The sequence below is a fragment of the Pyrobaculum islandicum DSM 4184 genome, from assembly GCF_000015205.1.
GTDB lineage: Archaea > Thermoproteota > Thermoprotei > Thermoproteales > Thermoproteaceae > Pyrobaculum > Pyrobaculum islandicum.
In genome coordinates, this window is the sequence record NC_008701.1 from 1,508,858 (window position 1) to 1,730,449 (window position 221,592).

At 49.5% G+C, this 221,592-nt stretch carries 261 protein-coding genes, 11 tRNA genes, 2 rRNA genes and 9 pseudogenes (2 of these 283 only partly in view); 132 read left to right on the plus strand and 151 right to left on the minus strand.

What is annotated here, in order from left to right; all coding sequences use genetic code 11:
- Positions 1-255: the beginning of a DUF373 family protein gene (locus PISL_RS08525; RefSeq protein WP_011763387.1), read on the minus strand. The gene continues 744 nt to the left of window position 1, outside the view; the window shows 255 of its 999 coding nt (coding positions 1-255); it begins with the start codon at positions 253-255; its stop codon lies beyond the left edge, outside the window.
- Complete coding sequence (locus tag PISL_RS08530) at positions 255-1,244, minus strand: coiled-coil protein (RefSeq protein ID WP_053240468.1); 990 nt, start codon at positions 1,242-1,244, stop codon at positions 255-257. Before PISL_RS08530 ends, PISL_RS08525 begins: the two co-directional genes overlap by 1 nt.
- A 274-nt stretch (positions 1,245-1,518) precedes the next feature.
- Here PISL_RS08530 and PISL_RS08535 point away from each other — a divergent pair, with 274 nt between their 5' ends.
- Positions 1,519-2,247: a helix-turn-helix domain-containing protein gene (locus PISL_RS08535; RefSeq protein ID WP_011763389.1), complete on the plus strand. Its 729-nt coding sequence runs from the start codon at positions 1,519-1,521 to the stop codon at positions 2,245-2,247.
- 1 nt (position 2,248) lies between these two features.
- Here the strand turns inward: PISL_RS08535 and PISL_RS08540 are convergent, their stop codons facing one another.
- Positions 2,249-2,731: a ribosomal protein L13e gene (locus tag PISL_RS08540; protein ID WP_011763390.1), complete on the minus strand. Its 483-nt coding sequence runs from the start codon at positions 2,729-2,731 to the stop codon at positions 2,249-2,251.
- Positions 2,732-2,979: 248 nt separating this feature from the next.
- On the opposite strand from PISL_RS08540, the gene PISL_RS08545 reads away from it, so the two are divergent.
- A complete protein-coding gene (locus PISL_RS08545) occupies positions 2,980-3,285 on the plus strand; it encodes a hypothetical protein (RefSeq protein WP_011763391.1) in 306 nt (101 codons plus the stop codon).
- On the opposite strand, the gene PISL_RS11190 is transcribed toward PISL_RS08545, so the two are convergent.
- The 7 genes from PISL_RS11190 to PISL_RS08580 form a co-directional block, all read right to left on the minus strand.
- Positions 3,286-3,624, minus strand: a complete 339-nt coding sequence (locus PISL_RS11190; RefSeq protein ID WP_011763392.1) for a hypothetical protein — start codon at positions 3,622-3,624, stop codon at positions 3,286-3,288. It lies immediately after the preceding gene.
- Positions 3,621-3,935 carry an HIT family protein gene (locus tag PISL_RS08555; protein ID WP_011763393.1) on the minus strand — a complete coding sequence of 105 codons (315 nt, stop codon included), beginning with the start codon at positions 3,933-3,935 and terminating at the stop codon, positions 3,621-3,623. Before PISL_RS08555 ends, PISL_RS11190 begins: the two co-directional genes overlap by 4 nt.
- A 28-nt stretch (positions 3,936-3,963) precedes the next feature.
- Positions 3,964-4,965 carry a transcription initiation factor IIB gene (locus PISL_RS08560; protein ID WP_011763394.1) on the minus strand — a complete coding sequence of 334 codons (1,002 nt, stop codon included), beginning with the start codon at positions 4,963-4,965 and terminating at the stop codon, positions 3,964-3,966.
- A gap of 54 nt (positions 4,966-5,019) precedes the next feature.
- A complete protein-coding gene (locus tag PISL_RS08565; protein WP_011763395.1) occupies positions 5,020-5,982 on the minus strand; it encodes a replication factor C small subunit in 963 nt (320 codons plus the stop codon).
- Positions 5,979-6,416: a hypothetical protein gene (locus PISL_RS08570; protein WP_011763396.1), complete on the minus strand. Its 438-nt coding sequence runs from the start codon at positions 6,414-6,416 to the stop codon at positions 5,979-5,981. The genes PISL_RS08565 and PISL_RS08570 overlap by 4 nt, the downstream gene beginning before the upstream one ends.
- A 24-nt stretch (positions 6,417-6,440) precedes the next feature.
- Positions 6,441-7,604 carry a TGS domain-containing protein gene (locus PISL_RS08575; RefSeq protein ID WP_011763397.1) on the minus strand — a complete coding sequence of 388 codons (1,164 nt, stop codon included), beginning with the start codon at positions 7,602-7,604 and terminating at the stop codon, positions 6,441-6,443.
- A gap of 230 nt (positions 7,605-7,834) precedes the next feature.
- On the minus strand, positions 7,835-8,509 hold the full coding sequence (locus PISL_RS08580; RefSeq protein WP_011763398.1) for an enoyl-CoA hydratase/isomerase family protein: 675 nt from the start codon (positions 8,507-8,509) through the stop codon (positions 7,835-7,837).
- A gap of 47 nt (positions 8,510-8,556) precedes the next feature.
- Here PISL_RS08580 and PISL_RS08585 point away from each other — a divergent pair, with 47 nt between their 5' ends.
- Positions 8,557-9,873: an NADP-dependent isocitrate dehydrogenase gene (locus tag PISL_RS08585; RefSeq protein ID WP_011763399.1), complete on the plus strand. Its 1,317-nt coding sequence runs from the start codon at positions 8,557-8,559 to the stop codon at positions 9,871-9,873.
- Between the two features lies 1 nt (position 9,874).
- On the opposite strand, the gene PISL_RS08590 is transcribed toward PISL_RS08585, so the two are convergent.
- The 3 genes from PISL_RS08590 to PISL_RS08600 all read right to left on the minus strand — a co-directional run bounded on the left by PISL_RS08590 (position 9,875) and on the right by PISL_RS08600 (position 12,315).
- Entirely contained in the window at positions 9,875-10,348 is a 474-nt protein-coding gene (locus tag PISL_RS08590) for a GNAT family N-acetyltransferase (protein WP_011763400.1), read from the minus strand.
- A 151-nt stretch (positions 10,349-10,499) separates the two neighbouring features.
- On the minus strand, positions 10,500-11,363 hold the full coding sequence (locus tag PISL_RS08595) for an NMD3-related protein (RefSeq protein ID WP_011763401.1): 864 nt from the start codon (positions 11,361-11,363) through the stop codon (positions 10,500-10,502).
- The gene (locus PISL_RS08600) at positions 11,356-12,315 is read right to left on the minus strand and encodes a DNA cytosine methyltransferase (RefSeq protein WP_011763402.1); all 960 of its coding nucleotides are present in this window, start codon (positions 12,313-12,315) and stop codon (positions 11,356-11,358) included. Before PISL_RS08600 ends, PISL_RS08595 begins: the two co-directional genes overlap by 8 nt.
- A gap of 46 nt (positions 12,316-12,361) precedes the next feature.
- Here PISL_RS08600 and PISL_RS08605 point away from each other — a divergent pair, with 46 nt between their 5' ends.
- Positions 12,362-12,961, plus strand: coding sequence for a hypothetical protein (locus PISL_RS08605; protein WP_011763403.1), 600 nt, complete (start codon positions 12,362-12,364; stop codon positions 12,959-12,961).
- Here the strand turns inward: PISL_RS08605 and PISL_RS08610 are convergent.
- Positions 12,927-13,232, minus strand: a complete 306-nt coding sequence (locus PISL_RS08610; RefSeq protein ID WP_011763404.1) for a hypothetical protein — start codon at positions 13,230-13,232, stop codon at positions 12,927-12,929. The two genes, PISL_RS08605 and PISL_RS08610, sit on opposite strands and share 35 nt — an antisense overlap.
- Before the next feature lie 47 nt (positions 13,233-13,279).
- On the opposite strand from PISL_RS08610, the gene pheT reads away from it, so the two are divergent.
- Positions 13,280-14,836, plus strand: coding sequence for a phenylalanine--tRNA ligase subunit beta (gene pheT, locus PISL_RS08615; RefSeq protein ID WP_011763405.1), 1,557 nt, complete (start codon positions 13,280-13,282; stop codon positions 14,834-14,836).
- A 20-nt stretch (positions 14,837-14,856) separates the two neighbouring features.
- A complete protein-coding gene (locus tag PISL_RS08620; protein WP_011763406.1) occupies positions 14,857-15,219 on the plus strand; it encodes a hypothetical protein in 363 nt (120 codons plus the stop codon).
- Here the strand turns inward: PISL_RS08620 and PISL_RS08625 are convergent.
- Positions 15,216-15,440 (minus strand): hypothetical protein, encoded by a 225-nt coding sequence (locus tag PISL_RS08625; RefSeq protein WP_053240470.1) that lies wholly within the window; start codon positions 15,438-15,440, stop codon positions 15,216-15,218. The two genes, PISL_RS08620 and PISL_RS08625, sit on opposite strands and share 4 nt — an antisense overlap.
- A 208-nt stretch (positions 15,441-15,648) precedes the next feature.
- Here PISL_RS08625 and PISL_RS11425 point away from each other — a divergent pair, with 208 nt between their 5' ends.
- On the plus strand, positions 15,649-15,795 hold the full coding sequence (locus PISL_RS11425; RefSeq protein ID WP_245218375.1) for a hypothetical protein: 147 nt from the start codon (positions 15,649-15,651) through the stop codon (positions 15,793-15,795).
- Between the two features lie 5 nt (positions 15,796-15,800).
- Positions 15,801-15,968 carry a hypothetical protein gene (locus tag PISL_RS11430; protein ID WP_245218376.1) on the plus strand — a complete coding sequence of 56 codons (168 nt, stop codon included), beginning with the start codon at positions 15,801-15,803 and terminating at the stop codon, positions 15,966-15,968.
- Positions 15,969-16,097: 129 nt separating this feature from the next.
- Here the strand turns inward: PISL_RS11430 and PISL_RS08635 are convergent, their stop codons facing one another.
- The 5 genes and pseudogenes from PISL_RS08635 to PISL_RS08645 form a co-directional block, all read right to left on the minus strand.
- Positions 16,098-16,376 carry a hypothetical protein gene (locus tag PISL_RS08635; RefSeq protein WP_011763409.1) on the minus strand — a complete coding sequence of 93 codons (279 nt, stop codon included), beginning with the start codon at positions 16,374-16,376 and terminating at the stop codon, positions 16,098-16,100.
- 122 nt (positions 16,377-16,498) lie between these two features.
- Positions 16,499-16,660: pseudogene (locus PISL_RS11435) on the minus strand (zinc ribbon domain-containing protein); the annotation flags it as partial.
- A gap of 16 nt (positions 16,661-16,676) precedes the next feature.
- Positions 16,677-16,811, minus strand: a complete 135-nt coding sequence (locus PISL_RS11585) for a hypothetical protein (protein WP_280531763.1) — start codon at positions 16,809-16,811, stop codon at positions 16,677-16,679.
- 457 nt (positions 16,812-17,268) lie between these two features.
- Positions 17,269-17,664 (minus strand): aminoacyl-tRNA deacylase, encoded by a 396-nt coding sequence (locus tag PISL_RS08640; RefSeq protein ID WP_011763410.1) that lies wholly within the window; start codon positions 17,662-17,664, stop codon positions 17,269-17,271.
- 3 nt (positions 17,665-17,667) lie between these two features.
- On the minus strand, positions 17,668-18,111 hold the full coding sequence (locus PISL_RS08645) for an archease (RefSeq protein WP_011763411.1): 444 nt from the start codon (positions 18,109-18,111) through the stop codon (positions 17,668-17,670).
- A 52-nt stretch (positions 18,112-18,163) separates the two neighbouring features.
- Here PISL_RS08645 and PISL_RS08650 point away from each other — a divergent pair, with 52 nt between their 5' ends.
- The 4 genes from PISL_RS08650 to PISL_RS08665 are packed head-to-tail and all read left to right on the plus strand — an operon-like array spanning position 18,164 to position 21,014.
- Positions 18,164-18,829 carry an orotidine 5'-phosphate decarboxylase / HUMPS family protein gene (locus PISL_RS08650; RefSeq protein WP_011763412.1) on the plus strand — a complete coding sequence of 222 codons (666 nt, stop codon included), beginning with the start codon at positions 18,164-18,166 and terminating at the stop codon, positions 18,827-18,829.
- Positions 18,826-19,422 carry an adenylate kinase gene (locus PISL_RS08655; RefSeq protein WP_011763413.1) on the plus strand — a complete coding sequence of 199 codons (597 nt, stop codon included), beginning with the start codon at positions 18,826-18,828 and terminating at the stop codon, positions 19,420-19,422. Before PISL_RS08650 ends, PISL_RS08655 begins: the two co-directional genes overlap by 4 nt.
- A gap of 22 nt (positions 19,423-19,444) precedes the next feature.
- Positions 19,445-19,999, plus strand: a complete 555-nt coding sequence (locus PISL_RS08660; protein ID WP_011763414.1) for a DJ-1/PfpI family protein — start codon at positions 19,445-19,447, stop codon at positions 19,997-19,999.
- Positions 19,986-21,014, plus strand: coding sequence for a sn-glycerol-1-phosphate dehydrogenase (locus PISL_RS08665; RefSeq protein ID WP_011763415.1), 1,029 nt, complete (start codon positions 19,986-19,988; stop codon positions 21,012-21,014). The genes PISL_RS08660 and PISL_RS08665 overlap by 14 nt, the downstream gene beginning before the upstream one ends.
- 100 nt (positions 21,015-21,114) lie before the next feature.
- Here PISL_RS08665 and PISL_RS08670 read toward each other — a convergent pair whose 3' ends face one another.
- Complete coding sequence (locus tag PISL_RS08670; protein WP_167827681.1) at positions 21,115-21,516, minus strand: hypothetical protein; 402 nt, start codon at positions 21,514-21,516, stop codon at positions 21,115-21,117.
- 43 nt (positions 21,517-21,559) lie between these two features.
- On the opposite strand from PISL_RS08670, the gene PISL_RS08675 reads away from it, so the two are divergent.
- Entirely contained in the window at positions 21,560-22,864 is a 1,305-nt protein-coding gene (locus tag PISL_RS08675; RefSeq protein WP_011763417.1) for an NAD(P)-dependent malic enzyme, read from the plus strand.
- A gap of 3 nt (positions 22,865-22,867) precedes the next feature.
- Here the strand turns inward: PISL_RS08675 and PISL_RS08680 are convergent, their stop codons facing one another.
- Positions 22,868-24,097 carry a citrate synthase/methylcitrate synthase gene (locus PISL_RS08680; RefSeq protein WP_011763418.1) on the minus strand — a complete coding sequence of 410 codons (1,230 nt, stop codon included), beginning with the start codon at positions 24,095-24,097 and terminating at the stop codon, positions 22,868-22,870.
- Between the two features lie 218 nt (positions 24,098-24,315).
- Positions 24,316-24,879 carry a DUF4443 domain-containing protein gene (locus PISL_RS08685; protein WP_245218377.1) on the minus strand — a complete coding sequence of 188 codons (564 nt, stop codon included), beginning with the start codon at positions 24,877-24,879 and terminating at the stop codon, positions 24,316-24,318.
- A 55-nt stretch (positions 24,880-24,934) separates the two neighbouring features.
- Between PISL_RS08685 and PISL_RS08690 the strand changes: the two genes are divergently transcribed.
- Positions 24,935-26,290 carry a RuvB-like helicase gene (locus PISL_RS08690; protein WP_011763420.1) on the plus strand — a complete coding sequence of 452 codons (1,356 nt, stop codon included), beginning with the start codon at positions 24,935-24,937 and terminating at the stop codon, positions 26,288-26,290.
- On the opposite strand, the gene PISL_RS08695 is transcribed toward PISL_RS08690, so the two are convergent.
- From PISL_RS08695 to PISL_RS08705, 3 genes are read right to left on the minus strand one after another with little or no spacing between them, the layout of a single operon-like run.
- Complete coding sequence (locus PISL_RS08695; RefSeq protein ID WP_011763421.1) at positions 26,259-26,750, minus strand: hypothetical protein; 492 nt, start codon at positions 26,748-26,750, stop codon at positions 26,259-26,261. The genes PISL_RS08690 and PISL_RS08695 overlap by 32 nt on opposite strands.
- Positions 26,747-28,255 carry a site-2 protease family protein gene (locus PISL_RS08700; protein WP_053240471.1) on the minus strand — a complete coding sequence of 503 codons (1,509 nt, stop codon included), beginning with the start codon at positions 28,253-28,255 and terminating at the stop codon, positions 26,747-26,749. Before PISL_RS08700 ends, PISL_RS08695 begins: the two co-directional genes overlap by 4 nt.
- A gap of 40 nt (positions 28,256-28,295) precedes the next feature.
- Complete coding sequence (locus tag PISL_RS08705; RefSeq protein ID WP_011763423.1) at positions 28,296-28,868, minus strand: hypothetical protein; 573 nt, start codon at positions 28,866-28,868, stop codon at positions 28,296-28,298.
- A gap of 46 nt (positions 28,869-28,914) precedes the next feature.
- Between PISL_RS08705 and PISL_RS08710 the strand changes: the two genes are divergently transcribed.
- Positions 28,915-29,601: a DUF2208 family protein gene (locus PISL_RS08710; RefSeq protein ID WP_053240472.1), complete on the plus strand. Its 687-nt coding sequence runs from the start codon at positions 28,915-28,917 to the stop codon at positions 29,599-29,601.
- Here the strand turns inward: PISL_RS08710 and rpl12p are convergent.
- From rpl12p to PISL_RS08725, 3 genes are all read right to left on the minus strand, one after another.
- Positions 29,590-29,922 carry a 50S ribosomal protein P1 gene (gene rpl12p, locus PISL_RS08715; RefSeq protein WP_011763425.1) on the minus strand — a complete coding sequence of 111 codons (333 nt, stop codon included), beginning with the start codon at positions 29,920-29,922 and terminating at the stop codon, positions 29,590-29,592. The genes PISL_RS08710 and rpl12p overlap by 12 nt on opposite strands.
- 36 nt (positions 29,923-29,958) lie before the next feature.
- The gene (locus tag PISL_RS08720) at positions 29,959-30,162 is read right to left on the minus strand and encodes a 50S ribosomal protein L38e (protein ID WP_011763426.1); all 204 of its coding nucleotides are present in this window, start codon (positions 30,160-30,162) and stop codon (positions 29,959-29,961) included.
- Between the two features lie 128 nt (positions 30,163-30,290).
- Complete coding sequence (locus PISL_RS08725) at positions 30,291-30,818, minus strand: ATP:cob(I)alamin adenosyltransferase (protein ID WP_011763427.1); 528 nt, start codon at positions 30,816-30,818, stop codon at positions 30,291-30,293.
- A 161-nt stretch (positions 30,819-30,979) separates the two neighbouring features.
- Between PISL_RS08725 and prpB the strand changes: the two genes are divergently transcribed.
- Together prpB and PISL_RS08735 are read left to right on the plus strand one after the other, a co-directional pair.
- Positions 30,980-31,894 (plus strand): methylisocitrate lyase, encoded by a 915-nt coding sequence (gene prpB / locus PISL_RS08730; protein ID WP_011763428.1) that lies wholly within the window; start codon positions 30,980-30,982, stop codon positions 31,892-31,894.
- A 4-nt stretch (positions 31,895-31,898) separates the two neighbouring features.
- On the plus strand, positions 31,899-33,260 hold the full coding sequence (locus tag PISL_RS08735) for an MmgE/PrpD family protein (RefSeq protein ID WP_011763429.1): 1,362 nt from the start codon (positions 31,899-31,901) through the stop codon (positions 33,258-33,260).
- Position 33,261: 1 nt separating this feature from the next.
- Here PISL_RS08735 and PISL_RS08740 read toward each other — a convergent pair whose 3' ends face one another.
- A complete protein-coding gene (locus PISL_RS08740) occupies positions 33,262-34,227 on the minus strand; it encodes an NAD(P)/FAD-dependent oxidoreductase (RefSeq protein ID WP_011763430.1) in 966 nt (321 codons plus the stop codon).
- A gap of 75 nt (positions 34,228-34,302) precedes the next feature.
- On the opposite strand from PISL_RS08740, the gene PISL_RS08745 reads away from it, so the two are divergent.
- Genes PISL_RS08745 through PISL_RS08755 form a run of 3 tightly spaced genes read left to right on the plus strand, consistent with a single transcriptional unit; the run spans position 34,303 to position 35,881 of the window.
- The gene (locus tag PISL_RS08745; RefSeq protein ID WP_011763431.1) at positions 34,303-34,785 is read left to right on the plus strand and encodes a 30S ribosomal protein S19; all 483 of its coding nucleotides are present in this window, start codon (positions 34,303-34,305) and stop codon (positions 34,783-34,785) included.
- Positions 34,786-34,787: 2 nt separating this feature from the next.
- Complete coding sequence (locus tag PISL_RS08750) at positions 34,788-35,231, plus strand: 30S ribosomal protein S17 (protein ID WP_011763432.1); 444 nt, start codon at positions 34,788-34,790, stop codon at positions 35,229-35,231.
- Positions 35,232-35,233: 2 nt separating this feature from the next.
- A complete protein-coding gene (locus PISL_RS08755) occupies positions 35,234-35,881 on the plus strand; it encodes an ERCC4 domain-containing protein (protein WP_011763433.1) in 648 nt (215 codons plus the stop codon).
- Here the strand turns inward: PISL_RS08755 and PISL_RS08760 are convergent.
- Genes PISL_RS08760 through PISL_RS08775 form a run of 4 tightly spaced genes read right to left on the minus strand, consistent with a single transcriptional unit; the run spans position 35,876 to position 39,621 of the window.
- Entirely contained in the window at positions 35,876-36,946 is a 1,071-nt protein-coding gene (locus PISL_RS08760) for a family 1 glycosylhydrolase (RefSeq protein WP_011763434.1), read from the minus strand. The two genes, PISL_RS08755 and PISL_RS08760, sit on opposite strands and share 6 nt — an antisense overlap.
- Positions 36,946-37,371, minus strand: a complete 426-nt coding sequence (locus tag PISL_RS08765) for a universal stress protein (RefSeq protein WP_011763435.1) — start codon at positions 37,369-37,371, stop codon at positions 36,946-36,948. The genes PISL_RS08760 and PISL_RS08765 overlap by 1 nt, the downstream gene beginning before the upstream one ends.
- The gene (locus PISL_RS08770) at positions 37,364-38,398 is read right to left on the minus strand and encodes a type II glyceraldehyde-3-phosphate dehydrogenase (RefSeq protein ID WP_011763436.1); all 1,035 of its coding nucleotides are present in this window, start codon (positions 38,396-38,398) and stop codon (positions 37,364-37,366) included. Before PISL_RS08770 ends, PISL_RS08765 begins: the two co-directional genes overlap by 8 nt.
- The gene (locus PISL_RS08775; protein WP_011763437.1) at positions 38,395-39,621 is read right to left on the minus strand and encodes a phosphoglycerate kinase; all 1,227 of its coding nucleotides are present in this window, start codon (positions 39,619-39,621) and stop codon (positions 38,395-38,397) included. Before PISL_RS08775 ends, PISL_RS08770 begins: the two co-directional genes overlap by 4 nt.
- A 116-nt stretch (positions 39,622-39,737) precedes the next feature.
- Between PISL_RS08775 and PISL_RS08780 the strand changes: the two genes are divergently transcribed.
- The 4 genes from PISL_RS08780 to PISL_RS11060 are packed head-to-tail and all read left to right on the plus strand — an operon-like array spanning position 39,738 to position 43,572.
- Positions 39,738-40,313 (plus strand): nucleotidyltransferase, encoded by a 576-nt coding sequence (locus tag PISL_RS08780; RefSeq protein ID WP_011763438.1) that lies wholly within the window; start codon positions 39,738-39,740, stop codon positions 40,311-40,313.
- Between the two features lie 29 nt (positions 40,314-40,342).
- Positions 40,343-42,172, plus strand: a complete 1,830-nt coding sequence (locus PISL_RS08785; RefSeq protein WP_011763439.1) for a threonine--tRNA ligase — start codon at positions 40,343-40,345, stop codon at positions 42,170-42,172.
- Between the two features lie 56 nt (positions 42,173-42,228).
- Entirely contained in the window at positions 42,229-42,609 is a 381-nt protein-coding gene (gene speD, locus PISL_RS08790; RefSeq protein ID WP_011763440.1) for an adenosylmethionine decarboxylase, read from the plus strand.
- Between the two features lie 21 nt (positions 42,610-42,630).
- Positions 42,631-43,572 (plus strand): hypothetical protein, encoded by a 942-nt coding sequence (locus tag PISL_RS11060; RefSeq protein WP_011763441.1) that lies wholly within the window; start codon positions 42,631-42,633, stop codon positions 43,570-43,572.
- Here the strand turns inward: PISL_RS11060 and PISL_RS08795 are convergent.
- From PISL_RS08795 to PISL_RS08815, 5 genes and pseudogenes are all read right to left on the minus strand, one after another.
- A tRNA-Ser gene (locus PISL_RS08795) sits at positions 43,551-43,673 on the minus strand. The two genes, PISL_RS11060 and PISL_RS08795, sit on opposite strands and share 22 nt — an antisense overlap.
- A 30-nt stretch (positions 43,674-43,703) precedes the next feature.
- Positions 43,704-44,141 (minus strand): molybdopterin-guanine dinucleotide biosynthesis protein B, encoded by a 438-nt coding sequence (locus tag PISL_RS08800; RefSeq protein ID WP_011763442.1) that lies wholly within the window; start codon positions 44,139-44,141, stop codon positions 43,704-43,706.
- A 20-nt stretch (positions 44,142-44,161) separates the two neighbouring features.
- Positions 44,162-44,464: a PadR family transcriptional regulator gene (locus PISL_RS08805; protein ID WP_011763443.1), complete on the minus strand. Its 303-nt coding sequence runs from the start codon at positions 44,462-44,464 to the stop codon at positions 44,162-44,164.
- Complete coding sequence (locus PISL_RS08810) at positions 44,461-45,516, minus strand: inositol-3-phosphate synthase (protein WP_011763444.1); 1,056 nt, start codon at positions 45,514-45,516, stop codon at positions 44,461-44,463. The genes PISL_RS08805 and PISL_RS08810 overlap by 4 nt, the downstream gene beginning before the upstream one ends.
- 260 nt (positions 45,517-45,776) lie before the next feature.
- Positions 45,777-46,166: pseudogene (locus tag PISL_RS08815) on the minus strand (zinc ribbon domain-containing protein); the annotation flags it as partial.
- Between PISL_RS08815 and PISL_RS08820 the strand changes: the two are divergent.
- Together PISL_RS08820 and PISL_RS08825 are read left to right on the plus strand one after the other, a co-directional pair.
- Positions 46,108-46,323, plus strand: coding sequence for a hypothetical protein (locus PISL_RS08820; protein WP_167827682.1), 216 nt, complete (start codon positions 46,108-46,110; stop codon positions 46,321-46,323). The pseudogene PISL_RS08815 and the gene PISL_RS08820 overlap by 59 nt on opposite strands.
- A gap of 405 nt (positions 46,324-46,728) precedes the next feature.
- Positions 46,729-47,994, plus strand: coding sequence for a zinc ribbon domain-containing protein (locus tag PISL_RS08825; protein ID WP_011763446.1), 1,266 nt, complete (start codon positions 46,729-46,731; stop codon positions 47,992-47,994).
- A 256-nt stretch (positions 47,995-48,250) separates the two neighbouring features.
- Here the strand turns inward: PISL_RS08825 and PISL_RS08830 are convergent, their stop codons facing one another.
- The 4 genes from PISL_RS08830 to PISL_RS08845 are packed head-to-tail and all read right to left on the minus strand — an operon-like array spanning position 48,251 to position 54,479.
- A complete protein-coding gene (locus PISL_RS08830; protein WP_053240475.1) occupies positions 48,251-50,059 on the minus strand; it encodes a (Fe-S)-binding protein in 1,809 nt (602 codons plus the stop codon).
- Between the two features lie 35 nt (positions 50,060-50,094).
- Positions 50,095-50,751, minus strand: coding sequence for a CRISPR-associated protein Cas4 (gene cas4, locus PISL_RS08835; RefSeq protein ID WP_011763448.1), 657 nt, complete (start codon positions 50,749-50,751; stop codon positions 50,095-50,097).
- Positions 50,732-52,291, minus strand: a complete 1,560-nt coding sequence (locus PISL_RS08840) for a GTP-binding protein (protein ID WP_011763449.1) — start codon at positions 52,289-52,291, stop codon at positions 50,732-50,734. The genes cas4 and PISL_RS08840 overlap by 20 nt, the downstream gene beginning before the upstream one ends.
- 28 nt (positions 52,292-52,319) lie before the next feature.
- The gene (locus tag PISL_RS08845) at positions 52,320-54,479 is read right to left on the minus strand and encodes a sodium-translocating pyrophosphatase (RefSeq protein WP_011763450.1); all 2,160 of its coding nucleotides are present in this window, start codon (positions 54,477-54,479) and stop codon (positions 52,320-52,322) included.
- A gap of 111 nt (positions 54,480-54,590) precedes the next feature.
- On the opposite strand from PISL_RS08845, the gene PISL_RS08850 reads away from it, so the two are divergent.
- Together PISL_RS08850 and PISL_RS08855 are read left to right on the plus strand one after the other, a co-directional pair.
- Complete coding sequence (locus PISL_RS08850) at positions 54,591-56,894, plus strand: V-type ATPase 116kDa subunit family protein (protein ID WP_011763451.1); 2,304 nt, start codon at positions 54,591-54,593, stop codon at positions 56,892-56,894.
- Complete coding sequence (locus PISL_RS08855) at positions 56,894-57,571, plus strand: methylenetetrahydrofolate reductase (protein ID WP_011763452.1); 678 nt, start codon at positions 56,894-56,896, stop codon at positions 57,569-57,571. The genes PISL_RS08850 and PISL_RS08855 overlap by 1 nt, the downstream gene beginning before the upstream one ends.
- Here PISL_RS08855 and PISL_RS11065 read toward each other — a convergent pair.
- From PISL_RS11065 to PISL_RS08870, 4 genes are read right to left on the minus strand one after another with little or no spacing between them, the layout of a single operon-like run.
- The gene (locus PISL_RS11065) at positions 57,552-57,791 is read right to left on the minus strand and encodes a ribonuclease P protein subunit (protein ID WP_011763453.1); all 240 of its coding nucleotides are present in this window, start codon (positions 57,789-57,791) and stop codon (positions 57,552-57,554) included. The genes PISL_RS08855 and PISL_RS11065 overlap by 20 nt on opposite strands.
- Entirely contained in the window at positions 57,792-58,025 is a 234-nt protein-coding gene (rpmC, locus tag PISL_RS08860; protein ID WP_011763454.1) for a 50S ribosomal protein L29, read from the minus strand. It lies immediately after the preceding gene.
- A 30-nt stretch (positions 58,026-58,055) separates the two neighbouring features.
- The gene (locus tag PISL_RS08865) at positions 58,056-58,709 is read right to left on the minus strand and encodes a 30S ribosomal protein S3 (protein WP_011763455.1); all 654 of its coding nucleotides are present in this window, start codon (positions 58,707-58,709) and stop codon (positions 58,056-58,058) included.
- 49 nt (positions 58,710-58,758) lie between these two features.
- On the minus strand, positions 58,759-58,971 hold the full coding sequence (locus PISL_RS08870) for a hypothetical protein (protein ID WP_167827570.1): 213 nt from the start codon (positions 58,969-58,971) through the stop codon (positions 58,759-58,761).
- A gap of 451 nt (positions 58,972-59,422) precedes the next feature.
- Between PISL_RS08870 and PISL_RS08875 the strand changes: the two are divergent.
- Positions 59,423-60,677, plus strand: a pseudogene (locus tag PISL_RS08875) (zinc ribbon domain-containing protein).
- Between the two features lie 184 nt (positions 60,678-60,861).
- On the opposite strand, the gene PISL_RS08885 reads toward PISL_RS08875, so the two are convergent.
- Entirely contained in the window at positions 60,862-61,419 is a 558-nt protein-coding gene (locus tag PISL_RS08885; protein WP_053240571.1) for a 50S ribosomal protein L22, read from the minus strand.
- 67 nt (positions 61,420-61,486) lie between these two features.
- Here PISL_RS08885 and PISL_RS08890 point away from each other — a divergent pair, with 67 nt between their 5' ends.
- Positions 61,487-62,317 (plus strand): geranylgeranylglycerol-phosphate geranylgeranyltransferase, encoded by an 831-nt coding sequence (locus PISL_RS08890; protein WP_011763459.1) that lies wholly within the window; start codon positions 61,487-61,489, stop codon positions 62,315-62,317.
- Positions 62,299-62,997, plus strand: a complete 699-nt coding sequence (locus tag PISL_RS08895) for an HAD family hydrolase (protein WP_011763460.1) — start codon at positions 62,299-62,301, stop codon at positions 62,995-62,997. The genes PISL_RS08890 and PISL_RS08895 overlap by 19 nt, the downstream gene beginning before the upstream one ends.
- Before the next feature lie 24 nt (positions 62,998-63,021).
- On the opposite strand, the gene PISL_RS08900 is transcribed toward PISL_RS08895, so the two are convergent.
- From PISL_RS08900 to PISL_RS08910, 3 genes are all read right to left on the minus strand, one after another.
- Positions 63,022-63,495: a hypothetical protein gene (locus tag PISL_RS08900; RefSeq protein ID WP_011763461.1), complete on the minus strand. Its 474-nt coding sequence runs from the start codon at positions 63,493-63,495 to the stop codon at positions 63,022-63,024.
- Between the two features lie 39 nt (positions 63,496-63,534).
- Complete coding sequence (locus PISL_RS08905; protein WP_011763462.1) at positions 63,535-64,374, minus strand: mechanosensitive ion channel family protein; 840 nt, start codon at positions 64,372-64,374, stop codon at positions 63,535-63,537.
- 239 nt (positions 64,375-64,613) lie between these two features.
- On the minus strand, positions 64,614-64,847 hold the full coding sequence (locus tag PISL_RS08910; RefSeq protein WP_053240477.1) for a hypothetical protein: 234 nt from the start codon (positions 64,845-64,847) through the stop codon (positions 64,614-64,616).
- A 547-nt stretch (positions 64,848-65,394) separates the two neighbouring features.
- Here PISL_RS08910 and PISL_RS08915 point away from each other — a divergent pair.
- Positions 65,395-65,607, plus strand: coding sequence for a hypothetical protein (locus PISL_RS08915; RefSeq protein ID WP_011763464.1), 213 nt, complete (start codon positions 65,395-65,397; stop codon positions 65,605-65,607).
- Here PISL_RS08915 and rnhA read toward each other — a convergent pair.
- The 3 genes from rnhA to PISL_RS08930 all read right to left on the minus strand — a co-directional run bounded on the left by rnhA (position 65,604) and on the right by PISL_RS08930 (position 66,685).
- Entirely contained in the window at positions 65,604-66,167 is a 564-nt protein-coding gene (gene rnhA, locus PISL_RS08920) for a ribonuclease HI (RefSeq protein ID WP_011763465.1), read from the minus strand. The genes PISL_RS08915 and rnhA overlap by 4 nt on opposite strands.
- A gap of 2 nt (positions 66,168-66,169) precedes the next feature.
- Positions 66,170-66,259: transfer RNA gene (locus tag PISL_RS08925), tRNA-Val, on the minus strand.
- A gap of 45 nt (positions 66,260-66,304) precedes the next feature.
- A complete protein-coding gene (locus PISL_RS08930) occupies positions 66,305-66,685 on the minus strand; it encodes a GyrI-like domain-containing protein (protein WP_011763466.1) in 381 nt (126 codons plus the stop codon).
- Positions 66,686-66,748: 63 nt separating this feature from the next.
- Here PISL_RS08930 and nucS point away from each other — a divergent pair, with 63 nt between their 5' ends.
- Both nucS and PISL_RS08940 read left to right on the plus strand, forming a co-directional pair.
- Positions 66,749-67,474 carry an endonuclease NucS gene (gene nucS, locus PISL_RS08935; protein ID WP_011763467.1) on the plus strand — a complete coding sequence of 242 codons (726 nt, stop codon included), beginning with the start codon at positions 66,749-66,751 and terminating at the stop codon, positions 67,472-67,474.
- 193 nt (positions 67,475-67,667) lie between these two features.
- Entirely contained in the window at positions 67,668-67,889 is a 222-nt protein-coding gene (locus PISL_RS08940; protein ID WP_053240478.1) for a hypothetical protein, read from the plus strand.
- Here the strand turns inward: PISL_RS08940 and PISL_RS08945 are convergent.
- Complete coding sequence (locus PISL_RS08945; protein WP_011763469.1) at positions 67,875-69,218, minus strand: acetyl ornithine aminotransferase family protein; 1,344 nt, start codon at positions 69,216-69,218, stop codon at positions 67,875-67,877. The two genes, PISL_RS08940 and PISL_RS08945, sit on opposite strands and share 15 nt — an antisense overlap.
- Positions 69,219-69,388: 170 nt before the next feature.
- Positions 69,389-70,153, minus strand: coding sequence for a Fe-S cluster assembly ATPase SufC (gene sufC, locus PISL_RS08950; protein ID WP_011763470.1), 765 nt, complete (start codon positions 70,151-70,153; stop codon positions 69,389-69,391).
- 72 nt (positions 70,154-70,225) lie between these two features.
- Here sufC and sufB point away from each other — a divergent pair, with 72 nt between their 5' ends.
- From sufB to PISL_RS08965, 3 genes are read left to right on the plus strand one after another with little or no spacing between them, the layout of a single operon-like run.
- Complete coding sequence (sufB, locus tag PISL_RS08955; protein ID WP_011763471.1) at positions 70,226-71,650, plus strand: Fe-S cluster assembly protein SufB; 1,425 nt, start codon at positions 70,226-70,228, stop codon at positions 71,648-71,650.
- 36 nt (positions 71,651-71,686) lie between these two features.
- A complete protein-coding gene (locus PISL_RS08960; RefSeq protein ID WP_011763472.1) occupies positions 71,687-72,283 on the plus strand; it encodes a hypothetical protein in 597 nt (198 codons plus the stop codon).
- Between the two features lie 14 nt (positions 72,284-72,297).
- Entirely contained in the window at positions 72,298-73,197 is a 900-nt protein-coding gene (locus PISL_RS08965) for an ATP-grasp domain-containing protein (protein WP_011763473.1), read from the plus strand.
- Positions 73,198-73,331: 134 nt separating this feature from the next.
- On the opposite strand, the pseudogene PISL_RS11735 reads toward PISL_RS08965, so the two are convergent.
- The 4 genes and pseudogenes from PISL_RS11735 to PISL_RS08980 all read right to left on the minus strand — a co-directional run.
- Positions 73,332-73,490, minus strand: a pseudogene (locus tag PISL_RS11735) (zinc ribbon domain-containing protein); the annotation flags it as partial.
- Between the two features lie 211 nt (positions 73,491-73,701).
- Positions 73,702-73,989, minus strand: a complete 288-nt coding sequence (locus tag PISL_RS08970; RefSeq protein WP_011763474.1) for a hypothetical protein — start codon at positions 73,987-73,989, stop codon at positions 73,702-73,704.
- On the minus strand, positions 73,982-74,512 hold the full coding sequence (locus tag PISL_RS08975) for a hypothetical protein (RefSeq protein WP_011763475.1): 531 nt from the start codon (positions 74,510-74,512) through the stop codon (positions 73,982-73,984). The genes PISL_RS08970 and PISL_RS08975 overlap by 8 nt, the downstream gene beginning before the upstream one ends.
- A complete protein-coding gene (locus tag PISL_RS08980; RefSeq protein WP_011763476.1) occupies positions 74,496-74,852 on the minus strand; it encodes an RNA-binding domain-containing protein in 357 nt (118 codons plus the stop codon). The genes PISL_RS08975 and PISL_RS08980 overlap by 17 nt, the downstream gene beginning before the upstream one ends.
- Positions 74,853-74,925: 73 nt before the next feature.
- On the opposite strand from PISL_RS08980, the gene PISL_RS08985 reads away from it, so the two are divergent.
- Positions 74,926-75,498: a 50S ribosomal protein L15e gene (locus PISL_RS08985; protein ID WP_011763477.1), complete on the plus strand. Its 573-nt coding sequence runs from the start codon at positions 74,926-74,928 to the stop codon at positions 75,496-75,498.
- A gap of 266 nt (positions 75,499-75,764) precedes the next feature.
- Here the strand turns inward: PISL_RS08985 and PISL_RS08990 are convergent, their stop codons facing one another.
- Together PISL_RS08990 and PISL_RS08995 are read right to left on the minus strand one after the other, a co-directional pair.
- Positions 75,765-76,625: a hypothetical protein gene (locus tag PISL_RS08990; protein WP_011763478.1), complete on the minus strand. Its 861-nt coding sequence runs from the start codon at positions 76,623-76,625 to the stop codon at positions 75,765-75,767.
- Positions 76,618-77,352, minus strand: a complete 735-nt coding sequence (locus tag PISL_RS08995; protein WP_011763479.1) for an FAD-dependent thymidylate synthase — start codon at positions 77,350-77,352, stop codon at positions 76,618-76,620. Before PISL_RS08995 ends, PISL_RS08990 begins: the two co-directional genes overlap by 8 nt.
- Before the next feature lie 214 nt (positions 77,353-77,566).
- On the opposite strand from PISL_RS08995, the gene PISL_RS09000 reads away from it, so the two are divergent.
- Positions 77,567-79,084: a glycosyltransferase family 2 protein gene (locus PISL_RS09000; RefSeq protein WP_011763480.1), complete on the plus strand. Its 1,518-nt coding sequence runs from the start codon at positions 77,567-77,569 to the stop codon at positions 79,082-79,084.
- Here PISL_RS09000 and lysS (PISL_RS09005) read toward each other — a convergent pair.
- Genes lysS (PISL_RS09005) through PISL_RS09025 form a run of 5 tightly spaced genes read right to left on the minus strand, consistent with a single transcriptional unit; the run spans position 79,044 to position 83,923 of the window.
- Positions 79,044-80,492, minus strand: coding sequence for a lysine--tRNA ligase (gene lysS / locus PISL_RS09005; RefSeq protein ID WP_011763481.1), 1,449 nt, complete (start codon positions 80,490-80,492; stop codon positions 79,044-79,046). The genes PISL_RS09000 and lysS (PISL_RS09005) overlap by 41 nt on opposite strands.
- A gap of 28 nt (positions 80,493-80,520) precedes the next feature.
- Positions 80,521-81,150 carry a hypothetical protein gene (locus PISL_RS09010; RefSeq protein WP_011763482.1) on the minus strand — a complete coding sequence of 210 codons (630 nt, stop codon included), beginning with the start codon at positions 81,148-81,150 and terminating at the stop codon, positions 80,521-80,523.
- A complete protein-coding gene (locus tag PISL_RS09015; protein WP_011763483.1) occupies positions 81,150-82,583 on the minus strand; it encodes a UbiD family decarboxylase in 1,434 nt (477 codons plus the stop codon). The genes PISL_RS09010 and PISL_RS09015 overlap by 1 nt, the downstream gene beginning before the upstream one ends.
- A gap of 18 nt (positions 82,584-82,601) precedes the next feature.
- Positions 82,602-83,495, minus strand: a complete 894-nt coding sequence (locus PISL_RS09020; protein ID WP_011763484.1) for a VIT1/CCC1 transporter family protein — start codon at positions 83,493-83,495, stop codon at positions 82,602-82,604.
- Positions 83,496-83,518: 23 nt separating this feature from the next.
- A complete protein-coding gene (locus PISL_RS09025; protein WP_011763485.1) occupies positions 83,519-83,923 on the minus strand; it encodes a winged helix-turn-helix domain-containing protein in 405 nt (134 codons plus the stop codon).
- Positions 83,924-84,166: 243 nt separating this feature from the next.
- Between PISL_RS09025 and PISL_RS09030 the strand changes: the two genes are divergently transcribed.
- The 4 genes from PISL_RS09030 to PISL_RS09045 all read left to right on the plus strand — a co-directional run bounded on the left by PISL_RS09030 (position 84,167) and on the right by PISL_RS09045 (position 90,938).
- Positions 84,167-85,666, plus strand: a 16S ribosomal RNA gene (locus PISL_RS09030).
- Between the two features lie 48 nt (positions 85,667-85,714).
- Positions 85,715-88,757, plus strand: a 23S ribosomal RNA gene (locus tag PISL_RS09035).
- The 16S and 23S rRNA genes sit together here, the layout of an rRNA operon.
- A 422-nt stretch (positions 88,758-89,179) precedes the next feature.
- Positions 89,180-89,572, plus strand: a complete 393-nt coding sequence (locus PISL_RS09040; RefSeq protein ID WP_011763486.1) for a vitamin K epoxide reductase family protein — start codon at positions 89,180-89,182, stop codon at positions 89,570-89,572.
- A gap of 187 nt (positions 89,573-89,759) precedes the next feature.
- Positions 89,760-90,938 (plus strand): PLP-dependent cysteine synthase family protein, encoded by a 1,179-nt coding sequence (locus tag PISL_RS09045; RefSeq protein ID WP_011763487.1) that lies wholly within the window; start codon positions 89,760-89,762, stop codon positions 90,936-90,938.
- Positions 90,939-91,254: 316 nt separating this feature from the next.
- On the opposite strand, the gene PISL_RS09055 is transcribed toward PISL_RS09045, so the two are convergent.
- From PISL_RS09055 to aroE, 5 genes are all read right to left on the minus strand, one after another.
- Positions 91,255-91,473, minus strand: coding sequence for a P-loop NTPase family protein (locus tag PISL_RS09055; RefSeq protein ID WP_053240482.1), 219 nt, complete (start codon positions 91,471-91,473; stop codon positions 91,255-91,257).
- A complete protein-coding gene (locus tag PISL_RS09060) occupies positions 91,446-91,970 on the minus strand; it encodes an ATP-binding cassette domain-containing protein (protein WP_053240483.1) in 525 nt (174 codons plus the stop codon). Before PISL_RS09060 ends, PISL_RS09055 begins: the two co-directional genes overlap by 28 nt.
- A gap of 32 nt (positions 91,971-92,002) precedes the next feature.
- Entirely contained in the window at positions 92,003-92,245 is a 243-nt protein-coding gene (locus tag PISL_RS09065) for a hypothetical protein (RefSeq protein WP_053240484.1), read from the minus strand.
- 358 nt (positions 92,246-92,603) lie between these two features.
- Positions 92,604-93,701, minus strand: a complete 1,098-nt coding sequence (gene aroC, locus PISL_RS09070; RefSeq protein ID WP_011763488.1) for a chorismate synthase — start codon at positions 93,699-93,701, stop codon at positions 92,604-92,606.
- A complete protein-coding gene (gene aroE, locus PISL_RS09075) occupies positions 93,698-94,480 on the minus strand; it encodes a shikimate dehydrogenase (protein ID WP_011763489.1) in 783 nt (260 codons plus the stop codon). The genes aroC and aroE overlap by 4 nt, the downstream gene beginning before the upstream one ends.
- Before the next feature lie 311 nt (positions 94,481-94,791).
- Here aroE and PISL_RS09080 point away from each other — a divergent pair.
- A pseudogene (locus tag PISL_RS09080) lies at positions 94,792-96,029 on the plus strand (zinc ribbon domain-containing protein).
- 190 nt (positions 96,030-96,219) lie between these two features.
- The gene (locus PISL_RS09085) at positions 96,220-96,960 is read left to right on the plus strand and encodes a pyrroline-5-carboxylate reductase family protein (RefSeq protein ID WP_167827751.1); all 741 of its coding nucleotides are present in this window, start codon (positions 96,220-96,222) and stop codon (positions 96,958-96,960) included.
- On the opposite strand, the gene PISL_RS09090 is transcribed toward PISL_RS09085, so the two are convergent.
- Entirely contained in the window at positions 96,943-97,353 is a 411-nt protein-coding gene (locus PISL_RS09090; RefSeq protein ID WP_011763493.1) for an NUDIX hydrolase, read from the minus strand. The two genes, PISL_RS09085 and PISL_RS09090, sit on opposite strands and share 18 nt — an antisense overlap.
- Before the next feature lie 66 nt (positions 97,354-97,419).
- Between PISL_RS09090 and PISL_RS09095 the strand changes: the two genes are divergently transcribed.
- The gene (locus PISL_RS09095; RefSeq protein ID WP_011763494.1) at positions 97,420-98,535 is read left to right on the plus strand and encodes a PhoH family protein; all 1,116 of its coding nucleotides are present in this window, start codon (positions 97,420-97,422) and stop codon (positions 98,533-98,535) included.
- 26 nt (positions 98,536-98,561) lie between these two features.
- A complete protein-coding gene (locus tag PISL_RS09100) occupies positions 98,562-99,557 on the plus strand; it encodes an alcohol dehydrogenase catalytic domain-containing protein (RefSeq protein WP_011763495.1) in 996 nt (331 codons plus the stop codon).
- Positions 99,558-100,050: 493 nt separating this feature from the next.
- On the opposite strand, the gene PISL_RS11070 is transcribed toward PISL_RS09100, so the two are convergent.
- Positions 100,051-100,200 carry a hypothetical protein gene (locus PISL_RS11070; RefSeq protein ID WP_167827683.1) on the minus strand — a complete coding sequence of 50 codons (150 nt, stop codon included), beginning with the start codon at positions 100,198-100,200 and terminating at the stop codon, positions 100,051-100,053.
- Between the two features lie 12 nt (positions 100,201-100,212).
- On the opposite strand from PISL_RS11070, the pseudogene PISL_RS11075 reads away from it, so the two are divergent.
- A pseudogene (locus tag PISL_RS11075) lies at positions 100,213-100,601 on the plus strand (zinc ribbon domain-containing protein); the annotation flags it as partial.
- 152 nt (positions 100,602-100,753) lie between these two features.
- Here PISL_RS11075 and PISL_RS09110 read toward each other — a convergent pair.
- Genes PISL_RS09110 through PISL_RS09130 form a run of 5 tightly spaced genes read right to left on the minus strand, consistent with a single transcriptional unit; the run spans position 100,754 to position 105,628 of the window.
- Positions 100,754-101,659 carry an NAD-dependent epimerase/dehydratase family protein gene (locus tag PISL_RS09110; RefSeq protein ID WP_011763496.1) on the minus strand — a complete coding sequence of 302 codons (906 nt, stop codon included), beginning with the start codon at positions 101,657-101,659 and terminating at the stop codon, positions 100,754-100,756.
- Positions 101,660-101,681: 22 nt separating this feature from the next.
- A complete protein-coding gene (locus tag PISL_RS09115; RefSeq protein WP_011763497.1) occupies positions 101,682-102,881 on the minus strand; it encodes a 3-phosphoshikimate 1-carboxyvinyltransferase in 1,200 nt (399 codons plus the stop codon).
- A complete protein-coding gene (locus tag PISL_RS09120) occupies positions 102,859-103,890 on the minus strand; it encodes a 3-dehydroquinate synthase (RefSeq protein ID WP_011763498.1) in 1,032 nt (343 codons plus the stop codon). The genes PISL_RS09115 and PISL_RS09120 overlap by 23 nt, the downstream gene beginning before the upstream one ends.
- The gene (locus PISL_RS09125; protein WP_011763499.1) at positions 103,887-104,831 is read right to left on the minus strand and encodes a transketolase family protein; all 945 of its coding nucleotides are present in this window, start codon (positions 104,829-104,831) and stop codon (positions 103,887-103,889) included. The genes PISL_RS09120 and PISL_RS09125 overlap by 4 nt, the downstream gene beginning before the upstream one ends.
- The gene (locus PISL_RS09130) at positions 104,825-105,628 is read right to left on the minus strand and encodes a transketolase (RefSeq protein ID WP_011763500.1); all 804 of its coding nucleotides are present in this window, start codon (positions 105,626-105,628) and stop codon (positions 104,825-104,827) included. The genes PISL_RS09125 and PISL_RS09130 overlap by 7 nt, the downstream gene beginning before the upstream one ends.
- 430 nt (positions 105,629-106,058) lie before the next feature.
- Here PISL_RS09130 and PISL_RS09135 point away from each other — a divergent pair, with 430 nt between their 5' ends.
- Both PISL_RS09135 and aroF read left to right on the plus strand, forming a co-directional pair.
- Positions 106,059-107,006: a tyrosine--tRNA ligase gene (locus tag PISL_RS09135; RefSeq protein ID WP_011763501.1), complete on the plus strand. Its 948-nt coding sequence runs from the start codon at positions 106,059-106,061 to the stop codon at positions 107,004-107,006.
- A gap of 28 nt (positions 107,007-107,034) precedes the next feature.
- Positions 107,035-108,021 (plus strand): 3-deoxy-7-phosphoheptulonate synthase, encoded by a 987-nt coding sequence (aroF, locus tag PISL_RS09140; RefSeq protein WP_011763502.1) that lies wholly within the window; start codon positions 107,035-107,037, stop codon positions 108,019-108,021.
- Here the strand turns inward: aroF and PISL_RS09145 are convergent.
- Positions 107,987-108,562 carry a nucleotidyltransferase family protein gene (locus PISL_RS09145; protein WP_053240487.1) on the minus strand — a complete coding sequence of 192 codons (576 nt, stop codon included), beginning with the start codon at positions 108,560-108,562 and terminating at the stop codon, positions 107,987-107,989. The genes aroF and PISL_RS09145 overlap by 35 nt on opposite strands.
- Positions 108,559-110,733 (minus strand): glyceraldehyde dehydrogenase subunit alpha, encoded by a 2,175-nt coding sequence (cutA, locus tag PISL_RS09150; RefSeq protein ID WP_011763504.1) that lies wholly within the window; start codon positions 110,731-110,733, stop codon positions 108,559-108,561. The genes PISL_RS09145 and cutA overlap by 4 nt, the downstream gene beginning before the upstream one ends.
- A gap of 97 nt (positions 110,734-110,830) precedes the next feature.
- Here cutA and PISL_RS11445 point away from each other — a divergent pair, with 97 nt between their 5' ends.
- From PISL_RS11445 to PISL_RS11455, 3 genes are read left to right on the plus strand one after another with little or no spacing between them, the layout of a single operon-like run.
- Entirely contained in the window at positions 110,831-111,130 is a 300-nt protein-coding gene (locus PISL_RS11445) for a hypothetical protein (RefSeq protein WP_011763505.1), read from the plus strand.
- A complete protein-coding gene (locus PISL_RS11450; protein WP_245218380.1) occupies positions 111,123-111,506 on the plus strand; it encodes a hypothetical protein in 384 nt (127 codons plus the stop codon). The genes PISL_RS11445 and PISL_RS11450 overlap by 8 nt, the downstream gene beginning before the upstream one ends.
- Positions 111,463-111,762, plus strand: coding sequence for a hypothetical protein (locus tag PISL_RS11455; RefSeq protein ID WP_245218382.1), 300 nt, complete (start codon positions 111,463-111,465; stop codon positions 111,760-111,762). The genes PISL_RS11450 and PISL_RS11455 overlap by 44 nt, the downstream gene beginning before the upstream one ends.
- On the opposite strand, the gene PISL_RS09160 is transcribed toward PISL_RS11455, so the two are convergent.
- The 8 genes from PISL_RS09160 to PISL_RS09190 form a co-directional block, all read right to left on the minus strand.
- Positions 111,759-112,202 carry a (2Fe-2S)-binding protein gene (locus PISL_RS09160; RefSeq protein ID WP_011763507.1) on the minus strand — a complete coding sequence of 148 codons (444 nt, stop codon included), beginning with the start codon at positions 112,200-112,202 and terminating at the stop codon, positions 111,759-111,761. The genes PISL_RS11455 and PISL_RS09160 overlap by 4 nt on opposite strands.
- The gene (locus PISL_RS09165) at positions 112,199-113,017 is read right to left on the minus strand and encodes an FAD binding domain-containing protein (protein ID WP_011763508.1); all 819 of its coding nucleotides are present in this window, start codon (positions 113,015-113,017) and stop codon (positions 112,199-112,201) included. Before PISL_RS09165 ends, PISL_RS09160 begins: the two co-directional genes overlap by 4 nt.
- A gap of 250 nt (positions 113,018-113,267) precedes the next feature.
- A complete protein-coding gene (locus PISL_RS09170) occupies positions 113,268-114,020 on the minus strand; it encodes a prephenate dehydrogenase (protein WP_011763509.1) in 753 nt (250 codons plus the stop codon).
- A 321-nt stretch (positions 114,021-114,341) separates the two neighbouring features.
- Positions 114,342-114,626 carry a hypothetical protein gene (locus PISL_RS11080; protein WP_011763510.1) on the minus strand — a complete coding sequence of 95 codons (285 nt, stop codon included), beginning with the start codon at positions 114,624-114,626 and terminating at the stop codon, positions 114,342-114,344.
- Position 114,627: 1 nt separating this feature from the next.
- Positions 114,628-115,308 (minus strand): ATP-binding protein, encoded by a 681-nt coding sequence (locus tag PISL_RS11465; RefSeq protein WP_011763511.1) that lies wholly within the window; start codon positions 115,306-115,308, stop codon positions 114,628-114,630.
- On the minus strand, positions 115,280-115,711 hold the full coding sequence (locus tag PISL_RS11470; protein WP_011763512.1) for an RAD55 family ATPase: 432 nt from the start codon (positions 115,709-115,711) through the stop codon (positions 115,280-115,282). The genes PISL_RS11465 and PISL_RS11470 overlap by 29 nt, the downstream gene beginning before the upstream one ends.
- Before the next feature lie 446 nt (positions 115,712-116,157).
- The gene (gene aroD, locus PISL_RS09185) at positions 116,158-117,045 is read right to left on the minus strand and encodes a type I 3-dehydroquinate dehydratase (RefSeq protein ID WP_011763513.1); all 888 of its coding nucleotides are present in this window, start codon (positions 117,043-117,045) and stop codon (positions 116,158-116,160) included.
- Positions 117,020-117,937 (minus strand): GP88 family protein, encoded by a 918-nt coding sequence (locus tag PISL_RS09190; protein ID WP_011763514.1) that lies wholly within the window; start codon positions 117,935-117,937, stop codon positions 117,020-117,022. The genes aroD and PISL_RS09190 overlap by 26 nt, the downstream gene beginning before the upstream one ends.
- Before the next feature lie 23 nt (positions 117,938-117,960).
- Here PISL_RS09190 and PISL_RS09195 point away from each other — a divergent pair, with 23 nt between their 5' ends.
- From PISL_RS09195 to PISL_RS09205, 3 genes are all read left to right on the plus strand, one after another.
- Positions 117,961-118,965 (plus strand): pyridoxal phosphate-dependent aminotransferase, encoded by a 1,005-nt coding sequence (locus PISL_RS09195; RefSeq protein WP_053240573.1) that lies wholly within the window; start codon positions 117,961-117,963, stop codon positions 118,963-118,965.
- Positions 118,966-118,983: 18 nt separating this feature from the next.
- Positions 118,984-119,799 carry a shikimate kinase gene (locus tag PISL_RS09200; protein WP_011763516.1) on the plus strand — a complete coding sequence of 272 codons (816 nt, stop codon included), beginning with the start codon at positions 118,984-118,986 and terminating at the stop codon, positions 119,797-119,799.
- Between the two features lie 258 nt (positions 119,800-120,057).
- Complete coding sequence (locus PISL_RS09205; RefSeq protein ID WP_053240488.1) at positions 120,058-120,309, plus strand: hypothetical protein; 252 nt, start codon at positions 120,058-120,060, stop codon at positions 120,307-120,309.
- 46 nt (positions 120,310-120,355) lie between these two features.
- Here PISL_RS09205 and malA read toward each other — a convergent pair whose 3' ends face one another.
- Both malA and PISL_RS09215 read right to left on the minus strand, forming a co-directional pair.
- Entirely contained in the window at positions 120,356-122,419 is a 2,064-nt protein-coding gene (gene malA / locus PISL_RS09210; RefSeq protein ID WP_011763518.1) for an alpha-glucosidase MalA, read from the minus strand.
- Between the two features lie 23 nt (positions 122,420-122,442).
- Entirely contained in the window at positions 122,443-122,760 is a 318-nt protein-coding gene (locus tag PISL_RS09215) for a DUF2175 domain-containing protein (RefSeq protein WP_011763519.1), read from the minus strand.
- A gap of 68 nt (positions 122,761-122,828) precedes the next feature.
- Here PISL_RS09215 and PISL_RS09220 point away from each other — a divergent pair, with 68 nt between their 5' ends.
- The 3 genes from PISL_RS09220 to PISL_RS09230 are packed head-to-tail and all read left to right on the plus strand — an operon-like array spanning position 122,829 to position 124,955.
- Positions 122,829-123,845 carry a 50S ribosomal protein L3 gene (locus PISL_RS09220; protein ID WP_053240490.1) on the plus strand — a complete coding sequence of 339 codons (1,017 nt, stop codon included), beginning with the start codon at positions 122,829-122,831 and terminating at the stop codon, positions 123,843-123,845.
- 22 nt (positions 123,846-123,867) lie between these two features.
- Positions 123,868-124,713 carry a 50S ribosomal protein L4 gene (gene rpl4p / locus PISL_RS09225; protein WP_011763521.1) on the plus strand — a complete coding sequence of 282 codons (846 nt, stop codon included), beginning with the start codon at positions 123,868-123,870 and terminating at the stop codon, positions 124,711-124,713.
- A complete protein-coding gene (locus PISL_RS09230) occupies positions 124,710-124,955 on the plus strand; it encodes a 50S ribosomal protein L23 (protein ID WP_011763522.1) in 246 nt (81 codons plus the stop codon). Before rpl4p ends, PISL_RS09230 begins: the two co-directional genes overlap by 4 nt.
- Before the next feature lie 103 nt (positions 124,956-125,058).
- Here PISL_RS09230 and PISL_RS09235 read toward each other — a convergent pair whose 3' ends face one another.
- Entirely contained in the window at positions 125,059-125,442 is a 384-nt protein-coding gene (locus tag PISL_RS09235; RefSeq protein WP_011763523.1) for a hypothetical protein, read from the minus strand.
- Positions 125,443-125,484: 42 nt separating this feature from the next.
- Complete coding sequence (locus tag PISL_RS09240) at positions 125,485-126,021, minus strand: exosome complex RNA-binding protein Csl4 (RefSeq protein WP_011763524.1); 537 nt, start codon at positions 126,019-126,021, stop codon at positions 125,485-125,487.
- 47 nt (positions 126,022-126,068) lie between these two features.
- Here PISL_RS09240 and PISL_RS09245 point away from each other — a divergent pair, with 47 nt between their 5' ends.
- The 6 genes from PISL_RS09245 to PISL_RS09270 are packed head-to-tail and all read left to right on the plus strand — an operon-like array spanning position 126,069 to position 130,856.
- A complete protein-coding gene (locus tag PISL_RS09245) occupies positions 126,069-126,662 on the plus strand; it encodes a DUF2067 family protein (protein ID WP_011763525.1) in 594 nt (197 codons plus the stop codon).
- 6 nt (positions 126,663-126,668) lie between these two features.
- Positions 126,669-126,938, plus strand: a complete 270-nt coding sequence (locus PISL_RS09250; RefSeq protein ID WP_011763526.1) for a DNA-directed RNA polymerase subunit L — start codon at positions 126,669-126,671, stop codon at positions 126,936-126,938.
- Positions 126,935-127,600: a ribosome biogenesis protein gene (locus tag PISL_RS09255; protein WP_011763527.1), complete on the plus strand. Its 666-nt coding sequence runs from the start codon at positions 126,935-126,937 to the stop codon at positions 127,598-127,600. The genes PISL_RS09250 and PISL_RS09255 overlap by 4 nt, the downstream gene beginning before the upstream one ends.
- Positions 127,597-128,349 carry a hypothetical protein gene (locus PISL_RS09260; RefSeq protein ID WP_011763528.1) on the plus strand — a complete coding sequence of 251 codons (753 nt, stop codon included), beginning with the start codon at positions 127,597-127,599 and terminating at the stop codon, positions 128,347-128,349. The genes PISL_RS09255 and PISL_RS09260 overlap by 4 nt, the downstream gene beginning before the upstream one ends.
- A 29-nt stretch (positions 128,350-128,378) precedes the next feature.
- Positions 128,379-129,569, plus strand: coding sequence for a S8 family peptidase (locus tag PISL_RS09265; protein ID WP_011763529.1), 1,191 nt, complete (start codon positions 128,379-128,381; stop codon positions 129,567-129,569).
- A gap of 42 nt (positions 129,570-129,611) precedes the next feature.
- Positions 129,612-130,856 carry a 3-isopropylmalate dehydratase large subunit gene (locus PISL_RS09270; RefSeq protein WP_011763530.1) on the plus strand — a complete coding sequence of 415 codons (1,245 nt, stop codon included), beginning with the start codon at positions 129,612-129,614 and terminating at the stop codon, positions 130,854-130,856.
- A gap of 127 nt (positions 130,857-130,983) precedes the next feature.
- Here PISL_RS09270 and argF read toward each other — a convergent pair whose 3' ends face one another.
- Positions 130,984-131,901 (minus strand): ornithine carbamoyltransferase, encoded by a 918-nt coding sequence (gene argF / locus PISL_RS09275; protein WP_011763531.1) that lies wholly within the window; start codon positions 131,899-131,901, stop codon positions 130,984-130,986.
- A 63-nt stretch (positions 131,902-131,964) separates the two neighbouring features.
- Complete coding sequence (gene lysS, locus PISL_RS09280; protein WP_011763532.1) at positions 131,965-133,392, minus strand: homocitrate synthase; 1,428 nt, start codon at positions 133,390-133,392, stop codon at positions 131,965-131,967.
- Between the two features lie 70 nt (positions 133,393-133,462).
- Between lysS (PISL_RS09280) and PISL_RS09285 the strand changes: the two genes are divergently transcribed.
- Together PISL_RS09285 and PISL_RS09290 are read left to right on the plus strand one after the other, a co-directional pair.
- Positions 133,463-135,241 carry a phosphoadenosine phosphosulfate reductase domain-containing protein gene (locus tag PISL_RS09285; RefSeq protein ID WP_011763533.1) on the plus strand — a complete coding sequence of 593 codons (1,779 nt, stop codon included), beginning with the start codon at positions 133,463-133,465 and terminating at the stop codon, positions 135,239-135,241.
- On the plus strand, positions 135,241-135,540 hold the full coding sequence (locus PISL_RS09290) for a zinc metalloprotease (protein WP_011763534.1): 300 nt from the start codon (positions 135,241-135,243) through the stop codon (positions 135,538-135,540). Before PISL_RS09285 ends, PISL_RS09290 begins: the two co-directional genes overlap by 1 nt.
- A gap of 92 nt (positions 135,541-135,632) precedes the next feature.
- Here PISL_RS09290 and PISL_RS09295 read toward each other — a convergent pair whose 3' ends face one another.
- From PISL_RS09295 to PISL_RS09305, 3 genes are all read right to left on the minus strand, one after another.
- Positions 135,633-137,690: a glutamate synthase-related protein gene (locus PISL_RS09295; protein WP_011763535.1), complete on the minus strand. Its 2,058-nt coding sequence runs from the start codon at positions 137,688-137,690 to the stop codon at positions 135,633-135,635.
- 28 nt (positions 137,691-137,718) lie between these two features.
- On the minus strand, positions 137,719-139,425 hold the full coding sequence (locus PISL_RS09300; protein WP_011763536.1) for a GltB/FmdC/FwdC-like GXGXG domain-containing protein: 1,707 nt from the start codon (positions 139,423-139,425) through the stop codon (positions 137,719-137,721).
- A gap of 157 nt (positions 139,426-139,582) precedes the next feature.
- Positions 139,583-140,068, minus strand: a complete 486-nt coding sequence (locus PISL_RS09305; RefSeq protein ID WP_011763537.1) for a 3-isopropylmalate dehydratase small subunit — start codon at positions 140,066-140,068, stop codon at positions 139,583-139,585.
- 24 nt (positions 140,069-140,092) lie between these two features.
- Between PISL_RS09305 and PISL_RS09310 the strand changes: the two genes are divergently transcribed.
- Genes PISL_RS09310 through PISL_RS09320 form a run of 3 tightly spaced genes read left to right on the plus strand, consistent with a single transcriptional unit; the run spans position 140,093 to position 143,579 of the window.
- On the plus strand, positions 140,093-141,313 hold the full coding sequence (locus tag PISL_RS09310) for a homocitrate synthase family protein (RefSeq protein WP_011763538.1): 1,221 nt from the start codon (positions 140,093-140,095) through the stop codon (positions 141,311-141,313).
- The gene (locus tag PISL_RS09315; RefSeq protein WP_011763539.1) at positions 141,303-142,280 is read left to right on the plus strand and encodes an isocitrate/isopropylmalate dehydrogenase family protein; all 978 of its coding nucleotides are present in this window, start codon (positions 141,303-141,305) and stop codon (positions 142,278-142,280) included. The genes PISL_RS09310 and PISL_RS09315 overlap by 11 nt, the downstream gene beginning before the upstream one ends.
- 33 nt (positions 142,281-142,313) lie before the next feature.
- Positions 142,314-143,579 (plus strand): Glu/Leu/Phe/Val family dehydrogenase, encoded by a 1,266-nt coding sequence (locus PISL_RS09320; protein ID WP_011763540.1) that lies wholly within the window; start codon positions 142,314-142,316, stop codon positions 143,577-143,579.
- On the opposite strand, the gene PISL_RS09325 is transcribed toward PISL_RS09320, so the two are convergent.
- A complete protein-coding gene (locus tag PISL_RS09325; RefSeq protein WP_011763541.1) occupies positions 143,576-143,782 on the minus strand; it encodes a hypothetical protein in 207 nt (68 codons plus the stop codon). The two genes, PISL_RS09320 and PISL_RS09325, sit on opposite strands and share 4 nt — an antisense overlap.
- Before the next feature lie 530 nt (positions 143,783-144,312).
- Here PISL_RS09325 and PISL_RS09330 point away from each other — a divergent pair.
- Positions 144,313-144,600, plus strand: a pseudogene (locus PISL_RS09330) (zinc ribbon domain-containing protein); the annotation flags it as partial.
- Positions 144,601-144,981: 381 nt separating this feature from the next.
- Here PISL_RS09330 and PISL_RS09335 read toward each other — a convergent pair.
- On the minus strand, positions 144,982-145,365 hold the full coding sequence (locus PISL_RS09335; RefSeq protein WP_011763542.1) for a putative metallopeptidase: 384 nt from the start codon (positions 145,363-145,365) through the stop codon (positions 144,982-144,984).
- A 67-nt stretch (positions 145,366-145,432) separates the two neighbouring features.
- On the opposite strand from PISL_RS09335, the gene PISL_RS09340 reads away from it, so the two are divergent.
- Genes PISL_RS09340 through PISL_RS09360 form a run of 5 tightly spaced genes read left to right on the plus strand, consistent with a single transcriptional unit; the run spans position 145,433 to position 150,275 of the window.
- On the plus strand, positions 145,433-146,122 hold the full coding sequence (locus PISL_RS09340) for an amino acid ABC transporter permease (RefSeq protein WP_011763543.1): 690 nt from the start codon (positions 145,433-145,435) through the stop codon (positions 146,120-146,122).
- A gap of 3 nt (positions 146,123-146,125) precedes the next feature.
- Complete coding sequence (locus PISL_RS09345) at positions 146,126-146,857, plus strand: amino acid ABC transporter ATP-binding protein (protein ID WP_011763544.1); 732 nt, start codon at positions 146,126-146,128, stop codon at positions 146,855-146,857.
- On the plus strand, positions 146,854-148,722 hold the full coding sequence (locus PISL_RS09350; protein ID WP_011763545.1) for a molybdopterin-dependent oxidoreductase: 1,869 nt from the start codon (positions 146,854-146,856) through the stop codon (positions 148,720-148,722). Before PISL_RS09345 ends, PISL_RS09350 begins: the two co-directional genes overlap by 4 nt.
- Positions 148,723-148,743: 21 nt before the next feature.
- Positions 148,744-149,448, plus strand: coding sequence for a TatD family hydrolase (locus PISL_RS09355; protein ID WP_011763546.1), 705 nt, complete (start codon positions 148,744-148,746; stop codon positions 149,446-149,448).
- Positions 149,436-150,275: a metallophosphoesterase gene (locus PISL_RS09360; RefSeq protein WP_011763547.1), complete on the plus strand. Its 840-nt coding sequence runs from the start codon at positions 149,436-149,438 to the stop codon at positions 150,273-150,275. The genes PISL_RS09355 and PISL_RS09360 overlap by 13 nt, the downstream gene beginning before the upstream one ends.
- Positions 150,276-150,320: 45 nt before the next feature.
- Here the strand turns inward: PISL_RS09360 and dcd are convergent, their stop codons facing one another.
- Entirely contained in the window at positions 150,321-150,851 is a 531-nt protein-coding gene (dcd, locus tag PISL_RS09365; protein WP_011763548.1) for a dCTP deaminase, read from the minus strand.
- A gap of 80 nt (positions 150,852-150,931) precedes the next feature.
- On the opposite strand from dcd, the gene PISL_RS09370 reads away from it, so the two are divergent.
- Positions 150,932-151,420, plus strand: coding sequence for a hypothetical protein (locus PISL_RS09370; protein ID WP_011763549.1), 489 nt, complete (start codon positions 150,932-150,934; stop codon positions 151,418-151,420).
- On the opposite strand, the gene PISL_RS09375 is transcribed toward PISL_RS09370, so the two are convergent.
- On the minus strand, positions 151,417-151,689 hold the full coding sequence (locus PISL_RS09375; RefSeq protein WP_011763550.1) for a MoaD/ThiS family protein: 273 nt from the start codon (positions 151,687-151,689) through the stop codon (positions 151,417-151,419). The two genes, PISL_RS09370 and PISL_RS09375, sit on opposite strands and share 4 nt — an antisense overlap.
- Before the next feature lie 34 nt (positions 151,690-151,723).
- Here PISL_RS09375 and PISL_RS09380 point away from each other — a divergent pair, with 34 nt between their 5' ends.
- From PISL_RS09380 to PISL_RS09400, 5 genes are all read left to right on the plus strand, one after another.
- Positions 151,724-152,179 (plus strand): MGMT family protein, encoded by a 456-nt coding sequence (locus PISL_RS09380; RefSeq protein ID WP_011763551.1) that lies wholly within the window; start codon positions 151,724-151,726, stop codon positions 152,177-152,179.
- Positions 152,180-152,194: 15 nt separating this feature from the next.
- Positions 152,195-152,422 carry a ferredoxin gene (locus tag PISL_RS09385; RefSeq protein WP_011763552.1) on the plus strand — a complete coding sequence of 76 codons (228 nt, stop codon included), beginning with the start codon at positions 152,195-152,197 and terminating at the stop codon, positions 152,420-152,422.
- A 2-nt stretch (positions 152,423-152,424) separates the two neighbouring features.
- On the plus strand, positions 152,425-153,051 hold the full coding sequence (locus PISL_RS09390; RefSeq protein ID WP_011763553.1) for an HAD family hydrolase: 627 nt from the start codon (positions 152,425-152,427) through the stop codon (positions 153,049-153,051).
- A 250-nt stretch (positions 153,052-153,301) separates the two neighbouring features.
- Positions 153,302-154,195: a phosphate signaling complex PhoU family protein gene (locus tag PISL_RS09395; RefSeq protein ID WP_011763554.1), complete on the plus strand. Its 894-nt coding sequence runs from the start codon at positions 153,302-153,304 to the stop codon at positions 154,193-154,195.
- A complete protein-coding gene (locus tag PISL_RS09400; RefSeq protein WP_011763555.1) occupies positions 154,192-154,884 on the plus strand; it encodes a DUF1614 domain-containing protein in 693 nt (230 codons plus the stop codon). Before PISL_RS09395 ends, PISL_RS09400 begins: the two co-directional genes overlap by 4 nt.
- A gap of 233 nt (positions 154,885-155,117) precedes the next feature.
- Here the strand turns inward: PISL_RS09400 and ribC are convergent, their stop codons facing one another.
- Positions 155,118-155,576, minus strand: a complete 459-nt coding sequence (ribC, locus tag PISL_RS09405; protein ID WP_011763556.1) for a riboflavin synthase — start codon at positions 155,574-155,576, stop codon at positions 155,118-155,120.
- Between the two features lie 42 nt (positions 155,577-155,618).
- Here ribC and PISL_RS09410 point away from each other — a divergent pair, with 42 nt between their 5' ends.
- Genes PISL_RS09410 through PISL_RS09420 form a run of 3 tightly spaced genes read left to right on the plus strand, consistent with a single transcriptional unit; the run spans position 155,619 to position 157,314 of the window.
- Positions 155,619-155,987: a CopG family ribbon-helix-helix protein gene (locus PISL_RS09410; RefSeq protein WP_011763557.1), complete on the plus strand. Its 369-nt coding sequence runs from the start codon at positions 155,619-155,621 to the stop codon at positions 155,985-155,987.
- Positions 155,984-156,346 (plus strand): M67 family metallopeptidase, encoded by a 363-nt coding sequence (locus PISL_RS09415; protein ID WP_053240492.1) that lies wholly within the window; start codon positions 155,984-155,986, stop codon positions 156,344-156,346. Before PISL_RS09410 ends, PISL_RS09415 begins: the two co-directional genes overlap by 4 nt.
- On the plus strand, positions 156,343-157,314 hold the full coding sequence (locus PISL_RS09420; protein WP_011763559.1) for a M24 family metallopeptidase: 972 nt from the start codon (positions 156,343-156,345) through the stop codon (positions 157,312-157,314). The genes PISL_RS09415 and PISL_RS09420 overlap by 4 nt, the downstream gene beginning before the upstream one ends.
- 346 nt (positions 157,315-157,660) lie before the next feature.
- On the opposite strand, the gene PISL_RS09425 is transcribed toward PISL_RS09420, so the two are convergent.
- Positions 157,661-157,738 (minus strand) — tRNA-Arg (locus tag PISL_RS09425).
- Positions 157,739-157,808: 70 nt separating this feature from the next.
- On the opposite strand from PISL_RS09425, the gene PISL_RS09430 reads away from it, so the two are divergent.
- Positions 157,809-159,137, plus strand: a complete 1,329-nt coding sequence (locus tag PISL_RS09430) for an FAD-binding oxidoreductase (RefSeq protein ID WP_011763560.1) — start codon at positions 157,809-157,811, stop codon at positions 159,135-159,137.
- Here the strand turns inward: PISL_RS09430 and PISL_RS09435 are convergent.
- The 3 genes from PISL_RS09435 to PISL_RS09445 form a co-directional block, all read right to left on the minus strand.
- Positions 159,134-159,496, minus strand: a complete 363-nt coding sequence (locus tag PISL_RS09435) for a helix-turn-helix domain-containing protein (RefSeq protein WP_011763561.1) — start codon at positions 159,494-159,496, stop codon at positions 159,134-159,136. The two genes, PISL_RS09430 and PISL_RS09435, sit on opposite strands and share 4 nt — an antisense overlap.
- A gap of 27 nt (positions 159,497-159,523) precedes the next feature.
- Positions 159,524-159,742, minus strand: a complete 219-nt coding sequence (locus PISL_RS09440; RefSeq protein ID WP_011763562.1) for a hypothetical protein — start codon at positions 159,740-159,742, stop codon at positions 159,524-159,526.
- A 182-nt stretch (positions 159,743-159,924) separates the two neighbouring features.
- Entirely contained in the window at positions 159,925-161,184 is a 1,260-nt protein-coding gene (locus PISL_RS09445; protein WP_011763563.1) for a zinc ribbon domain-containing protein, read from the minus strand.
- 48 nt (positions 161,185-161,232) lie between these two features.
- On the opposite strand from PISL_RS09445, the gene PISL_RS09450 reads away from it, so the two are divergent.
- Complete coding sequence (locus PISL_RS09450) at positions 161,233-161,478, plus strand: hypothetical protein (RefSeq protein ID WP_053240493.1); 246 nt, start codon at positions 161,233-161,235, stop codon at positions 161,476-161,478.
- A gap of 366 nt (positions 161,479-161,844) precedes the next feature.
- Here PISL_RS09450 and PISL_RS09455 read toward each other — a convergent pair whose 3' ends face one another.
- Positions 161,845-162,339 carry an RAD55 family ATPase gene (locus PISL_RS09455; protein WP_011763564.1) on the minus strand — a complete coding sequence of 165 codons (495 nt, stop codon included), beginning with the start codon at positions 162,337-162,339 and terminating at the stop codon, positions 161,845-161,847.
- On the minus strand, positions 162,336-162,629 hold the full coding sequence (locus tag PISL_RS09460) for a hypothetical protein (RefSeq protein ID WP_053240576.1): 294 nt from the start codon (positions 162,627-162,629) through the stop codon (positions 162,336-162,338). Before PISL_RS09460 ends, PISL_RS09455 begins: the two co-directional genes overlap by 4 nt.
- Positions 162,630-162,846: 217 nt before the next feature.
- On the opposite strand from PISL_RS09460, the gene PISL_RS09465 reads away from it, so the two are divergent.
- A complete protein-coding gene (locus tag PISL_RS09465; RefSeq protein WP_011763566.1) occupies positions 162,847-163,848 on the plus strand; it encodes an RAD55 family ATPase in 1,002 nt (333 codons plus the stop codon).
- Here PISL_RS09465 and PISL_RS11590 read toward each other — a convergent pair.
- The gene (locus PISL_RS11590) at positions 163,845-163,976 is read right to left on the minus strand and encodes a hypothetical protein (RefSeq protein ID WP_280531764.1); all 132 of its coding nucleotides are present in this window, start codon (positions 163,974-163,976) and stop codon (positions 163,845-163,847) included. The two genes, PISL_RS09465 and PISL_RS11590, sit on opposite strands and share 4 nt — an antisense overlap.
- 99 nt (positions 163,977-164,075) lie before the next feature.
- On the opposite strand from PISL_RS11590, the gene PISL_RS09470 reads away from it, so the two are divergent.
- Complete coding sequence (locus PISL_RS09470; RefSeq protein ID WP_011763567.1) at positions 164,076-164,936, plus strand: TatD family hydrolase; 861 nt, start codon at positions 164,076-164,078, stop codon at positions 164,934-164,936.
- A gap of 99 nt (positions 164,937-165,035) precedes the next feature.
- Positions 165,036-165,203, plus strand: a complete 168-nt coding sequence (locus PISL_RS11085; RefSeq protein ID WP_011763568.1) for a hypothetical protein — start codon at positions 165,036-165,038, stop codon at positions 165,201-165,203.
- On the opposite strand, the gene PISL_RS09475 is transcribed toward PISL_RS11085, so the two are convergent.
- Positions 165,193-166,407 (minus strand): DegT/DnrJ/EryC1/StrS family aminotransferase, encoded by a 1,215-nt coding sequence (locus tag PISL_RS09475; RefSeq protein ID WP_011763569.1) that lies wholly within the window; start codon positions 166,405-166,407, stop codon positions 165,193-165,195. The two genes, PISL_RS11085 and PISL_RS09475, sit on opposite strands and share 11 nt — an antisense overlap.
- 55 nt (positions 166,408-166,462) lie before the next feature.
- Between PISL_RS09475 and PISL_RS09480 the strand changes: the two genes are divergently transcribed.
- On the plus strand, positions 166,463-166,897 hold the full coding sequence (locus PISL_RS09480) for a hypothetical protein (RefSeq protein WP_011763570.1): 435 nt from the start codon (positions 166,463-166,465) through the stop codon (positions 166,895-166,897).
- On the opposite strand, the gene PISL_RS09485 is transcribed toward PISL_RS09480, so the two are convergent.
- Complete coding sequence (locus PISL_RS09485; RefSeq protein ID WP_011763571.1) at positions 166,894-167,289, minus strand: metal-sulfur cluster assembly factor; 396 nt, start codon at positions 167,287-167,289, stop codon at positions 166,894-166,896. The genes PISL_RS09480 and PISL_RS09485 overlap by 4 nt on opposite strands.
- Positions 167,290-167,344: 55 nt before the next feature.
- On the opposite strand from PISL_RS09485, the gene PISL_RS09490 reads away from it, so the two are divergent.
- Both PISL_RS09490 and PISL_RS09495 read left to right on the plus strand, forming a co-directional pair.
- On the plus strand, positions 167,345-167,557 hold the full coding sequence (locus PISL_RS09490; RefSeq protein ID WP_011763572.1) for a sulfurtransferase TusA family protein: 213 nt from the start codon (positions 167,345-167,347) through the stop codon (positions 167,555-167,557).
- A gap of 26 nt (positions 167,558-167,583) precedes the next feature.
- Positions 167,584-168,126: a flavin reductase family protein gene (locus PISL_RS09495; RefSeq protein ID WP_011763573.1), complete on the plus strand. Its 543-nt coding sequence runs from the start codon at positions 167,584-167,586 to the stop codon at positions 168,124-168,126.
- Here the strand turns inward: PISL_RS09495 and PISL_RS09500 are convergent.
- On the minus strand, positions 168,064-169,299 hold the full coding sequence (locus PISL_RS09500; protein WP_011763574.1) for a VWA domain-containing protein: 1,236 nt from the start codon (positions 169,297-169,299) through the stop codon (positions 168,064-168,066). The two genes, PISL_RS09495 and PISL_RS09500, sit on opposite strands and share 63 nt — an antisense overlap.
- Positions 169,300-169,461: 162 nt before the next feature.
- On the opposite strand from PISL_RS09500, the gene PISL_RS09505 reads away from it, so the two are divergent.
- Together PISL_RS09505 and PISL_RS09510 are read left to right on the plus strand one after the other, a co-directional pair.
- Positions 169,462-169,546 (plus strand) — tRNA-Leu (locus PISL_RS09505).
- A 44-nt stretch (positions 169,547-169,590) separates the two neighbouring features.
- Positions 169,591-169,685 (plus strand) — tRNA-Met (locus PISL_RS09510).
- 427 nt (positions 169,686-170,112) lie between these two features.
- On the opposite strand, the gene PISL_RS09515 is transcribed toward PISL_RS09510, so the two are convergent.
- Entirely contained in the window at positions 170,113-170,718 is a 606-nt protein-coding gene (locus tag PISL_RS09515; protein ID WP_011763575.1) for a hypothetical protein, read from the minus strand.
- 26 nt (positions 170,719-170,744) lie between these two features.
- On the opposite strand from PISL_RS09515, the gene PISL_RS09520 reads away from it, so the two are divergent.
- From PISL_RS09520 to PISL_RS09535, 4 genes are all read left to right on the plus strand, one after another.
- Positions 170,745-171,962 (plus strand): acyl-CoA dehydrogenase family protein, encoded by a 1,218-nt coding sequence (locus PISL_RS09520; RefSeq protein ID WP_011763576.1) that lies wholly within the window; start codon positions 170,745-170,747, stop codon positions 171,960-171,962.
- 22 nt (positions 171,963-171,984) lie between these two features.
- The gene (locus PISL_RS09525; protein ID WP_011763577.1) at positions 171,985-172,677 is read left to right on the plus strand and encodes a phosphoribosyltransferase family protein; all 693 of its coding nucleotides are present in this window, start codon (positions 171,985-171,987) and stop codon (positions 172,675-172,677) included.
- Between the two features lie 160 nt (positions 172,678-172,837).
- On the plus strand, positions 172,838-173,104 hold the full coding sequence (locus PISL_RS09530; protein WP_011763578.1) for a CBS domain-containing protein: 267 nt from the start codon (positions 172,838-172,840) through the stop codon (positions 173,102-173,104).
- Between the two features lie 9 nt (positions 173,105-173,113).
- Positions 173,114-173,944, plus strand: a complete 831-nt coding sequence (locus PISL_RS09535; RefSeq protein WP_011763579.1) for a 7-cyano-7-deazaguanine synthase — start codon at positions 173,114-173,116, stop codon at positions 173,942-173,944.
- Between the two features lie 22 nt (positions 173,945-173,966).
- Here the strand turns inward: PISL_RS09535 and PISL_RS09540 are convergent, their stop codons facing one another.
- Positions 173,967-174,776 (minus strand): carbon-nitrogen hydrolase family protein, encoded by an 810-nt coding sequence (locus tag PISL_RS09540; RefSeq protein WP_011763580.1) that lies wholly within the window; start codon positions 174,774-174,776, stop codon positions 173,967-173,969.
- A 27-nt stretch (positions 174,777-174,803) separates the two neighbouring features.
- Between PISL_RS09540 and PISL_RS09545 the strand changes: the two genes are divergently transcribed.
- On the plus strand, positions 174,804-175,418 hold the full coding sequence (locus PISL_RS09545) for a LysE family transporter (protein ID WP_011763581.1): 615 nt from the start codon (positions 174,804-174,806) through the stop codon (positions 175,416-175,418).
- Here the strand turns inward: PISL_RS09545 and PISL_RS09550 are convergent.
- Positions 175,398-176,093, minus strand: a complete 696-nt coding sequence (locus PISL_RS09550; protein ID WP_011763582.1) for a DUF72 domain-containing protein — start codon at positions 176,091-176,093, stop codon at positions 175,398-175,400. The two genes, PISL_RS09545 and PISL_RS09550, sit on opposite strands and share 21 nt — an antisense overlap.
- A gap of 207 nt (positions 176,094-176,300) precedes the next feature.
- On the opposite strand from PISL_RS09550, the gene PISL_RS11595 reads away from it, so the two are divergent.
- The 4 genes from PISL_RS11595 (at position 176,301) to PISL_RS09560 (ending at position 177,910) form a co-directional block, all read left to right on the plus strand.
- Positions 176,301-176,426 carry a hypothetical protein gene (locus PISL_RS11595; protein ID WP_280531765.1) on the plus strand — a complete coding sequence of 42 codons (126 nt, stop codon included), beginning with the start codon at positions 176,301-176,303 and terminating at the stop codon, positions 176,424-176,426.
- Positions 176,427-176,521: 95 nt separating this feature from the next.
- Positions 176,522-176,640 (plus strand) — tRNA-Asp (locus tag PISL_RS11090).
- A 102-nt stretch (positions 176,641-176,742) separates the two neighbouring features.
- Positions 176,743-177,381: a peroxiredoxin gene (locus tag PISL_RS09555; protein ID WP_011763583.1), complete on the plus strand. Its 639-nt coding sequence runs from the start codon at positions 176,743-176,745 to the stop codon at positions 177,379-177,381.
- Positions 177,382-177,409: 28 nt separating this feature from the next.
- Entirely contained in the window at positions 177,410-177,910 is a 501-nt protein-coding gene (locus PISL_RS09560; protein WP_011763584.1) for a DUF429 domain-containing protein, read from the plus strand.
- Here the strand turns inward: PISL_RS09560 and dpdh are convergent.
- The gene (dpdh, locus tag PISL_RS09565) at positions 177,907-178,998 is read right to left on the minus strand and encodes a D-proline dehydrogenase (RefSeq protein ID WP_011763585.1); all 1,092 of its coding nucleotides are present in this window, start codon (positions 178,996-178,998) and stop codon (positions 177,907-177,909) included. The genes PISL_RS09560 and dpdh overlap by 4 nt on opposite strands.
- A gap of 35 nt (positions 178,999-179,033) precedes the next feature.
- Between dpdh and PISL_RS09570 the strand changes: the two genes are divergently transcribed.
- From PISL_RS09570 to PISL_RS09635, 14 genes are all read left to right on the plus strand, one after another.
- Complete coding sequence (locus PISL_RS09570; protein WP_011763586.1) at positions 179,034-179,912, plus strand: ABC transporter substrate-binding protein; 879 nt, start codon at positions 179,034-179,036, stop codon at positions 179,910-179,912.
- A 30-nt stretch (positions 179,913-179,942) separates the two neighbouring features.
- Complete coding sequence (locus tag PISL_RS09575; protein ID WP_011763587.1) at positions 179,943-180,107, plus strand: 30S ribosomal protein S14; 165 nt, start codon at positions 179,943-179,945, stop codon at positions 180,105-180,107.
- A 108-nt stretch (positions 180,108-180,215) separates the two neighbouring features.
- Positions 180,216-180,608, plus strand: a complete 393-nt coding sequence (locus tag PISL_RS09580; protein WP_011763588.1) for a 30S ribosomal protein S8 — start codon at positions 180,216-180,218, stop codon at positions 180,606-180,608.
- 225 nt (positions 180,609-180,833) lie between these two features.
- Complete coding sequence (locus PISL_RS09585) at positions 180,834-181,295, plus strand: 50S ribosomal protein L32e (RefSeq protein ID WP_011763589.1); 462 nt, start codon at positions 180,834-180,836, stop codon at positions 181,293-181,295.
- Between the two features lie 2 nt (positions 181,296-181,297).
- Positions 181,298-181,741 (plus strand): 50S ribosomal protein L19e, encoded by a 444-nt coding sequence (locus PISL_RS09590; RefSeq protein WP_011763590.1) that lies wholly within the window; start codon positions 181,298-181,300, stop codon positions 181,739-181,741.
- 1 nt (position 181,742) lies between these two features.
- Positions 181,743-182,360 carry a 50S ribosomal protein L18 gene (locus PISL_RS09595; protein WP_011763591.1) on the plus strand — a complete coding sequence of 206 codons (618 nt, stop codon included), beginning with the start codon at positions 181,743-181,745 and terminating at the stop codon, positions 182,358-182,360.
- A gap of 120 nt (positions 182,361-182,480) precedes the next feature.
- Positions 182,481-182,589, plus strand: a tRNA-Thr gene (locus PISL_RS09600).
- A gap of 95 nt (positions 182,590-182,684) precedes the next feature.
- Positions 182,685-183,710 carry an acyl-CoA thioesterase gene (locus PISL_RS09605; RefSeq protein WP_011763592.1) on the plus strand — a complete coding sequence of 342 codons (1,026 nt, stop codon included), beginning with the start codon at positions 182,685-182,687 and terminating at the stop codon, positions 183,708-183,710.
- Positions 183,711-184,053: 343 nt separating this feature from the next.
- A complete protein-coding gene (locus PISL_RS09610) occupies positions 184,054-184,848 on the plus strand; it encodes a hypothetical protein (RefSeq protein ID WP_053240494.1) in 795 nt (264 codons plus the stop codon).
- Complete coding sequence (locus PISL_RS09615) at positions 184,826-185,068, plus strand: Rab family GTPase (protein ID WP_011763594.1); 243 nt, start codon at positions 184,826-184,828, stop codon at positions 185,066-185,068. Before PISL_RS09610 ends, PISL_RS09615 begins: the two co-directional genes overlap by 23 nt.
- Positions 185,069-185,113: 45 nt before the next feature.
- Positions 185,114-185,626: a hypothetical protein gene (locus PISL_RS09620; protein WP_167827684.1), complete on the plus strand. Its 513-nt coding sequence runs from the start codon at positions 185,114-185,116 to the stop codon at positions 185,624-185,626.
- A gap of 16 nt (positions 185,627-185,642) precedes the next feature.
- The gene (locus PISL_RS09625; protein WP_011763596.1) at positions 185,643-185,966 is read left to right on the plus strand and encodes a hypothetical protein; all 324 of its coding nucleotides are present in this window, start codon (positions 185,643-185,645) and stop codon (positions 185,964-185,966) included.
- The gene (locus PISL_RS09630) at positions 185,936-186,181 is read left to right on the plus strand and encodes a hypothetical protein (RefSeq protein WP_053240496.1); all 246 of its coding nucleotides are present in this window, start codon (positions 185,936-185,938) and stop codon (positions 186,179-186,181) included. The genes PISL_RS09625 and PISL_RS09630 overlap by 31 nt, the downstream gene beginning before the upstream one ends.
- Before the next feature lie 275 nt (positions 186,182-186,456).
- Entirely contained in the window at positions 186,457-186,795 is a 339-nt protein-coding gene (locus PISL_RS09635) for a FliH/SctL family protein (protein ID WP_011763597.1), read from the plus strand.
- 21 nt (positions 186,796-186,816) lie between these two features.
- On the opposite strand, the gene PISL_RS09640 is transcribed toward PISL_RS09635, so the two are convergent.
- The 4 genes and pseudogenes from PISL_RS09640 to PISL_RS11100 all read right to left on the minus strand — a co-directional run bounded on the left by PISL_RS09640 (position 186,817) and on the right by PISL_RS11100 (position 188,097).
- Positions 186,817-186,925: transfer RNA gene (locus tag PISL_RS09640), tRNA-Cys, on the minus strand.
- A 51-nt stretch (positions 186,926-186,976) separates the two neighbouring features.
- Positions 186,977-187,624, minus strand: a pseudogene (locus tag PISL_RS09645) (diphthine--ammonia ligase); the annotation flags it as partial.
- Positions 187,621-187,893, minus strand: coding sequence for a hypothetical protein (locus PISL_RS09650; protein WP_011763599.1), 273 nt, complete (start codon positions 187,891-187,893; stop codon positions 187,621-187,623). The gene PISL_RS09650 and the pseudogene PISL_RS09645, both read right to left, overlap by 4 nt.
- Positions 187,894-187,956: 63 nt before the next feature.
- A complete protein-coding gene (locus tag PISL_RS11100; protein WP_167827685.1) occupies positions 187,957-188,097 on the minus strand; it encodes a hypothetical protein in 141 nt (46 codons plus the stop codon).
- A 338-nt stretch (positions 188,098-188,435) separates the two neighbouring features.
- Between PISL_RS11100 and PISL_RS09655 the strand changes: the two are divergent.
- Positions 188,436-188,657 (plus strand): annotated as a pseudogene (locus PISL_RS09655) (putative peptidoglycan binding domain-containing protein); the annotation flags it as partial.
- Here the strand turns inward: PISL_RS09655 and sfsA are convergent.
- Together sfsA and PISL_RS11105 are read right to left on the minus strand one after the other, a co-directional pair.
- The gene (gene sfsA / locus PISL_RS09660) at positions 188,635-189,330 is read right to left on the minus strand and encodes a DNA/RNA nuclease SfsA (RefSeq protein WP_011763600.1); all 696 of its coding nucleotides are present in this window, start codon (positions 189,328-189,330) and stop codon (positions 188,635-188,637) included. The pseudogene PISL_RS09655 and the gene sfsA sit on opposite strands and share 23 nt — an antisense overlap.
- Positions 189,331-189,655: 325 nt before the next feature.
- Positions 189,656-189,802, minus strand: a complete 147-nt coding sequence (locus PISL_RS11105) for a hypothetical protein (RefSeq protein WP_167827686.1) — start codon at positions 189,800-189,802, stop codon at positions 189,656-189,658.
- Between PISL_RS11105 and PISL_RS09665 the strand changes: the two genes are divergently transcribed.
- Complete coding sequence (locus tag PISL_RS09665; RefSeq protein WP_053240578.1) at positions 189,796-190,740, plus strand: MBL fold metallo-hydrolase; 945 nt, start codon at positions 189,796-189,798, stop codon at positions 190,738-190,740. The genes PISL_RS11105 and PISL_RS09665 overlap by 7 nt on opposite strands.
- 41 nt (positions 190,741-190,781) lie before the next feature.
- On the opposite strand, the gene PISL_RS09670 is transcribed toward PISL_RS09665, so the two are convergent.
- Positions 190,782-190,869: transfer RNA gene (locus tag PISL_RS09670), tRNA-Leu, on the minus strand.
- 41 nt (positions 190,870-190,910) lie between these two features.
- Positions 190,911-191,084: a preprotein translocase subunit Sec61beta gene (locus PISL_RS09675; protein WP_011763602.1), complete on the minus strand. Its 174-nt coding sequence runs from the start codon at positions 191,082-191,084 to the stop codon at positions 190,911-190,913.
- A 421-nt stretch (positions 191,085-191,505) separates the two neighbouring features.
- On the opposite strand from PISL_RS09675, the gene PISL_RS09680 reads away from it, so the two are divergent.
- Positions 191,506-192,237, plus strand: a complete 732-nt coding sequence (locus tag PISL_RS09680; protein WP_011763603.1) for a sulfite exporter TauE/SafE family protein — start codon at positions 191,506-191,508, stop codon at positions 192,235-192,237.
- On the opposite strand, the gene PISL_RS09685 is transcribed toward PISL_RS09680, so the two are convergent.
- Positions 192,205-192,864, minus strand: a complete 660-nt coding sequence (locus tag PISL_RS09685; protein WP_011763604.1) for a hypothetical protein — start codon at positions 192,862-192,864, stop codon at positions 192,205-192,207. The genes PISL_RS09680 and PISL_RS09685 overlap by 33 nt on opposite strands.
- Before the next feature lie 59 nt (positions 192,865-192,923).
- On the opposite strand from PISL_RS09685, the gene PISL_RS09690 reads away from it, so the two are divergent.
- Entirely contained in the window at positions 192,924-194,120 is a 1,197-nt protein-coding gene (locus PISL_RS09690; RefSeq protein ID WP_011763605.1) for an MFS transporter, read from the plus strand.
- A 106-nt stretch (positions 194,121-194,226) separates the two neighbouring features.
- On the opposite strand, the gene PISL_RS09695 is transcribed toward PISL_RS09690, so the two are convergent.
- The 3 genes from PISL_RS09695 to PISL_RS09705 form a co-directional block, all read right to left on the minus strand.
- On the minus strand, positions 194,227-194,640 hold the full coding sequence (locus PISL_RS09695; RefSeq protein ID WP_011763606.1) for a universal stress protein: 414 nt from the start codon (positions 194,638-194,640) through the stop codon (positions 194,227-194,229).
- Between the two features lie 92 nt (positions 194,641-194,732).
- Positions 194,733-195,161, minus strand: coding sequence for a CBS domain-containing protein (locus tag PISL_RS09700; protein ID WP_053240498.1), 429 nt, complete (start codon positions 195,159-195,161; stop codon positions 194,733-194,735).
- A gap of 116 nt (positions 195,162-195,277) precedes the next feature.
- Positions 195,278-195,389, minus strand: a tRNA-Gln gene (locus tag PISL_RS09705).
- A 108-nt stretch (positions 195,390-195,497) separates the two neighbouring features.
- On the opposite strand from PISL_RS09705, the gene PISL_RS09710 reads away from it, so the two are divergent.
- The 3 genes from PISL_RS09710 to PISL_RS09720 all read left to right on the plus strand — a co-directional run bounded on the left by PISL_RS09710 (position 195,498) and on the right by PISL_RS09720 (position 196,431).
- A complete protein-coding gene (locus PISL_RS09710) occupies positions 195,498-195,716 on the plus strand; it encodes a hypothetical protein (RefSeq protein ID WP_011763608.1) in 219 nt (72 codons plus the stop codon).
- A gap of 16 nt (positions 195,717-195,732) precedes the next feature.
- The gene (locus PISL_RS09715; RefSeq protein ID WP_011763609.1) at positions 195,733-196,305 is read left to right on the plus strand and encodes an ATP:cob(I)alamin adenosyltransferase; all 573 of its coding nucleotides are present in this window, start codon (positions 195,733-195,735) and stop codon (positions 196,303-196,305) included.
- A gap of 31 nt (positions 196,306-196,336) precedes the next feature.
- Positions 196,337-196,431 (plus strand) — tRNA-Ala (locus tag PISL_RS09720).
- Positions 196,432-196,433: 2 nt separating this feature from the next.
- Here PISL_RS09720 and ppsA read toward each other — a convergent pair.
- Both ppsA and PISL_RS09730 read right to left on the minus strand, forming a co-directional pair.
- A complete protein-coding gene (gene ppsA / locus PISL_RS09725; protein ID WP_011763610.1) occupies positions 196,434-198,863 on the minus strand; it encodes a phosphoenolpyruvate synthase in 2,430 nt (809 codons plus the stop codon).
- 114 nt (positions 198,864-198,977) lie between these two features.
- On the minus strand, positions 198,978-199,670 hold the full coding sequence (locus PISL_RS09730) for a hypothetical protein (RefSeq protein WP_011763611.1): 693 nt from the start codon (positions 199,668-199,670) through the stop codon (positions 198,978-198,980).
- Positions 199,671-199,698: 28 nt separating this feature from the next.
- Here PISL_RS09730 and PISL_RS09735 point away from each other — a divergent pair, with 28 nt between their 5' ends.
- On the plus strand, positions 199,699-200,937 hold the full coding sequence (locus tag PISL_RS09735) for a TIGR04013 family B12-binding domain/radical SAM domain-containing protein (RefSeq protein ID WP_053240499.1): 1,239 nt from the start codon (positions 199,699-199,701) through the stop codon (positions 200,935-200,937).
- Here PISL_RS09735 and PISL_RS09740 read toward each other — a convergent pair.
- The 6 genes from PISL_RS09740 to PISL_RS09770 all read right to left on the minus strand — a co-directional run bounded on the left by PISL_RS09740 (position 200,895) and on the right by PISL_RS09770 (position 204,382).
- Positions 200,895-201,215 (minus strand): hypothetical protein, encoded by a 321-nt coding sequence (locus PISL_RS09740; protein WP_011763613.1) that lies wholly within the window; start codon positions 201,213-201,215, stop codon positions 200,895-200,897. The two genes, PISL_RS09735 and PISL_RS09740, sit on opposite strands and share 43 nt — an antisense overlap.
- Complete coding sequence (locus tag PISL_RS09745; protein ID WP_011763614.1) at positions 201,190-201,516, minus strand: hypothetical protein; 327 nt, start codon at positions 201,514-201,516, stop codon at positions 201,190-201,192. The genes PISL_RS09740 and PISL_RS09745 overlap by 26 nt, the downstream gene beginning before the upstream one ends.
- A gap of 393 nt (positions 201,517-201,909) precedes the next feature.
- The gene (kae1, locus tag PISL_RS09750; RefSeq protein ID WP_011763615.1) at positions 201,910-202,911 is read right to left on the minus strand and encodes a KEOPS complex N(6)-L-threonylcarbamoyladenine synthase Kae1; all 1,002 of its coding nucleotides are present in this window, start codon (positions 202,909-202,911) and stop codon (positions 201,910-201,912) included.
- On the minus strand, positions 202,911-203,114 hold the full coding sequence (locus tag PISL_RS09755) for a 30S ribosomal protein S27ae (RefSeq protein ID WP_011763616.1): 204 nt from the start codon (positions 203,112-203,114) through the stop codon (positions 202,911-202,913). The genes kae1 and PISL_RS09755 overlap by 1 nt, the downstream gene beginning before the upstream one ends.
- A gap of 2 nt (positions 203,115-203,116) precedes the next feature.
- Complete coding sequence (locus PISL_RS09760; protein ID WP_011763617.1) at positions 203,117-203,488, minus strand: 30S ribosomal protein S24e; 372 nt, start codon at positions 203,486-203,488, stop codon at positions 203,117-203,119.
- A 453-nt stretch (positions 203,489-203,941) separates the two neighbouring features.
- Complete coding sequence (locus tag PISL_RS09770) at positions 203,942-204,382, minus strand: phosphate-starvation-inducible PsiE family protein (RefSeq protein WP_011763618.1); 441 nt, start codon at positions 204,380-204,382, stop codon at positions 203,942-203,944.
- Positions 204,383-204,663: 281 nt separating this feature from the next.
- Here PISL_RS09770 and PISL_RS09775 point away from each other — a divergent pair, with 281 nt between their 5' ends.
- Positions 204,664-206,115 carry a B12-binding domain-containing radical SAM protein gene (locus PISL_RS09775; RefSeq protein ID WP_011763619.1) on the plus strand — a complete coding sequence of 484 codons (1,452 nt, stop codon included), beginning with the start codon at positions 204,664-204,666 and terminating at the stop codon, positions 206,113-206,115.
- Here PISL_RS09775 and PISL_RS09780 read toward each other — a convergent pair.
- Positions 206,080-206,586 carry a CPBP family intramembrane glutamic endopeptidase gene (locus PISL_RS09780; protein ID WP_053240501.1) on the minus strand — a complete coding sequence of 169 codons (507 nt, stop codon included), beginning with the start codon at positions 206,584-206,586 and terminating at the stop codon, positions 206,080-206,082. The two genes, PISL_RS09775 and PISL_RS09780, sit on opposite strands and share 36 nt — an antisense overlap.
- Before the next feature lie 16 nt (positions 206,587-206,602).
- Between PISL_RS09780 and PISL_RS09785 the strand changes: the two genes are divergently transcribed.
- The 4 genes from PISL_RS09785 to PISL_RS09800 are packed head-to-tail and all read left to right on the plus strand — an operon-like array spanning position 206,603 to position 210,613.
- Positions 206,603-207,244 (plus strand): CorA family divalent cation transporter, encoded by a 642-nt coding sequence (locus PISL_RS09785; RefSeq protein WP_011763621.1) that lies wholly within the window; start codon positions 206,603-206,605, stop codon positions 207,242-207,244.
- 23 nt (positions 207,245-207,267) lie between these two features.
- Positions 207,268-208,137: an ornithine cyclodeaminase family protein gene (locus tag PISL_RS09790; RefSeq protein ID WP_011763622.1), complete on the plus strand. Its 870-nt coding sequence runs from the start codon at positions 207,268-207,270 to the stop codon at positions 208,135-208,137.
- Positions 208,128-209,483: a DEAD/DEAH box helicase gene (locus PISL_RS09795; protein ID WP_011763623.1), complete on the plus strand. Its 1,356-nt coding sequence runs from the start codon at positions 208,128-208,130 to the stop codon at positions 209,481-209,483. The genes PISL_RS09790 and PISL_RS09795 overlap by 10 nt, the downstream gene beginning before the upstream one ends.
- Entirely contained in the window at positions 209,480-210,613 is a 1,134-nt protein-coding gene (locus PISL_RS09800; RefSeq protein ID WP_011763624.1) for a DUF790 family protein, read from the plus strand. Before PISL_RS09795 ends, PISL_RS09800 begins: the two co-directional genes overlap by 4 nt.
- Here the strand turns inward: PISL_RS09800 and PISL_RS09805 are convergent.
- The 9 genes from PISL_RS09805 to PISL_RS09840 all read right to left on the minus strand — a co-directional run bounded on the left by PISL_RS09805 (position 210,607) and on the right by PISL_RS09840 (position 217,424).
- Entirely contained in the window at positions 210,607-211,701 is a 1,095-nt protein-coding gene (locus PISL_RS09805; protein WP_011763625.1) for a radical SAM protein, read from the minus strand. The two genes, PISL_RS09800 and PISL_RS09805, sit on opposite strands and share 7 nt — an antisense overlap.
- 25 nt (positions 211,702-211,726) lie before the next feature.
- On the minus strand, positions 211,727-212,050 hold the full coding sequence (locus PISL_RS09810) for a 4Fe-4S dicluster domain-containing protein (protein ID WP_011763626.1): 324 nt from the start codon (positions 212,048-212,050) through the stop codon (positions 211,727-211,729).
- 277 nt (positions 212,051-212,327) lie between these two features.
- Entirely contained in the window at positions 212,328-213,476 is a 1,149-nt protein-coding gene (locus PISL_RS09815) for a DUF401 family protein (protein ID WP_011763627.1), read from the minus strand.
- Entirely contained in the window at positions 213,473-213,643 is a 171-nt protein-coding gene (locus PISL_RS09820; RefSeq protein ID WP_011763628.1) for a 30S ribosomal protein S30e, read from the minus strand. Before PISL_RS09820 ends, PISL_RS09815 begins: the two co-directional genes overlap by 4 nt.
- A gap of 281 nt (positions 213,644-213,924) precedes the next feature.
- Complete coding sequence (locus PISL_RS09825; RefSeq protein WP_011763629.1) at positions 213,925-215,226, minus strand: RNA-guided endonuclease InsQ/TnpB family protein; 1,302 nt, start codon at positions 215,224-215,226, stop codon at positions 213,925-213,927.
- 75 nt (positions 215,227-215,301) lie between these two features.
- Entirely contained in the window at positions 215,302-215,451 is a 150-nt protein-coding gene (locus PISL_RS11195) for a TFIIB-type zinc ribbon-containing protein (protein WP_209319995.1), read from the minus strand.
- 341 nt (positions 215,452-215,792) lie between these two features.
- The gene (gene tsaA / locus PISL_RS09830) at positions 215,793-216,221 is read right to left on the minus strand and encodes a tRNA (N6-threonylcarbamoyladenosine(37)-N6)-methyltransferase TrmO (protein WP_011763630.1); all 429 of its coding nucleotides are present in this window, start codon (positions 216,219-216,221) and stop codon (positions 215,793-215,795) included.
- Positions 216,214-216,582, minus strand: a complete 369-nt coding sequence (locus PISL_RS09835; protein ID WP_011763631.1) for a DUF1634 domain-containing protein — start codon at positions 216,580-216,582, stop codon at positions 216,214-216,216. The genes tsaA and PISL_RS09835 overlap by 8 nt, the downstream gene beginning before the upstream one ends.
- Positions 216,573-217,424, minus strand: a complete 852-nt coding sequence (locus PISL_RS09840; protein WP_011763632.1) for a sulfite exporter TauE/SafE family protein — start codon at positions 217,422-217,424, stop codon at positions 216,573-216,575. The genes PISL_RS09835 and PISL_RS09840 overlap by 10 nt, the downstream gene beginning before the upstream one ends.
- A gap of 2 nt (positions 217,425-217,426) precedes the next feature.
- On the opposite strand from PISL_RS09840, the gene PISL_RS09845 reads away from it, so the two are divergent.
- Complete coding sequence (locus tag PISL_RS09845; protein WP_011763633.1) at positions 217,427-218,728, plus strand: SLC13 family permease; 1,302 nt, start codon at positions 217,427-217,429, stop codon at positions 218,726-218,728.
- On the opposite strand, the gene trpA is transcribed toward PISL_RS09845, so the two are convergent.
- The 4 genes in view from trpA to trpD are tightly spaced (each overlapping or abutting the next) and all read right to left on the minus strand, a layout consistent with a single transcriptional unit that may run on beyond the window.
- Entirely contained in the window at positions 218,717-219,424 is a 708-nt protein-coding gene (trpA, locus tag PISL_RS09850; protein ID WP_011763634.1) for a tryptophan synthase subunit alpha, read from the minus strand. The two genes, PISL_RS09845 and trpA, sit on opposite strands and share 12 nt — an antisense overlap.
- A complete protein-coding gene (locus tag PISL_RS09855; RefSeq protein ID WP_011763635.1) occupies positions 219,421-220,002 on the minus strand; it encodes an aminodeoxychorismate/anthranilate synthase component II in 582 nt (193 codons plus the stop codon). The genes trpA and PISL_RS09855 overlap by 4 nt, the downstream gene beginning before the upstream one ends.
- Positions 219,993-221,261, minus strand: a complete 1,269-nt coding sequence (locus PISL_RS09860; protein ID WP_011763636.1) for a chorismate-binding protein — start codon at positions 221,259-221,261, stop codon at positions 219,993-219,995. Before PISL_RS09860 ends, PISL_RS09855 begins: the two co-directional genes overlap by 10 nt.
- Positions 221,258-221,592, minus strand: partial view of an anthranilate phosphoribosyltransferase gene (gene trpD / locus PISL_RS09865; protein ID WP_011763637.1) — the 3' end only. Its footprint extends 655 nt past the window's final position; 335 of the gene's 990 nt are visible here — the last part of the coding sequence; the start codon falls outside the window, past its right edge — the gene reads right to left on this strand; its stop codon occupies positions 221,258-221,260. Before trpD ends, PISL_RS09860 begins: the two co-directional genes overlap by 4 nt.

Genomic DNA, 221,592 nt, shown 5'->3' on the forward strand with positions numbered 1-221,592 from the left:
TACAATATCAGCTACGGCGGGATCGGGAGATCCGCTTACAACTGCGACATTTATATTCTCCCCACCGTATTCTGATGATAATTTGTCATATATTTTTACAGCTGCAAATATTGCATTTGCATCTGAATCATCAGGGTTCATTAAAATATATCTAATTCCCAATCGCAAGACCTCATCTCTTCCAACTACAGGCGTAACGAAACCCCTACCCTTTAGGTCTCCATCTCTATCAACATAGAGAACAAGGATACGCACTATTCCTCCGGTAGATACCCGGCTTCAATTAAGATCTTTATCTCATCATGTGTCAAACGCTCGCCATTTAACAACTTGTTGTATAGAATCTCGGCTCTTTCTTTCAAGCTCTGCTCCGTAATAGCTTTTATTTGTGAACGCGCTTTGTTTCTCTCAGCTAATTCTAGCGCCTTTAGTAATATACTATACTTTTCAAGTTCCTCTTGTATAGCTCTTTTCTTCTCCCTAAGTTCCTTCCGCTTAACTGCCAATTGTAGAATCTCCTCTTTTATCTCTTCGCGTTTTCTCTTTAGCTCATCCCTCTTCTTTTTTAATTCTGCAAGCTCTTTATATATCTCTTGTCTACTCGCCTTCAAATTTGCTAGTTCTTGCTTGACAAGAGCTAGATCTTGCGCAAGACGTGCTATCTCATTACGTATGGCCTCTCGCCTATTCTTATATTCGTCAACCTGATTCTTGAGAGCAGCAATGTGAGTCCTTATTTTTTCTATCGAATCAACAATATTAAGTTCTTTTTCAATTTGACTAATATATTTTATAAACTGGCGTTCCCACTCTGGGTTTGTCGGCGATGTTTCAAAGAAATATTCAAGTTGTTCAATAATACGTCTGAGTTTTTCTTTCTCAAGAGTTTTACCACCTATGTATTCATTAAGTGTCGATAATAAATTTCTATAAACAACTATTTTTTCTTTATACTTTTGTATAGTAATATTAATTTGGACAAGCTCATTTTTTAAATTTCCTATTTGGCTAATTATTTGACTTTTTCTCTCTACTAACGAACCTATCGTTTCTCTGGTCTTCTGAAGTTGGTTTCTCTTTCCGTCTATTAAAGATCTAACTTCAGCTAGTTGCTTACGTATATCATTTAGAAGAGCTTTCTTAGCGTTTATCTCGCTTGTTATTTTGTCAATCTGGCCTTGGATTTCATCTATCTGAGAACTTACTTCACGAATTTTCTCAAGCAGCTCTTCTCGACTAAACACGCCATGAGAAAAGCACTGGTTTAAAAACTTGCAATTTTCAGTGCAACTGAAGAGAGACGGCACTCCTTGCCCCTCAATGGTGTCTGTGTTTTTTAAATCTCTAGACAACGACACTCTTTTGCTAAGTCCTCTGTAATAAGAGAGAAACTTAGAAATTGCAAAGGCGAGATATTCAGGATTTTGCAAATACAGCAACAAAGCAATAGCTTAACAGATGAATAGCTACTGAGCAATTAAGCGATATAGCCAAAAAGTAAACTTTTTAAAAAAAGTAATGATGGTTGTAATTATGGATTATCACCATATCGGAATTTATATAGCTGGCGATATTATAATGTCAGAAAACCCGGGAGAGGCAATAAAGAAATGGAGATTGATATTTGGGCTTACACAAACAGCTGTAGCAACTAAGTTGAATACCTCGCCAAGCGTAATAAGCGACTATGAATCTGGAAGAAGAAAGTTTCCAGGCTCTCGCTTTGTAAGGAAATTTGTACAAGCACTTATAGATACAGACTTAGAACGAGGTGGAATGGTAGTAAGCCTACTAGAACGACGGTTGCTTAAAGATAAGTTTTGGATTGCTGTTTTAGATATGCGAGAGTTTACAGAGCCTGTACCTGTTTCGACATTTTTACAGGCAATAGAGGCAGAGACTCTGGTGGCGCCTCCCCCAAATCTTGATATACATGGTTATACAATTGTAGATAGTATAAAATTAGTATTAGAAGTCCCCCCGGCTGAATATGTACGGCTGTATGGAAGTACATCACAGCGTGCAGCAATTTTTACAAAAGTAAGTACGGGAAGATCGCCGATGATAGCCATAAGATCTATGTCGTCTGTGTTAAGTATAAAACCTTCTATAGTAATTCTTCACGGAATTAAACCAGACGCGGTCGATCCGTTGGCTGTCGAAATAGCTAAGAGAAGTTACCTCCCACTTGCAGCCACAGATATAAGTATTGAAAAAATGATAGAAAGCTTAAGAATGTTTAAGTAAGTTACTTAGATTTATTCTCATTTATAATTCTTGAAATCCTTAGCAAATTACCAAGGCCTCTAGTAGCCTCATGTCTTTTTCTAAGTCTCCTCTCCCTGGCCTTCTTCTTGAATTTATAGTTATGAGTCTCCTTAAATCTTGTCGAAATGAGGCCGCGAGATCTCCTACCTGCAGATGTAAGTCCTCTGAACGCTCTACCACGCTTTTGTTTTACTCTGATGGTTCTTGGAAACGTCGGCTCAGGAGGTGCGGCTTTCCCCTCAAGTATATCTATAAGCCACTTCCTTAGCGTTTCTATGTTATGCAGCCATTCGGTTCTTCTCCTCTCGTCTACAGGTATGCCTAATATTCTCGCTTGGTATATGTTTAGACCCACAGCTTTTAACTCTCCAATAGAAAAGCCCCTTCCTACTCTCCACTTGGTGATACCTCCGGCATTTATCCTGCTTGGCATTTTAACAAGCGGCTTAGGCACTATAGACATCAAAACGACTTCATCTTGTCTCTATTTAAATTTACTCTACGACGTCTATGTCTTCTAACGAGTACGACGCCTTTGGGCGGTTCATGGGCGCCAAGTTTTGCCAAATGCGGCTATTTACTTTGAACACAACAACATCGCCGAAGTTTAAAAAAAGTATATACGTAACCACATGTTAAAGCGCTACTCTTTGGCGCGAAAGCGATTATTATTATAACAAACTTTTTTATCTTCGAGTTCCTCGTAACTAGATGCATAGAGCAATTGCTACCGTTGCTGTGTTTAAACTTCTCATTTTTCTTGTGACATTTTTTACAACAACGAATCTAGACCCCATTCTATTGGTAAACTTTATTCTAATGTCTATATCTGCTATTATAGTAAGAAGTGTACAAGAGGGCGAGGTTGCCCTTGTATTAATAGCTCTTATATTGTTAATAGATGCCATAGGACTTTTCCTGTCTTTCATAACATTATCATTTACAATAATACTGGCTTACGTCTTTCTTCTGATCTGGGATATTCAGATATTATTATTACTTAGACAAATGATATAACTATTCTACCACTTTTATTACCCTTTGTACTTTATAAAAATCCAAATAGCCCCAAGCCTCTAATATTATCACTATCTCCCCTCCGCCAGACGTAATTCTAAGAATGTTATTTTTTATGTCAAGCTGTATGTTGCCTTTTGTTTCGATTTTATAATTAAAATTCTGAATGAATATATACAATTTTTCTAAATCTATAATACTTCCACTCTTTACTAAGGTTGGCAAAGGATAATTTCTTAGTATATTAACTAATTTATAATCGTGCTGAAGTCTTTGTACAAGTAAGATACCTAATGTCAATATTGTTAACGATGAAAGTATTTCTAGTGTTAGATTCATGAAAACTGTAATTCTTTAACTATCATATCTCTAATGTCGTCTATAGATAGAGGAATTACTTTTACACCTCCGAAAAAAGCGACGTTAATGTCGCCACACCAACGCGGAATTATATGTATCTCTGTGTCAGTAATATGTATATTGAACCCCTCTGGTTTCAGTTTCTTTTTTTCTATCATAATCGCCATATCTATTCTCTTCTTCAGCTCAGCTAGCTCAGTAAACTCTAGGTCAAAAATAGGCTTGTCAACTCGAAATATAATATGCCCCCCGTTAAATGGTCTAGGTGGTATATCAACTTCTACTATCACAAAGCTAGATAAAAAACACTATATTAATTTATTTTACAGGAACTTTTATATTAAGCGTTTTTGCTAATTCTTTATACCTATTTCGAACTGTCACCTCAGTGACGCCAGCTGCAACAGCGAAGTCTTTTTGAGTCCTATTATCGCCATGTAGCAACGACGCTATATACACCGCCGCGGCGGCTAGCCCTGCAGGATCTTTTCCGGCTGTTATCCCGGCTTTTTTCGCCTTCTGTAAAATCTCGATAGCTGTCTTAACTACCTCGCCGCTGAGCTTTAACTGCTCAGCTATTCTCGATATATAGAGCACCGGGTCGCTTATTGGAACCTTGACATTAAGCTCGCGGAGAAGTAAGCGATAGCAACGAGCCACCTCTCTCCTTGAGGCTTTAGTATATCTCACTAACTCATCAAGAGGTCTCGGCATTTTCATCATACGACATGCCATATATAAGGCGGCTGCAGCCATAGCCTCCACAGATCTGCCTCTTACGAGCTCTTTCTCAAGCGCTTGTCTATAAATCTCGAGCGCTTGCTCAACACATGGCCTCGGTACGCCCATAGAACTTCTCAATCTCTCTAGCTCTTGAGCTGCCTGTATGAAATTTCTTTCATAAGATGTCTGAACACGGGCTCTTGTTTGCCATTTCCTTAACCTGATTACCTCAAGCTTCCGCTTTATGTCAAGCTCCTTGCCCGAGACATCTTTATCTCTCCAGTCTATAACTGTTGTAAGCGCCTCAGATATTAGGCGGGTCAACGGCGCCCCTGTACGCGCCCTCTGTCCTTTCTCCTCTGAAGTAAAAGCCCTCCATTCAGGCCCTAGGTCTAATAGTTGCTCCTGTACTACCGCGCCACACACAATACAGACGATCTCCCCCCTCTCGTAGTTGTATACAAACCTGTCATTACCACAAATAGGACACCGATAAACCTCGCCAGTATCTGTAACAAGACTTAAATACCCCTCATTATCTCTGTCTATACGTAGCTTAAGGGGTTTCCCAGAAGACGTCGGACTTGACGACGACATAGCGAGTTTATAAACTTTTTGAATTTAAAAACTTTTCGTTTAGCTTAAAAACAACTATACGGCTTGTTTTAAAAGTCTTCTTATTTTTGCAAGAGCTCCAAATATCTGTGTAAGTCCACGAGCCCCCCTCAATGTGGCATAGTGAGCTTCTGCGATGATATACGCAAGCTCTGGCTTTACATACTCCGGGACATCTAGTCTCAAAACTTCTCGATGTATCTGTCTAATGATTTCTAATTCGCCGACGCCGCCGTCGACAACAAATCCATAGATCTGTGTCATAGCCTTACTAAAATTCCCCTTCAACGCCTCTTGCAAAGTTTCTCTTAACAACCTAGGCGATACCATGCCGAGCGCTCTAGCCACAACATCCTCTGTAATCTCCTTCTCTGTTGCCGCGGCTATCTGAAGCGCATTTATAGCCTTTCTCATATCTCCTTGTGTAAATTCATATATTGTTTCCAGGGCGTCGTCAGAGATTTTAACACCCTCGTTCTCTGCGATATATCTAAGCCTAGAAATAACAGCTTCTTTGGGAAGGGGATTAAATCTGATCATGACTACCCTCGATTGTATAGGCTCGATAATTCCACTTATGTAGTTTGCCAGTAGTATGAATCTTGTGTTTTGTGCGTATATTTCCATTATTCTTCTTAGTGCTTGTTGTGCGTCGCTTGTCATGTTGTCTGCTTCGTCTAGTATGACTAGTTTGAAGGGGGCTTTGCCTACTGGGGCTGTGCGGGCGAATTCCTTTACTCTCTCCCGGATTACGTTTATACCTCTCTCATCTGAGGCGTTGAGCTCTAGCGTATTCTCACGCCAATACTCGCCGTAGAGCTCTCTCGCCAAGACAAGAGCCATGGTAGTCTTCCCAGTGCCAGGAGGGCCGTAGAAGAGGAGATGCGGCATATTACCACTCTTCACAAACTCCCTAAGCCGGCTCTTAACCTCCTCCAAATCAACCACCTCATCAAACGAACGAGGACGATACTTCTCAAACCAAAACAACTCGCTCATATGTAGAATTCCTCTGCGAGCTCGGTTTTTATGTATTGGCCACTTTTTAACAATACATAACCCAAGCGGTTAAGTATCTGGAGAAGTTCATAGTCACGTTCGTTAAGCTTTTCGGCGTCTTTAACAGACATGGGGAGTCTGTCTAAGAGCTTTCTAGCAGCCTCCTTTAAAACTACCACCTCTCTATTTGCGCCTTCGTCATGAAGTACGAGCACAAGACCTCTTTCCATAGCTTGTCTCAAAGCTTGTCTAGACTTGACTTCTGAGAGAGGAATAAACTTTCTCTCTCTCAAGACTTCTATAAACGACTTGGTCTCGCCCTCTGGCTTCGGCTTGCCTCTCTTTATCTCTCGCAATTCTTCAAGAACTGTGTTAAGCAAGATCTCTAGCTCGTCGAGTCTTTCAAGAATTCTCCTGAATTCTTCACAACTCATTCAATAACATCTGGCAAGATATTATTAAGTGTGAATCTCCACAACGTCATTGTCAGAAAGCACGTAATCGCGGCCCACGCGTTTGGGACTCTGCGGAAAGGTATCTCTCTTCCATACAACTGCGTATTTAAAAGTATCCACTAGGGAAGAGTGAATTAAAGCTGCAACATCTTTTACTGTGGAGCCGGCTTTTACTACAATTGGCTTTCTTACGTAGGACTTTGAATGTATAGGTTTTGTAAATACTCTGATTCTACCCGTGGTCTTTAAAAGATCCTCTAATAACCTTCTCCTATCTATATCACACGTCCTCAGATTCGCTATGTGATATAACACCCCGCTTTTAGTAAAGTACGCCGCTAACTCCCCTGGGTTATATAAATCCGGCATGGTAACTATAGCTATTGTCGGCTTGAATTGCTTTTCAATATAAAGCGCTTCTTCGACGTCATCTAGTGTTACATATCCGCTTATATGTACCACCGCATGATAAATCCCATAGTCATTTAAGAGCTTTTTAACATCGTTTAAAGTCCCGCCGACTATCTGACCCTGGCCAACTATCTGAATCCCTCCAAGACCCCGCCTCTCCACTTTCACGTAACTACGTGGGGGGTAGAGATATACGCCCTCTTCTTCAAAAAACTTAAAGATCCTTTCCAATGTGCCTACTGCGCTATTCGCGCCTATGACAAGTAAAACAGCGTCTGCGTTTCTCACAGTTGCCAGAGTTATTGTATTAAGCTCGCTTTGTTCGTTCAACACTAGACTCGGCGTTTTCACAAGTTGTATATAGACGCCGTCTTCTATATACATAGCGGGGACAGGTTCCGCCGTTGAAAAGGGCAAGTCATCTGGCTCTAGCGTAGTATTTGTAAGACAACGTAAGAGAGACGTCTTACCTGAACTAGGCGGACCAATAACAGCAACTTGTAAATCGCCTTCTTTAGCCACATAGAGGCGGGGGCCACCGCCACGTAATATACGTGTCTTTTCTCGTCTCTCCACAGCCTCTCTTCTTAACTCAGCAAGTCTGCGTCTAATGTGTTTAATTAACTTCTCCGTACCCTTATGCTTGGGTACTGTAGACAGAAACTCCTCCATAGCTCTAATTTTCTCCTCCACAGTTTTAGCCTCCATTACTTTTAACCAAGCAGCCTTAGCTTCCGCCGGCAAATTAGCGGGCACAACAACAAAAGCGTATGAAATTTTAGTTTTACAACTGAAAGTCTCGTCCTTTAGGGTGGGGATATCCAGCGGCTTATAGTTATGGCAGAGGGGTTTGGGCGTTGTCTCTTGTCGGGGTTGTCGGCGGGTGTTGTGGTGGAGTGCCCCCCTCCCGCCAGAGGTAACCTAGCTACCGACAAAGATGTAGACGAGAAGAAACCCCGCCCTTCAGAGCAGGGAGCGCGGTCATATCAACGCCTTAGAAACTTTCTAATACGTTCTCTAGTTTCCTCGCGTGTACCGATCTCCGCCAGTTTGAAAAGATACGGAACAGCCTCCTCTACTACGTCTAGTAGCCAACGTCGAGGCTTTATATGTTCTTGTGTATAAACTGGCGGCGAAAATAACTTCTCTATGCTTAGACTGCCTATTTCAGACACTATTCCGAATGAAAGAGCTTCGCGTGTGTAAAATTCTCTATTCAACATAACTTTCAGATATCCTATAGGAAATAGTCGATTTCCTATAGCTATGGTGTACGGTGGAAACACCCCGAAGTTTATGCCTTGCAATGAGAACTTAATATTCTCGCTAGAGGCAATAACGTAGTCAGTAAAATATAGAAATTCTACCCCAAAGCCGTATACATCCCCAGTAACATATGCAATCACGCGGCCCGGACAGCTAAGGATCTTCTTCACGAATCTATGGATCTTAAAGAGATACTCTAAGACATCATCTTTATTTTGTAAAAATATAGAGAGGTCAAGACCTGAGGAAAACACAGGCCCTTCATTAGTTACCAAGACATCTCTATCACAACTTACATTCATTAGTTGGTTTATCATCTCAAGCGAGAAGACGTTTCTCTTTTCGCCTGTTAATACCACCTTGATATATTTACCAACTGTCTCAATTCTTACCACAATATAGTCTAAATCAACGCATATTAAACTGTGATACAAACGCTCCTATGTCCGTAGATATTGAAAAAATCAAACGAGACATACCGAATTTAGTACCCTACGCCGGGAAATATGTAGATCCACCAGAGGGAGACTATGTAAAATACACAGGGCCAGGCCAACTTAAGGTTCCCGACAAGGTTATAATAGGCTATATAGAAGGCGACGGTATAGGCCCCGAAGTAGCCTACGCCGCAATTAAGGTAGCAAACGCCGCTGTAGAAAAGGCGTATGGCAAATCGAGAAAGGTCGTGTGGTACGAAGTTTTAGTTGGTGAAAAAGCAGAAAAAATACTTGGGAGTAGACTGCCAGAGCAAAGCATAGAGGTGCTTAAAAAAATAAGAGTCTTTCTTAAGGCGCCATTAGAGACTCCAGTAGGTGGAGGCTTCAGAAGTCTTAATGTCACATTACGTCAATTGTTTGACCTATATGCGAACATAAGACCTGTGAAGTACTTCCCCGGTCTCCCATCACCACTTAAAAAACCCGAAGTTGACCTAGTGATTTTTAGAGAAAATACCGAAGATGTATATGCCGGTATCGAATGGCCTTATAACAGCCCAGAGGCGGCTAAGCTTAGGGAATATCTAAAGAAAGAATTTGGTATAAATTTAAGAGACGACGCAGGTATAGGCATAAAGCTTATAAGTAAATTCGGGACACAGAGAATTGCAAGACTAGCGCTGAAATTTGCAGTAGAAAACAAAAGACGAGTCGTAACTGTGATGCACAAAGGAAATATCCAGAAATACACGGAGGGCGCCTTTAAAGAGTGGGCATTTGAAGTAGCGAGAAATGAGTTTAGAGAATATGTAGTGTTTGAAGACGAACTTGCGCAATACGGCGGCCAAGTACCGCCTGGCAAAATCTTGGTGAATGACAGGATAGCAGACAACATGTTACAACAGCTCCTCACACGGACAAGAGAATACGACGTGATACTTGCCCCAAATTTAAACGGTGACTACGTATCTGACGAGGCGGCGGGGTTGGTAGGCGGCCTAGGCGTTGCACCAGGGATAGACGTAGGCGACTGGGGCATGATGGCGGAACCTGTACATGGAACTGCGCCAAAGTATAGAGGCAAAAACTATGTCAATCCCACTGCCACAATTCTCGCACTTGAGCTCCTCTTTAGATTTATTGGCTGGAGAGAAGCTGCTGAATTAATTACAAAGGGTATTGAGACGGCGTATAGGGAAGGTTATTTCACCGGCGATCTGGCGAGACAGTTAGACGAAGAGGAAAGAAAACAAAGAGTTAAAGAGGTACTAGGCACACAAGAATTTGCAAACAAAGTGGTAGAGATTATAAAAAGTCTATAAATTAGACTTCTTTCGCAAATATATACTCCACAGGTCTAAAACCCATCTTTTTATAGAAGTTTATTGCAATTTCATTTAACGCAGGAAATGATGCCATGATAATCTCAGCGCCTTTCCTCCTTAGCTGTTCGATACCCTCTATCATTAATCTCTTACCAATGCCTCTTCTCCTATACTCAGGTAATATGTAGAACTCCTTTATTACACCTGCGTATTTAGGCTTGTAGAAAATCCTATCCTCCACATCGCCCTTAAGCATGCCTACAACCTTGGATCCTTCTATAGCCACAAGTAAGACCGATGTGGGACTAGCCATAGAATCTTCGAGATATTTTCTCGTAGCTTGTTCAATATCCGGAGCTACCTCAAGCAGCGGGTCGAATTCTGCATTAAGACGCTTTAACCTAACGACCAACTGTACTAATGCATCAAGGTCTTCTTTAGTGGCAGGTCTTATTACTAGAGTTGGATACATATAGAGAGAATTTTGTGATATTTTTAAATATTTGCAATAAGCCTAAAATAAGAGCAAATATGTTTTAAAGATAGAATAATTAAAATATAAGAGTTTAATATTGATTGTATGAGATTACAAATCCATAATAATATATCATTTAGTTTTTATACTATTCAATAAAGACTATGTTACTATTTATAAATTTCGAAATAGTTACGTTTTCAATTTTTTTAGTTTTTTTATTATATAGACTTATAAACTTATTATTTATGTGTATAATGGTTAATTCTTCGTCTCCCATTCTTATTATATCGCCTGGTTTATATGTGAGAATACGTAGGGAATATGTCATATGGTATACTTTTTTACTATTTTTCACACCTACAACTTTTGCCGACTCTATAACATGACTTGGAAACTCTTTGTGTAATACGTAAGTTAAATGACGTGCCAGACTTATAGAAGTCGTGTATATATCAATTCCGTTTTCCATAAACTCTATATTACTTATATGGCCTACTTTTTTCTCTCTTAGTTTAAACCGTTCATGTTCTATTATGGCTAAAATCTTCTTTTTAAGCTGTTCATCTAATCCCCTTGGTATTGTACGTATCTGCAATAATGCAACCTCTTTTTTACTTAGAATTTCTTTACAATAATTACAAATATCATAGTTATATTTTATAAAAAACTTATATGTTAAAGCCCGCGGGAGTATATGCGGATGCGGAGAACCCCTTACGGTCACAGTTATAGTAACACCCTCTTTGTTCTCAGATATTTCCAAGTTCTCTACTAAGCCCCTTACAACTCCCTTTTCAGTAAGAACTTTTCTAAAAAAGTTTGTCTTTTCTACTTTTTCTGTCTTTATCCATCTACCCTTTAGGAAGATAGCCCCGCAGAATTTACACTTTAGTAACGTACTATCAAATAGACTTATGAGGGGATGTCTCTCTATATAACACTCCTCACACATGCCCTCAATTAGTCTATCAACAAGGCGGCCGCAGTAAGGACAAGGTACTTTAGCCACGGCTGTAATTACGTCTTTCTAAAAATTTTCTAACCTCTAACGCTATGACGTATGCTAGAGGTGGGGGGACGCTTTCTCCCACTTGGTTATATTGTGCATCTTTTGAACCATAGAACACATAGTCGTCTGGATACCCCATGAGTCTTGCTTGTTCGCGTACAGTTAGAATTCTATGTTCCTCTGGGTGTACAAATCGTCTAGAGCCCATAACTGTAGGAGCTATATCATCCCATATGAGTCTTATATAGTTCTCATAGAATCCCACGGCACCTTTATATCTCATGAGGGCCTCGCCTGGCTTGAGCCTAGTTATCCTCTGTTGTTTCTTGGGGCTGAGACTCACTGTCTCGTGATTTGGGAGTTGTCCGCTATCTGGAGGCGGCATATCTCCTATAGCTTCTCTAACTGTAACCCGACGTGTTTTCGGCGGCTTAATTTCTATGTTTGAAATAAAGACTCGACGACGCCGGCTGGGAACTCCATAGTCTTCTGCATGAAGTATGTTAAAATACACATGGTAACCCACTCTTTTGAATTCTCTCTCAATGTAGCTTTTCAAAGGCTCTTCCGCCAACGCGGCGACATTCTCCATTACAAAAACCTCGGGCCCTAACTCTCCTACTAATCTGATAAATTCTAAAGTCAACTGGCCGGCCGGATCTACATAAAGCCTATCTGCTGGATCCTCCATCCTGTTGGGGTTTGCGGCTGTAAAAGGCTCGCAAGGCGGGCTACCGATAATGATTTTTATCTCCCCGCCGTATTTAACTAAGTCTTTATAATCCACATTTGCTACATCTTCCTGGAGAACGACCGTATTTTGATGGTTTGCGCTGTAGGTGCGGGCGGCGTCTCTATCTATTTCAACTGCTACCTTTATCTTAAAACCCGCCTTTCTGAACCCTAACCCAAATCCACCAGCACCAGAGAAAATATCGGCAACATTGTACACCGGTTTATAGTGAGTAATTTATTTATATACACAGTCCCTAGGTTTTATGGGTTTTTCCAAGCTGTTAAAAATGCGTATTAGTGACATAGTTAAATTGGAAAAACCCGATGTGTTAAGCTCACGCTATGGCAAAGCGTTTGAAAAAGCAGTTCTCGCGTTAATAAAAGCAAAAGATGCTGTAGTTGCAATACGCACCTTTATAGAAAACTACGGCGAGCCACATAGCGGCGCCTTTAGTAAACTGTTGAAACTTATGCCGTGGGCAAAAAGGGTGGTAGAAATAGAGCCAGCACCACCTGTTACACTTCGCATAGACGATGTTGTCATAACCGCGCAGACGGATTTTATAGTGAAATATGACGATGGGAGAAAAGAGCTCATAGAACTGAAATCTCATATTATAAGGAGTGGCGAGTGGAAAATCAAGTCAGAGTGGTCTCTGGCCACGAAAATAATGCGTATGATATATAGGAAAGCAGGCTATAACTACCCTCTGAGACTCATATATTTTGTTGAAAAAAATGGAAAAGTTGTGCCAGAAGAGGAAGTCTTTGTGTATCCAAACGAAGACAAAGACGATGAAACCTTAATGAGAGTACTACGGGAGAGAGTTAAGAGCGTTGTAAACAAGCAAACTTCTGCGTAGCTAATTCGTGCGCCAACTTAATTATACCTACTGCAACCTCTAACTTATCTAAATGGTTTGGCTGTATCACGGCATTTTCATCGCCAATCATATATTCTATAACACAATCTTCTTCATCAGACCATGAAAATATTATAAACGTATAGAACCCCTCTCTCAGCTGTATTTGGGCAAAAGCCTCATATTGTCTCCATTCCACGGTAAATGCTTCTATCTCTTTATCTATCTTTTCCTCCAGTTCTCTAAAGTACTCTTCTACCTTCTGCCGCATGTATAGCTTTAGACCTCTCTTTAAATAGATTGGATTTTTTATAGAACGTGCCGATTATAGAAATAGCCAAATTCGACTTGGAAAGACTCGCCAACATAAAATTTGAGGAGGCCGCCAAACTGTTGGAGTACGTAAAGTGTGAAATAGAGGAGGACGTCGGCGAGAAGGTTAGGCTAGAGGTATCTCATGATCGCCCAGATCATTTCTCTGTAGAGGGCTTGGCGAGAACGCTCAAGGGTATTGCCGAAGTTGAAGTCGGGTTGCCGCGTATAACGTTATTACAGTCTTCTATAGAACTTAAGGCCGAGTACATCGAAGAGAGGCCCTACATATCCATGGCCGTAGTCCGTGGAGTTAAGCTAGACAATGAAGCTATAAGACAACTCATACAGCTACAGGAAAAGCTACACGACACTTACGGGAGAGGGAGAAGGAGATTTGCAATTGGTTTCTATGATATCTCGAAGATAAAGCCGCCAATATATTACAAAAGAGTTAGCCAGGAGGATGAATACGTACCCCTGGGATTTGATAAGCCGGTGAAGATATCGGAGATGTATAAACTTACAGAACAAGGCATTAAGTATTCGACCCTTATAAACAAAGAACGGCCACCTGCATTAGTCGACAGCGCGGGACAGATTATGGTCATAATACCAGTATTAGGTTCCGAGTGTTGTAAAATCACCGAAGATACACATGACGTCTTGATAGATGTCACAGGTACAGACTTACGCGCTATAAACAACGTAATGTCAATATTAATTTATGCGCTCTTAGAACGTAGTTCCACGAAGACCGTGGAGATAATTACAGGAGGACATGCATACAGACATACATACCACAGAATTGTCGTTGACTTAGAGAATATCAACGACCTGTTAGGCATTAGACTTAGTATACAAGACTTCGTAAAACTCGTGGAAAAAGCCCGCCTTAGTTACCAAGAGGGGGGAGTTCTAGCGCCTCCATATAGGATAAATATGTTATCTTGGGTTGATGTTGCAGAAGAGGTGGCAATTATGTTAGGTTATAATAACTTCCCAAGAGAAGCGCCTAAAATTTCGACAAGCGGAAAGCGTCATATAACTGAGGTGTTAACAGAAGAGGTGCGAAGGATACTACTATCAATGGGTTTCGTGGAGGTGAATAACTACGTGTTGACAGACAGCTCCATTGCCAATATATGCAAGCCTGCTCACATCATTAACCCTATCTCAGAGCTATATGGTTATGTGAGGTGTTCCATGATCACGCAATTAATCGTAACTGCCTCGACAATGAGAAGAAAAGAGATAAAACTATTCGAAGTAGGTGACGTTGTAGAAAATGGCAGAACTTGGAGAGATGCGACATTTTTATTGAGTCGAGACGGCGTAACTTTAACCGACGGGCTCTCTGTAATTAAAACACTATGTAATCGCTTAGGTTTTACCTGTCAAATATCGGAAACGTCATTAGAATGGGGGATTCCAAATAGAGCGGCGAGTATAAGAGGCGATGTAGTTGGATATATTGCAGAGGTAAATCCAGGACTACTACTAAAACTAAGACATACGCTCCCTACCGTCGTAGGAGTGTTGAGACTTGAAAACATTAAATAGTGGATGTGTATACTGGGGGTATGTCTGACGACATAGATGTTATAATTAGGAGAAAAGCACTTGAACTTGCCAAAAGCAAGATTAGAGAAAGTACGCAACATCCTAAGAGAATCTTAACAGACGAGGAGGCTATAAGAATTGTAAAAAGTATTACAACAGGCGAGCGAGCCGCCGAGATTATAGACAACGCATTAACACTCTACAAGCCTCATGTCGTTGCGATATTTAGAAAAATAGCTGAACTTCACCTCCAAGGCATCATTAGAGAACTAGCCGATTACGAACTATATGAGCTATTGCTAAGAGCTGGTTTTAAAGTGCCTGTAAAAACCGAGATAAAGATTGTCAGACATGGAAGAGAATACAAGATAGGAGAAAGTTAAGACTTTAGATAGAGTTCGTAGAGTTCATTCATCATGCCTCTCCAGTCGAACTTCCTCTTTACGTAGTCCACATATCGTTTAGTCACTTCTCTCTTTTCTCTCTTTACATACCTCATACACCGCCGGCATCCAAACCATATGAACCTATCATCTTCTACAAGCTCTAAAACACCACCACAACGTGGACATGTATTTACGGTATCGACATAGACCAAGCCCATATACACCTTTTCTGCTGGTTTAAAATTAGCTATACATAATTTACGTAAGTCATCAGCTATACAAAAATCTGTTCCCACCTTCTTCAAGCCCCAAGAGACTCAAGGCAGCCCCGGAGGGCCGACGCCACAAAGGGGTTACTTATTTTATAAAGCTCGGCGACGTGTGTAAAGGCGCTCAAAGATATAAAACAAAGTGGATATGGGAGATATGTACATACCTCTTTGGGTTGAGGCTTCACGTCTCGACCCGAGAGGAACTTCCTCAACCCACCCGCGGTGTGGGGGGCTCGTGAGGGGCTCTGCCCCGAGGTCTCTCCTCTACCGGCGTTGCGGGTGGGAAAGGGGAGGGACGTAGCAGCCGTGATAAACATCGAAAAACGAGCTCTGGAGGTACTTAAGGAGGGCCGCGTGCCGCCCGGCCCCATGCCCAATGACCCCACGCCCGAGGTATCCTGGATGCCCATGAAGGCGTGGGCGAGGAGAAAGTCCCTAGGCGTAGGGACAGACGGCAGACGGATAACGATTTAATATCATAAATTATCCGTAGCAACAATATTAAGACGGCTAGGTCTTATACATGTTTAAGTTCCTGCTAAAGCTCATAGGTAGCGATAAAAAAAGATTTGCCGAACAGATGAAAGAAGATATTGAAGTAATTTAACAGAGGTTGAAGTCTTCGAGGACAATACCCATCTCTCTTAGGTCTTGTGAAGCCTCTATATAGAACCTTTTAGCGTCTATACACCTACTTCTCCAAAATACGCTATCGTCTCTCTCGATCTCTAAAATTAACTTTGCCGCCTTAGCCACATACTCTAAGCGCATGTAAAAGTCCTCAGGGGGTGGGGGTAGGTTTATGCCTATTTGGTTGGCGTATTCTATAATAATCCTAGGGCGTCTAACAGCTTCCCACAAGAAGTCATAAAATAACGTCATAGCACAAGTTTTTTGCGTATATTAATCCCTTGTAAACGCTGATTATATGCTCTTTTTGAGATTCGCTTTGGACAGACTGTGTCGTAAAGCTGCTCCTCTAGATACGGCAGTCCGTACCGCTATGCCAACTCTTTCAACTTTCTCCGCAACCGCCCAAGGCCGTCTAGGAAGTGTTTCTTCACGCCGCCTCCGTTCCCCTCCCTGAGTTCTCAATAGCTTTTGTCTTCCATCGTGTCTACCACAATTGCGGCTTTATGCTCCATCGCCAGTTTTACGATCTCACGGAGCTTGCCCAATTAGCTAATGTGGGTGTGGACCTTGTCTCGTGATTTCCTTGGGCAATCTTGTGATGTACTCCTCCACCGCTAGGTTTATCCTTGTAGCTAGGTTTAGTACGTCTGGCCTCTCCTCTACCAACTGCCGCGGTATCTCCACTTTCAGCGTCTTGTAGGCTGGACGTATGCGGCGTGGGGGAGAAAGACTAGGTTGTTGGGGGCGTTCCCAAGGTGACGGGGTGAAAGAGACAGATATAGTCTACATCCAGCCGTCCCGCCGATATTTGTCAGTAGTGTGGTTTTCTCCGATTCTATTGTTCTAGGCCAAAAAAGATATGGGAACTCCTCCAGAAGACCAAACAGCTCACTTTTTCTACTCCGGCGACCATCACACTTTTAAACTCGTAAACCAGCCTAGGAGCAGACTCCGCCAAGCCCCCGTCCGCCCGGACACGGCCAGACCCCCACGCCCACATCCGCAGACGCACCCCGAGCCCCCAGAGAAGGCCAGTCTAACAAAGGGGGTTATATGCTATCTCATTGAACAACAAGATGAGTCTAATATTGAGAACGTCTAGTTCCGCTTTTACAGACAGTCCTCTCTGAGTTTGCGGAAGTCATAGTTCGATAGGTGTTACAAAACCTCTTTTTACTAGTTCTATGGGTTTAAACTTTAGGAGAGAGTATTCGTCGCCTCCGCCTCCATAAACATAGTCTTCTCTAAGTAGCTCTCTGTCTATATATACTGGGATGTTTAAAACCGGTGGTACGCCTCCCACAGAGTAGCCAGTGGCTGTAAATACCTCGTCAGGTGTAGCAAGGCGGCAACCTAACAATTTGGTATTAAGTCTTTTAGTTCCACGTATTACATATGCTCTGAATTCACCGTTGCAGTAAACAACTATAGTCTTTACAATTTTATCCTCGCTTACTCCAATCGCTTGTGCGGCCTCTCTTACTGTGCGCACGGGAGTTTGCAACCTTATGACCTCGCCAAACTCTTCAAGTCTCATGACCTAGACGTCTACAACGTATTGTAACATCCAATAGTCATCTATTTGTCTTATTTCCATCATGTGGAATGTCATAGCCTTAACTATAAGTCCAGTAAATCCATGCTTCTCTATGTCATAAGGCTCTCCATATAACACGGCCTTTATGTAATAGACGTCATTTTTTCCCAAGTTTAACACGATTTCACGGCTTATGGCAAATTTCTCCGTATCAAAGAGAAATAACAGCTCGTCTATCCACCTGAATAATAGGCCTTCTAAGTCGTTATAATCTATCGTGATCTCCTTTGCGTATCTAGGCTCTACTTTTTCCGTGTGATAGGTCAATTCTGCCAGCGCGATTGCCGCGTTTTTAAACGCCTCCTCTAGAGTACATCCATATGCTTGTATTAAGACATCGGCTGTATGCTCGCCATATCTATAATCAACAGGCTTGCCACACTTCATGTATAAACCACAAGCTCTACCTTTTTAAAATCGTTTTAAGACAAAATACCCTATGAAACTGCAGGTTGCCCTTGATCTTACCGATTTGCGAAAAGCTATAGAGTTAACAAGGGAGCTCTGTAATGTCGGTCTCGAGATCGTGGAGGCAGGCACGCCGCTTATAAAACTGTACGGATTATCAACTGTTAGCGCTCTTAAAGCCGCATGTCCCAAAGCCGAAGTTGTAGCCGACTTAAAAACGGCAGACGTTGGAGCGCTGGAGGCACGGCTTGCTAAGGAATTCGGCGCAGATTGGGCTACTGTACTTGGCGCGACAAATATAGAGACTATCGAGGATTTTATCAAAGAAGGAAGGGCTTTAGGCCTAAAGACGGCCGTAGATCTAATCGGATTACCTAACGCTTTAGAGCGAGCTCGTGAAATTATGAAGACAGTTACACCCGACCTCTTTATATTTCACGTTGGCGTAGATGTGCAGAGAAAGACCGGGCTAAAATTTGAAGACTTGCTCTACAGCGCATATAAGCTAAAAACAGAAGGTGTCGGTGTTGGTATTGCTGGAGGCATTACAGAACAAGAAATTAGATTTATAATATCTAGCAGAAAGTTAGTTGATGTTATAATTGTTGGAAGAGCTATAGTAAATGATCCTTTGCCTTTGTCTAAATTTATAACTATGAATAATATTTTAAAACAAGCTAAATCAGAGAGTTTATGAAGATTGTACTTGTCGCACTTCCGGGTAGTGGAAAAACTACAATAATGAACTTTGTAAAACAGAAACTTCCAGATGTACAGATAGTAAACTACGGCGACGTTATGTTAGAAATCGCAAAGAAAAGATTTGGAATACAACATAGAGATGAAATGAGAAAGAAAATCCCAATTGATGAATACAGAAAAGTTCAGGAGGAGGCAGCAGAATATATTGCGTCGTTAGCCGGAGATGTCATCATAGATACCCATGCGTCAATCAAAATCTCGGGGGGTTATTACCCAGGTCTTCCAGATAGAGTAATTACGAAACTTAAACCAGATGTTATTTTGCTAATAGAATATGATCCTAAGGACATAATTGAAAGACGTAAGAAGGACCCAGAGAGGTTCAGAGATGTAGAGACCGAAGAGGAGGTTGAAATGCACCAGTTGGCTAATAGATACTATGCCTTCGCTGCAGCGAATGCCGGCGAGAGCGCCGTACATATACTCAGTTTTAGAGGGAAGCCCCAAAGTAGACCATTTGAACATGCCGAAATAGCTGCCGAATACATAGTAAATCTAATACTCAGAGCAAGGCAGCAGAAGTCTTAAATAACCTCCCGTTGAGAGATGCATGCCTAATGCGCTGATATATATTATAGATATAACAAAGAGGGAAGAATATTCCACGCTAAAAAATTTTATAGCAAAAGCCGGTTTTACTACTAAAACCGCGATAGGCTCTCGCGATGTCAATGCAAATTACGATATAGACTTAATGAATATAGCAAAGGAAAGTGTGGATAGACTTGCTGAAGAGTTCGACTTATTGGCGCTTGTAGGCGGCTATAAGATTTATTATTATGTCTTAAGAAAGAGACCGCCGCTGAAGATTTGGGACCTAAATATAGATTTAAACGTGCTCAATACTATGGTAGAGAGCTTTTCTAAAAATGGGAAACTGCTAGTCGCGCCTCTCGCCGTACCCGCCTATCTGGCTCAACTTGGCCTACTTAAGGGCAGAAACGCCACGGTGTATCCCACTACTGAGTTGGTAAAAATTCTCAAAGAGAATGGTGTAAACTTTATAAATGAAAATATTGTAAAAGATAAAAATATCATAACTGTTAAAGATATTACTACAATAGGAGAAAAAGAGTTTTTAGGTGCATTCCGTGAAGCAACTTGAAAGTTTTGAGATACCACGTACCGTAATCTTTGGACCAGGCGCGATTTCAAAAATACACCAAATTGTCGCTAGTCAAAAGGCTTCAAAGATCTTAATAATCACTGGCAGATCTGTAACTCTCCAATACGCAAAGACTATTGCAGATATGCTTACAGATCGTTCGGTGGAAGTTTTGAGATACGATTACATAGACATAGAAAAATCCGGATTTGACCTAGTCCTCGGTGTTGGGGGCGGAAGACCTATAGACATGGCTAAGGTTTATTCCTATGTACATAAGAAGCCGTTGGTTATTGTTCCAACCTCCGCGAGCCACGATGGTATAGCTTCGCCATATGTATCATACACCCTAGCCCAAAAGATGATAAAATATGGAAAAATTATGGCATCTCCTATCGCGATAGTTGCGGACACATCCATAATTCTAAACGCACCCTCACGTCTATTAAAGGCAGGGGTTGGAGATTTGCTTGGTAAAATAATCGCCGTGAGAGATTGGAAACTTGCACATAGATTAAAGGGAGAGGAGTATAGCGAATATGCGTCTCATCTTTCTCTCACAAGCTATAGGATCGTTGTGGCAAACGCCGCGAGGATAAAAAACTTTGTACGCGAGGAAGATGTTAGAGTGCTTGTCAAAGCGCTCATTGGATGCGGAGTAGCGATGGGCATAGCAGGTTCTTCGCGACCTTGTAGCGGCTCTGAACACCTTTTTGCACACGCCATAGAAATAAGGCTTGAAGAGAGTGGCGGAGATGCAATACATGGGGAGCTTGTCGCCCTGGGGACTATCATTATGGCATATTTACATGGGATAAACTGGCGTCGTGTAAAGAAGATAGCAAAACTTGTAGGACTCCCCACTACATTAAGAGAGGCCGGAATAGACTACGACTTAGCTATAGAGGCCTTAGTCGTTGCACACACGTTACGTCCCGATAGATATACTATTCTCGGTGATGGTTTAAGCAAAGATGCCGCAAGAAGAGCCATTGAGGCCACGGAGCTAGCTTAGAAAAAATAAAAAACAGATATTACGACAAGCTTGGTGATTGAGAGGTTTCCGGAGCGATAAGGTGAGCGCGCCGAGAGTTCTGATAACCCTGATATTTATATCAGTAGAAGTCTTTTATTTCAGCGTCAAATAAAGGAACAAGAGGCAAATATAGCGGTATAAAAAGCGCAACTGTAGAAGGTATCGCCGACGTAGCTACTATACCAATTTCGCCTATAAACACAACGCCTACCACTAGGCTGTGTTTAGGAAAATAAAGCCACCCTGGCCCTTCTAGTTTTTCATTAATTTTTATCTTTGTCCCCTTAATTCCCACAATTCTCACTTTTTTCACTTTATCTATATTATTTAGTATTTTAGTAATAAATTTATCTGCCCTGCTTAGAGGAAGAGATATTATAATAGATTTTTTATACTTTGTATTTCTTATTACAATATACTTTTTATTTTTGCTTCTGTATACTTTTATATGTACATAATTTCTCATGTTTTCATTTCTCACAGTATTCGAAAAATTTAATTATATATCTCTTCTTATTACGTTTGTGACAGAAAAATGGTATCGACTTGCAGTCGACATTCATAGAAAATATGGCGGTAAGATCTCCGTAATGCCTAAAGTTCCAATAAGATCGCTGGAAGATTTCGCCATTTATTACACGCCAGGTATTGCTGAGGTCTCTAGACAAATATCTATAAATCAAGAGCTAGCTTTTGAGTTAACATCTAGGTGGAATATCGTAGGTGTTATAACAGACGGTACCAGAGTGTTAGGACTTGGTAATATAGGTCCAGAAGCTGCGTACCCGGTTATGGAGGGCAAGGCGCTTATTTTTAAATACTTAGGCGGCGTAGATGCGATACCGATTCCCATCCGGGTAAAGACTCCAGACGAGTTTATATTTGTAGCGAAAGCCCTAGAGCCGGCGCTGGGAGGGATAAACTTGGAAGATATAGAGTCGCCTAAGTGTTTTTATCTTCTTGACAAACTTAGAGAAGAACTAAAAATACCAGTGTGGCACGACGACCAACAAGGTACGGCTACTGCCACGCTTGCTGCTTTAATAAATGCTCTTAAGCTAGTCGGCAAAAAAATTAGCGATGTCACAATCGCTCTAATAGGCGCGGGGGCTTCTAACATATATACAGCTAGGATATTAATTAAGTACGGAGCTAAACCTGGCAATCTTATCCTAGTCGATAGCAGAGGCATTTTGCATCCCGAGCGCGAAGATATAGACAAAATGATGATAGAAAATCCGTGGAAGTATAAATACGCCATAGAAACTAATGCGGAGAGACGTAAAGGTGGAATCCCTGAAGCCATAAAGGGCGTGGACGTTGTCATAGCTGCGTCTAGGCCAGGCCCAGGCGTTATTAAGAAGGAGTGGATCGCTACGATGAATAAAGATGCAATAGTCTTTGCACTAGCAAATCCAGTTCCCGAGATTTGGCCTTGGGAGGCAAAAGAGGCAGGCGCCAGAATTGTGGCTACCGGTAGAAGCGATTTTCCAAACCAAGTGAATAACTCTTTAATATTTCCGGCAGTGTTCAGAGGTGCCCTAGATGTGCGGGCAACCACTATAACAGATGAGATGTTAATAGCAGCAGCTGAGGAGGTGGCAAAATATGCAGAAGAGAGGGGAATAAGCGAAGATTACATAATACCTAAGATGACCGAGTGGGAGGTGTATGTCAGAGAGGCGGCTGCCGTCGCCGCAATGGCTTCTGCGCAAAAAGTCGCAAGAATACCAAGATCTTATAAAGAGGAGCTAGAGATAGCCCGTTCTATAATTGAAAGAAGTATAAAAACAGTTGAAATATTAATGAAGGAAAGAATTATAGATTAATTTTTATCTTTGTTCTATTGGTATGTACTGTAAGTCGTGAGGTCCTACGTAGCATGCACGCGGCCTAAATATCCTATTATTCTCCCAGTACTCTAATATATGGGCCACCCAACCTACAACCCTCGAGACTGCAAATATTGGGGTAAAGTACTCATATGGTATCCCCATGTAGTAGAACGCTATGCCAGACCAGAAATCTACATTTGGAAATAGTCTCCTCTGCTGGAAGTATGGGTGATTAAGAATCTCTTGCTCGATTGCGCTAGCTACGGCAAATATTTTCTTCGGGTCTCCAAACTTTGTGACATACTCTCTGCTGAACTCCTTGAATATTTTAGCCCTTGGATCATATGCCTTATAAACCCTATGACCTACACCCATTAGCTTTGGCCCGCCTGGCTTAGTAGCCGCTTCAACAACCTCCTTAGCTTTTGAGGGATCTCCTATCTCTAGGTATCCTCTTACAGCCATTTCGTTAGCCCCGCCATGTAAAGGTCCTTTTAACGCAGCCACTGCAGCAGCAACAGCAGAATACATGTCGCTAAGTGTAGATGCTACAACATGCGCGGTAAAAGTACTCGCCGGCACTTCATGATCGGCATGTAAGATTAAGTAGAGCTCTATACCCTTTGTAGCAAGAGGGTCCGGATCTTTGCCGAACATCATATAGAGGAAGTTGGCGGCATGAGATAAATCGCGCCTTGGTCTGATTATGTCAAGACCACGGGAGAATCTGTAATGATATGCGACGATCGTCGGCATTTTTGCTATAAGTTTTTCAGCAACTCTATAGGCAAGCTCTTTCTCCTCTGCTTTATATCTTCCCACTTTGAGAGCCTCTGCAAGTTTTAAGTTATCCTCATCGAAAGCCCCCTCTGCAGCCACTGCGGACTCGATTGCGAACATTGGATGCGCCTTAGAGAGGTTTTTGATAATTTCTATGGTTGCCGAGTTTAAGTCTCTGTATGTTTTAAGTCTGTTAGTAAAATCCTCAAGCTCTTTTTTATTCGGAAGCTTCCCATAGAGGATGAGGTAGGCAACCTCTTCATATGTTGAATGGCGTGCTAAATCTTCTATTCTATACCCCCTGTACCATAGAATACCTTTTTCTCCGTCAATATCACTTATGGAAGTAGATTTTATCAAAACATCCTCTAAGCCATGGATTATTGGACCACATGGCGATTGTAGTATTTTTCCAGCAGTTTTTATTTGTACAGTTTGCTCACTCATATAATGGGATTTTAGACTTCTAAATTTTGTTTTTGTATGACTATCCGAGCAAATAAATTTGCCAAAATAAGTATCAGATAGGATGCCGACAGTCACATGTCCGCCGGGTTCCTATCATCACTAGTTGTTATAGATAAAAATAAATTTAAAAACCTAACACTCTGAGATTTAAATTAAATACAGTTTTCATAGATATAAATTATATAAGTGATAAAATTTTAAGAAATGAATTTTGAACATTTTAGCTCTATTAGACCTAATGCATCTGAAAAGGTTTCACCACATACAACGACAAACGTTGTACCTTGGCTACTGTATGCCCCAAGCGTTTTAGCTAACGCTATGCTATACCTTTCGAGAGAATCTTCGGTAGGCGGAATTTTCAACTTACCGTCTTTTTCCACGATTATTAATGCCCCACATGCACCACGTCTCACGAGATCATCGCGTAGACCTAAGACGTCATTTACATATTCATCGACCACATATGCGATACACCTCTTACCACACAATACTTCTCTTGCCTCTTCTACTACGAATATATCTCTAATACGACAAAGGCTCAGAGCCTCCCTTAGAAAAGATGCGCCGCTCTCTGTTATCTTAACTCCCCCTCTCATCACAATGATATGACTTAGTTCTCTGCCGCCTTCTAACAAAGCTCTTACGACACCTTCGCCGATTTTAAGCTCCTCAGCTAGGTTCTTCCTACCCCGTGGAGTGTTAGAATTTTTCAATACAGCGAGCATCTGGAGATAAACCACCTCTTTGCTCCTCTTCACACCTTAGTATATCAATAAGCTTAAAAATTTTTAAATAGGATATAATAGTGGTGTTATGTCAACTATTAAAATCGAAGAAGTTAAACCACGTGTTGAACGATTTGCGGCCCACAGCCATATAAGGGGATTAGGTGTGAGAGATGGCAAAGTGGAATTTATTGCAGACGGATTTGTAGGCCAGACAGAAGCGAGAGAAGCCGCATATATCGTTGTTAAAATGATTAAAGAGGGCAAGTTTGCAGGCAAAGGCGTTTTAATCGTGGGACCGCCCGGCACGGGTAAGACAGCATTGGCGTTAGGTATTGCCAGAGAGTTGGGCTCAGAGACCCCCTTTGTGGCTATATCAGCTGGTGAGATATACTCACTAGAGGTCAAGAAGTCGGAATTTCTAATGAGGGCTTTGAGAAGAGCTATTGGCATTAGAGTAAGAGAATGGAGAAAAGTCTACGAGGGAGAGGTGAGAAGCATAGAATTTAGGTACGGGCGCCACCCGTATAACCCCTATTTACAAAGGGTACTGGGCGCCACGATAAAACTACGTACTAGAGACGATGAAAAGACATTACGCGTGCCTGCAGAGATAGCACAACAACTTATTGAGCTTGAAGTCGAGGAAGGTGATATAATTATGATTGACGAAGAGACGGGAACTGTCACTGTAGCAGGCAGAGGCGAAAGTGGAGAACAATACGATATAGCTGTCAGGAGAAGAATAGAACTACCAAGGGGACCCGTTTACAAGGAGAAGGAGATTGTGAGATTTTTCACTCTCCACGACGTAGATATGTCTCTGGCTAGACAGAGGGGCATTATATCAGCTATGATATTCGGCTTTGCAGAAGAAGTTAGAGAAATACCAGACGAAGTGAGGAGACAAACAGATGAAATCGTGAAAAAAACAATTGAAGAAGGCAAGGCGGAGCTAGTGCCCGGAGTCTTGTTTATAGATGATGCACACCTATTGGACATTGAGGCGTTCTCCTTCCTTACCAGAGCCATGGAGACAGAGTTTGCACCTATTATTATAATGGCGACAAACAGAGGATTTGCAAAAATAAGAGGTACAGACATAGAGGCGCCACATGGAATTCCACAGGATATGCTTGATAGACTTGTAATTATCCGCACAAGGCCCTACACCGCAGAGGAAATTAGAGAAATCATAAATATAAAAGCCCGTGAACAAAACATCTCACTGACAGAAGATGCACTCAAACTTCTGACTTCTGTAGGCGTTGAACACTCTCTGAGATACGCGCTCCAATTGTTAATCCCGGCCTATATACTAGCAAAAGAGAGGGGGAAATCCGCAGTAGGCCCTGAAGAGATAGAATACGTAAGAAAACACTTTATATCTGTAAAAGAATCTGTTGAATATGTCAAGTCTTTAGAAGAGAAATTCTTGAAGTAGCTTTTCTCTTTTGTTTAGCCAAGTAGATGTTGTAAACCGCGTATAGAATTAACAACTGACCTATGTCTAAGTATATCTGAGAAGCCTCCTTTACCGAGATTATATAAAACAACGGATATATAGATACCCCAGAGCCGGGAGGAGATGATGTAAAGAGAAGCGTCAAGTAGTGAAATACCGCTATGAGAATAGACAGTACGGCTAACGTCCACCGAACTCTAATATTTGGCTTCAAAAAGAACGTAGCCACTACAGCCGAGAAAAACAATACTGTTAACACCACAGTTATTCTCCAGAAGTAGAGCCAAATGGGTATACTATTAATCGCTTTAACCCCCTCATTAGTTAAGATCTTGTTTGGCGGAGGCCTTAACGCATCTGATATCAAATACTCCACAGGCGATAATGCAGATAAGATTACCAAGACAACTACTAACAATGTGAAAGCCAGAAACCTCATTTAATCGATTGGAGTATCCTATACTGCTCCCCTAGTAAACCCAAAGTTGCGTTAAAAATTAACATCGCCGCCAATGCCCATGTAACTATGTTGACTAACGCCTTGCCGTTTTTCTCGCCTAGTTTTCTCTGGACCACTGCGGCGACAAGTTGGCCGCCGTCAAGCGGGTATATAGGCAATGCGTTTAATACGGCAAGGCCGTAGTTAACCACTACAAGCCAGAATACTAACCTTGCAAAATCTGTGTTATATAGCTGGTCTCTTCTTATCGGACCCTCGTCGTATCCCCACAGAGGCAGACTACCAAGCCCTAATCCGAAGAATATTACGCCTTCTCTCTCTACTAGTGTTATATTAAAGGCTATTTGGGTAGTATTCCTTTCCACTACGACTCTTATCACGTCGCCAGGTTTACATCTGAATTTTATCTCTTGTAGAGATGTTATTAGTTGTCCACTCCACCTAATTTCTTCGACCACGCCGCACCCCTCGATTCTTTTTATAACATCTCCCGCCCTAATTCCTCCTTTATATAATGAGCCATCTGTGTAAAGCCATATTATCTTAGGCGTTGTTGTAAAGTTTGAATAGTCAACTACGACTTCATATTTATCAAACCACCTACCCACCACTAGAACCACCTTATCTCCTGGCTTACATTTAATAGTCTTGTTTACGCCAAGGAGAGGTCCCATGCCGGCTAGAGTATTTACTTTTATTAGAAAGTCATCGGGGGTGTATACCCTTTCATTAAAACCACATCCGTGCATTTCTAAAACCCTGTCGCCGGGTTGTATTCCAAGCGCTTGAACGCCAAAGACAGCTCCTTGCAAACCTGCCGATGCTCCCACCAAGCCTAACAACATGGCCGCTATTGCTAATACCACGTTTGCAGCCACGCCGCTGGCTAAAACGGCAACTTTTGCATCAGTGCCGGCTTTTTTGAAACTCTCTTCGTCAGGTTCTACAAACGCCCCGCTGAATATGTAGACTAAAGAGAAAACGCCCACAGATTTCAGAGGTATCCCATATCTTAATGCCGCATAGCCGTGCATAAGTTCGTGAGATAAGACAGCAACTACAATAGCCACCGCTAAATAGGGAAGTTGATCCCACGGGAGAGTTACGCCTGGCACAATTGGTGTTACACCTGCGGCATGTGTCGCTGCCTCACTTATTTGACCCCCCTTAATAAGTGTTTGGACAGCGCTTAGAGTGCCGCCTATCAACATATAGATAAAACCTTGTAGTATCTGAATTTGGCCGTCTGGTCTCACAATCGGCAATATGAAGAACACCGGCATTAAGAATAACAGTAACGTCGCTATGAGGTAAGCCCTAAGAGGTATAAAGCTCAATTTTTCAGCAAATAGTCGTATATATCTTACAAGTCCTTCACTCTTCCAATATATAGCTATGAAATACTTTACTGCTTGCTTATTAAGTAGATATACGACTCCGACAACAAAAAACCAACTCGCTAGGAGCACAATTAGCGGATCCACACGTATTAAGAGTTGTGACATATATATACTGAAAACCCGACTATACCTCTATTGTGGAGCCTGCGCCGACTTTATACAAGTTAAATTTCCTTTCCAATTCCTTTAACAACTGAGGTGCTGTATGCAGTGCTACTATACATCTAACTCCCAGTAGTCTTAACTCCGCTACTATTCTATGCAGAAGATAGGGATTTTTTGCAGACCCCCCGAGACCTCCCACTATACACCTGACCTTTAAACCTCTCTGTGAAAGCTTATGATATGGTATGGTATAGAGACCACAAGGCGTTATAATCACGTCGTTAATATGTAACACATTCTCGCGACCCCCGTTGTAAATTTTGTGACCAACGCCACGAATTTTTAACATAAGGTCGCGAGACGGCTGGATAATTGGGATGTTAAAAAGCTCAAAGCCGCCGGTATGATGCGGATTCGATGGCACACCGACAATACCCACAATGGGTCTAACTTGATACTTTAATAAAAACCGAAATGCCGCTTCTCTGCTACAGCTGTCAAATAAAACGTTGTCGTTTATCAACACTCCAAACCCATGACTTGGCTCTAAAAATCCGGGAAATTCAGAACATAATGCCGTTATTTTAACCACATGCCTTGTTGTTTAACGTTTATAAATCATGTCGCTTCCGCAGTATATGAGGCGTGCCATCATAAGTATTTTGTCAATTCTAATTTTTGCGGCAATACTAACATTCTTCCCGGCTAGTTATTTTGAAGCAATATTATTATACTTGATATTGTTCTTTGTAATATCAATAGTGCTCAGCTACAAGACTTATAGAAGGGGGTTGACAACGGTACAGGAAATCTCTAAGGGGAAGCCTATCATTGAAATAGATGAAAAAGAAATCAATAAACTTATAGAAAAAGATAAAGAACTCTATAAGGAGTATAGAAAATTCACAAAAGCATCTCTTATGCCACTACTAACACTCCCAATATTTATCATATTGGCTACTCTCCTCTTTCCAGTAGTGCCCCACGTCGTAGAATCCTCGCTAGGACCACTTATCGGTACTACAATAGCGAGGTTTCTAGGCTATGTAACTCTTTTCGGTCTTTTCGCAATTGTTTCAATACCTTTATTCAAACCGCCTATGGTTCCAAGAATTGTCAGAAGTCTCAGAGTATACGAAACTGGAATAGTAATTGACAAGACTTTTGGCTTTAAAGCCCCGCTTTATGTCAGCGAGTATAGAATTAGTGAAGAACGTAAATTTATAGAATTTAAGCTCAATAACCAAATATTTAGAGTCTATTACAAAGATATAAAAGAGCTTGATAGTATTTTGTCTAAGCTTATAAAGCCTTTAAAACAGTGAGGCAAGAGATCCGGCGATTTCCTCCTCGCTCGGCCCCTTCTTCTCTTCCTCCTCCTTTTTCTTCTCCTCAGCTTTGGCAACAGGAGTCGAGGGGGCGCTTGCGGGGGCGGCAGTTGCTACGGAAGGCGCCGCTACCATAGGCGCAAAGGCGGCAGACTTTATGGCTTCTTCAATGTTTATCTCTTTGAGAGCCGCCACGAGAGTCTTAATTCTTACCTCATCTGGCGTTATGCCAGCTGCTTGTAATACTTTAGTCAAGTTTTCTTCATTTATCTCTTGTTTTGCATAGTGTAACAACAGGGCACCATATATGTACTCCATGGTAAAGTGCGAGAAGGAGACCTTTAAAAAATTTTCTCAAACCTCCCTTATTTCGATTTTCTTAGTCCTCAACTCGGATAATATCTGTTCCGCTTTTTCAGGCGGTAGCTTTATGGTATACATGTAATGGGACAGCCTGGCTTTTAACTTAACATATTCGGGATACCGTTTTACTCTAATCTCCTCAGCCTGCTCGCCGTACTTCTTCCAAAGCTCGACTAAAAAGAGCTCTTTAGGCATAGCCAAGTGCAAAGTTGTAGTATATAAAGCTTTCAAAGGGTCTGGCCGGGGTAACCCGCCAGGTTCATACGCCCCCTTGCAGGGGTGTCACCTAGGGCGTTTTTCTTTTACATTGAGCTTTTAAAACTTTATCTGATATCTCTATGTCTGTATTTTATGTGTGGGAGTGTTCTCATGACTTCGAAGACGAGGTTGGAGAGCTGATTGAGGAGCTTGGCCACTGCTTGCTCCCCAAGTGTTACGGCTCTCCTCTCGGCCCACCTAATCCACACCCTGGCCTCGTCTATTGCGCTACATTCTGGAGATGCGCAAACTAGCCAACTCCTCAGCGGCTCATCCGGCGCGACCGCATATACTAGCTTAAGCGCGCGTTTATACAAAGCAGTGGCCGTGTCTAGATACTCCGCTTTCCCCGTAGCTATGTAGAAGCCGAGCTCCATAAGCGAGAATGCGACAAGTCTCATAATCCGCGCTTGTGGCCTCTGGAGGACGTTCGCCGCCTTATGGGCATATGTCACCGCTGTATCGAGGGCGCCGTACAGCTTAACTACTGGGTCGTCTTTTTTGACGTGACGCGTCTCCCCCCTCCAGTACACGGTCGTATCTCCACCGTCGCCAGGACAGGAAAAGAGTATTAGACAGGGCTTAGACAGCACAACACACTCTAAGGTTAAGAATATATATGCTATGGATATAATAAGCCCGAAGTGATGATTCCGCTGAGCGGTGACGTCGTGATATTATTTTCAGCCGGCTGAGACTTATGCCTAGTTACATCAAAGCACAAGTCTTTAAATAGTATTACAAGTTGTAACTTATGTTATTTAGAAAGAGAGTATTTGAGGGTGCAAAGATATTGCGCGAAGAGATAAAAAAACCAGGTATTGTTTTAGTCCCTGGGGTTTTTAACGCATTGACGGCTCTTATGGCTCAGAGTCTAGGTTTTAAGGCAGTTTACGTATCTGGAGCAGCTGTTACGGCCTCTATGGCTCTGCCCGACTTGGGGTTGATTACTATGGATGAAATGGTAAGAATCGTGAAATATATCGTAGATGCCGTGGATATACCAGTTATAGTAGATATAGACACCGGATATGGAGAGGCATTAAATGTTATGAGAGCTGTTAGAGAGTTTGAAGCAATAGGAGCCGCGGGAGTGCAATTGGAAGATCAAGTATTGCCAAAGAAATGCGGTCACTTAAGCGGCAAGGCTTTAATCCCACCTGATGAAATGGCGAAAAAAATACGGGCTGCCGTTGAGGCCAGGAGGAGCCCTGACTTTGTGATAATTGCAAGAACGGATGCGGTCGGCGTCACGGGATTCGATGATGCAGTAGAGCGAGCGCTTCTGTACCTTGAAGCAGGCGCAGATGTCATCTTCCCAGAAGCACTGAGGACGGAGGAGGAGTTTAGAGAATTTGCACAGAGGGTAAGAGCCCCCCTCCTGGCCAATATGACGGAGTTTGGCGTCTCGCCTCTCATACCAGCTAAAAAGCTGGAGGAATTTGGTTATAAATTTGTGATTTTTCCCGTAACGGCGTTAAGAGTAGCCATGTACGCCATTAGGGAGGTATTTAAGACGATTTTAGAAGAGGGGACCCAAGCGTCGTGGATAAACAAAATGCTTACGCGAAAAGAGCTTTACGATTTGATAAAATATTATGATTATGAAAAGCTAGATACAGATATAGCGAGATATATAGACAACATTTATAAAAAAATAAAAAAATGAACATATGGATAGAATAACCAAGATCCTTGCTGAATATACGATACACACAGACTTTTCTAAAATACCTTCTGAAACAAGACACGAAGTTAAACGTAGAGTTATAGACTCTATTGCTGTCGCATTTGCAGCATATACCTCAGAGCCTGTGGCGTTGGCACGACGCATCGCTTCTAAGTTTTCGACTAGTGAGGGCGCGCGGATAATGGGTACGCGCTATAGAGTTTCTCCAGATTGGGCAACTTTTGTAAATGGAGTTATGATACGCTACCATGATTACAACGACACCTACCTATCAAAAGAGCCGCTACACCCAAGTGATTTAATCGCTGCAGCTCTATCTATAGGCGAATATGTCAACAGCAGAGGGGCGGATCTTATAGCTGCAATTGCTATAGGCTACGAAGCCGCTGTTACCTTCTGCGACGGCGGCACATTGCGAAAAAGGGGGTGGGATCATGTGAACTTCCTAGGTATAGGTAGCACGTTAGCAGCAGCAAAACTACTAGGCCTTGATACAGTCGGAATTCAACACGCACTCGCATTGTACGCTGTACCTCACGCCGCTATGCGGCAGACAAGAGTTGGCGAATTAAGCATGTGGAAAGGCGCCGCTGCTGCTAATGCCAGCAGAAACGCCGTCTTTGCAACACTACTGGCGCGCGAAGGCTTTACAGGTCCCTATAAGCCTTTCGAAGGCGAGATGGGTTTCTTTAGACAATTACTACAGGGAGATTTTGACGTCTCTGTATTACAGAATATGGAGGAGCTCAAGCCTCCGCGGCGAATACTTGATACATACATAAAGCCGTATCCTGTGGAGTATCACGCACAGACGGCCGTAGAGGCTGCTCTCAGATTAAGAGAGAAAGTGAGGTTAGAAGAAATTGAAAAAATAAGGATCGACACATATGAGGCAGCATACACAATTATAGGGCCAAAGGATCCTGAAAAGTGGGATCCACATACAAAGGAGACAGCTGATCACTCAATTATGTGGGTTACAGCAGCCGCGCTTGTCTGGGGTCCTATAAAAATTGAACATTATAGAGACATCAGAAACCCTACTGTGTTATCTTTAATGAAGAAGATGGAGGTAAATCTGGATCCGGAGCTAGATAAATTATATCCCCAAGCCTTCCCAACTGTTATTACGGTGGTTACCAAAGGCGGTTCTAAATACACAGAGAGAGTAGACTACGCTAAGGGTCATCCAAAGAACCCCATGTCGGACAGAGAGCTAGAGGATAAATTTAACATGTTAACTAGAGATGTCATGCCAGAAGAGGTCAGACGGAGAGTTCTCAATATCCTCTGGAGACTCGAGAACTATAGCGTAACGGAATTGTTAGACGCCTTGGCTCTTTAGATTACTTCTTCTCGGCGCGCCAATCTACAAGCGAATAGACTGTTTTCCCCTTTAGTTTCATTATATAGGCCGTGGCCGATAAAGCTGCGGCCACCCCCATTGCGGCTGAGATTACCGCTTGTTTATATGGGTATGCCACTATATCGCCCGCTGCAAATACTCCTGGGGTCTTAGTCTTGCCTTCCCAATCGGCTATTATTTCTCCCCTCTCATTTAGATCCACGAGATGTTTTACGAAGTCACTTCTGGTGACATAGCCGGCCTCTATAAAAATTGCCGCTACTGGTATCTCCTGTATCTCTCCTGTCTTCTTATTTTTGATAATAATAGATCTCACTTTTGTATCACCTCTTATTTCTACAACTTCGCTATTTGGGATAAATACTGCTTTCCCTAACCTCTTTATCTGTTCTATAAACTCGTCGTCGTGAATGGGTTTCTCGGATGGAAAAATCCAGTAGAACTTGTTAGCTATAGAAGATAGAATGGTAGCCGGCTCTCTGGCTAAATCGCCCCAGCTTACCAGAGCCACGTCTTGGCCTTTGAAAAACGGCGCATCGCATATTGTACAATATGAGACACCTCTGTTCTTAAACTTCGTCTCTCCAGGCACTCCTAGTTCTTTCGGCGTCTTCCCGAAGGCGAGAATTACCGCCAAAGCCTTATACTCATCGCCTCCCCAAGTCTTAACGACAAAGATATCGCCAACTTTTTCTATAGAATTCACCTCGTCGAATATTACCTCTGCTCCAAAGGCTCGTGCTTGTTGTTCTACTCTTTTCGCGAGTTCGGGCCCGGAGATCTTGTGTATGGCGGGATAATTTTCTATTAGCGTTGTCATATTGAGCTGTCCCCCAAGATCTTTACTTATTACTAAAGTTTTTAGCTTCTGACGTGCAGTATATAGCGCGGCAGAGAGACCGGCAATACCTGCACCAACTATCACTACGTCGTAATCTACATCCATAGGGGAGTTTTTCGAGGTGTAGTTAAAAACCTTCAGCTACAAAAGCTTTTAAACAGATTTATTACGTCAACAGCGATGTCTTCAAAAGAAAAAGAACAAGAAGCCGAAAAGGGAAAACAGGGGTGGATTATTCCCACGGTTATACCACCGGAAGAGTGGAGCACCTTTAGATATCGAGGAAAGACTCTTGAGGAGTTATTAAACATGCCGATGGACGAATTTATAAAACTCCTCCCAGCGCGACAGAGAAGAAGTCTAAAGAGGGGGCTAAAGCCAGAACATAGAAAACTCCTCGAAAAAATAAGAAAGGCAAAGAAACTAATGGCACAAGGCAAGAAAGTGGTAATAAAAACCCATTGTAGAGATATGATAATATTACCGGAAATGGTGGGCCTTACGATACATGTCTATAATGGGATTACGTATATCCCAGTCTTTATATCGCCTTGGCATATAGGACATTATCTAGGCGAATTTGCAATTACGACGAAAATCGTGCAACACGGCGAACCCGGCCTAAAGGCTACGAGATCTTCATTACACATAGCTGCTAAATAGATATGACAGTTGTAAAACTCCAAAATAGGCCTAAAATTGGCGACGTTATTACTCTACCTAATGGGAGAAAGGTAGAGGTTAGAGATATAGGCATTCCCTATATACTCCCACCAAATGCGGTATGCGACGACCCTCTTTGCCCATGGCATGGCCATCTTAAAATAAGGCTGAAGTTGTTAGAAGTGACTGTCGAGAAGGTGAGGATGCATAAAGCCGCTGTTGTGTTACACGAGTGGGTCCACTATATACGTAAGTACAATCGTTATGAGCGGCGGAGGAGGAGGATACACGTTAGGGTACCTGAATGTATAGAAGTGAAGCCAGGAGACAAGGTAATAATCGCAGAAACTAGACCACTTGCAAAAACAATATCGTGGGTAGTGATAGGGAAAAAAGAGGATGTTACTGTGTGGAAAGCTAAACACGAAGTTTTACAAACAGACTAGTAGTGCAAAACCCAGTAGTTCTTGTTGATACTAGGGAACACGCTGAAGAAATTATACGATACATAAAGGAGGGTGGGTGTTCGGTAATTAAGACTAAGCTTGAGATCGGCGATTACATAGCAGGTGAGTTTATTTTTGAAAGAAAGAGAGTTGACGACTTTATAAATTCGATAATTGACGGCCGGCTTTTCAGCCAAGCAGAAAGACTTAGAGAAGTCGATTTCAGACCTTTAATAATTATCGAAGGAGACCTCTGGGAAGAGCTTAAAGTAAGAAAGATATCTCCCAACGCTATTCTTGGAGCACAACTAGCTCTCTATAAGATGGGGGTTGGAATTGTGTATACAGAAAGTAGAGAGCAAAGTGGTGTAATCATATGTCTAGCGGCTAGAAAGAGCAGAAGTAATAAGATTAAGACTCCCACCACTAAGAAGAAGACAGATGTAAAAAGTCTACAAATAGCTTTATTAGCTTCGCTACCTGGCGTTGGGCCTAGACGTGCAGAAGAGCTTTTGAAGAAATACGGCACTCCTCTAAATGCAATAATAAACTATAAGTCTTGGGATATTGACGAAAAAAGACATATCCTTATAAAACGTATATTAGAAACACCATATACGTCGACTTCCTCACTTGACAAATATCTATAGGTGCCAACGCCATTCAAGCCCGGCGTCTCTCTCCACAAACTCGCAACGGGGGGGATTCTCCAGAGTCGTCCTAAAGACCTTAGCTAACCGTGTTAATATACGTCTAGTGCCTTTTATATCAACAAGCGCGAAAAAAGGCTGATATCCTAGTCCCCATTCATAGCCATGCAAAAAACTCCACCAAATTGCAACAATAGGCTTTACTTCTTTAAATACGTGTGCCATAGAGCAGAGGTATCTATACCTAAGCTCTTCATCTCTTGTGGCTATTCCAAACTCTGTCACTGCGAGAGGCGTGGGCGGTTTTATTTCTAACAAACTCTTAGGTCTGTATAGGAAGCGCATTGAAAAATCTTCATATCTACCTACGACATAAAAATTTATAGATGTATAATCCATTTCTTTAAACATTGCTAAGTATTTTGAGTTTAACCTATTTATAAAATAGATAATCGGTTTAAATATAGCATTTTTAGACTCAAACTTTGTAAATGAATGTGTAAAAGATTTTACTACGCCATAGTTTTTTAATATGTCTCTAGCCATGAGAATAGTCTCATTTATGTTTGATAGTGCCCTTCTCATATGTTTAAGCGACATGAAACCATACGGTGGCAAGTCGCCTCTAATGTATGCGAGAAATGTGTACATACTTGGCTCGTTAAATATTAAAGCTACGTCGATTAGACCTCCAAGCTCTCTTGCAACATAATCTACATATGACAAAAATCTCCTTGTCACGTCTTTAGACTCCCAACCGCCATATTTCCACACCCATCTAGGATTTGTAAAATGGTGTAACGTAACCCAAGTCTTTATACCGCGTCTCTTGATAGACGATAGATATTCGTTAAAAAGCTTGAGAGCTTCTTTGTCGTAATAGCCCTCTCTAGGCTCTATTATAGCCCATTCAATTCCTGTTCTAAATACATCTAGGCCCACTGCCTTGGCGATATCGAAATCTTCCTCATAAAAAAGTATGTGATATGCGCCAGGCTCGTCAAGCATATCGCATTTACAAAACCCGAAGTGTTGATATGGAGATACGGCCGCGCCTATCTGCACTACCGCAGTATTAACACCGAAGTGTTGGCCGCCAACGCAACTGCGACAGATGTACTATTGTATAGAAGGGCAGAGGCGCCGTAGTAGCCCCTTGATAAAAGAATCACCATATCATAACTATTTTCAGAAAGCTCCTTTACAATCTCAGACGCAACTGTCTCCCCCTCACCCATTTTCCTAACTTTGAAAAAATGTTTAATGCCTTTCTTGTTCATAAATTCTTCTACTGTAGTCTTTAATTGTTCAGCCGTTGGGTCGTTTTCACTAATAGATACGTACAGGAATACTATATCAGCACCGTATCTCTCGCCGAAGTCTGCCGCTACATTTAACAACTCTCTTAGTCTTACTGGATTCATCGGCGAAATAGGCACAAGTATACGTCTGAATTTATAGGCAAGCTCGTATGACGGCTCGTCAACCATATACCTTACCCTCTGTAATTAACTTAAGAGTTTTATCTGTTTTCTCAATTGAGCGCCACTTAGGCAATATGCCTAAGACTGCTCTTATAGCATCAACGTTTTCAGGGACTACGATAGATTCTTGATGTACGCCGTACATTAGGTAAAGCTCGTTTCCACGTATAGTAACCGAATCTCTAAAGATGGCAACCTCTGGGAAGTCGCTTCTCGACCTTCCCAAATCTCTGGCATATTCTATAACATGCGCCAAGCTTTGAAATCCAGACCCTACATCTGCCAAAAAGATACGTGGAGTTTTTACAAAAGCCTCTATCACGGCATCTTTTGTATATGTAGAGCTTAGTTCTATGTATGCCATGTGCATATGCATTATTGTAACAGGCACAGCTATTGCCATCGTTACAATGTCGATATCTTTGAGTATTGTCTGTACATCAGGCCCGTGGTGGCTGGGCACAGTAGCCGGGTTGGGCACAACGTCATTAATAGGCCCCTTCTTATGCTCCTTAGGATCTGCGCCTCTCCTGGCGATAAATATCCTCGCCTTTTTAATGCCTATCCCATTCAAGATCAAAGATGTGAGAACTCTAGTGATTCCTGTCGTGTTACAACTTACCACTCTCACATAGCGTCTCCCTTTCGCTTCTTCGTAATTAGCCAAGGCGTTAAAGCTTACGTCAGCTACATCTGCTTCTTCGCCTCCCTGGAAAATTACAGGTTTGTCATACCTTTGATAATACTTCTCTTTGTTCTCACGCCCTACGTCCTCCGGCGAGGCATCAATTATTATATCAGACGCTTTGATTAAATCTTCGATCGTACCTGCTGGCTCTATGCCAGCTTTTTTAAATTTATCAAATCTGTCAGAGTATGTATATATTGGAAAGCCGCGTGCCAACGCTATCTTAGCCTCGTAGTCTGGCGTGACTTTTAACACGCCGACTACTTTCATATCGTCTTGCATTGCTACCGCATCTGCTATTCTCTTACCTATTGTGCCGTAGCCTATAATTCCTACTTTTATCATGCCCAGAACTTCTTTGCAGAGATTAATAACGCTTTTACCGCTGGCATTTCTTCACCTCCTATTGTTTGTATAAACGCACGGCCTCCCGTCGATACGTGAAAAGCCTTACTTATGACACCAGCTTTCTCAGCCGCAAATATCGTGTGTCCCCCGCCGAGTATAAGATTCCTATCGGCGCCTGCTCTTAATAACTCTATAGTGCCCATGGCAAATTTTTCATCTTCTATATAGCCCATGGGACCGCTAAAAATCACAATATCACTTTGTCTAATAATTTCTTTGAACTGAATAATAGTAGATCTACCAATATCTAGCGGAACTTGTGTAAGAGAATATATATCTATATCAATTCTACCATTTCTATTTATGGCAAAATCAATTGGCGTGTGAATCTGGGATCCGTATTTGTCAAGTATGTACCTAGCTTTATCTATATAAGGCAAGAAACCTCCTTTTTCAATCTCCTGTCTTAATAAGTTATTCACGACACCATATTTAGCTACAGCAAATACAAACCCAACTAACCCTCCTACAGCCACGGTCTCTACTAAGCCGTTTTTCAAAAGCTGTTCAATCGCCTTTAGAGTATCTGGTATCTTAGCACCTCCTGCTATTAACGTCACGCCTTTTCCCCGCTTTTCAAATACTGTAGCCAACGCCCTGAGCTCTTTTTCAAATACATAACCCATGCAAGACGGCATTACGATAGGAAATCCGACGACACTTGGCTGAGACCTATGGGCTACCGCAAAACCGTCGAAAATAAAATAATCGCCTAGAGGAGCCAACTTACGGACTAGCATAGTTTCTGCTTGCGCCTCTGGGACCTTTTCAATAACTTCCTCAGATAACATTCTTACATTTTCTAACAAAAGTATCTCGCCGCCTTTTAACTCCTTTATTTGCTTCCTAGCCTCAGGCCCTATAACATCGTCAACAAACTTAATGGGTCTTTCTAGATACTTTTCAAGAAGAGGTTTGTGCAACTCTAGCGATGTAAAATCGTCTTGTCCTGGTCTGCCTTGGTGAGCTAAAACAACAACTTTTAAACCAGCGTCTAGGGCTAAACGAAGCGTGACCGTATGTGCTCTTATTCTAAAATCATCTATTATTTTTCCATTAACTATTGGCGAATTTATATCTATTCTAATAAATGCCACTTTATCTTTTTTTAAACATTTATCCATAGTAACTAGCTGATTTATAATATCACTAAGTAACATGTAAGAACGTTTAACTAGGGTTAATAAGTATTACCGGCTATACTCACTATATAGAGATATATATAATATATATTGCACTACAAAATATTATTTAAGGAGTGCACTTCTCTAACCTTATGCGTTTTGATAAGTACCGCTACGCTTTGAAATACGTAGCTGAGGCTTTTAATAAGAGAGGTATTGAATACATCCTCGTTGGCAGCGCGATTCTCCCACTTGCGTACAACATCGACTATGATCCCAAAGACGTTGATCTATTTATTTTGAACAAATCTACCGTGCTCGATAATGAGCTTTTTGAAGAAATAGCAAGAGAATATGACTGGGACTTAGGAACATCAGACCACGGTACTATATATTATGAATTGATAATTTCGGGAGATACTGTGAGAGTGGATTTGTTGGAAAATATCCTTGATATATATATACCGATGGAGTTTTTTTCAGATGTCAGAGAAATAGACATTAATAATGTAAAAATAAGGTCTATAGGCCTAGAGGAGTTGTTAGTTCTTAAAGCCAAAATTGCAACAAAAGAAGCTGAAGAGTTTATTAATGAATTAGCTAGAATTATACTGGAACATGACATAAAAATTAACTATAATAAAATAAAGAGACTTGCAACACTATATCCAGAAGACTCAGAAGGTATTATAAAAAGACTTAGAAGAAATGGTATCTACGTAGAATAACAAATTTAAACATTGGGTATGGTGTCACTATGCGCGTTTTATATATACACGCAGAGCGTTTTACTTGGGATGTAAAAGACCCCGCCTCAGATATTAGAGACGAGCCTATCTCCGGCAAGGCCAACAACGCCCTTGTGATCTTTGCAACAGTTGAAAGAGGAGATATTCCAGATGAGGGATTTCTCCGCCAGATAGCCCGCGATATTATCGACGTAGCTAATAAAGTGAAGGCTAGCTCCATAGTGATATATCCCTACGCCCATTTATCAAGCGAATTAGCTAGACCCTATGTAGCAAGGGAAGTTTTAAATAAGTTATATGAAGTTGTCAAATCGGAATTTCATGGCGAAGTCTACAAAGCGCCTTTTGGCTACTACAAGGCCTTTGAAATTAAGTGTTTTGGACACCCTCTCTCTGAGTTAAGCCGTAGTTTTAAGCCAGAAGGTGCCAAAGTCGAGAAAAAGGTCGAAGAAAGACGTGATGTATACATAGTGCTCACCCCCTCCGGCGAGGAATACAACCCGGCAGATTTCAACTATGATAAATTTGAGGATCTTAAAGCCCTAGTAGACAAGGAGGTATTTAAAAAAGAACTTAGTGGAGGATCAGAGCCTAGATATCTTGACTACCTGAGAAAATTTGGTTTCGAATGGGAGTCTATGTCTGACGTAGGCCATATGCGTTACGCGCCTGAGGCCACTATAATGATAGAGCTTGTGGAAGACTATGCATATATGGTTGCCAAATCTCTAGGCATACCGGTATTTAAAATAAGGGGAACAAACATGTTTAAACTGTCTGAGACGGCTATTGAGTCGCATGCGCGTCTCTTTGGCGAACGTCTGTATGTTGTCGAATCTGATACAGATCTTATATTGAGATATGCTGCATGTTTTCAACAATTTGCTATGGTAAAAGATTGGGTAATAAGCTATAAACACCTGCCCTTTGGTGTAATAGAAATAGCAGACTCCTACAGACATGAACAGCCGGGCGAAACAGTGTTGTTGTTTAGACTAAGGCGGTTTTTCATGCCAGATCTCCACATATTTACAAGAGATATGGCAGAGGCTATAGATATATCGTTTAAGCTACACGAAGTTATTTTTAGAGAGATAGAGAAATTAGGCAGGACATACGTCTCGCTTTATAACGTAACGGAGGAGTTTTACAAAGAGTATAAGAACTATCTGATAGAATTGGCGAAGAGAGAGGGCAAGCCTATATTGGTAAGAATTTTACCTGGTCAAAAGTACTATTGGGTTTTAAATGTGGAATTTCATATAATTGACGAATTAGGCAGGCCTAGGGAAATTGCAACATTTCAAATAGATATAGGCAACGCCAAACGTTTTGGCATAAAGTATGTAGATGAAAATAATCAAGTTAGATATCCGGTGATAATTCATACAGCTATACTAGGCAGCGTCGAGAGATATCTATATGTTGTATTTGATACTATGGCTAAGGCGGAAAAAGCCGGCAAGATCCCACGGCTTCCCACTTGGCTTTCGCCTGTCCAAGTGCGTATCATACCTATCACACGGGACAATTTAAAATATGCTGTAGAGATAGCCGATAAATTAGAGACGGAGGGCATACGCGTAGATATTGATGATAGAGATGAGACTCTCTCTAAGAAGATACGAGACGCAGAAGTTAGTTGGATACCGTATATATGTGTAGTAGGCTCTAAAGAAGAGACAGAAGGTGTGTTATCAGTTAGAGAAAGGGGGGGAGGCCAGTATAAGACTACGCCAGAGGAGCTCATCAAGAAAATAAAGGAGGAGACGCGGGGCTATCCTAACAGGCCCCTTTACATGCCGAGATTCTTAAGCCAACGTCCTTCGAGAGGTTAGCCGATAGATTTTTTTGAAAGAAAAATTTATATAGGGGTGTCTTAGCCGCGCACGAAATGCAGACAACAACCCAAGTCAAAACCCCCATAGTGGGGAAACATGTCTATGGCGAATTATATGGAGTAGATGAAGCGCTTCTTCGAGATGAAGAAAAACTCAGAAGGATAGTGATAGAGGCTGCCCACATTGCAAAAATGCACCTAGTTGAGGTAAACTCTTGGAGATTCAAGGGTGGAGATAAAGAGGGTGTTTCCGTAATCGCACTAGTGTTAGAGAGCCACATAGCTATACATACGTGGCCTGTATATAACTACGCCACGGTAGATGTATATACATGCGGAGAGCATTCAGACCCTATGGCTGCCTTCCGTTATATAGTATCACAACTAGCGCCAAAGAGATTCACCGTGAACTACTCAGATCGCTCATACAAATAATCTTTCTCTTTTTCTCTTCCCGTGTCAAATCTCTTGCTTATTTTGCTGTGGTACAGCCCTGAAAAAATAAGTAGAGAGATCGTCGAGAAAGTGGCGTTTGTAGGCGCTGTATACTCTGCAGATGCTGTCAACTTTATCGTAAAGTCGCTTTATGAAAAGTATAACAATGTAGACACAGTAATAGTCTACGGCCCTGATTTAAACGGTGCGGGAGAGTTAATCGTTCAAGCGTTGAGGGGTGTGTGTAACGACGCTTTGAGAATACCGTGTGAATATGTAAAAAACCTCGGCGTTAATGTCGTCGACTTACGTTGGAAAAGCGAGGGGGAGCTGAGAAAAGCGGTTTATTCTCTTTACAATCCTAAGGCGACGCTTGTTAGACCACGTATAGAAATCAAATTAGAGACCCCAGAGAAGAGACTACCTTACTATGGCCCTCATATTCTCTATGATAACGACTTAGATGCCCTTAGGTCTAAAGCCATAGATTACATTCTCACATATGGCGTAGATGTCGGCGATGTGATATATAATATACTAATCCTCCAGCTAAAGACACAAGGCGTATACGTAGCAAGGCCTTGCGATGTCTTACGAGAATGGCCTTGTGGACTTGACAAAGCTGCCGCCTTGCTGGCTACGCCAGCCTTTATCCAGAAGAGAGATATAGAGACGGCATTGCCTATGGTGAGACTAGAGATTTATAAAAGGGATGTTTATGATCCACACGGCAATTTTGTACTAGCCGACAAGCTCTACCACTATGGCCCACGCGGTATTTTGTTAAGGCAACTTGAGCTCAACTACTTGAACATACGTAGAGAGGCACAAAAGTTGCTACCTGACCACTCTTTTTACCTTGGCAAGGAATATGCTGCATATAGGATATTGAAAGATAGATATCTCCAGGATAGGTGGGAAAACGAGATTGAAGATACATATGGCGCCGGGGGTGGGATTTGAACCCACGCCCCCTAGACGGGGACGGGATTGCTTGCTAAGTCTCAAGTCCCGGTCAGGCCTGCACAGAGGCAGGCCGCCTTGGGCCGCTCGGCCACCCCGGCGTCTCTTATATACTCAAAAGTTTAAATAACTTATCTACGCGTCGGCCGATATGTAGAGATTATTTTAAGAAGCGTACATAGGTCTTGTTGTATACACACGACTTCAATTTCTTTATCAAGCGAGTCTATCACGACGTCGGCATCATTCGGCGGATCTGGCCCTATATGAATTTTGTAACCAATTTTTTTATCACGCAAACCTTCCACAATTACATAGTCCGCCACTATATCGTCACATAGAACCTCACGTGTATAAACCACATAAATATCGCCGTTATAAAACAAGACTTTATCTGCGCCGGCTTTTCTAAGGCGGTGAGTGTCTTTATGAGGAGGCTCTGGCTCGTGGTGACTTATCTTAATTGCAGAAACTGTATAGCCCATTTTCTTTAGTTGCGTAATTATTTTCTCAGCCAATAGGGTTTTGCCCACGTCTTTTCTACCTGTAATTTGGATAACACACGTCATATCTTATCAGCGGATTGCGCCTACGTAAGTTGTTGAACTAAGTTCTTGAGGTCTTCCATGGCTTTTTTAAAGTTCTCCTGTGCCGCTTCTGATACAGTATAGAGCTTTCTACCCCCTACCTCTACTTCTTTTAATACCCCGTCCATTACCATTCTTTTCAAAAGCACATAGCCATATACTGTACTTATATAAAAACCGAATTTTCTCAGTTCTTGTATGATAGCATATCCATGTAAAGGTCCCCGTTTGTTAAGTATACTGACTACATAAAGCCACAGATTGCCTTGTCCAATACAGCGTTTAAAACGTTGATATGCCTTCATCTATCGCGTTTACCCTCTATAAACTCTACGACGGCTCTATAGGCCTCATCGGGACTCATATGGACAGGCGGGTTTTTAAACCCCCACGCCGATGCACTTATTAACGGCCCACCTATTCCTCTATCAAGTGCCAATTTGGCGAGTCTTATGGCGTCTGTTACAACTGCTGCGCTATTCCAAGCATCGTGAACATCTAGAGTGACATCAATTCTGATGGGAAGACCGCCAAAAATTTCGGCCTCTATAAGCATATGTGCTATCTTTCTATCGCCGAGGAATTCTATATAAGCCACTGGCGAGATATACGCATCAAACTCTTGTCCCACGGCCATCATTTTAACTGCAGCCGTCTTTGTCTTCTCTTTATCGCCGCGTCTATACATAAGATTTACAAAGTCAGGAGTGCCCCCTACATTTATCTGATAGGTGTGTTTTATTTTTACGCCTCTCAGCGCCAGCAACCTCACTAAAGTCTTATGAAGCACTGTTGCGCCTATTTGATTCTGCGTATCGTCGCCTAACAACGGCAAGTTTCTCTCTGCAAACCTCTTTTGCCAATACTCGCTCGTAGCCACCGGAGCTGGCATGGCGTTTATAAACGCGACGCCGGCTCTTAATGCCGCCTCTGCATACGCCTCTGCAGCTTTTTTTGCGCCTGTTGGCAAATAGTTTACTAAAATCTCTGTATTCGTAGAATTAAGCTCTTTCACAACATCTTCCACAGAACCCTCGACAACCTTTGTAACGAGACCCCCCTCTGGAACCCCATCAAGAACTGGGCCTGGGCGTACTATCACCCCTAGTTTCGGCGGCTTAAAAACCACTGTCGCGTTGTTTGGAGGTTGAAATATAGCATCAGCTAAGTCTACGTGAACTTTTCTAGCATCGATATCAAAAGCCGATGTAAACACTATGTCGTGAGGCCTGTATCTACCTATCTCTCTAAAAGCAACTATTGGTTCTAGATTTGGATTATGTTTATACATCTCGATGCCTTGGACAAGAGCAGAGGCACAGTTTCCCACTCCTACAATACCGACTCTGATAGGCATATCTACCTAAACAAATGTGTTAATAAACAATTCTGTAAGCATAGGACGTTAAATTAGGCCAAGCTTCTTAGTGGTTATCCTCCGGCTTCCGGCCTTGAGCCGGTCTCTAAATTAGCGCCTTTATCAGCTACTCTCATGAAGCAACAGGAATATCTTGAGGATCGAGACCTTAGCGGGTTATGGGTTGCGTCAATAGCCCTGGGCTCTGTCAACTTGACGACCGCCTTACCTGTGTCTCTTTCGTTTTCGACCCTCAGCTAGGTGTTCAACGGAACTACCCGTTGAAACACTATATCACGCCAGAGGAACTTGGCGTAATCCACAAAAGCTTTCCCAAGCCCATATTGGAGAAACACCTCCTCGATTATCCGGTGTGCCAACTCACGCCTGTCTGGCGTGAGGAGTCTGTCCAACTCCTCCGCCGTGAGTCTGGGCTCCTCCTGTCCCGTCAACTCTTTCAACAGCCTTCTGGCGTACTCCTCTGCCGCTAGGTGCATCCTTACGGCGAGGTTTAGGACGTCTGGCCTCTCTTCTACCAACTGCCAGGGGATTTCTATCTTTAACGTTCTGTATGCGTACATGTGTGTATATGTGGATGGGCTGAAATATCTGCTTATAGAAGACACACGGGGGCAAGCCGGAAGTTTCACAAGACAAACCCACGGCGCCGTGCCCCGCCTCTCCTCAGAGCTGGTGAAACCCGCCCCTCTCCCCTGGCGCCGTCGTGAAGGCGGCGTTGAGAGACGCGTGTCGGCCATGTTGTTGACCTTCGCCGCCACTAGGGCTGTTGCCGTCGTGAGCTATTGATACCCGCCGGCGTCATACACATGCCGCCCCTCGCGTTGTTCATACTGGCGATACCCACCGCGGCGTTGGCGGCGCTCACGGCGATAGCCGCCGTAAACCCGTTTTTCAACCCACCCACACCTCTAACGCAGTCCCCCACCACTTTCTACTACCTCGGTTCACCTGCCTGACAGCGACGACGTCAGGCAAGTGTGTGAAAGGAGTTGAAAGGACGTTTCAGACTTTTTGTGCATGTGGCGGGGGAGGTATGAAGTTGTCGCATACATCGCAAACGCCGCCGGGCAGATACTAACCGCAATTTCCCCCTATATCCAACAATAGCCTTTTTTCCAAGGCCGACGTCCTACTTGCTCAACAACGAGGGATCTCAACACCTAGCTTTTCTCCCCCACGCCCTTTACGCATATGAGCCAAGTCTACAGGACGCTGAAGATCAGAATCCCATGGCGCGTCGTTGAGGAGCGTCCAGACGTCCTAGACCTAGCGACGAGGATGCACTTGGCCGTTGAGGAGTACGCCAGAAGGCTGTTGAAAGAGTTGACGGGACAGGAGGAGCCCAGACTCACGGCGGAGGAGTTGGACAGACTCCTCACGCCAGACAGGCGTGAGTTGGCACACCGGATAATCGAGGAGACGTTCCCCAAGTATGGTCTCAAGAAGTATTTCTCAGAGTGGGCTAAGTTCTTCTGGCGCGACGTGGCGTTCTACCGGGCAATCCCCCTCGACGTCCAACTGAGAGTGGAAAATGAGAGAGATGTGAGTACGGCGGTCTTTGTCGACCTAAAGAGCGACGTAGTCAGAGTGCGTAAGCTCGGCATACCGCCTTTCGCCGTCAAGTTGAAGAAGAGCGACATCTCTTGGATTAGGCGGAGGTTGGAGGAGGGCGCCAAGTTGAAACTGGCGCTTCTCGGCGTTGAGAAGAGAGATGGTGAGAAGGATCCTACTTACGGCGGTTTATATGTCGCTCTCGTATTCGCTAGAGAGGTGACGCAAATAGAGCCCAAGGCGCTTGTCGTTGTCGACGTGAACCGGTTGGACCACTACATAAAGGTCGGCCTCGTGGCCGACGGCAGAGTCTTGGAGTTGTGGAAGTTCCCCAAGAAAGAACGGATACGGAAGCTTGAGAAGATCCACGCCCACATAAGCCAACTGAGCAGAGCCCTAGCGCGCATAGACGAGGACAGAGGCCCGCGTAGGGCGTTGGATCTCCAGAGGCAACTGTGGAAGCTAGAGAAAAAACGCTTTGGCATAATCCGCGACGTCGTTATAAACGCCGCCCGCGAGATCATAAAACTGGCCAGAGAACACCAAGCCGCCATAGTCGTCGACACGATGGAAGACGGCACGTACCGGGAGTTAAAGGAGAGGGGCGGAAACGGCGTGAGGAAGCACTTCCTAGACGGTTTGGGACAACTGAGGAGACGCTTGCAAGCGCTTGCGCGGTGGTACGGCATTCCATATGTGGAGGAGCGGCTGTACTCAACCATCTGCCCCAGATGCGGAGTCAAGATGGCGATGGAGGACGGCCGCTTCATGCGTTGCCCCACCTGCGGCTTCAGAGCACATAGAGACAACGTGCCGGTGATATGGGCAGAAAAACGCTACTGGGAAATCCTCCAGAAAACAAAACAACCCACTTTTTCGGCGACCATCACATTTTTAACTTCGTAAGTTTTCTTATTTCATGAACGGCGTTTGGCCCCTGGGGCGGCAGACGGGGGCGCCAGACTGTTGCAATATAAACAATCAGCGGCCGGCCCCCGCATGACCCGCCCCCTCGCCCCGGTGCACCCGGGGCGGGCCCTTAAGTCCCCCGGGGAGGGGCCAAGAGAAAGATAGGGGACGTATGGGTTGCATATTTAATAACAAAACGTTGTCTAATTAGCTAGGTCGCTAAAATATGTGTAGAAGATACTCGTTTACTACTTTAACTTATTTTCGAACTCGCTCCTTTATCCCCTGGTGTATTTTCGATAAGTCTCTCTTCTTTTAGACTTTCTAAAACAACCTCAGCTATATCTTTGACCTCTACAGAGCTTTCCTTAGTTCTTTTAGCATCTAACAACATGGCATTACAGAAGGGGCATAACGTTACTATTGTAGAGGCGCCAGTAGAGACTAGCTCCTCGAATCTTATGTGGCTAATCCTCTTTTCCTCTGGGACATCATACCAGTAGTTTGCTCCACCCGCGCCACAACAGAAGGTTCTCTCGCCGTGTCTCGGCGGCTCTTTAATATCGCCAAGCTTAACTAAGATCCTCCTCTGCGGCTTGACCACTCTGTTATAGCGAGCTAAGTAACAAGGGTCATGTATTGTAAATACAGTATCTCCCCTCTTTACAACTATCCTACCCTCCTCAATTAATTGCTGAATTATCTGGACATGGTGATAAACATCAAGATTTATGCCAAATTCTTTATATTCATTTTTAAAGACATTATATCCATGTGGACATATTGTTATTAGCTTTTTTATTCCATATTTCTCAAAGAGTTGCTTGTTCTTAAGGACTATTTCCTGAAATCTGCTTTCTTCACCCAATCGTCTTGCTGGATCCCCACAACATGTCTCCTCGTCGCCAAGTATCGCAATTTTGTCTAGCATACCAGCTTTCCTTAATATATCAACGAAGGCTTTAATTATCTCTCTAGCTCTTCCGTCAAAACTTCCCATACAGCCAACCCATAGTAGGTATTCTGCGTCTGGATTTTCGCTTATTGTCTTTACGCCAAGCTCTCTAAGCCAATCGTGTCTACCTACATTGGGGCTAGACATCGTATTTCCATATTGTGAAATAGAGAGAAGAACATCTGCAATTTTCCTGTCTACCCTGCCTTGGGCTACTAATGCACGTCTCACGCCGTATATAACATCAAGGTGGTTTACCCGCACGGGGCAACTATAAACGCACATACCGCATGTTGTACATGCCCAAGCTTGGTGCTCAAGTTTTATAGCTAGTTCAAAACCCGGGTTGTTGGAGTTTAGAGAAACCGTTCTCACCACAAATCTCGGTGAGAGAAGACGGCCAGCGGCGACGGCAGGACAGCCCTCGTCGCATGCGCCTATCTCGCCACAAGACTGACAAGATAGCAAAACTTCGCGATCTACGTCCGAGATCTTCTCATACCCAAATTTTACATTTTCAATGTCTGAAACCTCGTCTAGCCTAAAGGGAATCTTAAAAGAGGTTAGCTCTCTGTCGTAATTTATTATCAGGTTAGCAGCTGGCTTTACGTAGAAGAGGGCAAGGAAAACATTTCTTACAGTACCTATTAATAACGAAAGCTTAGGAATAAACACCGATAGTAATATATCTAAGAACGTCAGGACAATTATACATAGAAGGATTATCTGCATCTTATTAGACTCTCTTATAAACTCTTTATCTGCGTTAAGTCTCTTGTGTATGACATTACTCCTTATAAGCACCCTAGCTCTATATATTGTCGCCATAATTAAACCAGCCATTATCGGTAAACTAATGATCCATAAGATAAGAGATAAGGAAAAGATAGAGCTAGAGATTGCCAGAAGTAATGAGAGAATTACACCAGAAGCAATTGAGAAATGCATATACCCCACTCCTCCTTTTAGTGCTTCTCTAAATTCGTAAAGTATTAACTTGGTAATATTGATTTTTCTCTTATTATATAGCTTTACTCTTCCAAGTAAAAGAATTATAAAGACAACAAAAGTTACTAAGAACAATAACATTAGTAATTCATCTATCATAAGTTATAGGGCACCGTACTTAAATAAAGATGACCTTAGATTTCTCCCAAAATATTCTTACATATTATGTCGAAAACGCAACTATGGCATTTTTTGTTCTCAGGCGGTTTATCCGATTCCAAAATTTGTCTTATTTCCTTTAAAAGTTTAAGAGCATTATCGTCTCTTTCTACTATTTCTACTCTGTTTCTGTATACTAAGTATCCGTATTTTGCATTTAAGAGATGTATATATATCTGTAATTGTCTCCTATGCGCCTCCCTTGTCGCTGTACCGGCTTTGATTTCTACTGGGATAAGATTACGGCCTTTCTTAACTACGACATCTATAACGCCTACTAAATCGCCTATCTCCACCTTGTATTCTATAATAACGTTGTCAAAAACGGAAACAGCTCTTTCGTATCTTTCATGAAGTAATCTTCCACGAATAAGCGATACTGCAGAACCTTTTGTAAATAGTTTCAACCTTAGTTTATGTTGTACCCATAGTAGTCTTGGACAATACTCAAAATCGTTAATAACAGAGGGCGATATGCGCTTGAAATCATACCTATATGCATAAATATCGGGAAATAACCTAAAGATCTCTTGCTCTTTTTTCAACTCCTCTAACGCACCTTCAGCGTCTAAGTTTTCTAAGTCATCACAATTTATAAGACGACAAATCGGCCTAGGCCGTAGCAATTCCATCTCCTACTCTCAAAATTCTGCCAAATATTCTAGTGGGGCCATTTCTAAAGATAAAAACGCCGCTGTCTATATGCCATGGCCTCACAAACTCTATTTTAACTACGCCGCTATCGCCGACCATGAGCTCCCCTTTATCAATCTCCTTTATATACGCATTTGTCCTAACAGCCTTGTAGTGAAAAACTCCGGAAAATCCGGCTTTAATTACTGTCGGATGTCTCAATACAAGAACCTCGGCGAGCACCTCCCTACTTGCCCCAAGAGGTTTGCTAGATAAAACCATGCCTTTTTCTACTTTATCTACCTTGTCTAGCCCCAGAGTAATAAAGCTGCCGGCTTTTGCAGATTCTACAGGCGTTCTATTAAGATGGATAGATTTTATAGACGTGGAAATCCACCTCCCATCACTATAGGGGCCTATCCAAAGTTTGTCCCCTACCCTTACAATTCCCCTCTCTATTAACCCACCGACTACAACGCCCACTCCCTTTACTAAGTAAATATCAGATATATACATCAAGAAGTCTCCTCTATAATCCCACGTCTTTCTCTTAGGCAACAGAGAGAGAAACTTCAGAAGTAGATCTAGCCCATGGCCTGTCACGTTGGAGGTAAAAAATATAGGGGCTACACGTCCTGAAGACAAGGCTCTTGCCGCTAATACGACATCGCCCACCTCTTTTATGACATAGGGTATCTTGCTAACTCCCGGCATTTTTAAAATCCTAGTGACGTCTTCTAAAGTCCTTTGAAAAACCTCTTGAGGCGCTACATCTACCCTGGTAATTACAACAAATACAGGCACGCCAAGGGCAACTGCTATGCCTAAGTGTTCTTTTGTCATTTTCTGTACGCCCGAGTTCGCCGCCACGACTAACATAACGTAATCCGGTTGCGAACTAAAGAGACCTCTAAGCGCCGTCCTTAAATACCTCTCGTGCCCTCCTACGTCGACTAGGAGAACTAATTTGTCAGACCTTTTATATACCTCAGCTTCGTCAAGCGGATCGAGTAAACTATGGTTAACTACAACATCGCCGTTAAAACCCAGAAGTCTCATAGATACAGAGGAAGTACGCCCAGTTAACACCTCGTGTTTATACCTAGACGCATATGACCTAGCCAGACCTCTTCCATCGTCTAACCTCCCCGTAGTTAAAACTCCCACTAACGTAGATTTTCCAGCATCTACATTACCAAGAACAACCACTGTGACTGTAGGAGGCGGCTCCTCCCTAACGGCCGCTCTTAACAAGACCTCAGCGACCTTCCCCTTGATACCCTCGGAAATCCTCAATATGTATACAGAGGCGCTTGCTCGTTTGGCAACCTCTCGCAGTATGTCAAGCGCCTTGATTAGCTCCTCGTCAGAGAGTCCCTCAGGTCTCCCGTCATCTGACACACCTATGAGATATACCGCCTCTCCTCCTCCCTCATATAGACGTCGTTTCAATTGGCCTGCTAGCCTATCTATATCATCGGCATTAAGCATGAGTTTATATTCGACATTCCCATCTTCGCTCTCAGGAGGAAAACCCACGTAAAAAAGCCAAAAGTTTTTAAAAACCTTAAAGAGGCAGTAGTCCAAATGGATATATACCAATTGCTACGTTAGCCAACACTATGGCATATGCAAAAACTACAGACAGCGTGTTTAAGACCTTTATTAACGGGTTCAGCGAGGGACCTGAGGTGTCCTTAAACGGATCTCCTACGGTATCGCCTATTACCGCCGCCTTGTGCATATCTGTCTTTTTAAGGCCTTGGAGCTCGATGTACTTCTTGGCGTTGTCCCAAGCGCCGCCTGCATTAGCCATAAGTAAAGCTCTGGGAACGCCGGCGACAATAGCGCCCATTATGAGACCCGCCAACGCGTTCCAACCAAGGACAAGGCCTGTTAACAACGGCACTATTATAGCGGCTAGACCCGGTATCAGAAACTCGCCAAGCGCTCTCCTGGTCGCTATGTCGACAACTCTGGCGTAGTCGGGCTGCTCCTTCCACTCCAAAATACCCGGCCTCTCTCTAAACTGCCTTCTTATCTCTTCCACAATTTCCATAGCGGTCTTACCTACAGCCTCAAGCGTGCGGCTTGTGAAGAAGTAGACCAGCGAAACGCCTATAAACGCGCCTATCAATACATTGGGATTTATAACTTGTAAAACGCCTAAGTTCTTCTCCATAATCTCTATGATGTTTTCACCGGGGATGATCTTATGTACGGCATATACAATTTCGAATATCAAAGCGATAAATAGCACGAGCGCAGCTAGCGCGGCGCTCGCAATAGCATAGCCCTTTGTAGTCGCCTTAGTGGTATTGCCGATAGAATCTAAAACGTCGGTAACCTCTCTTACATTGTCAGGCAACCCAGCCATTTCCACTACGCCGTTGGCGTTGTCAGAGACAGGACCGTAGGAGTCGGCGGTAATTATTATACCTGCAATCACTAGTAGACCTACGCTAGCCATAGCAGTGCCGAAAATACCCGCTAGATACTTTGAATATTCGCCAAAGGTTTGAACAGGTACGGCATGGTAGCCGATCATATAAGATATACCGAGCACTGCGGCTATAACTGCTATGACAGGTATAGCGCTCATCAGACCTACACCGTAGCCGGTGATGATTACAGTTGCCGGACTTATCTTTGCTTGTTCAGCTATCCTCCTCACCGGACTGTAATTGTAAGAAGTGTAATAGTCGGTTATCTTAACTACAAGCGGTGCAATAATAGCCCCGAGAGATGTAGCCGTTGCAAGGGCTAGAGCTCTCCAAAGCTCGATACCAAGTAGAAAAGATCCTGCGAAAAACAAGATGATAGATAGCGCTATAGTGGCATAAATAGCAACACTTATGGAAGACAGTGGGTTTTTGACGCCAGATGTCTTTAATAGGTTTACGCCTACAAATGTCGCTAACAGAGCCAGTGTTGCATATAATATAATGGCTTCAATGTATTGAGCCGGAAGACCTAATATCGCGGCGAGAAAAATAGCTGCTGTGACAGTGACAATATAAGACTCATAAACGTCTGCCGCCATCCCTGCCACGTCCCCCACGTTATCCCCTACGTTATCTGCTATAACGCCTGGGTTTCTAGGGTCGTCCTCAGGAATGCCTGCCTCTATCTTACCCACGAGGTCAGCGCCGAGATCTGCAGCCTTTGTGTATATACCACCGCCAACTCTCATAAAGAGCGTAACTAGACTGGCTCCAAAACCTAGAGCCACCAGAGGCACTGCCCATTCGTTCGTCATTTGTTTAAAAACTAGGTAGAAGGCTGATATTAAAAGCAAAGCCACGCTTGCAAGAGATACACCCATGACAGCGCCGGCGCGCCATGAAATTAATAACGCCTTGCCCATACCGCTAGTCGCGGCGGCTTGTGCAACACGGGAAGCAGATCTCGTAGTTACATACATGCCGAGATAACCAGCTAACATAGAGCCCAATGCGCCAACTATAAAACCTAAAGCCGTAAGCCCATATGTGCCTCTCGGTATGTCAATAGCTATGGCTATTAATATTGCAAGTATTACCAAAAGTAAAGCTAGCGTTCGGTATTGCCTAAAAAGATAAGCCCTAGCGCCAGTAGCTATTGCTTGTGAAATAAATTGCATCTTCTCACTTCCGGGATCTTGCCTTAAAACCCACCTGGCAAGATATATAGCATATATAACACCTAAAGCCCCCACTATTGTTCCAAAGACGGCAAATTCTACCATAGCCGACCAGATCTATATTACTTAAAAGTTTTTCAAGAGCTATGGCTAGCGTATACGTAAACTATACGTATACATAAAAATATTTTAAAAAGCTACGAAATCGATTGCCATATGCCTCTTGAGCGCGTTGTAGAATTCAGAATAGCAGGAGACATTGATATAATTCCTGAACTGATATATTTCATAGGCAAGGCAGGAGTAGCTATGTTTGAGGAAAGACCTGAGAAACTTCCAAAACCACACGATCCTATTCTTTTTCAAAAAGCTAAGAAAATAGACGAATTTCTTAACCAATTAATGCTGTATATACAGCCACAGCAAGTAAAGTTGCCTCTCGAAAACCTAGAACAACAGGTAAATGCTGTTTTGGAAAAACTGGAGTCTATTTACAAAGATGTTTTATATCGTGTCCGCTTGGCAGACGAGCTAAGGACTAAGTTAGCTATCTCAAGAGAAATTTTTTCACTTAAGACAGTTAGTATTCCTAAAACAGAATCAATAGACATATTTATAGTATTGCCAGGTAAAGCCATAAGGGAAACTATAGAGTTAGCAAAATCATTTAACGCCTCTGTTATACAACAGGGTAATATCCTTATTGTAGCTATAGAGCGTAGAAGCGCATCACAATTAAAAACTGCGTTGGAAAAACTCGGGGTAAAAATCTTCACGCCACAAGAGGTCGCAGAGGTGGATCCTCCTGACGTAATTGAGGATAAGCTAAAAAAAGTAGAGGAGGAGCTCAGAGCTATAGTCCTAAGACACAAGGACTTGATAGACTATGCATATACCCTCAGAGGCGCTATAGCTACTGTTATAGATACTTTTAATAAATCTGCAATAGATGAGGGGCTAGAGGTCGGCCGTCTTTTTGAATCGTACGAGAGAGAAATAAACAGGTTGGAATACCAACTAGCAAGTCTGAGCAAAATCAGAAAGGTCTTGAGCGCTCTCTCAGAAAAAGAAAGTCTAAAAATTCCAGAGGGCTACAAACTAGTTATAGACCCAGAGACTCCTATAGAGGCGCCCCACGTAATTCAGGAAATAGACGGGATTAAGATAGCTCTTGTGAGAGGAGGTGCCAAAGGTTTAGAGATTCCACGCGAGTATTTAACAGATATAAAAACTGGGAGAGAGCTCGTCGAAAACGCTATAAGATCTACAGAGGTATCGCTACAAAAATTGAAGAAAGAGTTGGAGACTTTAGAAAAGCTATACGGCGAATATTCTTTATACGGGGATAAAAATTGGGAGGGGCATAGAAATACTGCATCAGTGATATTTTACACGTTGGAAAAAGATGTGAAGAAAATAGATGACATACTTACAGAATTTATAAGGAGGAACTTAGTTAAACTAGATGTAGTTAAAAAGATACGCTATAAATATTTTGATAAAGTGCCTGTAGAGAGAAGACCCACGTTGGAGAAATATCCAACGCCAATTAGACAATTTACAAAAATTGTATATATGTATGGAGTTCCTAAAGCTGATGAATTAAGTCCTGTTCCCTTGGTGGCGTTGATCTTTCCTGTATTTTTCGGCTGGATGTACGGCGACTTAGGCCACGGCTTCCTCCTATTTCTCCTGGGGGTACTCCTAATGACTAAGTTATATGGAGGAAGACATAGAGATTGGGGCGTGATATGGACTCTCACAGGCCTGGTGTCTATGTTTTTTGGCGCTTTTGTATATCAAGAGGCCTTTGGATTTGGCCTAAAAGAGCTCGGTATAAAAATGCCGACACTTCCGCTGTTGCACATATTCGGGGTACACACCCTGGTAGAGTCTGAGGGTGTGATAATTGCCCTAAGGGCTGCGTTTTTACTCGGCTTTCTGTTGTTACTTCTCGCCTTTATTTCAAAAATCATAAACACGGTACTCAAGGGAGAGCCCGACGTAGCAATAGCAGTAGTGCTACCACAAGCTCTACTCTTCTTTTCATTAGGTATGGTGTTTTTCAGCCTTATAAAAGACGCGTTTCATATGGAGTTTCTAACCCCGTTGATGCAACTCCCCTGGATATATGTATTTCTGCTTGCGTTTATCTGGAGCGCGACAGGGGCTCTAGTACTCAAAGCTAGATATAAACACCATGAGGAAGCCCCGCCTATAACTGAGGAGTTTATCATGGGATTTGTGGAGGGATCTCTAGCGGCACTTGCAAATATACCAAGCTTCTCTCGTCTGGTAATACTCATACTTATACATGGCGTGTTGACAAAGTTGGCAAACGGCGTCGCCATAGCCCTAGGCCCCGCTGGGCTACTCTTTGCAGTGTTTGCCCACGCCCTAATAGCCGCGGCGGAGGGCCTCTTCTCGACGGTACAATCGCTACGTCTGACGTTCTACGAGATATTTTCTAAGTTCTACGAGGGCAGAGGCCGCCTCTTTACACCCTTGGCGCTTCCATAATGGAGATAATTGCGGAGATTACGCCACTTAGAGATAGAGACAAAGTACTCAGAAAGTTGGAGTCCATAAAGCCCTATGTGGAGAAGGTAGATATCCCAGAGTCGCCGGGTGGTAAACCGACAGCGCACTCCCTGGCGGTGGGCGCTTTAGCAAAGCAGTTGGGGCTGGAGCCCATAGTCCACATAAGGCTTCTCGACGTAAACAAGACAGGGTTTAAATCCCTCCTAGGCGGCGCCTACATACTCGGCGTAAGATATGTTGTGGTTTTACAGGGCGATCCGCCGGCAGAGGGCGAGCCCGTTGGTGAAGTCACTACGGAGGAGGCGGTGGCAGAGGCAAAGAAGATGGGCTTTGTGACAGGCGCTCTTCTTAGTTTCAGAAGAGACTACATAGAGCGAATAAGACGGTTGGGAGCCGACTTTTATCTAGCGCTACATCTAACTGACGTTAAACAGTTAGAGGGTTTGCCACCAATAATATATCCCTATATTATGATTAAAACAGGGAACAACATCGCGTTGCTCGAGAGACTAAGACAGACAGCTGTTGAACTGCCGCAAGCGCTAGGGTTAATAGAGAAGCTCAGAGGAGTAGTTCCAGGCATTGTCTTGTCTGTACCTGGAGATTTTGAGACGCTACTTCAGATTCTAAGAAAAATCAAAACATGCCGCAGTTAAAAAGTCTTCTGTCGCGGTAACCAACAAGATATATACCGTTTATCAAAACTCCTAAGTCATATACATAGAAGCGACAGGGGTACTTCGGTATTGTGACAACTCGACCGCCGGCGAGAATTAGAAAAGTGTTGTTCGTCTCTCCCACAACAACCCCCCTCACCCTATAGGAGCATTTGTACGTGGAGACCTCTCTTCCTAAAAGATCTATACATATGGGCATTTAGGAAGACTTCTGCTGGCCCGCTTTCCTAGATTCCTCTTTTTCAATAGTTAAAATTCTAGCAATTGCCCTTTTGATCACTCTTATCCTACCCGGATTTTCTACAAAACCCCTAGACCTTTGAGTCTCAAGTTTTACAAGCTCTGCCCTAAGCTGGTTTAATAACTCTCTCCTCTCCTCTGGCTTCATTTCGCGTAGAACTCTGGCTTTAAGTCTCTTGTTATCTAGAGACATGAGAACTGCGAAAGCAGCGGCTTTTTAAAATTATTGTTGTGAAGTAGTCTCAGGTTTCACCGGCGGCTTTATTTTGTATTCGTCTGAATATTGCAAAGAGGCTGGCGCGATCCTTACCTCTATGCCATATATACCAGGCTTAAGAAGCACATGGACAACAGCTCTTCTAACCCTGTTCTTTGCGTCGTACCCGATCTTATAGAGCTTGCCATATGTAAGTTTCTCAAAACGGGCCCTCTCTGTCGAGAGCTTTCCGCTCACCACAATCTCAAACCCCTTGGCCCCAGCCTCCATAAGCTGTCTCACAGCTACAAACATAACGCGTCTAAACCTCACTCCTTTAGCCATGGCGTTGGCAATACGGTAGGCGATAACCTTGGGGAACATCTCAGGCGCCTCTATCTTAGAAACGTCAATAACATCGATTTGTGGGTTTTCTACGCCGAGTTTGTTTACCAGTATATTACTAATCTCCTTGACAATTACGCCCTTCTTGCCGATAATCCTAGAAGGCCTCTCTGCATATATCACAATACGTGTGCCAAGCGGGGTTTTCAAAATTTCAGAGTCTATATAGCCATATTTACTAAGTTTATACTCGAGAAACTCCTTAATCATCCACTTCTTCTTATTTTCCTCCAGTATTTTCTTATAGACGGGCAACCTCCTCTGTACAGCAGACATCACACCCACTATAGGCGCTATATTTAAAGTTTTCCCTAATCCAAGGCGCTCAACGCCTTGTATCAGCAAGGGGTGAATCGGTCACCGCTCTCCATAAAGGAATTTCCATCATCACATCTTGTCCTGTCAATTCCTTTAATAGTTTCCTCACATATTCCTCCGCCGCTAGGTGCATCCTCGTCGCTAGGTCTAAGACGTCTGGACGTTCCTCGATGAGTTTCCAAGGGATTCTGATTTTCAACGTCCTGTACGTTTGGCTCATATGCATACAGGGCGTAGGGGAGAAAAGCTAGTTGAAGAGACTCTCTTTCTACTCTCTTACACACTTGCCTAACGGCGCGCCGTCAGGCAGGCGAAGCGTTGGATAACGTGGGAGGTGTGAGTCTGTGGCGTCTTCGCGATGTTTAGAAGTCTGGGTGGGTTGAAAAACGGGTTTACGGCGGTTTTTACCGCGAGCGCCGTCAACACGGCGATGGGGAATATCGGTATGAACAGGGCTTGGGGCGGCATCAGCGGCGTATGACGCCGGCGAGGGTCGGCAAGTTGCTAGCAACGACGACCGCCCTAGTGGCGGCGAAGATTAACAACATGGCCAGCACGCGTCTCTCAACGCCGCCTTCACGTCGGCGCCGTGGGTTTGTCTTGTGAAACTTTTGGCTTGCCCCCGTGTGTCTTCTATAAGCAGATATTTCAGCCCATCCACATACAAGGCCATGTACACATACAGAACGCTGAAGTTGGAGATACCTTGGCGCCTTGTCGAAGAGAGACCGGACGTCCTCGGCCTCGCCATGAGGGTGCTAGCGGCGGAGGAGTACGTGAGGAGACTGCTAAAGGAATTAACGGGGCAAGAAGAGTTGAAACTCACGGCGCCACATACTTACTTCCAACAAATGCGAGTTAGCTGTCAGGATAATAGAAGAGGTGTTCGCCAGATACGGCCTTGGGAAGAGCCTTGCGAATTATGCTAAATTCCTCTGGCGAGACGTGGTGTTCCACCGGGCGGTCCCACTCGACGCTCAACTTAGGGTTGAGAACGAGAGAGACGTGGGCAATGCGGTATTCGTCGACCTCAAGAGCGGCGTTGTCAAAGTGCGGAGGTTGCAAGAGACGTTAATAATTCATCTCAAGAGACAGAGCGCCGAGTGGATAAGGAGGAGAGTTGAGGAAGGCGCCAAGTTGAAACTTGCCTTCCTCGGTATTGAGAGACGAAAGAGCAAGAAACCAACATACGGAAAGCTCTACGTCGCCCCCGTCTTCGCTCGTGAAATGACGCCGGCGGAGCCCAAGACAATAATCACTGTTGATATTAACCGCCTTGATCACGGCGTCATGGTGGGTCTCCTAGTGGATGGAAAACTGAGACAGACATTGAGACTCCCAGACAAAGACGCGATTAAGACGTTAAAGAGACTCCACGAGGAGATAAGCAAGTTAGAAAAACAAGCCACTAGGGAGACAGACCTTGCGAGAAGGAAACGACTCGAGGAGAGAGTCCGCTATCTCAAGTCCAAACGATATAGGAAGATACGTGGCGTTATAACACAGATCGCGGGCGAGATCATAAAGTTGGCGAGAGAGCACAAAGCCGCTATCGTTGTTGATACAATCGAAGACGGGAATTACAGAATGTTGAAAGAGGGAAACGGTAGCGGAGAGAAGAAGCACTTCCTCGACGGCCTTGGGCAGTTGAGGAGACGCCTACAAGCGCTCGCGCATTGGTACGACATTCCGTATCTAGAGGAGCGGCTGTATTCAACTGTTTGCCCGAAATGCGGCGCCAATATGGCGGAGGAAAGAGGACACATAATGCGTTGCCCTGCCTGCGGCTTCACTGACCATAGGGATAGAATTCCGTTGCTCTGGGCAAAGAGGAGGTACTGGGAACTACTCCAGAAGACAAAACAACCCCGCTCTCCCCACTCCGGCGACCACCTCACTTTTAATCGTAAGTCCGCTCACTCATGAACCCACCGGCCTTGGGGACCCGGCCGGCTGTTGCATCTGCCGAGCCCGTCCGCCCAGGCACGGCCGGACCCCCGCGCGCCTGGGTTGCCCCTGTGCGGCTCGGGCGCGCGCCCCGAGCTCCCCCGAGGAAGGCCGGTTATACAAAGGGGAGCCGTATACAAACCTATTTTTATGCCTTTAACGACTAGCGCTTTACGAGATTTAGTTTGTAACGCTTCGGCACAACCTCTTTAGGCAATTCGGCGGCTATCACCTCGACGTTGACAGTCTGCTCATCAAATCTTGTAGCTCTGCCAAAAGCCCTAGGCATTATGTTGGGTATTCTATACCCCTTGTGAGCAGCGGCGTGGACAATCACAACTCTCTCGACATCCAACCCTCTAAACTTGGCGTTATTCTCCAAATTCTCTAACAGATCTAGGAACCTCTTCGCCACCTTTACAGGCCACTTAGCCACAGGCCACCCACTCCAGGGAACTGCGTGGTGAGCTTGTTTCTTCTTAAAAGTCTTAATGGGGATAGGTCTCTTCATCTTAACCACGTCCTCTAGCCACGACTTGGCTTGCCTAAGGGTCATGCCCTTTATAAACCTGGCCACTTCGACGCTCTTTTTCCAAGACATCTTTTGCTCCGGGGCATACGCCCTGACGATTTGTTCAGACGTTATCTTAACGCCATACTTCCTAAATACCAACTGGATGACGTCCTCCTCGCTTAGTGAATAGTTCTGATGCTGAGGCACAGAGGCCGTGAAATAGACGTTTATAAAATTTCCCATCATAGTTTTAAAGAGGGGCGGTACACCCCATGTGTCACTTTGGCGTTTAATAAGAGGCGAACATGGAGTGTTGGCGGCGCTGGCCTCAGCATCCTCTTACGTAGTGGCAGGAGACGCCGATATAAACAAACTCATGCTCCTCGCCATATCAACCTTCCTTGCAGAAGCTGGCCTCTTTGCTCACAATGATCTATCTAACATAGAGGAAGATAGAGTAAATAGGCCAAACGCGCCGTTAGTTACAGGGGCTGTAAGCATAAACACAGCACGGGTCGTAGCCTACGGCACTTTGGCGACGGGCGTCGTTCTTGCCGCCTTTTTAGGTCTCACGCCGCTGGCCGTATATGCCGTAGCCGTGGCCCTCGGCTTGTTATACAACGCCAAGTTAAAACGCGTGCCCGTGGTTGGTAACTTAATAGTGGCCTTTCTTACGTCAATGACATATATATACGGCATGACAACAGCGGGGAATATGTCGACTGTTTTACTTCTACTCTTTACTTCATCTCTCGTGGCAAACCTCGGACGGGAGTTTGTAAAAACGGCGATAGATTATGAGGGCGATATGAAATCTGGCATAAAGACGCTTGCAGTCATAACCGGCCCCTACACAACGGCTAAACTAGGCGCCGCCATTACTCTGGCCTCCACAGCCTTTGGTTGGGCTCTGGCCTATGTAGCGGCCTTTGAAAAATTCTATGTCCTAGCGGCCGGCGCTGCGGCAACAAGCCTCACGCTGGTCTATCTGTCACTAGAGGCGGCGAGAGGCCGGTGGAAAAAATATAGAGACGGCACGCTAGCCGCCTTCGGAATTACGCTACTGGCTTTAGTCATAGAGGCCCTATGGCGACTATACTCATAGACCTAGACGGCACATTAATACCTTTAAGCGCCTGGAGACCTATATTTATCGAGCTATGCGAAAAAATTGCAGAAGAGACAGGAGTTCGGCCTGAGGAGGTGTGGAGAAGAGCCAGACAGAAAAACCTAGAGTTGTTACGCGCCTTAGATTGGAAAGCCTTTGATTGGCAAGAGATTTTTACAGAGGTGGCGAGGGAGTTTGGCTTAAGCCAAGCGCCAGACATTGTTGTATCTCTACAGAGACACCTCCACACCTTCGCCCTCAACGAGGGGGCGGCGGAGGCGCTGGTAAAGCTAAAGGAGATGGGACACCGGGTCGAGATCGCAACAAACGGCCACGCGCGGTACCAACTTCCCGTCATACGCCGCCTGGGTCTAGATCGGCTAGTAGACGGCGTGAGAACCTCAGACACGTACCAATGCCCAAAGACGTGCCCAGAATACTTCAAAAACGCAGATGTGATTATAGGCGACAACCCCGTTTTTGATGTGTATTTCCCAAAGAAGCACGGGCTAATTACAGTTTTCTATGGAGACTGGAAAAAAGAATCTATAGAACATTCGCAAAGGATGTCTATAGACTTAACAACGACAGAGCCAGACGCAGTAGTAAATACGTTAAGAGATATACCAGATGTAGTGGAGAGACTGTTGGAGAAAAAGACCGCCTTTCCCATGTGATTATGCAATATTTAAAACAAAGACTTACTGACCAACTTCCCTAGGCCAACACCAAACCCCCCTCTCTTTCTGTATGAACCCCTTCTTTCGCAACATCACGCTGTTTAAGTTCTTGCCGTAGTACTTCCTAATCTCAGCAAAGGTGAGACATCCGTCAGGCCTTTTCATAGCCTCTCTAATAACCGCATCCCACCCGCCCCCTACTTCAACCGCTCCTATCTGAACATAGCGTAAGGCCTCTTTAACAGCCCTCTCTACAGAGTGGGCCATCTTCTTGTCAAGGTCTCCTAAGATGCGGCTTAGAGTCTCTTCTACAGCCCGCGCTACACGGGCGTCCCAATTTGTAGCAACAATAACCTCCTCTACTATCTCCTTCAACCTAAGCTTACAAGGTTGCTCCAGAAGCTTAACGATGACGTCGTCAAAGGGGGCGTCCGGCCTAGGCAACAGCCGCCTCAGCCGCTCCACCAGGGAGGGATCCCTAATCTCAATATGCATGGCGGAGAGTATGTAAAACTATATAAAGATTGTGAAAAACTAGTCCTTTACCTCCTTCGCCATCCGTTTAGCAAGCATGTACACCACAGGCGCCAGGAGGATACCCACCGCGATAGCCACCCCCCACGCCACGTTCTGCACCACCTGCGCGGTGGCGGGGAAGTTGGCAAATATAGCCCCAAGCCCAACCATCAGGAATATCAGATACAGGAGGAATTTAGCATAGGGTGCCGCGTTGGCAAACTCGGGGTGGTCTTCCACGATATTCCTCACAATAGTGTGGCCAATGAAGATGCCGGCCCCAATAATGACAGTGCCTAGAATAAGCGGATACACCAGAGGCCCGGTGAACAGCATCAAGTCAAGCGCTATAGATACAACAAGCGCGATCAAGCCTATCAGAAGCAGATTCCTCAACATCTCGCCGATTTCCACAAACTGTTTTGGAAACAGACTTACGAGCAACTTGCCTATGTAGTCTGTCAAAAGAGCGACGAGAATTAAGCCAGCCGTAAGCAGGATGATACCCCCTATGAGCCTCGGGAGATACTGCGCCACTTGAGCTACCAGAACCCCTGCCTCTCCACTAATCCTCAGATAGCCGAGGGCAATAACGATACCAATCACCACTACAAAAGCCGTAATCAACATGCCGATGAGGTTAGAAAGGTCGATCCCAGCCGCCCTGAAGGCCTTACCTACATCAGTCCGATCAAACGCCCTCTCCAACCCCGTCTTTTCAATTAATCTATTCACGGCTTTACCTACAAGAGAGCCCACTGCCCAAGCCACAACGACTATCAACACCGCAATCACGCCCTGTATGCCATAGGTGATGAAATCCTGCCAAAGTTGGTCCCAGTTCAACACCAGGTACATAACCAATAAATAGCTCTAGATATTTAAGCATGACGATCAATTAACACTGTTAACGGCGGGGCTACGGCGGGTTGGGCTCGCAGTGTTAGTTCGGGCAAACTAACACGGCGCGGAGCGTGAGGCGCACAAAACCGGCTGGAGACGCGTGTCACAGGCTAGCAACGAAGATTTTCTAAATGATATTTCATGGATATGACTGATGTATGAAATGGACAGAATAACTATTTGTAAAGATATGGTTATTTTTCTTCTATTTTATCTAGCCTGAAAACTCTTCCAGTGCAGTGGTAGAATTTTGTCAGTGTCTCATAGTATACAAGACGTAGCGATTGTATGGTTGTTAGTTTGCCTTCGCTTAAGACGACGAGGAGCTGTAGTAGGATCGTGATCACTATGCCGCCGGATAGCGACGCGGCTCGTAGCGTGAGGTGTGTAAGAGTGCCGTGTGTGTCGTGGACGATCTCCAGCCGCATGAAGCTGAACAAGTCTGCCGTAGTCCCTAGAAGGTCTCTATAAAATAGCTCTCCGAGACTCCGGAGGGCTTTGTCCTATAGCGGCGGATCGCGTATGCCAGAGACGCCGTCAACCACGTGCTTGAGAATATGGCTACGTGTGGAATCAATGTCAATGAGACCGGCTAGAAGCCACGTCTCCGGCCGTCCCGAGAGGGCGCCTATTGAGACGTAGAGCGCCAACAGGCCTATATATGGGCCGAGAGCCGTAAAAGTACTCTCCCGAGAGGAGCAGATTGAGGATATTAAGGAGGAAAGTCGCTAGAACTATCAATAGCCGAATACAGTTGCGGCGCCCTAGTGGCCGTACTTGACATAAAAAACACGCACTCGAAGAGGGTCACGTGTCGCCTAACTCCATGCACGACGATCCAGGGAATCTCGGATATCTATGACGGCGTGGGCGAGGAGAAGCCCGTCCCTCAGGACAGCGGAGATGTCCCATTTTAAAAAAGGGCGATTTTTCAAAAGGCACACTTAATTATTATTAATTGAGTTAATATCTCTTGTGGACGTCCCAATAAATGCTGTGTGGACTTCCAGGAGGAGAACGCCCGACGGCTACTACGTCGTCGTCCTAGGCTTGTATGCCCAAGAGGTTTTGAGGGTAGTGGGGGCCGAGCGCGCCGGTAAGTTCTACATATACCGGACGAGGTCGTGGACTGAGGTGCAGAGGATTGTGAGGAGGGCGGAGGCTCTGGGCCTAGACGTGAGAGCTTAGCGCCTTTTCAGTATCTTCTCTATCAGCTTGGAGGCCTCTCTCTTTGAGAGACAGTCGGCCTCTATGCCGAACTTGCCTAGGAGCGCCTTCTGTCTATCAGTGGCGAGCCACGCCGCGTATCTCTCCCTCAGCTCTGGGTGCGTCTTTAGGAAGTCGCAGTAGGCCTTCTTGGAGTAGTAGTCAGCTCTGGCGTTGCGCTCCCGCGGGACCCAGCCTATGGAGAACTTCGCGAAGCGTTGGGAGAGCTCCACGGCGTGTTTATACAACGGCTTGAGGTGTTCTGCCTTTACCTGATACACGCCGAGCATCTGCCTAACCACTAGCTGGCTGTCTCCATACACATTGAGACAGCTCTCGCCGGCGGCCAGAGCCCACTCAAGCCCCTTGATGAGGCCCATGTACTCCGCATAGTTATTTGTGCACCACCTCTCTCCGGCGCAGACTACGCCCCCCTCGCCGTATACCTCCTCGCCGTTTTTAAAGGCGGCAAAGCCGTAGCTACCCACGCCTCCCGGATTCACGGGCTCACAAGCCCCGTCGAAGAAAAGGTCAAGACACATGATGGGCCCGCCGGGATTTGAACCCGGGACCACCCGCGCTCTCAGGCGAGAAGCCGCGTGAGGCGGGCATCATACCGCTAGACTACGGGCCCTCTTTTTTACTATAAAGAACACGTTTTTTAAACTTTCGTGACGTGTTACTGGAGGGGCGCTTGTACCTCCACTTCTACCTCGGGTGGGCTTTGTTTTGTATCAACCTTGATGTATATTTCTCTAGTTGGTGTGCCCAACGTTTTCCCCTCCTTTAGAGCCCAGAAGAGGAGAGTGGCATATGCGTTGTCTACTTTCTCAGCGCTTCCGGTAAATTTAGTGGAGGCGGCTGTGATAGCTGGTAGAACTTTGTCGCCGTTGGGATCTGGGGTAAAAATTTCGACGAGCATTTCTTGTCCCTCTTTCCCATGGAATACGAGGATAGTATTTTGTTTAATTTCACTAAGTAACGCCCCTCTGTTAGGTACTTTTTTGAAGGTGCTGAAGCCTCTTAACTCTCCTACTTCTTTAACTTCTACCTTAGCCATGGTGCGGCAGAATGGCCTATATATTAAACTTTTGTCTTTAAACCCGCTGTGGGTAATTATGCCATGTTTGTACAAAATCCGTCGATAGATGAAGCGGTGCGTATCATAAACTCTGGCAGAAAGAGAGGCGTTGTAGTTGTTGTAGGAATTTGCGAGGTAGTATACAGCGGTAGGGCGGCCGCAACGCTTAAGCCAGGACGCCGCTTGGTCATAGTTAAGAGAGACGGCACTCTCCTCGTCCACGAGGCCGAGAAGGCCCAACCGAAGATCTGGAACCCACCAGGCTCTTCGACAGCCGCCTATGTCGAAGGCGGGAGGCTGGTGATAAAGAGCGTGAGGTCCCGGCCCTTCGAGAGCGTCAGGGTGTACTTCTCATCTCTGGATTTCGTAGCGGCATTTGACGTAGAGACGTCTGAGCTAGAGCTCGTGGGGAGCGAGAAAGACGTCGTCGAGGCCCTGGTGAAGGCGCCTTGGTTGATCGAGGAGGGCTTAGAGGTGGTGGGCGTCGAGGTGCCCACAGACGTAGGCCATATCGACATCTTGGCGAGAGATAGAGAGGGGAGACATGTGGTTGTGGAGGTCAAGAGGGACGTTGCTACACACGACGCCGTTTTCCAACTGGCCAGGTATGTAGAGTTGTATAGAAAAAGAGGCGAGAGGGCAAGAGGGATACTTGTGGCAAGCGATATCACGGCGGCGGCGCTTGAATATCTTAGAAGATATGGCCTAGAATTTGTAAAGGTAAACCCAAGGGAGTTGATGGCTTCAATAAATAAAAAGGTGGGATAATACGAAATCAACCTTGGCTGAAAGAGGTAGTCCACAGTATACACAGTATATAAATTGTTATATATAAAAATCTTTATGTTATATAACAAGTTTAATTTGTCCCAATATATAGTTATACTATTTTCTTGTGTCATCTTTAAGGTAATATGTTGAAAATGCTGGGTGTCTTTTAAATATGTATACGTATACGTCTGTGTATAGAGTGCTTGTAAACAGGAAAGAGGGTAGGATATTGGTGACAGGAAAAGAAGAAGATTTAGAGCTGTTGGCAAAGGGGTGGGAGCTCCTTCTGGAGTCTCTAGACTGGGAGGAGGCTTTCGAGTACGCCCTAGAGATAGCAGGCGACGACATTGTGGAGTGGTACTACGACGAGGCTGTGAAAAAGAGGTATTTGACAAGCTTAGTAGCTTCTTAAAACGTCGAGGATTATTTCGGCGGCTTTAAAAGCCATATCGCGTGGAATAACCAGCGGCGGGGCTATCCTGACTGTGGAGAGCCCTGCCCCGATCACCGCGACGCCGCGTTTAAACGCCTTTATTAGTACCTCCTCTAGGTACTTCGCCGGTTTTTTCTTCTCGTCTAGTAGCTCTATGCCTATCATCAAGCCTAGGCCTCTGACGTCGTGTCTATGGCCCACCTCGTCTCTAAACAGTTTTTTCAACTCCTCGCCGAGGGTCTCCGCGTGGTTTAACAAGCCCTCCTCCTCTATGACCTCCAGCGACGCGAGCGCCGCGGCAGCCGCCACGGGGTTTCCGCCGAAGGTGTTGGCGTGGGCGCCCCGGGGGAGAGACATGACCTCCGCCCTGCCGATTATTGCGCCGAGGGGGAGACCGGCCGCTATGGCCTTGGCTGTTGCTATGAGGTCTGGCTCAACGCCGAAGTGCTCGACGGCGAACCACTTGCCGGTTCTGCCGAAGCCCGTCTGGACTTCGTCGACGGCGAAGAGTATGCCGTGTTCCTGCGTCATCTTTCTAAGGCCCTGGACGAAGTTTCTGGGGGGCACCACGTAGCCTCCCTCGCCCTGGACTGGCTCTATCAGAACCAAGGCCACCTCGGAGGGGTCCACAAGCCGCCTGAAGATCCAGTCCTCTAGGAAGGCTAGGGCGTATTCGCCGCACTCCTCGGGGGTTTCTGCCTTGAAGGGGCAGTGGACGGGGTGGGGGAATGGCGCGTGTATGACGTTGGGGACCATGGGCGAGAAGTGTCTCCTGTGCACCGGCTTGGAGGCGGTTAAGCTCATGGAGCCGTAGGTTCTGCCGTGGAAAGCGCCTAGGAAGGCGATGACGTACGGCCTCTGCCCTTTGAAATAGCCACGCGCGATCTTTAGAACCCCCTCTATCGACTCAGTCCCGCTGTTTGTGAAAAAGACCTTTTTTCTCCCGGAGATCGGCGCTATGGAGATCAGCCTCTCTGCCAGCTTAACCGCCACCTCGTAGTAGAAGTCGGTTAGAGAGTAGTGGAGGAAGAGCTCTGCCTGCCTCTTTATAGCCTCTACCACCTTCGGGTGGGCGTGGCCTACGTTGGCCACCGCGATGCCCGCGTTGTAGTCTATGTACAAATTGCCGTCTACGTCTTCAACGACTGGGCCGTAGCCCCTGGCAACCACGAGGGGATACCACCGCGTAAAAGACTGCATTAAAACCTCCTCATCTCGCTTAATTATACTCAATGCCCGAGGGCCAGGAGGCTCAACTACTATCCTAGGCACTTTGTCTGGGTCTATTGGCCAATGCCACTGTGGCATAAGTATACTAAATTGATCTATATATAACGCTATCTGTCTTAGATTTTTAACCTTGTATCATTATTAAACAAGGTGATGAGGGCTGGGTTGTTGATAGATGATAAGTTAGGAGCCAGCTGACTGTCTGTCTATAGGCGCCACTGCCTAGGAGCAGGCAGACAAACGGATGACTACAGTGCGAGTTCTTTCTGTATTTCTCTGAAGTAATTCTGGTAGCCCACTTCCTCTATCCTCTTTATCACCCCCTCGTCCCCCTCTAGTATTACTCTACCCTCCGCCATGACGTATACCCTGGTGGGCTTGATGAACCTGAGGACTCTTGCGTAGTGTGTCGAGAGGAGCACCCCACTGCCTGAGGCGCTTAGCTCCATTATGGCTTTGCCGACGGCGGCGATGCCATCGATGTCGAGGCCGCTGTCTGGCTCATCTAGAACGACGATCTTCGGCCGGAGGAGTAGCGCTTGGAGAACCTCGGCCCTCTTGAACTCGCCTCCGCTGAAGCCAACTCCAACGCCCCGGCTGAAGACGTCTGGCTTAAGGCCTAGCTCAGCCGCTATCTTCTGGGCCTGCGCCAGCGCCTGGGGGTTAGGGTCGGTCAGCTTCTTGCCAGCCCTTATGTTCAACATTGCTTGGAGCATGAAGGCGAACCTAACCTCTGGGACTGCGACCGGCGACTGGAAACCCACGAATACCCCCCTTGCAAAGCGGTCCTCCGGAGGCAGATCTTTTATAGACTCGCCATCAAGCAATATGTCGCCATCAAGAACTTCGTACTTAGGGTTGCCAGCTATTGTCTGGAACAGCGTAGATTTACCGCTGCCGTTAGGGCCCATAAGTACGACAACTTCGCCGCTGGATACTGTTAGACTTACGCCTTTTAGAATTTCTTTCCCTCCTGCGGCAACTCTGAGATTTCTAATCTCAAGTTTTGCCATGTTCCTAATATCGATTGGCAGTTTTAAAGATAGACTTAGAAAGTCTTTTAACTAGCATTCGCGGGTTTTCCTATGCAAGAGTTTGAGTCTCTACGTTCCACGATCAGCCACGTTGAGTTTGTAGAGGAGATGCTAGGCGTGGAGAGGAGATTTAACTACCAGGTGGAACTGAAGGGTCGCATCACCAGGGATATGATAGAGGAAATTAGTCGCCTAAAGGGCGAGCCAGACTGGATGAGGAGACTCAGGCTGAGGATGCTTGAGCTTTTTGAGAAACTGCCGATGCCGAGGTGGGTGAGGGCGGTGGAGGAGATAGACTTAGAGACCCTCGTCCACTATGCAAAACCTCAGGTAGAGACTGTGTCGAGCTGGGATCAAGTGCCCAAGGAGATTAGGGAGTACTACGAGAAGCTTGGTATCCCCGAGATTGAGGCTAAGGCACTTCTCGGGCTAGGTGCACAGTTCGACAGCGAGATAATATACTTCAACTTGAAGAAGAAGTTGCAGGAGCTCGGCGTGGTGATGTTGCCCATGGAGGAGGCCGTCAAAAGGTATCCGGAGCTTGTCCAGAGGTACTTCATGAGGGTATTCCCCCCCGAGCATAAGTTCGCCGCTTTACACGGCGCCCTATGGTCGGGAGGTGTCTTCATATACGTGCCCCCAGGCGTGAGGATAGAGCAGCCTCTGGAGACCTTCTTCTTCATTGGACAGTCCATGGAGAGCCAGATGGAGCACTCCATCGTGGTGGCGGACAAGGGGGCCTACGTCCACTGGATCGAGGGCTGCTCGGCGCCCCGCCTCCTGAAGTACTCCTTCCACAACGGCATGGTGGAGGGGTACGCCCACGAGGGGGCGACTCTTAAGATAACCACGGTGCAGAACTGGTCGCGTAACGTGGTAAACTTCAACAACAAGAGGGCTGTGGCGGAGGCCGGCGCCAAGGTGCATTGGGTAGAGGGCTCGATAGGGAGCAAGACCACATACACCTTCCCCTCCACCGTGCTCAAGGGGGAGGGGGCCTCCACGGAGATCGTGGGGATAACCGCGGCGAAGGGGCCGTATTGGAAAGAAAACGGGGCTAAGGTGTGGCATCTGGCGCCTCGCACCAGTAGCAGAGTTGTAAACAAGAGCATCTCCGCTGAGGGGGGCGTCGCCGTGTATAGAGGCGTTGTACACGTCCAGAGGGGGGCGAAATACGCCAGATCCCACGTCCAGTGCGACTCCCTGGTGCTCGACAAGAAGTCGGCCACGCTGACTGTGCCCCACGACCAAGTGTTCGAGGAGACGGCGGTGGTGACACACGAGGCGACGGCTTCCACGATCTCCGAGGAGAAGATCATGTACCTCCGAGCCAGAGGCTTCACAGAGGACGACGCCAAGGCCTCCATAGTTCTAGGCTTCGTAGGAGACATACTAAAAGACCTCCCCTTTGAATACGCGGTTGTGTTAAGCAGAGTGATAGAGCTGGAGTTCGGCCGCCTCTCCAAGGTTGGATAGCAGATACACTTTAAATACCCAACAGTAAGTTAAAGCATGCCCTCTTGTATTTCTGACAAATTCGCCGTCTGCAACCCAGAGGTCGATAAAAACAAAGTGTTGGCAGTAGCGCTTGAGTTGGCAAAATCTCTTTCTATATCGCCATATGACTTAATTGGCGTGGTAATAGCCTTCGGGGCGGACCCCGCCGAGGCCAAGAAAGTACTTGCGACAGAAATCTCCGGCCACAGAAGGAAGCCTATAGCTACCTTCCTTGCAACATACGGGAAGATATATGGCTACGAAAAGATAGAGGGAGAATTACTCAAGTTTTATCAGGGGCAGAGAGGCTCTTGTATCTGTCCTGTGGGTCCTATTACCCCACTGGAGGACGGCCGCTATATAGTTCAGAGACCCGGCGGAATATATATTTGTGAAGGAGGAGGGTGTAAAGAAGTTGCGTCTGAGCCGCTTGTTGTATATGAACATCCAAGTGGCTGTATGTTTTACACACCGCCATTAGTTTTAACAGATCAGCCGATATCAGCTGTGACAAACGCTTTGAAACAACTGAAGGTATCAGAGCCTGAAGTCGTTGCCAGGTATCTACTCCCAGGTCTCTGTAGAGATCTCTGGGGTGTTTACATACCGTAGGCTAACGCCACGTGATGGAAATAGGCATAATTAGGCCCTACGAAGTGGAGTTTAACCCCAGCGATGTTATAGACTTAGAAAATGCTATAAAAAAGAGAGGTCATACGCCTATTAGGATATATGTGGATATGCTAGAGGTGCGGATTAAAGGCGGCGGCTTAGAAGTTAAGCAGTCTATTGGGAAAAGCCCTTCTGTTGATATTACAACACCTGGCGCAGTTTTGCGACATCTGGGAATTTTTCGAGATTTTGAACAGTTTTTATATAGAGTGTGGGCAGTCAAGGCGCTAGAGGAAGTTGGGACGTATGTAATGAACCCAGTGGAGCGATGGGTTGTGGCTGGAGATAAAATGGCGGCTCTTATAAAGCTGGCAAAGGCCGGTCTCCCCGTGCCCTCCACCGTGGTCACAGAGAATATGTTTGTGGGCTATAGGGCGGTGGGCGAGTTTAAGAGGGCTGTGGTTAAACAGATGAGGGGGGCCATGGGCTACGGCGTGTTTCTAGTGGAGGATCCAGACGTGGCCTTCCACATATTTTCAATGCTGGCAAACATAAACAAGCCTATATACGTCCAAGAGTTCCTTGAAAAGGGGCCCGGCGACTACAGGGTGGTAGTCGTGGGAGGCCGTGCGATAGGGGCTGAATACAGAAGGGCAGGGGGGTGGAAGACAAATGTGGCGCAGGGAGCGACCCCAGAGCCCGCGAAGCTGACACCACAACTAGAGGAGCTGGCTATCAAGGCAGTAGAGACGCTAGGCCTAGACTACGGGGGCGTAGACATCGCAGAGACGAGAGAGGGCTACTACATATTGGAGGTAAACCCCACCATGAGCTGGCAGGGCTTTAAAATAGCCACGGGCATAAACCCCGCAGAACACATTGTAGACTACCTCATAGAGAAGATAAAGAAATAACTGTCCCTCTTTTCACATCGGCTATTATCTTGTGGCGAATCTCCGATCTAGTTTTACTGTGCTTGGGGGTTGCTATTAAAAGTCGCCGAACATCAATAGTTAAGCACTAGGCGGTCACTTCCCCTATCTTTTTCTCGACCCCTTCCCGGGGACTTCTGCAACTTCACAACTCTGCCGTCGGCCACGAGGCCGGCCTTTATGGAGTGATCCAATCGGTTGACATCGACGACAACAAGCGCCCTGGGCTCTATCGGCGTTATCTCCCTAGCGAAGACAAGTGCGACGTATAAACCGTCTTTTTGTCATCGAGCTGAAGAAGGACAATCGATTGGATCAGAAAGCGGTTGGAGGAGGGCACCAAGCTAAAGTTGGCGTTTCTTGGCATCGACGTGGGGAGGGGCAGAGAGCTAACTTACGGCGGTCAGTCCGTCGCGAGTCCATCACGAATCATTGCTTTGATACCCATCATCACAAAAAGTCCTGTAGATACAACTTAAAAATATTTTATATAGATCGTTGTGCCTTTCTGATTGACGCGGCAATAGCCTTTGCCCTCTTTGACGTCCCTGCAACTTTTACCGTGCGGCATCCGTTTAACAACGCAACGACGGCTCTCACGGTGCGGAGCGCCTCTCTAGGCACACCGACGACTAATACGTCGTCGTATATAGCGACAAACTTAGGCCTATAAATTAATGAGATAAAACCCGTGAGTTGATACATTTCAAGTATTTGTATATAACATGCGGCTGGTTCTTCGCTTTTAATAATAAGATACCGATATTTAACCATCTTTTTCCAAAATCAGCTCTGTTAATACACCTAGAGAATTCACTATGGCATCTCTCCAACTCGAATCTCCACTTATTTCGATAAGCAATGCCGCGATATCAAGCGGCGCTTTTACATCACTCAAGCTTTCTACAGGCGTTGAAAAAATGGTTATTTCCGGCTCTAAAACCTCAAGCCACCTTGCTAGTAGAGATAAATCCTTGAGGAGAGGCCTAAGTGGGAGTTCTATATATTTTCCATATTTCGCTGCGGTTTTCACTTGGTCATGTGTAAGAGGTGTGAGAGGATTTACGCGAATTATCTGAACTTCTTCTCTATATACATACACATTAAATTTTTCGCGGCCTTTAGCCTCTGTCCACCTCACGTCAACCCCCCGCACCACGGGGGCTAAGAGAGAGGTCTCTACCTCCTCTCGGAGAAGCGCCGCCCGCACACCCACCTCCCACAGCGCCCTCTCTATCTCCGGCGTAACCACAGCTAAATCCCACTCGACAAAACCCCGCCTAATTACAAAGGCCATTTTTTGTCCTAATCTTAAGTCTTATAACGTCGTCGTGTGTTACAGCCTTTACAATCCCCATGGCTAACGCCTGTTTATCTAGACGTAGGTAGTAAAGACCCTCCGCTTCGCCTTTTGAAGCTGGCACCTCTCCACCAAACGTCTCACAGAGTTTCTTCAATAGTGGGTCACAGTCATCTAAAAAAGACGTAATTAGATATATGGGATTGCCATGATGTCCCTCATATTTTTCAACCACTAGAGGTATATCGCCGAAAAACTTACGGAGTGTCTCAACTACCCTATCTAAACTTTCTGTAGCGTGAACTATAACGCTGATCTCTATATATCTGCAGCGCACGTAGTTGTCGCTAGCTATCTTTTAAAACATGTAGGCGTGGGAAAAGCTTAAAAAGACGTCATAGAGAGGTGCCGTGGCTCGGTCGGCGTATAGTTATATGGCGATGTGGTATAGGAAAATCGGCAGAGAGGTCCACGAGAGGTTGATGAGAAAGATCCTCATAGAGTGGAGAAAGGCGCCCTCCATCGTGAGAGTTGAGAGGCCGTTTAGACTTGAGAGAGCGAGAAAGCTGGGCTACAAGGCCAAGCAGGGGGTAGTCGTAGTAAGAGTTAGACTGATAAGAGGTCCCTTCAACAGGAGGAGGCCGGACTCCGGTAGAAGACCAAAGAGGATGGGAGTCTATGGCATAACTGCGTGGAAGTCTTGGCGCCAAGTGGCAGAGGAGAGAGCTGCCAGGAAGTATCCCAATTTGGAGGTTTTAAACAGCTACTGGGTAGCAGACGACGGTATGTACCGCTACTTTGAGGTAATACTAATAGACTGTAATTTACCAACGATAAGAAACGACCCGCTTTACTCAAGTATTTGTGGTAGAGAGGTTCCTAGGAGGAGAATAATTAGGAGACTAAGGGAGAAACAGAGAAGGGTAATTGAATATCTAAAGAAGACATTGCTGCCAAAGCTAAAGGGAGAGCAACAAAGCTAAAGTTTTTAAGTCCGTAAACACAAAAATTCTAGATGGGCTACAGAGAGCCGCTTACGCGGCACTGTGATGTAGCCTGACGGTGTCTGGGGACATCCTCCTATAGCGTTTTTGCTTCAAATAACGGACCTCTTGGCGTGGTTCTCCGATGCAATATTTCTTTGCGTCTTGTACAACGAAGTTATACAGAAATGTTTAAAAATCATATAATTATGGGCGACTCTCAAGATGCCAAACGGCTGGTAAGAAGAGGAGGGGGCTTGAGACATCTATTTATCTCTTACTCCTCTAAACAAATGGCCAACATATGCTAGGTTCAAAGCGCCTCTACCCCCCAGCCCGAAGTCTAAGAGAAAGGCAAGTTCTGTAGCCCTAGCTAGATTATACATAGCTAAAGCCCAAGAGGAGTCTTCAACTCTCCCCTGGATAAATACATATTTGGGGCGCCCCCCTTCTCCATACATCCACACTTGGAGACTTTCTAGATTTATTTTTGACGCTTTTCCCTCCGGCCTACAGCCAATTGCCGCATAGAACCTATCTTTTCCAACGGCGTATTCAAGCTTAAGCCTCCTCCTGGGAGCCTCCATCCCCATGATGGCGGCGTAGATATCCACGGCGGCGTATATCCTCTCCAGGGCGCGCATAGGCGTATAGAGACAGCCGCCCCAGGCGTCCCTCGCGCTACAGAGACTGTAGTCGCCGCCCACGTAGGGCCTATATTTCACCGATATCTCCACAAATTGGTCCGTTTTCTCCACGGGGATATCCACGTCTACGTCTGGCACAGGGAGGGATCTATACAAGGAGAGAGATGCCGACAGCCACCCGTCTCCCACCACATACACTACCTTGTCGCTAGCGAGGGCTCTCTTCACCTCCTCAAAGCCAAAGACATCGCAGGAGTCCACCACCACGTCGTACCTCCCCTCCGGCTCTTGCACAAGCCGGACCGCTAAGACATCCCTTATAAAATCCAGTGTAAACAGTGGCTCAAAAGGCGGGACGTCCAAGAGGGGGTCCGCCGGGTTGGCAGTCAAGAGGTCTACCTCAACCCCGCTCTCCCGGAGGAGATACGCCAGGTAGGCGGAACCCGCCTCAAGCCCCCTAATCAAAACCCTCTTAGCCATTTACCGCCAGAGCCAACCAAGGCTTCTCTGGGAGCGGGCCGTGTTTCTCCTCGGCGTCTCTTATGGCATATAGGCGGCAGTCCTCGCCCTTCGGCACCTTGGTGCAGAAGTCCCTATGGAGGCTGGGCAAGTCGTCCCAGACGAGACGGGACAGCGTGGGCCAGAGCCTCCAAGCGTGGGCGTACATCTGCCAACAGACGTGTCTAATCTCGGCCTGGGCGGCGTAGGCACACCTCAGGGGGACGAAGTTCAGCAGGAGCTCCCTGGCGTTCATCTGGACGGCGAAGAGGACAGCGGTGGCGTTGGGAAGGACCATCCTGGCGTACTCCGGCCTCCAGCCCTCCCTAAGTCTCACGTAGTCCTCGTAGGCCCTCTTGAGGAGGTCGGCGGGGAAGCCCCTGGGCACTATGAACCTAACCTCCCTCCGCGCGTAGTCGACGTAGCGTTGCGACTCAGACCAGTAGGAGGCGAGCCTGTGTCTTATGAACTGGGTGTGGCAGGCGCGGGAGCACTCCACGAGGAACTGAGCCCCCATGAACTCGAAGACAGACCAGTGGCCCTGCCTGTAGAAAGCCGAGATGCGCCTCGCTACGACGTCGCCGCCCTGCTTAAGCGCCTCCTCTAGGGGGACGCCCCGGTAGAGCACATCTGTGAGAGCTGAGACCAATGACTCTGACCCCCAGCTACCTACCAGAACAACTCTAGGTGTTGTAAAGATAATGACCACGTTATTCACTACCTGATAAGTTTTAAAATACAATCATATTATTCATATAAAGCCCTCTGCTTGTGTAACCATGTTGGTTAGCTCACTTCAGCAGATTGTCAGGCTTGCAATGATCACCGTTATGTATAGGACTGGCTAATAACAAGCCTTATGTACTCTTAACGCCCATAAGACTTCCGCCTTCAAAAACTTTTGTACTAGTCTCATTTATTACGTGACCAACATCACTTTTTTGAATGTATCCATCGCCAAGAATTTCCTAAATGAGACACTCCAAGTGTTAAATAAAACTAGAGAGGGGCCGGTTACAGTTTCAAACGCCCCTGAGGTGCCCCTCTGGCTACAACATGCAATGTTAACTCTCTACCTCACCCTCTTAGCTCTTACAATCTTGTTAATAGCACACTATATTTATTACGCAAGACACGCCAGAGTTGTCGAGGGCACTTTGGGAGACCCTCCTGTCGATACCCCCCTCTCGATAATTATACCAGTTAAAAACGAGTCTATAGAGACTATTATAAACGCGGTAAGAAGACTGGCCGAGTTACAGTGCTCTAATGCAGAGGTGATTATCGTATCTGACGATCCTCCCGAAAAGGTGACTGAGATGGAGAAGGCACTGGCGGGACTGCCCGTCAGAGTGCTTAGGAGGCCAAACCCCACTGGCTACAAGGGGACTGCCTTAAACTGGGCGGCGGAGTACGCCAAGGGGGAGATCCTCCTCTTCTTAGATGTAGACAGCGTACCTCCGCCAGATTTGTGCTCTAGAGCCCGAGCTGTGGGCGAGAGAGAGATCGTATTTTTAGGCTGGGACGGCTACGCCGCTGTTAAAACCCCCATCGCCGCTCTTCAGTTGTTTCTCTACAAGTACCTCTTGTACTATGTCGCAATCCTCGGCCGCCATAACACAAGACATCCAGTTTTTGCCCTGGGGTCAGGAATCGCCTTGAGAAAGAGTTTTCTAAAGGAGATAGGCGGTTTTTGCAACTGTACAGCAGACGACTACGACATATCTATGAAGGCGTATCTCAACGGCGGACGCGTCGTTTACCTTCCCGGACCTCCCGTATATGTCGAAGTTCCAGCGGGTTATGGCGCGTTTAAGAGACAGTACGCCAGGTGGACCTACAACTCTGCCTACCTCTTGGCCCAATACGCAAGTAAGATACCTAAGTTAAAGATGCCGTTTATACACAAACTAAGCGTGTTCCTAAATATTATAACACACCCACTTATGATAATTACAACTTTTGCGCTGACTGTGGCGTCTTTAGCGATGAGCTATATGGGGATACTCCTACCCCCGTTCCATATTTTGATATTACAAATGGCGCTATCTCTATTGGCGCTAGTCCAAGTATTCTACGTGTATAAACTAGCTAAACAAGATGGCCACAGCTTCGCCGAGGTAGCCGGCATGCTCGCAAAGTCTGCAGCCCTCCTCCTAGCCCTCAGCCCATACCTAACGTTCTATGTGATATTAGGTCTCTTGAAGAGGAGGATAAGATGGTATGTAACGCCTAAAGGCCTGGCCGTTTTAAAAAGCGGAGCTCTAGGACTTTATGAAATATCTATTTTGGCCACACTTGCCATAATTCTAACGGCCGCTCTCTATGTGGCAAATTGGCTACTTGCAATAAATGCCGCGATGCTACTCGCAATAGCGTCTTATGTCTTCTTCCGTATAGCTATGCCCTCTTCACAATTGGGTAGGGTATTACGTCTTTGATAGACTCGGCGTTTGTAATAACCATCGCCAGCCTATCAATGCCTATGCCCACCCCGCCTGTGGGAGGCATGCCAAACGACAGCTCTTCGACGAAATCCCAGTCGAGGGGGTGCGCCTCCTCCTTTGGAAACAGCTCCTCCTCTCTCACGAAGTATTCATACTGACGCACCGGGTCGTTCAACTCCGTGTAGGCGTTAGCCACCTCGTGCCCCCCCACGAAGGCCTCGAACCTCTCCACGAGGCCCCTCTTCTCCCTATGGGGTTTACAAAGCGGCGTGGACTCCTCGGGGTAGTCCAGCACAAAGGTGGGCTCTACCAGCTTCTTCTCCACCAGCTTCTCGAAGAGCTTCACCAGGGCGATACCCCTGTTGTAGACCTTGACCGGGACCTGCAGCTCCCTGAGCTTCTCCTTTATCTGGTCGTCCGTAAGTCTATCCGGGTCGACGCCCCCGTACTCCCTAAGAGCGTCGTGGAGGGTGATCCTGCGCCAGGGCGGGGAGAAGTTTATGGTCTGGTCTCTATACTTCACAACGCCTGTGCCTAAGACGGCGGACACGGCCTCGTACACCACCTCCTCCGTCAGCTTCATCATGTCGTTGTAGTCAGCATAGGCTTGATATGCCTCGAGAGACCAGAACTCGGGGTTGTGAAGCGCGTCGATATCCTCGTTGCGGAACTGAGGCCCCACCTCGAACACCTTGGGAAAACCGGCGATGATGTAGCGCTTTAGGTACAGCTCGGGGGATATACGGAGGTACCACTCCTCATCTATAGCCCAGATCTTCGTCGTAAAGGGGCGCGCGGCGGCGCCGCCGTAGATCGGCTGGAGAACCGGCGTGGGGATCTCTATAAAGCCGCGTTTCCACATGGCCTCTCTCAGCGCCTGTATAAACTTAGCCCTCGCCGCGATCCTCCACCGGAGCTGGAGATCCAAGACCATAGCCACCGAGCGGTATCTCATGTAAAACGGCGAATCCCGGTCCACCTTCCCCCACTCCGGCAGAGGCTGAACCGCCTTAGCCAAGAGGACTAGGGAGGAGGCCCTCACTGCATAGTCACCCCGTTGCGTCTTAACTATTACCCCCTCTACGCCGATGTAATCTCCCCGCCATATGTAGTCTAGGAGTGAGTGTCTCGGATCTGCCATGACTTGAAACCTTGCCCCGTCTTCATAAAGGTCTATAAAAACAACGTTAGGATGTCTCCTTATGTCAGTTACCCTACCAGCAGTTCTTATCACAAGGCCAACCCAAGGCTCTAGAAGCGCCTGCCTCCTCAGCTCGTTAAGAGCCCTAACGCTGTGGGTTATGCGGAAGGAGTGGGGATAGGGCTCTACTCCAGCCTCTCTCAGAGAATTCACGATCTTCCGCCACTCCTCCACCTTTTCAAGACTCTGTCTCACAGCCATTGCGACAACAAACCAACACCTATAAAAACTAGTCAACCAAGACAATACCCCAACCTCCAAAAGACACCTCTCTAACCACGGGAATTCCAAGGCGGACCTTAAGCTCAGCCGCCCTACGGAGAGCCCAGCGAGAGGGCACATCTACAAATCGCACAACGGCATTTCCAACTACATCCACGAGGCGCGACACTGCCACCGCCACGCCAGAGCCCACTGCGGCTCCCTGAAGGGCTATCCTCCAGCGGGAGGGCCCCACCTCCGCCAAGCGCTCCACCGCGACGCGACGGGGGTCGCCCCCCACGACTTCGACTCGCCTCAGCCTCGGCACCCGGCCAAGCGCCTCTACCACATAGGCTAGGGGGGCCACCTCCAAGCGGGAGGGGTCCCCCCCGTCTACATACACAAAGCGGTTTGAGGCGGCGTACTGCGCGGCGGCGTTGTCCACATAGGCCACCACATACCTCCCCACCTCGCCCCCCGACACCACCACCCCCAGTGCCCAGCGGGAGAAGGGCCCCCACCCCCTCCGCAGAGCCCACAGAGAGAAGTCGTCTATGAGGAAGGCCTTAACCTTAATGCCCACGTGCCCCCTCGGCACCACGACAGCCGGCTCCTCCACCCTCCTCACCTCGCCCCCCTCCAGTACCAGCCTCCACATCACCGCCCCAGAAGCCTACGCACCACCTCCTCCACGCGCGCCGCTACGTCGGGGTCGGGGGCTACCTCCTCAGGCCACGGCCTCCCCCCGTACTCCTCCGGGAGCTTCCTCGTTGCGTCTATCCCAAGCTTAGAGCCGTAGCCGGGGACTGGCGAGCCCGTGTCTAAGACGTCGACGTGCGCCCCCGGCACCACCACCACATCTCGCTGGGGGTCAACCCGCTGCGCTATGGCGAACACAACCTCGTTAAGGTCGTGGACGTTAACGTCGTGATCCACCACGACCACAACCTTGGTCAAAGACAGCATGTGGCCGAGTCCCCAAAGCGCAAACATGACCTTCTTCCCCTGGCCGGGATACCGCTTACGGATAGAGACGATGGCGACGCCTTGGAAAAGGCCGTACATGGGCAAGTTCAGATCCACCACCTCCGGCATGAGGAACTGGAGCACCGGGAGGAAGACCCTCTCAACCGCCTTGCCCATGTACGCGTCCTCAAGAGGCGGCCGGCCCACCACCGTGCCGTAGTAGATGGGGTCCTCCCTCCTAAGCAGAGCCTTGGCCTTGAAGACGGGGTAGAGACCTCCCCGGTCGTACACGCCGTAGTGATCGCCGAAGGGCCCCTCCTTCCTCAGATTTCCAACGTCTACACAGCCCTCCACCACGGCCTCGGCCCGCGCCGGGATGTGGAGGTCCGTGGCGACGCCTTTCGTCACCTCCAGCCCGCCGCCCCTGAGCACCCCCACGAATAGGTATTCGTCGAGGGGGTAGGGCGTTGGCATCATGCCGCTGAGGAGAAAGGCGGGGTCCCCCCCGATGACAATCGCCGCATCTACACAGCCTTGGGAAGAGCCGAAGAGGTCGGCCGCCCTTTTGTGGATCTGGGCGTGGACAACAGCCTCCCTCTCTCCCAGGATCTGAATCCGGTACACCCCCAGGTTATATACACCTCGGACATCTCTCGTGACCAAGACGCCGTATGTTATATAGCGGCCGGCGTCTTTAGGCCAGTTCTTAAAAGCCGGGATAGAGAGTAGGTTAGGCTCCTCTACTACCTCCTTCACCGGCCCCCCACGCACGACCCTAGGCGCGTAGCGGCCTAGCTCGAAAAGACCAACAGCAGCCCTAAACTTGTCTAGGAGAGAAAGGGGAGGCGGAGTGGCGAAGGGCTCCACAAGTCGCTTGCCTACATCCTCAAGCCGCTCAACGCCAAGGGCCAGCTTAATTCTATCAAGAGACCCGAAGAGGTTCCCCACCACCCGCCATCCCGGGAACCCCCTAACCGACTCAAATAAGACGGCGGGCCCCCCGCCGTACATAACCCTCCTCAACACCTCGGGGATCTCAAGCTCGGGGGAGAGGGGGTCGGAAACCCTCCTCAGCCACCCTCTCTCCTCCAGAGCAGACAGAAACTCCCGCAAGTCAGAAAACACAATTGGGCAGAGACCGGGCTAAATAACTCTAACGCCGAAGAGACGCCCCAGCCATTCGCCCAACATATAGGTCAGGGCGGCGGTCCCCAGCAGAAGACCCACCGTCTGCAGAAACTCGTACTTGAAATCTCTCCCCGTGTATACAGACCCCTGGAAGGTCAACATGAAGCTCAGCAGAACCCCCACGGCGATAGAGGCGGCGAAGGCGAGGTAGATGTCGTGGGTAAGGAAGTAGGGAAGCGACATGAGAGACACAGCCGCAATGTAGCCCACGCCAGTAACCAAGGCCGCCACTGCGGGGGATTTCCCAACCTCGTGGCGCGTCTGGAGGTAGGAGGCAGACGCCATGGAGATGGCGGCACCTATCCCCACAATAAGGCCGATGACCCCCGCCACAACGGTGCTGTTGGTGGTGCCCAGAGTCCCCGCGTGGGCCCCAGTGATCTCGATCACCGCGTCCGCCAGACCCAACACCAGAGACCCCATGTACCTCACGATAGTCTCGTCGATTTGCTCCACAAGCGCCACCTCGTGCTCCTCCTCATCCCTAATAATGCGGCGGAGGGCCTCCAGATCCTCCCCCCGGAGCACCCCCAGGAGGGACTTGTACCGCGCCACCGCCTCCACCTCCCCACGCTCCAGAAGCTTAGCCACGAAGGTAACCCCAAAGACAAACCGCAGGAGAACCATAAACAAGGCGTAGAGCCGCGTCCGCCACACCGGCGGCCTCACGCCGGCGATACGGCTCCAGAACCTGAAGTGGTCCAGCTCAGCTGCCGCCAAAGTCTCCAAAACCCCCCTCCGCCCCGCGTTTCTCTCCACCCGCGCCAAGGCGCTGTACACTATATATTCTTTATACTCGTCCAGCGCCGCCTCCCGCGCGATTTTGTACAAACTAGAATCTACTTCCATCAAGAAACAAGTTGGAATGTAGTTTATAAACCTTGGCTCTTCTTCCAGTGGTAGAGATTCCTCGCGATAGAGAGGAGAGAGAGGCCCACCTCCCTTCTATCCTCCTGTAGCGAAAGCACTGCCTCCATAAACGGCGTATTTCCATCGACCCCCCGAGACCTAAGATACGCCCAGAGATCTCTAAAGAAATCAGTCATCTTAAGTGAGTTGAGATAGGCGTCAAGAGTATCTCTCAAAACGGCAATCCGCTTCCTTCCCTGGACCACAGTGAAAATAACACCATCTCGCTCTAATACATAGAGATGCCACTGCGCGGCCCCATAGGAGATGCCCAAAGCCTTAGCGATCTGGTAGACAGACGCGCTGCCCCGCTCCTTTAGAAACTCCACGATACGTCTCCTAATCTCAGAAGGCTCCACAAGAGACATAAAAGCCACCTATAAAACCTTAAACTGAAGAGAGAGGGGAGAAAAACTTTTAAACATCCATGTTCAAGAGAAGACGCGCCCTTATGATGTGAAGCCGGGCAAAAGCCCGGCAGACTAACCCTCATGTTCCCCGGACGTCCCCCCCTGGAAACCCCAGGCCGGGGCGCCGGGGAGAAAACCCCACGCCGCCGCCAAGGAGAAGCCCGGACAAACCCACCCCCCGGGCGGCCTTGCGGCCGTCCGAAACCGGTTGATCCTGCCGGACCCGACCGCTATCGGGGTAGGGCTAAGCCATGCGAGTCGCGCGCCCGGGGGCGCCCGGGAGCGGCGCACGGCTCAGTAACACGTGCCTAACCTACCCTCGGGAGGGGGATACCCCCGGGAAACTGGGGTCAATCCCCCATAGGGGAGGGGTGCTGGAAGGCCCCCTCCCCCAAAGGGATGGCGGCCGATCCGCCGCCATCCGCCCGAGGATGGGGGCACGGCCCATCAGGTAGTTGGCGGGTTAAAGGCCCGCCAAGCCGAAGACGGGTAGGGGCGGTGAGAGCCGTGAGCCCCGAGATCGGCACTGAGACAAGGGCCGAGGCCCTACGGGGCGCAGCAGGCGCGAATACTCCGCAATGCGGGCAACCGCGACGGGGCTACCCCGAGTGCCGGGCGAAGAGCCCGGCTTTTGCCCGGTCTAAAACGCCGGGCGAATAAGCGGGGGGCAAGTCTGGTGTCAGCCGCCGCGGTAATACCAGCTCCGCGAGTGGTCGGGGTGTTTATTGGGCTTAAAGCGCCCGTAGCCGGCCCGGCAAGTCGCTCCTGAAATCCCCGGGCTCAACCCGGGGGCGGGGGGCGATACTGCCGGGCTAGGGGGCGGGAGAGGCCGCCGGTACTCCGGGGGTAGGGGCGAAATCCGTTAATCCCCGGAGGACCACCAGTGGCGAAAGCGGGCGGCCAGAACGCGCCCGACGGTGAGGGGCGAAAGCCGGGGGAGCAAAGGGGATTAGATACCCCTGTAGTCCCGGCCGTAAACGATGCGGGCTAGCTGTCGGCCGGGCTTAGGGCCCGGCCGGTGGCGAAGGGAAACCGTTAAGCCCGCCGCCTGGGGAGTACGGCCGCAAGGCTGAAACTTAAAGGAATTGGCGGGGGGGCACCACAAGGGGTGAAGCTTGCGGCTTAATTGGAGTCAACGCCGGAAACCTCACCCGGGGCGACAGCAGGATGAAGGCCAGGCTAACGACCTTGCCGGACGAGCTGAGAGGAGGTGCATGGCCGTCGTCAGCTCGTGCCGTGAGGTGTCCGGTTAAGTCCGGCAACGAGCGAGACCCCCACCCCTAGTTGCTACCCCGTCCTACGGGGCGGGGGGCACACTAGGGGGACTGCCGGCGTAAGCCGGAGGAAGGAGGGGGCCACGGCAGGTCAGTATGCCCCGAAACCCCGGGGCTGCACGCGAGCTGCAATGGCGGGGACAGCGGGATCCGACCCCGAAAGGGGGAGGCAATCCCGTAAACCCCGCCCCAGTAGGGATCGAGGGCTGCAACTCGCCCTCGTGAACGTGGAATCCCTAGTAACCGCGTGTCACCAACGCGCGGTGAATACGTCCCTGCCCCTTGCACACACCGCCCGTCGCACCACCCGAGGGAGCCCCCTGCGAGGCCCCTCGCCGACGAGGTGGGGGGACGAGCAGGGGGCTCCCAAGGGGGGTGAAGTCGTAACAAGGTAGCCGTAGGGGAACCTGCGGCTGGATCACCTCCACCCGGGGGTGGGTAGTCCAAAGGGCTTCTCCTTGGCCCCGCAAGCCGCCGCTCCGCACGGCAAAGCCGCCCGGTGGATGGCTCGGCTCGGGCGCCGAAGAAGGGCGTGGCAAGCTGCGATAAGCCCGGGGGAGCCGCAGGCAGGCTTAGAACCCGGGATCCCCGAATGGGGCTTCCTGCCGGGGCCGAATAGGCCCCGGCGCCCCGTAAGGGGCGGGAACGCGGGGAACGGAAACATCTTAGTACCCGCAGGAAGAGAAGCCAAAAGGGATCCCCTGAGTAGGGGCGACCGAAAGGGGGAGAGCCCAAACCAAATCCCCACGGGAAAACCGTGGGGAGATGTGGGGCTTGGGCCTGGGCAACCGCCGGCGGGCGGTAGCCGAAGTGGGCTGGAAAGCCCCGCCGTAGAGGGTGATAGCCCCGTAGGCGAAACCGCCCGTGGCGGAGTCCCAGGATCCCGGAGTACCACGGCTTAGTTTTGCCGTGGGAATACGCCGGCCACTGGCCGGCAAGGCTAAACACGTCCCGAGTCCGATAGCGCACTAGTACCGTGAGGGAAAGCTGAAAAGAACCCCGGAAGGGGGGTGAAAAGAGCCTGAAACCGGGCGGCTACAGTGGGGCGGGCCCGAAAGGATGCCCCTCCCCGAAGGAAACCCCGGTAACGGGGGAGTACGAGGGGAGGGGTCCAGGGTCCGCCCTTACGTCTAGAAACACGGGCCGGGGAGTTCACGGCCGTGGCGAGCCTAAGGGGTTCAACCCCGGAGGCGTAGGGAAACCGACAGCCCGCAGCGGGGGAAACCCCGCGAGGGGCGGGGTCTGAAAGGGCCCGTAGTCACGGCCGTGAGACCAGAAACCGGGCGATCTAGCCCTGGGCAGGGTGAAGCGGGGCGAAAGCCCCGTGGAGGCCCGAAGGGGTTCTGACGTGCAAATCGTTCCCATGACCTGGGGCTAGGGGCAAAAGACCAATCAAGCCCGGTGATAGCTGGTTCCCCCCGAAGCTGGTCGCAGCCAGGCCTCCCCGGAGGCGGCCGGCGGGGTAGAGCACTGATCGGGGGTGCGGGAGCCGAAAGGCTCCGGCCCCCGGTCAAACTCCGAACCTGCCGGCGCCGTAGAAGGGGGGAGGCGGGGGCGGTGGGGTAAGCCTCCGCTCCGAGACGGGAACAACCGAGACCGGGGTTAAGGCCCCCAAGTGCGGGCTTAGTGTCAATCTCAAAGGGCGTCCCCCGCCCAAGACAGCGGGGCCGTGGGCCTAACAGCAGCCATCGGCTAAGCAACGCGTAACAGCGGACCCGCCGAGGCGGGGGGCCCCGAAGATGTACAGGGACTAAGCCCGCCGCCGAGACCCCGGGCCTCCGGCCGTTGGCCGGAGTGCGGTAGGGGGGCGCGGCCGTGGGGCAGAAGCCGGGCCGTGAGGTCCGGTGGACCCGCGGCCGACGAAGATCCCGGCGGTAGTAGCAGCGAAGAGGGGTGAGAAGCCCCTCCGCCGGAAAGGACCAGGGTTTCCTGGCAACTTCAATAGGCCAGGAGTTAGCCGGTCCTAAGGCGGGGCCTAATAGGTACCCGCCGAAAGGGAAACGGGTTAATATTCCCGTGCCGCGGGGGTAGGTTCTGCGGTAACGCAGGCCCCGTCCCCGACGCCTCGGGATAGGGCGGGCGGGACTGCCGTCCCGCTTAACCGTCGAAGGCCGGGGAGTGCCGTAATGGCGAGAACCGGCCGAAGGCGGGAATAGCCGGGGGTTTCCCCGGTCCGCCCGACTCCTGGGGCCCGTGAAAAGGGGACGGGGAACGAGCCCCCGCGCCCGTACCGAGAACCGACGCAGGTGCTCCTGGGTGAGAAGCCCAAGGCGGCTCGGGTGACCCCGGGCCAGGGAACTCGGCAAATTGGCCCCGTAACTTCGGGAGAAGGGGTGCCTGCGGCCTTAGGGTACACCCCTGGGGCCGCAGGTCGCAGTGACAAGGGGGACCTGACTGTTTAACAAAAACATAGGTCCCCGCGAGCCCGTAAGGGTGTGTACGGGGGCTGAATCCTGGCCACTGGCGGTACGTGAACCCCGGGTACAACCGGGCGAAGCGCCGCTGAAGGCCGGGGGTAACTCTGACCCTCTTAAGGTAGCCAAATGCCTTGCCGGGTAAGTTCCGGCGTGCATGAATGGATCAACGAGGTCCCCACTGTCCCGGCCCGGGGCCCGGCGAACCCACCTCCAGGTGCACAGTCCTGGGACCCCCGACGGGGCGAGAAGTCCCTGTGGAGCTTCACAGCAGCCTGTCGTTGCGGGGGGGCGGGGGGTGCAGAGCGTAGGTGGGAGCGATGAAACGGGGTCTCCGGGCTCCGTGGATGCGGTCCTGGAACACCACCCACTCTCCGCCCCTCCGCTTACCCGCCGGAAGGCGGGGACAGCGGCAGGCGGGCTGTTCGGCTGGGGCGGCACACCCCTGAAAAGATATCGGGGGTGCCCAAAGCTCGGCTCAGGCGGGTCAGAAATCCGCCGTAGAGTGCAAGGGCAAAAGCCGGGCTGACTGGGCCCTTGAACACAAGGGGCCCAGGCGGGAAACCGTGGCCTAGAGAACGCTCGTGCCCCCACCAGTGGGGGCCGGGCATGACAGAAAAGTTACCCCAGGAATAACCGGCTCGTCGCGGGTGAGAGTCCCCATCGACCCCGCGGTTTGGTACCCAGACGTCGTCTCTTCCCATCCTGGCGGTGCAGCAGCCGCCAAGGGTGGGGCTGCCCGCCCATTAAAGGGGAACGTGAGATGGGTTCAGACCGTCGCGAGACAGGTCGGTCTCTACCTGTCGGGGGCGTTGGCCGCCTGAGGGGAAGGTGCCCTCAGTACGAGAGGAACGGGGCGCCGCGGCCTCTAGTGTACCGGTTGTCCGGCAGGGCACTGCCGGGCAGCCACGCCGTGGGGGATAACCGCTGAAAGCATCTAAGCGGGAAGCCCTCCCCGAGACGAGGCGGCCGTCGCCCTGGGGGGCAACCCCTGGGGCGCGAGGGCTCCCGTAGAAGACGGGGTTGATGGGGGGGCGGTGTAACCCCCGAGGGTTCTCCCGAGGGGGGAGCCGGCCCCTCCCAATCGCCCGAGCGTGCGGGGCGGCGGGCGAAAGGGCCTGGCGGCGGCGTGGGGGTTGCCGTAACATACATATACCCCCTTCCGGTATGGGTAGGTGGGTATTTGTCCTCCTGTTGGCTGGCCTGGCGCTTGGCTATAGTGTGTTTTGGGGGTGATCTTATTCACTGTGACGTCGGCTCGTACCGCCATCTCCGCTCTCCTTTCCTGGCTCTGGGGTGGTAGATGGAGACGTCGACAGTTGCATAAACTGGCGTCTTAGTGCCGTCCTTGTGTGGGGTGGCCTGCAGTTGCGTAACTGTTGCAAGCCCGGAGGGTTGTCTACGCTATTTGCAGATGTCTGGGGTTTGCTCTCAAGCTCCACGCGTCTTAGCCTTCGCTAATCTCTGGGGACAACAGGCCGCCTAAGGCGGAGTTTAGCAATAAGTTTTTTATAGTGTAGATTTATGTGTGGTCTCTTGTCTTTTTGGCGGGCGGCGCCTTGGCGCTGGCTTTTGGGCTTAGGGAAGTTGCTCTTCTGGTGGCTGTGGCTGGGGGGCTTTTTCATACTCTTGTGCTTAAGCCGGCTGGAGCATGTGTAAGAGGGAGGTTTTCCGGTTGTGAGGTAGTTTTGGCCTCGCCTTATGCAGCCCCCCTGGGGGTGCCTCTTCAATATCTGGGAGCTCTCTGGTTTGTTGTAGCGCCACTTGCGCACTGGTTTGGTTTTGGCTTGTTTTGGGCCGTCGTGGGTCTTGTGGGCATTGCCGCATTGGTGGGGCTTGAGGTGAAGCTTAGGGCTTTCTGTCTCTACTGTACCATAGCCCACGGGCTTGGGCTTGTGGTTATCCTAGCCCTAGTATAAGCGAGCCTATTTCCCTTCAGTCCGGTTTCTGGTTCTTAGAGGGGCCGCATATCTGGCTTGGTGCTGTGACCCCCTTCTCGCCCTGGAGGGTGAGGCTTTCTGTATAAGGCGTAACGGGCGGAGGTAGGCGGATGTTGTGTGCAAAATTTGCTTGCTAAGGTTTTTTATTTAATGTGGGGAAAGAGCTATGGTTTGGTTAGAGAACATAGAGTTTGTAAAGTCTGATGTTTTTTATAAACTTTCAGATTTACTTAGCGTTGCTGGAGATATCCTTAGGCAGGGTGGCGTTGTTAAATCTATCGGCGTAGATGACGCGTTGAGAGTGGTAGAGGGACATGAGGTTTTTCACGCGCTTAAGTTATTGGGAGTTAGGAGAGTGCCTATTTCTAGAGGCCGATCTAAGGAGGTGTACGTCCCGTTGGAGACATTGGGTTTTTATGACGATGTGGCATGTCCCGGCCTTAGGGTGTTTGACAACACTGTGGAGCTTCTCTATAAAAACTGGCCTACTCCACTTTTTAAGCTGAGATCTCTGTCGCGTAGAGGTCTGACTGTATGGGCTAAGTGGGAGGCGTATAATCCCTTTAGTTGGAGTATAAAAGATAGAGTTGGTTGGTATATGTTTACAAAGGCGCTTGAAGAGGGGAGAGTTTCTCAGTTATTATACGAGGCCACATCGACAAACACCGGCATGACTCTAGCCGCAATGGCGGCAATCCACGGCGTAAGAGCTAGGCTCTACCTCCCCTCTACGGCGCAGAAGTCAAGCGATGTTTGGCTAAAAACGCTGGGCGCAGAGGTGGTTAGAGTGTCTAAGCCTTTAACGGTGGATTTCGTTGGCGATGTAGAGAGGGAGGCCGCAAGAGATGGTGCTATTCATCTGAACCAGTTTGAAAACGACAGAAACTTCGAGGTGCATCTGAAATACACCGCTAAGGAGCTAGATCTACAGCTGAGACACACTGGGGTTTTTCCCAGGGCTATAATCGGCGGTTTAGGTACTTCGGGACATATGTCAGCTCTCTCGTTTTATTTCAAAAATAGGTATCGCGGCTCTGTCAAAATATACGGCGTACAACCAGCTGTTGGACATGTGATTCCAGGTATTAGACGTATAGAGACGGGGATGAAGTGGGTTCATTTAGTGGAGCTAGACGGCGTAGTAGATATAACTAGAGAAGATGCTGTCAACGCGGCGATTGAAGTGGCACGTAAAGACGGAATTTTAATAGGCTTAAGTAGCGGCGCAGTGGCAAGCGCCTTCTTAAAAATAGCCGACCGCCTAGAGGAGGGACATTACATCTTAATATTTCCAGACAACGGCCTTAAATATGCCGAAATTTACTCAACATATGTAAAAGACTAGCGTTTTCTTATGGTGGCGTAGAGGAGGTATCCGAGGGCTAGCCATAGGGGCGGGGAACCATGGGTAGATAGTTTTTGACGGCTGTGGATATTATTCTTATGGCTGTGAGCACTATGGCGGCGGTTGAGGTTGTGGGAATCCGCATATGCACGACGACTAAAGGCGTTGTATAAAACGCCGCGTTTCGTGACTAGGCTAAGGAGAAAGCTATCATCAAGTAGTTTTATTAGGGACTCCACTGCGTAGACGGCCCGTGCGCTGGCCTTCTCTTCAACCGCTTGCAGAAGGTTGCCTCGCCGGTTGTACACCATAAACATCAACGCCGGGGCTTGCAGGTCAATACGCCGTCTTCCAGCCTGCAGACTGTGTCTACGTGTCTAAGGGCGGCGCTTTTGTGCGTTACCACGACCACGGTCTTGTCCATCTCCCTAAGCCTTCTGAGGATGGCAGTCTCTGTCTCCTCGTCCACGCCGTTTAAGGCCTCGTCTAGTAGTAGGACGTCTGGGTCTAGGAGGAGGGCTCTGGCGAGGGCCATCCTCTGCCTCTGTCAGAGAGCTTGTCTGCGTCAATTTCATCGCCTAGGCCGGCGAAGTCGATGGCTGCGGCCTCCAGCGCCTTCTTAATCGCCTCGGGCGGAGCGTCGAGACCCAGCGCCACGTTTTCCCTCAGCGTCCCCCTGAAGAGGAATGGGGTCTGCCCCACGTACAAAACCCTCCTCCTCAGAGAGGCGACGAAGAACTCCCTGTAGTCTACCCCGTTTATCAAGACTCGGCCTTTCGAGGGGGTGTAGACTCTCGCCAGGGTGAGCAAGAGGGTGGTTTTGCCAGAGCCGCTTGGGCCTACCACGGCGTATATCCCGCCTCTCTTAAACTCTGCGTCTGTCCTCTTCACCACCGCCCTCCCGTCGACCTCCACCGACACCTCCTCCAGCTTGACGACCTCCACCGGCGGCGCCTCTCTGCCAGTCTCCTCCTCGACCTCGAGGTTTAAAACCTCTTCAACCCTTCTGACGTATGGGCTCAGCTGGCCCAAGCCAGCGCGGCCGACGTGTGTCTAAAGAGCAACTAGTAGACGGGCAGAAAAGACGCGACTGTCGCGAAGAGTATGGGGTTCAAAAAGTAGAGCATATAAGCCCCTACAGAGACCTTGATGAACTGTATCAGGTTTGAAAGCATCACCGTGCCTAAGTCCGACGCTTGGTTTAAGTCCGAGATATATCTGCTGAACACATCGCCTTTTTCAAGCGCCAACCTAGGCCTCGCCGCTGTCAGCCTTGACACAAACTCAGCTACAAGCGACCTAGTCACGTAGATCTTGACCAGTTTTATGGAGTACTCACCGAAAGTGTTAAAAGAGGTAGGTGGCTAGCCAAAGAAGGAGGAGCGTCGTGACAAGGGTCAACATTCTGCTCCGCTCTACGCCGCCGGCTATGCCAGCTATGAGATCTATGAAATCCCTATAGACAAGGACGTAGAAGAAATAAGCCGCCTCTAGAGCTATAAACAGCGTAAGAGTTACAACTGTGCACCTAAGGCGTAGCGCCTTAGCTGTGACAAAGACAACTTAACCAACCTACCTAACGGCGGCCTCTGGCTTATACATAATTTCAGCTTTTTGTTATTAAAAACTATGGCATATGAGGGGCGGAGACGGAGTTAGCCAGTATTATTTCTCTAGTGGCTTGTCTCTTCTTATGAGCCCTGCCCTGAGTAGGTGGTCGGCGAGTGTTACCGCCGTGATGGCCTCTAGCGCTACGAGGGCTTTGGGGACTATGGACACGTCGTATCTCCCCTTGAACTCTATCGTCGTCGGCTCCATCTTGGCTAGATCTACGGTCTGCTGTGGCTTTCTGACGGAGGGGGTGGGCTTGAACCAGACTCTGAAGTATATGGGGGTTCCCACAGTTATTCCGCCGAGGACGCCGCCGATTTTGTTTGTGGCGAGGGTTGGTCTGCCGTTGGCGACTGTTATCGGGTCGTTGGCCTCGCTTCCCCACATCTTTGCCAGTGCTCTGCCCATGCCCCAGTCGAGCGCTATGGCGCCTGGTATGGAGAAGGCGGCGGCGGCTATGTCGGCTTTTATCTTGCCGAAGTGGGGTTCTCCCAGGCCGGGCGGCACCCCGACGGCCCAGACCTCCACCCCGCCGCCTATGCTGTCTCCTCTTGCCGCCGCCTCTTGGATTTTTTCCAACATCTTGTCTAGGGCTTGTTGGTCTACCACGGGGAGGGGCCTTTCCCAGCTTTTTTTGACGTCTTCGTAGGTGTAGCTGGCGTTTATCTCGACGCCGCCTAGCTCGACTATGTGGCCGGCTACCTCGGCGCCGGCTAGGGCGAGTATCTTCTTGGCCACTGCCCCCGCCGCTACCACCGCCGCAGTTGTTCTACCGGAGGCTCTGCCTCCTCCCCTGTGGTCGTAGTATCTGCCGTATTTGAGGTAGTAGGCGAAGTCGGCGTGGCCCGGCCTGGGCTTCATCCAGAGCTCCTCGTAGTAGCTGGAGATGACGCGTCTGTTCCATATCACGACGGCTATGGGGGTGCCCTGGGTGTAGCCCTCCTTCACGCCGGATAGTATCTCCACCTCCTCCGGCTCGCACCTCGGGTTGAGGACTGGTATGTGACAGAACATCCTCCTCTCTAGCTCCCTCTTGATGTCTTCCTCCGTCAGCTCCAGCCCAGCCGGCACGCCGTCTATCACCACGCCTATGGCCTTGCCGTGGGATTCGCCGAAGGTGGTTATCCGGAACTCTCTTCCAAAGGTGTTCATATTCCTAGGAACTCGAGGACGGCCCTCTTCATAACTGTTCTGTCCGGCTCTACTCCGAGCCAGATCTTCTCGGCTTGAGCCCCCTGCTCCACCAACAGATCTACCCCGTCTATCACCTTTATCCCGAGCCTCTGGGCCTCCTCCACCATCTTTGTCCTGGGGGTTGGTATGTAGGCGAAGTCCACGTAGAGAGAAGCGCCGCTGAGATCTGCCACCACGGCGTCGTAGACGGGAGTCGCGTTTATGACCACGTCCGCCTTGACGGGGCCTCTCACGGCTTTTACCTCCCTCTTGAACTTCTCGGCGAACTCCCTGGCGAGGGCTTCGGCCCTCTCGTAAGTCCTGTTGGTGATGTAGACGGCCCTAGCCTCGGCCTTTATCGCGGCGAAGAGGGCGGCTCTCGCGGCGCCTCCAGCGCCCACTATCAACACGTCTGCTCCCTTCATGTGGGAGCTTGCCAGCTGGTAGAGGGCCGAGGCGTCTGTATTGTAGCCGACTAGGAGGTTCCTCTCCACCAGCACCGTGTTCACAGCGCCTATGGCTCTGGCGTCTGCCGCAACGCTGTCGAGATACTTCACCACCTCCTCCTTGTGGGGGATAGTGACGTTGAAACCTCTTAGGTTTAGCCTGGCGAGTTGCAGAAAGCAGGGTAGCTCCTCTCTAGGCACGTCGAGGGCTATATACACTGCGTTGATCCCTAGGGTTTTGAAAGAGGCGTTGTGCATGGCGGGGCTCGCCGACTTCCCCCTCACGTGTGTGCCTATTACTGCAAAGTACATACTAGGGGAGGAAAAAGGGGTTATTTAGTCTGTGTCTGCTTTTCGCTGTCCTACTGATATTTGCCGAGGACGGCGGGCGGAGTGCAAAGTCACGCCGCCGATAGCCCGTCGGCGAAGAGATACGACACACCTGACTTTCAGCGGTGCCGAAAGGCAGGTGAAGTGGGAGACGGAGAGAAAAGAAATGGGGGTCGTTCCACAACGTCGGGGCTGATGACACGAGGACGTGGTTTGCCTGGCTGAAACTTTCGGCCTGCCCCCGTGTGTCTTTTATAGCCATCAGAGATTTCAGCCACTCCACATACAAGGCCATGTACGCATACAAAACGCTAAAGATAGAAATCCCCTGGCAGTTGGTAGAAGAGAGGCCGGACGTCCTAAACCTCGTCACGAGGATGCACTTGGCGGCGGAGGAGTACGTCAAAAGACTGTTGAAAGAGTTGACGGGGCAAGAGGAGCCGAAGCTAACTACGGAGGAGTTGGACAGACACCTCACGCCAGACAAGCGGGAGTTAGCGCACCGGATAATCGAGGAGGTGTTCCCCAAGTACGGTCTTAGGAAGTATTTCGCAAATCAAGCCAAAGTGTTTTGGCGCGATGTCGTGTTCCACAGGGCGGTTCCGTTAAACGCCCAGCTTAGAGTTGAGGACGAGAGAGACGTCGGCAGGGCAGTCTTCGTCGACCTAAAGAGCGGCGTCCTCAAAGTGCGGAGATTGCAAAATACGTTCACCGTCCGCCTAAAGAGGCAGACTGTCGAGTGGATAAGAAAGAGAATTAAGGAAGGGGCCAAACTCAAGTTAGCATTTCTCAGCATAGAGAAGCGGAGGGGAAAGGAGCCGACCTACGGTAGACTTTACATTGCTCTTGTCTTTGCCCGCGAGGTGGCGCCGGTAGAGCCCAAGGCCATTGTCGCCGTTGACGTGAATCGTCTCGACCACGGCATCATGGTGGGGCTCATCGTGGACGGAAAACTGAGACAGACGCTGAGACTACCCGACGAGGGTGTGATAAGGGAGTTGGAGAGGCTCCACGAGGAGATAAGCCGCCTTGACGAGCAAGCCGCGAGGGAGGCGGACCCCGCCAGAAGGAGACGGCTTGAGGAGAGGGCGCGCCACCTTCATCGAAGCGGTTTAGGAAGATAAGAGGCGTCGTTAAGGACGTTGTAAGCGAGATAATTAAGTTGGCCAGAGAGAACAACGCCGCCGTCGTGGTAGACACAATAGAAGACGAAAGCTATCGGGAGTTGAAAGAGGGGATCAGTAGCGGCGTGAAAAAGCATTATCTCGACGGGTTGGGCCAACTGAGGAGACGTTTGCAAGCGCTCGCGCAATGGTATGGTTTGTCGTATCTAGAGGAGAGGTTGTACAGCACGATTTGTCCCAGATGTGGTGCGAAGATGAAAGAGCTGAATAACAGACGGATACAATGCCCCATTTGCGGCTTCAACGACAACCGAGACAACGTGCCGCTGATATGGGCCAAAAAGAGGTACTGGGAGATCCTCCAGAAACAACCCGTTTTTTCGCCCATCACACTTTTAAGTTCGTAACTATTTCGTACTCATGAGCCACATCCCCGGCCCTGGGGCCCGGCGACTAGGGGGCACAGCCAGCCCCCAACGACCCGGGCCCCCTCGCCCGCGGCCGCCCAAAAGGCGTCGCGGGCCCCAGCCCCCGGAGAGGGCCGGGCGCCGCGAAGGGGGCTACATACTACGTCAATTAAGTATTTAAATAAGTGTTATCTTCTCTCTATGCGTCCCCCATTTAACAGTCGGGGTTATTGGCGCTGGTAAATTAGGTAGTCAAATTGCACTCCGCCTACGTGGCAATGGGGTTAGAGTCCTCGCGTCTGTAAAAACAGAGAGGTCTAGGCAGAGGCTTCAAGCGCTTGGTCTAGAGGTGTATACAGATAACAAGTCTGTGGTAGAGAGTAGCGATTTACTTATTCTTGCCGTAAAGCCTGCCAATCTGCCAGAGTTGGATTTCTACGCCGATAAGCCTCTTGTCTCTTTTGTAGCAGGCGCTACGGTAGACGTTTTAAGAAAGCTCTCGTCTAGGCCCTACAGAGCTATGACTAACGTCGGTCTTACGGCTATCGCTGTGGCAGGCCCCTACGACGAGGAGGTAAATGCCGTGTTATCACATATAGCGCCCACCTTCTGGGTCGAGGAGCGTCTCATAGACCCCCTCACTGTGTTGTTGGGCTCGGGGCCGGCTATCGTGGCCGAGCTCGCGCTTGCCCTTGTGAGAGCAGGCGTAAACATCGGCATCCCCTGGGATCTCTCCAGGGAGATCGTCTTATCTCTCATGGCCTCTCTTCCCCACCTCGACGAGAGGTTTACCTTGGAGAAGCTGGCGCAGTATGTGGCCACTCCCGGCGGCACGACGATAAAGGCGCTGGTCGAGCTCTACCCCGCTGAGGCCCAGCTGAGCAGAGCTGTGGAGGAGGCCTATAGGAGGATCCTAGAGATGAGACGGTAGGCTCTCGATAACCTCTCTCGTAGTTTTTGTGAGATCCATCTCCAGTGCCTTTTCTATGGGCACGAAGGCGGCGTCCTCTGCGTCGTCTGAGGCCTTCGGTTGCGCGTTGCCAGCTACCTCCACTAGATATACTAAGATGACGAAGTGATATTTAACACGTCCCCCCTCCCATTCGATATATTCCACAGGCCTTAGGAAACTCCTCACTGTGCCGTCTAGACCTGTCTCCTCCTTTAGCTCTCGGAGGACGGCGTCTTCAAGTCTCTCGCCCAGCTCCACGTGCCCCCCTGGCAGACTCCACTTGCCGGCGCTGGGTGGATACCTCCTCTTTATTAACAACACTTTTCTATCTCTTACGACAAGTGCCGCCACTGCGATAGTTGGCTTCTCCATGTGTATTGTTTTAGATGTGTTTAAAAATGCGTGGAAGGTTTATAAGGGTTTTTCTACTTCTAGGCTATGTTTGACAAGCTTAAGCCTATGACTGTCGGCCAGGAGAGGGCTGTCAACGTGTTAAAAGACCCAGAGAATGAGCTTGTTGGTTTGTTTGGGCCTACTGGGACTGGAAAATCTCTGCTTAGTATTGCCTATGGTATTTGGGCTGTGGAAAACGGCAAGGCGAAGAGGTTTATAATTGCGAGGCCTATTGTAGATGTCGCCACAGGCGAGGTGTTGACGCCAGAGAGGTTGGGAGAGATGTACTATAAGATAGCCGCGGTGTATCTAGGGGATATCTTAGGCCCCTACGCCGATAGGGAGTATATAGAAAAACTTTTGAAAGAGGAGAAGATTATAGTGACAGACGTCTCCTATTTGAGAGGCAGGACGTTTGACGACAGTGTAATATTTTTAGACGATGCGCAAAACGTCCGGCCTGAGAGCGCCGCGGAAATACTCATAAGACTTGGGAGGGGGGGTAGGCTAATTGTGGCGGGAGACCCAATATTTCAAAAACCAGTTGATGTGGAAAAAGACGGCGCCACTCTTTTAAGAGAGGCGCTTCTTGGGGAGGAGAAGGCGGAGGTTGTTGACTTAGGTATTAAAGATATCGTAAGGCCGGGGGCTAGAAGAGGTATTAGATTGGCTCTTGAGCTTAGGATGAGAAAGAGACAGCTTTCTGAGACTGAGAAATATATCTACGAGACGGCTAGGATTTTTGCCCCAGACGCAGATATTATTACAGCAGTTGAGTTTAGGACAGACAAAGACTCTCTGGGTATAAAGAGCGAGAATGTTCCAGACGCCTTGATAATAGTTAAAGAGGGGCAGTTGGGGAGAGTCGTGGGGAGGGGCGGCGAAAGGATTAAAACTATTGAGGGAGAGACGGGGGTTCGTCTCAGGGTGTTAGAGATGTCGCTCGACTTTAAACAGTGGGTAAGAGCTGTCCACCCCGTCGGTTGGATTTCGAAACATATAGTAGATGCCGACTTCGCAGGGCCTGAGCTCATGGTGCAAGTTAGAAAAAGCGAATTTGGGGCCTTTATAGGACAGAGAGGGGCCTACGTCAGACTCATAGATAGAGTTTTTAGACGGTTGTTAGGCATCGGCGTGAGAGCGGTAGAGGCAGAGGAATAAATATAAAGATCTAAAAACATATCTTAATGAAGGCGTATATTCTCAATAGATTTAAGGAGTCTCCAGTTCTTTCTGATATAGAGAAACCCAGGGCGGCGCCTGGCAGAGTAGTTGTTAAAGTGGCGGCAGCTGGCGTGTGTTTTAGAGATTACCTAGCTTGGCAAGGCTTTCAACGAGTTAAACTGCCGACGGTGCCGGGGCATGAGTTCGCCGGCGTTGTTGAAGAAGTGGGGGAGGGGGTTGTAGAGTTTAAACCAAACGACGCAGTGGCAGGTATGATGTTTGAATACTGTGGTGAATGTGAATACTGCAGGTCGGGTAGAGAGTATTTATGTAAAAATAGGAAGATATATGGCGAAGATCTGCCAGGGGCCTTCGCCGAGTATATATCAGTCGATCGTAAATCTCTTGTGAAAATTCCGCCAGGAGTCTCCTTTGAGGCTGCCTCTTTTGCTGCATGCGTTCTTTCGACTATTGTGAGGGGAGTTAAGAAAATTGGCGTGGCGCCCGGCATGCGCATATTAGTGACTGGAGCGGGCGGCGGCGTGGGGATACATGCAGTTCAAATAGCCAAGGCCTACGGGGCGAAGGTCATAGCTGTGACGAGCCACGGCAAGGCAGAAGCGGTGGGCAAATACGCCGATTATGTAATCACAGAGAAGGCCTTCTCAGAGGAGGTCAAGAAACTTGGCGGCGCAGATGGCGCCATAGAGGCTGTCGGAGGGCCCACCCTGGAGCAGACTGTGAGATCCCTCAACTGGGGTGCCCGCATAGCTTTGATAGGAAACGTCGACCCGCAACCGACACCTCTCCTACTGGGCCTTCTAATACTAAAGGAGGTGGAGATACTGCCAGTAATTCAGGGGAGTAGAAAAGACTTAGAAGAGGCGTTAAAACTTCTTGCCTCCGGCGCTGTAAAGCCAGTATATAGCGTACATAGCTTTTCGGATCTGCCCAAGCTTCTGGCAGAGACACCAAATGCATCACATATAGGCAGGAGAGTTGTTAAGATCGGCATTTAGCGTTTTTACGTCTCAGCCATGTATAGATAATAACACCGGCAAGCAGAACTATAGTTACAGCGGTGTCTAACCCCATACATGAAACTAAGTTTATTTATTTATCTTTGGTCGTGGCGTGGTTTAAGACGTCTGGACGTTCTTCGACCAACTACCAGGGAATTTCCACCTTCAGCGTTCTATAGACTTGGCCCATAGGCGCATGCGGCGCGGGAGAGAAAAATTAGCTGAGAGACGCTTCTTTCTACTCTCTCACACACCTGCCTCACGGCGGCGCCGTAAGACAGGTGTGGCGTTGGTCAGCGTAGGGAGCGGGGGAAGTGGGGATCGCAGACGTCGGGGCGGGGTCTACCAGGTGGGGATGTGGGTTAGAAACGGGTTTGTTTTACGGCGGTTCTCACGGCGTCTACCGCCAACGCCACGATGGGTATTGTCAATATGAACAAGACTTGGGGTGGCAACAGCGGCGTATGACGCCGGCGAGGTCGGCAAGTTGCTAGCGACGGCTCTGGCTGCGAAGGTCAACAACATGGCCAATACACGTCTCCCAACGCCGCGCCGCCTTTACGACGGCGCCGCTCAGCGCCACCGCTGCCGTGGCCAACACGGCGGGCGTCGCGTATATGGCCGTCTCTAGTTGGCTCATACTGGAAGGGGCAACGCCGCCCGCGAGATCATAAAGCTGGCGAGAGGGCGTCAAGCCGCCATAGTCGTTGACGCAATGGAGGACGAGACGTACCGAGAGTTGAAGGAGGGGAACGGAGAGAAGAAACACCTCCTAGACGGCCTCGGCCAGCTGAGGAGGCGCAGTGGTACGGCCTTCCATACAGAGAGGTGCAACTCTACAGCACAGTGTGTCCCCGTTGTGGAGCAAAGATGAGAGAAGCGGGGGGTAGGCGGATGCAGTGCCCCGCCTGCGGCTTCTCAGACCACAGAGACAACATACCCATATACTGGGCCAAGAGGAGGTACTGGGAGATCCTCCAGAAACAACCCGCTTTTTCAGCGACCACCACACTTCTAACTCGTAAGTTTCTTCACTTATGAACCAACCGGCCCTGGCAACCGGCCGTTACGCCGAGCCCGTACGCACAGGCACGGCCGGTCCCCCTCGCCCCCGCGGCCCCAAAGGCGTCAGCGGGGGCGGGCCCGTAGCCCCCAGAGAGGGTCGGTGTCGCGAAGGGGGGCGCATTAAAAAGCTAGGCCAGCTCTTTCAATAGCTCCTCTACCGCTTTTCTAACGCTCTCTGTGCTGGAGAGTCTCGGCCTCCACCCGGCGAGTTTTGATATTTTCTCTATAGAGAGAAACGAGTTCATACAGTCAGAAGGCTCTCTACCCACTTTTATAACTGGCGCCACGCCCATTGTCTCAGTAACTATCTTAGCAACATCTAACATAGTTAAAGAGTCTACATTCCCCACGTTTAGCGCTAGGTACGGTTCTCCCATCTCTTCGAATTTTCTCCAGGCCCTTAGCGTTGCCTCTACTGCCTCTTCGACGTGTAGGTAGCTCTTCCTCTGTGTGCCGTCTCCCAGAACCTCCAGCTCCTCTGGCCTCTTCCTCAGCTTCATGACGAAGTCGTATATGGCGCCGTGTCTCATCCTCGGCCCCACCACGTTGGCGTACCTCAGCGCCAGGCACCTAACGCCGTAAAGTCTGGCGTACGTTGCACACATCGTCTCGCCAGCCGCCTTAGCCGCGCCGTAGACGCTTATCGGCTCCAGCGGGTAATCCTCCGGAGTCGGCAGAACCTTCGCGTCTCCATACACCGTTGAAGAAGAGGCAAAGACAACAGTCCTAACGCCAGAGAGACGAGCCCACTCCAACACGTTAAAAGTCGCCACTACATTCTCCTCAAAATGGACACGAGGCTCCGCCCTAACCTCTGGATTACCCGCAAAGTGGAAAACGATGTCTGCAGAAACGCCGACGGCCCAATCTGGGTCTTTGAGGTCTGCTATGTGGAGTCGCGCCTGCGGATTTACATTCTCTCTCCTGCCGGAGGAGAGGTTGTCCACTACGACGACCTCATAGCCCTCTTCCACCAGCCGATCCACCAGGTGGCTACCGATAAAGCCAGCTCCGCCTGTGACTAATACTTTCACATCTGTAGGCGATATGTAGTTTTTATCCTTTGAAGTAGAGGATTGATGAGGGCCAGGACTTGGCTACGGGCGTGAGGTCGTCTACGCATCCGCCCACTATCTTCGCCGCGGCTAGGGCCATGAGGCCTATTCTGTGGTCTCCGTGTGTCTGGAAGGCGACTTCCCGCTTGGTGGGAGGCCCCCTTATGTATATAGCGCCTTTGTCGTAGCGCACTTCTACGCCGAGGCGTCTCAGTACGTCGAGGACTGTGGCAACTCTGTCGCTTTCTTTATACCGGAGGTGGTCCACCCCCCTGATGGCGCTCTCCTCTTCAACCATGGCGGCTGCCAGAGCCACCGGCATGACGAGGTCTGGGTTTCTTCCGAGGTCTACGTCTACGCCTCTTGTGAAGACGCCGCCGACTCTCATGATGCCGTTGTCTATGGTTATATCAGCGCCCATTTGCCTAAACACGTCGATTGCCCACTTGTCCACTTCGGCGAGCGTCCCCAGAAGCTCGACGTGACCTCCCGTGGCGACGCCGGCCACCACGAGAAAAGCTGCTAGGCTGAAGTCGCTGGGGACGTCGACGGCCCTGGGGCTCCTCAGCGGGCCCTCCACCTCTATTGTCTCCCCCAGCTCCACGTGGGCGCCGAACTTCTTCAAGACCTCGGCGGTGGCTTCCACGAAGCTCCAAGACTTCCTCTCGCCTACAGGCCGCACGATGCCTCTCCCCACGTGAGCGGCGAGGTACATAAGTCCCGAGATGTACTGCGAGGATATGTCTGCGCGGATTTCGACGTCAAACTCCTCCAAGCGCCTCCCCTCTACGACGATGGCGCCTGCCGTTTTCTCCACCGCGGTCAACCGCCTTAGAGCTTCCACGAGCTCGTCTATCGGTCGCCCCTTTAAGGTGCCTCCGTAGTATACAGCGGTTATCCCGGGCACGCCTGCGTATACTGCCACCGCCGTACGTAGTGTGAAGCCGCTCTCCATGACGTTAAAAGACCTGTAGAAGTCCGGCTCCCTCCTGGAGGCCTTGACCACGCCGCCTTCGCAGTACAGCCTAGCCAAGGGTTGGACGGCTCTAAACATGGCGGTGAAGTCGTCGCTCCACTCCACCCCCCTGATGACCGTTTCGCCCTCGGCCAGGGCAGAGGCGAGGAGGAGTCTCTGGGAGTAGGGCTTGGAGGGCGGAGCGGCGAATTTCCCCTCCAGCCTACCCGCCTTGATGCAGAACATATCTAACAGCCTTCTCCACCTCTTCCACCGCTATCTTCTCCAGAATCCACCTCCCCGGCCTAACGACCAGGGGGATGTAGATGTGGCCGCCGCGTCTCTTCTTGTCGAATTTGACGAGGGCTGCCGCCTCCGCCAGCTGTTGCTCAGTCGCCTTCACGCTTGTGGGCAAGCCGAGGGAGCTGAGGACCTCGGCCGCCTCGGCCACGTGGCTCTCCCGGAGGTAGCCCAGCTCGCTGGAGAGGCGGAGCTCTGCAACTATCCCAACGGCCACTGCCTCCCCATGTAGAAGGCCTAGCACTCTCTCTACGGCGTGGCCCACCGTGTGGCCCACGTTTAATACCTGCCTAATGCCCCTCTCCTCGAATTCGTCAACCTCCACAACTCCGGCTTTGAGCTGGAGGGAGCGGTACACCGCGTACTCCAGAGCCCCCCAGTCTCTGGCCAAGAGGGCCTTGGCGTTCTCTCTCACCCAGCTGTAGAAATCCCCGTCTAGCGCCAAGCCGTACTTCACTACCTCTGCAAATGCCGACCGGTAGACCCTCTCAGGCAGAGTCTCAAGCCAGGAGAGGTCGCAGAGTATAGCCGCTGGCTGGTAGAACACGCCGACTAGGTTCTTGACGGGGCCCCAGTCGACGGCGCCTTTGCCCCCCAGCGCCGCGTCTACCATAGCCAGGAGGGTGGTCGGTATGTGGACGAGGCGGATACCCCTCATGTAGGTCCCCGCGGCGAAGGTTGCCAGATCCAGTAGAGCCCCCCCGCCGACGGCCACAAGCGTGGTGGATCTATCTGCCCCCACCTCCTTTAAAAAGCTGTAGACCTTGGTCAAAACCTCAAGGCTTTTGACCTCCTCGCCACCCCTCAGCACGAGGGTGGGAGCGCCGGGTATGGGGGGCCTAAGCCCTTCCTCCGCCAGAACTACAGGCCGCTCTATGTATTCGCCGTATGGCAGACCCCTTCCCACTACCACCTCAGTGACCCCCCTGGTGTGTCTGTAGAAAAACCTCCTCATCTCAGCCGCACGAGCTCCTCGGCTCTTGCTGCGATGTTTTCGGGAGTGAGGCCGTAGTATTGATACAGCTCCTGGGGGCTCTTCGCAGTTCTTCCATACGACTTAAGGCCCATAATTGCCATCTTCGTGGGCCTGGTTTGGGAGAGGTGTTCAGCGACGGCTGAGCCGAAGCCGCCGTGTACCATGTGCTCCTCTACCGTCAACACAGCGCCGGTGGCCGCCGCGTATTTCTCAACGGCGGCGTAGTCGAGGGGCTTCACGGTGGGGAAGTGTACCACTGCCGCAGAGATGCCTCTGTCTCTCAATAGCTGAGCTGCCTCTATTGCAAAGGGCAGAGTAACGCCAGTAGTAAATATGGCGACGTCTTTACCCTCTACAGCCACGTAGGCTCTTCCCACCTCGAACTTGTCGTACATATCACAAGTGGTGGGTATGTGGAAGTCTCTCCCAACTCTGATGTAGACGGGGCCCTTTACGGTGGCTGAGGCGGTGACCGCCCTATAGACTTCGCAAGAGTCCGCTGGGACCAACACTGTGAAGTTGGGTAAGACTCTGAAGATTGCGATGTCTTCCAGCGCTTGGTGAGAGGGGCCGTCGTAGGCGTCAGCAAATCCGGCGTGGGTGCCCACGAGTCTCACAGGCAAGGCTAACCTATCTACAGAGTTGCGGGCTTGCTCCCAAGCTCTTGTCATAAAGGCGGCGAAGGTGAGGGCATATGGCATAAAACCCGCCAGAGCAAGGCCTGCTGCAATCCCAACTAGAGACTGCTCGGCTATGCCCACGTTGAAAAACCGCTCTGGGTGTCTCTCTGCAAAGAACCTAGCCCGCGTGGTCTCTCCTGTATCTGCCACAAGAACTACTACGTCTTTTCTCAGATCTCCAAGATCTGCCAACGCGCGGCCCAGCGCCTCTCTCGGCGTCAGCCCCTCGAGGTCTAGCATATATTCCCCGCGTATTTGAGGGCGTCGTCTCTTGAAAGTCTCTGTTTTGCGGTGTCCTCTATCGGAGGCACCCCCCTCCCTCTTATAGTCTTTGCAATTATAACAGGCGGCCTAGCGCTTTTTTCAGCTTTTTCAAGCGTCTCCACTATTTGACCTATGTCATGTCCATTTATTTCAAAAACTTCAAAGCCGAGAGACCTAAACCTAGCTGCTAGATCTCCCTTGCGTAACACCTCTTCACAGTGCCCATCAAGCTGGACGCCGTTTAAATCAACGATTGTCACCAGGTTGTTTAAGCCGTAGTGTGCCGCCACGGCGAAAGACTCCCAGCTCTGCCCCTCGTCTAATTCTCCATCTCCTGTGACTAGATATACCCGCCCGGGCTCTCCCCTCAGCCTAAGGCCTAGGGCAAGGCCCACCGCCATGCTTATGCCTTGGCCAAGAGAGCCTGAGTTTGGAACATCTACGAAGGGGGTGTCTACCTCTGGGTGGTTTTGGAGACGGCTGCCGAGGCTACCGGTCTCTCTAAGTTCGTCAATGCTGAGATATCCCATTGCGGCAGCAAGGGCGTATATTGCATGTACAGCATGACCTTTTGACAACACAAAGTAATTTCTATTGTGTGCGCCGTTGGCGACGTTGAATTTTACTCTTCCAGTGCCGTAGAGAGCTGTAACTATTTCGATGACTGAAAGCGAAGAGCCTAGATGCATGCCTGGGTCGTAGCCCGCCATAAGTACGAGATATTTCCTGGCTTTACACGCTAACTGAGCTAGTTCTGAAACCCCTCTTTCCACCCCGATAGTAAATACCCCTGTGACATAACACAGAGAAAAAATGCCCTATTTAAACCTTTACAACCAAAAGTCTCGCCCTTAGGGATGGTCGGCAACCTATAATCTTCCATAGCAGAACTGTGAAGAAAGATATATAGAAATGTATTTCATATGGGTGAGCGGGTCAGTTCGAAGACAGCTCTGGCGGGGATACCCTGTCGTCCATCAACCCTGGCAAGGGCTATGGCGTGGGGACTCTGTTCTGTGGAACGCTGGAGGGAGCTGTGTGTCGTTGTCCTCTATAACCCCACGCTGGGGACTGGCTGTCGATAAAGGCACGGGCGGGGAGAAAGCCCCTAGACGTAATCGTCGAATACCAGCAACGGTCGCCTAGAGACAAACGGCAGAGACGGCGGATTATTTTATATAATATAGCTTTTGCAGTTGCTATATGGAACGTCTGTTGAGAAATGTAGAAGAGGTTGTGACAAAAGAGGAGTTTCTCAGCCTAAGAGGCGGTTTGGCATATCTCGGGTTTGAGCCTCTGTGGCCTATACACGTGGGGTGGCTCGTCTGGGCTTACAAACTCGCGGAGCTGAGAGAGGCTGGGTTTGACGTCGTGGTGCTCGTTGCTACATGGCATGCCTGGATAAACGACAAGGGGGCGCTGGAGGAGCTCCGTAGCCATGGCGAAAAAGTGAAGGCGGTGTTAGACAAGATCGGCAAGTTCAAGTATGTATACGGAGACGAGATTGCGAGGGACCCCCGTTACTGGGAGCTGGTGGTGAAGACCGCCAAGGAGACCTCGCTGGCTCGGGTGAGGAGGGCCACCCCGGTCATGGGGAGACGTATGGAGGAGGTGGAGCTCGACTTCTCGAAGCTCCTCTACCCAATAATGCAAGTGGCCGACATATTCTACTTGGGCGTAGACGTGGCCGTGGGGGGTATGGACCAGAGGCGGGCCCACATGCTGGCGCGCGACGTCGCCGAGAAACTCGGCTTTAAAAAGCCCGTTGCTATACACACGCCGATTATAACCTCGCTCTCCGGCACTGGCAGGATGGAGGGCACCCACAGAGAGCTAGACGAGGTGTACGCCATGTACAAGATGAGCAAGTCGAAGCCTCAGAGTGCCATATTTATTACAGACTCCGAAGAAGAGGTGCGGAGGAAGATCTGGGCAGCCTACTGCCCTCCCAGAGAGACTAAGTTCAACCCCGTGTTTGAAATAGCCACATATCTCCTCATACCTTACGGCGGTCCGCTGGAAGTGGGCGGACGGCGTTATGAAGACGCTGGCGCGTTAGAGAGAGACTATAAAGAGGGAGTTGTAACTCCACAAGCATTAAAAGAGGCAGTGGCAACTGCTCTAGCGGCTATGCTCACAAAATTGAGATAAGCTTATATCTTGGATCTATAGACTTGCCATGTTGTATATAGTCGAGGGGCCTCAACAAGGGAAATCTCTAAAGGAAGAGATAGAGGCTAGGGGAGTTCCTGCATGGTATGTAGAGCTTTGGGGGAACTATATAGTAGTTACGCCGCCAAATGTCCGACTCCAAGGGTTGAACACGCCAGTTAAAGCCGCCATAGAATTAAAGACAGACAGTCAGCTGGTCTCCAGGGAGTGGAAGAGGGATCCCACGCCTGTCTACATCGGCGGTAGAGAGGTTAGAGAGGGGAAGATCTTCATAATAGCAGGTCCTTGTTCTGTAGAGACCGAGGACCAGATCATGAAGACAGCGAGGTTTGTAAAAGAGGCTGGGGCAGACGCGTTGAGGGGAGGGGCCTTCAAGCCGAGGACAAGCCCATACACTTTCCAAGGCCTAGGGGAGGAGGGGCTGAAGCTACTGGCCAAGGCCAGGGAGGAGACGGGCCTCCCCGCCGTCACGGAGCTTATGGACCCGGAGGATATGCCGCTGGTGGTTAGATACGCAGACGCGATACAGGTGGGGGCTAGAAACATGCAGAACTTCACTCTTCTGAAGAAGCTCGGCCGAGCGGGCAAGCCGGTGCTTCTCAAGAGAGGCTTTGGAAACACCATAGAGGAGTGGCTACTGGCGGCTGAGTACGTGGCTCTCCACGGCAACGGCGGTATAATCCTAGTGGAGAGAGGTATTAGAACCTTCGACAAAACCCTTAGGTTTACGCTCGACGTAGGCGCGATAGCCTACGCCAAACAACACACCCACTTGCCTGTGATAGGCGACCCCAGCCACCCGGCTGGAGACAGGAGATACGTCATACCGCTGGCCCTCGCCATATTAGCGGCTGGGGCAGACGGTCTAATCGTGGAGGTGCACCCGGACCCCGACAAGGCGTGGAGCGACGCAAAACAACAACTCACCTTCGACCAGTTCAGAGAGCTTGTACAAAAGGCTAGAGAAGTGGCGAGGGCTCTAGGCAAGAGCTAAGGCTCTCCAGCTCCCCTGGGCTGTCCACGTCAATCAATACCCCTGGGTCGTCCACGGGGATATATTTCGTCGGGACGGCGTTTATTAAAGCGCGGAGGCCCACGTCGCCGGTAAGACCCATTGCGAGTGGGTAGACGTCTCTACACGACGCCACAGGATTTCCCCTGCGGCCGCCATACGTAGGCACGGCCAAGCCAACGTCACACTCTCTGGCAATTTTGAGGTGTGTTTCCGGCCTCACGCAGGGCATATCGCCGAGAGCCCACAAGATGCAAGGCTTGTCGTAAAGCGCCGCCAGAGCCGACTTCACGCTCGTAGATAGGCCAAACCGCCACCAGGGGTTATATACAACGCCGTCGACGCCGCCGGCTGCCTTCGCGACCTCCCTCCTGTTTACCACGATGTATATCTCAAGGCCTGCTCTCCTGAGCGACTCGGCGGCCCACCACACCAGAGGCCGCCCACGCCATGTATGAAGAAGCTTGTCGCCTCCGAAGCGCGTGGAGCTGCCCGCTGCAAGCAACACTGCTACGCACCTCACCTCAACATCCTCCAGACGTCCTCGGGCGACACGGGGGTCTTGGATATCCTAACCCCAGGCTTGATCTTGCGCATAGCGTCTTCCACAGCCGCCACCACAGCCGGCGTGGAGGCGATTGTTGCGGCTTCTCCTATGCCTTTTGTTCCCGTGGGGTGTTTAGAGGGGTGGGGCCTCTCAGCAAAGTACACCTCGAAACGGGGCGCCTCGACGGCAGTAGGCACGTAGTAAAACGCCAAATTCGACGTGACGAGGTTTCCATCGCTGTCGTAGATAACCTCCTCGTATAGGGCCTGGGCGATGCCCTGGAGAGCTCCGCCCATTACTTGCCCCGCGGCTAGGAGCGGGTTGACGACAACGCCGACGTCGTCGTACGACCTGTAGAGGAGGGGTTTTACAAACCCCGTCTCGGGGTCTAGCTCCACCACGGCGACGTGGACGCCGAAGGGGAAGGTGGGCTCCGCGTGGTAAATGGCCTCCACGGTCAGTTGAGCCTCGGCCTCCCCTCTGTAGACGGCCTTAACCACATCGCCAATAGAGATCTCTTTGTCGCCACAGCGGAACTTGCCCCCGCTATATTCAGGCTTGCAGCCCAGTAGCTTCTCCGCTGCCTTGGCCAGCTCGGCCTTCAGCTTCCTAGCCGCTAAAATTGCAGCAGAGCCGCCCGCTGTAATCGAGCGGCTGCCCATCGTTCCGATCCCGTCGCTTATATACGCGGTATCTCCCCAGTACACCTTCACAACCTCCGGAGACACCTCAAGCTCGTCGGCTACCACCTGGGCAAGGGCGGTGGCAAGACCTTGGCCGTGCGGCGTCAACGCGGTATAGAGCGTAAAACTACCGTCTTCCTCAGCCCTCAAGATCGCCGTCTCGTAGCCGAAGGTGGTAATTTCGACATATACCGACAGCCCAACTCCCAGGATTCTTCCCCTCCGCGCCTCCTCCTCAGCCCACCTCCTAAGCTGGTGGTAGCCCAGCCTCTCCAGCCCCCTCTCGAAGGTGGCCGGGTAATCCCCTGTGTCGTACGTAATCCCGAAGACATTTGTGTAGGGGAGCTGCCGGACTAGGTTCCTCCTCCTGATCTCCACCCTGTCTATCCCCAGCTCATCCGCTATGTGGTCAACTATACGCTCAATAAAGAGGGTGGCCTCCGGCCTCCCTGCCCCTCTATATGCGCTAAGCGGCGTTTTATTCGTCAAGACAGCTATTACCTTTACCCTGCCGTGCCGTATGTCGTAGGGACCTGGGAGCATCCTAGCGGCAGTGTCTGCGAGGCCCTCCCCCCAGTAGTAGGCCCCGGCATCTTCATATATCGTCCCCTCCACTGCCAATATCTCCCCGTCTCTCTTTGCGCATGCTCTATACTCAAGGGTGAGCCCTCTGCCGTGTGTAGTAGCCCTAAAGTCCTCGGTCCTTGTGGCCACCCATTTCACAGGCGCTCTGAGGACGTAGGCCGCCCTGGCCACCCACAGCTCCTCCGGATACACAAGGAGCTTAGACCCAAAGGCCCCCCCGACGTGGGGCTGTATCACTCTGACCTTCGCCAGAGGCAAGCCGAGGGCTTTGGCCACCTCTTTTCTGATATCAAAAGGCACTTGGGTGGAGCTCCACACCGTGAGGGTCTCCCCGTCGTATGAGGCAACGACCCCCCGCGTCTCCATGGCAGATGGCACGAGGCGCTGTATTGAGAACCTCCCCTCCACAACCACGTCGGCCTCGCGGAAGGCCTTTTCAACATCGCCGCCGATGTATATATTTTCATACACCACGTTAGATCCAAGGCTCTCGTCTACAAGCGGCGCGCCTGGCTTTAACGCCTCATATACATCAACTACAGCCGGCAGAGGCTCGTAGTCCACTGCCGCCTTCTCCAACGCGTCGTAGAGAACATAGCGGTCTCGCGCCACCACCATCGCCACGGCCTCCCCCTGGTACCTCACCTTCCCCCCAGGGGCGAAGTTGAAGCCATCGCCGGGGCCAAAAACAGCCACAACGCCGGGGTGTCCAGCGGCGTCCGACAAATCCACTTTCAACACCTTGGCATGCGCATACGGCGATCTGACAAAACCTGCGTACAACATGCCAGGAAGATCGATGTCGTCTACATACCGCGCCTTCCCCCTGAGAATCACATCGTCTTCAAACCTGGGAAGCGGCTTGCCAACAAACCCCACACACCCACCGAACGCCCCCGTTATAAATATTAAAATGCAGATAGATAAACCAATGTGGACATTTTTGTCGGTCGCGCTCGCGAGCTTGGGTTAGGGTATGCGTGTGCAATATACCTACCCCTTCCTCCTCTACGGCCTCCTCGGCTGTGGTAAGATGACGTTGGCGCAGAAGGTGGCTGAGAAGACGGAGGAACTCTTTGGCGGAGACGCGCTAGTCCTCTATGTAGACACTAGGGCTGAGAGGTGGGACGACGCCCTCTTTTCAAACGCCGTGGACATACTAGGCGAGGTGGTGAAGGCTCTGGCGACTCAATTCGCCGGCAGGCCGGCAGGGGAGGTGGCGGCTAAATTCACGACGACGGCTGGAGATACTGAAGCGCCTACGCGGCGTGGATAGGGTGCTCCTCGTTGTGGACGAGTTCCACCGAGCCTACAGAGACGACCCAGTCGGCTGGGTCAAATACTTCATGGACAGGATGGAACACCCAACGCTTAGGGTAAAAGAGCTGAGAGACAAGATATACAACGTCGTCCTCATTACGTCTGAGTACGCCGCCGTTGAGAGGATACTTCCGAGGGGCTACGCCGATCCGTACATGGTCTGGAATCTGGCGCGGGAGGAGAGAGCTCTACGACGCCCTCAACCCGCCCATAGACTTCGAGACGCTATGGCGGACATGCGGAGGAAACCCCAGGTGCGTAGGCGACTTGAAGAAGTCGAGATGGGATGTGGAGAAGTACCTCCAAGACCTAGTGGAGAGGGAGAATATTGATGAGATGGTGAAAGAGGCCGCCAAACTCGGCGTTGCTGGATTGTTCAAGCGCGCAGTGGAAGACCCAGACGTCCTCGACAAGCCGGGAGCCGAGGTGAGGAGGTTAGAGAAACTGCTCTACAAGTATAACAAGGTGCTGGAGCTGACGGAGACAATCGCCGGCGGGAAGCCGCCGAGAGACCCCGCGCTGGGCGTCGGCGAACACTACGCCTGGCACTGGCCAGCGCTAAAAGACGCGGTAGCCAAAGCGCTTTAGGAGTTTGCTACCTCTTTTACGGCCTCTACTATGTTTTGGTAGCCTGTGCATCTACAGAGCACCCCCGCGAGGCCCTCCGCTATCTCCTCAGCGGTTTTGGCACCCCTCTTGACGAGATAATAGGCTGTGAGAAGCATGCCGGAGGTGCAGAAGCCGCATTGCGCCGCGTGTTTCCTCTTAAACGCCTCCCTAAGTCTCTCCATGAGCTCGTCGCTGTACTCGGCCGTGTATATCTCCGCTCCATCTGCTTGCACAGCCAGCACGTTGCAGCTCTTGACCGGTCTCCCGTTCATCAACACGGTGCACGCGCCGCAAGTGGCAGTGTCGCACCCCACGCGTACAGACTTGTAGCCGAGGTCTCTAAGGACGTGTACGAGCAGAGCCCTCGGCTCCACATCTACTTCATGCCAAATGCCGTTTACCCTCAGTCTCACCCTCATAGTCTCTCCAAAGCCCTTCTCACGGCCACGCTTAGGAGAGCCCTCCTATATTCCGCAGAGGCGCGGAAGTCCGACGGGGGGTCGGCTTCCTTAGCTGCAGTCTCTCCCGCCGCCGCGATGACGTCTTTACTCAGGGGCGACCCCGCCAGAAGGGTCTCCACCTTCCTAAGCCTCACTGGCCTATCCCCAGCGCCTAGAGCCGCTACCCGGGCCCACACGATGTGTCCCTCCTTCACCTCTGCGACAACCGCAGTCGCCACCAGAGCGAAATCGTTGTGCCGCCTGGAGAACTTAACGTACGCCCCCCTTTGGGGACATCTAAAGCTTACTCCCGCCACCAGCTCCCCCCTCTCCAGGGCGGTGAAGTAGGGTCCCCGGATGAAGTCATCAATGTCGACCTCTCTAACGCTACCGGGCCCCACTACCTTGACCACCGCGCCAAGCGCCAGAAGTGCGGCGGGCCAGTCGCCCAGAGGGTCGGCGTGGGCGAGAGAGCCCCCCACCGTGCCCAGAGACCTCACCTGGGGGTCGCCTATGCGTAATGCGACTTGTCTCAAGAAGGGACAAGGAGAGTCCTCAAACTCGAAATGCCGCGCGAGAGCCCCCACCTCAACCACATCGCCGTATCTGACGTAGTGGAGCTCGGAGATTCTCCCGATGTCCACCAGGAGGCCATACCGCACAAGACGCAACTTAAGCAGAGGGATCAAGCTCTGGCCCCCCGCGATAGGCGCCGCGTCCTCTCTTCGCGAGAGGATTTCTACGGCCTCGGAGAGGGAACCAGCTCGCACATATTCAAAAGCAGGCGGAAACATTGCAGAAGAATAGGCACCTGTTAAAAACGTTTATGAAGCCACGGCACGCATACAAGTCGTGCCTCAAGAGCGGGCCTCTGGCGTCGGGTCAAAGAGTCGCATCTAACGTAACTACATCACGCGTACTCCCTCGCCGCCGATCCCTATCGCAGACTGTTATGTAAGATATAAACTGTCTATTTCTCACCGCCCAGCCCCTATCAGAGTCCCAGATTCCTTCCGAAGTTAGAGACAAGAGGGTTTTAGTCACTCAGCCATAGAGGTCTTTCAGCGCCTCCAGCGCCTTGTAGAAGGCTTTGTATGCCGCGTCGGGGTCCAGCAAGGCCTTTGGCAAATCGCCGCGGCTGAGGGCTTTTATGAACTCCTCCAGGGGGGCCTCTTCGGCGTATCTAGGCGCATTTGGGTCACGCAGGAGGGAGAAGGCGTAGGCGGCCAGATATCTAAAGGAGGTGCCGCCGTATTTGAAGATCTCCTCGCCTGTCTCGGCGTAGATCCTTGCCAAGGCGAGACCTACCGCATAGCTGAGCGCGATGGTGCGGGAGACGTAGTAGTCGTGTTTTGCGAGATCCCCCCACTCTACCACGGCCCCCAGCTCGGACCAGAAGCGGAAGGCCTCCAGAGCCCCCTGTCTCCCCGGCACCTCCATGATGAGAACCCTCTGCCCCTTTATGGAAGGAGCCCCAGGGCCAAAAAGCGGGTGGACAGACGCAACCTTCGCGTCCAGCGGAAACTCGCTGTACGTCTCCACCACCCCCCTCTTAAACGTGGCGATATCCATAACCAGCCTACCGGAGGCCATGGGCGCGATCTCCCTAAGCACCTCCCTCGCTGCCCAAAAAGGCACGGCCACAATGACAACCTCGGCCCACCTCACCAGCTCCTCAAGCGAAGACACGTCAGACCTTGTCCTGTCTATATCAAAAACCAGCACCCTGTGGAGAGAAGACAGCTCCTGCCTCAGCCAAGACCCCATTGCCCCACTCCCCACTATACCAATCCTCACGTAGCTAGCCACACAGAGGCTTATAAACACATGTCGCAATGTTGACTATTTAAACCTCGTCGTACGAAGCGTACATGGCAAGAAAAAGAAGGAATTATAGGTCTCTGGTAGTGCTCGCCGCCCTGGCGGTAGTAGCCCTAGTAGTTGCCACGGTCACATTTACCAACATGACCTACTGGCTGATCAACGCCACCAAGCCGCCCGCCATGAAGTACCCCGGCGCTGACACCGCCGTTGTCCGCGGCCAATACGTCAAAGCTAGCCACTACTGCGACGCCTACGCCAAGATGAGAGATGGGAAGATTGTGGAGGTGGGGAGGCTTACCTCCTCCATGCCTCTCTCGTGGTTAGATATTTCACCAGCTGTTCGTGGGTTAGCCTGCATCCATTTCTCTCGAGCCAGCTCCTCAAGATGTTGATTATCAACTCGGCGTTGTGTCTGCCAAGCGCCTTTTCCAACACTTCGTAGACGCGCCAGGGCTCCTCCAGGAGGAAGTAGTCCAGAGGCTTGCCAAACGCCGCCAAGACACGGTAATGCGTCAAAGTACGAAGCGACATATCAAGAGAGCCGTAGAAACGGGCTAGGAGGTCTCTCGTCAGACACATATCAACACTTGACCTTCTCCCCTATCTTCCCGCCCGGCGCCCTCACGCTTGTGACTGTCCTATTCTCTACGTTTACAATCACGTCGAAAAGCACATCGAGATCGTGTAAATCTCTAAGTGATATAACTACGGCGGGGCCCGACCTGGCTACCCTCAGTAACGTCTGTAGGGTGGAGTACAGTAGTTGTTCGCCATATAATCTAAAAAGAGCTTCTAAGCCTCTGATAAAAACGACGTCTGCCTTAACTGTAGCTAACGCAGCGTATAACTCGCCTAAGTCTAGATTTACGTCTATGGATTCTACACCAAATTGTTGAACATACACGAAACCGCCCCTGTTTATATACTCTGCTTTTACACCCCGCTCTCGTAGAGATTTAACAGCCTTCAACATAAGCCAAGTTTTTCCAGCCCCAGGCGGTCCCACAAGGACATGTAACAGCCCCTTGTAAAGCCCGCCGGCGGCTACGTCGAGACACGTCCCAGTTTCTAGCCTCTCTATCCGCGTCGCTACGGGCTCTGTCGGCGTTATGATGAGTACGCCGACCCCCTCTTTAATTACGTAGGGCACTATAAAACCCGCCCTCCCCCCGCGTATCTTCCTCACGACGGCCTCTCTCACGGCGCCGTAGGGGTAGACCTCGTAGATCAGCTCAATGACGTTGTCCGCCACATAAGCCACCCTCTGCGCAACCTCCCTCTCCGCCGTCAGAAAGACGTCGACCCCGCCCTGTTTTATAGCTCTGTAAATAACATTGTGGAGGATGTCCAGCCCCCCCCCCCCCCCCCGCGGCGAGAAACTCCGTCACGGAGTCTATTACCAGGGCCTGCGGCTTTTCGCGAACTACTGCGTCTAACAGGGTGTTGAAAAACGTCTCTGCTCCGGCCAACACCGCCTCCCAGTAGACGAGCTTCTCGCCGAAGTTGTAGCCCAAAGCCGCCATATTCCTCCTAAAGGTTCTCTCATCTTCAAAGGCAGAGACCCAAAACACCCTATCGTAGTTGTTATACGTGTACCACGCCGTAAGAGTAGTCTTCCCAGCGCCAGGCGGCCCATAGATAAGCGTGACCCCCCTAAGCTTCATAGAAACTACATTGGTTTTTATATATATATGTTACGGGTCGTCTTCCGGGGCAAACTATGTTTTTGTTAACGTAACAACGCTGGGGTGATATGATTGAGACCCAGGTGCCTGTGTTGGAGAGGTGTGGGTAGGTGGATTGCCATCCTGCCGGGGTCTCGGCGGCGGGATTCCCACAGCTGTCGGCGTTAGCAACGTGGTGCTTGTTGGGTTTAATGGTTCTTAGAGGTTTGTAGTGTGGGATGTTGCTTTTTGTAACGTAGCGGAGGGGACGTTGCGGCTTCTGTGAGGCTTGCGGATCTGCCGCGGGGGTTTAGGTGGTTTGGGTTCTATGTGAACGATAACTGGTTTGGGTGGAGCGGCGTCTTCTGCCGTGACTCTTGTCTGCCGGGGAGGCTTGACGGCCCGGTGGAGCCTATGCGGCTAGGGCTCGGGTTGAGGTAAGGCCGCTAGGCGACTAGCTGCACTGCTTTGCACATCTGCACCACCAGCTCGAAGATCTGTTTAAAGTCGCCCGCCCTCTTCAAGACCTGGGTCTCTCTAACGTCGTCGTATATAGGGAGACCGGCGGCCTTTTTTATCTTCCCCATGTCGCGGCACACTTCCAGCCTCCTCTTGAGGAGGTGCATGAGGGCACTGTCTATCCAGTCCAGCGCCTCCCTCAGCGCCGGCAGACCCTCCCCCCGGGGGGCGGCCCCTATGCCTAGGAGCGCGGCGTAGTAGGCGTCTACCGATATCTGGCCAGGCGCCGTCGTCTCACCCAGCGACACATACATGATGGGGCTCCCCAGGGCCGCCGCCGCCAGCCTGGTGTAGGCCCCGGCCGGCCCCATGGCAAAGGCCACCGTCGGTTTCTCCACGGCGCCGATTAGGGAGAGCACGGCGAGGCCGTCCCGGGGCTCTCTGGCGTAGGTGACTATCTTCACCACGTCGCCCAAGGCTGCCGCCTCCCGGGCCCAGGAGAGGAGGGTCTCATACGGCGGGGTCCCGCCGAAGTCGTGTCTGCTGGCTATCAGCTTTGTCCTCCCCTTGGCGGCCGCCACCTGCTCAGCCGCCGGCGCGGCGGCCTCCACGTCTACGAAGTGGGGCGTCAGCTCCAGGAGCTTTAGGTAGAGGGCCGCCCTCTCCTCCTCTGTGCCCCGCCAGACGCCCCCCTCCTCCCTCCTCCTGACGGTGAATATGACTGTCCTCCTCGCTACCGCCTCCTCCAACGCTGGCTTCGCCTCGGCGAGTGAGGTCTCTAGGTAATCGAGCCTTAGCTCGAGGCAGGAAACAGGGGAGTCCAGAGCTCTATATATATCTGTCGGCTTTCTAACTGGTACTGCGCCGCATATCAATACCCCATGTCTTACGATATGGAGGATCTTTAAAATATTTAGCCGTGCGCCAGCAGACGCCGCACTGGACGCACTGGGGCCCGCTGGAGAACTCCTCTGGGTCGAAGACCACCCTCCTGGCCTGTGGGCCGAGGGTGGCTCTAAGCTGTGTGCGAATCTTCCGGGGATCGTCTCTAGGCGCGTGTTGGACATGGTTTAAGAAAAGGAGGAGCACGGCCCCGGTGTTTTCCAGTATGTAGCGGATGGGACCTACGTCCTCTCCCGGCGTATATACATAGGTTATGAGGCCCCTCCCAAGCTCGCGCCATGTCTCAACTGCTTTTACGTAATTGTACGGATCCGCGCTTATGTGTATGACCAAGTTCTCTGGCGTTTCAACACGCCTTATTAAGTCTAGGGATTTGGTGTATGTGTAGAAGATCTTGTCCGGCCGCCTTCCCGCCGCCTCTGCCCACTTCTCTAGGTAGGCCCTGCTGTAGAAGTCGCCGCTTACGTGTAGTCTAACGACGGGATGTGGGATCTTCGCCAAGTAGCTCAGTACAACGTCTACGAAGTCGTCTCTCTGCGAAAGCAGGTAAGAGGCGGCCTCCCGTACGTGAGCGCGCCAGTTGGCCACCTCGTATATGGCGTAGCACCACCTTAGGCAGAAGGGCGTGTGGCCGGGGCACGTCGTCACCGGCGGCAGAGAGAAAAACGGCATCTCCCCCAGCTTCCTATTGCCTATCGTGAAGGGGCCGGCCCACCACCTCCCCACTCCTACCAGCGCGGAGTCGTAGGGCGTTTTCTCTAAACAGTGGAAGTCGCCGCGGCACCTCGCCCAGACCTCTGCCAGATCTGCCGCAAGCTCGCTTTCGACAAGCCGCTGGGCCTCTTCTACGCGCCACAGCCTCATATTTATTAAATGTGGCTATTGTTATGGATTTTTCGCTTGTTTTAAGGCGCATAGGCGAGGCGGCGCCGAGGCATAGGCTAGACATTGGGGATCCGGATCTGCCGCCGCCGCCCGAGCTGGTGGAGGCCCTTAGGGGGGGCGGGGACTTTAGATACGGCCCTCCTGAGGGCCTCCCAGAGTTTAGAGAGGCGGTGGCCGAGGTCTTTAAGGCAGATCCCAGCGAGGTGGTGGCGGTGGCCGGGGGGAGACACGGCCTTGCCGCCCTTATGTGGATCTTTAGGAAGAGGCGCCTCTTGACCACCTCCCCCTTCTACCCCGGCTACTTCGACATCGCTGGGGTCTTCGGGCTGGAACTCAGCCTTGTGGAGGGAGGCGACGGGTGGATCCCCAACTTCGCCGAGCGGGGGGTCTACGTGGTGAACTACCCCAACAACCCCACGGGAGCCGTCCTGCCGAGGGAGAAGGTAAGGGAGCTTGTCGACGTGGCTGAGTTCGTGATCAGCGACGAGATCTATAGAGATATCGTGTTTACTGAGTTTGTATCTCCGGCGGAGCTCTCTCCCTCTTCAGTCGCCGTTGTATATAGCTTCTCTAAGGTGTTTTCTGTGCCTGGGCTGAGGGTTGGAGCTGTGATTGCGCCGAGGGATATCGCTAGGGAGGTGGCGAGGTTCAACAGAGCCACAATAAACGTCGCCCCCACCCCGGCCCAGAGGGCGGTGGCGTCTGTAATCGACGTATTGCCAAGGCGGAGAAGAGAGATCTCCCAGGCCTACTTGAGGAGGGTAGAGCTGGCGCTGTCTGAACTAAGGCTGAAGTTTGTAAAGCCAGGCGGCGCCTTTTACATATTTCCTCAAGTTAGCGACGACGTTAAATGTTTTGAATCTGCACTGACTGAGGGAGTGTCTGTCTTGCCTGGCTCTCTATACGGGAGGGGGGGCTATGTGAGAATTGCGCTTGTAGAGCCGGAGGAGGGGCTTAGAGAGGCCTTTTCTGCCCTAAATAGGGCGTGTGGGAGAGACGATAAATAAATAGGTTGACATATATACGTGGTCTGCGCCACTGGATGTGCCTACGGCGGGGGCACTATAATTAATGCGATTGCCACAGGCCACGGTGCGGCTTTCCCCATTTCGCTAAAGATATCTGCCAGAGTCTGTACGTCGGATAAGTTCGAGGTCTCCACTTATGCAGACGTAGACATCTCGCCAGTGAAGCGGATAGTGGAGAAGGTCGCAGAGAGATTCGGCCTTGGACCCCTCTCGGTAGAGATTTCCGGTGATCTCCCAACGGCGGGTGGGCTGAAGTCTAGTAGCGCCGTCGTAAACGCTATTATAATTGCTACAACAAAACTAGCGGGCGCCCGGCTGGACCTCTTCGACGTTGCGCGTCTAAACGCAGAGCTCAGCAGGTGGGCTGGTATAAGCGTGACGGGCGCTTTTGACGACGCGGTGGCAAGCGCCACTGGGCGTAGCTATTTGACCGATAACTACAAGATGCTTGTGATTAGGGATCTGGACGTGTCTGGGAGGGCAGTTGTGTTAATCCCGCCGTATGAAAAGAGGAGGTATAGACTAGAGGAGATGAGGTCGCTCGCGCCGGTCATTAGAACTGCAGTGGCCTACGCGGGGTTGGGCATGTGGAGAGAAGCCATGTTGATAAACGCAATTGCATATGGCTACGCCCTGGGCTACCCCCCGGGGCCTACGTTAGAAGCTTTAAGACTAGGCGCTGTCGGCGGCGTATCGGGTACTGGCCCCTCCCACGTCTTTATTTCAGACGAGCCCGAAAGACTTGCAGAAGTACTTGCTAAATATGGAAAAGTCTACGTAGTGGATATACCCCAATCTGCTCCCCTTTGTTAGACTGGCCTTCCCCGGGGGGCTCGGGGCATGTCCGGAGCCGTGGCCCTGGGCGCGGGGTCCGGCCGTGCCTGGGCGGACGGGCTCGACAGACGCAACAGCCGGCAGGGTCCCCAAGGCCGGTTGGCTCATATGAGCGACAGTCTACAAGTTTAAAGGTGTGATGGTCGCCGGAGTGGGGAGAGCGGGTTGTTACTTTTGGCTTGCCCCCGTGTGTCTTCTATAACTAGCAGATATTTCAGCCCATCCACATACAAGGCCATGTACACATACAGAACGCTGAAGGTGGAGATACCGCGGCAGTTGGTAGAGGAGCGACTAAACGTCCTCGACCTTGTGACAAGGATGCACTTGGCCGTTGAGGAGTACGTCAAAGAACTATTGAAAGAGGTCACGGGACAAGAAGAGCCCAAGTTAACTACGGAAGAGTTAGACTGTCTCCTCACGCTAGACAGACGCGAGATGACACTCAATCTTCTTGCACGTCTCCTACGTGAGGCCTGTCTCCGATAGTCAAAGTAGCCATTTTGTCTTATAAACAAAAGGCGATGTCTGATAGTCACTGGGTTTTTGTATGTGAGATAGCTACATATGACCCTAGTTTTGTAGTCACGGCGCGCCGTGGCTTGCCACTAATTATAATTTCTACAAGCTTTTCGCCTAGTATATGTATATTGGGCCATTCTGTCTCTATTCTATTACCTGTGCGGACGATAGTTATAGGCCCCCCCTCTGTATATATTGTCCATTTGCCTTCGCCATATATTAACAACTCGCCTTCGGTTGGCACAGCTGAGCCAAACCTTATGTATAAAGGCATATCGGCTTCTGACGTAATCCAGCTTGGGCCTAGGTGCGCCTTCCCCGTGGCTAAATCTAGCCATATGCCTCTTGGCAGATATACATCTCTATGTCTCGTCCCCTTGTCAACTATTGGGGCATACAGCAAGTAGGAGCCCACCATATATTCGTCATATATCTTAAATGTGTCTTCATCATCTGGAAACTCAAGTCCCAGAGGTCTTACAATTGGATGGCCATATAGATGCGCCTCCCAGACAAGATGCCAGAGATATGGGAGGAATTTTATTCTCATTTTTATAGCTTCTAAAGCCATATGGCGATATTTGGCGGGGAGTCTTGTAATTTCTACATCTGGCGTGCCTTTGTCTCTATGTATTCTATATATTGGGAAAAAGGCCGCTGCTTGATACCACCTGGCCACAAGTTCGTAATCCCCCAGACCTGCGAAACCACCTACGTCACATCCTACGTAAGGCACGCCAGAGGCAGAGAGACCGAGGACGGTCATGAGGGTTAATCTAAGGCCTTCCCAAGTGCTTGGGACATCCCCAGTCCATAAAGCCGCGTATTTCTGTATTCCCAAATATCCAGACCTAGATAATATAAAGGGCTCTTTCCCAGCGGACTTTAACCCATTGTATGTCGCCTCGGCTTGGAAATATGGGTAGAGCCCCCTCACTTTTTCATGGGGTGTCTTGACCCCCTCTACTAAATGGTAGGCGCCGCGCGGCGCTTTGCAATACAGCTCCTCTCTAGTTAATGGGTGTGGCGTTGCGCCTGCAATAGCGTATATCCTAGATCTGGAGGTAACTACGTCGCAGTTAAAGACCGTGGGCTCGTTCATATCTAGCCAAATCCCATCAATGCCATAGGTTGTGACAAAATCGGCGATGTGTGACGCCCAAAGTTCTCTACATCTGGGGTTTAAGAAATCTGGCAGTATAGAAAGCCCGGGCCACCCCCTTCCGAGATATATCTCGTTGTTTTCTGTAACAAGGGCGCAGTCTAGAAATTTTTCAAAGGGCTTGTATCTTGGCTCCGCTTTTATATATGGATCTACTATAGTAACCACATGTATCCCAAGTGTGTGTAACTCTTCTACAAAGCCTCTAGGGTCTGGAAATTTCTTTAAATCCCAAGTAAACTGTTTATAACTGTCCATATAGTCTATGTCAAGGTATATTGCGTCAAGAGGGGCTGTCTGTATTACCTCTTTTATAACTTCTAGCACTGCGTCTTGAGGCTCGTAGCTATATCGCGATAGATGTACGCCAAGCGCCCACTTGGGCAGTAGAAACGGTTTTCCAGTCACTTCGCTGTATACATTATATACTTCAAGTGGCGTTGGGCCAAAGAGTATGTAAAGCTCTGGCTTATCCTCCACCTCTACAACCACCTCATTATATCTAGAGAATCCAATGTCGACAACGCCATAGGCTGGACTGTTAATTATGATTCCGACTGCAATGCCGCCGTCTATAAACACAAGAAGAGGTATAGACGCATAGAGAGGATCCATGCCGAGTTGATACCCATACAGGTCGTTGTTAAATAGAATAAACCGTCCCCTACGTCTATCAGGCGGATAAGCCCTCGTGCCTAGGCCAAAGACGTGTTCACGTGGCCCTAGCCTCTTGTGGACAACGACGCCGCCTGCCGACTGCTCAATCTGGAGCTCGACGTTGATATTACAACACTCGGCTCTGAGTGCTCTACCGTCAAATGAAGCGAGAGGTGTTGGATCTCCCGTTGGGAGAGAGAAAGAGAGTAGCTGTCTCCCCAGGGTTAATTTTACACTTTTCCTACCTAGCTCGATCACTAGGCTTTTCTTATCTAACGTTTTTAAACCACTGTAGCGATTTTATTTGTAAGTTTTGCGGCTGTGGCCTCGAGTTGTCTCCTAATTTCCAAGATCTCCTTCTTGGTTTCCTCGTTTTGTGCTATCTGTTCTAGCTCTTTTAACGACACTATGTCCTCGTGGATATAGTGGTCTAGGCGTAGTAACACCGCTAAGTCAACATCGCGGTAGATCTTAGGCGCAATTTCACGTTCCCAACACTCCCAATGCACAGGCCCCTTACTGTAGAAAGTGAAGAGCTGGCCCTCTATTATGTCATTGCCACAGATTACACATTTCCAATGTTTACGCATATAGCACATATCGTGTTCCTTTTTTTTAAATATCGTCTCGCTACTAAAGTTTATAAACTGTCTCTATGTCACGCGCCATGGGTTTAAAGATTAATAGGCCGCGCCGCGGCTCGATGGGGGTATACCCGAGGAAGCGCGCGGCGGATATAGTGCCTAGGGTGCGGACTTGGCCAGAGGTAAATCTCGGTAAGCCAACTCTGCTGGGTTTCGCGGCGTATAAAGCCGGCATGTTACACGCGGTGGTCGTAGAGGATAGGCCGACGAGCCCCCTGTACGGCAAAGAGGTGGTCAAGGCGGTTACTGTGCTAGACGCGCCGCCGCTCTTTATATGGGGCTTCAGGCTCTACACCCTGGATCCTACCAACGGCTACAAGAGATCTATCGCTGAGGTGTGGGCGCCCGAGCTCCCGGCATATCTCAGACGGGTGTTGACGCTCCCCGAGAAAGTAGATGTAGATAAGCAGATGAAGAAGGTGGAGGAGTTTAAAGACGTAGCTGTAGACGTGAGGGCGTTGGTGGCCACTCAGCCCCATCTCTCGGGCATTGGCAAGAAGACGCCGGAGCTTCTAGAAATACCCATCGGCGGGGTCCCCAGCGTAGACGAGAGGATAAAATTCGCCGTTTCTCTCCTGGGCAAAACCGTGTCACCGAAGGAGGTCTTCACGGCGGGGCAGCTCGTTGACGTAATCGCCGTCACAAAGGGCAAGGGATACCAGGGCGTGATCAAGAGGTTTGGAGTTACCATACTCCCTCGCTGGCATAAACACAGGAAGGGCCACAGGAGGACGGGAACTATAGGGCCGCAAGCTCCTGCGGTCATGTTTACACAGCCGAGACCAGGCCAGATGGGATTCCACCAGCGCACTGAGTACAACAAGAGGATTATAAAAATTGGGGACAACGGCGCCGAGATCACGCCCAAGTCAGGCTTCCTCCATTATGGAGTGGTCAAGGGGCCCTACATACTTATACAAGGCACCGTGCCTGGGGCTAGGAAGAGACTTGTCGTATTAAGATACCCAGTCAGGCCGCCGAAGAAGGCGCCGCCTGCGGCGGAGCCTCAAGTGGTGTGGATAAGCTCTCAAAGTATTTAAATAGGACTGTGTAGACGCCGTGATGATGGATCTGCTGTTGAAGTTTAAACAGCTGGATCTAAGCCCCTATATACAGCCGGGCGAGAGACCGCCTGAGAAGCTAAAGGTATATGGGCGTGACGGGGCGTATGTTGCTGATATAGATCCGCCGGTTCACTTCATGGAGCCGGTGAGGCCCGACATAATCAGGAGGGCCTATCTTAGCGCTCTCTCGGCGAGATTTCAGCCTAAGGGCGTCTACGAGGGCGCTGGCAAGGAGCACAGCTGTGAGTCCTTCGGCGTAGGTCTCGGCATCGCTAGAATCCCGAGGTACAAGGGCTCGTTGTGGCCGCGCGGCTGTTTTGCCCCCAACACCCGCGGCGGGAGGAGGGCACACCCGCCGAGGGTAGAGAAGAAGCTCCATGAGGAGATAAACAAGAAAGAGAAGAATTTTGCTATTCGGTCTGCTATTGCTGCAACGGCGTATAAATCGTGGGTTATGGCTAGAGGTCACATAATTGACAAAGTCCCCTCTCTGCCTCTTGTAGTTGTAAGCGACGTTGAAAACATAAGTAAGGCGAAGGAGGCAAAAAAGCTGTTTGAAGTCCTTGGCCTGTGGCCCGATGTAGAGAGGGCCGCAGAAGGTGTTAAAATTAGGGCTGGCAAGGGGAAGATGAGAGGTAGGCGCTATAAGGAGCCCAAAAGCGTATTAGTCGTAGTCTCTAGCTCTAAAGCCCCCTTGGCTTTTGCTGTTAGAAACTTTCCAGGTGTGGACGTGGTATCTGTAGACAATTTAAATATGCTTGTCTTAGCTCCTGGCGGCGTCCCTGGCAGACTAACTCTCTGGACTACGACAGCGATAGAGAAGCTCCGCGGGCTGTTTCTATGATCAAGCGGTTTGTAATCACAGAGAAGACTATCCGCCTTGCTGAGAAGGAGAATAAGATAACTGTAGTTGTGGAAAGATGGGCAACAAAGAAGCAGATAGCCGATGAAATCCAGCGGCTTTACAACGTCAAGGTTGAGAAGGTAAATACGCTCATAACGCCCAGGGGCGAGAAGAAGGCGTATGTAAAACTCGCCAAAGAATACAACGCGATGGATCTATTAAGTCGGCTGGGCGTATTGTAATTGTCGTTAACAGCTCAGCTCGTGGATTCGTCTTCATCTATCAGAACTAAAGACCTACATCACCTACCTTTAAACCCTCTTTCCTATTAATATTTCTTAAGGTTTAGACGGCACTGGAGTTTGGTGTGTAGATTTTTTTGAGGAGTCTTATCCAAGTTGCTATCGACTCTCCACCTGCCACAAACTTGTTTTTTATCAGCCAGTACTGCGTGGCTTTGCCTTTGCTGACTAAATATGCGGCGAACATATTGACGAGGATTTTCGCCTGTCCCCTCCTGATTAGACCTTTTATATATTCCTCGGGGTAGTCTCTTGCCACAGGGTTCCCCTTTTCTGCAGCTTCTTTCGCTCTTAGAGCCAGGAGTTTAAGCCCCACCTCTTTTATCCATGTTTCAAATTTCTCTAACTCGTCGTGATAGGCTTTGGCTATATCTGCGTTTTCAAAATGTGGCCAGTATTGCTTTAGTTCTCTTAGTATATGTTCCACGTCTTTTTCAACGTAGATCTTTATAAGAGTTTTCTTTTATAATTAAGCGCTGTAGTATCCTATGGCGATTTTCCTCTTGACTTCTATTGAGCAGTTTGGACAATAGAGTGCCATGCCGCGTCTTTTAAGCACCGAGCTGCATCTGGGGCAACGGGATAGGACCGAGCCGTAGGTAGGGCCGCGTATTGAGACAACAAGAGGCGGGCCGTATGTAGATACAACTTTAGCCCTTATATAGTCTCCAATGCCTAACTCGCCGTCTGAGAAGAAATATGGCAAAACTCCCGTAAATGAGTACTTTAGGTCGTGTATCTCTCTGTTGTTCTCTACAGCGAAGCAACGGAGTTGATACGCCCGCCTCCCCTTGTTTACGACTTGGCAATAGACTATTGCTCCCGCCTGGGGCAGTGGGGGGTTTCTCACAGGTTTTACAACAGCCACATGGGCTTTTTCATCATATGTCACTATGCCTAAGACAGAGGAGAGATATCTAAAGTCTAGGCTATATGCGCTTCCTTTTGTTTCAAACTCCTCGGCGTATGCCACCTCTTCCCCAGGTGTCACAATCTTCTTTCTCACAATAATGAAGCGGGCGGAGGTTTAAAAACGTGTTTCAATAGTGGCGTGTGTATGTGTCGCTATCTTTTAAATTCCACAGCCCCGAGGAGGTAAAGAGATTTTTGAAATTTTTAGAGCGCCACTTGAGAACCTCCTATATTGTAAACACACGTCTTACCCACGTCTATATCCAACTAGAGGGAGAGGGCAAGGAGTTGGAAGAGGCCGTCGCCCTTGTTAAAAACCTGGCGGCTTTAGCCAGAGGTGGAAAGAGTAGGCTAAGGGTGCCGCTTCTTGTCTTATTTAAAGACGCTGAATTAACTAGGCCAATTCCGCCCGAGGTGCTAGCTGATGCGCTTAACCTCAAGGGCGTGCCCTCTGAAGTACGAGGCGGCGTATTAGAGACCTCGGCTAGTTATGAAGAGGTGTTGAAAGCGGCGGAGGAGCTTTCTAGGATTTATGCCGAGGTTGAGAAATATCCAATTACTCCCCACGCCAAGAGAATAGTCGTAGCGTATACATATGCCAAAGGGCTATCTGTTGACAAAGCAGTAGAGGAGCTTGTCGAGCTGGGCTTGTTGAACAAGGGCTCTGTGATAAGCCTTAGGTACTCTATAGAGGAGACAAGGCGGCGGCTCAAGTTTATAAATTTACATAAATAAGCCGCTATGCTTCAGTTAGAGATTCTTAAGCTAGATGATAAATATCTTGAGGTAAAAGTCAGGGGGGAGACCTATACGTTGTTTTCTCCGCTGGTTGAATATCTATCTAACGACCCGGATGTGGAGTATGTCCAATTTGACGTAGACCACCCGCTCCAGGAGAACGTGTATTTTAAAGTGAAGGTGAGGAGGGGGAATCCTATAGAGGTTGTGCAGAGAGCTGTTAACGCCATAATTTCAGACTTAGAGGAGCTTGAGAAAAGTTTCTTTTCGTGATTGTCGTATTAGCCGAATCTGCGCTTGAGCTTGTGCCTCGGGAGCTCTGGAACCACCCAGTTATACAAGCAGACGCCAAGAGGAGAGGCAAAAAGCCGGGGGAGATTCTTCTAGATAGAGCGCGACATCATTTAGCTATGTCGTCGCTAAGAGATGCGTCTAAGAGAGGTAGGCCAGATATCGTACATCAAGTGCTTTTGGTGTTTCAATACAGTTTGCTAAACAAAAGGGGCCTTGGGAGAATATACATACACACCCAGGGAGATTATACAATATATGTGCGTTGGGAGACCCGTATACCAAAAAACTACAACAACTTTGTCTCGTTGATGGAACAACTGTATGCCACGGGCAGAGTTCCTCCCAAAGGCGAGCCCCTCATAGAGCTGTATAAAAAAGACCTCTCTACTCTATTGAGGGAGCTAGGCGGTCGTTGGGTAGTGTTACATGAGAGCGGTGTGAAAAAACCGTTTATAGAGCTTGGGGCGGCGTTGTTAAACTCTGTTGTTGTAATAGGCGGATTTCCCCATGGAGATTTTACAAATAAGTGGGTTCTCGAGAAGGCAGACGCTATATATAAAATAGGAGACGAAACTATGGATGCGGCGCAAGTGGTTTATAGAGCTATAACTGCGGCAGAAGTCGCTGCCGGCCTTCTATGAAATTCCAGGCTTATATAAAGCGTAGGGGGAAGTGGCGTCAGTATCTAAAGACAGTTGATCAATTGGGTGTTCCATATGTGTTAGAGGTTGGGCAATTAGATACGTCCCGCTCTCCCATCACTGTTGCAGTTGAGTTTGAAGAGCCGACTCCCGAGGCGCTTGTGTTGCCGCCAGTAGGTTTAAACGAATTGGAGTGGTATATTTTTCTTGCCGACGCTCTTGACGTCAAAAGACTTGTCCTCCCCCCGCCTCCGACTATGGAAGAGATAGAGGCGTTTTACAACAAGGCTGTGGAATATGGCATAGAGATAAACTGGACCTACGGCGTCCCTCCAATGGCCAGGATAAAAGACGTGGAGACAGTTGCCCGGATATTGAGACCCACGGCTGCAAGGATCGTATATGACCCAGTCAAGGCGAGGGGGACAAAGGAGATTTATACTACTGTCATTGCTCTAAGTGGATATATCAGAGAGATATATCTGTCAAATAGGAGGGGGGAGAGGGGGCCCCGCTTGCCGCCCTTTGACCCAATAGGCAGGATAAATTACGTCGAGTTATTACAAGCTCTGCAGTTGATACAGTGGGAGGGGAGAGCTACAATTAGACAAGCGCCGCAGTTTTTAAACGAGCTAGAGCTTCAGCTAAGAGTGGGGTCTGAGGTGTTAGAAACGGCGAGGAGCGCCGGAGTTTCAAAAAAAGTACAGAGACGGGTCTCGGCTATTTTTGACGAGCTTTTATCACAGTAAAATATATAGAGTAGTTCTATCTCTATGACATGACAAGGAGGGTGTTGGTAATTGTAGTATTGGCATTGGTTATATTTATACAAGCCGCGAGAGTGGTAGTAGGTTATGAAGACCCTACATCTTTAGGGGCTTTAGGCGAGTTAAATAAGACAGGCGATATAAAGATGTTAAAACATATCAAGGAGATAAAAGCAGTTGTGTTAAATCTCCCCGATAGCAAACTGGGGGAGTTAAAAGAGAAGTTAAAGGGGGTGAGATATATCGAGGAGGATAAGGTAGCTTGGGCGATAGGCTTTGCAGACTATGCAGACGTGCAGTGGAATATCAAAATGGTGAACGCCCCTCTTGTGTGGGATACATACTTTGTGACAATTGGCGATGCGGCGTTTGGCTACGGCGTAACTGTCGCCGTGTTAGACACAGGCATAGACTATACACACCCAGAGCTCTACGGGAAGGTTGTATACTGCATATATACAGTGGGGGTTCGCTTATATAAAGGCACAAATCTCAAGAACTGTGCAGATAGAAACGGCCACGGGACACATGTAGCTGGTATAATCGCCGCCTCGCTGGATAACGTGGGCGTGGCTGGAGTTGCGCCAAAGGTAAGGCTGATAGCTGTAAAAGTTCTAAACGACGCGGGCTCTGGCTACTACAGCGATATCGCCGAAGGCATTGTCGAAGCCGTTAAAGCAGGCGCCAGGATACTTTCTATGTCTCTCGGCGGCCCTACAGACTCCTCAGTGTTGAGAGACGCATCGTATTGGGCGTATCAACAGGGCGTGGTGCAGGTGGCTGCGGCTGGGAATTCTGGTGATGGGGACTCTGCTATTGACAACGTGGCGTATCCGGCTAGGTACAGCTGGGTTATTGCTGTCGCCGCTGTTGACCAAAACTACGCGGTCCCCACTTGGTCGAGCGACGGCCCTGAGGTAGACGTGGCTGCCCCCGGCGTGGATATCCTATCTACATACCCCGGCGGGAGATATGCATATATGTCAGGAACCTCCATGGCAACTCCACACGTAACCGGCGTCGTGGCGTTAATCCAAGCAGTTAGGACAGCATACGGCCTTAGGCCTCTGACGCCGGACGAGGTATACCAAGTTTTGACCTCTACTGCCAAAGATATAGGCCCGCCGGGCTTCGACGTCTACAGCGGCTATGGGCTTGTCGATGCATACGCGGCTGTCACTGCCGCGCTGAAAATAGGATAGTCCCCAGGCTTAATCTTTTTATATAGGTTCGGGGCTTTTTCCATGCCAACGTGGACAGAGTATATATTCCAGAAGAAGTTAGGACATACGCCGTCTCCTGGTGACGTGGTGGAAGTGGTGCCAGACCTAGTGGGGTTTCACGACTTGACAGGGTACCACGTGTTAGAGGTGCTGGAGAGTATGGGCAAGGTGGAGGTTTTTGACAAGGAGAGGGTTGTGGTGGCGTTTGACCATCTGTCTCCTCCGCCGACGCAGAGAGCCGCCGAGATAATGGTCTACATCAGAAAGCACGTCAAAGCCCTTGAACTTCCCCATTTTTACGACGTGGGAGGCGGCATTCTTCACCAAATAATCCTGGAGAAATACGCTATGCCAGAGTACGTGATATTTGCCGCAGATTCGCATACAAATACCGCAGGGGCTGTGGGGGCCTTTGCCCATGGCATGGGAGCCACAGACATAGCCGCTGCTCTGAAGCTCGGCAAAACCTGGGTAGTAATCCCGGCGCCGTTTAGGGTAGACATGAAAGGAGAGTTCCCCCCGGGGGTAATGGGGAAGGACGTAGCCCTCCACCTCCTTAAGCAGTTTGGAGCTGAGGGTTTCAACGGCTATTCGGTGGAAGTGTTTGTGGAAATTCCAAAGGCATTTCCTATGGACGATAGAGCCACTGTGGCTAATATGTCGACAGAAATGGGGGCAGATGCGCTTATGTTTATACCAGATGTAGTTACTGTTGACTATTTACAAAGAGAGAGGGGCGTCTCTTACAAACCGCCCGATTTACAGCCTGGGAGATATGTAGATAAATATGTAGTCGAATTGTCAAAACTTGAGCCGCTTGTAGCAGCGCCGTATAGTGTAGATAATGTAAAAGCTGTAAGAGAGGTGGAGGGGGTTGAGGTAGATCAAGTGTTTATAGGCTCTTGTACCAACGGGAGGCTAAGCGATTTTGAAATTGCGGCGAGAATTCTGAGAAGAGGCCGTGTGAAAAGTAGATGTATAGCGATTCCGGCGAGCTACACTATATTTAGGAAAGCCTTAGAGTTGGGCTATATAGATATTTTGACAAAAGCCGGCTGTGTAGTTACATATGGCACATGTGGCCCGTGCCTTGGCGGACACTTCGGCGTAGCGGGGCCGGGGGAGGTGGTAGTTTCGACGAGCAATCGTAATTTCAAGGGGAGGATGGGCCATCCAGATTCAAAAGTATATTTAGCTAATCCAGCTACTGCGGCAGCCGCTGCGTTAGAGGGAAAAATAGTCGACCCGCGGCCCTATCTGTTGTAGCAGAATCTTAGGGGAAAAGCCAGTGGGAGAAGCGGGATTGTCTTATCTGTCACTAAAGCCCACGTTGGCAGTTACCTTTAGTTGGGACGCCGGAGCCCCAGAGAGGGCCGGCGTCGCGAAGGGGGCGCTATCTCAGCAAGTAGGCAAAAACAGCTTTTGCTGTATGCATTCTATTTTCTGCTTGATCCCACACGACAGACTGAGGCCCGTCGATTACGTCGTCTGTAACCTCCTCGCCTCTATGTGCAGGTAGGCAGTGTAGGAATATGGCTTTTCTCCCGGCTATCTCCATAACTCTTTGATTTACCTGATAGGGCTTCAACATCCTCCTCCTCTCCTCGGCCTCTTTTTCAAAACCCATGGAGACCCATACGTCTGTATACACTCCGTCTACGCCTGCTACATCGTTTATAGAATCTGTAAAGTAGATACGGCCCCCGGTCTTAGCAAGGTCTTCAGAGAGTTCTTCCACTAGTTTCATATTCCACAGCTGTTTAGGCCCCACAAGTCTGACCTCCCAGCCGAGTTTAGCGCCGATAATCGCCAAGCTAGTTGCCACATTATTACTGACGTCGCCTACAAAAGCTACTTTTATGCCGTGTAGTTTTCCGACGTATTCCCACAGCGTGAGCGCGTCTGCAAGAGCTTGGAGGGGATGGTGTTTGTCTGAGAGAGCGTTTATCACAGATATAGAGCTGTTTTGTGCCATCTCTTCAAGCGTCTCATGTCTATATACCCTGGCGGCTACTGCTACGGCGTATCTCGATAAAACTCTCATTGTGTCGGCGATGGTCTCGCCTCTGCCGATTTGTAGCTCGCTCGGAGTTGTATATACCGCCTGCATGCCTAATTGTGCGGCAGCTGCAGTTAGCGAGAGCCTAGTTCTCGTGCTAGGTTTTTCAAAATATAACACTACGAGCCTCCCTGGAAATATCGGCGTGTAGACTTCTCCAGCCAGGTAACGTGTCTTAAAATCTCTAGACATGCGTAGGATGTTCTCAACCTCATGCGGTTTATATTCCATTAGTGTAAGTAGATGTCTCATGTGGCGTTTTTAGCGACGTAAATTAAAATATTGACTTATAGAGATTACTGGATTGATATATAGCTATTTGCTATTTATGGGGAGTTCTTTCAAAACGATATTTGTTAAAGTAGATACAACGCCCTTGATCTCTCTTATGTTTTCAATAATCTGGTTTAGCTCCTCTACATTTTCTGCAACAACTTTTACAACTATATCATAATCTCCTGTAACTTCGGCTACAGACGCGACGTTTTTTATCGCTGCCACTCTACGTGCTACAGATGTCGTATAGACGTTATTAGCAACTTTTAGCCAGACATATGCCTCAATGTGTCTATTTACTCTAGCTCTATAAGCCATGTTAGTTATTTTCTCAAGAATTTCTAATAAGTCGTCATCTCTAAGTCTTCTCACGTTCATCTGCTTGACCTCTTCCACGACTTTATCTAACACCTCTGGAGGTACCGAAATTCCCATGCGTTCAAGTCTATATTGTATCGCCTTCCTCCCGCTATATTTATCTAGAGAAAAGTCGCGAGTTCTGCCAACGACTTCAGGCGGTATAGGCTCGTAGGTCTCGGGATTTGCGATTACGCCAGCTTGATGGACGCCGGCTTTATGTGTAAATACGTTTTCGCCGACTATGGGGAAGGTGGGCATAATAGTAATGCCGCTTGCCGCCTCTACCATAGCGGTGATCTCTGGCAATTTCTCAAGTTTTACAAGCCTTACGCCCTTGTGGTAATAGTAGGCGGCGACAAAAACTTGAAGAGGCGTAATGCCGGCTCTCTCTCCGAGGCCGTTTACAGTGGTGTGTACTACGTCTGCCCCGCCTTCAACTGCCGCAAGGCTGTTGGCAACAGCCATGCCAAAGTCGTTATGGGCGTGGATATCTAGCCCTATCTCAGGCACTGCGGCTTTTATTTTTGTAAAAACCTCTCTGGCGCGGTCCGGCGTAAAGACCCCCACTGTGTCTGCAATACTCACTCTATCTGCCCCAGCCTCGTAGGCAGTTTTAACTACTTGTATCAGATAGTTCAAGTCAGCTCTTGAGGCGTCTTCTGCAGTGAATCTGACAGAGACGCCGTGTGATTTGGCGAGAGACACCATATCTGCAATTATTTGGAGAGCCTCTTCTCGCGTCTTTCTATGTTTATACTTCAGATGTATATCGCTTACTCCATAGAACACCGCTATGCGGTCTGGCTCTAGAGACGCAGCTGTTTCAATATCTTGTTTTACAGCTCTGCTATGGACAACAATTTCGCTATTTATCTCGCCGACTTTTTTGAGTTCTATGATTTTTTTAATTGCAGATTTTATATCAGGGGCCACGTTGGGATCGCCGACTTCTATCATGCCGATGCCGATATCAGACAGCGCCTTTGCAATTCTAATACGCCACTCCTCAGAGAACACAACGCCGGGGGTTTGTTCGCCCTCTCTAAGTGTCGAGTCTAGAATTATCGGATGCCTTCTTTCCCCGAATGCATAGACAGGGAAATACACCTATTTATAAGCCTTTTCACATATTTACTGTATATACAAAAACCTTATTACTCCAGCTCCATACGGTGTTGTGTTATATTGGTGCCAAGATTTAAACTTGCCTGTTTTAGATCTTAAGAAAGCGACGGGAAAATGCGGCGAATTTATCGAGGTAAGGCTGACGCAGCCGGCGGATCCTCGGCCGGCTTTTCTCTCAGATATCTTAACTACAAGAGAGGCTATAGTAAACGAATTTAGTGATGCAAAACTTGCCGAAGTCTTAGTTCCATTAAATGAGGTGGTGTTGCTAAATAAAATACCCGGCTATGCGGATCAAGCGGATGAAGTTGTGGTAAGAGGGCGTTTAATAGGCCATAGGTTTTATGATATATTAGAGCGCCGGTGGAGATTTAGGCCGCTGTATGAAGCTGTGGCAACAATGATAAAAGAGAGGCTTGGCCATTGGGCGATTGTAGATATGTCTGAGCTTCCAGAAGGCTACGACATACATCAAGATAAAATTACAGAGGGGGTTCTGCCTGAGGAAAAATATAGACATGTGGCTCTATCGACAAAAGATGGGAAGATACATGGAGTTGCCAAGTTGTTTCGCGGTCGCCGGCTACACGTGGTGAAGTCGTGGAGAGCTAAACCGCCGCTTCCGCCTGGTAAGCCCTCTAGTTTAAAAGACGCGGCGGAGTTCAACCGGGAGCATATAGAGGAGTTGACAAAAGAGGCAGTTAAATTCATAAGAGAGATTGCGGAGAGGTACAAAAAGCCGGTTGTAGTCTCTTACTCGGGGGGAAAGGATAGTTTAGTTGTGTTAGATCTTGTTGTAAAAAGCGGGGTAAAGTTTTACGTGTTTTTTAACGACACCGGGCTTGAGCCGCCTGAGACTTATGAAAATATCAAGAAAATACAGGAGTATTATGGCGTTGAGATAATTATAGGATCAGCTGGGGATAGGTTTTGGAGGGCGATAAAGGCCTTTGGGCCGCCTGCCAGAGACTACAGGTGGTGTTGTAAAGTGATAAAGCTAGGCCCCACCACCGAGGCTCTCAAAAGCCGGTTTCCTCAGGGCTATATAAGCGTTGTGGGGCAGAGAGGCGCTGAGTCTTTCCAAAGGGCTAAACTACCAAGGGTGTCTCAGAGCAAGTGGGTGGCGGGCGCTATAGTGGCGGCGCCGTTACAAAACTGGACTGCGCTAGAGGTCTGGCTGTATATATTCTTATACGGCCTGCCCTACAACTCGGCATATGAACGCGGTTTTGACCGACTTGGCTGTGTCGTATGTCCAGCTAATGAGCTTGCGGAACTTGTCCTTGTGGCAAAGAGCTATCCCGAGATTTATGAAAAAATGGAGGAGGAGTTACGTAGGTTTTTCTCAGAGGAGGATATAAGATTTGGGTTGTGGAGGTGGCGTGGCAAAATACCCGGCGATATGGCTAGATATATTAAGAAAGAAAAGGGCGTGGAACTACCTGTAGATGTAAGAAGAGAGGGCAGAGATATTCTCATAAAAATAAACGTAGAGCCTAACGTCGAAATTTTCAAACAGTTTTCTAAAATGTTGGGAGAGGTAAAAGACGGCCAGATAGTGACAAAGAGCGGAGTTGTAAAGGTTGAGGGTAAAGACGGCATTTGGAGGATATCGACAGAAGACGGAAAATTAGCGCTAGACGTAGCCGCGCTACTCGTACGTTCTGCAATATGTGGAGACTGCAACCTATGTGTATATTGGTGTCCCACCGGCGCGCTTAAGAAAGTGGAGAACAGATTTGAAGTAGATGAGAAAAAGTGTATGAGATGTCTCCTCTGCAATTCTGTATGTCCAGCAGCCCAATATTTAGTATATAGAAATAGTGAGTAATGCCAAAGCCAAAGCTCTATGTATATGCCCCGTCGTATATAGAGCAGGTAGAGGTGCCGGAATTTGACGTCGTTTGGAAAATCGCAGAGATAGACTTAGAACAGTTTCTCGACTATAAAAGAGGGCAGTGTAGAGCAGATGTAGCAGTGAAAAAGTCGGCTCCAATAGGCGAAAAACCTGCGGTATTTATCCTAGCTCCCCTATTTTTCACCGGCCTTCCCCGGGCGCGGGGGCCCGGCCGTGCCCACCAAGGCGTCTGGCGGAGGCGAGCCCCGAGCTCCCCCGGGGAAGGCCGGTGAAAAATAGGGGAGCTTCACAACCTGTTTTTCCTCCGTCTTGGCGACTATCTCACTTTTAAGGTTGTGAAGTCTGCAGAAGGAGACTTTATAAACTATCTCCCCGCTATTTCAACTCCTAGGCGTTCTGCAATTTTGCCGTCTAGAGATCTCAATAGGTCTCTATTGCCGACAAGCGTGTGGAAGTAGTTTGTCACGCCGTTTGCGCCCATTAATAGCCTCAGTTCTTTAGTAAGTGCTGTTATGACATTTTCATACCTTTTCATCCTTTCTCTCAAATCCATGTTTTTCACCCTCTGGTATACATACTCAAAAATGCCGAGGGGACATACGAGATCTGCGCCGAGCGCAGCTAGTTTGTAAATATCTCCGCCGTTGTAAAGTCTACCCACGGCGACTATGTAAGTTTTATTTCTTACACCTGTCTTTCTCAGCTGTAAATCTAGGCGCGACACAGCCTCTTCAAGTAGTCCCCTGCCTTTTGTTTCGTCGACTATAACCACTCCCTCCCTAATGTCTACCGTCTCATCTGGAGCTATGATTTTAGCTCCGTCGTTTATACACTTGAAATTGTGACAATTGTTGCCATATATCGGCGCGCCTAGGGCGTATCCAGCATATACGGCTGCCTCATCTAATGCGGGAACTACGACAGGCGTGTAATACTTCTCGCCGTTGATCCATATATCTACCTCAAGCTCCTCTCTATAGGGATCTACCGAGGGATGTGTCACCTGTGCTGCCTCAATACGGAGGAGATCTAGAGGTCTCCTGGCAGGAGTTGTATACCCCGGCACGACGCCTCCCATACCAATTATCGGCGGCCGCCCCTCTTCATAATATTCCCTATGTACAAAAACTCTGACCGCCGGGTCTATCCACGCGACGTTTCCAGGCGTTACGAGCGACAAGCCTAGAGTTTCAGCTACTTTTTCATCTACGTAATAAACCTCTAGCAAATCTCTCCTACCTACTAACTCTCTTAAGCTGGACATCCCCAGCGCGTATAAAACAGCCTTGAGACCCTTCCCCAACGCCAGTAGGTAGTTTTTCAAAAGCCGCACCCCCCACTCTATGTCGAGCTCCCTCCCCGAGCCTATCATATTTGTTAAAGCTGTTGGACAACCGCCTGTGTGGCACGAGTGACACATGATACAGCCCATGGCCATTAAGGCGGCGGTGCCCATGTTTGCCATATCTGCGCCCATTGCGATTATTTTCGCCAGGTCCATGGGGCTATATAACATGCCGCCGGCGATCATTATCAATTTGTCGCGTGTCCCATCTTTTCTAAGCCACATATCTACAACTGGCACGGCATAGTCAATAGGTATGCCTAAATGATCCCGAGCTACAACAGGCGTAGCCCCCGTCCCAGCGCCAGCCCCATCTATAATAATGCCTTCTGCTGTCGATCTGCCAACACCAACGGCAACAAAATGTATTTTATTAACGGCGGCTACTTTCACAAGAACAGGTTTTCCAGTGAGATCTCTAAGTGCTTTAACCCTCTGGGCTAGATCCTCTATAGAGTATATATCGTGATGCGGCGCGGGAGAAAGCGCCTCGCTCCCCACTGGTATCTTCCTAAGCTGGGCTATGATATCAACTACCTTCTTCCCAGGTAGATGGCCGCCGATGCCCGGCTTAGCGCCCTGGCCTATCTTGATATTTACCGCCAACCCCGCCCTCAGAAGCGTCATATCCATGCCGAAGCGCGCTGAGGCCCACTGGACCACGATATTGCGATATTTAGCGATCTCCGGATGGAGGCCCCCCTCTCCAATTCCGGCCACTGCGCCTACCTCAGTGACTGCCTTTGCGATTGCTATGTTCGGGTTTCCACTCAATGCCCCAAAGGACATGTCGCCGATGTAGACAGGAATCTTGAGGCGGGTGCCGAAGAAGTCGATACCTATATCTACGTCGAGTTTATCTGCCTTTGCCAAAGCTTCTTTAAGGTCTGAAATTCTGAGATCTTTAAAGACGGCTTTGTCGAGAATTCTGCCGACTTTCAATGGCGTGATTCCATCTACCGCCGGCTCGCCTGTTTCAGCCATCTTCCTAATCATTCTAATTTTCTCCTCTCCCCAAAACTCTGGCACCAGATGTTTTACAGGCTCTATATATGTCCGCACTACTATATGTTGCACTTGGGAAATCTATTTTCTGAATATAAATTTACTCCCTCTGGAACTCGGCCACCCTGATAACGGTGAATACGTCTCTCTCGATTTTCACATCTTCGTTAAACAAGGCGTTAAACCGCTGGACGTAAGGCCTTAGGTAGTTTAACTCCTCCTCGGTAAGTTCTCTAACCTCGACATGGTGGTAAAGAGAGAATATCTTGCGCACATGCGGATCTTCCATCGCCTTTTTGACGTCTACGTCGAGTCCCGCGGCCTTTAGAGCTCTAATATAGCGGTCAAGTCTCTCGTGGTCTACCCCACCTCCGATCTTGCTCTTGTCAACCTCGCCTCTTATATAGATGGTTCCGCCGACCATTCCCGCCCCTATCCGCCGCCCGACCTCCTCTTGCCAAGTATGGCGGAGGACAAGTATCACGCCGCCGCCCATATATTCGCCGAGGTAATCCCCGGCGGATCCCCCGATGACTAACACGCCACCTCTATGCTGGATCCCTGCTCTATTGTTGGCGTTGCCGTATATGTAGATCTCGCCTCCCCGTTTCGCTTGTCCTACTGCGTCACCGACGCTTCCATACACGGCGATTAACCCGCCGTTCATGGCGTCGCCTAGATCCTCCTGGGCATCTCCATATATGTAGAACTCTCCGCCACTCATGACGTTAGCCGAGGCGTTGCCTACTATCCCCCACGCCCGCAGAACTCCTCCCTCCATGCCGTTGCCAATATATCTATGTCCCATGACGTTGATAACGTTGACATAGCCCTTTTCTTTCAACTGTCTCCTTACTTCTCGAGCTAGTTCAATAGTGCCGTATGTCGACGCGTCTATTACCTCAGGCGGCGGAAGGGGGATCTCGGGATAAATCGACCGTTTTGTGAATTTCCCCCAAATTTCTCCTCCAGAGACAAGTATATACTCGCCGCCTCTTAGCGCCCAGATATCTACGCCGTTTTTAGCCACCGCCTTTATTGCAGCCGCTTCGCTGGCGACGTACAGTCTATCTTTTGCAAAACCGGCATAGAGGGGACGGAAGTGTTGTGTATCTACAAAAGCGCCAAAGACAGGCCTTGGCCCCCCTACTATAAAGACCACAGCGTATGGTCCGTCAAGTCTGGCGCCTCTTACTTCTTTGCCGTACATAAGCTCTTCTACTGCCTTTTCTACACCGTATTTTTTCGAAAGTTCCCAGAGGAGATAGGCGATGGCTTCACTGTCGTTGCCGGTAAAATCTCTATAGCCGAACTCATACCTCAATAGATTTATATTTGAGCCGTAGGAGCTGAGGTCGCCGTTGTGAACTATTGCCACGTCGCCTGCTGAAAATGGGTGGCTATAGTACGGGAAGCCTCCTGGACTGTTAGTGGGGTATCTAGTATGTCCAAGCCAAGCGATAGACTTCTTTTTGTCTACTCTATACATCTCGACAAGAGCCTCTGGCCATCCGATTACCTTATATACGTCGAGCCAAGCGCTCTTCATATATACAACGCCGTTTATATCGCCATCGCCGTATTTTACAACATCGTATAAGCCGCCGGGGAGTTTATATACTTCTACTGCATCTGCCGGGGGACTTGTGGTAAAAAACTTAGTCTTTACCCAGCGCGAGGGGTTGTAGAGGGCAACGCCGGCGCCATGTTGCGTCCCCCGCTCTCTCATTACAGCAAGCGCCTTTATCACCGTATCACCTTGTATATATTCTCCATCTAGGCTATATACCCCAAAGATGCCACACATTAGATGTCTGCGATACTATGGGTTAAAAACATTTCCAAAAATATATGTAAAGTAGAACTAGATAGACGTTAGTACTAGATTATAGCCGCATTAAATTTTTGACATAACAATCATAGAGTGCATTTTCAAAAAGAAAATTTTAAAAATTATAATTATTTTATCTAAGCGATTTTAAATAGTTAGTTAATCCGCCCGCTTTTAAAATAGCAAGAGGAAGCCCTCTTATAGGTTTACCCTCAATTTTTTCTCCCGTTGCTAAATTTATACAATATCCATTTTCTATATCTACCTCAAGCTCCTCCCCCTCTTTTACCTTTTTAGTAATCTCTGGCACTTGTAACACTGGCAGTCCAATATTGATGGCGTTTCTAAAAAATATACGTGCAAAACTTTCGGCTACTACCGCCAACACCCCGGCGCCTTTTAATGCAATTGCCGCCTGCTCTCTAGAAGAGCCCATGCCGAAGGCGCGTCCGGCGACGAGAATAGCCCCCTTTGCCTTTTTTGGAAACTCGGGGTCTATGGGTTCCATTGCGTGTTGACCTAGAATGTTCGGGTCTGTATAGACTAGGTATTTGGCAGGTATTATGACATCTGTATCTATCTTATCGCCGTAGACTATCGCCCTACCTCTGATCTTCATGTAGGACTAAGTTAATACATATATATGCATTATCACGACGGGCGGTTATATATAATACACAAAGCTTATATAGGTGTAGATTTTAGAGCTTATGGCTTCGGGGCTCGTGTAATTAAAATCTTTGATACTACTCTGCGCGATGGTGAACAAATGCCTGGCGTCGCTCTGTCTAATGAAGAAAAATTACAGATCGCCCTAGCTCTAGACGAAGCTGGCGTAGATATGATAGAGGCCGGGTTTGCGGCTGTGTCAAAAGACGAGCAGATAGCCATTAGGCAGATCGCAAAAGAGGTCTATAGAGCCGATGTTGTTAGCTTAGCTAGAATGTCGAAATCTGACGTAGATGCGGCAGTATCAGCTGATGTAGATATGGTACATGTATTTATAGCGACATCAGATATACATTTAAAATATAAACTTGGCATATCAAGAGAGGAGGCTCTACGTAGAGTAGAGGAGGTTGTATCTTATGCAAAATCATATGGTGTGAAAGTTTTATTCAGCGCTGAGGATGCCACTAGAAGCGACCTAGAGTTTTTAGCTAGAGTATATAAGACAGCTATTGAAGCAGGCGCAGACGAGATAAACGTCCCAGATACAGTTGGCATAATGACGCCAAGCCGTATGGCATATTTAATACGTTTCCTCAGGGAGAGACTTCCCCCGGTGCCTATGCATATACATTGTCACGACGACTTTGGCATGGCTGTTGCAAATACAATTACGGCGATAGAAAACGGTGCTGACGTAGCTCAAGTCGTTGTTAATAACTTTGGCGAAAGAGCCGGTAATGCGGCTTTAGAAGAGGTCGTGGCGGCGTTACATTTTCTACTTGGCATGAGGACAAATGTAAAACTGGAAAAGCTCTACGAGCTTTCTCAGCTAGTTTCAAAACTATTTGGCGTGCCAGTGCCTCCAAACAAAGCTGTTGTTGGGGAAAACGCCTTTAGCCACGAGGCGGGTATACATGTACACGGCGTGTTAAACAACCCGTTTACATACGAGCCGATGAGACCCGAAGACGTTGGAAACAAGAGGAGGATTGTTTTAGGTAAACACTCTGGGAGACATGCAGTTGAGTGGGCATTGAAAAACATGGGGATTAACCCAAGTGAAGACTTAGTGGAGTACGTCCTCAACACAGTAAAGGAGCTTGCAGTTAAAAAGGTGAAAATTGACGAGAGTATACTTAAAGAAATTGTCACTACTTATATAACTGCAAAATCCAGGAGATATGCCATATAAGGTACTGGTAATTCCAGGCGATGGGATAGGCCCGGAGGTTGTAGAAGCCGCGCTTCATGTAATTAATGCAGCGGCGGCTAAATACGGGGTAGATCTAGAGATAAAAATCGCCGAGGCCGGAGACGTAGCGTTGAGGAAATACGGCGTTGCGATGCCTCCCGAAACGTTAAAACTAGCCGATTCAGCCGACGTGATTTTTAAAGGGCCAATTGGGGAGTCTGCCTACGATGTCACATCGCTTATTAGGATGAGGTATGTTCTCTACGCCAACATAAGGCCTGTGAAAAACCTCCCTGGAGTCCCTGTAGTAAAGGAGATCGACTGTGTCTTTGTTCGAGAAAACGTAGAGGACGTATACGTAGGCGCAGAGTATAAAATAGGCGACGTCGCCATAGCTCTGAAGGTAATTACTGGCGTGGGCACTAGACGTGTGGCTAGAGTCGCCAGGCGCTATGCAGAGATGAGAAAACGTAAAGTTACTATTGTCCACAAGGCAAATGTGTTGAGAGTCGTAGATGGATTCTTTAGAGATGTAGCTCTGGAGGAACTGAGAGGGCTTGAGGTAGACCAGATGTATGTTGATGCGGCGGCCATGGAGTTGGTAAGAAACCCCCTCCGCTTCGATGTAGTATTAACTACAAATCAATATGGCGACATTCTGACAGATCTTGCGGCACAAGTTGCCGGAGGCATCGGCCTGGCGCCAAGCGGCAATATTGGGGATACAAAAGCTATGTTTGAACCTGTCCACGGCGCCGCTTTTGATATAGCTGGCAAAGGTATAGCAAATCCGATAGCTACAATACTCTCTGCCGCTATGATGTTTGAATGGATTGGTAGGGGAGACGTGGCACAAGCCATAAGGAGGGCAGTTGAGATAAGCCTAGAGAAAAATATCAAGACGCCAGACATAGGCGGGAGAAATACGACAATTGAAGTTGGGAAGTTTATTGCGTCAGCTATATAGAAATATTTATATATACAAGCTTTTTATATTCACATGGAGAGGACAGGGTTTTTAGAGTATGTGCTTAACTATGTAAAAAAAGGCGTAGAATTAGGCGGATTTCCCGAAGATTTCTATAAAATCTTGTCTAGGCCTAGGCGTGTTTTGATTGTTAATATTCCTGTGAGGTTGGATGGTGGTGGTTTTGAGGTGTTTGAGGGTTATCGTGTGCAGCATTGTGATGTTCTCGGCCCGTATAAGGGTGGGGTTCGTTTTCATCCTGAGGTTACTCTTGCCGACGACGTCGCCTTGGCTATTTTAATGACGTTGAAAAATAGCCTAGCTGGCTTGCCGTATGGCGGCGCTAAAGGCGCAGTACGTGTAGACCCTAAGAAACTCTCGCAGAGAGAACTTGAAGAGCTCTCTAGAGGATATGCCAGAGCCATAGCCCCCCTCATAGGCGACGTAGTCGACATCCCAGCGCCTGACGTTGGGACAAACGCCCAAATCATGGCGTGGATGGTAGACGAATATTCAAAAATAAAGGGCTACAACGTGCCCGGGGTATTCACCTCAAAACCACCAGAGCTATGGGGAAACCCAGTGAGAGAATACGCCACAGGCTTTGGAGTAGCAGTAGCGACAAGAGAAATGGCAAAAAAACTATGGGGCGGAATAGAAGGAAAAACAGTAGCGATACAGGGTATGGGTAATGTGGGGAGGTGGACAGCGTATTGGCTAGAAAAAATGGGCGCTAAGGTGATAGCTGTGTCTGATATAAATGGCGTAGCTTATAGAAAGGAGGGACTTAATGTTGAATTGATACAAAAAAACAAGGGACTTACAGGGCCTGCTCTCGTAGAACTGTTTACGACAAAAGACAATGCCGAATTTGTTAAAAACCCAGATGCCATATTTAAACTAGACGTCGACATTTTCGTCCCCGCCGCTATTGAGAATGTCATTAGGGGTGATAATGCTGGGCTTGTGAAGGCTAGGCTTGTTGTTGAGGGTGCTAATGGCCCTACTACTCCTGAGGCTGAGAGGATTTTGTATGAGAGGGGGGTTGTCGTAGTTCCTGATATCCTCGCCAACGCCGGCGGCGTGATTATGTCGTATTTAGAGTGGGTGGAGAATCTCCAGTGGTATATCTGGGACGAGGAGGAGACTAGAAAGAGACTTGAAAACATAATGGTAAACAACGTCGAGAGAGTATACAAGAGATGGCAGAGAGAAAAAGGATGGACAATGAGAGACGCAGCAATAGTAACCGCATTAGAAAGAATATACAACGCCATGAAAATAAGAGGGTGGATCTAATCTACTGTAGGCGCAATTAACTCAACTAACTCTTTTGGACACTCCTTCTCCAATATCTCTCTCGCCTTTTCACCAACTTTTTGAGTTACCAACCCCACCTTGTATAGTCTATATATTTGATATACAGTCCTACACTTCAGCGCCAACTCTGGTGAGAATTTCTCTGCCGCAACTTTTAGACGTTGGTCGGCCAAGTAATACATATATTATTACGGTGTCTAACTTAATAAGTTGTATGTTCATGACCACACTCCACGCCCTGAGAGGTGGAGTTTCTACTGTGGGGGTCTTTGGTATTGTCTCTCGTCGGAGTTAATGGACGAGTATTGTAGCGGTTTGTCCTGTTTCTCCAGCTCGTTTATCATCTCCACAGCGTCGCCTAGGGGGACAACGCATTATGCGGTTTTTCTTCTCTGCCATCTTGGCTCCACAACGGGGGCAGATTGTTGAATACAGTTGTCGTCGGCAAAGACGGCACGTTTGCCGACGCCGTCCTCAGCAAATATCTGTGGACGGCGAAAAGTAGACACAGACTAAACAACCCCCCTTTTTCCTCTCCTCCCAACCCTTGCTTTTCTCCTTTTGACCTCTTCTGTCACATGTGCCTAAAGAAGGCGATATACGCGGCGGTGGGCTCGCCGACGCGTTGACTACAGCGGCTCTCTAGGGGCCTTGTTGAAGTAAATCCGCTACAGACGCGCCTTGGTCTGCCGTGTGAGCCAATGTCATCGTAGCCGCCGTCGTGCTTGCCGCGATGGAGGACGACACATACCGAGAGCTCAAGGAGAGGAACGGAGAGAAGAAACACCTCCTAGACGGTCTCGGCCAACTACGAAGGAGACTGATGGAGTTGGCATTGTGGTACGGCCTGCCGTATGTGGAGGAGCGGCTGTATTCAACCGTCTGCCCCCGTTGTGGAGCCAAGATGGCGGAGGAGAGGGGTCGCTTCATGCGCTGTCCCGCCTGCGGCTTCGGGGCACATAGAGACAACGTGCCCGTGATTTGGGCAGAGAAGAAGTATTGAGAACTGATAGAAAAGGCAAAACAACCCGCTTCTTCCGCACCGGCAACCACCCCACTTAACCTCGTAACTCTCTCTATTTCATGAACGGCGTCTGGCCTCAGGGCAGCAGACGGGGGCGCGAAGATGGCGAAACAAAAACGGCTTGTGGCTGGCCCCCGTATGACCCGCCCCCTCGCCCCGGCGCACTCGAGGCGGGCCCCTGAGCCCCCGAAGAGGGGCCGAGAGAAAGATAGGGGGACGTGCCCCTCCGTGGGTCATCTGAATTTTAGTTGGCCAACCCGGCCGTATGGAACATAACGTTTAAGCCCCTGTTCTTCACTACTTTGTTCTGGAAGATGTCCGCCCCGCCCTAAAGGACGAGACTTATTCTCTTTCGCATCAAGCTTTCCCTCTCTGGAGAGAGGGGAAGTCGGAGCATTTAAATAAGGCGGAATAAGTTTTGTAATCTCTCCAAAAGGCAGTGTTGTGCGGCCTTGTCGTGCCGTTACCTGTAGATGGGATATGTGCAAGCTCGTGGGCAATCGCTCTGACCTTCTCTCTACATGTCAAAGTGGTAAAGGCTGGCAGAAGCTCTATAACGTAAGCCGGCTCCAGCCCATATGCAATTTGAAAAATTTTGCCAAGTCCCCATATCCTTGCGACTGCCTTAGATCTTGAACTTGAGTTATACACAACGGCGATTTTAGCCTTGAGTAAATGGCCGAGTCTGTATTTTTCTACAACATTTCTAATGTCGGTCTCTATATCGACTATGCGGTACATGTGTAAAAATACTCTCGGTTTAATAAATCGTTTTTAAAGTTTATTAGTAGGGGAGAAGCCGCCCGATATGGCTTTAGAACACTATATAGAGGCCCTAGCCTATGTGGTGGGGGGTGTGCCCACTACGCTTTCTCTGGCGTTGCTCTCTTTTGTCATAGGGCTCGTCCTCGGCTCTATACTCCTTCTTATTAGATTCTTCTTGCCCAAGCCTCTTCCATGGCTTGCATCAGCTTACGTCGAGGCGTTTAGAGGTACGCCGCTTCTCGTTCAAATTTTCATTATATATTTCGGCGTGGGAGGTTATCTAAAAGACTACGGCATAAATATAGACCCCTTTACAGCCGGCGTAATTGCCCTCGGCTTAAATAGCGCGGCGTATCAAGCCGAGATCTTCCGCTCGGCTGTTCAAGCCATACCGCTGGAGCAGTATCTAACTGCAGAGGCATACGCGTTTACAAAAACTCAGACTTTCCGCTATATTATACTCCCCCAGGCGCTTAGGATAGCAATTCCAGCGCTTATGAACGAGCTTGTGTTGTTGATTAAAGATTCTTCTCTTGTAGCTGTCATTGGCGTTACGCCGCCAGATATATTTAGAAGAGCTGATTACTACGCCGCCTCTAAATTTGCTTATTTCGAGGCTTATTTAGCCGCTGCAACGATATATTTCATAATTTGTTACACTATGGTGAAGATAAGTCATTATATCGAGCGTAAGTATGCAATACCTGGGTATTTAAGAAGAGGCATAATATAGGCTATGGCTGTTGTGTCTGTTAGAAATCTCCACGTGGCTTATGGAACACTTGAGGTTGTGAAAGGGGTGGATCTCGACGTGGCCCAGGGGGAGAAGGTTGTAATTATGGGCCCCTCAGGCTCTGGAAAATCGACATTCCTAAGATCACTCATTTGGTTAGTTAAGCCGAGACAGGGCCGCATATTAATAGACGGGGTTGAAGTAAGGCAAGAGACACTTAGAGAAGTGCGGAAGAGAGTTGGCTTTGTTTTTCAACACTACAACTTATTTCCACATCTCAAGGTGGTAGACAATATAGTACTTCCTCTCGTCAAAGTCCATAAATTGCCGTATAAAGAGGCTGTGGCAAGAGCTAGAGAGGCGCTTAGCCTAGTTGGCCTAGAGGATAAGGCCAACGCCTACCCGTTGCAACTCTCTGGAGGCCAACAACAGAGAGTGGCTATCGCTAGAGCTCTAGCAAAAAACCCAAAGGTGCTTATGCTCGACGAGCCTACCTCTGCCCTTGATCCGGAGTTAGTCGAGGAGGTTCTACAAGTGTTAGAGGACATAGCGCGTCGCGGCACGACCATGTTGATAGTGACTCATGAGGTAGACTTTGCACTAGATGTAGCAGATAGAGTGGTCTTTTTCGAAGGCGGGAAGATAGTAGAGGAGGGGCCTGTAGAGATACTCTACAACCCCAGGACAGAGCGCTTTCGCCAATTTCTTAGGAGATTACATAAACGCGTGACGTGATTGCTTGTACTCGTGATTGTTTCGATACTTGCATCTTTAGGCCAGTCTATAGAGGGGGAAAACTAGAGAAGTTAGTTCCAATTGACGAATTTCCAACTCTCGGCTTTACTTGTGCCAGAGGCGTAGCCGACGTAAAAAGATTGAGCTCGCCGAAGAGGATAAAAAGGCCGGTGTTGAGAGGAGAGCGGCAACAGATCGAGGTGAGTTGGAGCCGGGCCCTGGAAGAGTTGGCGTTGAGGATTAGGGAGACGCATCCAGAGGAGGTTCTCCATATCGACTACGATGGCAATCAAGGGCTCTTGACGTGGTATTATCCAGCTCGCCTCTTTAACGCGTTGGGCGCCGCCTCGACAGACTACTCAATATGTAGCGCAGAGGGGAGCGAGGCGATAAAGCTCCACTGGGGGAGGTCCTACGGCGCGATGCCAGAAGAGTTGGGGAGAAGGCCCGTGGTGTTTTGGGCCCTCGACGCGGCGACCTCCTTTATACACGGGTGGGCTCTCGCGAAGAGGGCTAGAAACGCCACGGCGGCTGTAGACGTCGTATGGACAGCGACAATGAAAAACGTAGATCTGCCTGTCTTGGTTAAACCTGGGACAGACGTGGTTCTAGCGCTTGGAATCGCTAGAGAGATCATATTGCGTGGGGAATACGACAGAGACTTCGTCGATAGGTACACCTATGGATTTGACAAGTTTGTAAAATACGTAGAGACTTACACTCCCGAGTATGTTGAAGCGGAGACCGGCGTTAGGCGCGAAACTCTCTTCCGTCTAGTCGAGTTCTACCTCAGGAGGCCGGTGACCGTAATAGGGTTTGCCATCGGGAGGACGGAAAACGGAGGCGAGGCGGCACGGGCTATATCCCTAATACACGCGTTACTGGGAGACCCAGCGGGTTTCTACTACTCAAACTCGGGGGCTTGGGGGATAGACTTCGCCTATCTGAGAGGGCTCCACATGGCTAAGCCAGGCCGAGTGGTAAACATGGGTCTCTTGGGCAGTTGGATCGACGACTTTGACATCATCTATGTCTGGAACGCAAACCCCGTCCTCACCCTGCCACAGGGTAATAGGCTGGCGGAGGCAGCCGCCAGAGGCGACGTATTTCTCGCGGTTCACACGCCTTTTATAGACGAGACAGCTGAGGCGGCGCACTTAGTTCTGCCGGCTCCCACCTACCTGGAGAAAGACGACGTGGTATACAGCTACTGGCACAACTATCTCGTCTATAACACAGCGGTGGCAGAGCCGCCGGGGGAGGCCCGACGCGAGACGTGGGTAGTGGCGAAGCTCGCCGAGCTTCTGGGCCTAGCGGAGCACCCGTTGATGCGGGAAGACCCCTGGGAGGCAGTTGATAAAGCCATAAGGGGGGCCGGCGTTACGTTAAAGGAGCTAAAGGAGCGGGGTTATGTAAAGCTGAGGGCGCCTGACTACTACAATTTCTCCACAGCTACAGGCAAGGTGGAGTTCTATAGCGTTACGGCGGAGAGACGCGGTCTATCGCCATTGCCACAATATAAGAAGCCCCAAGACGCTTTAGTGCTCACCTTCCCGCCGAACCCGCTTTACACAAACAGCCAGTTCCGCGACATATACGGCGAGCCGCCGCCCCGCGTATATATGAACCCCAGGGACTACGTCGGAGATTGCGTCGTGCTTTACAATGAACAGGGAGAGGTCGTCCTAGAGGCCTCGCCAGATCCCAGCGTGCCGCCCGGCGTCGTCGTCTACAGAGGCATAGGGAAAGACCTCAGAGGAGTTCCGATAAACGCCGTTGCCAGAGGCGAGCCCGGGCTCTACGGGGGGACGCCGAAGCTCTACACGACGTATGTCAATGTGAGACCGTGCGAAAGGAGTAATTAAATACCAAACGTACTGTACCACGTGTTTGACAACCACGTACACTGTCACGAGTTTCCGAGAGAGGAGCTGGAGAAATACACCAAGGAGTGGACCTTAGTCTGTGTCTCAGACGACTTAGCCACTTCGAGGAGGACTGTGGAGCTGGAGGGAGCCGTGCGTTGCGTGGGGATACACCCCTGGCAGGTAGATAAGGCCGAGCCAGGGGATCTAGAGGCCGTAGTCCGTCTTGCCGAAAAGGCGGAGGTGCCCTGCGTAGGCGAGGTGGGGCTAGACAGGAGGTTTGTCCCCCAGACGTTTAACAAACAGCGCGAGTTCTTCAGAGCCTTCCTAAGGCTGGCCAGGGAGCTCGACCTCGTGGTCAACGTCCACGCGCCGGATGCTTGGGCCGACGTGGTGGAGGAGCTTAGGAGAGCCGACGTCGATAGGGCGTTGATACACTGGTACACAGGCCCCCTCGACCTACTGGAGACGATTAAAGACCTGGGCTACTACATCTCCATAAACCCAGCCGTGGTGATCCAGAAGAAGCACCAGGAGGCGGCAAAGGCGGCCGACAGACGGATTGTGTTGCTCGAAAGCGACGGGCCGTATGAGTACCGGGGGATGAGGCTGGCGCCCCCGCTGATAAACAAGACCGTGGAGAAGCTGGCAGAGCTCTGGGAGTTGCCTAGGGATCAAGTGGTGGAGACCGTGGAGTCAAATGCCAAAAGGCTATGGCGTCTGTAGAGGCCCTGGTCGACCTTCTGGCGAAGGTCAGAGAGAAGACGCGGAGTCTTGTGGTTGAGGTGGAAGGCCGCTTCACAGCCGTGGGCGATATCCACGGTGACTACAAAACCCTTAGCCAGATCTTCGACGAGTGGGAAAGTCCCTACCTCTTTTTGGGAGACTACGTAGACAGGGGAGACATGGGGCTAGAGGTTGTCGTCGAGGTGTTTAAGCTATATCTAGAGGGCAAGGCGGTCGTTCTCCGCGGCAATCACGAGTCGCCAATTATGAACATCGACGGCGGCTTTCTAGACGAGTTGTGCGAAAAAATCGGCAGTAAATGCGGCGCAGTCTATAAGGAGTTTAAGAAAACATTTGCCGCCCTTCCTCTTGTCGCTGTGATAAACAAAAGGGTGATGGCGTTTCATGGCGGGATTCCCCTAAGAGACGACATGACTCCTGTATCTCTAGAAGAGGTGAGAAAAATCAACGGCGACCTCATAACGCCAACAGATCCAATAGCTTTTCAAATCCTTTGGAATGACCCATGTCTTTGCGAGACATACGCGCCTAGTCCGCGAGGCCCCGGCGCCTGGCTTTTTGGCAGAAAAATTACCAACGAATTTTGCGTAAAACACGACGTGGTAGCGCTTATCCGAGGTCACACCTTTGTGCCCACCGGCTGTGCAACACACCACGGCGGCGCTATAATAACTATATTTACATCTACAGCAGGTCCCTATCGTAAGACAAGGCCAAAAATTGCAATAGTAGGCGAAAAGGTGGAGGTTTACGACATGGCTACAAAAGACCCCGCCAAGTGCCCAGAGGATCCCGATGTGTTTTAAATATATTCCACAAGGCGGACTCTCGTTATAAAGAGCGCCAAGCCTTTAACACTCTCCCCTAAGTCCCTTAGGCGGTGTGACGCCCCGCTGTCCCTGGTAGGTGCCGGAGTAGAGGGCGCGGCCCTCCGCCTTGACGAGTATCAAGTGGAGGAACCTCATCCCCCTCTTCAGCACTATGGTGTTCGGCGACTCGTTTACCACCTCGATGGTGATATTGCCCTCAAAGCCTGCGTCTACTACGGTGGGCGGTATGACTAAGCCGTACCGCGCGAGAGTAGAGCGCAAGTTGGCGAGACCCACTACGTCGTCGGGCATTTTGACATACTCCTCTGTCGTCAAGAGGACGAAATTCCGCGGCGGGATCACCACCTCGTCTGCCTTGACTATGCGGAAGAGGTGTCTAGCGTTTTCAAGTTCACACGGCTTAACTACGGCGCCCTCGTAGGCGTAGATGGCGTACTCCCCCCCTATTCTTAAGTCGAGGCCGTTTTCTCGTACTGTATCTGGGGCGAGGGGATCTACCTTAAGTCTGCCTGTAGAAATCAGTTTTTTTAACTCGTCGTTTGCCAGTATCATAAGTAAAACTGGGCGTTTTAAAATCCGTAAACGTCTAAAACAGAACAATACTCTTATATTTTAGCAACCATATTGTACAGATGGATTTAGGACAACTATTGGGATCTATATCGCAGTATATGAAACACCCGGTAGTGGGCGGCTGGATCTGGTTCATGATAATAGCCTTTGCCCTGGCCTTCATAGCCTCAATACCGCCAAGACGCCCCTTGGGGAGCTGGCTGGGCGACTTCTTCATAAAGTGGGGTCTTGCCGGCATATTCGTGTGGTTTGTAGTCAACGGCCTCTGGGCCATAAGAGAGGTGATGGGGCAGAGGCTTATACTCCCCTTCACGCCGCTTGAGGCTTACTTAGAATACGCCACGGTGTGGAGCGCCGTGTTAACCGGGATGGCTACATTCCTATTTTTCGGCTCTACTCTACTCCTTAGGGCTATATTTACAAAAGATGAATTGCCTAAAGGCGTTGTTTACTATAGACAAGAGGTTTTGATTGCAGATCAAAACGCAGTACCTTCACAGACCGAGAAAATACCTGTCGTCGCTGTAGACAATAGGAAGAAGAATTAGCCAGGGTGTATATAGGCTAGGATAAGCACAACATCTTCTTTTCCCACCGGAGTCGAAAGACCGGAGAGAAGTCTAATATCAACGTCGTTTATAGCTATATATATATCGGCCCTCGGCCACCCATCTGGACCCACAACTCTTTCGTATAGCTTCTGAGAAACTGAGGCAAGACCCCTCAATATGTCTCTCACTGTTGCCCCATCTATCTCTAGTTCTGTCTTTCCCCCAGCTAGCGCTACTAAAACACCCGCGAGCTTCACCTTAGCCACAAGAGACAATTAATTTTAGCAATTTATCTTGTACGTGCTTTGTGTTCAATACGGCCCTGTCGTCGTTGGTTGGGATGGCGAAAAAACTCATGTCAATCCGTCTGATTGCAATAAATGGGTTGGTCTAAGAGAGCTTGTGGATAAAATCCCGCTTGAGGAAATAGACAAAAGACTACTGCCTTTATTAAGCATCCCGAGGGGCTATGTCACAACGTATAAATTATATGCAGAGGCCATAGGCACAAGCCCGCGTCACGTTGGATGGCTAATGGCGACAAACCCGCTCCCTGTTATTCTCCCCTGTCATAGAGTGGTGAAGAGCGATATGTCGCTCGGCGGCTATACCGCCGGCGTAGACATTAAGCGAGCTCTCCTTGTATATGAAGGCGCTTTATGTGGCGGAAGGCCCTGTAGAGTTGTAAAACCCAAGCCTATCTCCACTATACGCGAGGCCGTTCTACAGAGTCTAGGCCTAACAGATAAATATTGAGTCTGGAAGTCTAGCATGCCTGTTAGAGTAAAGATAGACAGAAGTAGATGTGTTGTTGCGCACTTCTGCCTATTCTACGCCCCCACGGTGTTTATCCCTAGCGAAGGCGGAAAACCTGCCATTGCGCCAGAATATGCAGTAAACGGTTTTGAAGAGGGCGTTGTGCCTGACTGGCTATATGAACAAGTCAAGGAGGCAGAGCGGCACTGCCCCTCGCGAGCTATACGTGTGTATAAAGAGTGACGATGACATACCGCGCGGTTATTTTTGACGTCGATGGCGTGATTACGCCGTTTCGCTCTGCTTGGCAGAGACTACACGCAATCTTAGGCACAGACGCCGAGTTAAATAGAGCTCTCTATAAGCTAGGTGTTATAGATTATTATGAATGGGCGTTATATGATACATTACTTTGGCATGGGGCGCCCAAACGTTTAATAGAGGCGCGTTTTCAGACGAGGAGAGGGCTAGATGCCTTATGTCAAGTTTTAAAAGAGGCAGGCGTTTATTCAATAGCGCTTTCAGCAGGACTTGGCTATACAAGACAGCTTTCTCGCTGCTTCCATTTTTACGTAGTAAACGAATTGATATATAGAGACGGCGCTGTAAATACCGTCGCCGTCTCCGTCAGCGATAGAAACAAAGACGTAATTGCTGAACGAATCTTGGAAATCCTAGATGTAGAATGGTCTGAGGTTATAGCTGTTGGAGACGGCGAGGCCGACCTCTCTATATTGAAAAAAGCCGGCTATCCAATAGCCTTTAATCCCACTAGTGAAGAAGTCGCCAGAGCGGCAAAAGCAGTGATTAGAGCAGACTCTCTACATCCCCTTGCCAAGTATTTAAAAGCGCTACTTAGGCAAAAACTGTGACGTGGTTCTCTCAGCCGCCTTGTGACGCCGACTTCCCCGGGGGCTCGGGGCTGGGCGTTTACGTTTCTGAGAAATCGCCCTAAGACAGAAAACGGCAAATTATTATCCACCTTGCTCTAAAAACTTGAAAGGTTCTATTAGTTTTTAAGTCACTCTTCTAGACATGAAGGTGATGAACTCACCGATGTTGATCTATGATATGGCCGTCCCAGTCTGAAAATACCTTTAATACCATTAACTTGGGTATACTGTGGAACTTCGGAAAATTATTAGAGTTGGGGAGAGGTCTTATGGAGTAACACTGCCAAAGGAGTGGGTGGAGTCACAAGGGCTTGGAGTAGGCTCGCCGTTGCGAATGTTTATAGATAGAGATAAAATAACTATACTACCAGGCGGCGAAGTTACAACTGTTAGAAGGGTAAGAATTAAGGGGGACGACGTTGAGAAACTCATTAGAGACATAATTGCGTATTATATAGAGGGTGCCGACGAGCTAGAGGTAGAGACTAAAGACATATCGGCTATAGTTACAAAAATAGAGGGGAAGCTCCCCGGCGTAGTGCTCATGGAGGTTGGGGGCTTGTTAAAACTTAGGATTGTAACTAGAGAGGATATAAACATCGACGAGGCTGTACGTAGTATGTACACAACAGTAGACGCAATGTTCTCTCTCTATACACAAATGCTATCTCAGGGAGTGCGTAATCTAGCGGAAGAAATCTTACGTCTCGATGACCAACTAGACAGGCTATATTTCTTCTCTCTGAGAACTGTAAAGAGAAATATCGTACATAAGCCTGAGCACTACGTCGATTATATAATTACGATAAAAAACCTAGAGCATGTAGGAGATGCAATAGACCGCGCTACTAACTACTATTTACAAAACGACATTATATGTGTAGAAGACGTATTAAAAATCTTTAAAAAAGTACACCGCTTTCTCCAAGACGCCTTTGAAGCATTTTATAATAACAACGCAGAGAAAGCCCTAGCCGTATTAATACAACGTGCGGACTTAGCAAGAGAGACTCTACAAGTTATATGTCCACAAGCAACTGCAATTATGCACGAGGCTGCGTCTATAGTGGCTTTTGCTGCAGATATAGCCGAGGCGGCGTATTCAAAAGCCGTGAGACAATGAGGATCGTTATCGCGTTGCCGTTTTACGGCGTCTTTGGCATTTTCTACGCCGGCCTCGCCGTGTTACTAATGCCTTTTTTCACGGCGTCCTTTACGGAGATTTTGACGGCGGCGGGGATGCATTCTATCGCCGCAGTTCTAATAGCCACGTCGGTTACTTTTCTCAGCCTAGCCACAAGTCCTATAAACGTGGTGGTGTATACACTATCTAGGAGGAGGTATATCCCGGTCGTTGACTATGTTGTTGTATTTGGCATGCCAATACCTATGCCACGTATTGCACTACAAGAGGAGAAGTCGTATATCGCTGTAAATGTGGGAGGCGCAGTTATACCTCTAGCCGTCGCGACGTATTTACTCGCTAAATACCACAGCCCCGCGCTCCTACTTTCGATTATGTTAGCCTCTGCGTTAATATATGCTGTAAGTCGCGTTGTGCCTAACGTCGGCGTAGTAACGCCGGCATTTGCCCCGCCTATAATTGCGGCGTTGTCTGCGCTGTTGGCAGGGGGAGGGCCTGTGGCTACGTATATAACGGCTGTTTATGGCACAATAGTTGGCGCAGATCTTCTAAACATAAAAAAAGTATTGAGTCACAGACCCCCCTTTATGTCGATTGGAGGAGCTGGGGTTTTCGACGGCATATATCTAAGTGGGGTGGTGTCAACTCTATTATCAAAACTAGTCTAGAAAAGAGGCGGAACTACGGCAACAGCGGGAGGCGTGGGGGCGTTTTTGTTGCCGTAGCCGCCCTATTTTAGAATTTACCTACACTTTAAATAGATTTCTCTAGAAATATGAAAAGTATAAAACTGACATATTATTGTATATATATGTATATTGTATATTAAGTGTCAGTGCGGCATCCCATTTACTAATAAGTAGGAATTCTATATGTGTTATATAGGTAGAAATTGATAAAATTATAGAATTTCGCCGGCGTGTGGATATCCTTGTCTTAAGCCTTTGCCAGCGTATTTCTCAAGTCCCTCTGTCAATAGCTGGGCTAGATTCCACGCGTGTTTTCTCGCCCTATCTATAGCTATCTCTTTTAGTTTTTTCTCGTCGCCGCCGCCCTCTTCTTCATGTACAGTGACGTCTAATACAAGGGCGCCTGTGGCTATCTGAAGTTGGATAAGTCCAATAGATGTGGCTAAGTAGCTATATTTATCCACCTGCGTGGGGCCGACCCAACCTAGTACAATAACTGCATCGCATCCATCCTTTATGAGACGCAAGGCGCCCCACACGGTGTTTTTTATCCCAGGTACAGTAATTCTTTTTACAACGGCGTGTGGAAGCAGATTTTTTAACTCCTCCACGGCGACGCTTCCCATATCTACTCTTGCAAAGGTGGTATCTACAACGCCTATGCAACTCACGCCTATGCCAAAACAGAAATATATAGCTATTTCTACCTATATGTGAAACGCTTTGGTATATCACTACCAAAAGAAATGGCCGACGCCATAGATAAAATATCTAGAGAGACAGGGGCCACCAGAAGTGAAATCGTCGCCGCCGCCCTCCAAGAGTATCTAGAGGCCAGGCGAAGCCACGCCGAGCCTGAACACCAGTGTCTAGGCGTTGTAATGGCGGTGACAGACACCTTCTCAGAGATAGGCGACGTAATTGAGGATAACAAAACTCACATAGTGGCCTATACACATCTCCATGTAGAAGGCCGTTGTCTCACTATAGCTGTCGTAAAGGGGAGTAGCGACCAGATAGAAAAACTGACGCTAGAGGTTTCAAAAAGATCTAAACTCTCTCGCTACGTGCCGCTACTGTGAAAATTCCGCAAACTTTTTTAAAAGAGGCGGCCGAGAGGTGTAAGCCGGAGACGGAATGTGTGGCATTGCTCTTCGGCCATGGGGAAATAGTCAAAACATGGCGTTGGCTTAAAAACGTGTTAGAGAGCCCCACAGCCTTTAGGCTAGACCCCGAGGAGCTCTACAGAGCTCTTACAGAGGCTGAAGAAAAGGGGCTCTCCCTCTTGGCCATATTTCACACACATCCAGGACCCCCCACGCCAAGTCCCATAGACCTCCGCTATATGAAAATCTGGCGGGTGGTCTGGGTCATATCTAATGTATACACGTGGGAGACAGCCGCCTGGAGGTTAGACGAGAGAGGTTTAGTAAAGGTATGATTATTGTAACAACTACTGTAAACTTTGCCTACCTAACGGGAGTTTGGCTAGAGACGTACGAACGTTTTAAAGCAGTTATAAAATGTGGAGATTACACAGCAGTTGTTATCCCCGCGCTAGATGTAGATAGAGTGTCTGGGAACGTATATCCATATAGAGATGGGGAAGATCCAGCAGAAGCGCTTAGACAAGCTGTTGCCAATTGTATAGACGACGTCGTTTATATAGACGGCGGAACTACACTCCGCCATTTTGAAATAATCAAGAGAGCCCTTCCCCAGGCTCAGTTTAAACTAGCCGACGACCTTCTCAAAGAGTGGCGTGCTATAAAACGCAGAGATGAGGTAGAGAAGATAAAGGCGGCGGCTGTAAAAATTAGGCGGGTTATAGAAAGCCTAGAGACGACACCCGGCGTTTCTGAACGTCAATTCGCCGCCAGAATTTACACAGCGCTGTATGAAGAAGGCCTCGCGCCGGGGCCCATATTGGTTCAATTTGGCTCTAACACCGCTATGCCACATCTAGAGCCCACAGACAAGAAATTACGGCGTGGAGACGCCGTGGTGTTAGATATTTCAGCATCCTACGGCGGATATTACGCCGATTTAACTAAGTCGTTTTTCTACGGAGAACCTCCAGACGAATATCTAAAGATATATGACATAGTAAAGAAAGCTCAACAAGCCGTTCTCAACGCCGTAAGATCTGGCGCGAGAGCTGCCGATGTAGATAAGGCGGCGCGGGAGGTCATAGAGGCTATGGGGTACGGCCCCTATTTTATACACCGCACGGGACACGGCCTTGGGCTTGAGATACATGAGGCGCCCGACATATCGCCTAATTCATCCGACGTGTTAAAGCCAGGGATGGTTTTTACAATAGAGCCCGGGGTATATATACCTGGCAAATACGGCGTTAGGCTAGAGATAGACGTATATCTCAGCGAGGGCGGGGCTGAGGTTTTATAACGGCGGCAACCCAGGGCCGACGGCGCCGCCGAACGACGTCCGCCTGGACGTCTCTCCCCCCGGAGCCCCAGGGAACGCGCCAGCTGCGGGTTAGGCGTGCTCCCTCCCGGACCTCCGCCGTTTCCCCGCATGCCCAGGTCCCCCCGGCCCTACGGCCGGGGTAGCCTGGGGACTGGCGCCCCCCTGGACCGGAGCTCATTGGTAAGCCCAGGCGGCACGCCGCCGGAGACGCCGCCCGGCCCCGGTTTCGGGCCCCCAAGCCTGGGTCCGCCTTCCGGCGGAGCACGGCCGGCACGCCGTGCAGCCCCCCGCCGTATTAAATATAAGCTTCAGTTTATAAAACTTGTGGCGGGCCCGCCGGGATTTGAACCCGGGACCTACGGCTCCGAAGGCCGCCGCTCTCACCTGACTGAGCTACGGGCCCTCCAAAATCTGGAGCCATATATTTAATTTTTAGGGCTGTAAGATAGATAAAGACTTGAGAGCTGAGATATATGGACATAAGCTTCCTAAGGAGGGAATTTGGCGACCGGTTTATAGAAGATAAAGTTGTCGCATCTCTATATATCCGCGACGCCTCGTTTATAGAGGTTTCTCAGTCTATCATAGGGGTTGTATTTCCAGAAGACGAAGAGGAGGTTGTAGAGCTAGTTCGTTGGGCAGTGAGAAATAAGACCCCATTATTTCCACAGGGATGCGCCACAAGTCTCTCTGGCAACGCCATTGCGACAACACCCGGGCTGGTGGTCAGCTTCGAAAGGATGGCCAAGGTGGAGATAGACCCCATAGACGGCGTGGCTGTGGCGGGGCCGGGGGTCAAGCTAGAGGAGCTTAATATAGAACTGGCTAGACACGGCCTCTTCTTCCCAGTAGACCCCGGCTCTGTCAAAAGCGCTACAGTAGGCGGGGCGATAGCTAACGGCGCAGGCGGTATGAGAGGCGCAAAATACGGCACTATGAAAGACTGGGTGTTAGGCCTAAGGGTGGTGACGGGGCGGGGAGATACACTTAAGTTGGGCTGCCGGACGTATAAATGTAGAAATGGATACGACTTAGTTAGACTATTTGTGGGGAGCGAGGGGACTCTGGGCTTAGTCACAGAGGCTACTCTCAAGCTAGCCCCCATCCCCGAGTCAGCTACGGCAGTACTGGCGTATTACAACGACGTAGAAACCCTAGTTGAAGACGTGGTAAAAGTCAGAGCCAACAGGGTGTGGCCCCTATTTGCCGAGTTTCTCGACGCGCCTACCTCTGCCCTAGTTGGGCTGGAAGAGAAAAACGCCCTTTTCCTCGGCGTTGATGTAAACACAGGCGCCGAGGAGAGACTACTTAAAAAACTGAGAGAGCTTATCAGAGGCGAGATAGCACAGGAAGCCGCGGGGTGGGAAGCCGCCATGAAACTCCTAGAGCCAAGACGTAAGCTTTTCTATGGCCAGATAACAGCCGCAAGAGGGGGCGTGTTGGTGATAGAAGACATAGCTGTCCCCATCTCGAAACTACCTGACGCAGTCCGGGGCCTTAAGGCCGTTGCCGCCAAACACGGCGTCCCCCTCCTTCTCGGCGGACATGTGGGAGACGGCAATTTACACCCAGCCACTTGGTATAGGAGAGAGGAGGGCCCGGCGAAGGTGGAGAAGTTTATAAAAGACATGGCAGAGCTTGTGGCTAAGCTAAATGGCACAATCTCTGCAGAACATGGCGTGGGGATCCTAAAGAAAGAGCTGGCGAGGGCTGAGCTAGGGGAGACAACGTTGAGCTATATGAGAGAGCTCAAAAAGCTCTTCGACCCGTACAATATCTTAAACCCAGGCAAGATCTTCTAGATTTTCTCCATCATCCTACGGAGGAGCTCGGCGATGTGAGGCGCCCTCTTTTCTAAGGTCTCTAGGGCCTCCCGAAGCGTCATCTCCGGCTTAACTCCAAGCGCCGAGAGAGTAAGAAGAAACTCGTCGAGAATATCACCAACTTTTACATTCCCCATCCAATCAGACGCCTTGAGAACCACATACCTCCTCTTTCCAATTTTCACAGTCTCGACAACCCCCTCCTTTTCTAGAGTGTATATGTACCACTGGACAGCTCCATAAGACACGCCAAGTGCCTTAGCCAACCTATAGACGGGGACAGGCCCCTCCCTCTTTAATATCTCAAGGATAATAGCCTTTGGATCCTTCACGCCCACATATACAGCGGGAGAGATATATTAAGGTTAAACTGTTAACAAAAAGCGCCCGTCCCCCTCTCGTATCTTCAATATTTGTATAGGCCAGCCGAGGGCGGATTTTACCACCACCGCCCTATCTGGGAAGTAGCGCCACACAGTGTTAAAGAGAGTCTGTAACTCAGGCGTTGGATCAACTCCTCTAAACGTGGCAAGTATCGCCGAGCGCGGAAGCGCGTTGTGTATAAAATCGAGGATATAGCCCACTCTTGTCCCCCTATCTTTCTCTTGGCCCCTCCCCGGGGGACTTAAGGGCCCGCCCCGGGTACACCGGGGCGAGAGGGCGGGTCATACGGGGGACGTGGCGCCAAGTCATTAACTTTCCCCATCTGCGCGCCCCCGTCTGCCGCCCCGGGGCCAAGTAGATGCCGTTCATGGGTGAGAAGTAGTTACGAGGTTAAAAGTGTGAGGGTCGCCGAAAAAACGGGTTGTTTTGTCTTCTCTATTAACTCCCGGTATCTCTTCTCTGCCCATATCATGGGCACGTTGTCGCGGTGCGCTCTGAAGCCGCAGGCGGGGCAACGCATTACGCGACCCCTCTCCTCTACCACCTTTGCATCGCGCTTTGGACAGACTGTTGAATACAGCCGCTCCTCTAGATACGGCACGCCGTACCACTGCGCCAACTCCATCAACCTCCTCCTTAACTGCCCAAGCCCGTCTAGGAAGTGTTTCTTATCGTCTCTCCAGTTGCCCTCCCTGAGCTCCCGGTACGTGTCGTCCTCTATTGTATCAACAACGATCGCGGCTTGGCGCTCTCTGGCCAGCTTTATGATCTCGCAGGCGGCGTTTATAACGACGTCGCGGATTACGCCATAGCGCTTCGTCTCAAGTTTCCACAGCTGTCTCTGGAGGTCTAACGCTCTGCGTGGATCCTTGTCTTCATCTACACGCGCGAGGATTCTACTCAACTGTCTTATGTGGGCGTGGATCTTCTCAAGCTTCCGTATCCGCTCTTCCCTAGGAAACTTCAATAGCTCCACAACTCTGCCGTCGACCACGAGACCAACCTTTACGTAGTGGTCTAGGCGGTTGACGTCGATAACGACAAGCGCCTTGGGCTCCACCGGCGTCACCTCTCTAGCGAACACCAAGGCGATATACAGGCCGCCGTAAGTAGGATCCTTGCCCCTCCTTACGTCGACACCGAGGAACGCCAACTTCAATTTAGCGCCCTCTTCTAGTCTCTCCCTTATCCAAGTGACGTTGCCCTTCTCCAACCTGATTGCGAAAGGCGGTATGCCGGTTTTCCGCACTCTGAGAACGCCGCTCTTTAGGTCGACAAAGACCGCCGTACTCACGTCTCTCTCGTTTTCGGCCCTCAGTTGGACGTCGAGGGGGATTGCCCGGTAGAACGCCACGTCGCGCCAGAGAAACTTGGAATATCTCACAAGAGCCCTCCCAAGCCCGTACCTGGGAAAGGTCTCTTCAATGATCTTGCACGCCAACTCCCGCCTGTCTGGCGTGAGGAGTCTGTCCAACTCCTCCGTAGTCAGCTTGGGCTCCTCCTGTCCCGTCAATTCCTTCAGTAGCCTTCTGACGTACTCCTCCGCCGCCAAGTGCATCCTCGTCGCTAGGTCTAGGACGTCTGGCCGCTCCTCGACGAGGCGCCAAGGGATTTCAACCCTCAGCGTTCTGTATGCGTACATGGCCTTGTATGTGGAGTGGCTGAAATCTCTGTTGGTTATAGAAGGCGCATGGGGGCAGGCCAAAAGTTTCACAAGACAGACCCACGCGTCGTCGTTGAGAGACGCGTGTCGGCCATGTTGTTGACCTTCGCAGCCACAAGAACAACCGTCGTCATAAGCAACGTGTTGATACCCGCCGGCGTCATACACATGCCGCCCCTCGCGTTGTTCATACCAGTGCCGATAATTGCAATGTTGGCGGCGCTCGCGGTAAAACCGTCGCAAACCCGTTTTTCAACCCACCCACACCTCTAACGCAATCTCCCGCCAACCTCTTTGACACTTTCTACTCCCTCGGCTCACCTGCCTGACAGCGACGACGTCAGGCAAGTGTGTGAAAGGAATTGAAAGGACGCTTCTGACTTTTTGTGCATGTGGCGGGGGAGGTATGAAGTTGTCGCATACATCGCCAACGCCGCCGGGCGGATACTAACCGTGGTTTCCCCGCCAAAACTCCCGGCCGCCTCCGCCCAGGCATAGCCCTGGCGAGGGCGGACACAACCTCCTCTGAAAAAGCCACTCTCCTGCCCGAAGGAGCCGCCACCGGCTCTGGCTTCATAAAACTCTGAGACCACCTCCTAATGATATAGACGCCCCTCCGCGATATTGTAAAATAGAACTCTACCCCCGGCCCGGGCCCCAGCCGCGTTTTGACCACTCTGATCTTCCTGTAGCGGGCCCCCTGTGAAAGACTTGGCTAACCTCGAGAAGAGTGTCGGCCACATAGGCGAAGTGAGACCCGCCAATTTGCTCCTCTCCAATAGCGATAGTCGGGACGTTGAAGACCCTGTATATAGAAGACGCAGCCTCTCTACTCTGGGGAAGCGCGTTTATACCATCTAAAACTACTACGTCAGGCGAGTACTTGAAGTACTGTTCCACCACGCTAGACAATAGGACGTCTACGTCAGACACAGCGAGAAAGTCAAGTACGACAAACTTAGAGAAGTCTAGCCCAAGCCCCTCTGCCTTACTCCTCACCTTATCCGCCGTCTCATAGAAGCCGACATAGAGCACCCTCTCCCCCATCTGAGCTGCTGCGTAAAGCGCCAGAGAGGTCTTCCCAGACCCCGGAGGGCCGTAGACAAGTGTAAAACCTTGGAAAAACTCCTTCATAAACTCTCTAGATATTGTACAAACCGGCGCCAGCCCTCAGGACTGCGGAGCGCCTCCCCGGCGATTTTTGTATCGATCTTCCGCCTCCGGGCAAACTCTACAAAGAGATTTATAATAAGTTCGGCGTTGTGAGGACCCAAGTCTTGCGCCACGTAGAAATAGAGGAGGTACGGCCTCTCAAACAAGTCAGACACGGTGGCCCCCCGCTTCCTCATCTTATACTCAATTAAAGCCCTCAGAGACATCCCCAGAGAGAGGTAGAACTCCCGAAACAGCTCTACTGCGTCCACAGAATAGAAAACAGCTCCATTTAAATAGATTACTATATACACGCCGAACTCCACTAAGCGTCAAACATAATTATAAGCCCGTATATAAAAAGATATGTGATGAAGCTAGGCGCTGCCGAAAGATGGCGACAGCTCGAGAGGGCTGAACACCACAACCAAGCGGTACACCCCCCGACCCACACCGAAGAATATATAAACTAGGAAGAAGACAAAAGGCGTGATTGAAATCGCTGAAGTTGCCAAACGAGGAATGACCCTCATATACGGCCCCCCTGGCTCTGGAAAGACCTCACTGGCCATGCGCATAGCCAGCCGCATAGCCGACAAGGTACTCTGGGTCTCTACCACAGAGGGGCCAGACCTACTGAGAGAAGCCGCCAGAAGAGTAGGCGTAGACCCCTCCAAGTTCGACTTCTACGACTTCCCACGCGCCTTTAGACAAGACATAGCCAGATACATACTCGACCACATAGCCAACTACGGCGCCGCCGTAGTAGACTCAGTCACAGGAATGGCCACGCGGCAGAATATAGACGTAGTGACACACTCCATCCTCTACCAAATAGCCAAAGAAAAGCCAATAATCGTCATAGCAGACGAAGACACCCCCCACGTCAGCTACATAGCAGACCACGTAATACACGTCTGGTACCGAAAAAACAGCATAGGCCACTATATACGGTACGTACAACTCGAAAAATCTAGAACTCATCCCCCAGGCCCAAGATACATATTCGACATCATAGAAGGAAAAGGACTCCTATATTTCTACCCACATGGTACCAGAGGCCCCACACAGCTAGTAGAAGAGGAAAAACTCGGAGTAACGGCACCGCTGAAGAGTGTAGTGTGTATACACGGAGAAAGAGTAGGAAAGGTAAACGCACTACTAGAAAAGATAAAGGACAGCGCGTTATTTATACAAATCGGCCACTGGACCTCTTTCCACGGCATCGAGCTAAGGGATGAGCAGATATATGTAGTGAGGACATTCCACGACCTTTTCAAACTATATGTCAACTTTATGTCTGGCGAGATCAAGGCTGAGTTTGTCGTAGTTGGCGGGCTTTTAAACCTGCCGGAAGAAGACAGAGGAGAGTATGTGTTTATCCTTTACTCACTTCTGGAGTTTGTAAAGTTTTTAATATTTGCAGCTGTGGGTCCGCGTGAGGAAACTGTGCGGCTGGAAAAATACTGCGAGGAAATTGTCCTGGCCTAGAATATGGCGCCTTTTACGTTTCCGCCATCTGTTGGCAGTATGCCTGTGAGTGTTAGCACTACAAATAACGTGAATATGCCTGCTTTGACCATTATTCTTGTGGTTTCGTATGTTTTTATCACCTTCATGTACATGGGAGGGTTCCCTCGGCGTGGGCGGGATTGGGCACATCTGTAATACTTTTTGAAAAAAGGAGCATAAAATAAAATAGGTATATAATCCCTGCCGTGGCTGTGGGTGTTTTTGATAATCATACACATGCTAATGAATTTACCGGGTTTGGGGCTGTGGAGGTGGCTAGGAGGTTTAAGGCGGCTGGCGGGGTGGGGCTGGTGTTTGTCTCTCTGCTTACCTGGTCTATTGGGGGTGTGCCGGGGGATAGGGGTTGGGTCGTCAGGCTGTATGACCACACGGTTAGGAATGCAGAGGTGGCGAGGGGGGTCGGCCTTGTTTCAGGGGCTGTCGTGGGGGTCCACCCGGCTGAGTGTGTAAGGCTTTTGGAGGCCGGCTGGGGGGTTGGGGAGGTGGAGGAGTTTATGCGTTGGGCTGTAGATCTGGCGGCGAGGTATGTAGAGGAGGGGCGGGCGGTGGGCATGGGGGAGTTTGGGAGGCCTCACTGGCCTGTGGGGGAGGAGGTTGTAGAGCTGTGTAATAGGGTGCTTCTCTACGTGTTTGAGCGGGCGCGGGACGTCGGCGCCGTTGTCCACCTCCACTTAGAGCGGCGTGGCCGCGAGACTGTGGACTCTATCGCCGCTCTGGTGGCTAAGGCGGGCGTCGACCCGGCGAGAGTTGTAATGCACCACATCGAGGGGGCGTTGGCGGGGTACGCATACGCGAGGGGTCTCTCTCCCTCTGTCCCCCTGGGGCGGAGGGGCGAGTTTGAAGACGCGCTGAGGGCGGGGCCTGTCTTTGTAGTAGAGAGCGACTACCTAGACGACAAGTCGCGCCCCGGCGCCGTCATTCCGCCATGGACTCTAGCCTCTAAGCTTAGGCAGTATGTAGCAAAGGGGGTTCTCACAGAGGATGATATGTACAAGATATGTGTAGAAAACGTGAGACGTATATACAAAGACAGGCTAGACATATAAACTCCTTTTCGCGACTCCAGTGGGTTTCCAGGACTGGTCGTTTATAGGAGATAGAGAGCTCTAAGGGGGGACGCCGCTACGGAGGATTTTTTAAACTGGATGTACGTCGTATACATGGCGGCGGTGATCCACGTGTTGGGGGCTCACGCATATACTTTGGCGAGGTATGGGGTAGATCCCTATGAAGATGTGGAGACTGCGGTGAAGAAGCTGGAGGCAAAGGCGCCGCACCTTGCCAGGTTTTTGAAAGAGGTTGCTACCTTCTGAGGGCGGTTAGCACTTTTTTCACTGCTGTCGCTGTGTCTACCGCGTCTTGTTCTGTTAAATTGGGCATTACTAATAGCGAGACGACGCGCTCCGCGGCCCACTCGGCGTTTGGGAGGGGCTTGTACTCCACCCTGCGCCTCTGGTATGGACAAGTCCACGGGCAGCCGAGGCCGTGGCCTTCTCTGCGTTGGAAGAGGGGCGTCTTGTAGAGGGGGGTTGGGTAGGTGACGAAGGCGTTTCCCACGCCTTCTGCCCTCAGCGCCTCTACTACATAGTCGCGGGGTTTGTTTAGCTTCTCCACGGCGAGTAGTATCTGGACGAGGTGCCAGGCGTGTCTGACGTAGGGCCTTGGCTTTGGGATGGTGAGGAGGTCGCCCTCTAGGGGGGCCAGCTCCTCCAACAGCGTCTTTACATAGGCCTCGCGTCTCTTCTGCATCTCTGGCAGCTGTTTGAGCTGGTGGTAGGCGAGTACGCCCTGTATCTCGGTCATCCTGTAGTTATAGCCGAGGAGCTCGTAGCTATACTTCCCCACCTCGCCGTGTGCTCTAATTAGCCTTGCCCTCTCCGCGTAGGCGGCGACGTCTGTGGCGACGGCGCCTCCCTCGCCGGAGGTGATGTGCTTTGTGGCGTATAGGCTGAAGGTGGACATGTGGCCTATCGAGCCGACTCTCTTCCCCCGGTACTCTGCGCCGAGGGCTTGTGCCGTATCTTCTATAATCTTCACGCCGTATCTCTCTGCCAGCTTCATGAACTGGTCCATCTCGGCTGGCATGCCGGCTAGGTGCACCACCACCACGGCTTTTGTCCTCTCTGTTATTTTCTCTTCGACAGAGGCTGGGTCTAGGTTGAGAGTTTCTCTGTCTATGTCTGCAAAGACCGGCACGGCGTTGGAGTGGAGTATGGCGGTGGCGGTGGCTGCGAAGGTGAAGGGGGTTGTCACCACCTCGTCGCCTGGCCCCACGCCTATGGCCTTAAGCGCCGTGTGGAGGGCTGTAGTGCCGTTGGAGACTGCCACGGCGTATCTCACGCCGAGGTAGGCGGCGAGCTCTGTCTCAAAGGCTTTTACCCACTTGCCGTGTTGTGCAGTTAGAATTCCAGATTTGAGAACTTCTGCTATGTCGTGGAGGACGTCCTCACTGTACACGACAGGCCTAGCCACGATAGGCTTTTCCCGCACTGGTTTACCTCCTTCTATTGCTAACATGTCAGCTTAAAGAAGAGACTGTATATATCTTATAAAGGGAGTTGTTCGACATGGTGTGAAATGGCTCTATCTTACATACATTATATATTGGTCTTCTGTGGCTATTACAGCGGCTCTAGCGGCGTTGGGCTATCCGCTTGTAGATCCGCAAGCCGTGGCTAGGGCTTTTAACGAGACGGCGTCTCTACCTTACGAACAACGTTTTCTCCAGTCTGCAGTCGACGTGGCGTTTGTATCTCTCTTCTCCTACCCGGCTTTGTTTTATGCCGCCACGGTATATGGCATAGCCACGGCTACTTTGGCAGGCGCATTCGGCGCCGGACACGCGTTTCTCTACGCTGCGGTTGTACAAATAGTCCTCCTCTTCCTGACGGAAGTTGCGAAATGGCACCCGCTTGTCCAACGCCTCTCTAGAGGTAGGGTAGAGTGGAGGAGGTACCTCCTCTGGGTGGCAGCAGCTTTCTCTCTAGTGGGAGTTCTCTCCCTCTAGCTATTCTGGACGGCGCTTTGTTGCGCCAAATATTGTTCTACTATGTCGTAGCCATATATTGCTTTGAAAAGCTCTCTGCCTTGTGGCGTCATTTGTGTGGGGTCCCACGGCTTTTCAAAGTCTAGCTCTACCTCTACGTCCTTAGCCTCTGGCATGACTGTCTGTAGGGCGTAGCCAACTTCTTGTGCCACACTTCCAGCCACTGGACACCCCACTGCAGTGAGAGTCATAGTGACTTTCAATATGCCGTCTTCTAAAACCACTTTTCTAATTAGGCCGAGGTCGTAGACGTTGATGGGTATCTCTGGGTCGTAGACCTCTCGTAGAACCTCAATTATCTTCTTGACTTTTTCAGGAGGTAAATTTGTTTCAAAGATAGGTCTCTCGTCCATATCTCTAATCCCGAATATTAGATAAAAAGTTATATGGCCGTAGCCAATTGCGGCTGTGGATGTAATAGATGTCAGAGGACAACAGTGTCCAGACCCGTTGAAGAAAGTTGCGTCTATACTCGCGGGGGCGTCTGCGGGCGCCCAATTTAAAATTGTGACAGATGACTATGTGTGTTATGTAATGCTTAGGCGATTGATGGCTATAAACGATGTGAAAATTCTACAGGCCGAAGAGACGGGACCCTACGTGCTTGTGGTAGAGAAGTAGTTATAAACATCGGCTTATTTTAAGATATGTACGAGGGCAAGTTCTACAGAGTTCTCCACCCACGTCCAACTCTTGTAATAGTTTCTAAATGTCCCAACGGCAGACTTAACCTCATGCCTGCGTCGTGGAATACCCCAGTCTCTGAAGAGCCGCCTACTGTAGCCGTCGCCGTAGAAAAAAGCTCGTATACCTACGAATGTCTTAAACACCATAGATATGCTACGCTTAACGTCCTCCCGATTGAAGCTGCAGACTTAATATACAAGCTGGGGAGCGTCAGCGGACGCAACGTCGACAAGGCTACTGAATTTGGCGTAAAGTTTGAAAACTCTGAAAAGATAGACGTGCCTCGCGTCGCAGGGGCTATCGCTGGATATGAGACTGAGGTGTATAAAGAGGTTGAGGTGGGGGAGGTCGCCCTGTATATATTCCACGTCTTATACACTTGGGTTGCGCCTGGCGTAGCTGACCAATGGGGTTTTGACTTCAGAAGGGTAAACATCCCGCTACACGGCGCGGGCCGTGCCTTCTATAGAGTAGATCCACGGCCTGTCTTTGCCAAGAGGTAGTCTGATAGATTTTACATTTGGCGGAGGGCGTTGCCGCCCCACTAATACAAACACGACGTCTTTAAAGACTTTCTTTGCTCTGTTTAAAACAAGCGGGTTTATCCTATCGTCTTCTCCATCTGTCACAACAACCAGCATGTAGTTTTTTAGTCTGCGTCTTTCTACGTCGTCAATTGCGACTTCTACTGCTTTAGATATGTCTGTGCCTCCTCCAGCGGATACTCTAAGCAAGATCTCGGCCATCTTAGCCACGTCTTCTACAGGGTCGTATACCTCTGCGTCGAAAAACCTAAGCACGACCCTCCTATACCTCCTTAATACAGCTAGGGCGTAGGCAGTTGCAACAGCTATTTTTTCAACGCCGTCTATCAAGCTGTACATAGACCCAGACTTATCTACCAGTAGGTAGACGCCTCTATCGCCTTGCGCCCTCGGCATCCTTATGGAAAGTTCGGCAGCCGTAGCTTTGTGAAGAAAGAGGAGTGGGGCGCCGAGAAAGAGAGCTTTTGTATATATAGTAGCCCGCCGCGCCTTCTCAATAGAGCTATAGATTCGCCCGTGTATAACCCCTGCCGTGGAGACTATCGCGTCCCCAACGCCAAGGGGGTCTCCGATGAGTTTTTCCAATGCCACCGCCTTCTCTAAGATTTTTGCCATTTTTGCCCTCCGCGGGTCTACGGCTAGAGAAAGTGTAAGAGAGGCGGGGTCCCCCCTCCTCCCTCTGCCTAAGACCTCCCCTAGTTTTTTAAGAACTCTATATAGCTCTTCCACGTCTGAGGGGTCTCCAAAATGGCGTCTCAACTGTCTCCACGCCTCAGTCCACGCATCTCTACGTCCTAAGCCAAACCACGCCCTTCCATATTGTTCAAGGGTCTGTAAATACTTTTCAAAGGCCTTTAGAAGCCTAACGGCCGCCTCTAGAGAAGCCCTGTGGTTTAGTCGACAAAGTGGCGCAACTGCGCTGTAGTATTGCGAGTTTATATATATAGTTACAAATTTCCTCCACACGGCGCTGAAGGCTCTGCCGCCAAATATCGGCGTGCGGTAGTGGATATAATATGCGTCAACTGCCTCTTCTTCGCCGACGGATTTAACGCCGGCGATTTGCAAAACTTTCTTAGCTCTACTTCTAACTACGTAGTCGTTGTAGTCAACATTAAGTAGAAGACCCACATTATTCAAACGCCTTAAAGATTTATACCACGGCGAGAAAGTATGTATAAGTGTAGAGTCCGTCTAGTCCTCTGTATAAAGCTAGTTGTTACTAAGGGGAGTGAGATAGAACAGTTTTAATCTGCAGTAAACTTATTAAGGTTTTCAAATGTAGAAACAGAGGCGGGGGTGCCCGAGCCAGGTCAAAGGGGCAGGGTTCAGGTCCCTGTGGCGTAGGCCTGCGTGGGTTCAAATCCCACCCCCCGCATTGTTTTGGCGAAAGCTTTTTAACTCCGCCAGTATTATAAACCAGCGGCGGTAGCTCAGCCTGGTTAGAGCGCTCTGGGGCAGAGCCCCGCGTAAGGCTCATAACCGGGAAGTCCCGGGTTCAAATCCCGGCCGCCGCATGTCTTTATGATGAAGGCGTCGGGACACTATAGACTGATGATAGCCACCTGGAGGGCTGAGTACGGCCTTTTAAATAGCGCTGTCTATTAGAGAGATTTTGCAAAATGTTAAACGTTAATGAGGATAAACCCCACCCTCTGGGGCAGGGCTTTCTTCTAGGCTATATTTTTCATGGCAGAGTGGTGAAGAAAGAGATGTGCTTAATACGGTTGGGCGGGTCGCTTGAGGACGGCTCTGGCGGGGGGGCGTCTGCCGCCCGCTAACCTCGGCAACAGCCGTGTTGTAAGGCTCTACCCTGCGCTGGGGGAGAGCCGCCCGGCCCCTGGCACGTCATAGATGCCAATAAAGACACGGGCGAGAAGAAAGCCCCTAGGCGTAACAGCCTAGGGACAGGCGGAGGAGGTCGGTCATAGTGTATGTTATCAACTACATAGTTTGTTGTTTTGTCGATGTTATACACTCTGCGTCAAGTAGTGGGGTAAGTGGACTCTCGGCAACTCCTTCCCTAACTGCCCACGTGGCTGTGTGGAGAGCGGCTTTTGAAATTGGTCCTAGGGGGAGGGGGACTTCTACTATCTGCGGCGTATGTATAACGTCTGCCTCTGGGCACGAGCCGCCGTATTGAGAGGCTATAAGTGTTAGATCGGGGGCGTATTCTCTAGCCCGTTTTATTAACGCCCTGGCCAGCGGCTGATCTACACAGGGTATAACTAACGCATCTGTAGAGATGGTATGTGCCAATATCCTATCGGCTAGGTTGTTATAATAGGCCTCCTCTAGTATTCTGTCTATATCTACGCCGTTTATGTCATATACACAACGGCCTCCACACGCCAGTTCAATTATCTTAGCTGCTCTGGCGTCTTTGATGGCGAATTTCTCTATTCCGCTGTCTATAAGCCTTTTTGCTACATACATGGCTACGTATTGAATATAGTGTAGAGCTGGTGTTGTATAAAGTGGTACAACGGGTATTTTCCTCCCTCTGTAATAAACAGCTATGTTGTCTTGAGATATTTCAAGAGCTAACATTTAATAATGAGTTTATAGAGATATATATGGACTTCGGCTTATCTAGCGAGGATAAGCTTTTTGTAGAATCTGTTAAATCATTCGCTGAGAAAGTTATTGCGCCCAGATGGGTTGAAATAGACGAGAGGAAGTGGCCTATTGAGGAAGTGGCGGCGAAATTAGGCGAGGCCGGCCTCTTGGGTATGACTCTAAGTTCTAAATACGGCGGGCAAGAGGCGACGTTTCTACAAGCAGCGCTCGCAGTGGAGGAGTTAGCGTATGCAGACCCATCGCTCGCCACTCCGGTGTACGTGTTGTTAGAGACCGCTTGGCCTTACATAGTCCAGCGCCACGGGCGGGATGAGGCGAAGGAGGAGGTTCTGCCGGAGGTTGTGGCTGGCCGCGCCTTCGTGGGCATAGGCTCTACAGAGCCGCAGGGGGGCAGCGACGTGGCGTCATTTCAAACGAAAGCAGTTAAAGAGGGCGGCTTGTGGAAGCTATATGGCGAGAAAAACATGGTGACTGGCGTATCTACAATCTTAAATTTGCCATATGGCGGCGGCGTAGTCGCAATTACAAGGACAGGCAGACTTGAGGATAGACACAAAGGGATAACAGTCTTTCTAGCGCTTCTGAAGAGGAGGGGCAGAGTGACGCCGGGCTTTACCCATAGAGATTGGGATGAGATAGGCCGCCATGGTCTCTCTACGGGCTATCTAACGCTAGACGGCCTTCCTGTAGAGGACGTTTTTATGCTTGGCGAATTAAACGGCGGGTTTAAAATCGCAATGGAGGGCTTTAACCTAGCCCGCACAATTATAGGAGCGGCGTCTATAGGCGCCACTAGGTGGTTGTTAGACAGAGGGCTTGAGTGGATTAAACAGAGGGTGGTCTTTGGAAAGCCGATTGCAAGTTACCAATCGATAAGTTTCAAATTTGCCGAACTTTATGCAAGACTTGAAGCCGCGAGACTTGCAGTCTATAGAGCGGCTTGGGTTGCAGATAGGTTTTACAGCGGCGATACTGCGTTTACAATACACGACGTCGCCACTGCCGGAGCTACAGCCAAATATCTATCTGTCAGTCTCGCAGTAGAGGCGGCGTTGGAAGTTATGAAGTGGTTTGGTGGCGCCTCTTACTTTAAGGAGACTAATATAGCTAGGGCGTTGTTGGGAATTTTGTCTTATTACGTCGGAGCAGAAGGCGCTGAGAATATACTTAAGTTGATAATTGCGAGAAATATCATTGGCAGAGAATTTGTTTAATTTTCCACAATAAAATATTTACGTGAGGAGGATCGAGGGTCTTAGAATTCAGCTAGACGCAGTGAATTATCTTAAGTCAGTAAAAAAGCTGTTGGGCGTCACCTATAGAGACCTCTCGCCTCTGTTAGATCTTCCTGAGAGTGTGTTGTCAAGATATGTGACAGGCGATATGTTACCCTCTGTTGAGACGGCGCAGGAGATGTTGGCGAAACTTATGTCGATGTATCCTATAGAGACTGTGGTTAAGGCTAAGCTTAAGCTTTATGACACATATGTCGACATGTCTTTTGTCAACCTTCCCGAATTTTGGCATCTTTACGAGATATACATAGCGCGTAAATTCGAGGGACTTGAGGTTGATGTTGTCTTAACAGCTGCAGTAGATGGAATACCGCTTGCCGTCGCCGCAGCCTCTAGATTTGAGGCTATGTTGGTAGTCGCCAAGCAATACAGAGAGCCAGGGGTAGAAAACTACGAATATACATATCTCAGAGAGGGGAGACCCGTTACACTATATATCCCCGCTACGTATATAAAAAGGGGAGGCAGAGTTTTTATAGTCGACGACATTGCCAGGACTGGAAAAACTCTGAGGGCATTAATCGGATTATGCAACAAGGCAGGCGCCCAAGTGCTAGGCGCGTCTATACTCGTGGCGCGTCAAGGCTTAAACATTGAGGCGAATTTTCCAATAGACATAGTCTATACATACTAAAGGGCGGAAATATTAAAAATAAAATATACGAAGTGTTCAGAGCTTTTGAAAAAGCCGTCGATTCTGAGACCGCCGCTATACGAGACGTGGCGGTGGAGCTAGTAAAAACAAGGTGGGGCTTGTGGTACTTACAGCTAGAGCCTAAAAACTTGTCGCTGTTGTGTCCGAGAGAGATATAATAAGGGCAGTGGCACAGGAGTTAGACCTGGATAAACCTGCCATAGAATTAGGCAATAGGCCTATCACTATACTTGATTCAGACCCTATTTTAGCGGCTACGGAGACTATGCGCCGGCATAACATTCGTCATGTGGTAGTTGTAAATAAAGAGGGCGAGTTGGTAGGCGTGCTTTCGGTAAGAGATCTCTGCTACGAGAGGACTATACTTCAAGAGCTGGCTAGAGAGGAATATATTTTATGGGGGTGAAAAAATACCATGGCTACTCTGGTGAAACCAGAAAGGCCTTGCCGCGCTGTCGCCGTCGTATCCGGGGGGCCTGACAGCACGTGTTACGCCGTCCTCTGGCTTAAGAGGGGTTGCGATATACATGCGTTGTCTTTTCTCTACGGCCAGAAGGCGTCTGTAGAGGTAGAAAAGGCGCAACTCGTCCTTAGGAAGATAGATGAATTAGCCGCCGCCAGAGGCTGGGGGAGAGTTGTAGAACATAGAGTAGTCAATCTCTCTGCCTTGGGCGAGCTATGGCGTGGAACACAACTGACAGATTCCTCTCTTTCTGTAGAGAGGGAATATACGCCGACGGTTGTCGTCCCAATTAGAAATGTCGTAATGGCGGCGGTTGCCACCGCATACGCCTATACAATTAGGAATTTTACCGGGGCGAAGACTTACGTTATTTACGGGGCGCATTACGACGACATAAAACCGCGTGAAGACACTTGGGAACCTCGATATCCGGACTGCTCCCCCGAATGTATAGAGGCTCTCCAGACGGCCTTTCGTATATGCCACTTCCGCGCTGAGAGAGACGTAGAGATCTGGACTCCCTCTAGAGAGGGGCTTAAAAAGTCGCAACTCCTTAAGATATGTCATCAAGAGGTGGGCGATTTGATATACGAAACCTGGTCTTGTTATAAATCTGGCGAAGCCCACTGCGGAGAGTGTGAAAGCTGTAGAAATAGACATGCGGCATTTATAGAAGCCGGACTGCCCGACTGTACCACATATTTAGCCCCGCCCGGCCCAGGCTTTGAAAGAAGAGGTCGCTTCTATATACATATAAGTTGTGTCAGACGAGGACAGACCTAATTTTTGCTGAGACTTCAGATAATCAAGCCCTCTTCATAAATCCGTCGTTCCCATGTTCATCACATAGCCTTCTGTATAAATGTGGCCTTCTAAGATATATAGTTGGCACAGTTTTTCTAGCTTCTTCTACAAGACGTAGATCTATTAAGACCTCGCGATATCTCTCCCCAGCGCCAAGCTCTGCCTCTACAACGCCGAAGGGGTTTACCACAACCGACCTCCCTGTGAAGCGCGGTCCCCAGAGAGCTGAGACTGCGATGTACATACCATTTTCTATAGCTCTAGCCCTTGCCAAGATGTGTAAAATCTCCTCTTTTAGAGGACCTGCATACCACGCGGCGGGGACGGCCACGAGGTCGGCTCCTGCCAAAGCTAATTCTCTAAACACCTCTGGAAACCTTAGCTCAAAACATACTGCAAAGGCGACTCTGGCCCCCCTCACTGTATAGACTTGCGAAAGTTCGGCGCCTGGCTCTACAAACTCAGACTCTTTATAGCCGTAGGCGTCGAAGAGATGCGTCTTCCGATACAACCCCACTACCCTCCCCCCTGGATCTACTAAAACTGTAGTGTTATACACCTTCGGCCTAGGCCCCCGCTCTAGGAACCCCCCGACCACATAGGCGCCGAGCTCTCTTGCCAAACGTCCAATTAAGCTGGTGAAATCTTCGATAGCTACTGCCTTATTCCAAATCTCCTCCGGGGGGAGCCCGGTGGGGTCGAACATAGAGTACTCTGGTAGAAGCAGTAGATCTGGCTCAGACCTTCCCACGAGACTTCTTAATTTATCTAAGTTACCAGGGGAAATCTGAGCTATGCCCAACCTAAACATTATAAAGGAGGATCTACGGGTTTAAACATGTTAAACTTAATCCTCTCCATAACACTGATAACTCCATCTGGCGCATTTTCTCCAGGCCCCCTCACTGCTTCTGCAGTGGCATTGGGGGCAACTCGCGGATGGAGAGCAGGTCTCTATGTCGCCGCCGGCCACATGGCCTTTGAGCTTCCCTACGTTACAGCCCTCGTCTATGCCTTCAGCAAGATCAACGTCGAGACCTATAAGCTCCCCTTGACCGTAGCCGCCCTCGCCTTCATACTATATTTCACGTACCTCCTCCTAAGAGACGCCTGGAGGATAGCCAGAGGTAGGCCGCCAGCCATCCCCACGTCTAAATTTACAAACCCTCTGGTGGCAGGCATAGCGTTAACGGCTCTAAACCCCTACTTTCTCCTCTGGTGGATAACGGTGGCCGGCCCCATAGTGGCGGAGCTCGCCGCCCAACCCCCCTATGTCTTTGCCGCGGTATATGCCGCACACGTCTGGATGGACTACCTCTGGCTAGTACTCATGGCGTCTCTTGGAAATGCCGCGTCGCGTCTCCTCTCGGCGAAGGGCTACGCCGCCTTTCTCGCTGCTCTAGCCATCATGTTGTTATACTTCGGCGTTGAGCTACTGCGTAAGCTCTTTTAAAATTGTAAACATAGCCCTGGCGTTTTCTAACATGGCGTGGTTGTTGTTGAAAAAGACATAGGCCCTCTCCGGCTTAAGTTCTATAATTTTCTGTGCAACCTCTCTAAGCTCCTCTTCGTCATAGTAATGTGAATACCAAAGCGTTCGTCCGTGCATCCGTAGATACACGGTTCCCCCAGCTTCTACGATCCAAACCCAATCTGGCGAATCTATAGAAACGGGGGTAAAGCCCACATCCTCAGCCCATTCCACAATGTCTTTACTAAACCAGCTGGGGTGTCTAAATTCAAACGCCGCCCTCCTCCCGAGCAAGCCGGCAATTTTCTCCACTCGTGACATATTGACGCTAGATTTGACAAAGATAGGCGGCATTTGGAAAAGATAGAAATCTACATATGGGTCAAGCGGCTTGAACACTTCGAAAAACCTTTTCAACAGCTCTAGTGCTCTATCAGAAAGTCTGCCGAAGTGGGTAACCCCTCTATACACCTTCACAGCCCACCTAAGCCCACCGCCGACTTTTGCCCACTTCGCCGTTTGTCTCTTAGTGGGAAATCTGTAGAAACTGGCGTTGAGCTCAACGGCGTTAAGCCCGCTCTGTTCCACATACCATTCAAGCGACTTGCCTAAATTCCAAGAATAGAGCCACCCAGACGTCCCAACAAACACCTCCATAGACAACACTAGACCTACACAAAAACTTGTTTACCGCTATTGCAACCGCCCATTTTTTCGGCAACTAGACTCATACTGCCGCAGTAGCGTTCTGAAAAGCAGCATGTATGCCAAGCCTCTTCTCCCGACCCCTGAGACCTTGATAGAGGCCGGCCTCTTATATGTTTATAACTAAAAGTCTCGCCCCTCAAGGCGGGGAGACAAGTTATGCAGTATATAGTGACCGCCCATAGATTTATAAAACAAATGTATAAAGTTGCGGCTAAAACATCAGCCGCCGTCTTAACGGCTGTTGCTCATGAAAAATATCTAGATTCGCTAAGGGAGTTCTAAAAACTCCTAGGGCGCTTTGCCAATCTAAAGCTATTGTTGTTGGCGAAAAACTTTTTAAAGTGAGCCGTAGTTAGAGCCGCCCCGGCTAGACGGGGGCCGTAGCCAGCCGGCTACCCCAACCGGTAGTATAGCCCGGACTAGTATATGGCCATGTGCCAGCTAAAGCGGGCCTGTCGAGCCCGTGACCCGGGTTCAAATCCCGGCCGGGGCGCCATTGTCTCAACTCTTTAACCTACGTGCCCAATTTTTCTATTTATAACTTTCAGAAGTATTTTCGGGATAGAAACATTTATAAATTCAAATAGAATTTGTATCTATGCCAGAAGTAAAAGGCCCGTACCTGGGGATGAAAATTCCGGAAGATCTATGCTTCAGTACAGACGCCGGGAGGAGGTGCTTCCGTGACTACAGGGGCAAGTGGCTACTCTTGTTTAGCCACCCCGGCGACTTTACGCCAGTCTGCACGACAGAGTTTATCGCCTTTGCAAAGAAATATGAGGAGTTTAAGAAGAGGGGGGTCGAGCTACTTGGCCTTAGTGTAGATACCGATATAAGCCACATAGAGTGGAAGAGGCAGATAAAACAGCTGTGGGGTGTCGAGATTCCATTTCCAATAATCTCCGACGTGCCAGATTTCCAAGTAGCAAATTTGTTTAACGCAATTCCACCAGGCACAACAGCCACCGTAAGAATGGTGGCGTTAATAGACCCAGAGCTAAAGCTAGTTTGGTTCGCCCTATATCCGTTGACAAATGGCAGAAATATCGACGAGATTCTGCGCATTATTGACGCGATACAGTTCACGTACAAATACGGCTATGCCACTCCAGCCGACTGGAGGCCAGGCGACCCAGTAATAGTCCCACCGCCACATACTTACGAAGAAGCCGAGAAGAGACTAAAGGAGGCCGGAATCGAGTGCAAGACCTGGTGGTTCTGTACAAAGAAACTGTAAATTTTTTTCTCTTCACCTTCTCTTTCTTGTGGTTGTTGCCGGAGTCGACCTTTCGGTGCGTAGACCTTCTGCCGTTGCTGTATTTGAGGAATGTGACCTCCTCTACCTAGGGCTTGGGCTAGGCGACGGAGATGTCGTCAAGCTCGTCGGCTTGTTTAAGCCTGCTGTTGTGGCTATAGACGCCCCCCTCTCTATGCCGCCGGGGGGGCGCGGCTTGAGAGATGTGGAGAGGGAGTTGAGGAGACTCGGCTTTAGGCTTCTGCCGCCCATGATGGGGGGTATGGCTAAACTTACCGAGAGGGGGGTTAGGCTTGCGGGCGCGTTAGAGGGCGTGGTGATAGAGGTGCACCCAACGACGAGCTTAAAGGCGATGGGGCTGTCTAGGAGGGCTGTAGAGAGGTGGCTGGGCCTGCGCCAGAGGGATCTCGTCGATGCGGCGGCTGCGGCACTGACGGCTGTGGCGTATACAAGGGGGGCCTACAGGAGGTTCGGCCCCTTTGTCCTCCCCACGGCCAGGGTCTGTCTCTAGCGGCGGAAGCGGCGCGCGGTAAGGGCCTCTACCCCGGGCTTCCCGAGGGCTAGGTCTGCGGCCAGCTTTCCCAGGGCTGGGCCGTATGTCCAGCCGAGTCTACAAGCCCCTGTTACAATCACGACCTCGCCTACCTTGTCCACTATGGGGAACCCGTCTGGGGTACAAGGCCTGTAGCCCACTGACATGTCTAACACCTCGAAGTTGCCCAAGACCTCCCGGGCTCTTTGCAACACCCTGGCAGAGGGACTGTGATCTTCCGTGCCATCTAGGTCGAACCTACCCGTTACCTTTGTCCACTTGGGGAGGGGCACCACCGCGACCCCCTTGGTCATTTCTATAAACATGCTTTGGGCTTTGGCTGTGGTTCTGAAGCCGTACCCCTTAAACGGGGCGACTGGGATTCCGAATTTCCTCGCCCAGTAGCCGGCAGCCACCACGACTGCGTCTGCCTTCACCACGTCGCCGCCCTCTAGCCAGACCTCCCGGCCGGCCACCTCCTGCGCCCTCCTCCTCACCATCTGGACCCCCTGTAGCTCTCTAAGCATTCTAGCCACGAAGTCTTCTGTAGATAACTTCGCGGCGTCTAAATACACCAGCGCCTCTCTGCCACAACATCTGCCCGTCTCCACCTTCGGCGATAGGGGATCGCGTTTGGCCTCTTCCAGCGCCGCCGCCACGTCTATCCCCACCTCATAGAGAGGCTCTTCTGAGTAAGCGAAGTCATTCTCTGCCTCAGCCAGCGCCCTGTACTGACGCCAGGAGTATTCGCCGAGAGTTTTTATAGCTTCCCACATGTCTTGTGTAGGCTCCCTACCCCACGCCCTGAGGTATGCCGAAATCCAACGCCAGTCCCAAGTCTTTATCCTCGCGTCGCCACGGAGAGCCATAGAGAGGTACCTCTTGGGGTAGGACCTCACGTTTATCCGGTTTATCACAAAGCGTGTGAACTCCAGAATGCCCGCCGCCGCCTTAGACCAGCCGCCTGGCTCTCCCTGCTCGATTATCACCACGTCTGCGCCTTGTTGTCTCAGATGGTATGCTGTAAAAAGGCCGATAATTCCACCTCCAACGATGGCAACCTTCATGGCAAATGTTTTATACAGGATATTTATCAATTACCATGAAGTCTGTGGCTGTCTCAATAGCGGCGTTGCTCATAGGTCTCGTCTTGGGCTACCTCGTTGGCTTCTCCACGGCGCCGAAGGCTTCCATAGCGGCTACAACCACTACGCCGAGCGCTACTGCGACAACTGCCACGCCCTCCTCTCCCCAAGCGGCTTGTCCAGTTTCTGTCGACGTTATTAAGAAGAGGGGGAAGTTAATAGTTGGCACAGACGCCACGTGGCCTCCCTGGGAATGGGTTATGGGCGACAAGATAGTGGGCTGGGATATAGACATCGCCCGCGAGATCGCGAAGGCCCTGGGGGTTCAGCTGGAGATTAGAGATATGAGATTCGCCGGCCTTTTAGAGGCCGTTAGGAAGGGGGACGTGGATCTGGCCATCAGCGCCATCACCTGGACTTCTGAGAGGGAGAAAGTCCTCGAGTTCTCCATGCCGTATTATCTGGAGTCTATAGTAGTTGTGACTAAGGCTTCGCGCACAGATATAAACAAAGTGGAAGATCTCTATGGCAAGACCGTGGGTGTACAAATCGGCACAACCCACGAAGAGTGGGCGGCTACAAACTTGGAGAAGCCCGGGAAGGCGACTGTGAGAAGGTACGACAAGGTGTACCCCTATATGGTCGAGGTGTTGAAGAGAGGCGACGTAGACGCGATAATCCTAGACCGCTCCATCGCCACAGCTCTTGTTAGAAAATTCCCCGATCTCAAGATCGCGTTTGAGCTTCCTGGTTCTGCAGGTTACATCTCGGTGGCTATGCCTAAATGTGCCCAAGATCTTAAGCTAGTTGTAGATCAAGTAATTGAGAATCTTATGCAAACTGGTAAATTAGACGAGATTTTCCAGCGGAATTTCGAGCTATTTCTACAGTCGTAAAATTTTAAATACACCCCCCTTTTTCCGGCTGTGCCGTCTACAAAACCTCCAAAGGAGAGGCCCTACGGCAAGAGCAAGATAAGGTGTATTAGATGTGGCACTAGAGAGGCTGTGATACGTAAATACGGGCTGTATTTATGTAGGAGGTGTTTCCGAGAGGTAGCTCCACAACTTGGCTTTAGAAAATACTATTAACAAAACTCTCCGTCACTAGCTTATATTCGAGAGCAGTGGTATTTTTGTCGCCTTTCTAGATCTGGAGTTAGGCGAAATGTTTTTAAAGGTAGGGGGTTCGCGGAGACGATGGTGATGCTTGACCTGCTCTCTAACGCCTTGATCCAGATTAAAAATGCAGAGATAATGGGCAAGAAACAGGTAGTAATATGGCCTGTGAATAAACTAATCTACCATACATTAAGAGTACTTCAGCGTTATGGCTACGTTGGCGAAATAGAATATATCGACGACGGGAGAGGTGGGAAATACGTAGTCCAGCTGCTTGGGAAGATCAACGACATCGGCCCAATAAGGCCTAGATACCCGGTGAAATATAGAGAGATTGTTCAATGGGAGCAGAAGTTCCTCCCCGCTAGACAGATAGGAATTTTAGTCATCTCCACAAGCCAGGGCGTTATGTCTCATATCGAGGCTAAAGAGAGGAAAATCGGCGGCGTTCTATTAGCTTACGTTTACTAAAGACGCTCCCCACCGCCCTCTCACTTCCTGGGATTTTCAAGCGCGTCAAGACTAGAGAACGTCTCTGAAGCCTCTCTATTTACAATTGAAAGCCCCGCCCTTTAGGGCAGGGAGCGCGGTCGTAGCCCTCGTAGGGGGTCTTACAACGCGGTAAGTTTCGCCTTTCAAGAGATCGTGCTAAGAAATAGCGATGAAATTTAAATACTCTTTTACTCCCCGTTTTTCGTGTCTGCGAGACCTAGGAGAGAGCTCCCACAGCCCCTTAGGAGATTGCTTAGGCTAAGGCTTTTACTTAAGAGGAAGAAGCCTGACTTCGTGCGTATAGACCAGTGGAGGTATAAGAGGATTGAGGATAGTGGATGGAGGAACCAGAGGTCGCTTGACAATAAGATTAGGAGAAAGTGGAAGGGCTGGCCTAAGCCTGTGGAGGTAGGCTACCGCAAGCCTGCCGCCGTACGCGGCCTACACCCCAGCGGCTTTGTAGAAGCTATTGTACATAGCCCAGAGGAGCTGAGTAAACTAGACCCCAAGATACACGCCGTTAGAATAGGGAGGACAGTGGGGCTAAAGAAAAGACTTGAGATTGTGAAAAAGGCGCGAGAGCTGGGATTCTACGTGCTTAATCCTGGGAAAAGGGTGGAGGAGCTGTTGAAGAAAGAGTTAAATAAGGCCCAGTCTAGCCAATAGGTATGGTCGATGTGAAAAGACTTGCGGCAGAAATCTTGGGAGTTGGGGTAAGTAGGGTAAAGATATCGCCTGAAGCCGCCGAGAGGTTAGAAGAGGTGGTTACTAAAGACGATGTAAGAGCGCTCATAGACCAAGGGCTTATTTGGGCTGAGCAGAAAAAAGGCGTATCTAGAGGACGTTGGCGTATTAGACATGAGAAAAAGAAGGAGGGGAGGAGGAGGGGACACGGTAGCCGCAAGGGGAGGAGGACAGACGAAGAAGAGGTGTGGAAAAACAAAGTGAGGGCCATGAGGAGATTTCTAAATACTTTGAAGAAAAAGGGCTTGATAGAACCTAGAGTCTGGAGACAGCTATATAGGATGGTGAAGGGCAACTACTTCCGTGACTTAAGTCACTTGAAGATGTATATAAACGAACATAAGCTAGCGAAAGAGCCTGTACGGTAACATGGCAAGAGGCCCTAGATATAAGGTTCCGTTTAGAAGGAGGAGGGAGGGCCTCACTAACTATAGGAAGAGGAGGAAGTTACTACTCTCTAAAAAGCCTAGGCTTGTGGTTAGGAAGACAAACAAACACATAATTGCTCAGGTCGTTGTGGCAAAGCCACAAGGCGACGTGACTATTGTAGGCATAGACACAAGGGCGCTTGCTAAATTCGGCTGGAAGGGAGATGAGAACAACACCCCGGCCGCATACCTACTGGGGCTTATCGTTGGATACAAGGCGAGAATACGTGGTGTGAAAGAAGCTGTGCTTGACATAGGTCTTCACAGACCTGTGGCTGGGTCGAGAGTGTTTGCAGTGCTTAAGGGCGCTCTAGACGCCGGTTTAGAGATTCCCCATGGCGAAGAGATCATCCCCAGCGACGATAGAATATCTGGTAAACACATCGCGGAATATGCAGAAAAACTCAAGAAGGAAAACCCAGAGCTCTACAAGACGAGATTCTCTCGATACCTCCAGCGGGGATTAGCTCCAGAAGAGTTGCCTACTCACTTTGAGGAAGTGAAAAAGAAAATTATAGAGTATTACGAGGGAAAACTCGCCAAAGCTATAGCTCAGTAATATATATATTCTTCCGAGGTTCTATCTTATAGAGTGCCGCTGGAGTGCCGCCCTAGGCGGCTCTATGATAGTCGGCCCCCCGGCCTTAAATTTTAAAAATAGCTATTTACATAAAGGCAAGCCCCGGTAGCTCAGCCCGGTCGGAGCGCCCTGGGGTAACGCCCCGCGTATGCCTTGTAGCTGTTGGCAAGACAGCGGGAGGTCCCGGGTTCGAATCCCGGCCGGGGCTTTTTATATCAAGTTGTCGTAGTCCAGTGTGTAGAGATCTATATTACGAGCGGGGGTAATGAACACTGGCGGGAAGAGGCGATAACGCCTAGGGTCATGGTTTTAATATCGTTTTTCTTCTGGCTTGTGGAGGTATTTGTATCTAGGACTTTAGTAGAATCCACCCGGTTGGTGTCGCAAAGACATGTAAATCCACTTGGTATGTTATATGGCGGCTATATGTTACAGTGGGTTGTAGACGTCGGCAGTGTAGCGGCTATGAATTTCGCCGAGGGAGATGTGGTACTTGGGTTTTTAGACAGGATGCATTTTGTCACCCCGGTGAGGGCCGGCGATTTATTAACTTTCAGAGGCTGGGTTGTAAACGTCAGACGGAGTAGTATCTCTGTGTTAGTGGAGTCTTATGTAAAGAGAGGGGGCGAGACTAACTTGGCTACAGTAGGTAGAATGATATTTGTAAAACTTGGGCCTGGAGGAGAGCCTGCGCCTGTGGGGAAGAGGGTGATTTGCGACGTGGGATGGGAGGAGTTGTGTAGTTACTTCCAGAGGTGGAGGTCTGATATAGATGCGATAGTTGAAGGGGAAGAGCCCGGCGTAGAGGGAGATTGGCATTTAACAAGTAGCTTCTTAGCAATGCCTGAAGACTCTATCGATGGAGTCTTAATGTACGGCGGGAGACTTCTCTATAGACTAGACGAGTTGGCGTTTATAGAGGCTTTTCAGTTTTACCCAGCTATATATGTGACAGCTAGCGTCAACAGAATTGTCTTTAGAAGGCCTATCTATGTTGGAGATATTGTCTCTGTTAAAACAGGGGTTACTCACGTTGGCTCTACAAGTCTAGAAATTGGCTTTGTAGTAGAGGCGTTTGGCCAGAGGGGCCGACGGAGAGTTGCCGACGGCTACTTTACTTTTGTCAATATGTCCGAGGGGAAGCCAAGCGAAATTAGGGTCCCGCCTAGAGGCGACGAAGCCGCTAGAAGAAGGAAAGAGGAGAGTGTGCAGGAGGCCAGGATGTTGAAGGGGCTTAGACCGCCCGCCGGGGCGGAGCCGTGGCTTCTTCAGCTGGCTAGGAGGTGGTTGAGGAGCTCCTCAAGCTCGTCTTTAAGGGCTGAGGTGTAGTAGAGACGGACAGCCCCTATGGCTGTCGCAACGTCACCACCTTCAGACATAAATCTAACACAAGAGCTTAATGATATATTTTACTTACGACAGCCGTCTGTCCCTAGGCGTCGCCTAGGGACTTTCTCCTCGCCCACGCCTTCGTCAGCAACCAAACTATCTCTAGTGCAGGCTTGTCGAACGCGAAAGCCGCGTGGCGGGATGCCGAGGTCATCCAAGCGCCGCATAGAACATAAAAGATGGTTTGCCGACGTAGTCTCTTGTCGTAGATCTGCCGACGTTACACGCGTTATAGACATTGTTGAAAAAGTTGTATATTAATAGCTACGCGTTAGTGATAAACGTGTCTACAGCTCTTGACGCAGGAGTCGCCGGAAGCCGTTACCTACGTCTCCTATTGAAACAAAACGAGGTAAAGGTAGACGATGCCCTGGGAAGGATATATCAGCTATTAGCTGAGCTAGGCTATTTTGTAAAACGTGGCGATAAATACAAGCGTACAAACAAAGTGTTGCCTACTGTATCTAGCCGTCTACTCGGCGCAGTTTTTGACGACATAATCATCCCCCATCTCCTTGGCGAAGCCTTTAGACTAAATCACGAGGCGCTTTTTGCCGCAACAGCACTTTTCCAATCGCTAAGAGTAAGAGCGTCGACGAAAATAGGTAGAGGAGAGCTGGCGCTGGTGGCGGGCTGGCTTCCCTGTGGCTTCTCTACAGAGATATCTGCAGCAACGGGGGCAGACCTTGTGGTATTAGACGAACACTGGGAAGTCTTAGCGCTTGAGGAAGAGCGCGTCTCAATACGGTTACCTCTAGAGCTGGAAAAAATCGGCGAATCTATGTCCGTCTCTCTCTACGTCAGCTTTGAGGTAGGGCGTATAGACGATCTACCCGCGGACAAATATGGGCTGTTCTCCTTCGCAATTATATGCCACAGGGGAGTAGATTTAAAAAGAGTCCGGGAGCTGGCGAAGAGAGTATATAGGGTAAATTTCATGGGAGCCCTCGGGATATTTGCAGACCTTATCTCAGAGACGTTAGGCCTAGGCAGAGGCGAAGAATGCGGCCGGGGTGGGAAGATTATATATAGAGACTCAGACCTCTGTATAACAGATGTATCGAAAGAAGGAGAGTAACCCAGTTGTTTTTATGGGCGTCGGCGAAGTTGGAAAAACCACATATATCTATAGGATACTCGGGATTGCAAAAACGCCGAGAGTTACCCGGAGGCCCGGCGTCTATCAGATAGTAGTTGGAAACAAGGAGTTGTATCTCGTAGATACGCCAGGTCAATACGCCGTAGAAGTAGCACAAAAATATTACAAGGCTATGAGGGTCTTTGGTATTTCGACCTAATTGTGTATATGTTGTAGATCAGAGCTTTCTAGATATGAAAAAGTGGTGGTTAAGCCAAGTCTAGAGGTTGCTAGAGAGATATTTCTTCAAAATAGCGAGGTTTACTGTGGCGACGATTATGCGAATGTCGTAGTGGAGAAGATCTCAGAGTGGGGCGAGGGGTTGGGTTTTATGGCTCTCTATGGGGCGAAGTCTCTTCAATATTGCGACGAGGATCCCGCCGCCGTTGTGAAAGAAGCCAGGCGTGTATATGTGGAGAGACTTATGTCTTTTATAAAATCGGTGTATGCCTCTACGTGTTCAAAAGGTAGAGTTTTTATAAACGTATTGGCAAATAAATATCTTCCGCCTTCCATGGTTGCACAGTCTATACACTACGACGTAGTGGAGTCTAAAGTTAGGACGTTAGAAAAGCTCCTGGCGCTTATAGACAGAGTCACAAGGCCTCACAAAGAGTATGTAAAAATATTGGCGCTACAATCGGCGGGGGAGTTGAGACGGTTAATGAGACCCACTTGGTATATAAAGGCGCTAGGCGCAAAACTGGGGGTTATATAAAGAGGCTCTTCTAAAGGTGGCTGAGGAAGTGCGACGTCTCTGCGGCATAGCTTTACGGGAGATAGATATACGTATGTTAGTAAAGGCTTATGTAATTGCTTACGAGGCCTACGACGACTTAGCCAAGTCAATAGTTGCGCTTGCCTTGGGCAGAAGCCCGTGCCTAGGGAAGATGCAGCGGCTTTGCCAACGTGGTGTATTAAACGAAGCTGTGGTAGAGGCAATTCTAAACCCCTACAGACTGTCGATCGACGTTCCGCCCACAGTAGTGGGGGGCTTGAGTATTACGCAGGGAGGGGAGCTGAGGAGGTGGAGGAGAGGAGTTGGATCGAGGTGTTAAATACTCTATACGAGGCGGCTGAGAGAGTGAGGGTGGATTTAAGACCGTTTAGAGACTATGTGAAATTGGCGCTAGCCCGCGGGAATTTAATTACGAAAAAACTTGCGCTTGCGTTAATTCAATCTGTCGCCGTGGTGCCAGCTGAGGTTTTAGCAGCGGCTGTTGGAAAATGCGGTGGCGGGGACTGGCTATGGGGAAGTTATAAGACGGTATAAACCACCTGAGCGCTGTATTCAACCTATGTAAACTGTCTACAGCTTATTGCTACTGTTTTAAATAAACATGAAAGAGGGATTAAATATCAAGGCGCCGTTCTTAAAATACCATTTTCAGCAACTTTAGACTACTACAACAGACGTGGCCAACTATATACAAAGCTTGTGTTTATACTTGCCGGGTTTCTATTCCAAGAGCTTAAAAGAGTAAACAGGTCGCAGTGGTTTGAACAAATATCAACGTAGAATATTTATCAAAATATGTAAATAGATAAGTGAATCTAAAAACATTAGTGGCGTCAGTATTGGCATCTGTAGTTTCTGCCGACGTCCATACGGTATATGCCCTCGTCTCAGTTGCAAGAGACGAGCTTAGGGAGAGGTTTGAAGTCTCTCTTCCAGCTGTGGAAGAGGCGCTTAGGCAGTTAGTGGATGAGGGATACGCCGCGGAGTATGAAGAGCTGACGCTAGATCTCAAAAAGAGAGTAAAGAAATACGTCATTAGAGATAAGATTAGAGAGCTGGCGCAGCCGCTCCCACCTAAGACACAGCAAATTGCCAAGTTGAAATATGTCACGCCAACTTTCTATTATTTGCTTAATCAACAGAAATAGAGAGCGCGATAAGACGGACATTGGAGCCCCGGCCGGGATTTGAACCCGGGACCTACGGGTGGCTGCCGTAGCCTGCAGCGTCGGCGGACTGGCGGTCCTCCGCCGCTCTGCCGGACTGAGCTACCGGGGCTAGTCTCTTTACTCCGCCTTTATTTAAATTTTTAATTCTGGCCTCTTTAATAACAAAGTAGCCCCACCCGCTGGGGTGCCAGTATTTTTCGCCCGCAACTATTTCGACAGATAGCAGGGGGCTTTCAAAAACATATGTTTCATATTCTCCTCCCTCGCCGACGGGGGAGAACCCATATCTCCTACTCGCGGCGATTATTTCTTCTGCTACCTCTGGTGTTACGACAAGGCCCAAGTGTCTGGGCTCTAGCCCCATCGCCATTGCGGCGGTAATTATAAAACGTAATCTCCGCGCCTCTTCCCTCAAGACCTCTTCCTGGTCGCGGCCCCAGAGAGGCGTTATGTGGACAAGGCCGAGTCTTTCGGCTAGGGAGTCTATACGCGATTTTTGATATCTAGACGCCACAGCCCCTGTCACAATACCCTCTATCTTGTGCCGCTCTACTATTACCTTTAGCGATTGGTAAAGTTCTTCTACTTCCCTCTCCTTCTCGCCGCTTACTTCAACTAAATATTGGGACACACCCATGGCCTCTCCATGTAATAGACTCCACTTGATATTTACAGTGTGGAACATATAGGAGTCTGCTCTTTGCGATACGACAGTTATTAAACACGCCACCTCATGTCCATCCTCAAGTGCCTTTAAGAGAGAGTAGTGGCTGTCTTTCCCCCCTGTGTAGAGAACTGCCACCCTCATTTTTTCAACTGGCTAATCACTCTCTCTACATACGCCACAGCCTCGAAAACGCTCCCCAGATTTACTACCTCTTCTTTCCTAAGCCCCGGCCCTCTTACGGCATATGCCAGCCGCTTGGTCTTGGGAAACCATAGGAAGTAGACTTCGTAGTTTCCAACTCTCCCATTTACCCACTCCATTAATCCATTTGTCTCACCACGGCTTTCAACTACATCAAGTCTTTTTGCAATTTCGGCGTTGAAAGTTTCTATAAATTTTAGTAGATCCACGTCGGGAGTTGTAGAGGGGTAAAAATTTTTACTAAAAAGCCCCGTTTTTGAGACATAGGGCAGTTATCTAAGCTTACTACACCTATCTTCTCTTTTCTCAGCCACATTACTCTTCTGCGGCGGACCTCCGAATTTACATATGTTGATGTACGGCGCAAGTATTAGACACATGCTATTTATGAAGTTTTTGAGCTTTGTCCACATAAAAATAACATGTACCGTTTTTTAAAAAGGCTTTTAATTGTGCTTATTTTGCCTAGCTATTATCGCCAATATATGGTAATATAGATCCCACAAGTTTTCCTACCTCTTCGACACCCAGCTTGAAATGACGTAAGATTTAGGTAGTGTCGCTAGTTGTGACTCTGGCGAGACCAAGCATTTGTGTAAGGCTTGGCCTTTCCAAAGAATTTTTATTTTTCTGCCTTTATAAAGCTATGTCAATACATCTTCCATACGCCGTCTTTATCTAGGTAAACACTCCTCTCTCGCGATAGTTTTGAAAGCACAGCTCTTACTGTAGTCATTTAAACAGAGACGACCCAAGAGATGTGATAAACAAAAGAGATGTGGCGGCGGAGGTTCAAGAGATCTTGAAAAAGCTGTGTTTCTACAGGGGGGAGGTGACAGGCGTGTGGGATGATAGTACAGAAAGGGCGTTTAGAGAGTGGGCCGGGTATGAAAATTTTGAAAACAAGATTAGAGATGACGATAAGATCTGGGGCTCCGTATATCGCTTTCTCAAAGAGCTAGCAAATCGATAGGCAACTCCTCTATATATCTCAGACCCCATTTAAACATCTCTAATTTTACCGCGTGTATATAGACGCCGCTTCTGTAAGCCCTGACCAGAGCTTCTGCAAACTTTCTGTCCATCTCCCAGTTCGGCGAAAATACCTTAGCCCTCTTCCTAAACACTAGAAATATAACATGGGCCTCAAAGCCCTCCGTCACTGCTTTTGCAAGCTCTTCCATATGCCGCGCACCTCTTGAAGTTGGGGCGTCTGGAAAAAGCGCTCTACCGCCAGCTTCAAGCGTGACGCCCTTGACTTCTACAAGAGCCCTCTGGCCATTGGGCCCTCTGAGTAAGAGATCAAACCGCCCCTTTCCAAAGGCTGGCTCATATCTCTCAATTGCATATCCGCGTAGTAAGAATCCGGCCTCTATTAGCCAAGACGTTACTTTGTTATGTGCTGCCGGATCTATAAGTACAAGTTCGTCGTCTAGTTCTACGGCAGTTAGATAATATTGTGTCTTGCCCCTCTGTTTACGCCTAGCCCATATCATTGCGCCGGGAAATAACAACTCTTGAAGCCTACCTGGGTCATGGATATGTACAAGAGTTTCAACTCCATCTATTTCAGCCAATCCAACAAATCTATTAAGTCTCTTTTTAAAAATCCCCCAGACGTCAGGTTTCTCAATAGGGAAGTACATACGACGGATTCAACTATAATACTTTTTATCAAAACTGTGTTAATTCCCATGTCGAGTAAGGCGATATGTAGCTGTTGTTAAACGACGGCCTCTTCTCGCCCCAAGGGGCGGGGCCTATAATGTCACAGAGCCTTTCTTAAAGACTGCGCTAGAGAGACAACCTCACGCTTACAAATACGTCATGTATAATGGCGATTTCTCTTCCTACTACTAGCTTTCCTCCAGGACTCGGGTACCTATAGCTTTTCCCATCCCTAGTTGGCATCGGTTTGGGTTCCCTCCGGCGTTTCCCTTTAGCAATCGTCTGACGTACCTGTTGTAGTTATCAAGTTGAAAACGCCTTGAGCTGGAGGCTTCCTATGAAGATGTCTATAAGTGCAAAATTTGTCGGCTTATAGAGCTGTGCGGCTTCTTTTATATGAGTCTCGGAGGAATACATATATGGAGATATTCCATAGACACAGTATGTCATTTGAAAGGCTAAAGGTGCCGTTGCCAGGTATGGAGCTTGGCCACATCAATGTCTATGTTTTCAGGTGTTCAGATGGGTATGTGTTAATAGACGCAGGTCTCGCCACGTATGACGCAGCTCTTGCGCTTATAAGAGGGCTTAAGTCGCTAGGCGTAAAACTTTCAGAGATTTCGAAGGTGTTTATTACACATCTACATGCAGACCATATAACTCTTGTCCAATTTCTATCTGAAGTAGCATCTCCAGATTTTTATATTGGGAAGGAAGAACTAAGGGATACAATAACTTCTTTTGATGAATTTATAAATAAGTACATAGATGAATACAAGAGACACGGAGTTCCAGCCGACATACTTGAGGCTTTTCTTAAGTTACATCCAATGTCTAGGTTTAGAAAGGCGTATGAAGATATATGGAAATTAAATTGGAAGGGTGTTGGCGATGGCGAAAAAGTTGGTTGTGGGCTTGAAGCAGTATGGACGCCCGGCCACACGCCGGGACACACAGTATATGTGACAAAATTTGGAATTTTTACCGGCGACCACGTCTTGCCAAAAATAACGCCAAATATCTCCTGGTATCCACGTCCAGGGTTTAATCCGTTGAAGGAGTATTTGTCTAGTCTAAAAAAAGTCGATTTAAAGACAAGGGGATTTCCGGCGCATGGGGATGAAATCCCTAATTTATCTGCCAGAGTTTCGGAGTTGTTAAAACATCACGAAAGGAGATTAAACGAAATACTAAAGGTATTACAAGAGCCTTTAACTACATATCAAGTTGCTAAAAGGATTAGTTGGGACGCCGGCGCCTTCGACCAATTTAATGCATATAACAAAATCTTTGCCATAGGAGAGGCCCTCAGTCACTTAATCTACCTAGAAGAAGCTGGTGTAATACGGCGCGTGGAGAAAGAGGTAGTATACTGGGTTCGGCTTTAATATTCTGCGGCTTTCTGGGTTTTACCAAGACTATAAAGAGGTGGTGCGGGGGGTGGGATTTGAACCCACGCAGGCCTACGCCACAGGGACCTAAACCCTGCCCCTTTGACCTGGCTCGGGCACCCCCGCCTACTTACTTAATAGGCTGGGAATTAAAATTTTTCCGTGTGTTAAAGGGGGTGTAGGATGTTTAAGACTAAAATTGCTATAATTACCGTAATTGAGACTAAGATAGCAGTTCTTGGGTTTAGTTTAATACGCTCCAACTCTCCCTCTTCACTAAATTTAATAAGACCCGCTGCGACAAAGGGGTTTAGACCTTCGTATTTCCTCCTACGTGCCATAAAGTTCACAACTTTTGCGTTTAAAAATTTGATAACACAAGCCCAACTCTTTAAACCTCGTGCAAGCGGGAAGCGCGGGTGAAAGCTAAAAATATCTCTAGGCAGAGGTCTAGGCTTTCAATTTCTCTGTTTTCATAGCCTTTACGAGGTTAGAGAATTTGACCCGTTACTCAGCCCATGCGAGTGTCTTCATGTTCTGACCATTGGGGTGTCATCACATTAAATTGTGAAGTAGAGATTTTAATATTGTGAGCCCCCTGGTTGTAAGCGTAGGTTTCATACGCCGATTTATTTCCAAAATAACGTGTTTTATGAAATTAAAAACGTTGATTCTTACAATATGAGTCCCCTAAACTGAAGGTATATGGGTTTCTGAAAATAGGCATGCTGTTATTTTAATAGGTGTGGTTGATTTGGTCATATGTATTGGATTGCCATTTTAGCGGGTCTTTTGGGCGGCCTTCTTGGCCCTCTTATCGGCGTAGGAGGGGGCGTGATAATTGTCCCTATGTTAAATCTATCAGGTGTGGTCTTTCAAACTGCAGCGGCGGCAAGTATGTTTTCTATAGTTGTCACATCTGCAGTCGCTGTGTATAATTACAGAAAAATGATCAACTTTAGAGTATTAGCCGGATATATGGCTATATCTCTTTTGGCCGCAGCCATAAGCGCCGTTGTTTCTGTTAAATACTCAGGGCCGTGGATTAAATTAGCATATGGTATTTACCTAATAGCAGTTGGCATGGTGCTTTTAAAAAACGCGAGGCCGCGCAGAAATATACCTTGGCTAGGCCTACTCCTTATATTTATCGGCGGCTTTGCCTCTTCTCTTTTTGGAGTCGGAGGAGGCACGATTTTTGTCCCAGCTCTTATATTAATCTCAGGCTTTGACCCCAAGTCAGCCGCCGCTATGAGCATGGGTATTATTTTCCCAACTGCAGTATCTTCAACTACTATATATGCAGCATTAGGCGTGCTTAACCTCCCGCTGGCAGTAGCCATAGCAGTTGGCAGCTTTATAGGCTCCTATACCTCGAGCAGATATATTATGCCGAAGCTAAAGTCTGGAACGGTGAGGAGGCTTTTTGTTATCTACGTGTTTGTAATAGGTATTTACTACCTATGGAGTTATTTTTCCCTGTCCCTGTCTTAAGTTTTCAAATGCCGTCTTTATCCACCTGAGCCAGTCTGTGTACGTCCTATCTCTGCCAATTGTAAAAGGCTCATATACAACATACGAGGTGTCGTTACGAAATATTACAACATATATAGGAGGCGTTTGTGCCACCGGCGCACCCCCCAGCGGCCTATATTGGCCATATGAGTGCGCCACAAGTTTTGCAAGTTCAAACGCCTGGTCTACTCTCTGTGTAAAAACCGTGGCGTTTTTAATCTCCCCCTGTAGATAGTCTTGTAGCGTTATTTTGCCATCATAGAGAAGAGAGAGGTATCCTCTTGTCGCGTTGTCTATAGCCCATGGGGCTAAATACACTGTATACCCCTCTGCTGTTTTTAACAACTCGCGTAATACAGCCAATAACTCAGGTCGATTTGCCGTGTTGATTTGATCGCGGTACCCCACTATTACCACCCCCTGCGGGCCGCGTTGAGCTAAAATACCTATTTGTGAGACGTAGTTTAATACGGCTTGTCTCTTGGCTTGGTCTTCCCAATACGGCTTGTACATGGGCTCTTTGCCATAGGCGCCGGTGGCTAGAGTTGCAAAGAGTATGCCCATAGTGACGACAAATGCGATTGTGAAGACAAGCCAGTTATTCATAGGCCCCTATTTGACCCACCTATATAAATTTATAAAGTGGTAGATAGCCGGCAACAATCGTGGGGCTCTCATTTTGGCTTAGGGGGAACGTGGGCGCTATGATAATCTCGTGGTTTCTATTCGCGATATCAGGTTCGTTAACTCAGCCCTATATGTCTAAATACCTACATATGTTGGGGGCGTCAGACATCGAGATAGGCCTTGTGAGATCTCTTGGCTCTCTTGCCGTATTGCTTACTATCCTCCCGGGGGGAGTTTTAACAGATGTAGTCGGGAGGAAGAGGTCTATTGTGGTGGGTACGTGGGGGATAGCGATAGTCCAGTTTTTCTACGCCGCGGTTCAAGACTGGAGACAATTTGCCGTTGTATATGTGATAGATTGGGCACTCCATTTTTATCAACCAGCTCTAACAGCAATATTACTTGACTCTCTCCCACCTGATAAAAGGGGCGGGGGCATGATGCTGACTGCAGTCCTCCCACAAGTGCCCTGGCTTTTTCTACCGCCAGTAGGCGGATACCTCTTAGACCACATGGGACTTTTCGGTATGCGTCTATCATTCATAATCTCTGGTCTGATTTCAGTTACAGTAGCTGTATTGCGTATGAGAGCCCTCCAAGAGACTATAGAAATTAAGCCGATAGACGGCAGGAAATTAATCTCAGAAATTCTACAATCTTACCACTTCTGGAGAGGGATGTCTACAATGCCCTCTTTTATCATATATATCACACTTCTAGGGTTTTTAGTCTCGTTTGCCGGAATCTCTCTACAGACTTTTGGCGTGTTATATGCGACAAACGTGATCGGCATAGATAATACGTCTTGGGGAGTTATACAGAGCGCCACAACTGCCGTTGGAATCTTCTTCGGCCTTATCTTAATGCCAGTTATAGACAAGGCGCCTCGTGTAACAGCTCTCTTCTCCGGGCTACTTCTAATGGCTGTGGGCTACTTTATGATTGGAGTTTGGAAAAACGTAGTTTCGTTAGTCACAGCAACTATAATTATAGGGATTGGCGGCGAGATCGCCATGTCTATAAGAAGGGCTTTAGTCGGCGATTATATAACGCCGGAGAATAGGGGGAGGGTTATGGGCGCGACGCTGGCGTTAGAATATTCTGGAGCCATCGCCGGAGGCGTGACTGTGGCTTATATATATTCTATATCTCCTCATCTGGCGTTTATACTCTCAGGCGCGATTTTATCTATTTCTGCACTGCCGTTGATACGTGGAGTTCTACAAGCTCGTTAGTCTTTGGAGTTAACAGAGACAGAATGACTATCGGGCGCCCTTGTGACGTCTCTGCAGGTAGCACACGGCCCTCCCGGAGAGGCTGGGCGTCACAAAAGGGGGTTTGCTAGCCTTTGACTATTAAGACGTCTATCGGCGACTCTTGTACAACTCTTGAAGATACGCTACCCATTAAAATACGCCTAATTGTTGAAAGCCCTCTAGCCCCCAGTATTATAAGAGACGCGTTTATCTCTCTTGCGAGTTTCACAATTTCGTGAGCTGGATCGCCTTCAAGTATTTTGCCCTCCGCATTACCACCTAAGGCCTCTAAGGCCTCTTTTATTAATTGTTCGGCTTTCTCTCTCAAACTTGTTAATACTGTAGGCGAGGAAAACATGTCGGAGAGAGATAATATCGCCGTGTCTATTACATGTACAACATAGATCTTAGATCCAAATTTCTCTGCGAGGACTTTCGCCTTTTGAAGGGCCTTTTTGGCTTGAGGAGAGCCGTCATATCCTACCACGATTTTTTCCATGTTAATAAATGACACCAGGTTAATATATGTTCTCTCTGGAATTTGTCTTTTCTTAAAAATTTAAGTTGTTATAGGGATTAAACTTGTTAAAACTAATCTGCACTTGGTCTATGCTCTTCTGGGGTACCGTATTCTATAAGACTTCTTAATACAGACTGCTCAGACACCAAGTCTCTAATTGAGATCACTCCGAAGAGTTTCCCACCTTTTGTAACAACAACGTGGCGTATGTTATGTTCATGCATTATTTTTGCCACATTCCAGATAGGCTCGTCGCCCTCTATTGTAATTACTGGAGAAGTCATTATCTCTTTGGCCGGTAAATTCACATCAATGTTATTAGCTACCGCTCTTACGATATCACGCTCAGATACAACGCCGACTACTACATCTGGCTGTGATTTATCCACTATAACCACCAGACCTATTTTTTTCTCCGCCATAATTCTGGCAATATCTTTAATCTTTGTGTCTGGAGTTGCCGTTATAGGCGGCTTCCTAGCTAAGATTTCTGCTTTCATAACCAACACGCGGTTTTGTTAAATAAATCTATCGGAAATTATATATCATTATACTAGCTCATACAGAGAGCAAGGCCTAAGGCGTCTCTAAACACGTCTGGATGGTTTTAAGATAATGGTAGCCCGGCCGGGATTCGAACCCGGGCCACGGGTTGTGGGTGCCTCCGGCACTGTCCAGAGCCCCGCATCCCAAGCCGGGTTATCCTTTGGCCGCTAGACGACCGGGCTCGGGTTATACACTATTTTCCACTTTTAAAATTTTTCTAATGATAAGACCAATAATTGGCGGATCTTGAGGTGCAGGAAAATTTATATTTACAACCATTCTAGATATATATGGAACGACGTATCTCTATAACTGTTTCAACTCCGTATCTTGTAGAGTATGTATATAGACGAATATCCGGAGAGCTAAGGGCAAGAGGGGTGTCCAGTAGTATATATACAGAAGGCATTACTATAAAGATATCATCTGTAGAAGGTGTAGAACGTATAGTGTGGGATATAGTAAAGACGTCCCCAATGGCGGTTTTTACAAGTATAGATTTTAAATAGGGGCTTAGTATCTTTTGTGCCTGTTTTATCTAAGCCTTGCATATTTGCAGGGTCTTGTCCAGGCGATTTAGGCGATACAGAAGTTCTATGGTTCGGGAGTCAACTCTGTGTTTCAAAAGCGTCAAGTATAGTCAAGGTTTTCGGTGCTTTAGAAACTGCGTTGAGTTATATAAATGCAGCTGCCGTCATTTGCAGAAGACAGAGGAAGTGTCTCCTGAGGGCTTATTGGTCTTTGTTTAACCTCGGGTTCTATCTCTCAACTGGTGCGGAGAGGTACTATACGAAAAGTCTTTACATGTTGAGAAAAGCTCTTAGATGTCTCTACCCACTTCTGCCGGACACGCCAGTGGGTTGGCTTGTGTGTATAGATGAATGTTGTACAGTCATCAATAATGCGAGGGTTTGGGTCCGGTGGGCGGAGAGGCGGCTTGCCGCAGTTGAGGAGGGAAGAGAAGCTATCTTTATTCTAAACCACTTGGGAAACCTCTTGTTTGAACTAATGAGAACTTGCAAACACGGCGTTTGGACAAAAGGGAGGTATTATGTCATAGAGCCAGAAAACGAAATACATACACCCCCGTTGGCGTAAAGTATAAAAAGTGAATGCTTGAAATAGGCGAGGGCCGGTAGTCTAGCGGAAGGATGCCCAGGGGCTAGGCCCCGCATAGGCCTTGCACGCGGGTGATCCCGGGTTCGAATCCCGGCCGGTCCACCATCTTAATACCTCACTCCTCCAAATACTTTCTTCAAAATTTCGTAGAACTCTTCTGTTTCGTCGAGCTTATATAGCTTGGCATAGACGACATCTAGTCTCTCGCGGAGAATTTTAAGCTCAACTGAAGCCACCAGAACTCTGGTCTGTAACACGGCGTCTGGATTGACTGAAATACTGTCTATGCCTGCTCTCACAAGGAATTCCACAAGTTGTGGATATACAGAGGGTCCCTGTCCGCATATAGACACTGTGCGGCCCATTTTATGCGCCCTCTTTATAATATCATAAATCGCCCTTAACACTGGTGCCTCTCTCTCATCAAAGTACTTGGGGTTGATACGTACTAAGAAGTCGTTGTCTCTATCAACGCCAAGTACTAATTGTGTAAGATCGTTAGAGCCTATGGAGAAGCCGTCGAAATATTGAGAGAACTCCTCTACCATAAAGGCGATCGAGGGCACCTCTGCCATGGCCCACACTTTGAAATCGCGGTCGCGGTAGAGCCCCTCTTCTTCGAGAAGCCTAGCAAATTTCTCTGCCTCCCATACTGTTCTAACAAAAGGCGCCATTACCCATATGTTATTGAGGCCCATCTCCTCTCTGGCTTTTTTCACCGCCTTAAGCTCTAGTCTAAACGCCTTTTCATATTGTGGAGAGACGTAGCGCGATACGCCACGCCATCCAAGCATCGGGTTGCGCTCTTCGGGCTCGAACTTCTCGCCGCCTTCAAGACCCCTATATTCATTGGTCTTAAAGTCGCTGAATCTCACAACGACGGGCCTTGGATATATTGCCGAGGCTACTTTAGCTATGCCATCGGCCATCTTGTTGATAAACTTATCCTCCTTCCCTATTGACAGCAGATAAAGCGGGTGTTGGCCTATCCAACTAGAGATTACAAACTCAATTCTCATAAGGCCAATCCCGTCAAATGGCAGATCTTTATATTCATCTATTTTATCAGGCTCTCCCAAGTTCATATACACCTTGGTACCTGTAGGTATTGCGCGGTAGATGTGGAAAATTATCTCCCGTGGTGGAGCGGCCGTAGTTACAGCCGGTTTTTCCTCAGCTTTTTCAACTACTGCCCCGGCTAGTACAACGCCTCTACTGCCATCTACGGTATATATTTCACCATCTTTTAAAACAGATGTCGCATTGCCTGTGCCCACAACGGCAGGGATGCCGAGTTCTCTACTTACAATTGCAGCGTGTGAAGTCCTCCCGCCTTCGTCGGTAACAATTGCGGCCGCGAGACGCATGTAGGGCACCCAGTCTGGATCGGTCATTTTTGTAACTAAGATGTCGCCCTTCTTTAGCTTCTTCTTTGCGTCCTCGAGGGTGAGACATATTTTAGCGGCACCTACGGCCACGCCTGGGCTAGCTGCAATACCTCTCACAACTACAGCTCCGGCCGGCGTTACCTCCTCCTTTTTTGCTTCAGTCTGTTTTCTAGACCAGACGGTCTCCGGCCTTACCTGGAGTATAAAGAGGTTCTGCGGAAAGACCATATCGGCGTCTACGGCGAATTCTATATCTACAGGATAGCCATAGTGTTGTTCCAACACTATAGCCATCTTTGCCAATTCTATAACCTCTTCGTCTGTAAGCGCAGGCGCCTGTGCCTTCTCAAGCGGGAGCTCTACCTCTTTTGTAAGGCCCCCCTCATCTCTTACTACGGCAATTTTCTTTGTAGAAATCCTTTTCTCAACTATCTTCATAGTAGACTTATCAACTATGTACTCATCTGGCGTTACAACGCCTCTTACTACTCCCTCGCCGAGACCCCAACTTGCCTCAATAACTACCTTAGACCTATCGCCATTTGTTGGATCAAGTGTAAATATAACGCCAGCGGATCTCGCGTTGACAAGCTTCTGAATTACTACAGCCATTAGGCTCTTTTCATGAGGTATCCCCATTTTCTCACGGTAGTATAACGCACGAGCTGTGTAAAGAGAACTCCACACTTTTTTCACATGTGTTATGACGTTTTCTACCCCCCGCACGTTAAGATAGGTGTCTTGTTGGCCTGCGAAAGAGGCTTCAGGGATGTCTTCAGCAGTGGCCGAGCTTCTTACAGCTACAGCTACGTTCTTTACGCCAGTAATTTCACAAAGCTTTAAATAAGCGCTGGCGATTTCTCTCTCTAAATCGGTGGGCAACGGAGCGCTTTCAACTAACTTACGTATTTCAACACTTGCCCGCTCATATTCCTCGGGATTTCCGCTGGTAATAAATTCGGAGAGAACGCTCTTAATTTTCTCCTTGAGATTTGTTACTTCAAGAAAGTAGCGGAATGCCTCTGAAGTCACTATAAACCCCGGCGGCACTTGTACAAGACGTGCCACCTCGCCGAGATTTGCGCCCTTTCCGCCTACTAGTAAGATATCATTTTTACTAACCTCATTTATCCATTTAATAAACTGCATAGTGGCGAGTATACCCAGTTATATAAGTATAACTCAGTATATATATCTAAATACTATAATTATATATCATAATATTTATATGTGAAATGAGAAAATAGACTAAGATAAACAGAGTTATACAATTTTGAACCGGAGTTTATTTAATGAAACATACTTTCTATAAATCGAGCGAAAAACTGCACGAGACCTAGGCGGCTTTGCAGAAGTAATAACCTTAGTTAGCTTCCTCCCGCAGTATATACACCTACGTAAAACGCCGCTGTACATTAGGTAGTCTACTCCGCAGTAGAGACATCTGCCGATTTCTGGCACATAGCCAACTTCACCAACTTCTATTGTAACCCACCCGCCTTTTAAAACTACGCCATCTACATACGGCGCAAATACGCCAACTTTATCTAAGTCAGTCGCCACAAGGACGTCAAAAGATTTTCGAGCTTTCTCCGCAATTGTACGGACGGCGTTAAGTAAATCGCTTACATCTCTAGGCTCAAGAAGCACAAATTTCACGCCGTTCCGGTAGTCCCCAACCGCATAGTCGAGCTCCTCCAATACGCCGTCTGCCCCACCTGCAAAAGCTGCATCTACGCCATCTTCTCCCAACTCCCTACTTATGAATACCTTTGTGCCAGTCTGCTTTACAATCCTCACAGAAGTTGCAATAGACATAAGCCGCGCCACTACTGGGTCACAGTCGCCGAATGGCTCTCCGAGGGCCACTGGTGTCCCATCGATAGGCGACTTAGAACACAGCCAAGACCCTGCGAACACAGCTACGGGAGGCCCCCTCACATACGCTAAGAGCATAGCTTTAAAAACATGGAATAAATAAAACGTGATTCTGTTAGCAAGACTATTTGAGGGTTCAAACAACGGCATGGCATATGCCGTAGCCCCTGTGGAGGATAAATATCGGATAGTGCCAACGCGAAACCCGCTGGCAGACGCGGCGGCGTTGGCAGAAAAGGGCAAACAGTTTTTAGTACTCTACAGCCTCTCGACACCTACCTTTGTAGAACATTGGCGCGAAATTTTAGAGGTAGCCTCTAGGTATCCAGTAGTAGTCGGTGGCCCACATGCGGTAGGTGACCCGCTTACGTTATTAAAACTCGGCGTTAAATATGTGGTAGTTGGCGATGGAGAAGTTGCCCTCCCGGCTATTATAGAGAGAGAGGTTAACGCTGGGAGGGATATACCGCCGAATACAGTAATGTTTATAGACGGGAGGCCTAGAGCGGGTCGCCGCCTCTATGCGGAACTCATCTATAAGACATATAGCAAATCGTTGGGGATATACCCGCCGATTGAAATAATGAGGTCTTGCGCATATAGATGCGCCTTTTGCCAAACCTGGGCGCAAGGCCCCCTCCGCTTCAGGCCACTGGAAAATGTCGTAGAGCTAGCTAAGGCTTATGTATCTACCGGCCATAGAGAGATCAGGTTTATAGCACCGGTGGGCTTTCTCTACGGGTCGTCGGACGGCAGAACTCCTAACCCAGACGCGTTAGCGAGCTTGCTCAAGTCGATTAGAGAGACTGGCGGAGTACCATATCTCGGAACCTTTCCCTCGGAGACTAGGCCAGAGACTGTGACACGAGACATTCTCAAGGCGATTAAGCCATATGTTGCAAACCGCCGTATTTCTTTCGGCCTACAGACCGCTTCTGAGAAACTGTTAAAGTTAACAAAAAGGGGTCACGACATCGCCACAGTTGAGGAGGCGGTTAAAACTGCGGTTTCAATGGGCTTTAAGCCAGTGGTAGATGTAATAGGGGGGCTGCCAGGCGAGGATGAAGATGATGTCGTAGAGACAGTGAGAGAGATGGAGAAGCTGATCGCCATGGGGGCAAACATCCGCATGCATTATTACATACCCCTTCCTGGCACACCGCTGTGGGGCCGCCGCCCCGCACCGCCACACCCACTTTATGAACAATTCATAAAGAGACATAGGAGGAAGGTGGAGGGCTACTGGAGGGAGCAGATAGAGCTCAGCAAGAGGATAGTGGAGACGTATAGAGAGCTCGACGCTTACCTACGCGTGCGCACGACGCCGAGCTCCACGGCCAGCTGAAGATACCAGAGGGCGATCCTCCGCGCCAGAAGCCATGTAGCGGTTTCAGCCGGCGCTCTTACGACCTCGGCGGCTACATCAACGGCGATTTTGTTGACTATTTCGTTGGCAAGTCTCTCCACTGCCTCCTCTGCCGAGAGCCCTGCAAGCTCTCTGACGCGTTCCAGTGTAGAAGAGGTGGGGAACACTTTGTCTATCCACTCGCTCAGCCCCCTCTCATCTAGTCGTCTAAAATACTCTAGGACAAGTTCGTCAATACTGTTGGTACTGATATCCATATTGTTCATAATATCTTCTAAGAGCTTCTTCCCGTCTCTTCTCTCTAAGCTCTGTAAGTCCAGTATCTATAAGTTTCCCTCCGATAAGGCCTATGGCCAGTAGAAGAACGCCTCTCAATACTCCTACGCCCACTTGATACGGGTCGGGCATCCCCGAGATTTTCACTTGGCCTATTAGAGGCGCTGTTACGTTTAATGTCGTCTTAGGCACACTTGTGAAATAAAGCAGAAACGCGTTGGCTATTGCAAAAGCTACTAACGCAACACCCACTCCAATAAATACAAAAGCCCACTTCACCATTTCTATGTACAGACACCTATATATACATTGATATCTACTCGGCGAAAACCTTTTAAACAAGCCAACAGAGCGATAACTATCTGGAGGACGACCTCGGAGTGACTAGAGACAGAGCCAGATATCACACCACGGTGACATTTACAATCATCGCTGCCAGAATCCTAACCAATACGTGTATTTTCCCCTATTCTTGCAAATCCCAGAAAAGAAAAACGCAGAACACTCCTAATAGCGACAGAAGAAAGCGCAATTTAACATTCGGGGACGCTTGATGACAAGTTACGACAAAGTAATAGAACTTGGATAAAGCGAGTTAAGACGGGGGAAATGGGGTTATTTTGTTGTGTAGCCCCCCTTGCGACTCCTGGCCCTCCCGGGGAGAGCCAGCGTCACTTAATGGGGGTTGCAGAGGTCGTAGAACCAAGGCACATCTACGTTATCTAACCTCCACCTTTGTTTTACAAAGCTTTGCTCTGGAGTTGTATATATACCGTGTTTATATGCGTAGTATCCGGTGAGAGCTATCATAGCTCCGTTATCGCCCGCGTATTCATCTGGCACAATTTTCACAACGGCGTCGTGTTCCCCACTGGCGGCACTAAGGATTTCTCTCAGTCGTTTACTTCTCGCAACTCCGCCAGCCACCACCACCTCCTTCTTCTTTGTATAAGCTAGAGCTCTTTCTACGACCTCGGCTAACATATAATATGCTGTTTCTATGAGCGATTTACATACAACCGGTAGGGGCGTCCCGCTTTTTACAAGCTGTAGCGCATGGGTGACAAGTCCAGCATACGACAGGTCTTGTCCAATAATCGGCATGGGGAAGGCCACTACAGTGTCGGCAGCCTCAGCGCATTTCTCTACGGCGGGCACGCCGGGGAAGCCCAGTCCAACCTCTCTTGCAAATACATCTATAGCATTTCCAATAGCTACATCAAGGGTTTCGCCAAAGACTCTATAACGTCCGTCTGAGTAGCCTGTAATGACAGTGTGGCCGCCTGAGACAAGGACGACAAGGGGGTCACAGGCGTTTGTAGTATATCTAGCCACCTCTATGTGTGCCACGCCGTGGTGGACGGGCACCAGAGGGATGCCAAGCTTTATGGCCAGTGCCCTAGCTAAGACAGCCCCGATCCTAAGAGCGGGGCCGAGACCCGGCCCCGCTGCGTAGGCGACCACATCTACATCAGACAAGGCGAGTCCCAACATATCTAGTAACTGGCGCAATATGGCTGGGGCGTGACGGGCGTGGTGTTCTGCCGCCTCGCGGGGGTGTATCCCCGCGCCGCTTGGTGGGATATAGGTTTTGCCCAACTGGCTGAGTATCTTTCCGTCTTTTACAATGCCGATGCTAAAGGTATGGGCTGTTGATTCAATTCCTAAGACCAGCACTACCTCTGGAACTGTGTAAAACCGCACTTACCGCAGTGCCACCTCGGCACCGGCTCTCTGTGGAAGGCCATGACAGAGCCGCACTTGGGGCAGAATTTGTTTTTAAACCTAAACACTCCCTTTTGTAAATCAAGTTCATACCAAGTGGCGGCGCGGGGGAGCCTCTTTTTCTCCTCCTTCTGGACAGGGGCTTTCTTAGACATAGCTACTTCTTCTTTTTCTTCTTCCTCTTCTTCTCCCTGCGTTCACTCCTCCTTTTCTTAATCTCCTCTATCAATTTCTTGCCCTCTTCGCCTAGATTTCTCGCAATTATATAAAGCGGTTCTATAACCCGGGCCAGTTTTTGATCGTTGTATACGTGCACCTCTGCGACAGACTTCCCAATTCCATATTCGGTCTTTATCTTTCTCACAAAGACATTTGCCACATCTACGCCTAGTTGTTGCGCCACCCACTCTCTTACACTCTGTCGAGTAGGCGTTGAGGCCTTTTGGTGCATTGCTTCTACTACGAGCTCCCTCCTATTCAACAATTTGTTTTCTCTTATCGAAACGATATTAAAACTCGCCGAAGACACAGACAGCAAAAGAGGCGTGTTAATAAACTTTACCTCCTAGCTCGGAGTCTGTCCCCCAGGGTCGGAGACAGATGTCTGTGCTTTCTGTAGCGCCCCTTGTGTTGAACCCTTAGCTTATGGCTATATGTGGAGAAATCTCTGTGGCATATTTAAGGATATAGTTAAAACCAGCCTTAGATAACAGAAGCAAATCTCTCGTCCCATATCTTTCTCCTGGTCTCCAGATCTTAAGGACCCGCCCTGGGTATGTCGGGGCGAGAGGACAGCTCATACGGGGGACGGACGCCAGCCGTTTAGAGCCCCCATCTGCCGCCTTGGGGCTTACCATAAGTTTGACTCATGTATGTGAAAATTTTTACAAAGTTAAAACTAGAAGGTTTTGAAGGAGAGCAGTAGGGGCGATCTCTTCCTTCTCAACATGCCTATGGCCTACTAGTGTTTACAAAACGCTTTTTATCTCCTACGCCTCTCTGTTCTCATACCTTTTCTCTGGAGGTAGTCCACCACGCCTACTACTAACGTGGCGGCTATTATGGCCACCGCCTTGTCAAATTGAAACTCCTTATTTACAGGCGCTAGATATACAAAAAGCTCTCTTGCAAGCGCCACAAGAGCTACATCTACTATCTTGTATACAATTATACGTCTCTGCTCTATATACGTAATAAATGTATCAATCAATTCTACAAATACTATGACGAGAAATAGGTCAGATAACGCATTGTAAATAGCCTGCGCTATTTTGTCAGTTTGTTCAACAGTAGCGGTTTTTATAAGCTCGTAGACTCTATAGAAAGTCATATATAGCGACATTAGAAGTAGCAACGCGGTTACAAATAGCACTATGACGTAGACCGCGTACTCCCCATTGCGGAGGCTTTTTACAAAATCCACGCATTTTTTAAAACGATGATTTATATCTTCTATCGTCCCCTACCTCTCTTGGCCCCTCCCTGGGGACCTGACCGACGCCGTGAAGAGGGTAAAACAAACCATTTTTAACCCACCTGACCCTCTTCTAAGGGTTGTTGCAGGAAGCGCCATCACAATCTCACGTTCCCCACGTTGACCAACGCCTCACCCGCCTCACGGCGCCGCCGTAAGGCAAGTGTGTGAGGGAGTAGAAAGAAAGTATGTATAACTAAATTTTTCTCTCCATCCGCGGTATTTAAGCTGTGAGACGCGTCGCGTATAGGAAAAACGCGGTCAAGGTCGCCCTCCTCTACCCCTCCGCCTACGCGGTGGCCATGTCTTCCGTGGTTTTCCACATGCTTTACTTCAAGCTCCAGGACGAGGGGTTCTACGTCGAGCGGTTCACGGCGGATCGGGGGCCCCATGGGATTGAAGACGGCACACCTCTTGCCCATTTCGACTACATTGTGGCTGCAATACATTACGAACTCGACTATGTAAATCTGGTCAAGATGCTTATAGAAGCAAAGATACCTCCCAGGGCTAGAGAGAGGGAGAGGCCTAAGTTGGTGATCGGGGGGCCTCCCGTCACGGCGAATCCAGAGCCCCTCGCCGAGTTTGTAGACGCTGTGGCTATAGGCGAGTTAGAGCCGTTGTGGAAACCGCTTGTACAATACTTGTCGACTGGAGAAGAGACGGAGGAGCTGTACTACCCTGCATACGGCCCGCGGCCTATTAAAATTGCATACGCGACTGACGCCGTCTCTGACTATAGACGTATACCCGAGCCAGAGGCGGCCTTTAGTCTCTCTGTAGAGTTGGCAAGAGGCTGTCCCTACGCTTGCCTCTTCTGTATGGAGAGCTATATCTCAAAGCCCTACCGGCCTAGAGATTGGCGTGTTGTTTTGCAAGAGACTGAAGAGCTGTATAAAAAATATGGAATTAGGCCTTCTATTGTTGCTCTAACAGCAAACGCACACCCACACTTTAAAACTATGCTTAGAGAGGCCGTTAACAAGGGCGTGCCTATTTCTCTCCCATCGCTAAGAGCCGAGTTGCTTGATGATGAAATGTTGGAGCTTATAGCGGCAGGGGGGCAAAAGACTTTAACTATCGCCCCCGAGTCTAGCGAGAGACTGAGAAAAGCCTTGGGGAAAGACATCTCAAATAAAGACATCTTGAGAGTAGTTGATAAAGCGGCTGAACTAGGCCTGAAGATAAAGATGTACCTAATGGCCGGCCTCCCCTGTGAAGAGGAGGGGGATATAGAAGAGCTTATAAATTTAATTAAGGAAGTAGGCAGGATGGGAGTTCGTCTATCTCTTAGCGTAAACCCCTTTATCCCTAAGCCTCAGACGCCGTTTCAATACAGCGCTATGGAAAATATTAAACGTCTAAGAGACAAGATTAAACGTCTACAGAGGGCCTCCCGTGGCGAATTTACATATTATGAGCCTACGCTCGGCGCTATACAAGCAGGTATAGCGCTAGGCGGCAGAGAAATTGCAAAATATATAGAAGAGGCCGCCATGGCGGCGTCGCCACAAGGCTACCTAAGGCGGCTGTTAAAAAGAGGCGTGTTTAACTACGTCTTTAGCCCAAGAGACGACCCCCTCCCTTGGGGTCACATAGAGGGCTTCTACTCTCACAGTGAGTTAAAGAGACGTTATCTAGAGTACTTAGAGACGGCTTGCGGCAAGAGTCAGCCAGATTAAGTTGTTGAAGGCGTGTAGCGCAACAGAAGCCACATATCCCCCGCCGCGGTACATAAGGGCGAGGGCGAGCCCGTAGAGAGAGGCTAGAAGGGGGTTGGCTGGATGCAACGCCCCGAAGACCACGACGGCAAAAATCCAAGAGGCGGGAGGCGGGAGGAGGGCGAAGGGCGCGGCTCTAAAAACGAGCTCCTCGGCCAGCGGCGTTAAAACTACAACATCCCACCACGCCGGGATATAAGAGGGGGGGCCCATGGCGAGATAGTCTAGGACAAACGCCGTGGTGAAAACCGCGAGAGACAGGGCTATGTAAGTTGGTGAAAACTTTGTCCACGCAATACGTTTTTTAAAAAGCGGTATAGTAGTTATCACGGCAACCTCTCCCAGAGGCTTTGGAAAAAACGCCAACGCGACCAATAACACAAGCAGCATACTTACGTCAACGATATCAACTGTCACATTCTTATATCTCATAGAGTTTAAACAAATCATGGTGTATATATTTGACGAAGGTGGAATCACAATAGTTCAACTTCCTCTAGTTAAAATAGAAGAGGGCGAGGTTAAAGAAGAGGGGGTAGAGCTCGCAGTTGACCAAGCTGGTAAAGTTATCAAAGGCCCCTACCGCACTGTACAAGAGGCTTTTCAAAAGGCGTTAGACAGTTTATCAACTGCTCTGCAATATACCGAGGGTTTTCTAGACCAGCTTGAGTATAGACTAGAGATGGAAGAGGCCGTACGTCCCAGCGACGTTTATACAGCATCTTATCTAGCACATCACCTCTATTACACGGCATCTCAACTCCATTACCTAGGCAGGGAGTTGCTTAGAAGAGGTTTTATTAGCCATAGATTACAGAATTACTCAAGAGCGTTGTATAGAAAAGCTCTTATCATTAGGAGATATGCTAGAGATATACGTCTCCTCTATGCTACTACAGTACAGCTGTCTCTAGACGCGTCGATGAAAAAACTAACTTGGCTAGGCACAGTCGCCATGCCTGCGCTGATAATATCCAGCATTTACGGCATGAATCTCCACTGGCTTCCGCTTGCCGATAACCCGCCTGTAGTTTTTGCAATTCTTGCCACCGCAACTCTAGCCTTTGCCTATATTCTAAATAAAATTTAAAAGATGGCAATGGGTTGTTAATCATGTTAATCCTGCCAAATATAGACTTTCTTATAGACGCCGTAGAGGCTGTCGAGACTATAAGAAGGGCCTATTTCTCAGATGCTAAGTTCTTGCCGAGACAGGCTATAACAGTCGGCGAGACTTGGTTTGCTCCAATGGTCGGGTATATCGCCGGCCAGGGAATTACGGTTAAACTAGTGGGGATATATCCCAAGGCCAAGCCCGCAGTTAAGGCAGTTGTCCTCGTCTTTGATGTAGAGACAGGAGCCCCCCAGGCGTTGATAAATGGGACACAACTAACCGCCTGGCGTACAGCGGCGGCTAGTGGAGTCGCGGCGCAAGTACTAGGCGTAAAGCCGGCTGAGGTGGGGATAATTGGAGCTGGCGTCCAAGGGGAGTACCACCTCAGGGTATTTAAAGCGTTATTCCCCCAAGCGCAGTTTAAGATATATGACATATATGAAGACAAAGCTAGAGAAGTGGCGCAACGATGGGGTGCGAAACTAACCTCTCTAACTGATGTATTAAAAAGCGACTTGATAATAGCCGCAACAACTTCTAGAACTCCAGTGGTATTTGGCAGAGAGCTTAAAGAAGGCGCTACAGTAATATCAATAGGCGCTCCGCGACCTGTTAGAGAACTTGACGACGAAGTTAAGAGAAGGGCCGGCTGTTTCTTAGTAGATAATCCGCATGCCGCCGAGGAGACAGACGATATAGGTGGGAGTTGGGTTTACATCGGCGATTTTCTAAAAGGAAGGGAGTGTAAATTTGGAGAAATAAAGGTCTATAAGTCTGTTGGGAACCCCCTATTTGATGCCGCAATGGCCAGTTACGTATTAGAAAAGGCGAGAAAAATAGGGGCGGGAGCTGAGGTGCGGTGGGATTAACGCTGGTTTGGGACAGGGGGACAATACTTCTAGAGGGCGACGTACCGAGGGAGCTCAAGAGCCTCCCCTTTATAAAATTCGACAGTAGAGTTAATAAATATAGATCTCTCGCCATATACTACCCAAGGATTCTGGCTGTTGCAAAGGCGGTGGGCATAGAGATTGAAGACAGAGTCTGGGCTCCACAGTGTAAAGAAGTTAGGCCTGCCACAGAGGTCAAGCTGAGGAGTTACCAGAGGGAGGCCCTTGAGGCTTGGATGAAGACCAAGCGTGGCGTCGTGGTCATGCCCACCGGCGCCGGCAAAACACACGTGGCGATAGCCGCCATTGCTAAAATAGGCGAGCCAGCCCTCGTGGTCGTTCCCACAGTGGAACTGGTGCAACAGTGGAGGACCCGCTTATCCCACTACTTCCCGGGGAGGGTGGGGGTGTGGTACGGCGAAGAGAAGAGGGAGAGCTGCGTCACGGTGATCACTTACGACTCAGCCTACGCGGCGGTGGAGACCCTAGGCAACAAGTTTAGACTTCTCGTATTTGACGAGGTGCACCACCTCCCCTCCCAGTCCTACCGGCAGATAGCGGAGCTGAGCCCAGCCCCATACCGCATGGGGCTGACGGCGACGCCAGAGCGGTCAGACGGGCTACACGTAGATTTGGACTGGCTAGTGGGCCCCGTGGTGTATAGGCTATCCGCTGCCGAGGTGAGGGGCTTGTGGACGGCGGACTACGAGGTAGAAGTTATAAGAGTGCAGCTGAGGGAGGAGGAGAGAGCGCTATACAAGGAGCTGGAGAGACAGTACCTCGCCTACCTCAGGAAGAGGGGGTTGAGGTTCAGATCGCCGTCGGACTTCCAAAAGCTCGTTGTTCTAGCCGGCCGCGACCCCGAGGCGAGGAAGGCCCTCGCCGCTTGGCATGGCATGAGACGGCTAATCTTTGAGACAGAGGCCAAGGTAGACGCTGTGGGGGACATACTGGCGAGACACAGAGACTCTAAGATAATCATATTCACTGAATACACCTCCCTGGCCAGGGCCGTGTCAGAGCGCTACCTCATACCTCTGGTGACGCATGACACCTCTCCCTACGAGAGGGAGCTGGTGATGTCTGCCTTTAGGAGGGGGGAGTTCAAGGCCATAGTCACGGGGAAGGTGCTAGACGAGGGAGTTGACGTGCCCGACGTAGACGTGGTCGTAATTCTGGGCGGAACCTCCAGTACAAGACAATTCATACAGAGGATGGGCCGCGCCCTTAGGCTAAAGCCCCACAAGGCCAAGATATACGAGGTGGTGACCTCCAGCACTAGGGAGGTCGGGGCGGCGAGGAGAAGAAAGAAGGGCTTAACGTGATCCCCCTGGAGTACCTAAGAATTACGAAGAAGAGAGGCGAGGTAAAGCCGCTATACCTTATCGACGAGTCTCCAGCCGCTGCGGTGCTTGAGGCTGTAAGAAAGTCGGCGACTATAGGCGAGTTTAGGAAGAAAGTTGAGGCATTAGGTTGGGATAAGAGATTGACAGGAGGCTTGGCCCATCTTGTAGAACAGTTGGCCAAGGTGGAGGAGGTAGACACCCGCTTAGTGGCCAAGGTGAGGCTGGAGGTGTTCAAGGCCTCCGCCGCCGCGGGCTACGCCCTAACGCCCGAGGACCGGGAGAGGGTGTTCCAGGCGGCGGCCACCAAGCTGAGAATGGACGTGGCCGAGGTGAAGCGGCTCTTCTCCAAGGCCTACGAGGAAAACAGGGCCATCCTCCAGCCGCCCGACCTAACCCCCGGGGACCTCCTCCGCCTCTACAATCTCTCCCTTATCCAGACCCTCCTCTTCAAATCGCTATGGGTGAAGGCGAAGTTGCCCAATGACCCCCCGCTTGTGAAAACCCTCGTGAGAGCTGTAAAGGGTCTGAGACTGATGTATACGGCGGAGGAAGCCGGAGACCAGCTGGCGTTTCACTTCGACGGGCCCGCCTCTGCACTGAGGCAGACAGAGCGCTATGGCACGAGACTCGCTAAGCTCGTGCCCTACATAGTGGCAGCGTCCAACTGGAGTCTGGAGGCTGAGGTGAAGCTGGGCGACCGTACCTACCACTTCAGAGAGAGTTCGCAAACAGCGCCACCACTGGCTAGTAGACCGCCGGCTGCCGACGAGTTCGACAGCTACGTGGAGCAGGAGTTCTACCGCCAAGTGTCCAGGGTATGTCCAGTGGAGAGGGAGCCGGAGGTACTGGTGGTGGAGGGCAGGGTCTACATACCGGATTTTAAAATCGGCGACTTATATATAGAGGTTGTGGGGTTCTGGACGCCTGACTACCTGAGGCGGAAGTACGAAAAGGTTGTAAAAGTCGGCAAGCCCCTCCTGGTTCTGGTAGACGAGGAGCTCGCCATGTCCACCTGGAAGCAGCTCCTTCCCAACGTCGTGCTCTACAAGGGGAGGCCGCGGCTAGAAGACGTGTACAAGTACATAAAGCCATACTGCAGGCGTCAGTAGTAGTCGCCCAAAAGCCACTCGTTCCCTAAAGATACCTCCACAAGCCCGTTTTCCCTAGCTATCTTCAAGGCTGTTTCAGCATGTCTTCTAGAAGTGGGCGGTAGGTCGTCGAGCATATAGTCGGGGTGGAAGGCGAGGAACCTCGTGGGTACCTCTGGTTCTACGCGGGCGATGAACTTAGTAAGCAGATCTACCTCAACCTCGTCGACGTAGCCAGGGACTAGAAGAATCGAGGCTACCACAAGCGGCACTTCACGTCGTTCTCTAAAACGCCGAGCCGCCGCCTTGAAGTTACGTAACACCACGTCCACCTCTCCGTCTGTAAGCGCCTTGTATACACTGGGCGTAAACGCCTTTAGGTCAAACTTCACGATGCCCCCCGTCTTGAGCGATATGTCAACTACTTTGTCCAAGAGATGTGGCGCGATTTGGCCGCTTGTCTCCCAACACACCCTTATCCCTTTCTCCGCCGCCCTTTTTGCCACAAGTAGTGCGTGGACAGTCTGAGGCGCTGGATCTCCGCCAAAGAAACAAACACAAGTTACCCTCCGCCCCATCGCCCTCTCAAGCTCATCAACGGAGACCAGGCGGGGGTTTGAGGGGTACGTCCTATACTGCCAGTTCTGACAGTATAGACAGTCAAGACTACATGCGCCATAAAACACCGCCAGGTTGTAGTATCCAACCTCGCCCAGGGGAGATCTGGCGTAACGCGGATAGCCCCTACCAGTTGACGCTGGGCATATCCAATCGGCAACACAATTAGTAGGTATGGGGTCGTAATAATACGTGAGGACGCCGACGTTGATATCTCCACCAGGTCTAACAAGTCTCCCGCTGAAGTTTTTCACAAGGCCGCAGTAGCCCACGCTGCCCTCTGGGATGGCGCATCCCCTGCCGCAAATTCCACACGGCGTGCCAGAGGTCGGCGGAGACAACGGTAGTTTAAAACGCATACGGCTCACGGCGTGGGCTCTAGCGGCTATTTCTAAAGCGTCGCGGGGCCTCCTCCTTAGACAGTCTATACAAACGCCTAATTTACTAGATATTAAGATACTTCTATTTCCACAGAGTTTGCAAATGCCCACAGAAAAAGTACATGAAAAATTATTTTTAAACTGGCGGCGCCGTAATCCCGTATTTTGTCTTCCACTCTTCAAAAGCCTTCTGCTCCTCTGGTGTAAGTGATTTGCCAAATCTATACCAACCCTTCTTAGCCTTAGCCTCAGGGGTGGCTTCGCTGGCTTTAGATATAGCTTTTACAGGACAGACAGCTACACAAGAGAAGTCGTCTTTACACTTCTCCCAAATGAGTCTCGACTTGCCATTTTCATCTAACTCAAGAGCTTGATATGGACACGCCGCAACACACGCGCCGCAACTTATACATATGTCTTGGTCTATTACTACTCGTTCATATTTTGCCAGTTCAGCCATAACGCCAGAGATATATTTACTATAAAAACATTCATACGCAAAAAAGCGAAAAAGAGCTCATTCCAGTCTAACAATATGTCGTCGGTTATAAGAGTTGTCGTCTCTAGCTAAGGCGTTTAGACCGTCCCTCGGCGTTAGTTACAAGCAACTACGTTTATGTGGCTATCATATATTTGTATATGGCAGATAGTGTCAAAATTCTGCGTTTTTTAAGTAGCTTAAACGAATTCTATATGTCTCTACAAACGTGAAGTTATTGTTTGATAAACACGTAGGCCTACCTATAGTAAAAGACTAGCATGTAATATGCAATAGAGAGGACTACGACTAAGACGGCGGCTTTCAAAAGTAGTTTATATACTCTCGCCGATTCGCAACCGTAGTATTCACATGTTAAGACCAGGCAGGAATGGGCTGGGCTTAACATAACGCCGAGGAAGCCGCCAGTAAACGCTAATGCAAGAGCAGGTCCGTGTATCAGAGGAGATATAGGCGGGAAGGCTAATCCGGCGAAGGTAAACTCTATCCCAGTGGCTAAACCTACGGCAAAGGGTATGAAGAAAATTGCAAAAGCTGAGTATCCACTTAGAAGCTCGGCTAATTGGGTACTGAGCCCACTCTCTTTTATATACTGGGCGAAGACAAGAGAGAAGACTATGACAGATAGAATACGGGGGTTAAGCGCATATTTAAACGAGGCAATTATTTGCACCCTCGGCACTTTGTATACAACGACGTATGTCAAATAGACAGAGGCTACCGCCAGCGGAAGCGGTATTGTGAAAGATAGGGCGGCTACTGTGACAAGCGGCCATAGAGCTAGTAAATCTCTAGGTCTCCCGACTATTGCGACGTTTGTCACTAGCGGTGTGCCCATAGCCACGCCTGCAACTACTGCAAATAAGGCGGCTGGCCACGCCCACTCCACTACTTGCCACACAGACACCCCCAACACTGCAGATGTAATTAACACGCCTTGGAATAGCGGCCATATGGATATCCAAATGTGGCGCATCCAGTAGTTTAAAAAAGTCTTCTCATTTCTATCAAGCCCCATTTTTTCATAGAGAGGATCTACAACTACGGCACTTACATAGGCGCCGCCTGGCATAGGGAGGAGTCCAATTGCGGCAGGTATTAAAAACGCGGCGGCTCTTGGGCCGAGGGCGCTTAAGCCGCTTGCGATCTTATACCCCTTTTCTTTTAATAAAAAGCCGAGGGCCATGGCGAAGATTAGAGACGCCAAGATATAGGCCATAGATTCATTAAAGGCAGAGATAGAAACTTTCCACAAACTGGCGCCAAAAGCAACGGCGCCGTATATTAACGCGCCTACAGCGAGGGATATAGAGACATCTAATTTACGAGATAAAGTGCCAAATACTATAAACAGGACGATAAGTAAAAAAGTTGCTAATATGATCAAGCCTCAGTTGTGGCAGATGCGGATTGAGAAGAGGCGTAGAGAATCCTTCTCTTGTAATTCCTTATATTTCTCCTCCTCGGCGTTAGATTCTTTCTCGGCTTAGCCGGTATCTTAGGAGTTTGATTTCTCACCTTACCAGCCTTCGTCAGCGATCCGTGAGACGGCATAAGATAAGAAACGCTCCCATTTAAAAATTTTATGCTTATCAATGATCAAACTTTTAACCTCGTAAGTGCGTTCACCAGCCGGATTCCCAAGGCCGGTTGGCTCATAGGTTGTTGTGTTTGACGCGCCCGTCCGCCTGGGCACGGCCGGGCCCCGCGCGCCTGGGTTGCCCCTGTGCGGCTCGGGCGCGCGCCCCGAGCTCCCCCGGGGAAGGCCGGTTGTGTAAAGGGGAGCTACAGTTCTCTTTTCTAGAAATACGCAATATCTAGTCGGCCGCCTGTCCCTAGGCTGTTATGCCTAGGGACTTTCTCCTCGCCCACGCCTTCATGGGTATCCAAGATACCTCGGGCGTGGGGTCATCGGGCATGGGGCCGGGCGGCACGCGGCCCTCCTCGAGTGCCCTCCTTTCGGTGTTTATGACGGCGGCGACGTCCCTCCCCCACTCCCGCCCGCAGTGGGGGCACCGGAGGAGCCTCGGGGCAGAGCCCCTCGCAAGCCCCCCGCCACACCGCGGGCAGGTGGAGGAGGTTCTCCTCGGATTGACCTTCACCACGGGGATCCCCCTCTCCCTTGCCTTACGTATAATTTCCCTCAACATACTTCTAAAGCCAGCTTTGTAGATTCTATCTCTTAATACAGGATCATCAACTCTCGATATCATGTTTTTTGGCACTTCCTTTGGCAAATTTTCGACGGCTATTGCGGCACCTAACCTCTCCGCCTCTCTGACTACGAAATTGGCCGCCTTCCTCCGGATGTCGCTCTTCTTGTTCAGTTCGTTTTTCTTCAGCGCACGGCTTGTGTAGCGGTTGCCCTTGAGAGACTGCATAACCTCTCTCCGGCTGTGGTAGCCGAGTGTGATATCTCTAATCCCAGTCTCAAGGATGTACACCCTGCCGCCGGCCTTCACAGCCACGTTGTTCTCGTTGAGGTCAACGGCGATGATGCCCTTCGCCGGCCTCTCCTCTACAACCTTCTCGAAGACGAAGTAGACGTAGACCGCCCTCCTCTTTTCGTCCAGCTTTAGCCTCGGCTGCGACTTCAGCCTCCAGCCGCCGTTGAGGTGCTTCCAGAACTGCTTGGTCGGCCAAAGCGGTATCGTTATCCGACCTCTGTGCGTTGACACCCTTATGGCGGTATAGCCCTCTGGCTTCCAGAGGCGGTCGTCAAGCCAGATGCTGATCCTTCGTATTTCTGGCTTTTCCGTCTTCGCCTTGCCCTCGCGCTTCAGCGCCATAAAGCTCTTTACGCGTGTGGCTGCGTCCTGCGCAGCCGTGTAGACGTAGTGGGATGGGAGGTCGGGGTACCTCCCCCTCAGCTCGCTGTACAGAGCCTTGCGGAGTGAGACCTGCCCCGTCACGCCGCGCTTAAAGCCGTATTCAACGAACTCGACGACGAACTCCTTATACCTCTCCTCCAGCTCCTTCAACGCGTTGAACTTCCTCCAGCTCAGCCGCGGGCTGGGGACGGCGACGGCGTGCGTCAAGACGTCTTTCTTCTCGTCTTTCTTCTCAGCGTTGCTCTTGTTGCGCCTCCGGCTCCGCCTCCTCTGTCCGCTCCCCTTTTCTATATCCCCTGCTTCCATAATAAGATATAGTCCGCCGCACTGCGCTTTTCAGGATAGCTCTTGATTTTTGAGTAGAACTTTACCACGTCGCTGTCAACTTCGTCTGTCTGCCCCCCTTAAGAGGACAACAACGCGGCGGCGTAACTCTGGGCGGCGCCACCTCACAACCGTGCCGCACTCTCTACACACATACTCGCCGCTCTGCAACACTATTTTGCCAGAGCTACAGTACGGACAAATCATGAGTCGTTGCAATCCTCTACCTTTTTAAACAACACCTTATAACAAGATATATGGAGAGGGAGTTTTCCAAAAGTTCAAACTCCAGCCTTAGGAGTTCAGCTACATAATCCCACAGCCTTACCCCATAAATCCGCGTCTCACAGGCCGGGCAAGTGAAACACACATAGACGCCGTGTAAAGCGTACAAACGAGGGACATAGACCTCGTTGAAAAATATACGACATATAAAGCGTAGTCAATGAAAAATATACGAAACACTAACGTGTTGAACATACAACTGTCTAACTAGCTGGAAGACCTCCCCCGTCTCCAGCGCCCTCTTGGCCTCCGAGACCCTCCGCTCAAAGAGGTTCCTCGGCCCACCAGGGCGCTTTGACTCTCTCTGGACATCTCTTAGGTGAAAAGCCTTTTATATCGAGTACTGGGGTTCCGTTGAATAGATCTACTCCGTCTACGTAGAGCACGCGGCCATCACGCTTAAGTAGTCGGGCAATTGTCACAGCTATTGGGTTCGGCCTATCGGGGCTGTCTGTTGCAAAAACTCCAACCTCTGGGGCCCCCTCGACTCTTTTTGGTCTTACAACAAGCGGCCTCCCCCGGAATTTGTGGAGGTAAGCTATGATAATTATGTGGCTATACTCCTCAATCCCCGCGAGACCAGCCTCATACTCAGGTAAAATTTCTACGACGGCCTCAACTACCCGCCTCTTTTTTACTTCCTCGTCGGAGTAATTATGTCGTATATATCCAATGGGGGTAAGGCTATACATATACACGGGGTAAAATAAGCGAGATGAATAGGACAAATAATACAAATAGAGTTAGTGCAGTATATATGGCGTCTTTCTCCCTTATGAATTCGGCTACTGCCAGTGCCACGCGTACCAGGGGGGTAGCCATCAACACCGCCAGACCTATAAACAACAACGCTACGGCTGGGTGGGAGGGGAGGTTTATCACTAGACTAGCCGGAGGATACAGTGAGGAGTTTATAGGCGAACGGAGGTTGGCCAGTTCCGAAATCGACTTGTCCGGCCCTAGGGCGAGGAGGAGAAGGCCTGAGAGGATGAGGGCTACGCTGGCGGCAAGCCCCGCTCTCATCACCAACACGATTACGTCTTCTAGCTCCATACCCCCTTCAACAACATCTGTACCCCCAGCAGGAGCACCACCGTGGCAAAAAAGAACCGGACCGATCTACTCCTGAGGTGTGGCAATAGTCTGCTACCAACGTAGGCGCCGGCAAGTACGCCGAGGGCAGTCGCGGCAGCTAAGAAGGGCTGTATATAGCCGTGGACCCAGTACACCGCCGTCCCCGTGGCGGCGGTCACGCCTATCATGAAGTTGCTAGTGGCGGTAGACACCTTGATGGGGAGGGCCATCGCCCAGTCCATAGCCAACACCTTAAGCGCCCCTCCGCCTATGCCCAAGAAGCCGGACACGAGACCCGCGGCAAACATGATCAGCGCGCCAAGCCACCACCTAACTCCGTAATACTCCACCGTCTCTCCCCTTGCGGCGTCGTAATACCTACCTCTAAGCTTTAAAAAAGAAGTCCAGCGGTCTGGCGGAGGTCTAGGCCGCTCGCCTAGCTTAGCCACGGCCCACTGCATATAGGAGGAAAAGATGAGCACAGCGCCGAATACCAAATACACCACTCTTTGTAGCCCCGAGGCGTAGATCCAGGCGGCTGTGAGGGAGCCCGCCAGAGCGCCGAGGGTGGTGGAGATCTCTAGAGACATGCCTATTCTGACGTTGGTAAGCCTATCTCTCACATATGTTGCACTAGTCGCCAAAGAGGTGGCTATGGTAGAGACGAGGCTTGCGCCTGCGGCGTATTCCACAGGCACCCCAAGGGCGAGGACATAAATCGGCACCAACACCACCCCGCCGCCCAACCCCGTGAGAGACCCCACGAAGCCTGCGAAGACGCTTATTGTAAAGAGGGCGGCAAATAACAATGTGACATTCATATATGGGGCAACAGCTTAAAATATTAAAGTTTGTAGAGCTGATGTACCTCGGCGAGATCTATTCCATAGTCATAATAGCGGTGGTTATAATCGGCATGCTCCTCCGCCCGTTATACCCCAAGCTACCGGTTTGGTCTCTCATGTCGCTCGCCGCCTTTATAGCCATTGTGCCAGGCCCTCTGTCCATCGACCAAATACCGTCTGTGGTAAACTTCGAGGTTCTCTTCTTCCTCGTGGGGATGTTCTCTATCGTCGCCTTAGCTGAGTCCAGCGGGCTGTTAGACGCAGTAGCCTACTGGTTCCTCGGCCTCTTCAAGTCTAGATACGGGCTGGCGGTGGGGGCCTCTCTCCTCTTTGGCTTTTTGGCGGCTGTGGCTGTAAACGACACGGTGGCGCTGATGGGGCCCCCCATAGCGGCTGTACTCGCCCGCGCCGCGGGACTGCCGCCTAAGTTCGCCTTCCTTCTCCTGGCCTACTCGTTGACCATCGGGTCGGTTATGACGCCGGTGGGTAACCCCCAGAACATGTTAATAGCCGTCACCTCTGGCATACAAGCGCCGTTTATTGCCTTTTTCAAAACGCTGGCGTTGCCCACCCTCATAAACCTTGTCGTCACGCCGCTGATCCTGGCCAAGATGATGGGGGTGGAAAACGGCAGGGTGGCGATAGCCACAAGCCCATGGGAGGCCATTAGAAATAGGAGAGATGCGGCGGTGGCCGCCGCTGGGCTGACGGCGGCTGTGGCGGCCATGGTGGCAAATGACGTAGCCGCCGTAAGCGGAGCCCCCCATATACACAACATAGGGTTGATACCCTTCGTCGTGGCGACCTTCGTCTACTTCCTGGCGAGCGACCCCCGCGACCTCCTCTCCAGGGTGGACTGGGGCACGATACTCTTCTTCACCACTATGTTCATCGCCATGAAGGCAGTGTGGGACGGCGGCGTCCTCCAGCCGATTATCTCCGCCGCCCTCCCCACCTACCAAGGCACGGTCCACGACATGTTGGCCATAACCGCCCTCTCCCTCGGCCTCAGCCAAATCTTGAGCAACGTGCCCTTCGTCAATCTCTTTTCGGCCTACTTGATGCAAGTCGGCGCAGACGAGAGGGCGTGGCTCACTCTCGCCATGGCCAGCACCATCGCCGGCAACCTCACTCTACTCGGCGCCGCGTCGAACATAATAATCCTGGAGGTCCTCGAAAAGAAGTACCACACGTCGGTCTCCTTCACGGAGTTTCTTAAATATGGCGCGGTGGTCACTGCCGTAAATATAGCGATCTACCTCCCCTTCCTACTGCTGTGAGTCCAACGCCCCCCTTATCTCCTTGAGGAAGGCGATGGCCTCCTCTACCGAGTTTCTAAGCCTTCTTAAGAAGGCTGTTCCCACCACCACGGCGTCTGCCCCCGCCTTCACCACAGCGGCGGCCTTCCTAGGGCTGTCTATGGCGAAGCCCGCCACCAGATAGACTTCAGGCGCCACCTCCCTAACTGTCTTTATGTTTCTCTCGACGTATACCGGCAGCTCTATGCCAGTTGCGGCGTACAGCCCGAGGTATATGAAGGCGGGCTTTAGAGAGGCGAGGCGCCTAAGCAACGCGTAGGGGAACTTGCTGGGTATGAAGAAAGCCGGCTCCAGCCCGTACCTCCTGGTCAGCTCAACATAACGGTCTAGATCGCCTGGGAAGTCAATGAGGAGATCCGGGGCGAGGACCCCCCTCGCCCCCGCTGCACGCGCCGTCTCAAACAGTCTCTGGGGCTCCCCGGCGAAGTCCTCCCAATAGGCCATGATGTACGTCTCGCCGGGCGCCGCTTCCACAGCAGACGGCTCCGCCTCCCTATGCGCCTGCCTGATGTAGGGCCCGTCGTACTTCGGGTTTCTACTCGGCAGACCTAGCTCCACGAAGTCGGCCACCTCTCCCACGGCGGTAAGCGCCCTCTTGAAAACCTCAGCGTTGGGCCAGCCAGCCAGGACGTACACGCCGAGGCCGGGCCTCCTCATATGGTCAGATCTAGGAAGTTCTTTAAAATCCTCTTCCCAAGCGGCGTCGCCACGGACTCTGGGTGGAACTGAACCCCGTAGACGGGATGTTCCACATGCCGAAGCCCCATGATCTCCCCGTCGTCTAGGGAGTAGGCCTCCGCGACCAGAACCGGGGGAAGCTCGTCTACCACAAGGCTGTGGTATCGGGCGGCTTGAAAAACCTCTGGCACGCCCCTGTACAACGGCCCGCCGAGGTGGCGCACTTGGCTGGTCTTGCCGTGTTTTATTGTCTTCGCCCTCCTGATCTTTGCGCCAAAGACGTGTCCTATGATCTGGTGGCCTAGGCAGACGCCTAGTATGGGTATCCTCCCGCTGAACTCCCTCACGATGTCGGGCGAGTTCCCCACGTCGCGGGGGTTAGCCGGGTGTCCAGGGCCTGGCGAGATTATTATCCTGTCTGGCCTAATTCTCTCAACGATTTTGACAGTCACCTCGTCGTTTCTCAACACAAGCGGCCGGCTGCCCAGCTCGCCAATGTAGTGGGCAATGTTGTAGACAAAGCTGTCGTAGTTGTCTACGATCAGAGTCAAGTCCATGGCCCACCCTCCACGACGGCTCTGAGCGCTGCAAGCTTAGACTCGGTCTCTCTAAACTCACGCTCGGGCGTGGAGTCATACACAACCCCCGCCCCGGCTTGTATACGGAGGGAGTCGCCCATGGCCACTATAGTCCTTATGACTATGGCAAACTCGAGGAGAGACGGCGAGATGAAGCCCACGGCCCCTGCGTAGAACCTCCGAGGCTCGTCCTCAAGCTCGGCGATTATCTCCATAGCCCTTACCTTGGGGGCGCCGGACACGGTGCCCGCCGGGTGGGTGGCCAAGAGGGCGTCGACAGGGGTGAACCTTCTATCCATGACGCCCATGACCCTAGACACTATGTGTTGCACTCTGCTGTATTTCTCCACGGCGAACAGCTCTTCCACCTTGACAGACCCCAGCTGGCACACCCTCCCGATGTCGTTCCTAGCCAGATCCACGAGCATGATGTGTTCAGCTAGCTCCTTCTCGTCGCTGAGCATATCTTCCTCCAGCGCTAGATCCTCCTCCTCGGTGGCGCCCCTTGGCCTAGTCCCGGCGATTGGGTGGGTCTCCACGCGGCCGCTCTGCACCTTTACCAACAGCTCAGGCGACGTCCCAATCAAGTGGATATCGCCGTATTTAACGAAGTACATATACGGCGAGGGGTTCTCCTCTGCCAGCGCCTTGTACAGAGGGAAGAGGTCCCCCTCCGCTCTGTAGTCTACCCACCTGGAGAGCACCACTTGGAGGATCTCCCCAGCTGCGATCCTCTCCCTCCCCTCTGCCACCCAGCTCTTGAAGCGGTTCGGGTCGGTCATGGCCACCGGCCCCCTCACCTTGGTCTCTCTCCGTTCCACAGAAACCTTCGGCATTTCCCCCCTCAGGTAGCCCCTCCCCAGCATCTTGTCGTAGAGGATGTAGCCCCTGGGCTTAACCAGAAACGCCGCCGGGATAGACCGGTCTACCTTGTTATACCTAAGCAACAGAGGCTCCATGTAGTACGATGCCTCGTAGGTCAGAGCCCCGATTAACACATCGCCGCCGAAGGGCCCTCCATCCGCTTTCAACTCCCTTTGTGCTAAGTAGAGCACTTGTTGTAGATCGGGCCCAGAGGATACGTACGCCCTCTCCACCCCCCACGCCACGAGGGTGAACCTCGCCCTCTCTGCGAAGCCCTGGCCCGACTCTAGAAGAGCCACGAACTCCTCCCCCGACTGATACAGCCCGTGGGCTAGCTCTCTCGGCGGTGGGAGCTTAGACAGCGGGATCTTCATCTCGACGCCTCCACGGCCTCTCTCAGCTTCCTATACGCGGCCCCCTCTCTAATTGTCTTGACGGCGAGCTCGAAGCCGTCTCTGAAGTCCCTCACCACCTCGGCCACATACAGCGCCGCGGCGGCGTTGACAGCTATGGCGATCTCAGCCTCCCTATGCTCTCCCCTAAGCCCAGCCAAGGCGAGGCCCACCGCCTCCTCCCTTGTCGAGGCCCGGGGGAGCGGCGTTTTTCCAATGCCGAAGTCCTCCGGCTCTAAGACGTAGCGCTCGGCCCTCCCGCCCCTCACCTCCACCACCTCGGTGGGGCCCTCTGTGCTTACCTCATCCACGC

Excerpts from the sequence above, each read along its gene's own strand:
- PISL_RS09025 (WP_011763485.1), bottom strand. The coding sequence starts at position 83,923 with ATGTCTCTTGTGGAGCCTTCTGAGATTAGGAGACGTATCGTGGAGTTT.
- PISL_RS09300 (WP_011763536.1), bottom strand. The coding sequence starts at position 139,425 with ATGTGTGGCATCTTTGGGGTATATAGCCTAGATGGAGAATATATACAA.
- PISL_RS09335 (WP_011763542.1), bottom strand. The coding sequence starts at position 145,365 with ATGTACCGCATAGTCGATATAGAGACCGACATTAGAAATGTTGTAGAA.
- PISL_RS08680 (WP_011763418.1), bottom strand. The coding sequence starts at position 24,097 with ATGAGTGAGCAAACTGTACAAATAAAAACTGCTGGAAAAATACTACAA.
- speD (WP_011763440.1), top strand. The coding sequence starts at position 42,229 with ATGCAGACAACAACCCAAGTCAAAACCCCCATAGTGGGGAAACATGTC.
- dcd (WP_011763548.1), bottom strand. The coding sequence starts at position 150,851 with ATGATACTGGCAAACGACGAGTTAAAAAAACTGATTTCTACAGGCAGA.
- PISL_RS09495 (WP_011763573.1), top strand. The coding sequence starts at position 167,584 with ATGTACGAGGGCAAGTTCTACAGAGTTCTCCACCCACGTCCAACTCTT.
- PISL_RS11100 (WP_167827685.1), bottom strand. The coding sequence starts at position 188,097 with ATGTGGACAAAGCTCAAAAACTTCATAAATAGCATGTGTCTAATACTT.
- PISL_RS09615 (WP_011763594.1), top strand. The coding sequence starts at position 184,826 with ATGTATCGAAAGAAGGAGAGTAACCCAGTTGTTTTTATGGGCGTCGGC.
- PISL_RS09485 (WP_011763571.1), bottom strand. The coding sequence starts at position 167,289 with ATGGACGAGAGACCTATCTTTGAAACAAATTTACCTCCTGAAAAAGTC.
- PISL_RS09430 (WP_011763560.1), top strand. The coding sequence starts at position 157,809 with ATGGACATAAGCTTCCTAAGGAGGGAATTTGGCGACCGGTTTATAGAA.
- PISL_RS09860 (WP_011763636.1), bottom strand. The coding sequence starts at position 221,261 with ATGAAGATCCCGCTGTCTAAGCTCCCACCGCCGAGAGAGCTAGCCCAC.
- PISL_RS09540 (WP_011763580.1), bottom strand. The coding sequence starts at position 174,776 with ATGTTTAGGTTGGGCATAGCTCAGATTTCCCCTGGTAACTTAGATAAA.
- PISL_RS08570 (WP_011763396.1), bottom strand. The coding sequence starts at position 6,416 with ATGAGTTGTGAAGAATTCAGGAGAATTCTTGAAAGACTCGACGAGCTA.
- PISL_RS08750 (WP_011763432.1), top strand. The coding sequence starts at position 34,788 with ATGACAGTTGTAAAACTCCAAAATAGGCCTAAAATTGGCGACGTTATT.
- PISL_RS09785 (WP_011763621.1), top strand. The coding sequence starts at position 206,603 with ATGGTGTATATATTTGACGAAGGTGGAATCACAATAGTTCAACTTCCT.
- PISL_RS08930 (WP_011763466.1), bottom strand. The coding sequence starts at position 66,685 with ATGGCTAAGGTAGAAGTTAAAGAAGTAGGAGAGTTAAGAGGCTTCAGC.
- PISL_RS09570 (WP_011763586.1), top strand. The coding sequence starts at position 179,034 with ATGAAGTCTGTGGCTGTCTCAATAGCGGCGTTGCTCATAGGTCTCGTC.
- PISL_RS08810 (WP_011763444.1), bottom strand. The coding sequence starts at position 45,516 with ATGCCTATCAGAGTCGGTATTGTAGGAGTGGGAAACTGTGCCTCTGCT.
- PISL_RS09580 (WP_011763588.1), top strand. The coding sequence starts at position 180,216 with ATGGTGATGCTTGACCTGCTCTCTAACGCCTTGATCCAGATTAAAAAT.
- PISL_RS08565 (WP_011763395.1), bottom strand. The coding sequence starts at position 5,982 with ATGAGCGAGTTGTTTTGGTTTGAGAAGTATCGTCCTCGTTCGTTTGAT.
- PISL_RS09325 (WP_011763541.1), bottom strand. The coding sequence starts at position 143,782 with ATGTATTACTTGGCCGACCAACGTCTAAAAGTTGCGGCAGAGAAATTC.
- PISL_RS08990 (WP_011763478.1), bottom strand. The coding sequence starts at position 76,625 with ATGGCTAAGAGGGTTTTGATTAGGGGGCTTGAGGCGGGTTCCGCCTAC.
- PISL_RS09535 (WP_011763579.1), top strand. The coding sequence starts at position 173,114 with ATGGCTACTCTGGTGAAACCAGAAAGGCCTTGCCGCGCTGTCGCCGTC.
- PISL_RS09290 (WP_011763534.1), top strand. The coding sequence starts at position 135,241 with ATGCCAAAGCCAAAGCTCTATGTATATGCCCCGTCGTATATAGAGCAG.
- trpA (WP_011763634.1), bottom strand. The coding sequence starts at position 219,424 with ATGAGGAGGCCCGGCCTCGGCGTGTACGTCCTGGCTGGCTGGCCCAAC.
- PISL_RS09045 (WP_011763487.1), top strand. The coding sequence starts at position 89,760 with ATGGTTTGGTTAGAGAACATAGAGTTTGTAAAGTCTGATGTTTTTTAT.
- PISL_RS09400 (WP_011763555.1), top strand. The coding sequence starts at position 154,192 with ATGAGGATCGTTATCGCGTTGCCGTTTTACGGCGTCTTTGGCATTTTC.
- PISL_RS11065 (WP_011763453.1), bottom strand. The coding sequence starts at position 57,791 with ATGCCCATATGTATAGATCTTTTAGGAAGAGAGGTCTCCACGTACAAA.
- PISL_RS08720 (WP_011763426.1), bottom strand. The coding sequence starts at position 30,162 with ATGCCTAAAGAGCTCTTTTTAGTCGAGCTTTGGAAGAAGTACGGCGAG.
- PISL_RS09315 (WP_011763539.1), top strand. The coding sequence starts at position 141,303 with ATGCCATATAAGGTACTGGTAATTCCAGGCGATGGGATAGGCCCGGAG.
- PISL_RS11470 (WP_011763512.1), bottom strand. The coding sequence starts at position 115,711 with ATGAAGCTTAGGGGGGTCACGCTTATCTATGGGCCGCCTGGCGCTGGG.
- PISL_RS08845 (WP_011763450.1), bottom strand. The coding sequence starts at position 54,479 with ATGGTAGAATTTGCCGTCTTTGGAACAATAGTGGGGGCTTTAGGTGTT.
- PISL_RS09780 (WP_053240501.1), bottom strand. The coding sequence starts at position 206,586 with ATGAGATATAAGAATGTGACAGTTGATATCGTTGACGTAAGTATGCTG.
- PISL_RS09840 (WP_011763632.1), bottom strand. The coding sequence starts at position 217,424 with ATGAATGTCACATTGTTATTTGCCGCCCTCTTTACAATAAGCGTCTTC.
- PISL_RS09160 (WP_011763507.1), bottom strand. The coding sequence starts at position 112,202 with ATGAGGGTGAGACTGAGGGTAAACGGCATTTGGCATGAAGTAGATGTG.
- PISL_RS08635 (WP_011763409.1), bottom strand. The coding sequence starts at position 16,376 with ATGACGTTATTTTATGACTTCTTGTGGGAAGCTGTTAGACGCCCTAGG.
- PISL_RS08775 (WP_011763437.1), bottom strand. The coding sequence starts at position 39,621 with ATGTTACTTAGTGATATTATAAATCAGCTAGTTACTATGGATAAATGT.
- PISL_RS09270 (WP_011763530.1), top strand. The coding sequence starts at position 129,612 with ATGCCAACGTGGACAGAGTATATATTCCAGAAGAAGTTAGGACATACG.
- PISL_RS08850 (WP_011763451.1), top strand. The coding sequence starts at position 54,591 with ATGCCTCTTGAGCGCGTTGTAGAATTCAGAATAGCAGGAGACATTGAT.
- PISL_RS08785 (WP_011763439.1), top strand. The coding sequence starts at position 40,343 with ATGCGCGTTTTATATATACACGCAGAGCGTTTTACTTGGGATGTAAAA.
- PISL_RS08660 (WP_011763414.1), top strand. The coding sequence starts at position 19,445 with ATGCCTAATGCGCTGATATATATTATAGATATAACAAAGAGGGAAGAA.
- PISL_RS09345 (WP_011763544.1), top strand. The coding sequence starts at position 146,126 with ATGGCTGTTGTGTCTGTTAGAAATCTCCACGTGGCTTATGGAACACTT.
- PISL_RS08625 (WP_053240470.1), bottom strand. The coding sequence starts at position 15,440 with ATGGGCTTGGTCTATGTCGATACCGTAAATACATGTCCACGTTGTGGT.
- PISL_RS08780 (WP_011763438.1), top strand. The coding sequence starts at position 39,738 with ATGCGTTTTGATAAGTACCGCTACGCTTTGAAATACGTAGCTGAGGCT.
- PISL_RS09515 (WP_011763575.1), bottom strand. The coding sequence starts at position 170,718 with ATGTTAGCTCTTGAAATATCTCAAGACAACATAGCTGTTTATTACAGA.
- PISL_RS09675 (WP_011763602.1), bottom strand. The coding sequence starts at position 191,084 with ATGGCACGTAGGAGGAAATACGAAGGTCTAAACCCCTTTGTCGCAGCG.
- PISL_RS09605 (WP_011763592.1), top strand. The coding sequence starts at position 182,685 with ATGGTTTTAATATCGTTTTTCTTCTGGCTTGTGGAGGTATTTGTATCT.
- PISL_RS09810 (WP_011763626.1), bottom strand. The coding sequence starts at position 212,050 with ATGGCTGAACTGGCAAAATATGAACGAGTAGTAATAGACCAAGACATA.
- PISL_RS08945 (WP_011763469.1), bottom strand. The coding sequence starts at position 69,218 with ATGCCACAGTGGCATTGGCCAATAGACCCAGACAAAGTGCCTAGGATA.
- PISL_RS09100 (WP_011763495.1), top strand. The coding sequence starts at position 98,562 with ATGAAGGCGTATATTCTCAATAGATTTAAGGAGTCTCCAGTTCTTTCT.
- argF (WP_011763531.1), bottom strand. The coding sequence starts at position 131,901 with ATGAGACATCTACTTACACTAATGGAATATAAACCGCATGAGGTTGAG.
- PISL_RS09545 (WP_011763581.1), top strand. The coding sequence starts at position 174,804 with ATGTTAAACTTAATCCTCTCCATAACACTGATAACTCCATCTGGCGCA.
- PISL_RS08960 (WP_011763472.1), top strand. The coding sequence starts at position 71,687 with ATGCCCTCTTGTATTTCTGACAAATTCGCCGTCTGCAACCCAGAGGTC.
- PISL_RS08545 (WP_011763391.1), top strand. The coding sequence starts at position 2,980 with ATGCATAGAGCAATTGCTACCGTTGCTGTGTTTAAACTTCTCATTTTT.
- PISL_RS09555 (WP_011763583.1), top strand. The coding sequence starts at position 176,743 with ATGCCAGAAGTAAAAGGCCCGTACCTGGGGATGAAAATTCCGGAAGAT.
- PISL_RS08970 (WP_011763474.1), bottom strand. The coding sequence starts at position 73,989 with ATGGTTAAATATCGGTATCTTATTATTAAAAGCGAAGAACCAGCCGCA.
- PISL_RS08825 (WP_011763446.1), top strand. The coding sequence starts at position 46,729 with ATGAGCCAAGTCTACAGGACGCTGAAGATCAGAATCCCATGGCGCGTC.
- PISL_RS09820 (WP_011763628.1), bottom strand. The coding sequence starts at position 213,643 with ATGCCGTCTCACGGATCGCTGACGAAGGCTGGTAAGGTGAGAAATCAA.
- PISL_RS09095 (WP_011763494.1), top strand. The coding sequence starts at position 97,420 with ATGTTTGACAAGCTTAAGCCTATGACTGTCGGCCAGGAGAGGGCTGTC.
- PISL_RS08805 (WP_011763443.1), bottom strand. The coding sequence starts at position 44,464 with ATGAAGGCATATCAACGTTTTAAACGCTGTATTGGACAAGGCAATCTG.
- PISL_RS09230 (WP_011763522.1), top strand. The coding sequence starts at position 124,710 with ATGATCAAGCGGTTTGTAATCACAGAGAAGACTATCCGCCTTGCTGAG.
- PISL_RS09205 (WP_053240488.1), top strand. The coding sequence starts at position 120,058 with ATGTACACATACAGAACGCTGAAGGTGGAGATACCGCGGCAGTTGGTA.
- PISL_RS08800 (WP_011763442.1), bottom strand. The coding sequence starts at position 44,141 with ATGACGTGTGTTATCCAAATTACAGGTAGAAAAGACGTGGGCAAAACC.
- PISL_RS08735 (WP_011763429.1), top strand. The coding sequence starts at position 31,899 with ATGGATAGAATAACCAAGATCCTTGCTGAATATACGATACACACAGAC.
- rpmC (WP_011763454.1), bottom strand. The coding sequence starts at position 58,025 with ATGTCTCTAGATAACAAGAGACTTAAAGCCAGAGTTCTACGCGAAATG.
- PISL_RS09020 (WP_011763484.1), bottom strand. The coding sequence starts at position 83,495 with ATGGAAGTAGATTCTAGTTTGTACAAAATCGCGCGGGAGGCGGCGCTG.
- PISL_RS09320 (WP_011763540.1), top strand. The coding sequence starts at position 142,314 with ATGGAGAGGACAGGGTTTTTAGAGTATGTGCTTAACTATGTAAAAAAA.
- aroF (WP_011763502.1), top strand. The coding sequence starts at position 107,035 with ATGTTGTATATAGTCGAGGGGCCTCAACAAGGGAAATCTCTAAAGGAA.
- PISL_RS09305 (WP_011763537.1), bottom strand. The coding sequence starts at position 140,068 with ATGAAGATCAGAGGTAGGGCGATAGTCTACGGCGATAAGATAGATACA.
- cas4 (WP_011763448.1), bottom strand. The coding sequence starts at position 50,751 with ATGGAATTGCTACGGCCTAGGCCGATTTGTCGTCTTATAAATTGTGAT.
- PISL_RS09700 (WP_053240498.1), bottom strand. The coding sequence starts at position 195,161 with ATGAAAGCAGAAATCTTAGCTAGGAAGCCGCCTATAACGGCAACTCCA.
- PISL_RS11080 (WP_011763510.1), bottom strand. The coding sequence starts at position 114,626 with ATGTGTCTGACGAGAGACCTCCTAGCCCGTTTCTACGGCTCTCTTGAT.
- PISL_RS09340 (WP_011763543.1), top strand. The coding sequence starts at position 145,433 with ATGGCTTTAGAACACTATATAGAGGCCCTAGCCTATGTGGTGGGGGGT.
- PISL_RS09595 (WP_011763591.1), top strand. The coding sequence starts at position 181,743 with ATGGCAAGAGGCCCTAGATATAAGGTTCCGTTTAGAAGGAGGAGGGAG.
- PISL_RS08895 (WP_011763460.1), top strand. The coding sequence starts at position 62,299 with ATGGCGACTATACTCATAGACCTAGACGGCACATTAATACCTTTAAGC.
- PISL_RS09790 (WP_011763622.1), top strand. The coding sequence starts at position 207,268 with ATGTTAATCCTGCCAAATATAGACTTTCTTATAGACGCCGTAGAGGCT.
- PISL_RS09190 (WP_011763514.1), bottom strand. The coding sequence starts at position 117,937 with ATGAGGCTGTGGCGCGTAGAAGAGGCCCAGCGGCTTGTCGAAAGCGAG.
- PISL_RS08650 (WP_011763412.1), top strand. The coding sequence starts at position 18,164 with ATGAAACTGCAGGTTGCCCTTGATCTTACCGATTTGCGAAAAGCTATA.
- PISL_RS09360 (WP_011763547.1), top strand. The coding sequence starts at position 149,436 with ATGGCGTCTGTAGAGGCCCTGGTCGACCTTCTGGCGAAGGTCAGAGAG.
- PISL_RS09390 (WP_011763553.1), top strand. The coding sequence starts at position 152,425 with ATGACATACCGCGCGGTTATTTTTGACGTCGATGGCGTGATTACGCCG.
- rpl12p (WP_011763425.1), bottom strand. The coding sequence starts at position 29,922 with ATGGAGTACATATATGGTGCCCTGTTGTTACACTATGCAAAACAAGAG.
- PISL_RS09755 (WP_011763616.1), bottom strand. The coding sequence starts at position 203,114 with ATGTCTAAGAAAGCCCCTGTCCAGAAGGAGGAGAAAAAGAGGCTCCCC.
- PISL_RS08770 (WP_011763436.1), bottom strand. The coding sequence starts at position 38,398 with ATGATAAAAGTAGGAATTATAGGCTACGGCACAATAGGTAAGAGAATA.
- PISL_RS09685 (WP_011763604.1), bottom strand. The coding sequence starts at position 192,864 with ATGAATAACTGGCTTGTCTTCACAATCGCATTTGTCGTCACTATGGGC.
- PISL_RS09680 (WP_011763603.1), top strand. The coding sequence starts at position 191,506 with ATGTATTGGATTGCCATTTTAGCGGGTCTTTTGGGCGGCCTTCTTGGC.
- PISL_RS09845 (WP_011763633.1), top strand. The coding sequence starts at position 217,427 with ATGGGGCAACAGCTTAAAATATTAAAGTTTGTAGAGCTGATGTACCTC.
- rnhA (WP_011763465.1), bottom strand. The coding sequence starts at position 66,167 with ATGTGTCTTGACCTTTTCTTCGACGGGGCTTGTGAGCCCGTGAATCCG.
- PISL_RS09445 (WP_011763563.1), bottom strand. The coding sequence starts at position 161,184 with ATGTACGCATACAGAACGCTGAGGGTTGAAATCCCTTGGCGCCTCGTC.
- PISL_RS09835 (WP_011763631.1), bottom strand. The coding sequence starts at position 216,582 with ATGGAGCTAGAAGACGTAATCGTGTTGGTGATGAGAGCGGGGCTTGCC.
- PISL_RS11085 (WP_011763568.1), top strand. The coding sequence starts at position 165,036 with ATGTACGTCGTATACATGGCGGCGGTGATCCACGTGTTGGGGGCTCAC.
- PISL_RS09250 (WP_011763526.1), top strand. The coding sequence starts at position 126,669 with ATGCTTCAGTTAGAGATTCTTAAGCTAGATGATAAATATCTTGAGGTA.
- aroC (WP_011763488.1), bottom strand. The coding sequence starts at position 93,701 with ATGAACACCTTTGGAAGAGAGTTCCGGATAACCACCTTCGGCGAATCC.
- PISL_RS08710 (WP_053240472.1), top strand. The coding sequence starts at position 28,915 with ATGAGGCGTGCCATCATAAGTATTTTGTCAATTCTAATTTTTGCGGCA.
- PISL_RS08585 (WP_011763399.1), top strand. The coding sequence starts at position 8,557 with ATGTCCGTAGATATTGAAAAAATCAAACGAGACATACCGAATTTAGTA.
- PISL_RS09055 (WP_053240482.1), bottom strand. The coding sequence starts at position 91,473 with ATGGCCCTCGCCAGAGCCCTCCTCCTAGACCCAGACGTCCTACTACTA.
- PISL_RS09310 (WP_011763538.1), top strand. The coding sequence starts at position 140,093 with ATGCATTATCACGACGGGCGGTTATATATAATACACAAAGCTTATATA.
- PISL_RS09550 (WP_011763582.1), bottom strand. The coding sequence starts at position 176,093 with ATGGAGGTGTTTGTTGGGACGTCTGGGTGGCTCTATTCTTGGAATTTA.
- PISL_RS08640 (WP_011763410.1), bottom strand. The coding sequence starts at position 17,664 with ATGAGACTTGAAGAGTTTGGCGAGGTCATAAGGTTGCAAACTCCCGTG.
- PISL_RS09520 (WP_011763576.1), top strand. The coding sequence starts at position 170,745 with ATGGACTTCGGCTTATCTAGCGAGGATAAGCTTTTTGTAGAATCTGTT.
- PISL_RS08830 (WP_053240475.1), bottom strand. The coding sequence starts at position 50,059 with ATGATAGATGAATTACTAATGTTATTGTTCTTAGTAACTTTTGTTGTC.
- rpl4p (WP_011763521.1), top strand. The coding sequence starts at position 123,868 with ATGATGGATCTGCTGTTGAAGTTTAAACAGCTGGATCTAAGCCCCTAT.
- PISL_RS09195 (WP_053240573.1), top strand. The coding sequence starts at position 117,961 with ATGGATTTTTCGCTTGTTTTAAGGCGCATAGGCGAGGCGGCGCCGAGG.
- PISL_RS09450 (WP_053240493.1), top strand. The coding sequence starts at position 161,233 with ATGGGGGCAGGCCAAAAGTTTCACAAGACAGACCCACGCGTCGTCGTT.
- PISL_RS11070 (WP_167827683.1), bottom strand. The coding sequence starts at position 100,200 with ATGAGCCAACTAGAGACGGCCATATACGCGACGCCCGCCGTGTTGGCC.
- PISL_RS09120 (WP_011763498.1), bottom strand. The coding sequence starts at position 103,890 with ATGAGGAGGTTTTTCTACAGACACACCAGGGGGGTCACTGAGGTGGTA.
- PISL_RS09265 (WP_011763529.1), top strand. The coding sequence starts at position 128,379 with ATGACAAGGAGGGTGTTGGTAATTGTAGTATTGGCATTGGTTATATTT.
- sufC (WP_011763470.1), bottom strand. The coding sequence starts at position 70,153 with ATGGCAAAACTTGAGATTAGAAATCTCAGAGTTGCCGCAGGAGGGAAA.
- PISL_RS08745 (WP_011763431.1), top strand. The coding sequence starts at position 34,303 with ATGTCTTCAAAAGAAAAAGAACAAGAAGCCGAAAAGGGAAAACAGGGG.
- PISL_RS09220 (WP_053240490.1), top strand. The coding sequence starts at position 122,829 with ATGGGTTTAAAGATTAATAGGCCGCGCCGCGGCTCGATGGGGGTATAC.
- PISL_RS11195 (WP_209319995.1), bottom strand. The coding sequence starts at position 215,451 with ATGATTTGTCCGTACTGTAGCTCTGGCAAAATAGTGTTGCAGAGCGGC.
- PISL_RS09590 (WP_011763590.1), top strand. The coding sequence starts at position 181,298 with ATGGTCGATGTGAAAAGACTTGCGGCAGAAATCTTGGGAGTTGGGGTA.
- aroE (WP_011763489.1), bottom strand. The coding sequence starts at position 94,480 with ATGTACTTTGCAGTAATAGGCACACACGTGAGGGGGAAGTCGGCGAGC.
- PISL_RS08870 (WP_167827570.1), bottom strand. The coding sequence starts at position 58,971 with ATGAGCCAAACGTACAGGACGTTGAAAATCAGAATCCCTTGGAAACTC.
- PISL_RS08535 (WP_011763389.1), top strand. The coding sequence starts at position 1,519 with ATGATGGTTGTAATTATGGATTATCACCATATCGGAATTTATATAGCT.
- PISL_RS08855 (WP_011763452.1), top strand. The coding sequence starts at position 56,894 with ATGGAGATAATTGCGGAGATTACGCCACTTAGAGATAGAGACAAAGTA.
- PISL_RS09825 (WP_011763629.1), bottom strand. The coding sequence starts at position 215,226 with ATGGAAGCAGGGGATATAGAAAAGGGGAGCGGACAGAGGAGGCGGAGC.
- sfsA (WP_011763600.1), bottom strand. The coding sequence starts at position 189,330 with ATGTACTTCCCTATTGAGAAACCTGACGTCTGGGGGATTTTTAAAAAG.
- PISL_RS08590 (WP_011763400.1), bottom strand. The coding sequence starts at position 10,348 with ATGTATCCAACTCTAGTAATAAGACCTGCCACTAAAGAAGACCTTGAT.
- PISL_RS08740 (WP_011763430.1), bottom strand. The coding sequence starts at position 34,227 with ATGGATGTAGATTACGACGTAGTGATAGTTGGTGCAGGTATTGCCGGT.
- PISL_RS08620 (WP_011763406.1), top strand. The coding sequence starts at position 14,857 with ATGTCTGACGACATAGATGTTATAATTAGGAGAAAAGCACTTGAACTT.
- PISL_RS09855 (WP_011763635.1), bottom strand. The coding sequence starts at position 220,002 with ATGGACTTGACTCTGATCGTAGACAACTACGACAGCTTTGTCTACAAC.
- PISL_RS09730 (WP_011763611.1), bottom strand. The coding sequence starts at position 199,670 with ATGCTCTTAGCGTATGTGAGGGGGCCTCCCGTAGCTGTGTTCGCAGGG.
- PISL_RS08695 (WP_011763421.1), bottom strand. The coding sequence starts at position 26,750 with ATGAGGTTTCTGGCTTTCACATTGTTAGTAGTTGTCTTGGTAATCTTA.
- PISL_RS09165 (WP_011763508.1), bottom strand. The coding sequence starts at position 113,017 with ATGTTTCCGCCTGCTTTTGAATATGTGCGAGCTGGTTCCCTCTCCGAG.
- PISL_RS09745 (WP_011763614.1), bottom strand. The coding sequence starts at position 201,516 with ATGGTGAAGTGGGCTTTTGTATTTATTGGAGTGGGTGTTGCGTTAGTA.
- PISL_RS11425 (WP_245218375.1), top strand. The coding sequence starts at position 15,649 with ATGTACATACCTCTTTGGGTTGAGGCTTCACGTCTCGACCCGAGAGGA.
- PISL_RS08690 (WP_011763420.1), top strand. The coding sequence starts at position 24,935 with ATGTCAACTATTAAAATCGAAGAAGTTAAACCACGTGTTGAACGATTT.
- PISL_RS09260 (WP_011763528.1), top strand. The coding sequence starts at position 127,597 with ATGAAATTCCAGGCTTATATAAAGCGTAGGGGGAAGTGGCGTCAGTAT.
- ppsA (WP_011763610.1), bottom strand. The coding sequence starts at position 198,863 with ATGCAGTTTATTAAATGGATAAATGAGGTTAGTAAAAATGATATCTTA.
- PISL_RS08605 (WP_011763403.1), top strand. The coding sequence starts at position 12,362 with ATGGGTTTTTCCAAGCTGTTAAAAATGCGTATTAGTGACATAGTTAAA.
- PISL_RS08610 (WP_011763404.1), bottom strand. The coding sequence starts at position 13,232 with ATGCGGCAGAAGGTAGAAGAGTACTTTAGAGAACTGGAGGAAAAGATA.
- prpB (WP_011763428.1), top strand. The coding sequence starts at position 30,980 with ATGTTATTTAGAAAGAGAGTATTTGAGGGTGCAAAGATATTGCGCGAA.
- PISL_RS09710 (WP_011763608.1), top strand. The coding sequence starts at position 195,498 with ATGGAACGACGTATCTCTATAACTGTTTCAACTCCGTATCTTGTAGAG.
- PISL_RS08540 (WP_011763390.1), bottom strand. The coding sequence starts at position 2,731 with ATGTCTATAGTGCCTAAGCCGCTTGTTAAAATGCCAAGCAGGATAAAT.
- PISL_RS08910 (WP_053240477.1), bottom strand. The coding sequence starts at position 64,847 with ATGCGGCTGGAGATCGTCCACGACACACACGGCACTCTTACACACCTC.
- tsaA (WP_011763630.1), bottom strand. The coding sequence starts at position 216,221 with ATGTATAGCCTTACCCCCATTGGATATATACGACATAATTACTCCGAC.
- PISL_RS09135 (WP_011763501.1), top strand. The coding sequence starts at position 106,059 with ATGGAACGTCTGTTGAGAAATGTAGAAGAGGTTGTGACAAAAGAGGAG.
- PISL_RS08965 (WP_011763473.1), top strand. The coding sequence starts at position 72,298 with ATGGAAATAGGCATAATTAGGCCCTACGAAGTGGAGTTTAACCCCAGC.
- dpdh (WP_011763585.1), bottom strand. The coding sequence starts at position 178,998 with ATGAAGGTTGCCATCGTTGGAGGTGGAATTATCGGCCTTTTTACAGCA.
- PISL_RS08560 (WP_011763394.1), bottom strand. The coding sequence starts at position 4,965 with ATGTCGTCGTCAAGTCCGACGTCTTCTGGGAAACCCCTTAAGCTACGT.
- PISL_RS09090 (WP_011763493.1), bottom strand. The coding sequence starts at position 97,353 with ATGGAGAAGCCAACTATCGCAGTGGCGGCACTTGTCGTAAGAGATAGA.
- PISL_RS11595 (WP_280531765.1), top strand. The coding sequence starts at position 176,301 with ATGCAGTATATAGTGACCGCCCATAGATTTATAAAACAAATGTATAAA.
- PISL_RS09370 (WP_011763549.1), top strand. The coding sequence starts at position 150,932 with ATGGATTTAGGACAACTATTGGGATCTATATCGCAGTATATGAAACAC.
- PISL_RS08765 (WP_011763435.1), bottom strand. The coding sequence starts at position 37,371 with ATGGTTGACGAGCCGTCATACGAGCTTGCCTATAAATTCAGACGTATA.
- PISL_RS11190 (WP_011763392.1), bottom strand. The coding sequence starts at position 3,624 with ATGAATCTAACACTAGAAATACTTTCATCGTTAACAATATTGACATTA.
- lysS (WP_011763481.1), bottom strand. The coding sequence starts at position 80,492 with ATGGCTGTGAGACAGAGTCTTGAAAAGGTGGAGGAGTGGCGGAAGATC.
- PISL_RS08865 (WP_011763455.1), bottom strand. The coding sequence starts at position 58,709 with ATGTCTGCTGTACAGAGGAGGTTGCCCGTCTATAAGAAAATACTGGAG.
- PISL_RS09420 (WP_011763559.1), top strand. The coding sequence starts at position 156,343 with ATGATTATTGTAACAACTACTGTAAACTTTGCCTACCTAACGGGAGTT.
- PISL_RS09665 (WP_053240578.1), top strand. The coding sequence starts at position 189,796 with ATGTCATTTGAAAGGCTAAAGGTGCCGTTGCCAGGTATGGAGCTTGGC.
- PISL_RS09385 (WP_011763552.1), top strand. The coding sequence starts at position 152,195 with ATGCCTGTTAGAGTAAAGATAGACAGAAGTAGATGTGTTGTTGCGCAC.
- PISL_RS08900 (WP_011763461.1), bottom strand. The coding sequence starts at position 63,495 with ATGCATATTGAGATTAGGGATCCCTCCCTGGTGGAGCGGCTGAGGCGG.
- PISL_RS09475 (WP_011763569.1), bottom strand. The coding sequence starts at position 166,407 with ATGTTAGCAATAGAAGGAGGTAAACCAGTGCGGGAAAAGCCTATCGTG.
- PISL_RS08645 (WP_011763411.1), bottom strand. The coding sequence starts at position 18,111 with ATGAAGTGTGGCAAGCCTGTTGATTATAGATATGGCGAGCATACAGCC.
- PISL_RS09740 (WP_011763613.1), bottom strand. The coding sequence starts at position 201,215 with ATGGATATCAGTACCAACAGTATTGACGAACTTGTCCTAGAGTATTTT.
- PISL_RS09115 (WP_011763497.1), bottom strand. The coding sequence starts at position 102,881 with ATGTTCTGCATCAAGGCGGGTAGGCTGGAGGGGAAATTCGCCGCTCCG.
- PISL_RS11445 (WP_011763505.1), top strand. The coding sequence starts at position 110,831 with ATGCGTGTGCAATATACCTACCCCTTCCTCCTCTACGGCCTCCTCGGC.
- PISL_RS09010 (WP_011763482.1), bottom strand. The coding sequence starts at position 81,150 with ATGTGGAGGCTGGTACTGGAGGGGGGCGAGGTGAGGAGGGTGGAGGAG.
- PISL_RS09455 (WP_011763564.1), bottom strand. The coding sequence starts at position 162,339 with ATGAAGGAGTTTTTCCAAGGTTTTACACTTGTCTACGGCCCTCCGGGG.
- sufB (WP_011763471.1), top strand. The coding sequence starts at position 70,226 with ATGCAAGAGTTTGAGTCTCTACGTTCCACGATCAGCCACGTTGAGTTT.
- PISL_RS08655 (WP_011763413.1), top strand. The coding sequence starts at position 18,826 with ATGAAGATTGTACTTGTCGCACTTCCGGGTAGTGGAAAAACTACAATA.
- PISL_RS09695 (WP_011763606.1), bottom strand. The coding sequence starts at position 194,640 with ATGGAAAAAATCGTGGTAGGATATGACGGCTCTCCTCAAGCCAAAAAG.
- nucS (WP_011763467.1), top strand. The coding sequence starts at position 66,749 with ATGTTTGTACAAAATCCGTCGATAGATGAAGCGGTGCGTATCATAAAC.
- PISL_RS11590 (WP_280531764.1), bottom strand. The coding sequence starts at position 163,976 with ATGAAGGTGATAAAAACATACGAAACCACAAGAATAATGGTCAAAGCA.
- PISL_RS09125 (WP_011763499.1), bottom strand. The coding sequence starts at position 104,831 with ATGCTAGACCTCGAGGGGCTGACGCCGAGAGAGGCGCTGGGCCGCGCG.
- PISL_RS09215 (WP_011763519.1), bottom strand. The coding sequence starts at position 122,760 with ATGTGCTATATGCGTAAACATTGGAAATGTGTAATCTGTGGCAATGAC.
- PISL_RS08975 (WP_011763475.1), bottom strand. The coding sequence starts at position 74,512 with ATGGCCTTTGTAATTAGGCGGGGTTTTGTCGAGTGGGATTTAGCTGTG.
- PISL_RS08905 (WP_011763462.1), bottom strand. The coding sequence starts at position 64,374 with ATGTACCTGGTGTTGAACTGGGACCAACTTTGGCAGGATTTCATCACC.
- PISL_RS11105 (WP_167827686.1), bottom strand. The coding sequence starts at position 189,802 with ATGACATACTGTGTCTATGGAATATCTCCATATATGTATTCCTCCGAG.